This is a genomic window from Jeotgalibaca sp. A122 (genome assembly GCF_052266715.1).
Classification (GTDB): domain Bacteria; phylum Bacillota; class Bacilli; order Lactobacillales; family Aerococcaceae; genus Jeotgalibaca.
On the sequence record NZ_JBQPRB010000005.1, the window covers coordinates 1 to 210,451 of the forward strand.

Sequence of the window (210,451 nt, forward strand, 5' to 3'; positions counted from 1 at the left end):
AATAGATGTGCGGTGGCGATGGCGAGAAGGCCACACCTGTTCCCATCCCGAACACAGAAGTTAAGCTTCTTAGCGCCGATTGTAGTGAAGGGTTTCCCTTTGTGAGAGTAGGACGCTGCCGCGCATCAACATTATTCCGCAATAGCTCAGTTGGTAGTAGCGCTTGACTGTTAATCAAGATGTCGTAGGTTCGAGTCCTACTTGCGGAGTTCTCTTTTTTAAGAGGTCTAATAGCAATGTCTGGAGAGTTGTCCGAGTGGCCGAAGGAGCACGGTTGGAAACCGTGTAGGCGGGTAACCGTCTCAAGGGTTCGAATCCCTTACTCTCCGTTCTAGAATATTATCATGGCCCGTTGGTCAAGCGGTTAAGACACCGCCCTTTCACGGCGGTAACACGGGTTCGATTCCCGTACGGGTCATATTTCAGCGATGTATTTTTATAATACATGGAGGTTTAGCTCAGCTGGGAGAGCGTCTGCCTTACAAGCAGGATGTCGGCGGTTCGATCCCGTCAACCTCCATTGGTTCCGTGGTGTAGGGGTTAACATGCCTGCCTGTCACGCAGGAGATCGCGGGTTCAAATCCCGTCGGAACCGTAGTTTTATTTTTTAAAATGGCTTGGTAGCTCAGTTGGTAGAGCACTTGATTGAAGCTCAAGGTGTCGGCGGTTCGATTCCGTCCCAAGCCACCATGGAGGGGTAGCGAAGTGGCTAAACGCGGCGGACTGTAAATCCGCTCCTTCGGGTTCGGCAGTTCGAATCTGCCCCCCTCCATCTTTTTTTGTTTTTAGGGGTATAGTATAATGGTAGTACTACGGTCTCCAAAACCGTCAGTGTGGGTTCGAATCCTACTACCCCTGTTAGTTTTATGGCGATTGTGGCGAAGTGGTTAACGCACCGGTTTGTGGATCCGGCATTCGTGGGTTCAATTCCCATCAGTCGCCCCATTGGGGTATAGCCAAGCGGTAAGGCAACAGACTTTGACTCTGTCACTCGTTGGTTCGAATCCAGCTACCCCAGTTTTTTGATTATGGCGGTATAGCCAAGTGGTAAGGCGCAGGTCTGCAAAACCTTCATCACCGGTTCAAATCCGGTTACCGCCTTATTGAAAAGAATAAAAAAATTGCAACCTCATTTACATACTCGTTATGCCGGCGTGGCGGAATAGGCAGACGCGCTGGACTCAAAATCCAGTGCCCGCGAGGGCGTGCCGGTTCGACCCCGGCCGCCGGTATACTAAACACCAATCTTTCTTCCGAGAGGTTGGTGTTTTTTTGGATTCTATTATTTATGGTGTTGGTAGGTATTCTTCGCGGAAATCCCGAAGGGCATTTCCTTCACCGACACCAGATAACCAAGAACTTTTTTGATGCTCACACGTATAGCCGGGTGCGGCGATTAAAATATATTTTAGACATAAACGCCGCGTTTTCCGGAAAAATGCGGCGTTCCGTTGCGAATTTTTATGGGAACGCCACACTACGGGGGTTAAATGCGGCTTTCTGCGCTCGTCCAGGCGCTTAAAGCCGCACTAGGGACATAAAGTGCGACGATTAAAATGCTACCACCTGCTTAACGCCGCACATAGGCAAGGACGTAATTTTTTTTTACTCAGCTCCCCAGATACAGCAACATATCTTTACTATAATGCACTACTTTCTGATATAATATGTTGATTATAAAATACTTATTAGGAGTGATAAACAATGGAATGGATACGTTTGATTGGTATTGCTATTATTGTCATCGGCTTTGTTCTTAAACTGGATACTATTGCGGTTGTTTTAATTGCTGCAGTTGTAACAGGGTTGGTATCCGGCATTTCTTTTGTCGAAATTTTGGAAATTCTGGGATCGGCATTTGTGAATAACCGTTTAGTAACGTTATTCTTCTTGACGTTACCAATGATTGGTTTATCTGAACGTTTTGGACTAAAAGTGCAGGCTACCAATTTGATTCAAAAATTAAAAGGACTGACATCCGGAAGAATGTTGACCTTGTATCAATTCATCCGCGAGATTGCGGCCTTTTTCTCCATTCGGGTACAAGGGCAAACACAGTTTGTACGTCCGATTGTTGACCCAATGGTGCAAGCTGCGGCAAAACTGAAATACGATGAGATTGATGAAGATGACGTGGAAATGTTGAAAGCAAAATCTGCAGCATCTGAAAACTTTGGTAATTTCTTCGCACAAAATACATTTATTGCGGCATCTGGCGTTTTGTTGATTTCAGGAACAATGGAGTCTTTGGGCTATGAAATTTCACCTGTTGCAGTAGCATCTGCTTCTATTCCAGTAGCGTTAATTGCTTTGGCATTAGCCGCAGGTAGCAACATTTTGACGGATAGAAAAATGGACCGTAAATACGGGAAGAAAGGAGGGCGTAAATAATGGATACAGCTTACATTACTGAAACGCTCGTTCCTATGATTCTTGAGTTCTTTTATTTGCTTATCGGACTTCAGTTATTTTATACAGCTTTTCGCGTGTTGAAACAACCGGATCACCCGACTCGTTTCGGAACTGCTTTGTTCTGGGCACTGTTAGGTGTGGTATTTGGGTTTGGAAACTTTATGCCTGCAGTTTTCAGCGGGGTTTTCTTGTTGATCATGGGTCTCTTGACGCTCTTTAAACAAGTGAAAATCGGTAAAATCGAGACCAACACCGAAGAGGAACAAACAGCGCATGCAAACCGTTTTGGCAATAAAATATTCATCCCGGCTATCCTTTTGGCTTTAACAGCGGTATTAATCGCTCAATTCACACCTTTCGGCGGTCAAGTGGGTATCGGAGCCGCAGCAGTCCTTTCACTTATTGTTGCTATGGCTATTTTCCGGGCAACACCAAACCAAACATTGGCTGAATCCGATCGTATGGTGCAACAAGTTGGTACGACTGGTATTTTACCGCAACTACTGGCAGCACTTGGAGTGTTGTTCACGACAGCTGGAGTAGGCGATGTTATCGCTGACTTGATCTCCGGTTTCGTACCTGAAGGCAATCGTTTGATTGGCGTTTTGGCATATGTGTTTGGTATGGTTATCTTTACAATGATCATGGGGAATGCATTTGCTGCCTTTACGGTTATTACAGCTGGAATCGGGATTCCATTCGTGATCGCACAAGGTGCCGATCCCGTTATTGCAGGTGCCCTTGCGATGACAGCTGGTTTCTGTGGAACCTTGATGACACCAATGGCAGCCAATTTTAACGCACTGCCTGCTGCATTATTGGAAATGAAAAATCCAAACGGCGTGATTAAAGCACAAACGCCAATGGCACTCATTTTAATCGTGGTACATATCGCACTGATGTATTTCTGGGCATTCTAGGAAAAGAAAGGAATAATACGATGAAAATTTTAGTAACAGCCTTCGACCCATTCGGTGGCGAAAAAATTAACCCGGCTCTTGAAGCCGTAAAACTGTTGGCAGACGAAATTGCCGGCGCAGAAATTGTGAAGTTGGAAATTCCGACTGTCTTCCACAAATCAGCAGATGTCATGCGTGAAAAAGCCTTGGAAATTAAACCTGACATGATTTTATGTATCGGGCAGGCGGGCGGCCGTTTTGCCATCACACCTGAACGCGTGGCGATCAACCAAGATGATGCCCGTATCGAAGACAACGAAGGCAACCAACCGATCGACGTAGTCATCAAGGAAGACGGAGCACCTGCATATTTTGCAACTTTGCCAATTAAAGCAATGGTTGAAAAAATAAAAGAAGCGGGAGTGCCGGCAGCTGTTTCCAACTCGGCAGGTACTTTTGTCTGCAACCACATTATGTATCACGCTCTCTATTTAGCGGAGAAGGAATTGGGCGGCATCCAGGCCGGATTTATCCATGTCCCATATATCCCGGAGCAAGTGGTTAATAAACCAAATCAACCAGCAATGAGTTTGGAAGACATGGCGAAAGGTCTGACAGCTGCCATTGAAGCAATGGTTGAGTTCCATGACAAAGAAGATTTAAAGCGTGTTGGCGGCGCTATTCACTAATATCCATGACACTGACGATTACTGTCAGTGTCTTTTTTTACTCAAAAATGTTATATTAGAGACGAAATAGGCTGAGAGGAGGGACATCAATGAATTTTCAGCTTCGTGCAAATAAGCTAGCCGCTAGCTTGGGTGGTGTTGATAACATTGTCGGAATGGAAGCAGGCGAACAGCTTCTTGTCATTCGTGTTGCTCATATGGAATATGTAGAAATCCAACGTATTCAAGCAGCACCATTTGTGTCTGAAGTGTTAATTGGATTGACCAGTGTCAGTATCTTGACAAATGATGGTTCAGCCCAAGCGTTGGTTTCAGGGTTACGTTTATCAGAAACCGGCAGGATGGAAGTAGAAGATCCGCCGTTTAAGCTTACAAATCTCTTGCGTAAATTGTTTATTCCACTATTATCTACGATTATGGCCGGTGGCGTCATACAGGGCTTTATGGTCTTGTTATTGTCATTCGCCATTTACCGATCAGCTGTAGGCGCCACCGAAACCCTTTCAGTTATTTATACCCTCGTTTTTATGATCCTACCTGTCCTCATTGCTTTTTCCAGTGCCCGCTATTTTAAAACAAACCCTTATATAGCTGCTGCAATCGCAGGGATTATGATCCAGCCAACCATTACCAATTTTGTTGCAGACCGAATTTTAAATCAGTTCCTTAAATTCCCTCTTATCCAAAACCACCAGTTCAACACGATTCTACCTGTTTTGATTCTGGTTCCGTTTTTAGCCTATATTAATCGTCAGCTAACTGAACGGATGACTGGGACCCTGTTGCCTGTAATCCGACCATGTATCCTGATGGGATTGGGTCTGATTTTTGGCGTCATCATTTTGTTGCCATTGATGGCTTTGGCCAGTCATATCTCCGTCTCGTTGTTCATCATGATGGCGGAAAGAATCCCTTTCTTGGCAACGGCATTAATGGGCTTTTTGGGGCCGTTATTCGTTTTGACGGGGTCGCATTATTCCTTTTTTGAGGCAGCGACTCAGGCGATTGAATCAACCGGCTATGATATGTTATTGGGACCAGGTATGCTCATTTCCAATGCTGCCCATGCAGGGGTGGCACTCGCATTAACCATGAAGAGCCGGAAAAAACTTTATCGTTATTATACGGGGCTATCATTTGTATTGTCACTCTTGGGTGTAACTCAACCTATAATGTATGGGGGCGAATTAATTTTAAAGAATTTGCTGTGGTATGTGATGATCGGTGGTGGGGCCGGAGGATTGTTGGCCGGGTTGTTTGATTTAAGGATCTATCAATTTGTCAATCCAAATATCACTTCATTGCCTGCCTTTGTGGATGATTCCGGGAATTTATTTGTTGCCATCAGTTGCATGGTGGTGGCGGCTTTAATCGCTTATTTTCTGACGATGATGCGGCCTTTGGTGGAATTGACAGATGAAGAGATTCGAATTGCCACAAGCGGTCAAGGACTTGATGTGATAGAATAAAGTTGGAGGGTGAGTCGTGAAAAAAATTGAACGTAGTGCAGTATTCTTAAAAGAAAATCTGGCGCTGTTCCAGTGCCCAGTCTGTAAAGAAGCGTTCCAGGACGTGTCAGGTCAAGGTGTGGTGTGTGCCAATAATCACCGCTTTGATTTGGGCAAAAAAGGGACGCTTCATTTATTGTTAAAAGGGGGCCAAAACGAATATGATAAGGCAATGTTGTCGAGTCGTAAAGCGTTGGCAGATACGGGATTTTTCCATCCGATTTTGGATGCCATCTTGAATCATATCCCCAAAGAAGGGACGATTTTGGATGTTGGTTGTGGCGAAGGCTCGCATTTACATTATTTGACCGAAAAAGGTTTATCAGGGGAGAAAATTGGTTTTGATATTTCCAAGGATGCGATTCAACTGGCAGCAGCCCACTTCTTTGATGATGCTTTTTGGTGTGTGGCGGATTTGGCCCAGTCACCTTTTGGGGCAGAGCAATTTGATGCCATCTTGAATATCTTTTCGCCGTCCCATTACCAGGAATTTAATCGCGTTTTAAAACCGGATGGACGGGTGTACAAAGTTGTACCGGATGCGGATTATTTGATCGAGCTACGTGAATTATTATATGGGGACCGTAGCTATAATAATCAGGATGTGGTGAACCGTTTCAAAGAAATATATCCGGAAGCATTACATAAACATGTGAGGTATGAAGTAGAGCTCACCGAGTCAACTTTCCGTTGGTTGGTTGAAATGACACCACTCACATGGGGTGCAACCGATGCTGACATCGAAAAAATACTGAAAAAACCATTGAAAACAATTTCTGTTGCGGTTTCATTGTTGATAAGTGGACCCATAAAGGTTTACAAATAAACATAACGGTGTTATATTAGATGTATCATTTTGGGAGTATATCATTGCCATTTTATATTAGTCGAAATGATCTTATCCAACGTATTGATTCGCCGTGCTAGCCACCGAGTCTATACGTTTTTTTTATGCTATAATTTAGTCAAAACAAAGGGAGGAATGCAGGGTGGTAAACGCAACTTTGAAAGAACAGATTATCGAAGCGTGTCAAGAAATCGGAATCGATAAAGTTGGCTTTACAACTGCCGATCCGTTTGATGACATGAAAGAATCATTGTTAGAACAAAAAGCCAACGGTCATACATCGGGTTTTGAACATCAGGTGTTGGATGAACGGCTGTATCCAGAACTTATTTTCCCCGGGGCAAAGTCGATTATTTCAATTGCCCTCGCTTATCCTTCCAAGCCGCTCGTAAAACCGGAGCGGGAAAAAGGGGTGCGTCGCGGTTCTTTCGCGCGTGCGTCGTGGGGAGTGGATTATCACTTCATTTTACGTGAAAAGATGGACCAGTTGGTGGCGTTCATGGCGGAAAAGATGCCGGAAGCACGCTTTAAGCCGATGGTCGACACGGGTGAATTGATGGACACGGTGGTAGCGCAACGGGCCGGGCTCGGGTTTATCGGCCGGAATGGGTTGTTGATAACAGAAGAGTTTGGGACCTATGTGTATTTAGGCGAAATTATCACCGATATTGAACTTGCTCCGGATGCTCCGGGCGTGTTTGGTTGCGGGGATTGTTATCGTTGTGTGACGGCATGTCCAACGGGAGCATTGTTGGGGGACGGTCGGTTGAATGCACAGGTTTGTTTGTCGTTCCAAACGCAAACAAAAGGGAATATGCCGCTTGAGTTTCGCCGGAAGATGGGGCATGTGATTTATGGCTGTGACATTTGCCAACAGGCGTGTCCATATAATGCGGGGAAAAATTTCCATCTGCATCCCGAGATGGAACCAGAGCCGGACCGGGAAACACCGGTTCTGCAGCCGATGTTGACGATGTCGAATAAGGAATTTAAGAGTCAGTTTGGTATTTTGGCCGGCTCGTGGCGTGGGAAAAAGCCGTTGCAACGGAATGCGATTATTGCGTTGGCAAACTACCGCGATCGGAGTGCGGTGCCGGAATTGCTGCGCGTGATGGAGACGGACGTGCGGCCGGTTTTAAGAGGGACGGCAGCGTGGGCCATCGGTCAGATTGTGCGCGATGTGAATGCGGAGCTGTTGGCCTTTTTCCAGGAATGCATTGAAAAAGAAGAAGACGCGGAAGCGCGGGCGGAAATGGAAATGGCGCTCGCGAAGCTTGAAGGAGAAACGGAATAGATGACGAATCATATAGTTTTATTTGAACCACAAATCCCGGCGAATACGGGAAATATCGCCCGGACTTGTGCGGCGACGAATACGCCGTTGCATTTGATTGAGCCGCTGGGATTCTCGACGGATGACAAGCATTTGAAACGGGCTGGGCTTGACTATTGGAACGATGTTAATATTGTGAAACACGCGGATTTGGATGCGTTCATGGCCTATTTGGGCGACCGGAAATTATATTTGATTTCCAAGTTTGCTGAGACCGTTTATTCGGATGCTGATTTTACTGCGGACGAGGATGTTTTCTTTATATTTGGTAAGGAAACGACTGGGTTGCCGGAAACGTTCATGCAGGAGCACCGGGAGGATTGCTTACGGATTCCAATGAATGATACACACGTACGCTCATTGAATTTGTCTAACACGGCTTGCATGATTGTTTATGAGGCATTGCGTCAACAAGGGTTCCCAAATTTGGAAAAAACGCATGTTTATGAAAAAGATAAATTAAAATAAAACTTTTCGCCTTTTTTTGCATATATATATATGTAGAAAGGGGTGATTTTTTTGGTTAATGGCGTAAAGACGGAAATACATCAAATTTTGCATGCGTTAGAACGGCGGTTTGTGCTGCCGACGGAGTTACAGTCCTATTTGGCAAATTTGGATCGGGGGTTAGGTGGGGAAGATTGCTTTAGAGAGGTTTTGGAAGGGTTGACGTGTGCGCATGTGTTGTTGCGTGATGTACGGTTACGTCTGGATGCAAATTTTTTTCAAATAGATGCGTTGTTGCTGACGGGCAAACAAGTGATTGTGTTTGAGGTGAAAAATTGGGGTGGTGCGTTTGAATATGCGGATGGACAGATTGTGAGCAAAAAGTCGGGCAAGCCCTACAAAAATCCGCGCGAGCAGTTAAATCGTTGTGTCGTGAATTTACAGTATTTATTAAAGACTTGGGGGTTTGATTTCGAAGTGGTGGGGCGGGTAGTGTTTATCGATCCGACTTTTTATTTGTACAACGCCCCGATTGGTTTGCCATTTTTATTTGTCCCCGAGTTGAATGAATGGGTAAAAGCCCTGAATCGCTTTGATGGTTGGATTGGGGAGTCGCATCGTCGCTTGGGTGAACTGTTGGTTGCTCGTCATTGCCCCGCGAAAGTCGACTATGATTTGCTACCTGTGTATACATTTAAGAAATTGAAGAAAGGAATGGACTGTCAGAATTGTGGCGGGTTTGGGACAAGAGTAGCTGGGCAGCGGGTTCGTTGCCTTGAGTGTGGTTGCGAAGAAAGGGCAGAAACTGCAATCGTGAGGTGGGCAGTGGAATTGCAGTTGTTGTTTCCGAAAGTGAAAGTGACGAGTAGGCTAGTGGGTGATTTTTGTGATAATCAGTTTGAAGTTAGAAGGATTCATCGAAGTTTGCGTAAACATTTTGAGCAAATGGGTACGACCAAGGGAGCTTATTTCATAATTAGACCATTTGCCCCTAAAATAACGAGTGAAATGGTTTAATTAGTGATAATAAAACCATTTGGACCCAAAAATATCGTTGAAATGGTTTAATAAAGATTAATTAAACCATTTCAACTTAAAAAACCCTCGCAAATGGTTTAATTCCATCTGCGAGGGTTTCAATTTAAAAACTACTCTTCTCTTTCATTTTCTGGATATCCCGATACACGGCAATCATATCCTCGTAGATTTGATCATCCTCAATAATCGTTTCGTCAGGTCCATACAAGGTTGCTTCATTCAATGCCACAAACCGTTCAATAACCGCACGGTGCATCGGTGCCAGACGTTCAATTTCGCCAAAATACTGTCTTAACGTCTGCGCACTGGCACGTGGTTGCTCCAACTCAAACAGCCACAGAATCACCCGACGCTTATCCATACGCGGGAGTTGCAACAACCATTCGGCCGCTAACGGATATAATTTATGCCGCCACCAATAGACCGCTATAATCCCTGCCAACAGCAACACACCAACTAATTCCGGCAGGTATCGCTCTTCAGTAGCACGTGCTTCTTCACCAACCTCGGTACTCTCCGGCACTTCGCGCGATGAAGACTCGGAAACAGGCATTTCAGGCTCCTTTGAAACTTCATCCGGATTCAAAACATCGTCCTCATCCGGAAGAACCGCATCTTCATTGCTGGCCACACTAGTAAGCGGTTGGTTAAATGCAGGTGTCGGCTCGAACGGCACCCATCCATGTTCAGGGAAATAAATCTCCGGCCATGAGTGCGCATTTGCATTCGTTACCTCATAATAAGCGACACCATCCGCGTCAACCGCCGCTGTTCCACTGTTAAATCCCTTTGCCCATCGTGCCGGAATTCCAGCCATCCGCGCCATTACTACCATCGCCGTGGAAAAATTATCACAATAACCCACGCCCGATTCAAACAAGAAATGGTCCACATAATCCGCTCCGTCCGGCAACACCGATGCTTCCCGCAAACTATACCGGAAGCCGCCGTCCGAGCTCAAATACTGCTCTAACGCCCGTACTTTTTCGTACATCGTTCCCGGACCGGCCGTCAACTCGGCTGCCAAATCCCACACGCGCTGCGGCACACTTTCCGGTACCACCAAATACTCTTCCAATCCCAATGTATCCGTAATCGAAACATTATTCAACCCGGCAAAATCCATCTCAACGTCCACCAACGTCAATGAATAGGGCACCACACCCCCAACATTCTCAACGTACAATTCGTTCGAAGGCACTACGTACTCAAACGCACCCCCTTCGATATTTGCACCCACCATCTGATAGGTGTAGGGGAAATAAGGGAAATCACTTTCGCGATCGATCGTTATTTCAACCGTCTCTTCTTCCCCGGTTGATTCTACAAACCCATACTCAACCGGCAGCAAATTTAACGTATCGGGATTTTCCCAGCCAACGCCGGTATACACCGAACGCGTTGAAATACGCCAGTAATGCGGTTCATCATCATACGCCGCAAATGCGGGGTCAAAATTTTGTTGCACAGGACCGCCCAATTGGGAATCATCCTCATCATAGCCCATCCGAGTCAAGCTACCCCCGGAATTGTAATAATCCACCAAATCGAACAGCCCAGCCTCATCCAGCGACCGATTGACATTTTTCGCTTGGTTTTCAACCCATTGTTGTTGCGGGACCAAACTCTCGGTCGCCCAAACCGCCACCCGGGTCAAGCCCGCACTCATACCGGTGACAATCAACAAGGAGCCCAACGCTTTTTTCCAGCCCACTGTCGTTGAAATCCGCGAAACCCCCAGTACAAAAAGTCCCATACCCAAAATTTGGACCATCGCTGCAAAATAATCGTATTTGGTAAAGACCTGCAAAATCATCACATAAATCATTGCCGCCATGATTCCAGCTACGGGTCGCAAATGCACAATCAGCAAATATCCCGACAATGCGATTAACAATAGCATCATCACCAAACTCACGTTGGTTGGAAAAATTGCGGAAGCACCGGTAAAAAATTGCGCCAAACTCGCTCCAACTTGTGAAATTTCATTCTGAAACCAGGCCATTCCCGATAAATCCGAGGGCAGATAATACCGGTAGCAGACAATCACCAAGCCAATTTGAAATGGAATCCACGTAAACCAAAACGGCAATAATAAAGTCACCAAGGCTGTTCCCACCAAATAATAGAGAATGCCGCCCACGTCACTAAACTCACTCAAAGGTACATAAACCGTCAAAACAGGGTAAAACAACCCCACGAACCCGACTGCCAAAAACAGGCGTTTCACAAATTTCATCGCGCTTCACCTGCTTCCGTCACCATCATAAATGGCTCATGGCGACTCAAGCGGAGCTCATCAACCAGTGCTTCCGGAACAAAGACAATCGCCTTGCCATGCTTCAAATCAAGCTGTTGCCATTGGGCCAACAAAGCCGTTTTGTCCCAACTCGGTTGAATCGTCAAAAATGAATCCCCACCAATCAAATCAACCCGCACAGCCAATTGTTCTTGCCATTCCTTTTTGGCACTATAGCTAAGCGCCAATAGCTGCTCGAAACGCGGTGTCTGAAATCCTATAAACACCAGATGCAAACGGGGTTCCACTTCTTTTTCAAATTCCTTGACCATCAATTTCTCTCGTCTGAACGAAGCCTTCCAATCCACATGTTTCAAAGGATCCTGTGGCAAATAATCCCGGATCTGCCGGATTTCCGGTGCGCTTAATTTCAAATAACGCCTGATTTCCGGGTGATGGGATAACTTATGAATGGGCACGATGTCTGGATAAACATCCAAATTTACTGGTACGCGCTTAAGCACCCGATGCCGGAAAAAACCAAAATAATCGTCTCCCGCTGTTTCCACTGTCAACGTATCATAGTGCCCCCGTGGTAACTTCATCGCCAAATCGAAGCGTCGACGGAGGAGGGCGGACATTTGCGTTTCCATATTTTCCACCCGAATCTTTAAATCCGGTAAAAATAAAGGCCAGACCGCTACCAAGCGGAGCCGATTCACATCAGCCTCCACCCGTTGCCAAACTATCAGGGTCGATAGCCACAATACTACGACCACCAAACTAAAAAACAATAAAATAAACCAGGAAGTTGTTCCGGGAAATGCCATTGTGTATATAAACAGAATGAAGAAGCCTAAGAGGATAGCGATTTGCTTGGCCATTCTCCTGTAAACCATATTAAGACCTCCTCATCGGGGGTTGAACTTTCCTCACCAGAGATGCGATATAATCATCAATTTGTTTTGTCGTCAAATTTTCAAAAAACAACAAACGATGGCGATATACGGCTGGCAAAACGGCCAAAATGTCATCTGGAATCACGTAGTTGCGTTCTTCCAAAAGCGCATAGGCTTTGGCCGCAAGCAGACAAAACTGATTGGCACGGGGACTGATTCCCAAACGAATCCGTTGGTCTTCCCGCGTTTGATTTCCCAATCGGACGATGTAGTCAAGCAAGGCTTCTTCCACATGAATCGTAGGTACCAGTGCTTTTAATTGATGAAAGGTTTGTTTATCCAAAATCGGTTCTAAATTTGCCAAAGCTTCTCGGTTATCAGGTGCCGCCAACATCCTGACTTCTTGTTGAGGGGTTGGGTAGCCCAAGGACAACTGCATCAAAAAACGGTCCAATTGTGCTTCCGGTAGGGGATAGGTTCCTTCATACTCGATCGGGTTTTGCGTTGCCAGGACAAAAAAGGGATCTGGTAAATCATAAGTAACCCCATCGCTTGTTACTTGATGCTCAGCCATTGCTTCCAGCATCGCAGCTTGGGTACGTGGGGAAGTTCGGTTGATTTCATCCGCTAAAATAATCGAAGAAAATAAAGGCCCTTTCCGGAACTGGAACGTTTCTGCTCCACGTTGCGGCATCGAGAAACCAATGATGTCACTTGGCACGAGATCGGGGGTAAATTGAATCCGCGAAAAATCGGCCCCCATACAAGTAGCAATTGTTTTTACCAAGAGCGTCTTGCCGACGCCGGGGATATCTTCAAAAAGGACGTGGCCGCCTGCCAACATCGCGGTAATGGTTAGTTTCGTAATGTTTTCTTTTCCGATAATGATTGCATTCACCGTTTCGATTAGCAGGTGGACTTTCCGGACTGCTTGAAGTTGTTCTTTTGTTAAAGCCATGGTGAACCTCCTTCAAATATTTATCTTACCTCTATTATACAGGTTGGCAGTGAAATGGTATGGCGAAAAGGTTATAATGTAATTAACATTTCCTTAGGAGGTCATATGAGTATGTCTGAAAAACAAGCAATGCTGGCTTTACAAAACGGTTCCGATATTCGCGGAATCGCTATTTCAACACCGCAACAAGAAGTAACCCTAACGGTGGAAAGAACGAAAAAGATTGGTCAAGCTTTCATTACTTGGTTGCAAAAACGGGTTCCGGGCAAGGAATTAACTGTCGCAATCGGAATGGATAGCCGCATTTCCGGTCCAGATTTGAAACAAGCATTATTCGAGGGGATGGCGCATGCCGCTGTCACCATTATCGATTGTGGGATGGCAACGACTCCTGCCATGTTTATGGCAACTCTGTATGATGATTTCCGGGTAGACGGTGCCATTATGATCACTGCGAGTCACTTGCCGTTTCAATACAATGGCTTGAAGTTTTTTACGGCAACAGGCGGGGCCGAGCACGAGGACATCGACGAAATTCTGGAACTGGCTACCGAATCTGCTTTCCAAGCGGGTAATCAGGCTGTGATTGTAGAAAAAGATTTGTTGACGGTTTATGCCGAAGATTTGGTGGGAAAAATCCGCGAGGGCATTGATGCAGGATTTAAGCCTTTGGAAGGTAAACACATTGTTGTGGATGCCGGAAATGGGGCAGGTGGTTTCTTTGTCGAGAAAGTATTGCAGCCACTGGGTGCCAATACCACAGGTAGCCAATTCCTTGAACCAGACGGGATGTTCCCGAACCATGAATCCAATCCCGACAACAAAGTTGCCATGCAAGCTTTAAAAGATGCCGTTTTAAGTAATCAGGCTGATTTAGGGATCATTTTTGACACCGACGTTGACCGTTCGGCGTTAGTGGACTCCCAGGGGCAAGCTTTGAACCGTAATAACTTGATTGCCTTGATTTCAGCAGTGTTGTTGAAAGAGCAACCAGGTGCAACGATTGTAACCAACTCCGCAACTTCCCAACATGTGGAAGATTTTATCGTCGGTTTAGGCGGGAAACAGGATCGTTATTTAACCGGCTATCGCAACGTCATCAACCGGGCAATCGCACTTGACGCGGCTTTGGCAATTGAAACGAGTGGACATGCCGCTTTGAAAGAAAATTACTATTTGGATGACGGGGCTTATTTGGTCGCCAAATTATTGATGGCAAATACGGACTTACCGGCTTTGATAAAAGATTTGAAACAACCTGAAGAAACTACGGAATATCGTTTTGTGATTGTTGAAGAACCGATTCAGGAAAATGGTTTGGCAGTGATTGATCGCTTTAAGGCATTTTTGGCTGAACAGGCTGATATTCAATTGATTCCTGATCATCTAGAAGGGGTACGGGCTAATTTTGCGGACGGATGGTTTATCTTGCGGATGAGTCTGCATGAACCGTTGTTGGTTTGGACGTTGGAAAGTGACAAGGCAGGGGAAATTACGCCTTTAGTTGAGCAAATCATGCCATTTTTCATGGAACAGGGCGCTTTGGACCGCGAAAATATTATCAGAAAATAAGGAGGCTGCTACATGGTGACACCGATCGTTACATTGACAAATGGCGTTGAAATTCCACAAGTAGGACTTGGCGTTTTTTTGATGACCGACGAAGAAGAAACGGTATGGGCCCTCAAGCATGCCTTGAAAGTTGGCTACCGTCATTTTGACACGGCTGCTGTTTATGGGAATGAGGCTGTTTTAGGGCAGACCCTTAAAGATGCGGGGATTGCGCGGGAAGAGTTATTCCTGACTTCAAAGGTTTGGAATGACATGCAGGGCTATGAAAAAACGAAGCAAGCTTTTTTGGAATCGCTGGAAAAATTACAAACCGATTATCTGGATCTCTATTTGATTCACTGGCATGGCCCCTATGTGAAGGACACCTGGCGTGCAATGGAAGAATTGTACCAAGCGGGTAAAGTAAAAGCGATTGGCGTTTCTAATTTTTCCATTAATCATCTGGAAGCGATGAAAGAATATGCGACTATCATGCCAATGGTGAATCAAGTTGAAACCCACCCATATTTCCCACAAGATGAATTACGAGCCTATTTGGAAAAAGAAAATATCCGTCATGAGTCTTGGGGCCCACTGAGCCAAGGAAAATCGGATTTATTGCTGCATCCCTTGTTGGCAGAAATCGGTGAAAAATACGGAAAGACACCAGCTCAAATTGTCTTGCGCTGGCATATCGACCGCGGATCTATCGTGATTCCTAAGTCCGTGAACCCAGGCAGGATTCACGAGAATTTTGAATTATTTGATTTCAAGCTAAACGATGAAGACTTAGCAGCCATCGCCAAAATTAATCTGGAAACCCGCTACGGCCGTGACCCAGAGAATACCGGATTTGAGTGGTAAACGAAATATATACCCCAAGTGCGGCGATTAGCTCAGAATAAACGCAGGAACGCCGCAATTTTTGAAAAAAAGCGGCGTTTAGAAAAATCTCGAGGCCGTAACGCCGCATTTGGACCAAAAATGCGGCGATCAGAAGAAATGTGAAACGGGAACGCCGCACTTAGAGCCAAAGTGTGGCGTTTAGCCCAACAAATATTTTTAATCGCCGTATCTGGCACATAAAAAGCGCGAACTACTTTTTACTAGTAGTTCGCGCTTCTATTATTCTTCAGTAATTGTATCTTTATTAGTCTCTAAAAACACATCAATCGCTTCAATTGAATTTTTTTCTTTTTGAATGACTTTAAAAATTACATTCTTGTAGGCAATTTCTTCGCCGACTTTGATATCGTACTTTTCATTCAGAATCCAGCCACCGATTGTATCAACCGTGTCTTCTTCAAGGTCCAGCCCGAAGACATCATTTACATCGTCAGTTAGCATCCGGCCTCCCAGGCGGTAGTGGTTTTGGCCCAGGTGGATGTAGTCAGGAATGTTTTCGGATTCATATTCGTCGGAAATATCCCCAACGATCTCCTCGACGATATCTTCCATTGAAACCAAACCACTGGTCCCACCATACTCATCAACCAAAATGGCAATTTGGTGGCGTTCTTTTTGCATTTTAAATAATAAATCCTTGATAGCCAGTGTCTCGATTACGGTAATGACCGGGCGCAGATAATCCTGGATATTAAAGGTTTCCGTCGTTTTCCCTTGCGTAGCGGCCACATAAGCACCAAAAATTTCCTTGGCGTTGATGACACCCAGAACATTATCTTTATCGCCTTCGACTACCGGATAGCGGGTGTACTTTTCTTTTTGAAGGAGCATTCCGATATCTTCCAACGTGTCATCGCTCCACACAACTGCCATGTCCGTCCGCGGTACCATAATCTCCCGCGCCATTCTTTCGTCAAATTCAAATACATTTTCCACAAACTGATATTCTTCGAAATTGATTTCACCACTTTTTAGACTCTCACTCATGATCAAGCGTAGCTCTTCTTCGGAAACATTATCGTCCGATTCGGCGAAAGTGGTCAGTCCCAAAGCTTTTGAAATACCATTTGCTGCTTTATTCAAAATAAAAACAAACGGGTACATGATTTTGTACCAGATATGCAAGGGACGAGCAATTTTCATGCCCAGCTTCTCAGTCTTGGTAATCGCAAGATTTTTGGGAACTAATTCACCAATAATAACTTGCAGCGCTGTCAAGATAGCGAAGGAAACGACAAATGATAAAATCGTTGAAGCACCTTCCGGGATATCGAAATTCGCAAATAGCGTATCAAAAATACGTTTAAAGGTTGGATCTCCTAACCAACCAAGAGCAAGTGAGGTGATGGTTACACCTAACTGGGTTGCGGATAAATAGGTATCTAATTTAACCGTCATTGTTTTTAACAATTCAGCTGTTTTATTGCCGTTTTCGATTAAGTAGTCCAAACGCGAAGGGCGAATGCGGACCAGTACAAATTCTGACATAACAAAAAAAGCGGCTACTGCTAAAATAATAAAGAATAGTATTAATCCTGTCGTAATACTCATATGTGCCTCCTATTAGTGGGTAGTCACAAGCATACTTTTGGTAAAGCGATGGATGCGACCAAAAGATAACTTGGATGTAATCTTTTGGTCTATAGAGAATAATCGTCTGAATTGCTCTGTCCCAAAGGCTTCACCTCTTTCTTAATAAAAAATTTCCACGCAACATTGGTATCTATGATAAAATTATAAATCAAATTTACAATTTTGCAATGTTGAAGGAATCAGACCTAAGATGGGTTACCAGATGACCTAAGTTTTGGTAAGCTAACAGTAAGGTAAAGGAATGATGAATATGAAAGAAGAATGGAAAATAAAAATTAAAAATTGGTACCATCGCCAAATGGTAAATCTCAAAAACTTCTGGCGTCGTTACCGCATTAATAAATTGATGGTCCTGCTCTCGCTGGTAGCAGTGCTCATCGGTAGCACTTATTTGGTTTTTTTAGCAAAAACAGCGGATGTTGAAAATTTAAAGGCTGGGTTGGGACAGACAACCGTGGTATATGACCGCTATGGTGAGGAAGCCGGTGAGTTGTATGCGCAAAAAGGGACATTCGTTTCGATTGAGGAAATATCGGCCCACATCCAGGATGCGGTAATTTCGACTGAGGACAAGCGGTTCTATTCCCATAATGGCTTTGACCCGATTGGGATTGGACGGGCAGCGGTTGGTTATGTCATGAACCGTGGAAATATCGTGGGAGGGGGATCGACGCTGACCCAGCAGTTAGCGAAGAATGCCTATCTGACTCTCGATCAAACACTGATTAGAAAAGCGAAGGAATTATTCCTGGCTTTAGAAATTGAGAAACAGTATGAAAAAGCCGATATTTTGGAAATGTATTTAAATAATTCCTACTTCGGTAGTGGCGTGTGGGGCGTTGAGGATGCTTCCTGGAAGTATTTTGGCAAACCCGCTTCAGATGTAACCTTGGCGGAAGGAGCGGTTTTGGCGGGTATTTTGAAAGCTCCGTCAAACTACAACCCGATTGATTACTATGACAATAGTATCGAGCGCCGGGATTTAATTTTACAATTGATGGTTGATAATGGTTTTACAGACCAGAAAACGGCTGATGCAGCGATTGCGGAAGGTATTTATTTGACAGATGGTTACGACAATAATGATGCCTATAATTATCCGTATTATTTCGATGCGTTGATCGAGGAGGCCATCGCGGAATACAATATTGATGAAGAAGATTTGTTGAACAAAGGGTACAAAATTTATACCGGCCTGGATCAACAATACCAGCAACAAATGGATTTGACCTATGAAACAGCCTATTTCACCGATGCAGAAGATGGGACCTTGCTTCAAAGTGCGTCAGTTGCCATTGAACCCGGGACAGGTGATGTCATGGCTATTGTGGGTGGACGCGGTGAGCATATGTTCCGTGGCTTTAACCGCGCTACTCAAATGCGGGTGCCACCAGCTTCGACGATTAAACCACTATCGGTGTATTTGCCAGCTTTGGAAAATGGTTACGAAGTGGATTCCTTGATCATGGATGATGACACCATCGGATATGGTGAAAACAAGGATTATTTCGTTGCCAACTACAACTTCTATAGTGAGTACCAAGGCATTCCGATGTATCAGGCATTAGTGGAAAGTAAGAATACGTCGGCTGCTTATTTATTGAATGAAATGGGTATTGAAAAAGGAGTCAAACAGCTGAAAGAATTTGGCTTCACCATACGTGAAGAAGATGAAAAAGAATTAGGCGACATTGCTCTTGGGGCAATGGACGGTGTGTCACCCTTACAGATGGCGAGTGCGTATTCCGTATTTGCCAACGGTGGGGTGAAGGCTGAGCCGCGTTTCATCACCAAAATCGTGGATGCGACGGGAGCGGTCATTGTGGATAATACCAAGCCGAAAACGAAACGGATTACCTCCACAGAGACGGCCGATGAAATGACGAGTATGATGATGGGGACGTATGCTCCGGGCGGTACCGGTTATGGTGCCCAGCCTTATAATGGCATGTTGCTGGCTGGTAAAACCGGGACATCCGAAGGGGACGGGGGCGAATATGACCGGACGAAATGGATGATTGGCTACACTCCGGATATCGCGATTGCGACATGGATCGGCTTCGACCATACCGATGCGGAACATAACTTGAGCAGTACCGGGAACATGTTCTATGATTTATTCAGTGCGGAAACCGGGAATCTATTGAGCGTCAGCCCACAAACCGAATTCGCGGTTGCGGGCATTGAAGAACAGGCAGAAACGAGCGGGGGCTTCCTGGATGACCTGAACGACTTTGGTCAGAAAATAGAGGAAGAATCGCAGAAATTCCTGGACTGGGCGACGGGTTGGTTTAGATAAAACGAACGTATTTTCGATTAAATCTTTGCATCTGACGGTATTAATGTTAAAATAGAACTAGTAAAAGACAAAGGAATGAAGACATGAAAAACATTTATGATATTGCTTATGAATTAGAAAGTAACTTGCGCGAGCAACCTGCATTTAAATCATTGACGGAAGCTTATACTGCTGTTCAAGCAGATGAAGTAGCACGTTCATTGTTTGGTGAGTTCACAGGAATTCAACAACAAATCCAAATGAAACAAATGTCAGGTGAAGGCTTGGATGATGAGTTCATCCAAAAAGCACAAGAAATCGCAGGCCGTGCCGGCGAAAACGAAATGATTCAAAAAATGATGAGTGCTGAGCAACAATTGAGCACGGTTATTGAAGATATCAACAAGATTATTGTTCGTCCACTTCAAGAAATGTACGCACAAAATCCTGGAAATGAAAATTAATCGTTATTAAAATAGCGGGCTTTGTCTTTCGAGATCAAAGTTGGTAGCAAGAAAGCCAGCTGATCAAAGGAGACAAAGCTTTTTTTGTTGGAATTAAACCATTTCATAACTGAAAATTTATTAAAATGGTCTAATTAACTGTTATTAAACCATTTCGATTAATTTTTGAAGCACAAATGGTTTAATTGATGCAAGATTGGGGGGAAGGGTTTGATTCGCTTTATACATACTGCTGATTTGCATTTGGACAGTCCGTTCAAAGGCTTGAAGCAGTTACATCCAAAACTATATGATCGGGTTTATCAATCGACATTTCAAGCTTTCGAGCGTCTTGTGACGCTTGCTATCCAAGAAGCGGTTGATTTCATGGTCATAGCAGGGGACATTTACGATGGTGATAACCAAAGTGTCAAGGCTCAGGCATTTTTTCGCGACCAAATGACACGTTTAAAGACGGCCCAAATTCCGGTTTTCCTTTCACACGGAAATCATGATTTTATGGATAACGGCACGTCGCGTTTGCAAATGCCATCAAACGTCACGGTCTTTGGAAACCAGCCTGAAACACATTACCTTAACAATACAGCTATCACGGGGTTCAGTTATCCAAAACGCTGGGTCACCGAGCGCATGATCGATAAATATCCCAAACGCGCCAATACCGAATTTCATATTGGCCTCTTACACGGCTACCTTGAAGGTTCTGCCTCGGCCGAAGACGTTTATGCACCTTTTACCATCACTGATTTACTCAATAAACAATACGATTATTGGGCACTTGGCCATATCCACAAGCGGCAAGTACTCATCCAACAACCACCTATCGTATATCCCGGCAACACGCAGGGTCGCAATCCAAACGAATTGGACGAAAAAGGTGCTTTTTTGGTCACTTTACAAAAAGGTATGGAACCGACCTTAACTTTCGTGAATACCGCACCGATATGGTGGAAAGAGAAGACAATTTCATTGTTGGGCATTCACACCCTTGATGTGCTCTACACTAAGATTGCTGAGGAAATTGCCCGTGCAGAAAAACCGGATCAGGCCATTCTGTTGTCCCTCAAACTCGATGACCGTGAAGCATTACCTGACGACGTTATCACGCGTATCCACAACGGGGACCTCTTGGCTGGTATCTCCCAGTCGGAAAATGTCTACTTGTACCGTATTTCCTTGGCACCGAAAAAAGAGCGCCTCGTCTTTTCTGCGGACGATCGCATGCAACAAAGTTTCAACCGCAGCAAGGAGCATTTATCCCACGACGAAACTTATCGCCGCGTGCTCCAGGATTTATTCAAACATCCAACCGTGCGCACGCGCTTTGCGGATTTGGAGCAAGATAAGCACTTAAAAACCAAGATTTTACAGGAAGCAGAGGAATTACTCCTCGAGGATATCGTTTTCGAGGAGGGGGAATCAATTAATGAAGATTGAAAAAATCGAAATCTACGGCTATGGCAAATGGACCCAAGCTACATTCACTGACCTAAAGGATCTACAAATTTTCCTCGGCAGCAATGAAGCCGGCAAGAGCACAATTGCATCCTTTATCCATACGATTTTTTTTGGTTTTCCTTCCCGTCGAAAAAAAGACACGAATACGTATGAACCAAAGCTGGGCGAACGTTACGGTGGCCGTCTCACGCTATCAAACACACGTTTCGGAAACGTGACCATCGAACGAATTAAAAACCGTGATCGTGACCGGGCTACTTTGACCCATCAAAACGGGGTCCAGGAAATCGTCGAGAACTTGCCGCGTTATTTATTGGGGGTCGACAGTGCCACGTACGATGATTTGTACACCTTTCAAATCGACCGCCTCCTACACTTACGGCATGTAAAAAAAGAAGAGCTCAATCGCTATTTGATGGGGATCGGCGCGACCGGAAGTGAACTCTTCCTTAATTTAGCTGACGGCTATCGCAAGGAAGGCCAGAAAGAATTCAAGCCTTCCGGAAAAAATCCTGAGTTGAACAAAAAACTGGCAGAGACGGAAAAGTTGTGGGAACAGCTGCAAGTAGCCAAACGTAAAAACAATGAATACCAGACCTTGTTGTTGCGGCTGGAATCGATTCAGGAAAAATTGCAACAGGGCAACGAACAAATCACTGGATTTGAACGGGAGAACCGTGAACTGAGTGAGGCAATCCGACTGGGGGATTACTATCAAGAATGGCTACAACTTTCAGAAAAAATTGAAGCAGTGGATACCAGATTCTTGCCACCGGATGCGGCGAAACGTTGGGAACGACTGCAAACCGCCATTACGGATGACTTAAAACGATTGTCCGCAGTGAACGCCCAAATACAAAACGAACAAAAAGTGTATGCAGCATTTACGAATGCCATTTGGTACGACGAACATCGGCATGACTGGCATGCTTTGCAGGACGCTTATACCAAAACACAGGACTTATTTACGAATGCCTACGCTTTAACCAATCAAATGAATCAAGAAGAAGCCGCCTTGGTCATGTTCAAACGCCAATACGGGTTCGGGGATAATATGGTGAAAGTGGATGCGGAAAACGAAGCAATCATTCGGGAATTATTGGCTGAAGAAGAAAAAATTGCCGGTCAGATTGAATTAGTAAATCAACGAATTGCAACCTGTTATACCGAATTGGACTCATTGGAAAAACGAATCAAGGAAGTAACCGGGAAAAGTGAGACAATCAAACCCCAAGTAACACCCACTAACAAAGCCAAGTTTGCCTGGTGGGGCCTTGCCATCGCTGCTTTACTGGTGGCGGTCTTGTTACCAAGTTTGCGCATATATGCTTTGCTGGTGGCGGCGGTCGCTGTTGGAGCATCGTTCGTCAAGCCTAAACCACCTACCGAAACGGAAGCCTATATCGCCCAACAAACGCGGGAAAGCCGTTTGCGTGATTTACGTGAAGACGAAGAGGCTGCGCAAGAACGCCTGCTGCAATTTTTGAATGAGCAAGAAGCATTGGAAACGAAGATGGAGCAGCTCCAGGAGCAACAACGGACTTGGCTGGTAGAGGCACATTATCCAACGAGTTTCTCATTGCGGCGTGTGCTGGAAGAAAATCCGGCTGTCCAGTTGGAAAACCTTGAAACGAACCTTGCCCGAACAGTGGCCCGTTTGGAAGAAGTCGAGTTATCTTTAGCCGATTGGCAAACGCGTACGGAATTTATTCGCGAACATTTCCAATTGAATCATCTGGAACCTAAAATGTTCTTTGAACGTTTCCCGGAACTGCACCGTAAATTGGAAGTGGAAAGAACACAGGCCAAGAATAGTTCGGATAAGATCAGTGATTTAAAAGTAGAACGTAAGGAAATCCAAAACCGTTTGGATGAAATAAATGCCAAGCGCCAAACTATGTTGGACAATGCCAATGTGGAAAACGAAGCTGAATTCTACCAATTGATGCAAGCCAAGGAAGAACAGGCTAAGCAAAAGCAGCGTCGCGATTTTCTGGCAGAACAATTGGCGGGGAAAGAGCGATTGCTCGAACGCTATCCCGACAAGCAAAAAGCCGAAAATAAACTACTGAAAAACCAAAGTCAAATCAGAAGTTTCCAGGAAAACCGGACTGCTTTGCAAGAAGAGGAGGTGTCCTTACGCCACGAAATCAGTATCCTGGAAGATGGTGGGACCTATAGTAGTCTCTTGCAAGAGTATGCGATTTTGGAAACGGAAGTGTATGACTTGATTGTTGAGTGGGGCAAGAAAATTGTAGCCGCGGAGTGGTTGGAAGATACCCTGCGCCACGGTAAAGAGGATCGTTTGCCGCACATCCTGGAAGACATGATTGCCTACTTTGTAAGATTAACGGAAGGTGCGTATACGCAGATTGTTTTCCAAAAATCGGGTTTAAAAATTCGCCGAAAAGATGGCACGGTGTTCGAACCGTTTGAATTATCGCAAGGGACGATTGAGCAGTTGTACATTGCCATGCGGTTTGCGTTTATAAAGAATACGGCGGATATTGCCAACTTGCCGATATTGGTCGATGATGGCTTCGTGAACTTCGATGTGAAGCGAAAAGGCGTTGTTTATGAATTGCTGGGTGAGTTGAGTGATAAGGTGCAAGTTTTCTTCTTTACATTTGATCGAACAGTAACAGAAAAGTTTTCGTCCGAGCAAATCAGTGTGCTAAACTAAGTTAAAAGATGAGAGAGGAGCGGTAGTGTGGCCAAGAAAATATATGAATTTGAGATTGATGAGCCTTTGGAACTTTTTGCATTGATTAAAGGGGCCGATGTGCGTAAAGCTAAAAATAATAAACCTTTCATCGCCTTTACGTTTCAGGATAAGAGCGGACAGATTGATGGGAAGTTTTGGGATGCCAAGGATGAGGATATTGCGCGTTTCCAGGCCGGGACCGTTGTGCAAGTGACCGGTAAACGGGAACTGTATCAAAATAATCCGCAACTGCGTATTACGAAACTACGTCCGATTACAGATAGCGAACCCTATACGCCGGAGATGTTCATGGAACGCGCACCGATGCGGACGGAAGATATGGTAGAGGAAATTAACCAAACTTTATTCGAGATTACGAGTGCGCCGGTGAACCGCATTGTGCGCCATATTTTGAATAAGTATCACAAAGCATTTTTCGAATTTCCGGCGGCAAAACGCCACCATCATGCGTTTCCAGGCGGGTTAAGTTACCATACGGTGTCGATTTTAAGGCTAGCGAAAGCAGTCATTAATAATTATCCAAGCGTGAACCAGTCGCTCTTATTGGGTGGCGTGATTTTGCATGATATCGGAAAGACGATTGAATTGTCTGGCAGTATGTCGACAGAATATACGTTAAAAGGAAATCTAATTGGGCATATCGTTTTGATGGACGAGGAAATTACCAAAGCCTGTGAAGTTTTGAAAATCAGTGAAGACAACGAAGATGTGATTTTGTTGAAACATATCGTGCTGGCGCATCATGGGAAGCTGGAATTCGGTTCGCCTGTGGTTCCACATCTATTGGAAGCTCAAATTATTCATCACTTGGACTTGCTGGATGCTTCCATCAACATGATTGACACTGCCTTGCAACGGACGACAGAAGGAACATTCAGCGAGCGTATTTTTGGCCTCGAAAACCGTTCATTCTACAAACCATTGGGACATGTAAAACCAGAAAATGAGTAAGATTAGATGAGAGTGGGAAAAAATGCGTTTAGCACCGAACCACTGGAACGAATAAGCACAGGATGGTCGCAGACCATCTGAGCATTATTCGTGAAGTGGCGTCGGGGCTGCCTTTTGTCGCACGTTTAGAATACAGATATTCGTATACAGGAAAGAGGGTGAGGCAAAAGTCTCACCCTCGTTTTGTTATTTGAAGAATTGCACAATTATTTTGATTTTGCAGTGATTTATGCGGGAACCACTCAGGACAAAACAAAAAATCCCCAGAACCTAGTCCGGGGATTTAAAATAAATTTTATTCAGCTGATTCTTCAGTAGCAGACTCTTCAGTCGCTGCATCAGAACCTTCTTCTAATTCTTCACTTGCTTTGTAAGAATCCATTGCGCCTTCTAAGTCGCTATCTTTGATCTTGATGTCCGCTTCTTCAACCAATGCAACCATTACTTCTTGTAATTTTGCATAGTCAGCCAACGTTTCATCCATCATTTTTTGTTTCACAGCTTCTGCATCAAAGGCTTCTTTTTCATCTGTTCCGTTACGTTTGATGATGTGATAGCCATATTGTGATTGAACCGGTTCTTTCGTATATTCGCCATCTTTCAATGCGAATGCCGCCTCTTCAAACTCCGCAACCATTTGGCCACGACCGAATGAACCTAAATCGCCACCTTTTTCAGCGGTTGTATCAGATGAATGTTCTTTTGCCAATTCAGAAAAATCAGCGCCGCCATCCAATTGTTTGATGATGTCTTTTGCCAATGCTTCATCTTCCACCAAAATGTGAGAAGCTTGGATGTTTGGTTCGATTGCATCATAAAACGCTTGAACTTCTTCATCAGTAAATTCAGTACGGCTTTCCACAACGTCAACCAATAATTTATTCATGTAAAGTTGATCTGTATAATCTTGAACAGAAGAGAATCCTGATTGACTCAAGATGTACATGAATTGTTCTTCGCCACCGTAGTTCGCCATTGTTGAACGGGCCTCAGCATCCGCTTCTGCCAGATACTCATTTTCGCCAACTTCAGCTTCCAACAAATCAACGATAATCAAACGTTGTAATGTTTCTTCACCGATATAATCTTTCATTGCTGTATATAATTCTTCTTTTGTTACATCTCCACCATTAGAAGTTGCAACTGTTTCACTGTTATCCGCGCAACCAGCCAAAGTAGCTGCTGCTGCAAATGTCAAAGCCGATAAAGCCCATTTTTTCATACGTTTCTACACTTCCATTTCTTTATAAAATAACCTTTTTAACTATATCACAAACAACTTTCATTTGGTAAAAATTCAAGGTTTCTTCAAACTTTTTTATTAAAAAAACTTCCCTGCAGGGCAGGGAAGTCGGTGGTCATACTTACGCTTTCGGCATTTCATACTTCGCAGTTTCACGTTCTACAGTTTCCGTTAACTCAGTCAAACGATCCGTAACCCGACGAATCCGCGGTTCATTTTTGGCTGTGAAATCCTCCACTGAGGCGGTAATTTCCTGTGTGGCTGTATTCACGACGCCAAGACCTTCCGTTGTCAAACGATTGATGGATGCTTTCAAACGCACCAGGTCCTCATTTAACACTTCAAACGATTCCGTATTGTCTTCAATGTATTCTTGTAGACGTACGCGATTTTCTTTCCCACTACGCGGTGTGTTCAGTAACGTAACCAAACCGCCGACAATCACACCGAAAAGTAATCCCTGAGTAAAATCTTTCATTATGCTTCCTCCAATTCTGATTGAATTGCCTCAGCAACAGATTTAAATGTTTCGGACGAATAGTCCTCACCATGAGTTTCCCATTTCAAACCGAATCCGTCAATTGATGTGTCTTCATAACGCGGAATTAAGTGCACATGGGAATGGAAAACGGATTGGTGCGCAAATGCACCATTATTATTCAAAATATTCATCCCTTTGATAGTCGGATCATGTTTTTTTACAGCCCGAGCAATCATCGGAATCTTAGCAAAAACTTGAGCGGCCAACTCTTCATCGTATTCGAAAATGTCAGCGACATGTTTCTTGGGGATGACCAATGTATGGCCTTTTGTCACTTGAGAAATATCCAAGTAGGCTAAAACATTCTCATCTTCATAAACCGTATAATTTGGAATTTCGTGGTTAATGATCTTGCAAAAAATACAATCTGTCATTAAGGATCCCTCTTTCTTCGATTTGTATTTACTTTACCATACCAAAAAGGGCTATGCTATAATGAAACAAGAAAAAATGAGGAAGTGGTTACAGATTATGACACTCTATATAACGGATTTGACAGGTGGCTATTCAGCCATTCCCGTCCTCAATAATATTTCCTTTTCTGTAAAGGCAGGCGAATTAACAGGATTAATCGGCTTGAACGGCGCAGGAAAGAGTACGACTATCAAACATATCATCGGCTTAATGCAGCCGTTTGCAGGTACCATCACCATTAATGATATGAATATTAAACAAAATCCGAAGGCCTATCGCCAATCTTTTGCGTTTGTACCGGAGACACCGGTTTTATATGAAGAATTAACCTTTAAAGAACATATTGAACTGACTGCGCTCGCTTATGGCATTGAAAAAGAAGCAGCCATGGCGAAGGCGATTCGCTACATCAAAGCTTTTCGTTTGGAAGAAAAGCTGGATTGGTTTCCGGCATATTTTTCCAAAGGAATGAAGCAGAAAGTCATGTTGGTGTGTGCATTTATGGTGGATGCGCCTGTTTATGTAATTGACGAACCATTTTTGGGACTGGATCCACTGGGAATTTACACTTTCCGTGAAATCGTCAAAGAGAAAAAAGCACAAGGAGCGGCCATTTTGATGTCCACGCATGTGTTGAGTGCGGCAGAGCGGGATTGTGATCGTTTTGTGGTGCTCCACAAGGGTGAGGTTAACCAAAGCGGAACATTGGCAGAAATGCAGGCGGCTCTTGATATGCCGGGTGCGAGCCTGGATGATTTATATTTCCGTTTGACGGAAGAAGTGATTGCGTTATGACCTTGGAAACAGTATTAGCGAAACGCCGCTCGACTTATCAAAAAAAATTAAGTAAATATGCGAAATACGTCATGAATGACCATTTCGTTATTGCCTTGATGTTTTTGTTGGGTGCTCTGGCTTATCAATATTCAAACTTCATTAAAACCTTAACACCCGACTTCTTCTGGGGAAAAATAGTGGCCGCTTTTCTTTTGGCAATCCTGTTGTTTTTCGGCAGAATCGCTACCATGGCAACGGCGGCTGACCAGGTCTTTTTGGTCACCCAGGAAGCAGAGTGGCAAACAGTCATCAAAGAGGCTAAGAAGCGCAGTATGGTGGTGCCTGGGGTATTGTTATTATTGCTGACTGCAGTGTTCCTGCCGATTATATTTGTGGGGCAAGCGATTGCGCTGGCTGATGTCACGGTTATTTTTTTCATAGGTTTATCATTGAAGTGGGTGCACCTCGGCATTGAAGAAGTGGCACTGCGGTTTGGTACCATAGCCAAGGTGAAATCTTTTAAATGGTTTTTGTATGGATGGGGTGTGGCGAGTTATTTGTTGGCGTTCTTCGTTCATCCAATAGGGGGCCTGGCGCTCGCTTTGGTCGGTGTTTTCATTTTTGAAAGCCAGATGCGTCCCTTACGCTCTCGTTTACTGGATTGGGAAAAAATGGTTACGACCGAAACAACGCGCATGGCAAAAATCAACCGTTTCATCAATCTATTCATTGATGCTCCGACTGGAAAAGAAAATAGCAAACGCCGCTTGTATTTGGACGGTGTAGTGCGGATTTTGTCGGGTTCTTTGAATCCGTATCAATATTTGTTCGCACGAGTTTTCATGCGGGGAAGCAGCTATTTCGGTCTCTATGTCCGGCTGACACTGATCGGGACGTTGGTTTTGGCGATGTCACAAATGCCCGCTTTTAATATCGTTTTAGGTGTACTTTTAGTGTATTTAACTGGATTTCAGATGTTGCCACTCTTCAGGCACGTTGGGGAAAATGTGATGGTGCGCTTGTATCCGCAGCCGGAAGAAAAGAAACAAGAGGGATTCTCAAGGTTAATGATGGGCATCTTGTTTGTTCAAGGATTTATTTTTTCTTTGGCTACCGTCTGGGGTACGAATTTGATGACAGGTGCCATTGCTTTGGTGGTAAATAGTGTTTTTATCTTCTTTTTTGCAAAAATTTATGTGGTGAATCGTATCAAAAAACGTCGTGGTGTCAGTCTTTAGTCATTAAAGTTGTTTAATTATCTGTATGTTTACCTTGACGGAAGCGGAAAATGAACCTAAAATAACAGTAGTGTATTCAGAATAGGAAAATTCTGGATTCAGGACGATTTTTACAAAAGTGAGCAATTAGTTGAACAACATGGAACCGAGTGACTTTTCCTGTAGAATGTTTAAAGGGGAGGTCACTTTCGCATCTCGTTTTCTATGCTCACGTTATTTAATTTAAACAACAAATAAGGACTGAAATAAATGGACTATAAGATGGATTCGGGGTGGAAACTGCACCCAATCGGCGGAGATACCGGTCATGCTTATATGGGAATTCGGGCTGAGGAAAAAGTGTTTTTGAAACGCAATTCCTCACCTTTTTTAGCTGCGCTCTCCGTTGAGGGGATAACCCCGCGTCTCATCTGGACGAAGCGGATTGGCAATGGTGATGTCCTGACCGCGCAGGAGTGGCTGAACGGCCGAGTTCTGACAAGGCAGGAAATGCATTCCAAAGGCGTGACAGATATCATTAATAAAATTCATCATTCCGATCACTTGTTGAGCATGCTCCGGAAAGTGAAGGGCGAGGTATACGACCCCGAAACTTTCTTGGAGGAGTACAAGTTGGATTTGGATGAAAGTTTGGCAACGAACTCATTTTTGAACACGATTGTTGCTTATCTGGAAGCGACCTTGTATTTGGTGAAAGGTGCTAAATATACGGTTTGCCATGGTGACTTGAACCGGAAAAACTTTTTCCTGACTGATAATAAACGGTTATATTTGGTGGATTGGGAAAGTGTTAAGATTGCTGATCCAATGGCTGATATTTCGCTCTTGTTGATTCAATATATAGAGCCTGAGGGTTGGCCGGAGTGGTTAAGGGAATATGGTATTACCCGTACGGAAGGTATTGATGCTCGTTTGGAGTGGTATAATTTGATGAATCGCTTGCTATTGGCAAAACGATTCCATACAACAGGCGATTATCATAAAATGAACCAACAGATTTTAGGAATGAAGAAATCATATGAAGACAGATTTTATAAAAATTTATAATATCCTATTCCGCTAAGTCGTCATTGGAGTAGGATTTCTTTTTGAAAAGAATAAGGAGGATATTATGCGCGTAAGACATAAACCGTGGGCTGCGGAAAAATTAGCCGAACATCCGGAGTACGTCATCACAGAACCGATGTCATTTAAAGGTAAGTGGCAAGAAAGCTTCAAAAATGAGGGGCCGATTCACATCGAAGTTGGATCAGGTAAAGGTCAGTTCATCGTTGGAATGGCTGCTCAAAACCCAGGTATCAATTATATAGGGATTGAACTGCAAACAAGTGTAGCAGTAACAGCATTGGATAAAATGTTGGAGTCTGGTTTACCAAATGTGAAGTTGTTGAATACGGATGGGGGCTTGCTATCCGATTATTTCGAAGCCGGCGAAATTGACCGTGTCTATTTGAACTTCTCCGATCCATGGCCAAAATTCCGTCATGAGAAACGTCGTTTGACATATAAATCATTTTTGGAAAACTACCGCACCATCATGAAACCAAATGGTGCAGTTCATTTTAAAACAGATAACATGGGCTTGTTCGAATACTCATTGGCCAGCTTCTCACAATTTGGGATGATCATTGACCAAGTATGGTTGGATTTACATGCTTCTGATTTTGAAGGTAATGTTCAAACGGAATACGAAGAAAAATTTGCAGCAAAAGGCCAACCGATTTATCGTGTTGAGGCCCATTTTCCTGCAGAATAAAAAAAGTTCGTCCTACTGATGTGGGACGAACTTTTTTTGGTGGTGATTTATTAGGAATTGCGGCGATGTGAGGAAACAACTCACGGGAACGCCGCATTTTCTCCCCAAGTGCGGCGATGCGCGGAAAAAATTCACAGGGACGCCGCACCTAGCACCTAGATAGAAAAAAACGACCTCGTTTTACCGAGGCCGTTTTAATGGGAACGAACTTATAGTTTATAAATATCCAAAACAGTACCTGTATAGGCGTCTGCAATGAATTCATACTGCACTAACTCATCATCTTCTTTGCGTGAGATACCACCGTAGTAGACATCGGTTTCGGAAGAGAAACGTGTGAGTGGTACGGGGTGCAATTCAATCCAGGAGCCCTCGATGGGGCCGTCTGCCAAGAACATTTTTTTTACTGTTTCCAGAATCTTGTCGCCGTTAACTTTTCTTTTTCTACCCATGCAAAGAGCGGTAAGGGAAGCACCAATGACAATCCCTGATGTTAATAGGATGCCTGATAGAATGCGTTCTCTATTTAGGTCATAAAAAGTTTCTTTTTCTTTGCAAAACATCATGATCCCTCCTGATTGCTAACTGTGAATTCTCTAACATAAGTATAGCATAAAAGAACTTCGTTTGTTAATGATTTGAAAACCGCATCATTGCCCGTTTTCTTTAGATTATGTATAATGAAAAGAAGAATTAACAGGAGGGTTGTCAAAGTGGAAGATAAAACATTTCAACTGATCAAAGACTTAACGGAAATACAAGGTACGAGTGGAAATGAACGCAACGTTCGTCAATATATGCATGAAAAAATGACACCTTTCGTCGACCGAGTAGAAACTGACGGACTAGGTGGGGTATTTGGTATTCGCGAAAATGAAGACAAAGAAGCGCCACGTATCATGGTTGCAGCCCATATGGATGAAGTAGGGTTCATGGTCACCCAAATTACCGATAACGGCATGTTGAAAGTTGTCTCATTAGGTGGCTGGAATCCCTATGTGGTCTCAGCACAACGCTTCACCTTGCAAACACGTAGCCAAGATATCCCTGTAATTTCATCTTCTATCCCTCCGCATTTATTACGTGGCGGGGCGAACAAAGCGGAAGTAAAAGTGGAGGATATCCTTTTTGATGCGGGTTTTGATTCCAGCGAAGAAGCACTTGCGTTTGGCGTGCGTCCGGGTGACCCAATCGTGCCTCAAGTTGAAACAATCTGGACAGCCAATAAAAAGAAAATCATCGGCAAAGCTTGGGATAATCGTTACGGAAACGTGGTGGTACTGGAAGCGTTGGAAGCCTTGAAAGATGAAAAATTACCAAATACACTGATTGCCGGTTCCAACGTGCAAGAGGAAGTGGGGCTACGGGGCACACGCGGTTCAGTAAATAAATTCAATCCCGATTTGTTCTTTGCGGTTGACTGTTCACCAGCAGATGATTTGAAAACGAAAAAAGGTACTTTCGGCCATCTGGGTGAAGGATTCTTGCTTCGCATCCAGGATCCGGGCATGATTACCTTGCGGGGCATGCGTGAATTCCTATTGGACACCGCCGAAACCCATAAAATTCCTTATCAGTATTTCGTTTCCAAAGGCGGAACGGATGCTGGGGCAGCGCATACGATGAATAATGGGGTGCCAAGTGCGGTCATCGGCGTTTCCGCACGTTACATCCATACGCACCAATCCATGTTCCACATCGATGACTATGAAGCAGCAAAAGAAATGGTCATCCAAGTGGCGAAAACACTCGATAAAAGCACATACGAAACCATCATGGAACGAAACTAGGGGGTATAAATATGGAAAAATTAACACTGGAAAAACTACAAGAATTAAAGCAAGCGGAGAAAACAACCTTTCTCTTTACCACGACTTGGTGTGGTGATTGCCACTATATCAAGCCTTTCATGCCTGAAGTGGAAGAACAGTTTTCTGACTTTAACATCATCGAAGTGGACCGTGATGAGTTTATGCCATTTGCACAAGAGCATGGTGTGATGGGCATTCCAAGTTTTATCACGTATAATAATGGTGAAGAAGTCAGCCGTTGGGTAAATGGCGATCGCAAGACACAAGAAGAAATTGAAAATTATTTTTCAGAAACACGCGAAAAAATTTAAGGGAGTTTAGGATTATGTGGTTAAGTTTTTATAACAAAGAAGCAGTTGGCGATACATTGATGTTGACGAATGGAGATATTACACGCTCCGAACTTTCGACAGAATCAAAAGGAAATGTAACGCGCATTTTCAGAACGGAAACCGGGGAAACAGTCAGTTACAATGTTTTTTCCATTTCAGAAACTTTTGAACCGAACGGTAACGGTCAAGTTTTCTTGACTGATGAACAAGTTGAAAAACTAAATACGGTCATTCAGGCTGTTGGTTTCAATGATACGATTACAATTGACCGTTCGCCTAAGTTTGTGGTTGGTTACGTAAAAGAGTGTGTCCCTCATGAAGACTCTGACCATCTGAACATCACCCAAACAGAAGTCGATAACGGCGAAGTGTTACAAATTGTTTGTGGTGCCAGCAATATCAAGAAAGACCAAAAAGTTGTTGTGGCTAAACCGGGTGCTGTCATGGCTAATGGTTTGGTCATTTGGCCAGGAGAACTACGCGGCGTGGCCAGTCATGGCATGATTTGTTCCGCTAAAGAGCTCGGAGTTGAAAATCCAACGGGTAAAAAAGGTATTTTAGTACTTGATTCGGATACTGAGACTGGGAAAGCCTTTTTTGAGTAAAAATGAAACAGGAAGGAGTAAGTGCAGTGGTCAAAAATAAAGGGAAATTTCCTAACTATTTAATGAATACACCAGATAATAAAGAACCTGAAAAAGGTGGCCTACAGAAGCAACCATCATCGTTCGTTGCGTCTGGCATGCACAGTGTTACTCCTTCCGTTCCATTTTTGCGTGAGCATAAAAATTCTTTTCAACGCCATCAAAAGGAAAATCCTGACATGCAAATCCGGAAAGAACTTGCTTCTCAGGAACGCATTCGTCAACGTGAAGAGCGTCGGGAAAAAACGAAGCAATCGTATGCCTATTATAAAAGTCGGCGTCCCTTCAGAGCTTCGGAACTCCCTTCCATTTGGAATGCAAATTCACGGGAAGAGAAACGCGGAATTGACTATGGCGAAATCAAGGAACAACTGTATGTTGCTCCGGATGACTTAATTTTGATTGATCTTTATCCGCCCAGAGAGACAGAGAAAAGACCGGCAACAGTAAATAAAAGAACTAATAAAGCACTGCATCGCTCACTTGGTTTGATTATGGAACAAGAACAGGCGCGTACGTGGACACAGCGCCAGGTCGTTCAAAAACCATCGGTAACCAATGGAGTAAAATCTTTCTTTGATGAAATGAATGAAAACTAGCATTTGCTTTTTGCAAAATAAGTGTTATAATTTCGTGGGAAATTTTATCAGTGAAGCTGACTTTAGTTTAGTGGAGGAATCGAATGAATAATCAAAATATATACCACTTTGTTGGTATAAAAGGATCCGGTATGAGTGCATTGGCTATCATCTTGCATGGCAAAGGATTGAACGTACAAGGTTCAGATGTTGAAACCTACTTTTTTACACAAAAAGGTCTGGACGATTTAAACATACCTATCTACCCATTTACAAAAGAAAATATCAAACCAGGTATGATTGTGATTGCTGGGAATGCATTTCCTGATACGCATGAAGAGATTGTTCGTGCGAAGGAGTTGGGACTGGAAGTCGTTCGCTACCACAATTTTATCGGAACATTTATTAAAGATTTTACGAGTGTGGCTATTACTGGCTCACATGGTAAAACAAGTACGACTGGTTTATTGTCACACGTTTTAAGTGGGATTGAACCAACAAGTTATTTAATCGGGGATGGAACAGGATTCGGTCGCCAAGATGCGGATTTCTTTGTCTTGGAAGCTTGTGAATACCGTCGCCATTTCTTGGCATATTCTCCTGATTATGCAATTATTACCAATATTGATTTTGACCACCCTGATTATTATAAAGATATTAATGACGTTGTTTCGGCTTTTGAAGAGTTTTCACATCAAGTTGGTAAAGGTTTGATTGCATGCGGCGATGATCCTTACATGGACCAAATCAAAGCAGAAGCGCCCATCTATCTATATGGATTGGGTGAAAACAATGATGTCGTGGCATCGAATATCGAAAAAACTACAGAAGGTAGCACTTTTGATGTTACGATTCGTGGCGAATTCTACGGTCGTTTCACTATTCCGACTTTCGGAAACCACAACATCTTGAATTCATTGGCAGTTATCACTTTCACTTATTTGGAAGGTTTGCCAAAAGATGCCGTACAGGCACAGTTGGACACTTTTGGGGGCGTAAAACGCCGCTTTAGTGAAAAGACTGTAGGGGACATGGTTTTGATTGATGACTATGCGCATCACCCCCAAGAAATCAAGGCTACACTGGATGCAGCGAGACAAAAATATCCAGAAAAAGAAATTATTGCCGTTTTCCAACCGCATACATTCACACGTACCATCGCATTGTTGAGCGAATTTGCGGAATCATTGAATGTGGCAGATGCTGTTTATCTATGTGATATTTTTGCATCAGCACGTGAACAAAGCGGTACCGTTTCGATTCAGGATTTGGCTGACAAAGTTGAAAAGGGAGCAGAAGTGCTTTCTTTGGAAAACCTGTCACCGTTAATGCAATACAAAAATGCGGTTATCCTATTCATGGGAGCGGGCGACGTTCAAAAATTCGGAAAAGCATATGAAGAATTATTGAATCACAGCATCAAACGTGTAAATTAATAAACAGCATTTCGAGTCAGGGCAAAAATGTCCTGGCTTTTTTTAATTCTGCGCATCTTTTGCTAAAATAGCCCGCATCATGCAGACTATTTAAAAAAGTCTGCACGTAGTAATGGAAAATGGGCATAGCCATGCAGACTTCAAAATGAAATCAACTCACATCCTTTGAAACCCCTTCGCTATTTGTTAAAATAGAAGTAATCTCATTGAGTACGGAAAGGTAGGATGGCATGGCACTGAAAGATATAAAAATTGGAAAAACAATTGACGAAATTCAGGAAGGGGATTCCTTGACGGTAACTGAAATAATTGAGACCCGGGATGTGCTGCTCTATCTGGGACTAACCAACGACGACAATCCGTTGTACATCCAGTACGATTATTCTCAGGAAACGACTTATCATAAACCGTTAGTACCAACCGTCTTGCTGGTTGGCATTATTACGAGCAATATTTCCAAGCACCTACCTGGACCTGGTTCACACATTGTGGACCTGTCCATTGACCTGATTGAACCTATTTACCACAACGTAACCATCACCTTTGACTTCACGGTGAAACGGCTTGACGAAAGGCGTGAACAAGTGACCATTTTTGTCGAAGGAAATAGTTTGGAAGGGACGCGTTTGGTTGAAGCGGAATTAATTGTTGCAACCCCGCAAAAACTGATTTTACCCAATGAATAGAAATCAGAATAAATAAGTTAGGATGTTAATAAAATGGCAGATAAAAAGAAATTATTATTGTTGGATGGGAGCAGTCTTGCTTTCCGTTCGTTTTACGGACTTTTGGATCTGAACCGATTCAAAAATCAAAACGGACTCCATACCAATGCACTATACGCATTTAACCGTATCTTGACTCGTCTATTCGAAGTTGAAGAACCGACACATATGTTGGTCGCTTTTGATGCGGGTAAAACAACGTTTCGGACCGAGTTTTTTGAAGACTATAAAGGCGGTCGCCAGACCATGCCATCCGAATTGGCAGAGCAGTGGCCCTACTTTAATGTTTTGATCGAAGCCAAGGGTTCCAAGACCTATGAACTTGCCAATTACGAGGCTGATGACATTATCGGAACCTATGCCCGCATGGCTGAAAAAGAAGGTTACGAAGTCGTAATCATTACCGGCGACAAGGATTTGACGCAACTTGCGACCGATAAAACGCGGGTTGATATCACTGTCAAAGGCGTTTCCGATTTAAAAAGTTACACACCGGAATCAATCCGTGAAGAAATGGGTATAGAACCCCTTCAAATCATTGATATGAAAGGCCTGATGGGTGACTCTTCCGATAACTACCCCGGCGTAACCAAAGTCGGTGAGAAAACAGCATTGAAACTATTGAAGGAATATGGCAGTATCGAAAACCTTTATGAAAATATCGACGCCATGAAAAAAAGCAAGATGAAGGAAAACCTGATCAACGATAAAGAGCAAGCCTTCATGAGTAAAAAACTGGCGACCATCGACCTCGCTACACCTGTTGACTACGCACTTGAAGATTTAAAACTTTCAGGGGAAGATAAAGAGCAATTAGCTACTTTCTACCGCGAAATGAACTTTAACACGTTCCTGCGCGAATTGGATCATACGGAAGAGGATGTTTCCGATTCTTTCGAAACCATTACTTACACTGCACTGGATGCTATTACCGAGGCACATTTTACGGAAGAAATGACTTTGTATGTTGAAATGTTGGAAGATAATTATCACTATGGAAAGATTGTGGCTGTGGCATGGGGAGATGAAAACACCATTTATACCGCTACACCCGAAACTGTCAAAAATAGTGAGGTCTTCAAAACTTGGGCGAATGATGCCACAATGAAAAAAGCCGTCTATGATGCAAAACGCACGAAAGTCATGTTGCACTATGCAGGCATCGAACTGAACGGGATTGACTTTGACACGGTATTGGCTTCCTACATCATCAATACCAAAGACACAGGTCGGGATATTGCGGCGATTGCACAGGAATATGGCTACACGGAAGTTTCTTATGACGAAACGGTTTACGGTAAAGGGGCAAAACAAGCTGTTCCTGAAGATAAAGCTATTGTTTTCGAACATTTGGCCCGTAAAATCAAGGCTATCCAGACTCTCCGACCACAATTGCTTGCCGAGTTTGAAAAGAATAACTTGACCGATTTGTACTTTGATATGGAGTTACCTTTGGCAATTATTTTAGCGGAAATGGAAATGACCGGTATTACTGTTCAACCAGAACGACTGGAAACCATGAAAGAAGAATTCGCCATTCGTTTGTCTGATATTGAGGCCGATATTTATAAAGAAGCGGGTGAAGAATTCAACATCAATTCGCCTAAGCAACTGAGTGTGATCCTCTTTGAAAAAATGGGCTTACCGGTTATCAAGAAAACAAAAACAGGCTACTCAACAGCTGTGGATGTTTTGGAAAAACTAAGTGCCTCGGCACCGATTGCCCAAATGATTCTGGATTATCGCCAATTGGCCAAATTGCAATCAACCTACGTTGAAGGACTGTTGAAATTCATCAAACCTGAAACTGGAAAAATCCATACTATTTATACACAGACACTGACGCAGACCGGTCGTTTGAGTTCCAATGATCCTAACCTCCAAAACATTCCGGTCAGGATGGAAGAAGGACGTAAAATCCGTCAGGCATTCGTGCCATCAGAACCGGGCTGGCAAATCTTTGCATCTGACTATTCGCAAATCGAGTTACGGGTATTAGCCCATATTTCTGGAGACGAACACATGAAAGAGGCGTTTGTTGAAGGTCAGGATATCCATACCTCTACAGCAATGCGCGTCTTTGGTATTGAAAACGAAGAGGAAGTAACCGGCAATGTGCGTCGTCAGGCCAAAGCTGTAAACTTCGGGATTGTCTATGGGATTTCCGATTATGGCCTTTCCCAAAACTTGGGCATTTCCAGACCACAAGCAAAGGCGTTCATCGACACTTATTTTGAAAAATATCCCGGTATTAAACAATTTATGACGGATATCGTTGCGGAAGCGAAAGAAAAAGGCTATGTGGAAACCTTGTTCCACCGCCGTCGCTATCTACCGGATATTAATAGCAGCAACTTCAACTTGCGTTCTTTTGCCGAAAGAACGGCAATCAATTCACCTATTCAGGGTTCAGCGGCTGATATTCTGAAAGTAGCGATGATCCGGATGAACAAAGCTTTAAAAGATAATAATCTGAAAACACGCATGTTACTGCAAGTACACGATGAGTTGATCTTTGAATGTCCACCTGAAGAAATTGAAACACTTGAAAAACTGGTGCCGGAAATTATGGAAAACGCAGTCTCTTTATCGGTACCTTTGTTGGTGGATAGTCATTATGGAAATAGCTGGTACGAAGCGAAGTAGTTAAAGGCACGGGGTCGTTTCCAAGGAGGAGATTCAAATGAAAAAGGCATCACCTTTTTACGGATGGATGATTGTTCTAGGAGCGGTCATATATTTAGCTCTTTCGGCACCAATCGCTGTTTCTTTAACGGGATTATTTGCCACAGCCATCACAGAAGACACGGGTGTTTCGCTGAGCCAGTTTACATTGGCGAATACCATGATGCAGGGTGTCGGTATTTTGTTGGCACCTGTCGCATCACGGTTACTTAGTACGAGGCATTTCAAGAAAATTCACTTGGCAATGACAATCGTTTATGGCGTTGCCATTGCCTCGCTGGGTTTTTCGAATCACCTGTTGGTCTATTATTTAATCTCGATTCTAATGGGCATTTCATATGTTTTTGTCGGTATCATTCCGGTTGCCATGATGGTCAGTAATTGGTTTGAATTTCAACGTGGAAAAGCCATGAGCCTAGCCATGACTGGCTTGAGCGTGGGTGGGGCCATCTTTGGTCCACTCGTTTCCAAATGGATTTCAAACTATGGCTGGCGAAATACGTATCTGATTTATGGGATGATGTTGCTTGCAATTGGTATACCTGTTTCGCTTTTTATTTATCAGCGCCTACCAGAAGACAAAGGGCTCACGAAGTTGACTGGCAACGGAAAAATAAATAAATCCCCGGTTCTTGATAGTCTGCAAATTTATCTGAGTGGACGGGAGTCAGTAGGTAAATCATTTTTCACTTTGTTGATTATCGGGATGTTATTTGCGGGATTGATAAATGGTGGGGGACTGGGACAATTTCCCCGGGCTTTCACTTTGTGGCACGGTGCTGCGTTTGGGTCGTTATTAATCTCGGTTTATTCGATTGTCGGAATTTTTGGTAAATTGTTGTTGGGCTGGCTGGATGATAAATTTGGCATTAAAGTAGCGATCATATACAGTGCGGGCTCACTGGCACTGGTTTATGCATTTATGTTATTTTCGAGCCAGGCATGGGCTGCTGTTTTAGCCGCTGTTTTGTTCGGGACAGCCAATTCCATTGGAACCGTAGTGGGACCCTTATTGGTGGCTTCCCTGTATACACCAGAAAATTACGCGGGCGCCTATGGCATGGTACAAAGTGCCCAACAAGCAGGGATGACCCTGGGATCGATTACTGTGGCAACGATTTTCGATTTAACCGGAGGATATCAAGTAGCCTGGACATTGTTTATAGTCTTGGCTTCACTGGTATTGGTGATGTGGCTACCAGCCCTTAAGTTGAGTCAAAAGTATCAAATCACGAATTTTGAAAAAGAAAGAAGAGATGCATATGCCGGAACTACCAGAAGTTGAGACGGTTCGAAAAGGCTTGAACCAACTCGTGGCGGGCGCAACCATTACGAGTGTGGATGTTTTTTGGAATCGTATGATTACCCCTCCGTTTTCTTCTGAACGCTTTCAGGAAGAATTGATCGGGGAGCAGATTCATACGATTGAACGGCGTGGCAAGTATTTAATTTTTTTATTGGATAACTGGGCGATGATTTCCCATTTACGGATGGAAGGCAAATTTACCGTTACGAAAACGGGCGAGCCGTATCAAAAACATACCCATGTTGTTTTTCATTTAGCGGATAACCGCGATTTGCGGTACTTGGATGTTCGAAAATTTGGCCGTTTTTCCTTAGTGCCGATTGATAAAAAAGAAAAATATGCACCCATTGAGAATCTGGGTCCTGAGCCGACACCTATCCAATTTACCTTGGATAATTTCCACGATAAACTTTCGCGGACCGGACGCTCGATTAAAGCAGTGATTCTAGATCAACATGTGGTTGCAGGGGTCGGAAATATTTATGCAGACGAGTCGTTATTTCAGGCAAAAATCAACCCCATGAAACCAGCGAATCAATTGAACGAAGGGGAGACCAAGCGCCTTCGTGATGCGATTATCGACGTCATTGCCAATGCGGTGGAAGCCGGCGGGACGACTATCCGTACCTATAAGAATACGCTGGGTGAAGCGGGTAAATTCCAGGTAAAATTGAACGTCTATGGTAAAACAAACCAGGCTTGTCCGAGATGTGGCACGCCGATTGAAAAGACAAAAGTGGCGCAGCGTGGGACCCACTATTGCCCGCATTGCCAAGGTTCCATCGATTTGTATGAAAAAAAGGAGCCCAAAGGATGACATTTATACTAGGCTTAACAGGCGGTATCGCGACCGGTAAATCAACGGTGTCGCGATATTTTGCCGAAAAGGGCATTCCGGTGGTGGATGCTGATTTGGCGGCACGGAAAGTCGTTGAACCGGGAACAGAAGGACTGGCAGGTATCGTTTCCCATTTTGGTCCTGCTATCTTAAATATGGTTGGCACCTTAAACCGGAAAAAGTTAGGTTCGATTATTTTTGCCGATGAAGCCAAAAGACAGGTATTGAATCAAACACTACAAAACCATATCCAGAGACAAATTCACAATGAAACACAGGAACTATTAGAAAAAAAACACCCTTTAATTGTTCTGGATATTCCCTTGCTGTTTGAATCTGGGTATGACAAGAATTGTGATGCTGTTATGGTCGTATACACGACGCCGGAGGTACAAAAAAAACGTTTGATGGCACGAAACAATTTAACGGAACAAGAAGCCAAAGACCGAATGGCCAGTCAAATCGCGATTGATGATAAAAAAAATCTGGCTGACATTGTGATTGATAATAATGGTTCACTTGAAGCGACCTATGAACAAGTTGATAAGTGGCTTAAAAATCAAAATAAATAGCCATTATTGTGGTATACTAGCTACAGAAAATGACTAGAAAGGGGTATGGAGAAGATGCAATGTCCAAAATGCCAATATAATGGATCTCGAGTTGTGGACAGCCGCCCCGTGGAAGAAAATAATTCCATTCGCCGCCGTCGTGAGTGCGAAAGATGCCATCATCGCTTTACGACATTTGAACGGATTGAACAAACGCCACTTCTCGTTATCAAGAAAAATGGTACCCGTGAAGAATTCAGCCGCGAAAAATTATTACGTGGTCTGATACGTTCAAGTGAAAAGCGTCCAATCAAATTGGAACAATTAGAAGAGATAGTCGACCAAGTCGAACGTGAATTGCGTGCGACCGGAGAGAATGAAGTTCCAAGCATGGTTATTGGCGAACATGTAATGGATCATTTAGCTAAAATTGACGATGTCGCCTACATCCGCTTTGCGAGTGTGTACCGTCAGTTTTCCGATCGGGAAACCTTCCTGGCTGAATTACAAAATCTTGAGAAAAAGAACCGCCCAGATGTAGAGGAGCGTAATGAATGAATACCCCTTGGAAAAATTTAAGCCCAAAGGATTCCTTTGTTACCCAGCAAACGTGTTTTATCTCAGATGTAGATAAACGCGTGATTACTTTCCTTTATCAACCGATAATTGGCTCGCATGCCTATAGTTTGTACATGACGTTGTTAGGTGATTTTGAAATGAAACAGCAGTCGAAAATGCATTCGGAATTGCTGGCAACGTTAAATGTCGGAATACCCGAATTTTATCAAGCACGGGTTCGTTTGGAAGGAATCGGTTTGTTGAATACGTATGTCCGGGAATCTGATAACTTAAAAGAATATGTTTATGAACCTTTGATGCCGGTAACCAGTCAGCAGTTTTTCGAAGAGGATTTACTGCGTATGCTCTTGCGGGAACACGTGGGTGAGAGCCGATTAAAAAGATTGCAAGAGCAATTCAGTTTCCAAAAACCGGATATGATCAATATGCAAAAAATCACCCAATCTTTTGTGGGTGTTTATGATGTGGCCCGAACGATTGTGCCGTTGGAACCTTCCTCTTTGCTGGAGGCGAAGAAAGGCAAAGCACCACAAATAGAAATTTCGAGCTTTAACTTCAGTTACTTGAAGCAATTGCTCGGCACGCAATTTTTCCGTCCCGAGGCTTTGACATCAGATTTGCGCAAGCAAATTGAGGTGCTTAACAAGCTCTATGGGATTGAAGAAGAGGAGATGGCTAATCTTTTGTTGCGGGCAACGAACCTGGAAACGGGCGCTGTCGATACGAAGGAGTTGGAAACCTTGGCATCTGACAGTACAAGCCAAGGACTATCCCAAAGGGTCATTAAAGATAAGGTCGAACAATCCATTGAAGCTTCCGCAAAACAAAACGCGAATCGCGAGGCTGCCCTTAGAAAGGGTGGTTATTCCGAACAAGAAGTACAGTTGGTATTAATGACGGAAAAGCTGACACCTTATCAATTTATCGCCGATATCAAAGCGCAAAAAAATGGACAGGTGACTTCCAATGAGAAACATCTGTTGAATGTTTTGCTCAGCCAATATGAATTATCATCAGGCGTTTTGAATATGCTGACTTATTACATGTTGGTGATTCAAGGTGAACCGACCATGAACAAGGGTGTAGCGGAGAGAATCGCGAATGACTGGGTTCAATCCGGGGTTACCCTGCCTGAAGAGGCGATAAATAAAACGAAGCAGTTTGTCGGTCAAAAACGTGCGGCTGCTGAGAAACGCACTGTACGCCAATATGGCCGGAATGTCGTCCGTAAAGTTGAAAAATTACCGGAGTGGGCGACGCGTACACAACCGCAACCCCAGAGCGAGCGGTTGCTTTCCGAAGAAGAACAGAAACGATTTAATGAACGTCTGAAGAAATTCAGGGGTGGTAGAAAGGCCGGTGATGATTAATGGATCACATTGGAAAAGGTTTTCGAAATTTTATGAACCAACCGAATGTTTCCAAACAATATGAGGAAATGGTTCGCTCGGTTTTAGCTGATCCAGAAGTCCGTCATTTTCTTGAAGCAAACGAAGAAATCATTTCACAGGAGATGATTTCCAACAGCTATTCGAAGTTATATGAATTTGTTCAGGAAAAACGGAAAATCGCACGTGGCGAAAGTGGTCAAAATCCAGGCTATCAACCTGAACTGGCTATCAACGCACGCTATATCGATGTGGTGTATGTTCCAGACCAAGCAACCATTAAACGGGAGCGCGAAAAAGAATTACGCAGCCGGATCAAATCAATTAATATTTCCAAAGAAGCCCGTAAAGCGACGATGGAACAATTTTTACAAACGGAAGAACGTTTGGAAGTACTGGGTGACGCTTTTGATTTTATCGAAGCTTATGCAGAGAATCCGTCTTCTTTCCACAAGGCTTTATATATTCATGGGCCGTTTGGGGTTGGAAAGACGTACTTGCTGGGTGCCATCGCCTATGAATTGTCCCTTAAAGGATTTGTAACGACGATGATGCATTATCCAACCTTCACACAGGAAATGAAAGCAGCGATTGCCGACAATACGGTTCCCGAGAAATTGGACCTTATCAAAAAGAGCGATATTTTGATGCTGGACGATATCGGGGCAGAAATCAATTCAACGTGGGTGCGTGATGAGATTTTGGGTGTTATTTTACAACATCGGATGCAGGAACATTTGCCCACTTTCTTCACGTCGAATTTGAATTTTTCCGAGTTGGAACAACATTTGCGTATGGGCAACCGTGGTGATGATGAACCGATTAAAGCAAAACGCTTGATGGAACGGATTCGCTTCTTGGCACAGGAAGTGCAGATGACGGGCAAAAATCGTCGCCTAAATGATTAATCCTGACTTGCATTTCATGTGGGTTCGTGTTTTAATGTACTAGAAATTAATGAAATCGATGAGAAAGACATGCATCCAAAGTGAGCATTTTTAGAGAGAGATGGGTTGGTGGAACATCTCAATGACCTTTTGATTGTACCCCTTTCGAGAGAACAGCGGAATTTAGTATGTTGTTCCGGTCCGCACCGTTAACGCGCTGAAGAGTTTTCGATATTATCGGAAGCTAAATTTGGGTGGAACCACGTCAATTTGTACGTCCCATTTCTGGAGGAGTCTCTGGAAATGGGACTTTTTTTGTATTTATTATGATTTATATGGAGGAATTAGGATGTCAGAAATTAAAATCACTTTCCCTGATGGAAATGTAAAAGCATTTGAAAAAGGGATTACTGTCCAGGATGTGGCGAAAAGCATCAGCAACAGCTTGGCTAAAAAAGCGCTAGCCGGTAAATTCAACGGAGAATTGGTTGATTTTGAGCGTGCGTTGGAAGAAGATGGCACGTTGGAAATCGTTACTCCAGATCACGAAGATGCTCTGGGTATTTTGCGCCACTCAAGTGCGCATTTGTTGGCACATGCGATGACACGTTTATTCCCGGATGTTCATTTCGGGGTAGGTCCGGCAATAGAAACAGGTTTCTACTATGATACGGATATGGAAAACCAACTAACAGAAGAACAATTGACAGACGTTGAAGCAGAAATGCAAAAAATCGTCCGTGAAAACCATCCTATTGTTCGCCGTGTTGTTTCACGTGCTGAAGCTTTGGAAATCTTTGGTAAAGACCCTTATAAGGTGGAATTGATTACTGCTTTACCAGAAGATGAAGTGATCACTGTTTACCAACAAGAAAACTTCATCGATTTGTGCCGTGGTATCCATGTGCCATCCACTGGTAAAATCCAAATATTCAAATTATTGTCCTTGGCAGGGGCATATTGGCGCGGAAATTCGGACAACAAAATGATGCAACGGGTATACGGAACGGCATTTTTCGACAAGAAAGCTTTGGCAGAATTCTTGAAAATGCGTGAAGAAGCAAAACTACGCGATCACCGTAAATTAGGAAAAGAATTGGACTTGTTCATGATTTCTCCTGAAGTCGGTTCAGGTTTGCCATTCTGGTTGCCAAAAGGTGCGACAATCCGTCGTACATTGGAACGCTATATCGTTGATAAAGAAGTGAGTTTGGGTTACCAACACGTATACACACCGATCATGGCTAACGTTGACTTGTATAAAACTTCTGGTCACTGGGATCACTACCATGAGGACATGTTCCCACCAATGGATATGGGTGACGGGGAAATGTTGGTACTGCGTCCAATGAACTGCCCGCATCACATGATGATTTATAAAAATGATGTTCACAGCTATCGTGAATTGCCAATCCGTATCGCGGAACTGGGTATGATGCACCGTTACGAAAAGAGTGGCGCGTTGTCCGGTTTACAACGTGTGCGTGAAATGACATTGAATGATGCGCACGTATTTGTTCGCCCTGACCAAATCAAGGACGAATTCAAGCGGACATTGCAGTTGGTGCTGGATGTTTATAAAGACTTCAAGATTACCGACTACCGTTTCCGTTTGAGCTACCGTGATCCAGAAGACAAAGAAAAATACTTTGATGATGACGTAATGTGGGAAAAAGCAGAGAGCATGTTGAAAGAAGCGATGGACGACATGGGCTTGGAATATTTCGAAGCTGTCGGCGAAGCAGCTTTCTACGGACCTAAATTGGATGTTCAATTCAAGACAGCCATTGGGGTGGAAGAAACGATGTCCACAATCCAATTGGACTTCTTATTGCCAGAACGTTTCGATTTAACTTATGTGGGTGAAGATGGTGAAAATAACCACCGTCCGGTTGTTATCCACCGTGGCGTTATTTCGACAATGGAACGTTTTGTAGCGTACTTGATTGAAGAATACAAAGGGGCATTCCCAACTTGGTTGGCGCCGGTCCAAGCAACCATCATTCCAGTAAGTGTGGAACACCATGCTGATCGCGCTTATGAATTGAAAGCACAAATGGACCGCATGGGGATGCGTGTGGAAGTGGACGATCGTAACGAGAAAATGGGTTACAAAATCCGTACCTCCCAAACACAAAAAATTCCTTATCAAATCGTAATAGGGGACAAGGAAGTTGCTGAAAATACTTTGACTGTTCGCCGTTACGGTTCAAAAGAAATGAATACGATGGGATCAGACGCGTACTTAGCGTCCGTTGAAGACGAAATCAAGAACTTTAAATAACAAACAGTAGAGTGGAAAAAAAGGCGTTTAGCCCCGGATTACTGGAGCGAATAAGCGGAAGATGGTCGCAGACCATCTAAGCTTTATTCGTGAAGTGACGCCGGGGCTGCCTTTTTGAGCACGTTTACGAAGCAAATATTCGGTTAAATAGGCGGGGCCGGGAGTTATTTGCCAAACCCTTGTTTATTTGGACTGGATGCGGCGTTCAGAAGAAAAAATAATCTGGAACGCCGCATTTTTGGGAAAAGTGCGGCGATGCGAGCTCAGGAAATAATTTAACGCCGCATTTTCAGCAAAAAAGCGGCGTTTAGCATCGAACGAGACTCACGAACGTCGCACTTCAATATTTTTATACGCCATCTATCTTCATTTGTGCTAAAATAAATTATTAAATGGAACTACCGTATTTTTGAAAGGGGACGAAACATGTTACGTGATAAATTAATGACCCTATTGGAACAAAAAGAGGCAGAGATGATTGCATTGCGTCGTCACTTCCACGAAAATCCAGAGATTTCTTTTCAGGAAAAGGAAACGGCAGATACAATCGCTAAATTTTATGAAGATAAAGATGTTGAAGTAAAACGTAATGTCGGAAACGGCTATGGCATCGTTGTAACGATAAAAGGAAACAAACCAGGAAAAACCATTGCACTGAGAGCTGACTTTGATGCTCTGCCGATCAACGAAGAAACAAATCTTCCATTTGCTTCAAAAAAACCAGGCGTGATGCATGCATGCGGACATGATGGCCATACGGCTTATTTAATGACGTTGGCGGATTGTTTTATTGAATTAAAAGATGAATGGGCAGGGACGATTAAAATTGTTCATCAAAATGCTGAGGAAGTAGGACCGGGTGGTGCGAAGAGCATGGTCGAATCCGGTGAATTGGATGATGTTGATGAGATTTATGGCGTGCATTTTTATCCGGACTTTGAAACGGGCGAAATTCAGTATGCGAACGGTTGGGCTTATGCCGGCTGTAGCGAGTTAACAGTCAAGATTCAAGGTAAAGGCGGCCATGGTTCAATGCCACATATGAGTAACGATGCCATCGTAGCGGCTTCTTCATTCGTGATGAATTTACAGACGGTCGTATCGCGTCGCATCAATCCATTTGACATGGCGGTTGTCACAATCGGTTCTTTCGAAGGCCAAGGCGTCAGCAATGTGATTAAAGATAGCTTGACCTTGTACGGGGATGCCCGTTACATGGATATCGAAGTGGGAAAGAAAATTGAAGAAGAAGTTCGTAAATTGGCTCGTGGATTGGAAGAAGGCTACGGCGTTAAAACCGAAGTAGACTACGCTTGGGATTACCCACCGGTCTACAACCACCCCGAACAGACTGAGGCAGCTGCCAAAGTAATGAATGAACGCGGCGTTGGTGATTATTTGACGAAAGCTGTCCTGACACCTCCTAACAACGGGGCAGAGGACTTCGGTCAATATTTACTGAAAATCCCGGGAGCCTTTATCAATATCGGGGCGAAGCCGGATACGGATGAAATCTATATGAATCACCATCCGAAGTTCGATATCGATGAAAAAGCGCTGCTGGTTGCGGCTAAAACAGTTGGGGACATTACCCTAAGTGCACTTGGAAAATAATTTTCTGAAAAAGTTTGACAAGTCATGAAAAAAGTAGTAAGATATAGCAGTTGAGAAAATACAAGCAGAAGCACCCGCTTCTCGCCTAAGTTGACGCTTGTCCTTGGGCCAGATATGTACAAGTTTGTTGCAGTCATTGTGCTGTGACATTATTGGGCGGGTATCGGAGATATCCGCCTATTTTTCTGCGCTTTTCTCTCATAAATCATGGAGGTGAATGACCATAGCTAAAGATATGATGGTAAATGACGGAATCCGAGCACGCGAACTTCGTGTAATCGGTAGCGATGGTGAACAAGTAGGAGTTAAAACAAAAGCCGAAGCTCTGCAATTGGCAGAAGCCGAAAACTTGGATCTCGTAATCGTGTCGCCAAATGCAAAACCGCCTGTAGCCCGTATTATGGATCACGGGAAATTCCGTTTCGATCAACAAAAACGCGAACGGGAAGCTCGTAAAAACCAAAAAGTGGTCAACATCAAAGAAGTGCGTCTAAGTCCGTCCATTGATGAGAATGATTTCCAAACGAAATTGCGTAATGCACGTAAATTCTTGGAAAAAGGCGACAAAGTGAAAGCATCGATTCGTTTTAGAGGACGTGCAATCACACATAAAGAAATCGGACAAAAAGTCCTGGACCGCCTAGCATCTGAACTAGCAGATGTATCCTCAGTTGAAAGCAAACCACGTATGGATGGTAGAAGTATGTTCTTGATGCTGGCACCAACACAAGAGAAGTAACAATTTATTTTTTTAGGAGGAAGACTAATGCCAAAACAAAAGACACACCGCGGATCTGCTAAACGTTTCAAAAGAACTGGTAATGGTGGTTTGAAACGCTACAGTGCTTTCACAAGCCATAGATTCCACGGAAAAACTAAAAAACAAAGACGTCAATTGCGTCAACCGTCAATGGTACACGCATCTGACATGAAACGTATCAGCCAACAATTGTCACAAATGAAATAATTTAAAATCAGAAAATCAGTAGAGAACAAGATGTTCTCATAAGGAGGAATTACCATGCCACGTGTAAAAGGTGGAACAGTAACACGCCAACGCCGCAAAAAAGTTCTAAAATTGGCTAAAGGCTATTATGGTTCAAAACATACATTATTTAAAACAGCTAAACAACAAGTGATGAAATCTTATATGTACGCATATAGAGACCGTCGCCAAACTAAACGTAATTTCCGTCGTCTATGGATTACACGTATCAACGCAGCAGCTCGTATGAACGGTTTGAGCTACAGCCAAATGATGCACGGTTTGAAACTAGCTGGTGTTGAAATGAACCGTAAAATGCTAGCAGAACTAGCAGTTAACGATTCAACAGCTTTCACAGCTATCGCTGACCAAGCTAAAACAGCTTTGAATAAATAATTCAAACTTTCAAAAGTTATTTCCTTCGGGGGATAACTTTTTTTGTTTTATCCCGAAATTGTGATACGTTAATATTGTAAGCGAAATCACAACTGGAGGTCTTGTTATGCATAAAGAAAGAAAATCCTTACCCGCTATTCATACCGAAATGTTCATCGATGGAAAATGGGAAAAGGGTTCTAAAGAACCAAAATCAGTCATCAACCCGGCTACCGGGGAAACGCTTATAGATGTTTCACAAGGTGACAAAGGAGATGTCAATAGAGCCATCACTGCTGCGAAAAAGGCGTTCCCGCTTTGGTCCGGGATGGAGCTTCAGGAACGTGTCAAAATATTGCATGATATTGGGGATTTAATTGAAGCGAATGCGGACAAATTAGCCTTGATCATGACGCTTGAACAAGGTAAACCACTTCAAGAGGCAAAAGGTGAAATAAAAACAAACGTGGATAATATGCATTGGAATGCTGAAGAAGCACGTCGTATTTATGGGGAAATCATTCCGGCACCCAACCAGCATAAATTTGAGGTCCGCAAACAACCAGTAGGTGTGGTCGGAGCCATAACCCCCTGGAATTTCCCATCCAATATGATTATCCGTAAAATCGCACCTGCGATTGCAGCCGGATGTACAGTCGTACTTAAGCCAGCTGGTAATACACCTTTATCAGCTATAGCGCTTTTTGAATTGTTCGAAGAAGCGGGATTGCCAGCGGGGGTTGCCAACTTGGTGATGGGATCCGCCAGTGAAATCGGAGAAACGTTCGCTGAAAGCAAAGATGTTCGTAAATTAACCTTTACGGGTTCAACTGAAGTAGGTCAAATCCTTTATAATCAGTCCGGTAAAACGTTGAAGAAAATATCATTGGAACTAGGAGGGCATGCACCTTTCATCGTTTTCAAAGATGCTCCTATTAAAGAAACAGTGGAAATGCTCATTAAGATGAAGTTCCGTAATAACGGTCAAGCGTGTACATCACCAAATCGTATATTTATTGAAGATGGAATAAAAGCAGAGTTTACAAAGCAACTAGTCGCGGCTGTTAATGAAGTAAAGGTTGGAAATGGCCAGGACGAGGGTGTAGTCACTGGTCCCCTGATTAATGATGAGGCTCGGGAAACGATTGACGCCCAACTTGAAGATGCCGTGAAAAAAGGAGCAGAAGTTTTAACGGGTGGTAGCCGCCTGGAGGAAGGGGAGTATGCCAATGGTTTCTTCTATAAACCCACTGTCCTGGACGGTGTAACCAAAGAAATGACCATATTCTATGAAGAAACATTTGGGCCCATCATTCCTCTCATAACGTTTAAAGGTGAGGATCAAGTCATCGAAATGGCTAATGATTCTGATTTCGGTTTGGCTTCATACGTATTCACCAAAGACCTGTATCGCGCTGAAAAAATCAGCCATGCGTTGGAATATGGCTTAGTGGCTATTAACAATGTGGCGGTCTCTCATTCCGAAACTCCCTTTGGAGGCGTTAAGTTTTCCGGTCTGGGTCGTGAAAATGGACGACAGGGTATTGCCGAATTCCTCGAAATAAAATTTGTCCATACCGCATACTTTCAAGATTAATGATAATAATTAGAATCGGATCATTTAATCCGGTTCTTTTTTATTTTATTTTTGTCACAAATTGTTCACTGCTTTATATTGGTAAATAGGATATGATAGGGGTGACTAACTGCGCAGAGAAGGTGAGAAAGTGCTTCGTGGAAAAAAGAGAATCGCTATTTTAGGTAGTGGCTTGAGCGGGCTTGTAGCGGCCTATGAAGTAAATAAACGAATTGAAGCGGAACAATTACCGTTCGAATTTATTTTGCTTGATAAGAGAGACCGGATTGGCGGTATCATTAAAACCGTTAATACTTCTGATGGACCTGTGGATGTGGGGGCCAGTAGCTTTGATGTTCGCAGAGACGATATTCGCCCTTTTTTACGTGAATTAGGTCTGGAAGACGAAATCCAGTTCAGTACTGGCGGTAAGTTGGACCGTTTCAGTGCGGGTGAATTTGTAAGTTCAAATAAACCAAGTTATCATGGGATTCCGATTCAACTAACCGATATTCTGCACGAAAAAGAATTATCTTTAAGCGATAAGCTTTCTGTATTAATTAATCATTCTTTCAACAGCATGAAACTGGAACGAAATCCGGAAGCGACCACCGCAGAGTTTTTAGAATATCGTTTTTGTAAAGCGGTCAGTACGATGATTGCTTATCCCCATTATCCTGAAAATGTGTTTGGGTCCATGGAGTTGTGTCCGCCTACATTTTTTGACCATAATCTAATCAAACTTTTTGAACACACGGATAGCCGTTATACCTTAAAAGAAGTTGAATTAGACCATGTAATGGATGGTGAGGCAACGGAATTCAATTTAAAGGGTGGTATGTCCACGCTTGTGCAGGCCTTAACTGATAGAATGCCAGACAATATTTTGACCGGAAAAACGGTGAGTAATCTCTCGAAAATGGATGATGATGTCTTTTTGATGACGTTAAATCATAATGAGAGCCTCCGGGCCAAAGCTATCATTTCGACAATGTCTTTGTCTGATGCCTTTACACTGATTAATCAAGGCGAAGAGTCATTACTGGATATTCCAAGGCCACAAACGGCTTCGATGGCAACGATTCTGCTTCGTTTTGAAAAAGGCGCCATTAATCATTATCCGGATGGTTATGGTTTTGTGGTTCCGAAACGAAGTTCTTTCCATGTCACTAAAGCGACGCTGTTGAACCGTAAATGGCCTTCTTTAAAGGATGCGGAATATGATTTAGTGTTGGTGGAAATAGGTCGACGCCAAGAAGATACGATTATTCAATTGCCCGATGAAGCACTACTGACGATCATCAGTACTGAATTAAAAGAAATTTTAGCGTTGAAGGGGACTTATGTTTCTGCCAAAATATATCGGTGGTTAAAATCAGTACCCCACTTAACCCCAAGTGAAAGACAATTACTCTATAAAAATGAGGAAAAGCAGAAAGAAAATATGAATGCGCGCGGGTTCTTTTTGGGAGGTAATGGGTTCCATGGCTATGGTATGCCCAATGCCATTAAAGAAGGGCAACGTTTGGCACATGAAGCAATCACCTATATGAAATCACACATAAAAGAACTTTAGAAATCGAAAAGGATTTCTAAAGTTCTTTTGCTACCTAACAATGTTATACTAATAATAGACAATTTAACCTGTAAGGGGGATAACTTTATGAAGTTAACAATCTTGGGTTTTATGGGCGGATATCCGGCTGATGGAGTGGGTACGACAGCGTATCTCCTCGAATCACACGGTTTCCACTTATTGATGGATGTTGGTAGCGGTGCGGTCCTGGCACTGGAAAAGCATCTTGATCCGAAAAAATTGGATGCACTCATTTTAACGCATTATCATCCAGACCACATTGCGGATATGGGTGTGTTGCAACATATCTTTCAACTTAAAGAACCGGACAAAGTGCTGCCTATTTACGGACATACTGAGTCCCCGTTGCATCAATTACGGGACCATACTTTCACTAAAGGAATAGATTACGAAGGGAACGAACCAATTACGATTGGCCCTTTCCGCATTTCTTTCTTAAAAACAGCTCATCCTGTCCCGTGTTATGCACTAGCTATAACGGAAGAGGAAACGGGTAAAAAGTTAGTCTTTACCGCTGATTCTGGTTACTTGGAAGCATTCATCCCTTTTTCAAAAAATGCGGATGTCCTTTTGGCCGATACGAATTTTTTCCGTGGGCAAGAAGGTCATAAGGTACATATGACTCCCCTGGAAGTTGGAAAGATCGCTGAAGCTGCAAATGTCCAGAAATTGATTTTAACCCATTTACCGCCAGGTGGAAATTGGTCGCAGATACTTGAGGACGCACAGGCCTCAGCCCCACATATATCAGTGCAACTTGCTGAAAAAGATTTACAAATCATTATTTAAATAGGTAGAGGAGACGGTATTGCATGTATTTTGTAGATAATCAAAATCACTTTGATCCAAGTGTGAATATTGCTTTGGAAACATATTTATTGAAAGAGAAAGTTTTGGATGAGCCAATTTTGCTTTTTTATATTAATGAACCATCCATCATCATCGGGCGTAACCAAAATACGATTGAAGAAATTAATCAAGCATACGTAGAAGAAAATAATATTCACGTTGTGCGCCGTATGTCTGGTGGCGGGGCGGTTTATCATGATTTGGGGAACTTCTCATTCTGCTTCATAACTGAAGACGATGGAGACTCTTTCCGTGATTTTGCTAAATTTACAGAACCTGTTATTGCTTTTTTACATAAAGCGGGCGTAAAAGATGCTGCTCTTAAAGGCCGCAATGACTTAACAATCGGTGAACAAAAGTTCTCCGGCAATGCGATGTATTCAACGAATGGTCGTATGACCGCTCACGGAACGATTTTATTTGATTCGGACCTTGATGCTGTTTCAAATGCATTAAAACCGCGTAAGGATAAGATTGAGTCAAAAGGGATTAAATCTGTCCGCAGTCGTGTGACCAATATCAAACCGTTTGTGGATGATGCTTACAAAGACATGACAACAGAAGAATTCCGGGACGCATTACTCTTACATATTTTTGAGGTGGAAAATCGTGAAGATGTGAAAGAGTACCATTTAACGGAAGAAGACTGGAAACGGGTTTATGAAATTCGTGAAGAGTATTTCGGAAACTGGGACTGGAATTACGGTAAATCACCGAAGTTTGAAATCGAAGTACGTCGTCGTTTCCCAATCGGGACAATCGACTTCTTATTCAATATCAAATCCGGGAAAATTGCTGAAGCAAAAGTATACGGTGACTTCTTTGGTTTGGGCGAAATTTCTGATGTGGAAGAAGCTTTGGTAGGCACAAAATATACCAAAACCGATTTACGTGAGAAATTTGACTCACTTAACTTGAAAAAATATTTTGGTTCTGTAACTGCAGAAGAATTGGTTGACTCTATTTTTGCTGAATAGGAGTTGATGGGCATGGCGAAAAATCTTTTTAAGTTTCAAATCAAGACGCATCAGAGGCAGTCTTTTACTAACTTGGACCATTATTTGAATGAAGCGGTTCGCGATAGTGGGGTTCTCGATGGAATCGTGTTGATCTATTGTCCACACACAACAGCTGCGATTACGATTAATGAAAATGCTGACCCAGATGTTAAGACGGATTTGAAACTGGGCTTGGATGAAACTTTCCCTAATCGGGCTGATTATGTCCATATGGAGGGAAACTCGGATGGGCATATGAAATCATCAGTGGTTGGAGTTAGTGAAACGTTAATTCTGGCTAATGGGGAATTGATTTTAGGAACATGGCAGAGTGTTTACTTTGCTGAATTTGACGGACCAAGAAATCGGACATTTTATGTAAAAATTATTGAAGGATAAAGGAGTCTGCATAACTAATGCTAAATAGGCAAAAGTTGTGCAGACTTTTTGAATAGTCTGCATAGCTATTTCAAAAAAGTAAATAGTTGTGCAGACTGATGCCTATCTATAATAAAAAACCAAGCTATTGGCCTTGTGTCAATAGCTTGGTTTTTTAATTATCTTTTCAATCCCATGGCTGTCTCCATGCGGTCAAGTGTTTTGCTGGCATACTCATTTGCGCGCTTTGCACCTTTGTCAAGAATATGATCCAGTTCGTCCGACTCCATCAATTTGGAGTAGCGTTCCTGAATCGGTTCAAGAACAGCAATCACAGCGTCTGCCAGTTTTTCCTTGAAATCACCATAGCCACTGCCAGCAAATTCTTGTTCCAATTCTGGAATCGATTTGTTGCTGAAGTTAGCGAAAATGGTCAACAGATTGGATATACCGGGTTTGTTTTCTTTATCATATTCGATAACACCACTGGAATCTGTTTTAGCACTCTTGATTTTTTTGCGGATAACTTTTGGATCGTCCAACATTGATATAAAGCCTTTTAGATTTTTATCAGATTTACTCATCTTGCTTGTCGGGTCTTGTAGGCTCATAATGCGACCGCCGGCTTTAGGAATAAAGGGTTCAGGCATAACCAACTCACCTTCATAACGGTTGTTGAAACGTTGGACGAAATCACGCGTCAATTCCAAATGTTGTTTTTGGTCTTCGCCTACTGGAACTAAATCAGCATCATAAAGCACAATGTCCGCTACCATCAAAGGCGGATAAGTCAACAATCCAGCCGAAATAGCATCTTGTTTAGCAGATTTGTCCTTGAATTGCGTCATTCTTTCTAATTCGCCAATGTATGTATTACATTGAACGATCCATGCAGCCTGTGCATGCGCAGGAACCTCGGACTGAACAAAGATGATTGATTTTTCCGGATCAACACCACAGGCAATATACAGAGCTGCCAGACCGCGTGTCCGTTCTTTTAATTCTTTTGGATCTTGGGGCACCGTTATTGCATGTTGGTTAACGATACAGTATGTACAGTCATAATCATCTTGTAAAGCCACAAAGTTTTTAATTGCGCCGATGTAATTACCAATGGTTACCGTTCCGCTTGGTTGTACGCCTGAAAAGACTTTTTTCTTCAACTAAAATCACACTCCTATTTTCTACTCATTCATTATAGCGTATTTTTTCACTTCATGACACAATAAAAAAACCCTCATATCGCACTCCCTTATTTATAATAATTACAATTTAAAAATGTTGGTATAAAGGCGAAAAAAGCGCGAATGGCTGTAAAATTGGGTTTCTATAGAAAAACAAAACAAATGTTTATGAACAACTTGTGGCGGAAATTTGAAAAAACTTTCGAAAAGGGCTAGCCAATTAAATATACATGGTGTATAATTCTATTTATAAGGCAAACCCTTAGTAAAAGAAGAACAATCGCTTACAGGAAAGGAGAGATCCATTTATGGTTACTCTATATACTTCACCAAGCTGTACTTCTTGCCGTAAAGCGCGTGCGTGGCTGGAAGAAAATAACATTCCATACACAGAACGCAACATTTTCTCAGAACCTCTCTCTCAAATCGAGATTAAAGAGATTTTGAAAATGACTGAAGAAGGTACAGAGGAAATCATCTCGACCCGTTCTAAAGCATTCCAGGAAATGAACGTGGATCTCGATGAGTTACCACTGAACAATTTGTTCACACTTATTCAGGAAAATCCCGGACTATTACGTCGACCTATTATTCTAGACGATAAAAGATTGCAAGTGGGATATAATGAAGACGAAATTCGTCGCTTCTTACCAAGAGAAGTACGTGCTGTTGAGCTTAAGAAAGCACAAGAGCTAGCTAACTTCTATTAATTTCGACTTTCAACAATTCGAGCATACCCGAAGGGGTGTGCTTTTTTTGCTCGCAAACCAGCATCCATCGCATTGCAAACCGTTACCTATTGCGGTATAATTTGGAGACGGATGGATGGTGTTAAAGTATTCATCCTGTTACAATGATAGTACAGAAAAGAGGTGTAGCATCATGGAAATGGAGAACGTTAACGAGAATACGATTCGCGTAGTCATTGAAAGTTCCGACCTGGAAGAACGAGGGATCACTTTCTTGGACTTACTCGGGAATCAAAAACAAATCGAAAGCTTCTTTTATAGTATATTAGAAGAAGTGGATGTTGATAATCAGTTTCTGGAAACAGATGCCATCACTTTCCAAGTGCTGCCTAAAGGAAGTGGCCTTGAATTATTCATTAGTAAAGGTGACACTGATGAAATAGACACTTTTGATGAAGATGATTTTGATCCAACAGAGCATATCCTGGATATCATGAATCAACATACTGAGAATATAAGCGAAGATAAAACTGAACCACTACTAGAAGAAAATGAACTGGGTATCCTTGATATGATGATCAAATTCAATGAATTTGAAGATTTTATCGAAGCATCCAAACGCTTCTACCTTGAGAGTGGAAATTCGACACTGTATCATTATCAAGATGCTTATTACTTGGCAATCGACTTCTTCATTGAAGAAATGACTGAGACGAATCTAGAAACACAAATAGCGGTCATTCTTGAATTTGGTGAAGAATCCAGTATTTCAGCTGAAGTTTTGGGAGAATACGGCAAATTGATTATGCACAAAGATGCACTTGAAAGTGCCCGTCACTATTTCAAATAACCTATAAATCGAGACAGAGTATAAAAAAACTCTGTCTCGATTTTTTTTCAATGTTATAATGGGAAAAAGGCTAGGAGGAATGTAAAAATGAAAAATCAAGACTGTGCTTACTGTGTGGAAGGTGAACTATTAGCGGCGTTTGGATACCCATGTATCGAACTGGACTATACAAAGGTTTACGTATTCAAGGAACAAAGTCATAAAGGAAGAGTCATTGTTGCTTCAAAACACCATGTTAGTGAGTTGACAGATCTATCCGAAGAAGAACGTAATGGATTCTTCGCAGATGTAGCGAAAGTTGCTAAAGCACAACACGCGGCTTTTAACCCGGATAAAGTGAACTACGGCGCTTACGGCGATTCTGGTCACCATTTACATTTCCATCTCGTACCAAAATACAAAGATGAATTTGAATGGAATGCACCATTTGCAATGAATCCTGGTAAAACATTGCTATCGGATGAAGAATACGAAGCACTTGCCGAAGAAATTCGCAAAAACTTAAACTAATTAAAAAAAACATCTCAAAACTTCCAGCAAAAAAAAGCTTTTCGGCTTTTTTTGCTTATCTATAGATAGGAGGTTGATGAGATGTTTTTTGCTTGCACAAAAAATGGTACTAAAATAAATGCTTCAGATTGCCCAGCTGGATTACCAGTTACTTGCCCCGGATGTCTGGCACCTGTTTTTCTTAAAAAAGGCAATAAAATCATGGCCCATTTTTCCCATTATGCCTATTCGGATTGCCAACAATTTTCAGAAGGGGAGACAGAACGACATTTGCTGGGAAAACAGAAATTACATGGTTGGTTAAAGACACAAAATTTAGACGTAGAAATGGAAGCTTGGTTGCCGGAATTGAAGCAGCGACCCGATTTGTTGGTAACGATTGGTGACCGAAAAATTGCTCTTGAATATCAATGCAGTCCCATTCCTTTTACACGACTGAAAGAACGCACCGATGGCTACACACAAAACGGGTATGAGGTGTATTGGATTTGTGGGATAGATTATATTCCCCAAGTAACCTATACGGAAAAGATCTCTGCTTTTAGACAACCTAACGGTACCGTGGTTTGCTTCGATAGTGTAACCAACACTGTGCTGATGTACTATGATTTACACTTCAATACCTGGAATAAACTCGCTTGGAAATGTTATGCGGTTAACTTGTCACAACTCACAATGCCAGCATTGGAAATTTTATTCAACAAACCCCAACCCAAACGCATATATAAATCTGTTCCGATGAGCTACCGAAATCAACTGGCAATTTTACAACGGAAGGATACTTTGCATCGGGACTTTCTTTTGGAAGTTTATCTAAATGGTCAAACGCTTCAAACTTTACCATCATTTCTATTTGACATGCCGACTAAAAATCCAGCTTATCGGTTGCCAAATTATATCTGGAAATATAGGTTTTTAGAGCAACTGAAAAATAACCTAACTTTGGAAGATATTGATAATTTCTCGAAAAAACTTCCCCGCTATGATTTTCTTTACCCCAACTCTGAAACTGAACCTCTTAAGGATTTTATTTTTGAATTAGAACAACGCGGTGTTTTGCGACGCATTGATGATAAAAATTGGCATATCCGTTCATTTTAGCTTCTAAATAAATGAGATTATGTTAAGATTATTAATGTGAAATACCAAATAGGAGGCTTATACATGGCAGAAATCAAAGCATTACCAAAAAGGCATGAACTTACCGAAGAAATGACATGGGACTTAACAGCCATTTTCGAAAATGACGAAGCTTTTGAAACGGCTTTAGGTGAAGTGAGTGAACTGGCTAAAGAAGTAAAAGCACTACAAGGGACTGTAGGAGAGAGCAGTGAAGCACTTTTGACAGCAATAGAAAAAGTGCTGGAAGCAAACCAGAAAATTGAGCGTGTCTATGTATATTCACATTTGAAGAATGATCAAGATACAGCAGACAATACCTATCAAACATTACATGACCGTTCCGTTGCCGTTCTTACACAACTAGGCGAAGCGTCATCTTGGTTCAATCCTGAAGTTCTTGCAATTCCGGAAGAAAAACTGACTTCCTTCATGCAGGAAAATCAAGACTTAAAAGCTTACGAACATTTGTTGGATGATTTAACATCGCAACGTGAGCACATTTTGAGTGCCCGTGAAGAGGAATTGTTGGCAGGAGCATCTGAAATTCTTTCTGCTTCCAGTCGTACATTCTCTATATTGAATAATGCGGATATTGAATTCCCAACTGTAAAAGATGAAGAGGGTAATGAGGTAAAACTTTCTCATGGTCTATACGGTAAATTAATGGAAAGCTCAAACCGCGAAGTGCGTAAAGGTGCTTATGAAGCACTTTACAAAACATACCGTGGACTAAAAAATACGTTCGCTTCTACGTTGTCCACTCATGTGAAGTCACATAATTTTAACGCGAAAATCCGGAATTTCAGTTCTGCTCGTGCTGCTTCTTTGGCAAACAACCATATTCCCGAGAGCGTCTACGATACTTTGTTGGAAGTAGTCAATAAAAACTTACCATTGCTACATCGTTATGTTGCGTTACGTAAAAAATTACTGAACGTGGATGAGTTGTATATGTATGATATGTATACACCGTTGACAGGTGATGCACCAATCGAATATACAATTGAAGAAGCAACGGCAGAAACGTTGAAATCATTGAAACCGCTTGGCGAAGAGTACCAAGGGATTCTGAAAGAAGCATTTGATAACCGTTGGATTGACTGGTACGAAAATGAAGGGAAACGTTCAGGTGCTTATTCTTCCGGTGCTTATGACACAAATCCCTACATTTTGATGAACTGGCAAAATTCGATGAATCAACTTTATACCTTGGTTCATGAATTGGGACATAGTGTTCACAGCTATCATACACGTAATAATCAACCATATGCATACGGTGATTACTCCATTTTCTTGGCGGAAATTGCTTCAACAACAAATGAAAACATTTTAACGGACTACCTTTTGAAAACACAAACAGATCCAGCGATCCGTATTTATGTCTTGAACCATTACCTGGATGGTTTCAAAGGAACCGTATTCCGCCAATCACAATTTGCGGAATTTGAACACTACATTCACCAAAAAGCGCAGGAAGGTATTCCTTTGACGCAAGAATTCATGACTGAATACTATGCAGATCTTAATGCACGCTACTATGGTGATGCCGTGGAACGTGATGAGAACATTGCTTTGGAATGGTCACGTATTCCTCACTTCTATTACAACCACTACGTTTACCAATACGCAACGGGATTTGCAGCAGCAACTGCTCTGTCTAAACGTATTTTGGATGGTGAAGAAGGGGCGTTGGATAAATACTTGACCTACCTGAAATCAGGTAGTAGCGATTACCCAATCGAGGTTATGAAAAAAGCAGGCTTGGATATGACTGATTCAGCCTATCTTGAAGATGCCATGAAAGTCTTTGAAGCACGTTTGAACGAATTAGAAGAATTACTAGAAGTAAAATAGAATTGTTATAAAAAGGAGAACATCATGATGATGTTCTCCTTTTGTATAACTATTTTAAAATCTGTAGATAACTTTTTCCTACTGTACGTGTTTTCTTGCGATGTGGAACTTGTGAATTTTGGTCCAGTGAATTAGCATTGCTGAATGCTTTTTCAATCAATTCACAATTAATGATATCCTCCAGTAAGACACCAAATTGTTGGTTCAGGTTATCAAAAATGACCAGTGATGGATTATTGGAAATATTCATCTCTTGGGCTGTTTTTTGATCCGCTTCATAACTATTTTTCACAAATGGTGATGCTTTATCTTCAAGAAACATTTCAACATCGAGATTTGCACCCTTAGCTACTTCCTTTATTAACTCTGTTGAGTATTCTGATAGGTTAATATTTAACTCTTTTTGAAGGAGCATCAAGAATTTTCTGCCACGTTTTTTGCCCTGCATTAACGCAGCCTTGTAGGCTAGGCTGGCATCATAAATGGTTTGATAGATTTGGTTGCGCAACTGTAAGTCACTGGTTGGCATATTCAAACGTTTCATGTATTGGGTGACGGTGTTGAAATTATGGAATGTAAGGAAACGGAAATGGACTTTATATCCCTCATGTATTTCAAGACTTTCTATAAAACGCAAAACTTCTTGTTCAGAGTTAAGGCATTTTAAACCAATTGGGTTAACAAATAAGTAAAGCTCGAAAACTTGTTGAGAGGGATTTAATTTACGTATTGTATTGTTATTTGGTTGCATAATATCCCTTCTTTAGACTCATTGTGTTCCTGGACTAGTAGATGATGACCTTTGGAGCTAGAGCTCACATCTAAACGTTTTTACTTTATTCATTAGTCATTATAAGCTAAAAAAAGACCATAAGTAAAATAAGATGCCTATTGAAGGCATCTTATTAATTACAAATGTTCAATAATTCGTCATAAATGATTGGGAATAGAAAATGAACAGTTAGATAGAGCAATACAGAAACAAACAAACAAATGTTATTTATTTGGATATTTCAAGGCTCGGGATATTTTTTGCACGGTCTCACGGCGATTGATGTTTTGCGAATCAAGAAATTGTTCGAAAATCTGCAGCCCATTTTTCGGATCGTCTGTTTCGAATTCCAGCTCATAATCATTTTGATCTTGGTAATAACTGGCATCCAGGAAAAAAGTGCCTGTTTCTGCAGGTATTTCATAGCGCACAGTGGAAAGTTGACCGACTTGTTTCAATTCACTCAGCGAAATACCATTGTCTCCTAATTTCACGGCGACCAGACCATCCATTTTAAGTTGCCCAGACTCAACCAGACTTTGACCTTCTTCTTTTGTCAGATGATCCGTTGTTTCCAACATCTCATGTTCGCGAATAGGTGATTTAAGCGTTTGCTCAGCAAAATCATCATAAATACGAATTCTCAATCCCATTCCTAGATGGCGTAATTTCCAGTCTTCGCTATCATAATATACATTTGCTTGGTGAGTAGGCTCAGTATCCTCCAAGTTGAAATGAATAAGTAAATCTTCATATTCATCTTTCGTGAGGAGGTTTTTGTATTCAGTTTCGATTTGTTGGCTCATGTCGTCACGACCTTTCTTTAAAAAGAGTGGAGGTTTCCACTCTCATTGTATCTTAATAGTATCATACCAAAGTAAAAATCGGGTGTTTTGACTCACTATTAAACATAATTATGCTAAAATAAACTTATAATCTAATTGTAAGAATGGGTGTTGGGTATGGAAAATGAATTTGTAAAAGACTGGGGTGTCTTTCTGGCTCCTTATGAACAAGCGGTTGAAGAATTAAAAATCAAATTAAAAGGCATTCGGAAACAATATCGGGAAACAAACTCACATGCACCAATAGAATTCATTACGGGAAGGGTAAAGACCAAGGAAAGTATTCTGGAAAAAGCAGAAATCCGTAAAATCGCTTTAGACCGACTGGAAGAAGATGTTCAAGATATTGCCGGTATCAGGATCATGTGTCAGTTCGTTGAAGATATACATGAAGTAGTTCGGCTTCTTCGGGCTAGAAAAGATTTTGATATTGTCATCGAAAGGGACTATATCACCAATAAAAAAGCAAGTGGATATCGCTCTTATCATCTCGTTATCGAGTATCCGGTTCAAAGGATTGAAGGAGAAAAAATCGTAATCTGTGAAATTCAGATTAGAACATTGGCTATGAACTTTTGGGCCACTATAGAGCATACATTAAACTATAAGTATCAGGGTGAATACCCACAAGAGCTGCATAATCGTTTGATCAGGGCAGCGGAAGCAGCGTTTCTTTTGGATAAGGAAATGTCCGAAATACGTGAAGAAATCATGGAAGCAAATTATTACTTTTCAGATAAAAAGAAGAATGTCGATTAGGAGTGCTTATTATGCGCGTAGCTTTAGTCAGTTATGACAAACCTCAAACAGTTGCATTAGCAGAGGAATTTTTGCGAAAAATTGCCGGAACTGACGTCGTTATCGACGAGGAAAACCCCAACTTGATTGTTACCATTGGTGGTGACGGAACATTGATTTCTGCTTTCCATAAATACAGCCACTTGTTAAATACCGTTCGTTTTATAGGTATCCACACAGGCCATCTGGGGTTTTACACTGACTGGCGCGATTATGAGCTGGATGATATGTTGGAAGGTTTGAAGCAAGACAAGGGCGAAAGCATCAGCTATCCACTATTGGATGTCAGGGTTAAATACAGAGACCAGGAAGAACCCCGACGTTTTTTAGCTTTAAATGAAGTGGTTTTGAAAAAAATCAATGGCACGATGGTTTGCGATATTTTTGTCAAAGATGAGCTTTTTGAAACGTTCAGGGGGGATGGTATTTGTGTGGCTACTCCGACCGGATCGACCGGAATAAGTAAGTCACTGGGAGGGGCTGTCATTCACCCCCGTACTGAAGCGATTCAATTGACCGAGCTGGCCTCTGTCAATAATAGGGTCTATCGAACGTTAAGTTCACCGATGGTTATTGCTAAAGATGAGTGGATTGTCGTGGACCTGGAAGATCAAAATGGTTTGATTTTAAACGTGGATAATTTGACCTTCGAAAATCAACGTATCGAAAAAATTATCTATCGTATCGCAAAAGAACGGGTTCATTTTGCGCGCTACCGGCATACGCACTTCTGGAGCCGGGTTGAGAATGCATTTATCGGAAAAAAAGGGGAAACAGATTACCAGGATGGGAGTCGTTAAATTGCCAAATATACTCATTACTAAGCCATTGAAAGAAAAGCACCATACTTTTATTCAAGAATGTTTACCTGATTACGAGATTCTGACAGAACCTGAAGAAGGTAAATTAGCCGAAACGGAAATTATTATCCACTGGCCCCAAACGATCAATACCTTATGGAAAGAAGGAAAGTTCCCCAAGTTAAAATGGGTGCAAGCAATTTCAGCGGGTATCAATTACTTACCTGTTGCGGAACTGCAAGAAAAAGGCATTATTATAACCAATGCAAGTGGGATCCACAAATATACAATTACGGAGTATGTGATGGGTGCTTTGCTCTATTATTTAAGGGACTACGAACAACTTAAACAAAACCAACACGAGAACAGGTGGAGTCTGGATGTGCGGGTTGAACAGCTCCATGAAAAAACGATGATGATTTTTGGCATTGGTAATATCGGTCGGCAATTAGCGACCGTTGCCAAAGCATTTGGCATGACTGTCATTGGGGTAAACACGAGTGGGAGAACCGTTTCGGAAGTGGATGAAACGCTTGCTCAAGAGGCGAGTAAAAGCCGCTTGAAAGAAGCAGATATTATCGTGAGTATCCTCCCGCAAACACCTGAAACAATTCATTTCTTCAATAAGGAAATTTTTGAGCAGATGAAGCCGGGTACATTGTTCGTGAATGTCGGACGCGGAAGTTCAGTAGATGCAGAAGCATTGGTAGAGGCTTTGGAAAATGACACCCTTGCTTTTGCTGCTTTGGATGTTTTTGAACAGGAACCATTGGAAGCAGACAGTCCTTTATGGCAACATGATAAAATTTTGATTTCGCCACATAACTCAGGGACAGTTGCACACTTCCGTGATGCTTTGTTTACCATTATTGGCCCGAATATGGAAGCTTACGCTCTTAATGGAAAACCAAGCTTGAATGTGATAGACTACGGTAAAAGTTATTAAGATACAAGAAACCTGCGGAATCTTTCGGCAGGTTTTCTGTTGAAAAGAATTGGAGCAAGTTAAGTGATTTATGAATGGTATGTCGAACGGGATCAAGATATCCTGCTACGAACTTTTTTAAGAGAAAAAGGTGTTTCACGGAAGTTGTTGGCCCGTGTCCGCCACCATGGGGGAAAAGCCTGCATTAATGGAGAAACAGCGTACATGCGAGCGCACTTGAAACAAGGGGATTTCATCCAGTTACACGTGCCGGATGAAGGGGAGCATGAAACAACTGTTCCGAGTATGATTCCCATTTCAATTTTATATGAGGATGATCACTTTTTAGTGGTGGACAAGCCGTATGGTGTTGCTTCCATTCCTTCTCGTCAACAACCTGACATGTCGATGGCGAATCGCGTTAAAGGGTATTACCAGTCGCAAAATTATGCAGACCAGGTCATTCATATTGTGACGCGTTTGGACCGGGATACAACAGGCGTGATGTTATTTGCTAAAAGTAAATACAGCCATGCTTTGATGGACCAACAATTAAGAAATAAAACGATTGAAAAAATTTATTATGCCATTTTAACGGAGACGGCGCATTTTCCTTCTGATCATGGCTATATAGACGCGCCGATTGGCCGAACGGAAGATTCCATCATTAATCGGATGGTAAGGGAAGACGGTAAGCCGGCCTTAACGGAGTACTGGATTGAAGAGTCCTTCCCTGAAGGAGAGTTGGTGCGGGTGAAATTGCATACCGGCAGAACGCACCAGATTCGTGTTCACTTTGAACACATGGGGGCACCGCTCCTGGGAGACAGCCTATATGGAGGTCGAGTGGATGAAACCATGAAACGGCAAGCTCTTCACTGCCGAATGGTTTCGTTCATTCATCCTTTTACCAATGAGCCATTCACGATTACCTCGCCATTTCCGGAAGATTTTGAGAACTGGATAGACTTGCAACATGCAAAAGGGGGAATACCAGGTGCAAGAACAACAATATGATTTTGATATTGCTCTAGAATCAGCGCGAATAAAGGAAATTTTATTGGAGGAAGACTTGGATGCCTTCCGTGAAAACTTCCTATCCTATCCTCTCTACGACCAAACACAAATTTATTTGAGTCTGGATCAGGAAGATCGGATGCGTATGTACCACTATTTATCACCCAAAGAAATGTCGGATATGTTCGAGATTTTGGAGGAAGACGTAGAATCCATCGAAATATATTTGATGGAAATGAACAAACAATATGCGGCTGATATGTTGGCGGACATGTATACGGATAACGCGGTCGACATGTTACAACAATTGCCAGCAGAAGTCATACCAACTTATTTGCGTTTGATGGATGCAGAACAAGCTGCCCAAATTCGCGATATCATCCATTACGAAGATGAAACCGCTGGATCCATCATGACAACCGAATTCATTTCCTTGAGGGCCAATCAGACGGTCCGCTCAGCGATGGCTTTGTTGAAAAGTAAATCATCTGATGCAGAAATGATCTACTATTTATATATTGTCAATAATGAAGGCCAATTGGTCGGGGTTTTATCTTTGCGTGATTTAATCATGTCACATGAAGACCGCATGATTCACGACATCATGAGTGATCGGGTCGTGACAGTGTATGTGGATGATGATCAAGAAGATGTTGCCCATATTGCCCGGGATTATGACTTCCTGGCTTTACCTGTTGTCGATGAGAATAATGTATTGCTAGGTATTATAACGGTCGATGATATTTTGGACGTTCTCCACGAAGAAGCCACGAGCGACTACTCAGGTTTGGCGGCGGTAGACGTTGATGAAACCACCTCAAATCCCTTTAAAGCAGCCAGTAAAAGGCTTCCTTGGCTGATTACTTTATTGTTTTTAGGAATGGGTACATCCAGTTTAATCAGTAATTATGAAGATCTTATTTCAGAAGCAGCGATTCTCTCTGTGTTTGTAACCTTGATTACGGGAACGGCCGGAAATGCCGGTACGCAATCCTTGGCGGTTGCAGTTCGCAAGATTGGTCAGCCGGAATCAGAAAAACGAAACTGGATGGCAATGTTGACTCAAGAAACAATGACAGGTCTAATTTCCGGTGTTGTAACGGGATTGGCGATAACGCTTGTCGTTGGTATTTGGCAAAGTAATTTCGTCCTGGGAGGCATTATTGGTTTCTCAATGTTGATGGCAATCACGGTCGCGAATTTAGCTGGAAGTTTGATTCCGATTTTAATGGATAGGATTGGGTTTGATCCGGCTGTTGCCAGTGGTCCCTTTATTTCGACGTTCAGTGACTTAACTTCGGTATTGATTTATTTTAATATCGCCAAATATTTTCTGGAAAATGTATTATAAAAAAACGCTAGTTTCCCACCGTTTTGAGGGGAGACTAGCGTTTTTACAGCTTAAAGCATTTTGTCTACATCGTGATGCAGAATGCCGGCTTCTTCATATTCTTCGCTACAGATAGCATAGCCGAGTTTCTCATAGAAAGGTAAAGCATGGTTTTGGGCACCAAGTACGATGCGTTTGGCACCGGCATCTCGTGCAATACGTTCCATTTCTGCCATTAACTTTTTACCTGACTGCTTTCCACGTTCGCTTTGCAAAACAGCAACCCGTTGTAATTTGTAGTTTTCTTTGTCTAAAGGAAACAAACGGGCTGTAGCAACCGGATTATTGTTCTCATCGTAACCCACCACATGAATACATGAAGATTCTTTCTCATCAATTTCGATTGCTGGGGAGACGTTTTGTTCGATTACAAATACATTCATGCGAATTTCCAGTGCATCTCGATAAATCGCAGATTCTATATCAGTTGTTTGTTGAAATTGTAGCATTGTGCTTCTCTTTTCTATCAAATTTTGTATCTTTTTATTATACACCATTTTACCAATTTAAATATTTGAAATCAATTAACAATTTTTAAGTCTTTTTGGTTGCATTTGTTATAAATACGAGTAGAATTTATATAGTAGCAATTAGGTTGTAAATGATTGTTCACTTATTCATTAATGCAAATTGATTCATGACATAGATAATTGTTCATAATCGTATAATATTTTAGGAGGATTTACGAATGAAAGTAGTAGTAGTTGGATGTACGCATGCGGGAACAGCAGCGGTTAAAACGATCCTATCAGAAAATGCAGGGGCAAATGTTATTGTTTACGAACGTAACGATAACGTGTCTTTCTTATCTTGCGGTATTGCATTATACGTCGGCGGAGTCGTTAAAGATCCAGCAGGCTTGTTCTACTCAAACCCAGAAGAGCTAAAATCTCTAGGCGCTAAAGTAAATATGGAACATGATGTAACAAACATTGATACTGAAAATAAAGTTATCTCTGTGAAAAACTTACAAACAGGTGAAACTTTTGAAGAATCTTACGATAAATTAGTTATGACAACAGGTTCATGGCCAATTATCCCCCCAATCAAAGGAATTAACAGCAAAAACGTTGTACTATGTAAAAACTACAACCAAGCTAAAGAAATCATCGCTCGTAAAACAGATAAAACTAAAATCACTGTTGTTGGTGGTGGATACATTGGTATCGAATTAGTTGAAGCTTTTGCTAACGATGGCAAAGAAGTAACTTTGATTGATGGTTTGGATCGTATCTTGAACAAATATCTGGATTCTGAATTCACTGATATTTTGGAAGATGAATTACGTAACCGTGGCGTTAAAATCCAATTGAACGAACTTGTTCAAGGTTTTGAAGACAATGAAGCAGGCGATATCACAACAGTTACAACAAGTGGTGGCGCTTATGAAGCTGAGCTTGTTATTTTATGTGTTGGTTTCCGTCCAAGCACAGAATTGTTGAAAGACAAAGTGGAAATGTTACCAAACGGTGCAATCATTGTGGATGATTACATGCGTACAAGTAACCCAGATATCTACGCAGCTGGTGATAACTGTGCCGTTAATTATAATCCAAACGGCGGTCATGCTTATATTCCATTGGCAACAAATGCTGTCCGTATGGGTCTCTTGGTTGGTAAAAACATCAATGGACCAAAAATGAAATACCGCGGAACACAATCTACTTCAGGTTTGCACTTGTTTGGATTCAATATTGGTTCAACTGGTGTGACTGATTCAAGCAGCCAAGCTTTCGGATTGGAAACGAAATCTGTCTTATTTGAAGATTTCTACCGCCCAGAGTTCATGCCGACAAACGAAAGAATTCTTATGAAGCTTGTTTATGAAAAAGATACATTGCGTATCGTTGGTGGACAAATCATGTCCAAATATGACGCTACACAATCAGCAAACACTTTATCAGTGGCTATTCAAGCGCGTATGACTATTGAAGATTTGGCTTTGGTAGACTTCTTCTTCCAACCACACTTCGACCGTCCATGGAACTACTTGAACTTGTTAGCCCAAAAAGCTTTGGAACAAGAGAACATGATTGAACATGTAGACGTTGAATCATTTGACGACGCAAAATAAACGTATTGAGTGAGGTGAAGCAATTGCTTCACCTCTTTCTTTACCTAAAAAACGCTTGTAATTTTATTGAATACAAGTAATAATAAAGCTATTAAAAAAATACAAATTGTTTTAAAAGGAGAAAAATTAAATGAACGCAGATCCCGACAGTCAGAATTTAGTGTGGCAGTTGTTATTGGTGGCTTTATTAACATGGGTAAATGCTTTTTTTGCTTCAGCAGAAATGGCTTTTGTGTCTTTGAATAAAAATAAAGTAGCGACCGAGGCCATTAAAGGCGATGAAGACGCACGGAAAGTACTTGCTTTACTTGATAATTCGGATGATTTTTTGGCAACGATTCAAGTAGCTATTACATTGGCAGGTTTTTTATCGAGTGCTTCGGCAGCAAATTCTTTTGCGAATGTCCTGGAACCATACTTAACATTCCTCCCTGGCGCAAAACAACTGGCAGTATTGATTGTGACCATCTTGTTATCCTATATCTCACTTGTATTCGGTGAGTTATTTCCAAAACAAGTCGCGATGCAAAATTCGGAGGAAATTGCCTATCGGGGAGCAGGGGTTATCACGATTGTTCAAAAGTTCATGAAACCTTTTGTGCGCTTGCTTTCTTTCTCTACAAGCCTTCTAGAAAAAATTACACCACTCGATTTTAGTGATAACACCGAAAATTATTCCCGTGAAGAAGTTCAAAGCTTGCTGAAACAAAGTAGCAGTGAAGGGACCATTGAAGCAGATGAGTTTAATATGCTTAAAGGCGTCTTGGCAATGGACAACAAACTTGCGCGAGAAGTCATGGTACCGCGGACGGATACTTTTATGCTGGATATAACCGATGACACGTATGAAAATATCCAAATAGCTTTGGATTCCCCTTATACTCGGATTCCTGTTTACAATGACGATAAAGATGAGGTCATTGGTTTATTACATTTAAAAAATCTTTTAAAAGAATCACGACGTACACCTTTAGAAAAAATTGATTTACGCAAAATTCTTAATCGTCCCTTGTTTGTTCCGGAAACCATCACGACGGATCAGTTGATGGCTGTTTTGAAACGTAGTCATAATCAATTAGCCATTTTACATGATGAGTATGGTGGAATGGTTGGGATTGTGACGTTGGAAGATATTCTGGAAGAAATTGTCGGGGATATTGAAGATGAATACGATGAGACGTATGTATTGATAGAACGAAAAAGTGATAATTATTTCGAAGTAGATGGTGCTACACCACTTTATCGCTTTAATGATTTTTTCCATACCGAGCTTGAATCAACGTTTGTGGATACCATCGCAGGGTATTTGCTAACTGAAGTTGGGATGCTTCCTGAAAATGGTGAGTCTTTAAACATTGAAGTGAATGGGATGGAAATTTCGACTTTGGAATTTGAAAATAATCGATTGGCTAAAGTGGGTGTTCGGTACATCGATGGTTCCCATCATGAAACACCAGAAAGATTGGTTGTGGAAGAGATTCCCAAGAAAACAAACAAACTAAAAGAATAAGCATAGACTCCGGTTAACTCTTCGCGGTTGCCGGAGTTGTTATTTACGTTTATAATGGCAAAGGCGATTCACGAGAATACGAACAGAGAAAGGAATAATCATGGCTCAAACATTACAAGATAAAGTAAACACAAGAAGAACATTTGCGATCATCTCTCACCCGGATGCGGGGAAGACAACTATAACGGAGCAACTGCTATTGTTTGGAGGCGCAATCCGTCAAGCAGGTACAGTAAAAGGGAAAAAATCCGGTAAATTCGCTAAATCAGACTGGATGAAAATCGAACAACAACGGGGTATTTCCGTAACGAGTTCCGTGATGCAAGTAGACTATGATGGGCTACAAATCAATATTTTGGATACCCCTGGTCATGAGGACTTCTCGGAAGATACCTACCGGACTTTAATGGCGGTTGACAGTGCTGTCATGGTTATCGATAGCGGTAAAGGGATTGAACCACAAACCAAGAAACTTTTTAAAGTTTGTCGTATGCGTGGGATTCCGATTTTTACTTTCATTAACAAACTTGATCGAGATGGTCGCGAACCTCTGGATCTGATTGCAGAATTGGAAGAAGTACTGGAAATTGATGCTTATCCGATGAACTGGCCAATGGGGATGGGTAAGAACTTCCTGGGAATTTATGATATTTATAACAACCGTGTGGAGTTAACCCATCCTGAACAAAATGGTGACAATGATTATTTACCTTTGAACGAAGAGGGCGAAATCAGCGGCGATTTTCCAATCAAAGAATCTACTATTTATACGCAAGCGATGGAAGATGTGCTTTTATTGAAAGAGGCAGGAAATGAGTTTGATGAGGAAGCTATTTTGGCCGGAGAATTAACACCAGTATTCTTTGGTTCTGCGTTGACCGGGTTTGGCGTACAGACTTTCCTGGATGCCTATATCGATTTTGCACCAAGTCCGGCTGGTAAAAAGACTGAAGAGGGTGAAGTTATTTCGCCTGCTGCAGAGGATTTAACAGGATTCATTTTTAAGATCCAAGCCAACATGAATCCTGCTCACCGGGACCGTATTGCATTTATGCGTATTTGTTCCGGTGAATTTGAGCCAGGTGTGGATGTGACCATTCATCGTTCTGGTAAGAAATTGAAATTATCACATACCACCCAATTTATGGCTGACTCGCGTGAGACCGTTAAAAGTGCGGTGGCGGGTGACATAATTGGTTTGTATGATACGGGTAATTTACAAATCGGGGATACTCTTTTTGAAGGAAAGAAAGATGTTCAATTTGAAGCACTGCCACAATTTACACCCGAATTGTTCATGAAAGTAACACCTAAAAATGTTATGAAACAAAAATCGTTCTATAAAGGGATTCAACAACTGGTACAAGAGGGAGCAATCCAACTGTATAAAACTTATCATACTGAGGAATTTATTTTGGGTGCTGTAGGTCAGTTGCAGTTTGAAGTATTCCAGTACCGTCTGTTGAATGAATACAATGCTGAAGTGGACATGACTCCTATGGGCTCAAAAATTGCTCGCTGGATTGAGGAAGAGGACTTGGATGTGAATATGTCATCCAGCCGTAACTTGTTATGTAAGGACCGTTTTGACAATCCAGTATTCTTATTTGAGAACCAATTTGCAATGCGTTGGTTTGAAGACAAGTATCCAGAAGTGAAACTGAGAGCCTTACTTTAAAAGGTTCTTGGTTATCTGGTGTTGGTGAAGGAAATGCCCTTCGGCCTGCGTGTTTGCTTGTGTACTGCCGTGGGACCGCCCTTAGCCTTTAGTCTCCGGGCTTGCAAGCCTCAAAGGGGAGGGTGAGACAAAAGTCTCACCCTCTTTCCTGTATACGAATATCTGTATTCTAAACGTGCGACAAAAGGCAGCCCCGACGTCCACTTCACGAATAATGCTCAGATGGCCTGCGACCATCTTGCGCTTATTCGCTCCAGTGGTTCGGGGCTAAACGCCTTTTGTCCCACTTCCCCCTACTTTCGCATTGCATCCTTGACACGGCCACAAGCAACCCCACCGTCCTTCGGGATTTCCGATAAGAATACCTACCAACACCATAAATAATAGAACCTTTTAAAATAAAAAAGCTGCGTGCTGATTATCAGCGCACAGCTTTTTTAATATAAGATAATTCGACAAAGTTGTGTCCAGGCATCACTTCAACATCATCATCAGGCCAAACCGTCAATTTGGAAAGTACAAAATCGATTTCATTTTGTTTTACCCGCCGATTACGGTTTAATAAAATAATGTCTTCGTGTGTCGGGGCACCAGTAAAGATTACGGTAGTCTGGCCAAGCGAATAAACCTTGACGAAATTAGCGTCAGTATTGGCTAATTGCTCCCTGACCAGATCCGGATGGCTGTTTGTTACATCGATCATTTTCATGATAAGCCCCCTTAACTTGTGGAATTATATTCATTATAAACCTTTTTTGTTGATTAAAACAATATAATAAAAAGATATTGATAATAAAAAATCAGTCCTCCGAAATGGAGAGACTGATTTTTAGTTTCAATCTTGCTTTTCGACCTGTACTTCCAACGCTTGTTTAATTTCTATCTCGCCGTTTTCATTGACATCAAACGCGATATTTTTTACAGAAGGGTGGTCAAGGTAGTGATCTGCCACGCGATCTTCGATTTGATCCTGAATGATACGACGTAATGGTCGTGCTCCCATAGCAGGATTGTATCCTAGGTCGATTAGTTTTTCTTTTGCTTTCTCGCTTACGCTGATAACAATCTCTTTATCGGCCAGGGCTTTATTTACATCATTGAGCATCAAGTTCAAGATACTTGTTAAATCCGTCTTAGAAAGAGACTGGAATTCCACGATGGCATCAAAACGGTTGATGAACTCTGGTTTGAAGTAATTTCCCAGCTTGTCTGTAATGGAATGTGTCTTTCCTGAAAGGGCAGCGCCGAATCCGACACTCGCTTCTTGGTCACCCGTTCCGGCATTACTCGTCATGATGATAATTGTATCCTTAAAGCTGACGACACGACCTTGTGAGTCAGTTAAACGGCCATCTTCCAAGATTTGCAGGAAGAGGTGCATCACATCAGGGTGAGCTTTTTCCACTTCGTCTAAGAGCACAATGCTATAAGGATTTCTGCGTACGCGTTCCGTCAATTGTCCAGCTTCCTCGTAACCGACATAACCGGGAGGGGAGCCAATTAATTTAGAAACGGCATGTTTTTCCATGTATTCACTCATATCGAAACGAATGATGGAATCTTCGGTACCGAACATTTCGTTCGCTAATTGACGTGCCAACTCTGTTTTACCAACTCCAGTAGGTCCCACGAATAGGAAAGACCCGATTGGGCGGTTTTTACGTGAAAAGCCTACACGGTTACGACGAATCGCTTTGGCTACTTTATGGATTGCTTCATCCTGCCCGATAACATGAGCTTTCAAATCGCTATCCAAGTGTTTCAACTGCGCTTGTTCTTTTTCTTGCAATTCACCAACCGGGATATTGGTTTTGGTTTCCACAATCACCTGAATGTCTTTTTCCGTTACTAAATTATTATCATCTCCGGAAGTTGGATTTTCTTTCATATTCCGAAGATTAACAATTTGGTCACGGTAGTAAGCAGCTTTCTCATAGTCTTCAGCATTTAGAGCCGCCTCTTTTTCTTTTTCAGCAGTCTCGATGCGTTCGTCTATTTCTTTTGGATCAACAATCTTTAAAGTCAGATTTTTCTTCGAACCGGATTCGTCCAACAAGTCAATGGCTTTATCGGGCAAGAAGCGATCCTGGATATAGCGATGTGAAAGTTTGACTGCTGCTTCCAAAGCTTCATCCGAGTATTTTACGTGGTGGTAATCTTCGTATTTAGGACGGAGACCTTGCAGAATGATCAATGTCTGTTCTGGAGTTGGTTCACTGACACGAACTGGTTGGAAACGACGTTCCAAAGCCGAGTCTTTTTCGATTTTGCGGTATTCGTTTAGAGTGGTTGCACCAACTAATTGCAATTCACCACGAGCAAGAGCAGGTTTTAAAATGTTACCGGCATCCATGCTTCCTTCAGCGCTACCAGCACCTACAATTTCATGGATTTCATCAATGAACAAAATGATTTTGTCATTTTGACGGACTTCATCCATTAATTGTTGCATCCGTTCTTCGAATTGACCACGAATTCCTGTACCTTGTACAAGAGAGACCACATCCAAACGAATCAATTCCTTATCCAAAAGTTTTTGGGGAACGTCGCCATCAACGATTTTTTGAGCTAAACCTTCGACAACCGCTGTTTTACCCACACCAGCTTCACCTGTCAAAACAGGATTATTTTTACTACGACGGTTCAGGATTTCAATGACACGCGAAATTTCACTGTCACGACCGATGACGGGGTCAATCATGCCTTGACGTGCTAATTCAGTTAAGTTCACACCGTATTGGCCTAATAAACCACCATCTTTTCCACCGCCATTTCCTTGCTGAGGGCGAGGAGCATTAGGTTGCTGTTGTCCACGATTTTGTTGTTGTGCTTGACGGAACAATTGGTCGAGATCGCCAAATGGATCACCGCTCATTTGATTTCCGAAAAATCCCGGGTTGCGACCTTGGCCACGTGATGCTTTAAGTTGTTGATAACAATTTTGACATAAGTCTATTTTTTGAGTTTGACCATTCAATGATGCATATAAATGGATGGATGCTTCGTTTTGCCCACAATTCATACATTTCATATAATAAACATCCTTTCTGTACCAAGTTTTATTTTTACTTGCACCATTATTATACATTGACCAATTTTGACTTTCAAGCGTTTTGGTCTAATAATAGTCAAATTCTTGGTAAGGTATTAAAAAATCTTAAAACAGTTGTTCTCAACCTTAAAAAATGGTAATCTAAGTCTATGAAAGGGTTCTATTCCTTTACATAGTGGTTTTCACGCGTACTTTATTATATCTAAAAGTCATCGTTTGATGTATAATCGATAGTGTTTAGGAATACTTTCCAAATTCATAACAAAGGGGATCAACATAATGGAGAAAAAAGACTTTCATATTATTGCTGAAACAGGAATCCACGCGAGACCTGCAACATTGTTAGTTCAAACAGCTAGCAAATTTAATTCTGACATCAACCTTGAATATAAAGGTAAATCTGTCAACTTAAAATCTATCATGGGTGTTATGTCTCTTGGTGTAGGCCAAGGCGCTGAAGTAACAATCACAGTTGATGGACAAGACGAAGTTGAAGCAATGGAAGGTATCGTAGAAACGCTTAAAAAGGAAGGATTGGCTGAGTAATGACTAAACAGTTAGTAGGAATTGCTGCTAGTGATGGAATCGCAATCGGAAAAGCATATCTGCTAACGGAGCCAAACTTGTCTTTTGATAGAGTTTCAATTACAGATCCAGAAGGCGAAATCAAACGCCTTCTGGATTCTTTTGAGCAATCAAAAAATGAAATCCAAGGTATCCGTGAGCATGTTGCTGTGGTTGTAGGGGAAGAAGAAGCGCAAGTTTTTGACGCCCATTTGATGGTATTAGCAGACCCTGAATTATTTGATGGAATTAAAAACGATATTACAACAAACATGGTAAATGCGGAAACGTCACTGTCCACTGTTGCTAATATGTATATCAGCATGTTTGAAGCTATGGAAGATAATCCATACATGAGAGAACGTGCAGCAGACATTAAAGATGTAACTGAACGTGTAATGGCGCACTTATTGGGAGTTAAAATTCCAAGCCCTGCTACAATCAACCAAGAAGTTGTAATCGTAGCCAAAGATTTGACGCCAAGTGATACAGCGCAACTGAATCGTGAATTCGTTAAAGGTTTTGTAACCGATATCGGAGGCCGTACGTCGCACTCTGCCATCATGGCTCGTTCTTTGGAAATTCCAGCTGTTGTTGGAACAAAAGAAGTAACAACGCTTGTTTCTGAAGGTGACATTGTTATCATCGATGGTTTACAAGGTGATATTATCGTTAATCCAGATGAAGAAACAATTGCTACTTACAAAGAAAAAGCTGCTGCTTTCAAAGAACAACAAATTGAGTGGGCTAAGCTAAAAGATGCAAAAAGTTTATCTAAAGATGGCAAACAAATCGAAATCGCTGCTAACATCGGCACACCTAAAGATTTAACAGGTGTAATTGAAAACGGTGCCGAAGGAATTGGTTTGTATCGTACTGAGTTTTTATACATGGACTCTGAGGATTTCCCAACTGAAGATGAGCAGTTTGTAGCTTATAAAACGGTTTTGGAAGGTGTAAATGGTAAAGCAGTTGTTGTCCGTACAATGGATATCGGTGGCGATAAAGAATTACCATACTTGCAATTACCAGAAGAAATGAACCCATTCCTGGGTTACCGTGCCGTTCGTATTTCCTTGGCTGAAACAGAAATGTTCCGTACACAATTGCGTGCATTATTGCGTGCGTCTGTCTATGGTACACTACGCATCATGTTCCCAATGATTGCAACTCTAAACGAATTCCGTGATGCAAAAGCCATCCTGGAAGAAGAAAAAGCTAATTTGTTGGCTGATGGTATTGAAGTTTCTGATGACATCCAGGTGGGTATCATGATTGAGATTCCAGCGGCTGCTGTTTTGGCACATCAATTTGCCAAAGAAGTTGACTTCTTCAGTATCGGAACAAACGACTTAATTCAATATACTATGGCTGCAGACCGTATGAATGAACGCGTTTCTTATCTATACCAACCATATAACCCATCTATTTTGACGTTATTGAAACATGTTATCGATTCTGCCCATGCAGAAGGTAAATGGGTTGGTATGTGTGGAGAGATGGCAGGCGATCAAACTGCTGTGCCATTGCTATTGGGACTTGGCTTGGACGAGTTCTCAATGAGTGCTTCAAGTGTCTTGAAGACAAGAAGCCTGGTTGCTAAACTGGATTCTAAAGAAATGGAAAAATTGGCTGATAAAGCAATTAATGAATGCGCTACAGTCGAAGAAGTCATTGCTTTAGTTGAAGAAGTAAAAGCAGCAATAAGCTGATAATAGTTCAAAGAGGGTGGGACATAATGTCTTACCCTTTTTTGTATATACGATTTTGGGACTAAAGTTCAATGACAAATTTCAAATTATTGATTATACTTTAAACAAATGGTATTGCTAATTTGAGATTGAGGTGACAACATGAGAATCGGGATGTTCACTGATTCGTATTTCCCCCAAATAAGTGGTGTCTCAACTTCAATTAAAATATTGAAGGATGAGTTAGAAGCAAGAGGCCACGAAGTAATAATTTTCACAACAACGGATCCCAACGCTGTCGAAGAAAAAAATATAGTCCGTCTGACAAGTATACCGTTCTTTTCCTTTAAAGAACGACGTATTGCTGTTAAAGGGTTTTCAAAGGCCTTAAAAGAAGCGCGTAAATATCAAATAGATATTATACACACCCATACAGAGTTCAGTTTGGGTTTGGCTGGAAAATACGTCGCAAAAGTTCTGGATATTCCCAACATCCATACTTATCATACGATGTATGAAAAATATGTTCATTACTTTGCAAAAGGAAAAATCATCCGTAAAAGTGATGTCGGAAGACTGACCCGGATGTTCTGTAACCGTACGTCCGGTATTATCGTACCGAGCCAATTGATGAAAGACATGCTGCTTGAATACGGGGTAAAGACTGAAATTCGCGTCATCCCCACGGGTATTACGATTCCAGCAACAATCCCGAATATTCGGGAAACAATCCGTCCCCAACTTGGTCTGGATAATAATGATTTGGTTTTACTTTCTTTGTCACGTCTCGCTTTCGAGAAGAATCTGCATAAAACCATAGAGGCATTTCCGCAAGTTTTACAAAATTATCCACATGCAAAGCTTGTTTTTGTGGGCGATGGCCCAGCTCGGAATAGTCTGGAATTAATGGTTCAAGACTATGATATCCAGGATTATGTAAGATTTGTGGGTGAGGTCGCTTATCAAGACGTTCCCCGTTACTATCAAATGGCGGATATTTATGTCAATGCATCGGAATCAGAAACACAGGGGCTAACCTATTTAGAAAGTATCGCGAATGGCTGCCCGGTTGTGGCGAAGCGTAATGACTATTTATCCGAAATTATTCGTAACCCTGCTTTAGGATCCCTCTTTGAAAAAGATGAAGATATGGCCGACCACATTATACAAATGGTTCAATATCTAGTCAGCCACGACAGTCAGTGGGATGAAGAAAATCTTCTCCGTGAGATTTCTGCACCAACTTTTTCTAAGCGCGTTCTTAGTTATTATCGAAGCGCCATTGAAAACGAAGTCTTTGAAACGGAAATTAAGAAGCCGATTCTTAAATTCCGGAAGTTTAATCAATTTAATCGCTAAATATCAAACGAAGTGTCAACTCAGGTCGGGAAGCGGCCATGAGTTGACACTTTTATGCTTATTTGGCCATCAATGTTGGGATGCCATCGTCTCTAATGATATACTAAAGCTAAATGAGAGATGTTAACAGGAGGTAAGGATAGATGGGAGAAAAAATAGGTTTTGTCGGTACAGGTGTGATGGGCTCTTCGATGGTTCGTCATCTCCTAAATGCTGGGCACGAAGTCCATGTTTACAATCGCACCAAAAGTAAGACGGATTCACTGATTGAAGCAGGAGCTGTCTGGCAAGATTCACCGGGCGAGGTCATGAAACAAACCAATGTGATTATCACGATTGTGGGATATCCAACAGATGTTGAAGAGACTTATTTTGGGGAAAACGGCATTATTGAAGCCGCTAAACCCGGTGACATCCTGATTGATATGACAACGAGTAAGCCGAGTTTGGCGGTTAAAATTCATGAGGCTGCTAAAGAAAAACAAGTCGAATCATTGGACGCCCCGGTTTCCGGTGGTGATAAGGGGGCTAAGAACGGAACCTTGACAACGATGGTCGGTGGTAATGAGTCAGCTTTTGACAAAGTTAAAGATATTTTGGATGTCTTTTCCAGCAAAGTTATGTTGCAAGGACCAGCAGGAAGTGGTCAACATACAAAAATGGCGAATCAAATAATGATTGCCGGTACCATGACAGGAATGACCGAACTGATGGTATATGCGAAGGCTGCCGGTTTGGACGTGGAACGTGTTATTGAACAGGTGGGGTCGGGTGCGGCGGGAAACTGGTCACTCGAAAACTATTCCCCACGTATTTTAAGCAATGATTATTCACCAGGTTTTTTCGTAAAACATTTCATCAAGGACCTCAAGATTGCACTTGAGGAAGCTGAAGCATTAGGGGTTGATTTGCCGGGCACGAAATTGGCAAAAGACCTCTATGAAAGATTAGCTGACAAAGGATTCGAAAATGACGGTACACAAGCTTTAATTAAACTCTGGTGGGATGAGTGATTTTTGAAAAAAATTAATGCGATACCCGAGAATTAATGCTAGAATGGTAAAGAAGTCAGTCTGGAAAGGGGAAAAATTATGAAACCTTCACAATTATCAGCAATCATCCGACGACTAGAAGTGATGATGGAAGACGACGGAGAAATTGAAGTTCGTCGCTTTGAGAAAGACGGCAACGAGCGCTGCGTTGTAAAATATAACCGTGAATCCCAAATGTTTGAACTAGAAGAGCATGCAAGTGATCAAACGTATCAATTTGATGATTTAGATTTAGTCGCAATTGAAATTTTCGAATTGTTGCAAGACTAAACTATTGGAAAGAGGGGTGGAACGAAGGTTCCGCTCCTTTTAATATACAAAAGTGGAGGGGGATGCACATGGTACCGACGATAAAGATAGGCTTATTAGGTTTTGGAACAGTGGGAAGTGGTGTCTATCACATGCTGACTGAAAACAAAACAAAAATTGCGCAAAAAAAACATGTATGTTTTGAAGTCAGTAAAATTTTAGTGGGAAATATATCCAAATATCAATCAGAAATCGAAAAAGGGTTACCCATTACCACAGAATTTTCCGAAATTCTGGCAGACAACAGTATCGAAATTGTTGTAGAAGTTATGGGAAGTGCAGAAACCGCACGGGAGTATATTATTCAATCGCTTGAGGCCGGCAAGAATGTGGTGACGGCCAATAAAGACGCCTTGGCACTATATGGTGATGAGTTGACTCGAATTGCGAAAGAAAATGGAAAAGATTTATTATTTGAAGCCAGTGTTGCTGGTGGAATTCCCATTATCCGGACCTTAACAGACAGCTACATTGCTGATAATATCCAAGAAATCAGTGGCATCATTAATGGCACGACAAATTTTATTATCAGCCGCATGAATGACGAAAAAGAAAGTTACCAAGAAGCGCTGGCATTAGCTCAAGAACGCGGATTTGCGGAAGCAGACCCGACAGGCGATGTAGAGGGGCTGGATGCAGCCCGCAAGTTGATTATTTTGGTTAAATTGGCGTTCGGGTACCGTTTAGCCATGAGCGATTTTCCCATCGAAGGTATCACGCATGCTACCCTGGAGGATTTTGCAGCGGCAGAGGCACTTGGCTATACCCTCAAATTGATAGGAACCGCGAAGAGAATGAACAACGACTTCCAGGCACGGGTGGGTATGCATTTGATTCCCACTTCGCATCCTTTGGCAATGGTTAAAAATGAGTATAATGGTGTCTTTGTAAAAGGTGAAGCTATTGGAGAAACCATGCTTTACGGACCTGGTGCTGGAAGTTTACCCACAGCCAATAGTGTCGTCTCCGATATTTTAACCGTGAGCGATCATATAAGTGGCCATCAGACAGGGAAGTTTATGCCCCTAATTTCTGAAAATCACGAATGGCACAAACCGGAAACGTTATTTTTGGATGCTTTACTAAGGGTAAAAAATAATGAAAGCTTGCTTGCTGCTTTGCAATCTGCGCATCTTTCATTTAAACCTCACGGTAAACATTATCTTATGTTATTTGGCATCTCCGAAAGCCAATTAACAGATTTACAGGATTTAGATGAAATAGAAGCTATTTTTAGAAAGTTATAAAGAGGATGATATTATGACACGTATTCTTGTACCGGCAACATCTGCTAATCTGGGCCCTGGGTTTGATTCGTTTGGAGTAGCTGTCTCTTTATATTTGGAACTTGAGATACTGGAGCCTGCTGATGAATGGCACATCGCTCATGAATTGGAAGGTGATATTCCAACAGATGTTACGAATCTCATTATCCAGACTGCATTGGAAATCGCACCGGATTTACAACCGCATAAATTAAAAATGACTTCGGAAATCCCCTCAGCTCGTGGATTAGGGAGTAGTTCAGCTGCCATTGTAGCAGGGATCGAATTGGCTAACCATCTTGATGGCCTGAATATGTCAGCAGACGAAAAAATTCAGATTGCTTCTAGAATCGAAGGACATCCTGACAATGTCATGCCTGCTATCGTGGGGGACTTTGTTGTGGGAGCGATTATTGAAAAACATGTTTATTGGAAACAAATTTCATTTCCAGAAGCGGTAATGGTCACAACCATTCCAAATCGCGAGCTAAAGACCACTGAAAGCAGATCGGTCCTACCGAATAACTTAGCGTTCGGGGATGCTGTTCAAGCGAGCAGTATTGCCAATATTTTATTGGCTTCCCTCCAACAAGGGGATTTGGCTATGGCAGGGAAACTGATGGAGCATGATATGTTCCATGAACCATACCGTAGTACCTTAATTTCGGAAGTAGAGCATATCAGAAAAATAGGTCATGAAGAAAAAGCTTTTGGCACGTACTTGAGTGGTGCAGGCACAACGGTTTTGACGGTTGTTGCTCCAGAATACGCGGAAGCATTTGTAAAACGTGTGAAAAATGAATTGCCTGACTGCCTCGTACAACAAACGACAGTGGATAAAGAAGGCGTTCGCATCGTACAAGGAGAGTAAACGTTTCGTTCACTCTCCTTGTATTTCTTTGCTATTCTTCTATAATAAAGGTAAAATAAAATGCTTGATGTGAAATGACAGAGGAGAGTATATGCTAGAAAATTTTAAACCAACATGGATGGTGGAAAGTATCTATCAAATTTCACCAGAAAAACTAAAGAAACACCAAATTAAAGCTGTATTTGCAGATTTGGATAACACCTTGGTTGCCTGGAATAATCCGAATGGGACGCCTGAGTTGCTTGCCTGGATTGAGGAAGTAAAAGCAAGCGGAATTCCAGTTGTGATTGTCTCAAATAACAAAGACAAGAGAATTAAGGTAATAGCAGATCATTTGGGCTTATATTATATCGCCCGGGCATTTAAACCTTCAAAAATTGGGTATAGGAGAGCTGCCAAGAAAGTTAATTTCCCCTTGGAAAACTGCGTTATGGTTGGTGATCAGTTAATCACGGATATTCAAGGTGCCAACCGCGCAGGGGTCCGCAGCATTCTGGTTCGACCAATCATTGAATCGGATGCATGGAATACCAGTATTAACAGATTTTTCGAACGGTTTATTATGCGGCATTTGTTACATAAAGACCCTGATATGAAATGGAGGAACGAACTTGACTGAAGAAGAATTATTTTGTATTGGCTGTGGAGCCAAAATCCAAACCGAAAATTCTGATGAACGAGGATACACTCCTAAAAGTGCGCTCGCAAAAGGTTTGGAAACAGGTCAAATATTATGCCAACGTTGTTTCCGTCTCCGTCACTATAATCAACTTGAAAAAGTTGAAGCAACAGACGATGAATTCCTCGCGATGCTAAATAGTATCGGTGATGAAGATGCGTTGGTAGTTAAAGTTGTTGATATTTTTGATATGTACGGCAGTATGATTCCTGGTTTGCATCGTTTTGTTGGTAAAAACCCTATTTTATTGGTAGGGAACAAAGTGGATGTTTTGCCAAAATCGGTCAAACATTCACGTGTTAAACATTGGATGATGAAACAAGCACATGCCGCTGGTTTGAGACCTGTTGATGTCATGTTGGTGAGTGGTAAAAAGGCAACTTATATTGATGACTTGCTGAAAATGATTGAGGATTTGCGCGAAGGACGCAACGTTTACGTTGTTGGCGTTACAAACGTTGGTAAATCGACGATTATGAACCAAATCATTAAAGCGGCCACTGGAAATAATGAAGATGTTATTACGACATCCAGATTCCCAGGGACTACTTTAGATCAAATTCGTATTCCATTGGATGATGGCACGAGTTTAATTGATACGCCGGGGATTATTCACCGTCATCAAATGGCCCATGTATTATCTGAAAAGGATTTACATCTTGTGTCTCCTCAAAAAGAATTGAAACCTATGAATTATCAATTAAATCCAGGACAAACTTTATTCTTGGGAGCTATTGCACGTTTTGATTATATTTCCGGAGAGCGGGCTTCATTCACCAGCTATTTTTCAAATGATTTGAAAATCCATCGTACCAAATTGGAAAAAGCGGATGAATTCTACGCTAAGCATAAAGGTGGCTTACTGCAGCCACCAAGTGAAGCGGATCTTGATGATTTCCCTAAATTGGTTAGACGTGAATTTTTCATTAAAGAACCATCTGATATCGTCTACTCAGGATTAGGATGGATTTCAGTCCATCAACCAGGAAAAATAGCCGTTTGGGTACCGGAAGGCGTTGACGCGGTTATCCGCGAACCAATTATATAGAATTGAGGAAAATTATGGAATTAAGAGGAAAGCAAAAACAATTTTTAAAGAAAGAAGCGCATCATCTACAACCTATTATCCAAATCGGAAAAGCAGGTTTGTCCGATGAAATCATTCGTTTGATTGATGAAGCTTTGGAAAAACGTGAATTAATCAAGATTAACCTATTGCAAAATACAGATGAAGTTGCTTCTGACGTCGCTTCTGAGGTTGCGGAACGAATTGATGCGACTGTCGTACAACAAATCGGTAAAACAATCATTTTCTTCCGTGAATCTACTAAAGAGAAATATCAAAATATTTCTGTAAAAGTTAAAAAGATCTAACATCAGAAAGGTGAATGGCATGGTCAATCTATTAAACGTGGTCGATAAGCTTGATTTCTTTGTACTCGCCGAGACCGAACCGCTTGAGATAATGCCTGAACGGAGACGTGTCGGCATTTTGGGAGGGACGTTTAATCCGCCTCATCTTGGTCATCTTATCATGGCTGAACAAGCTGGGAAGCAACTCGGGCTTGATAAAGTCTGTTTTATGCCCGATGCCGAGCCACCGCATGTCGATCGTAAGCCATTCATCGCCGGGAAACACCGGGCTGAAATGGTAAGGCGCAGTATTTCCGGAAACGCCTTGTTTGAACTGGAGGACATCGAATTAAAGCGAGGCGGAAAAAGCTATACTTTTGAAACGATGAAAGAACTGACGGCTAAAAACCCCGATACCGACTATTATTTCATCATCGGTGGAGATATGGTTGAATACTTGCCTAAGTGGTATCGAATCGATGAATTGGTCACCATGGTCAACTTTGTTGGCGTGGCTAGACCAGGTTATCCTAAGACGAGCGCTTACCCGATTATTTGGGTGGATTCCCCGGAAGTTGCCATCAGTTCAACGGAAATTCGTAAAATGGTTAAAAACGGGCAATCCATTCGTTATGTCGTTCCTGAAGAGGTCGAGCAATACATTATGGAAGAGGGGCTGTACCTTGACTAACCGTTATACGAATTGGGAACGTGAGGCGCTTCTGGAGGCAGTCTTTAAGCGTGTAAAAAAATCTCGTTATGCGCATATTCTGCGTGTGGAAGAAAAGGCCATTGCGCTGGCAGAACAATACGGGGCTGATGTAGAAGCCTGCCAATTAGCAGCTTTATTGCATGATTACGCCAAGGATATGCAGCGTGAGGAAATAGAAGAGATTAAAAAAAATGCCAAGATTGATGAGGAAATGTTGGCATTTGGCAGTGAGATTTGGCATGGACCAGCTGGGGCATATTTTGCCAAGGAAACTTTCGGGATTAAAAATCCTGAAGTACTGGAAGCTATTTATCAACACACTATTGGTGGCGTTGAGATGAGCCTGGTTGGGAAAGTCTTGTTTATCGCGGATTACATCGAAGAGGGCCGTACATTCCCGGGCGTAGAACGGGCACGGGAGCTGGCCGAAACCAATCTTGATGCAGCAGCATTATATAAAATTAAGCAAACATTGATTCATCTAGTGAACCAGGAGAAATTAATTTACCCGGGAACCTTGACGGTATATAATCAGTGGGTGCAAAAAATGGAGGGTTAATAATTTGAATAGTGAACAAATTTTAGAAGTTGTCGTTAAAGCAGCCGATGACAAATTGGCTGAAAATATCGTAGTTATGGACGTACGGGGTCTGACTTCCTTAGGGGACTATTTTGTCGTGATGAATGGTCGCAACGAGCGTCAAATGGGCGCAATTGTTGATGGCATTGTGCAATCCGTTCACAAAAACAATATCGAAGTAAAAAATCAGGAAGGAAAAGATTCAGGTGCGTGGACGTTGATCGATTTGAATGATGTTATAGTCCATGTTTTCAGTTCTGATGAACGCTCCTACTATAATTTGGAGAAACTATGGAGTGACGCACCATTAGTGGATATTTCTGAATGGACTAATGAACAATGAGTTACCAAATCTTCTCCTATTTTTATGATAAGGTGATGGATCAATCTGTTTATGATGATTGGATGGCATATATCGAAAAATACCGCCCAAATGCGACAGGACTGGATATTCTGGAACTCGCTTGCGGAACAGGTCAAGTAGCCGTTCAGCTAGCCAAAGCCGGACACCATGTAACGGGGTTCGACCTTTCAGAAGATATGTTGGTCTTGGCGCAAGAACGGATGACAACTGAGGGTGTTGCTTTTGAACTTTTACAGGGAGATATGCGCGAATTGGCTGATATTGGACAGTACGATGTCTGCACGTGTTTTTCTGACTCCTTATGTTATCTTAGCGAAGAAAGTGACTTAGAAGCTGTTTTTGAGGGTGTTTATGCGAATTTGAATAAGGACGGCTTGTTCTTGTTTGATGTTCATTCATTATTCCAGGTGGACCACGTTTTTCCTGGTTATCAATATATTTATCAGGATGAAAAGGACGTTTTCCTTTGGGAGAGCTTTGAAGGGGAAACAGCGCATTCCGTTGAACATCTCCTGACATTTTTTGTTGAGAACGAGGACGGCTCTTTCAAAAGGTTGCAGGAATTGCATGAAGAACGTGTTTTCGAAATAAAAATTTATAAAAAATTACTTGAAAAAGCCGGTTTTAAAAAAGTGGAGATAACAGCTGACTTTGGTCGCGAAGCTGTTACAGAAACGAGTCCACGTTGGTTCTTTGCTTGTCAAAAATAAACCATTAACGAAGGAGGAAGCGATGAAAAGTTGTGGCGTTATTGCAGAGTATAACCCTTTTCATAACGGCCATCGTTTCCAATTAGAAGCTGCCCGGAAAAATTCGGGAGCAGAGGTGATGGTTGTAGCGATGAGTGGCAATTTTACACAACGCGGCGAACCGGCTATTTTCGATAAATGGCAACGTGCTAGAACGGCGCTGGAAAATGGTGCGGATCTTGTTTTGGAACAATCCATCCTCGGTAGCGTGCAGGCCACGGATTTCTTTGCCAAAGCGGGCGTACGGTTGCTTCAGCAAGTAGGATGCAACTTTATATCGTTCGGGGCGGAAAATGGTTCCTCGGATGAATTTGATGCGTTAGCGAAGCAATTGGTTGAACAACAAAGTCAAATCAATGAAAAATTCCGAGATTTACGCAATGATGGCCGGACCTATGCAGCCCAAATGAGTGATGCTATTGAAGCAGCGGTTGGGAAGGTAAACATTCATTTATCTGAACCGAATAATCAGTTGGCGCTTGCTTACTTGCAAGAAAATATTCTATACAAGCAACCGATGCAGCCCTTTGTGATTCAGCGAATGGGGGCAGGGCATAATGATCGGGATGGAGATGAATCCAAACAAGCAAGTGGCACCCATATCCGTTCATTGCTCCTGAAAAATGATTATGGTAACCTGGATTTATGGGTTCCTGACAGTCATTTGTTGCGGAAGGGAAAAGCTATTAGTTGGGAAGATTTCTGGCCGTATTTGAAATACCAGCTCCTTATCCAGGATACAAATCAGCTGCGGAATATTTATCAAATGGAAGAGGGAATTGAGTTCCGTTTGAAAAAATTCATTTCGGAAGCTGCGTCTTTTGCTGAATTTATGCATATGGTTAAAAATAAACGCTGGACGTGGGTAAGGTTACAAAGGCTGTGTCTTTATATTTTGCTTGGTGTGACGCGAGCAGAAGTTGAACACTATTTTAGTGAAATTCCGCCCGTAAGGATATTGGGTTTTAATGAAATCGGAAAACGTTATTTGAATCAAATAAAAAATCAAGAAACGTTTACTTTTATTACAAATATTAATAAAAAAACAGCTGAAAAATTAATCGTGGAAATTCGTAGTGATGCTGTCTATGCCTTAAAAGGTGACAAAGAGCAGAATTTCAGGCGTTCGCCAATTATTATTCTTTAACCTGTCAAACTTTTCATAAGGTTGTAAAGGAAAATACATTGACAAACAATTTTTTCACTAGTATAATTCAATTTGTTATTTTAGGGGTGAAGGAAATGAAGTGGACCTTAAAAGAAATCCAAGAACATCGTGGTGAACCGGTATATTTCACTGAAATAGTAAACCGGGAAGCAGCATTGATGGAGAGGGATAAAGAAATCCTGGCAGTCTCAGATATTAAAGCAACTGGTTTTCTATTGTATGAAAATCGTTCCGTACTTGCCAATTTCCAGATCGATTACACGATCACCCTACCTTCGTCTCGTTCTTTGGAACCTGTGGAAGTAACGTTCAATGTTCCAATTTTTGAAACGTATGTGGAAGATGAAATGAATTTTGAAGGATCGAATGATCCGGAAGATGTCATTATTCCAATTGAGGACGGTATGGTGGACTTAGTGCCAGCTATCGAAGATAATATCTTGCTCAATATTCCAACTCAAGTTTTGAGTGAAGAAGAGCGCCAATCAAGCCACATGCCACAAGGCAGTAATTGGAGTGTTGTGACGGAAGACGACCTCGAGCAACAAAGGGCGAAGGAAAAAGAAGAAACAATCGACCCACGTTTAGCGGGCCTGAAAGCTCTTCTGAAAGACGAAGAAAACTTAGATTGATGCTTGAATGTCGATAAATCGGCAAACAATACAGGGAGGTGTAAGGAAATGGCAGTACCTAAAAGAAGAACATCTAAAGCACGTAAAGCAAGAAGACGTACGCACTTCAAATTGGAAATACCAGGCATGACAGCTTGCCCAAATTGTGGTGAGTTCAAAAAAAGCCATCACGTGTGTGCTTCATGCGGTCAATATGACGGCAAAGAAGTTGTTTCAAAAGAAGCTTAATCAGCTTTCTAATCTTTCAAAAATGGACCGGGGGACATTGCGTCTGCCGGCTTTTTTGTGTTTATAATTTGCGATATTCCACTTCCCAAATGAATATAAGCGGACATGTTTAACAGGTTTAGACATTAGAAGATGCAATTTAGGGCTGATTCGTTGTAAAATGAAAGTAAGATATAATATGTGAGGAAGTGGTTGAGTGAACAATTTTGATTTATTCGAAATATTTTTATACGTTTTTCCGATTATACAAATCGTCCTTATTCAATTATTTTTCAGGCCGTATCTCCAATACAAGGATTATTTTAGGTTGTCGGTGGCAGATACCCTCATCCCCATTCTTTTGGTTGGTATTCATATTCTCAGTGTTCGTTGGCTAGCGTTCAGTTTGCTCCCTTATTATTTGTTTGCGATATTTTCGTTAGGATTAGTCCTGGCCCTTTATTTTGAAAAATCCGCATATCAATTCTCTAAAGGGAAAGTTTTTTCAATCATTATGAAAGCAGCCTTTGTGGTTGGGTTTGTAATGTACTATATTATTGTAATTGCACGCTTGATACAGTTAGCGCGCGGTTAACTTTAGGAGGAGGGTTAGAGTGAAAGTACTGTTGTATTCTGAAGGGTTGCGTTTAATAGAAAACTCAGGGCTTGGAAAGGCAATCGAGCACCAAAAAACAGCACTCGATTCTGCCGGCATCCCCTACACGATCGAGTCAAAGGATGAATTTGACTTGGTCCATATCAATACTTATTTTCCAAAATCCTTATTATTCGCCCGTAAAATGAAAAGAAAAGGTATCCCAGTCGTCTATCATGCCCACTCTACGGAGCAGGATTTTCGGAATTCATTCCGCTTTTCAAATGTGTTAGCGCCTTATTTTGAAAAATGGATTGTTCACTGTTATAACCAAGGTGATGTTGTTGTGACCCCAACCCAGTATTCAAAAGATTTATTGGAACAGTCCGGGGTTAAGCCTCCTATTTATCCCATTTCCAATGGTATTGACCTGAGTTATTATGAAACAACTCCTAAAATGAGACAAACTTTCCGGGAAACGTATCACTATACAGAAGAGGATAAAGTGGTAATGGCGGTTGGGCATTATATCAAGAGAAAAGGTATTTTAGATTTTGTCGCTTTAGCAAAACGTTTACCCCAAGTTAAGTTTATCTGGTTTGGATATACCAGTATGATGGAAATTCCCCGAGAAATCCAAGAAGCCGTAAAAACGAAATTACCTAACCTGGTTTTTGCTGGATATGTTCCCGCCGAAGAGTTGCGTAACGCTTACGCCGGCTCTGATTTATTTCTGTTCCCCACTTATGAAGAGACGGAAGGCATTGTCCTCTTGGAAGCTCTGGCGATGAAACAAAATGTTTTGCTTCGTGATATTCCTATTTATAAAGAATACGAGGATCAAAAGCATGTCTATAAAGCACGGAATGTTGAGGGATTTGAAAAAATTATTGAAAAACTTTTCAATAAAGAAATTCCGACACTGGTTGATCAAGGCTTTGCTGAGGTAAAAAAACGTGATATCACATATGTTGGCAAACAATTGGCAGCACTTTATGTCCACGTACTCGCTCAAAATGAAGAAGTATTGGGAAATGGCCCCACCACGTAAGCAACCACTCTTAAACACCGCTGATATGCATTTTATAAAGCAACTTCGAGTTTTATTGACTCAGAGTTGCTTTTTTTTGTTAATTTTTAGATAATTGGTGGTGAGAAGTGGGGGATTGTGGTAGACTAAAAACAAGTTGGAGGATTGGGGTGATTTCTCATGCTAATGGGTGAATACAAGCACAATATGGATGCTAAAGGCCGTATCATCATGCCAGCTAAATTCCGTGAAGAGTTAGGTGCACGTTTTATCCTGACCAGGGGATTGGACGGCTGTTTGTTTGGCTACCCGATGGCGCAATGGGAAATACTCGAAGAAAAAATGAAAAACCTCCCTCTGGCTAAAAAAGATGCCCGCGCTTTTGTACGTTTTTTCTACTCTGCCGCAATAGAAGCGGAGATTGATAAACAAGGGCGAATCAATATTCCTAAAAATTTAGTAGATTACGCAAAGATTGAAAAAGAATGTCGCGTTGTCGGTGTTTCAGATCGCATTGAGATTTGGAGCAGTGATAAATGGGAAGCTTTCGCTGAAGAGGCTGAAGAGACATTTGAAGATATTGCTGAAAATATGATTGACTTTGGATTGTAGGTGGAAAAGAATGTCAGAATTTGAACATTATAGTGTGCTGTTGGATGAGTCTATCGAGGGCTTAGCAATCAAACCTGATGGGGTATATGTTGATTGTACCCTTGGTGGTGCTGGTCACAGCCGTAAGATACTTGAAAAATTAAGTTCCGAAGGTCATTTGTATGCATTTGACCAGGACCGTGTAGCTATTGAAAATGCTGAAAAAGAATTAAAATCATATATTGAAAAAGGGCAAGTAACCCTTATAAAATCAAATTTCCGTCATATTAAAGAAGAACTCGCAGACCGAAATGTCTTTGGTGTGGACGGTATTTTATATGACTTGGGTGTTTCTTCCCCACAGTTGGATGAAGCAGAACGCGGTTTTAGTTACCGTTTTGATGCTGCTTTGGATATGCGGATGGACCAAGACCAAACGTTGACAGCGTATACAGTCGTAAACGAATGGCCCTATGAACAATTAGTGAAAATATTTTATCGCTACGGCGAAGAAAAATTCTCGAAACAAATTGCCCGTCGCATAGAAAAATTGAGAGCTGAGAAGCCAATCGAAACAACAGGAGAATTAGTTGATATCATCCGTGATAGCATCCCAGCCCCTGCCAGAAGAAAAGGCGGGCATCCTGGAAAACGAATTTTTCAGGCCTTACGTATCGCCGTAAACGATGAACTTGACGCAATATCAGACTCGCTGGAAGATGCACTGGAACTCTTAAACATTGGTGGACGAATTAGTGTCATTACTTTCCAATCTTTAGAGGACCGCATTGTGAAGACCATGTTTAAAGAAGCGTCTTCAAAAGAAGATATTCCCGCAAACTTGCCGCTCCTTCCATCGGAAATGGAACCGGATTATAAATTGGTTAACCGGAAGCCTATTCTACCAAGCGACCAAGAACTAGACGAAAATAGACGTTCGCAAAGCTCCAAATTACGTGTGATTGAACGCCGACATAAATCAGATAAATAATTGAAATCAGAAAGGAGTGTAGTCTGTGGCAACTCCAGAATATGCTAAAGATTTGTTTGACCAAGCGATAGAGGTTCAAAACCCCCATCCCCAGCAGATACCATATTCCCCAGCCGTTTCTGAGCCGAAAATCAAAACGCGTCCTTTGGCCAAAGAAATCGCTACCTTGGCGGTAATCCTGTTTACAGCACTTATTCTCGTTTTTTCTAGTTTGATTACCCAGGTAACGATTTCAAACCAAAGCAGACAACTACAGGACTTGCAGGACCATAACATGATCGTTTCAACGGAGAATGACAACTTAAGTCAAGAAGTCCAAGAACTATCACGTTACAATCGGATTATGGAAATTGCAGAATCAATGGGTTTGGAAATGAATGAAGCTAATGTGAGGAATGTAACACGATGAAGAACCAAAACAATCCACAAAAAAATAGACGCAACATGACGCGTGTGATGATGCTTCTGACTGGATTGGTGTTCCTCCTGTTTGTTTTTCGTTTTACATTTATCATGATGACAAAAACGGTAAATGGTGAAAACTTAAGTGAACGGATCGATGACTTGTATACCAGGAGTAGTATTCTACCTGCAAAAAGAGGGGCCATCTATGATATTGGTGGCAATCCGATTGCTCTAGATGCTACTTCTTATTCGTTAATCGGCGTTTTGACCGACAAATGGAGTGAAGATGAGGATACACCTAATCACATTGTTGATAAAGAAAAGACAGCAGAAGCATTGGCGAAACATATCGATATGAGTCGGGAAGAAATCCTGCGAATCATTAGCCAACCAAATGTTGACCAAGTTGAATTTGGTATGGCCGGTTCAGATTTATCTTATGGGGTCAAACTGAAAATTGAAGAAGAAAAATTACCAGGAATTGTTTTTGAAGAAACGCCGTCGCGTCTCTATCCGAATGGGGTTTTTGCATCTCATCTAGTAGGCTATGCCACTATTGATGAAAAAGCTAAAACAGAAGGTGAAGCCGTTTTGACGGGACAAATGGGTGTTGAAGAAGCTTACAATGAAATCCTTAAAGGGGTGGACGGAGAAGTTATTCAACAACAAGATTCCTTGGGGTATGCATTACCGGGTGAAGAGATGGTCGTAGATGAACCGACAGATGGAAAAGACATTTATCTAACTTTAGATCGTCGGCTACAAACTTATCTGGAATCCTTAATGACAAAAGTATATGAAGAAGCAGAACCGGAATCAATGGTTGCCATGCTGGTTGATCCAAAAACCGGTGCTATTATGGCTGCAACGCAAAGACCTACCTTTAACGCTACCACCATGGAAGGAATTGACCTTAAATGGCAAAATCTGTTAGTGGAAGAAACCTTTGAACCAGGCTCCACTTTTAAGGTTTTGACCGTGGCAGCAGCTGTTGAAGAGGGCATATTTAATCCGAATGCGACTTATCAGTCCGGTTCAATCGCAGTTGAAGGCGGCATTATTTCAGACTATAACAAGATTGGTTGGGGCGAAATTTCTTATCTGGAAGGATTTGCAAGGTCAAGTAACGTGGCGGTTGTAAAGCTAATCGAACAGATGGGTTTTGATGTTTGGGAATCTTACATGAAAGCTTTTGGGATTACAACGCCTACTGACTCTGGCTTAGCAAATGAAGCAGTGGGAAGTTACAACTATAATTACCCTCTTGAGAAGGCCAATACTTCTTTTGGACAAGGCGTAACCATAACACCTTTCCAATTGGTTCAAGCCTTTACTGCAATTGCAAACGATGGAAAAATGATGAAATTACATTACATTGATAAAATCGTGGACCCAAAAACGGGTGAAGTTAAAAAAACAGAACCTGAAGAAGTATCATCACCGATATCAAAAGAAACGGCCGATACAGTTTTGAAATATTTGACTGAAGTTGTCTATGCGGATTATGGGACAGCGTCCGCTTACCAAATTGACAACGCAAAAGTTGGTGTGAAAACCGGTACAGCTGAATTGGTTAATCCTGACTCTGGGCACTATTATACTGGCACTTATGAATATCTTTACTCGACTGTAGGTTTTGCACCGATTGAAGATCCCGAATATATTCTGTACGTTACTTTAAAATTGCCTAAAAATAATGAACAAAAATTATTTGTCGATTATTTATCGGATGTCTTCAATCCTTTGATGACCCGGGCGATTTCCTATGCAGAACTCGGTGAGAGTACAAGTGAAGATAAAGTAGAAATAGAAATTCCCATGGTGACAAATATGAATAAAACGGAAGCGGTCGAGCAGCTTCAAGCTAATGGGTTTAGTGCCATCACAGTCATCGGGAACGGGAGTCGTGTTGTCCAACAATATCCAGTCGAAGATACCACTTCAATTCTAAATCAAAGAATTATTTTGATGACGGAAGGTGCCATGACGATGCCGGATATCCGTGGTTGGTCGAAGGATGATGTATTAAAAATCTCTGAAGTGACTGGTGTGACATTTGAATTCGAGGGAGAAGGATATGTCGTCCATCAATTCTTAAATCAAGGATCAGTTTTAAATCCTGAAGATTCGGTTAAAATCATTTTAGAATAAACAACGATAAGCTATAATGCTTAGGATAATTACATTAAAAACGAGGAGGAATCGGTATGCAATGGACCGAAATGCTTTTACCGTTAGCATTTAGTTTTGCGTTGACGATCAGTATCATGCCTATCTTTATTGGCTATTTGAAAATGCGCCAATTTGGGCAAACAACACGTGAAGAGGGGCCTTTATGGCATGAAGTCAAGAGTGGTACGCCAACCATGGGTGGGGTCATCTTTATATTAGCAGCTGCCCTTATCTTGATTGGGATGGCTCTTTGGAAAGATGTCTTTAATTTCACGACAATGATGCTACTGTTCGTCCTTTTATTCTTTGCATTAATTGGATTTTGGGATGATTTTATTAAAGTATTCAAGAAACAAAATGAGGGTTTAACTTCCAGGCAAAAATTTATGGCACAGTTAGTTGGCTCAGCAATATTTGTGCTCTTGTTTTCCCTGAGTGGCGCAGACCCAGTCATCACATTACCATTTATTGGGGACGTTCAAAACTGGGTGTTATTTACTGTTTTCACCATGATTTGGATTACCGGCTTTTCCAATGCCGTTAACCTAACAGATGGACTAGATGGTTTGGTTGCTGGAACCGCAACGATTGCTTACAGCGCTTATGCTTATATCGCTTATCTACAAAATCAACTTGAGGTTTTGTTATTTTGTTTAGTCATTATCGGTGGATTGGTTGGCTTTTTCTTCTTCAATAAGAAACCAGCCAAAATTTTCATGGGTGATGTCGGTTCGCTTGCTCTGGGAGCAAGTTTAGCAGTTGTTGCTTTAGCCCTTCGACAAGAATGGAGTTTGTTGCTTATCGGTCTGGTGTTTGTTATCGAAACCGCCAGTGTGATTTTGCAAGTCACTTCATTTAAATTGAGAGGTAAGCGAATTTTCAAGATGAGCCCGATTCATCATCACTTTGAAATGAGTGGTTGGAGTGAATGGCGCGTAGTCATCACTTTCTGGCTGGTCGGTTTAGTAGCAGCAATCATTGGTCTGTTGACAGTTGTTTGATGGAGGAAATCATATGGTAAAACATACACGTTATGAAAATAAAAAAGTATTAGTTCTAGGACTCGCACTGAGTGGATTTCATGCAGCAAAATTGTTGCATGAGCTCGGGGCTATGGTCACAGTGAATGATTCTAAACAATTAGCTGATAATCCGGATGCACAGGAATTAATTGCATCCGGTATTCGTGTTATATCGGGCTATCACCCAGTCGATTTGTTGGATGAGTCATTTTCTTATATTGTCAAAAATCCTGGAATCCCTTATTCCAATGAAATGGTAAAGCGTGCTCAGGAACTGGGTATCCCCGTTTTTACCGAAGTAGAATTAGCCTATGAGATTATGGATGCGTCTTTAGTTGCCGTGACCGGTTCGAATGGTAAAACAACTACGACCACAATGATTCACGAAATCTTGAAAGCGGATCGCCAAAAAGGAGAAGCGCATAAGGCAGGTAATATTGGCATTCCAGCTTCCACCATTGCAAATGAGGCAGGTATGGATGACGATATCATTATGGAATTATCAAGTTTTCAATTGATGGGGATTGATATCTATCACCCTCATATTGCCGTGATTACAAATATCGTTTCTTCCCACCTGGATTATCACGGAACCAGGGAAGCATATGTTGAAGCGAAATGGCGTATTACGATGAATCAAACAGCAGAGGATTATCTCGTATTGAATTGGGATCAAGCTGAATTACAGGAATTATCCAAAAATGCGAAGGCACAGATTATTCCCTTTTCAAGAACACAGGTATTAACAAAGGGTGCTTATGTTCAGGATAAGTGGCTTTATTTTCAGGGTGAAAAAGTAATGCCCGTTGAAGCAATTGGTGTACCTGGTTCTCATAATGTTGAAAATGCCTTGGCAGCTATTGCGGTTGCAAAGTTAAAGGGTACTTCCAATGAAACCATTATCGCAGCCTTATCGACATTTGGCGGCGTTAAACACCGCATTCAATACGTAACTGAAATAGAAGGCCGATTATTCTACAACGATTCCAAATCAACGAATATCACAGCTGCACAAACCGCTTTAAATAGTTTCCCGGACAAAGGGATTGTCTATCTCGCAGGCGGGCTGGACCGGGGAAATGCTTTTGATGAGCTCGTACCCAGTCTAAAAAACGTAAAAACCATGATTTTATTTGGTGAAACAAAAGAAAAACTTCGTGATGCTGCAGAAAAAGCAGGTGTTTCTCACGTTATTGAAACAGAAGATGTCGCAACTGCAGTCCCAGAAGCTTTTGCAAGCAGTAAACCAGGAGATGTCATTCTCTTGTCGCCCGCGTGTGCAAGCTGGGATCAATATAAAAACTTTGAAGTTCGCGGAGATGTATTTATCAAAGCTGTGACTGAATTGAAACAAAAACAAGAGGAGAGATGACGTGAAAATTCTACTATCAGGCGGAGGTACTGGGGGGCACATCTATCCAGCACTTGCCCTCATGCGTCGCATCAAATCTATCCAACCGGATGCAGAGTTTTTGTATGTCGGAACTGAACGCGGATTGGAAAGCACAATCGTCCCGAAAGCGGGAGTCCCTTTCCGGTCTGTAGAAATTCAGGGATTACGACGTTCTCTCTCTCTGGAAAATTTTAAAACGATTTATTTGATGTTGACCAGCGTGCAAAAATCAAAAAAAATCATCAAGGACTTTCAACCGGATGTGGTTATAGGTACCGGAGGATATGTATGTGCTCCCGTCTTGTACGCCGCTTCAAGGTTGGGTATTCCAACCGTTATCCATGAACAAAATTCTGTGGCCGGGGTAACAAATAAATTTTTGGCGCGTTTTGTAAACCGCATTGCCATCTGTTTCGAGGATGTCCGGGATGATTTTTCAAAATACGGTGATAAAGTTGTTTACACGGGCAATCCCCGAGCGCAAGAAGTGGCCGAAGGAATTGATATTGCCTCTCTTGTGGATTATGGACTTAAGGATACTCTGCCAACCGTCCTTGTCTTTGGCGGTAGCCGAGGAGCAGAGAAAATCAATCAGTCGATGATTGAAGCGGCTTCTTCTTTCGAAGGCAAAAAGATGCAGGCTATTTTGGTCTCGGGTGAGACCCATTATGATAAAATCAATACCCAAATCAGCAGTTTGGTTCCACAAGCGACCAATGTAAAGGTTGTTCCGTACATTGATAATATGCCTGCTTTATTTCGCAAGGTTGATTTAGTCGTTTGTCGAAGTGGCGCAACAACGTTAACCGAATTGACGGCTCTAGGAATTCCAAGCGTTTTAATTCCAAGCCCATACGTAACGGCAAACCATCAATTAAAAAATGCTGAAAGCTTAGCCAGAAATGGAGCAGCCTTTATTCTGGAAGAAACCGAGTTGAATGGAAATCGTTTATTTGAAATGATTGATGAATTGTTGTCCAGTCAATCAAAAAGAGAAAAAATGTCTACTCGGGCCATTGAGCTGGGAGTACCCGATGCTTCCGATCGCCTATTCAAAGTCATGCAGGAAATTATGTAACTCAGGTCGGAGGTGAGTGCAGCTTGAAATGGTTTAAATCCAACAAAGAAAATCAAAGAAAAAATCCACAACAGCCTGTCAAAAATTATCTTGGATTGTATGCAGGATTGACAATCGGATTGATGACAACCGCCTATTTAATTTCTCCATATGGGAAAGTAGGCGACATGTATGTGGAGGGAGACAGCATTGTCCCCGAGCAACTCATTTTGGATGCTTCAAAAATCACACAAAAGCAAACGGTGGTCGGTACATTAGTCAGCGAAGAAGCAATCGAAGCTGAGATCATAGCTGCCTTGCCGCAAGTAAAAAGTGTAAAAGTTCAATGGCAAAAATTGAATGATATAGTTCTGGAAATACAGGATTATGAAACGATTGCCTATTTAAATGATGCCAACGAATATAACAGTGTTCTGGAAAACGGCTTTATTGTGAATGAGGCACATAAAATTCCTATCGGTAACAAACCACTGCTCACTAAATTCGAGCAGGGTCCAATTTTGAATGAACTTATTGTTACTTTCAAAGAAATAAGCAAGGATATACAAAATAGCATTTCTGAGATTAAATACATGGGTACAAAAACGAATCCATACAAAATTTCGATTATGATGAACGATGGCAACCAGATTATCGCCAACATTACGGATTTTTCAAAAAAAATTGGCTATTACCCTGATATGCTCCAAAAGTTGGATGGAAAAAAAGGGACTTTTGATATGGAAGTAGGGGTATTTTTCACCCCGTTCAATAGCAAGGCTCAAGAAGAAATTGACATCGAAACAGATTCTCAAGAATAATTGAATTTTTCGTTGATTAATTGTGAAAAAACTTAAAAATAGTGTGCGGTTATGCTAAAATGGATAAGGTATAAACATTTTTACAAAAACAAGCAAACTTAAAAACGAAACAACATTGAACCGTCAATATCACAAAGGTCATTTTCGTTTTGTGCATGCATCAGTAAATGGAGGTTTCAATAAAAATGAAGAAACAAGGTTCGTTTGTCAGCCTGGATATTGGAACCACTTCAATAAAAGTAGTTGTGGCGGAATATGTAAACAATCAATTGAACGTTATTGGAGTAGGGAATGAAATATCTAAAGGACTTAACCGTGGCATAATTGTGGATATTGATGAAACAGTAGCATCGATTAAAAAAGCGGTTGAGCAAGCTGAGAAAAAATCAGGAAATAAAATTCAACAAGTTATTGTGGGAATCCCGGGTAATCAGATCAGTATTGAACCTTGCCACGGTATGTATGCTGTAGCGAGTGAAAATAAGGAAATCACAGATCGGGATGTTCAAAACGTTTTTGAAGCAGCACGAGTAAGATCCTTACCACCTGAAAGAGAAATAATTTCCGTCATTCCAGAAGAATTTATCGTGGATGGCTTTGACGGAATTCGTGATCCTCGTGGGATGATAGGTGTACGTTTGGAATTATATGCAAGTATGATTACAGGTCCAAAAACGATTGTCCATAACATCAAGCGTTGTGTGGAACGTACAGGTTTGGTTATTCAAGATATGGTTGTCCAACCGTTGGCAATCTCAAGTATTGCCATGAACAGGGGCGAGCGCGATTTCGGAACGATTTTGATTGACATGGGTGGCGGCCAAACAACTGCCTCAGTCATGCATGATGATCAATTGAAATTCGTTTATGTCGATCCTGAAGGCGGCAATCTTGTGACCAAAGATATATCGATTATCTTAAATACGACGATGGAAAATGCGGAATATATCAAACGTGAATATGGCTATGCTATTCCGGAAGATGCCTCGGATGATGAATACTTTCAAGTACCTGTCATCGGCAAAGAAGATCCCGTTAAGGTTGATGAAAAATATTTATCAGAAATCATAGAAGCAAGAATTGTCCAAATTTTCACTACAATCAAAAAAGCGTTGGACCAAGTGGAGGCTCGCGAATTACCGGGTGGGATTGTCCTGACTGGTGGAGCGTCAGCTATTCCTGGAGTAATGGAGTTAGCTGAAGAAATCTTCGAGGTAAACGTAAAACTCTATATCCCAGAAGAAATGGGTATGCGGAACCCTATATTTGCTACAAGCCTGGGCTTGATCAAATATATGGGCGAGCAGGATGAAATCAATCTGGTTGCAAAAAAACGGGCTGGAAAATCTGTTCAGGAAGCACCAAAAGTCGTTCCAATACAACAAAAACAGCAAAAGCAACAACAGCCTGTTCAAAAAGAAACGGTTCAATATCAACAACAAGAGCCGGTTCAAACGCAACAGCCAAAAGAAAATGAAGGAACTAAAAAATCATCATTTATCGAACAAGCTAAGCAATTCATACAATCTATCTTTGAATAATCCAGGAATACAGACAAGTAGGAGGAAAAGTAATGGAATTGGAATTTGACTCAATCATGAGTGGTGGAGCAATCGTTAAAGTAATCGGTGTTGGTGGAGCCGGTGGTAATGCGGTTAATCGTATGATCGAAGAAGACGTTAAAGGTGTAGAATTTATCGTTGCCAATACAGATACACAAGCTTTGAATGCTTCAAAAGCAGAAACAAAAATTCAATTGGGACCTAAATTGACAAAAGGTCTAGGTGCAGGCTCGATTCCGGATGTAGGTGGAAAAGCTGCTGAGGAAAGTGAAGCACAATTAGCTGAAGCATTGGCTGGCGCTGACATGATTTTTGTAACATGTGGAATGGGAGGCGGTACCGGTACAGGTGCAGCACCGATTGTTGCTAGAATTGCAAAAAGTCAAGGCGCTTTGACAGTAGGAGTTGTAACACGTCCGTTCAGCTTCGAAGGTCCTAAGAGAGGCCGTTATGCTGCAGAAGGTATTGCTGAAATGAAACAAAACGTGGACACACTGGTTATCATCTCCAATAACCGTCTACTTGAGATTGTTGACAAGAAAACACCGATGCTTGAAGCATTCCGTGAAGCAGACAACGTATTGCGCCAAGGGGTTCAAGGAATCTCTGATTTGATTACAGCACCTGGTTATGTAAACTTAGACTTTGCTGATGTTAACACTGTCATGAAGGACCAAGGTTCCGCATTGATGGGTATCGGGATTGCTTCAGGTGAAAATCGTACGGCAGAAGCAACCAAAAAAGCTATTTCTTCTCCATTGTTGGAAGTTTCCATCGATGGCGCAGAACAAATCTTGTTGAACATTACAGGTGGATCAGACTTGACATTGTTTGAAGCACAAGACGCATCGGATATCGTTGCACAAGCTTCCACAAGTGAAGTTAACATTATCTTCGGTACCTCTATCAACGAAAACTTGGGAGACGAAGTTATTGTTACGGTTATTGCAACAGGTATCGATAATGAACGTAAGAAAGAAGAAAAAAAAGCAGCTAACCGTGGCGGAAGCCCATTTAGAGGTCGTAAAGAAGTAGCACCTCAACAATCACTACAATCTGAAAGACAAGAACGCCAATCAGCACATGAAAATGACGTGGAACCTGAAAAAGATTTGTTTGGTGACTGGGATATTCGTCGTGAATCCAGCGTTCGTGACACGAATACACAACAATCAAACGAAAATTACCCACGCTACCAACAAACGAACGAAGATGAATCTGGTGATGATGAGTTGGAAACACCACCATTCTTCCGTAAAAGACGTAGATAATCATGACCATTGTTTCAAATTGTCGTCAAATCGTTAAAACGATTGAATCACAATTGAATACCGTAAATCGTAACCGGGACGCTGTCACATGCGTCGCGGTTACAAAATTACGTACGCTGGAAGAAACAGAGATTCTTTATGAGGAAGGCTTCCGTCACTTTGGAGAAAATCGTCTCGAGGGGCTGCACGAAAAACAAGCGTATTTCAAGCAGGCAGACATTAAATGGCATTTTATTGGTTCTTTACAAACGCGTAAAGTCAAAGATGTCATTAATTCCATCGACTATTTTCATTCTTTGGATCGGGAGTCACTGGCAAAAGAGATTAATAAACGAGCAGAAAAACAAGTTTCTTGTTTTGTGCAAGTGAATGTCAGTGGGGAAAAATCTAAACATGGTATTTCACCAGATGAACTGGATGCGTTTATTGAAATGCTGGAAAAATATCCCAAGATAAAGGTCATCGGTTTAATGACAATGGCCCCAATTGATGCAGACGAAGATATGCTCCGCGGATGTTTTAAAAAATTAAAACACTTGCAAGAAGGTATTGCTGCCAAAGCACTGTCCTATGCTCCGTGTGCTGAAACAAGTATGGGAATGAGTCGTGACTACCCGATTGCTATCCAGGAAGGGGCAACGTTCGTCCGAATCGGCTCATCTTTTTTTGAAGAAATAAATTAAGCAGGGAGTGAGAAAGGAAAATGGGTATCAAAGACAGTTTTCGAACCTTTTTTGGACTAGATGAGGAATTTGATACATCAGATTGTGATTCACATTCTTATGAATATGAATCCGAAGTCGCTCACACATCCTCGAAGGCATTGAATCAAGCAAGTGGAAAGGTCATCCCGATTGGGAAACGGCCGACTACCCAAAAAGCTAGTATTCATGTTATCGAGCCCCGTGTTTATTCAGAATCTGAGAGAATAGCCAATTACTTGATAAATAATGAGTCGGTCTTATTGAATTTCAGAAGAATGGAACAGGATCAAGCAATTAAAGTGGTCGATTTTATTGCAGGTTCCATTTATGCAATTGGTGGCGATATGAAACAAGTGGGGGAAGGGATATTTCTCTGCACACCCCGCGATGTCGAAATCGCCAAAATCGAAACAGAAGAACCACGAGATAGTTATTACTACTAGTTACCCACCATGTTTTGAAAGTCATGGTAAGAAAGGAGTCGCAGATGGCACAGATAATTATTTGGCTTTTGGATGTAATTCCTACAGTCATTGATGCTTACACGACATTGTTGTTTGTCTATGCACTTTTAACATGGTTACCGAATGGTTACAATTCAAGATTCGGGCAATTTGTTGCTCGACTAGTCGAGCCTTATTTAAATGTATTTCGTCGCCTCATTCCTTCAGTAGGAATGGTGAGCTTCAGCGTCCTGTTTGCTATTTTATTCCTGCGTTTAGTGGAGTATGGTGCACAGGCTATCCTTATTTATCTTCTTCGCTTAGTCCTATAATCAGGTATGGAGGGGAACATGATGGAACAAGTTTATCAACATTTTCGTAAAGAGGAACAACCTTTTATCGATATGGTCGAATCATGGGTGGTTCAAGTGCAACAACAGTATGCGCCTTACTTAACCGATTTTCTTGACCCCCGTCAACAGTACATCATTGAAATGTTGATTGGTAAAAGAGGGGAAGTACGAACACAGTTTTACGGCGGATATGAAGCTGCTGAACGAAAACGAGCACTCATCTTTCCGGATTATTTTGAACCCAAGGATGGTGATTTTGACCTACAGTTGGTTGAAATAAATTATCCAGAAAAATTTACCACTTTATCTCATGGCCAAATTCTGGGAACTTTAATAGGGTCTGGAATCAAAAGGGAAATGTTTGGTGATATTATGTCCGATGGCCAGAGATGGCAATTTTTTGTCGCCCAGTCGGTTCAGGACTATGTGCTGACTCAAGTAACAAAAATTGGCAAAACGACTGTCCGATTGGAAACAAAAAAATATACCGATTTGATTCTTCCTATTGATGATTGGACGATTGAACATGATACCGTTAGCTCTTTGAGAATTGATACCGTGATATCAGCTGTATACAATATTTCTCGGCAACGGGCAAAAGAATTGGTAGCAGGTGGAAAGGTCAAATTAAACTGGGCAGCATATGATCGCCCGGATTTTGAATTGGGTATTCGTGATATCCTCTCTATACGAGGATATGGGCGAATCCAGATCAGGGAAATTGAAGGCAAGTCAAAGAAAGATAAGTGGCGCGTAGAATTAGGCGTCCTTCGTAAATGAACACAGTCGAGAGGAATTGATAGACATGGCACTTACACCGTTAGATATCCAGCACAAAGAATTTGAATCAAAAATGAGAGGCTATGACAAAGTTCAGGTTGATGACTTTCTAGATTTGATGAAACGTGAATTTGAGCAGTTAATCAAGGATAATAAGGATGTTGAAAAGAATCTTAAGTTCGCTGAAGAAAAACTTCAACATTTTGAAACGCTTCAAGATGCTCTGAACAAATCCATTGTAGTGGCCCAAGATGCTGCTGATCGCTTGAAAGAAAACGCGCGTAAAGAAGCTGAAATCATTTTATTTGAAGCTGAAAAAAGTGCTGATAAATTGTTGAAAGAAGCAGCTGATAAAGCGGCCCAAATCAATCAAGAAACAGCAAGTGTGCGTCGTGAAAGCCGTAATTTCAGACAAAAATTGCAATTAATGGTTGAATCACAAATGAATTTAATCAATAATGAAGAGTGGGATATTTTGTTAAATACCACTCCCGAGAATGATATTCATACGCCGACTTTGGACGAAGTTTTAATGAATCGTACACATAAAGTGGATGATCTGATTAAAACTTCAAACTTTGATGATGTAGAAGTTATCAAGCCTGAACAAGAGAAATCAGAAGGTCAAGTAGAAGCTATTGAAATTCTAGCCTAAACAAAGTAAAATACATTAAGTAATTGACGATTGGAACAACCAAAGATTAAATACTAGTAGCGAGTTGACGATAGGTGTGAGGTCAACAGTCCCTATAATCGGCGGATCATCCATGAAATATTTTGCTGAACAAAAGTAAGCAAAATCGCCTGAACCGCGTTAACAGTTTCTAGAGAAAGCAATTATATTTTAAATGCTTAAAATTGGGTGGTACCACGAAGACTTCGTCCCTTTACCGGGGAGGAGTCTTTTTTTGCTTTCTCAAAAATAAAAAAACTAATGGGGGAAAACAGTTCATGAAAATGAAAGAAACATTGCTTTTAGGAAAAACAGCTTTTCCTATGAAAGCCAATTTACCGGTTCGTGAGTTAGAACGGGAAAAAGATTGGGAAGAAAATCGTGTCTATGACAAGAGACAAGAAAAAAATGCCGACAAACCGACCTTTGTCCTGCATGATGGCCCACCATACGCAAATGGTGCGGTTCATATGGGACACGCTCTTAATAAAGTAAGTAAAGATATCATCGTTCGCTCAAAATCGATGTCAGGATTCCGTTCTCCATATGTCCCCGGTTGGGATACACATGGTTTACCGATTGAACAAGCTTTAACAAATACAGGTGTTAACCGTAAAGAAATGAGCTTGGCAGAATTCCGTAAAATGTGTGAAGACTATGCTTGGCAACAAATTGACAGTCAACGTAGCGTATTTAAACGCTTGGGTGTTGCAGGGGATTGGGAAAATCCTTATGTCACATTGACTCCTGAATATGAAGAAGCTGAAATCCGGGTATTTGGGAAAATGGCTGAAAAAGGCTATATTTATAAAGGTTTGAAACCTATTTATTGGTCGCCATCAAGTGAATCTTCATTAGCAGAAGCAGAAATTGAATATAAAGATGTTAAATCTGCATCTATTTATGTTGCTTTCTCTGTCAAAGATGGCAAAGGATTGTTAGACACTGATACTTCATTTGTTATTTGGACCACAACTCCTTGGACGTTACCTTCTAACTTGGGTATTTCCGTTCATCCTGATTTTAAATATGTACAAGTAGAAGCAGACGATCAAAAGTTTGTCGTGGCACAAGGCTTACTAGAAACCGTTACAGCTGAAATAGGATGGGAAAATGTATCTGTCTTGAAAGAGTTACAAGGATCTGACCTAGAACGCATGACTGCACAACACCCATTCTATGACCGTGAATCATTGGTAATGATCGGAGATCACGTAACATTGGATGCTGGTACTGGTTTAGTCCATACTGCACCTGGACACGGGGAAGACGACTACATTATCGGTAGAAAATATGGTTTAGATGTCCTTTCACCAGTAGATGACCGTGGTTGTTTTACAAGCGAAGCACCAGGATTTGAAGGTATCTTCTACGATAAAGCGAATAAATTGATTACTGAATTATTGGAAGAAAAGGGTAAATTGTTGAAGTTGGACTTCTTCGTCCATAGCTACCCACATGACTGGCGTACGAAAAAACCAGTTATCTTCCGGGCGACACCACAATGGTTTGCATCCATTGACAAATTCCGCCAAGATATCCTGGATGAAATTGAAAACGTGGAATGGATTCACCCATCTGGTAAAGTCCGTTTGCATAACATGATTCGTGACCGTGGCGATTGGGTTATTTCCCGTCAACGTGTATGGGGAGTGCCATTACCAATTTTCTACGCAGAAAATAATGAACCAATCATCACCCCTGAAACAATTGATCACGTTGCTACTTTGATTGGAGAGCATGGCTCAAACATCTGGTTTGAACGCGAAGCAAAAGAATTATTGCCAGAAGGATTTACGCATGAAGGCAGCCCGAATGGTCACTTTACTAAAGAAACAGATATCATGGATGTTTGGTTCGACTCTGGTTCTTCACACGAGGCGGTGTTGCGTACACGTGAAGATTTGACGTTCCCAGCCGATATGTACTTGGAAGGTTCTGACCAATACCGTGGCTGGTTTAACTCAAGTTTAACGACAAGTGTAGCCATCAATGGTGTTGCACCGTACAAGAGCGTCTTGTCTCAAGGATTCGTTCTGGACGGTGAAGGTCGCAAGATGAGTAAATCTGTGGGGAACACGGTTCTTCCTGAAAAAGTCATCAAGAACATGGGTGCCGATATCATCCGTCTATGGGTGTCTTCTGTTGACTATGAATCTGATGTCCGTATTAGTGATGATATCTTGAAGCAAGTATCGGAGACTTATCGTAAAATCCGTAATACCATGCGATTCCTGGTAGCAAATACCGAAGATTTCAATCCAGCTGAGCACCGTGTCGCTTATGAAGACTTACGTTCAGTAGATAAATACGTTGTAATCCGTTTGAATGAAGTGATCGAAACATGTTTGACTGCTTATAAAGAATACAGATTCTCAACAATCTATCAAACAATCATGAACTTCTGTACATTGGAACTATCTGCATTCTACTTAAACTTCGCGAAAGATGTTGTTTATATCGAAAGTGAAAATGATAAAGTTCGTCGTTCAATGCAAACTGTTTTCTATGATGCACTTGCAGCCATTACACGCTTGTTGACGCCAATCGTTCCTCACACAACTGAAGAAATTTGGGAGTATTTGAAAGAGGAAGAAGAATATGCACAATTGGCTGATTTCCCTGAAGCATCATTTTCAGCTGACAAAGAAGAAGTTTTGACTGTTTGGGAGAAATTCATGGATGTCCGTGATGACATCTTGAAAGCATTGGAAGAAGCACGTAATGAAAAAACAATCGGTAAATCTTTTGAAGCACACTTGACGCTTCATGCAAATGAAGAAGTCTTTGAATTGCTTGAATTGATTGACAAAGACTCCGATTTAGCGCAACTCTTAATTGTTTCACAATTGGAAGTTCTTAAAGGAGAGCAAGAAGAAGCAATCCGTGTTGAAGTAAAACATGCAGAAGGCGAAACCTGTGAACGTTGTCGCGCCATCAAACCAGAAGTAGGTACAATCGAAGATGCACCTACATTATGTGAACGTTGTGCCAACATCGTACGCCAAGAATTCCCGGAAGCATTGGTTCCTGAAGTAGAATAAATTTTTACAAGAGTGCGTCCCGGATGGGATGTGCTCTTTTTCTTATTATAGTTTTTTCTTTGTTATCGGTGAAGGAAATGCCCTCCGGTCTGCGGGTTTGCTTGTGTACTGCCGTGGGACCGCCCGGAGCCTACAGTCTCCGGGCTTGCAAGCCTCAAAGGGACCGTAGACGCTGAAGCGTCAACGGTCCCTACTTTCGCATTGCATCCAGTACACGGCCACAAGCAACCACACCGTCCTTCGGGATTTCCGCGAAGAATACCTACCAACACCATAATTGTAAAGCCTGTTATTGTTGCTGTTAGTTTAATTCTTCAGAAGTATCCAACATAGAAAGTTAAAAAGCATCGATTGTTTGCTCAAAATTTTCCTATAGGGTGCTCAATAGGAAGCACTGAGTAAACCTACTCGTTCAAAAAGCTCACTGAAATAAAAAATCGACTATGAGTGAGCTTTTTTTCACAATAAAGTTCACTCAAAATAAATATTTCACCTGAGTGAGCTTTTTATTCAAAAAAAGCCTACTCATAAAATTGAGTGCGCTTCTCATACAAAAAAGATATTGACAAAGGAATGGCAATCCTCTAAAATGAGATAAAGTTAAGAATTGTTAAAAAAAAATTAGAAAAAAGGAGGAGTTGTCATGAAACAGTTTATAAAATCAACAATTAAATGTGAAGCGACAATTTCTTCTTTCTTCAGCTTATTATTGTAGCAGGGCTTGGACACTGGCATACCAGTCGTTTAGGCCCTGTTTAGCATTGATAAATAATGGGGCTGAAGCGAAAACATACGACCTTCCAAAGCACCCATTATTTATGGGTGCTTTTTTTGTGAAAAATATCTAATAGAAATTCACGAACTGGAGGAACGGAAAATGACAAAAAATCAATACATTCAATTTTTTGATACGACACTGCGGGACGGTGAACAGACACCGGGTGTAAATTTTAACACGAAAGAAAAAGTCCAAATCGCTTTGCAAATGGAAAAATGGGGCATCGATGTGATCGAGGCAGGGTTCCCGATTTCTTCCGAGGGAGATTTCGAAGCTGTCCAGGCGATTGCACAAGCTGTAAAAACGATGACAGTGGCCGGGTTGGCCCGGTGTAACGAAGAAGACATTGATACGTGCTATACAGCTTTAAAAGATGCGGTTGATCCGCAAATTCACATCTTCCTGGCCACGAGCCCTATTCATATGCGAGACAAATTGAAAATGAACCAAGAAGAAGTCTTGGATTCAATTGCTCACCACGTTGCATATGCAAAAAAGAAATTCGAAAAAGTGCAGTTCTCACCAGAAGATGCTACCCGCAGCGATTGGGATTTTCTCGTGAAGGTGATTAATGTCGCGATTGAAAATGGGGCAACCATCATCAATGTGCCGGATACGGTCGGCTACACGAATCCAACCGAATTCGGCAATTTGTTCAAGTTCCTGAAAGAAAATGTGTCTCGTTTCGATGATGTCATTTTCTCCTCACACTGTCATGATGATTTGGGAATGGCAACCGCGAATGCATTGGCGGCAATCGAAAACGGTGCGCTACGGATAGAAGGGACCATCAACGGAATCGGAGAACGAGCAGGTAACACAGCCTTGGAAGAGGTAGCTGTGGCGCTGCATATCCGTAAAGACCATTACCAAAAAGAATGTGGCATCATCCTGAACGAGACTAAACGGACGAGTGACTTGGTGAGTCGACTGTCAGGAATGCCCGTTCCACGCAATAAAGCGGTCATTGGTGGCAATGCCTATGCACACGAGTCGGGTATCCATCAAGATGGCGTATTGAAGAATCCTGAGACTTACGAAATCATCACCCCACAATTAGTTGGGGTCGCGCAAAACAGCTTGCCACTCGGTAAACTTTCAGGCCGCCACGCTTTTGTAGATCGAATTCAACAAATGGGTTATGACATTAACAACCCTGAGGAAATAAAAGTGCTGTTTTCCCGTTTCAAAGAATTGGCGGACAAAAAGAAAAATGTTACCGATGAGGATCTACATGCACTGATGGTCGGAAAAACCATAGAGGAAGAGTCTCAATATGAATTGACGCGTCTGCAACTACAATATGTGACAGACGGGGTGCAAGCGGCGATCGTTGACATTCGTGACAAAGAAAACCAACAAGTTCAGCTGCAGGATTCCGCGACGGGGGCAGGGAGTATTGAAGCCATTTACAATACAATCAACCGAATCCTGGAACAGGAAATCATCTTGAAAGAATACAATATAGAAGCAATCACAGGCGGGAAAGATGCTCAGGCTGAAGTCCATGTCGTGGTTGAAGATGAGGAAGGCAAACGTTACTACGGTACAGGCATTGACTACGATGTTTTAACAGCTTCTGCGAAAGCCTACATTCAAGCAAGTGGAAAAGCGAAAAACAAACAAGTGAATGAAAAAATCCTGACCTATTTATAAGGAGGCAAAAACATGAATTACACGATTGCGGCATTGCCCGGAGATGGCATTGGACCGGAAATTATGGCAAGTGGATTGACACTGTTGGAATCAATCGGTAAAAAATTTCAACATTCATTCAATGTGACAGTTTACCCATTCGGAGGGGCGGGTATTGACGAAACGGGTGACCCCATTCCCACGCAAACAATCAAGGGTTGCACCGGAGCAGATGCCATTCTCTTAGGGGCGATTGGCGGTCCGAAATGGGAACAGGAGGAAAAAACCCCTGAGGATGGACTATTACAATTGCGGAAAACCTTGGGCCTTTTTTCAAATATCCGTCCCATTGTCGTCAGTGACAGCATTGCCCATCTTTCTCCGTTGAAAACGGAAAGGGTGAAAGGAACGGACTTCATCGTTGTCAGGGAACTGACAGGTGGGTTGTATTTCGGACAACCGAAGCACTGGAATGATGATGAAGCCACGGACACCTTGTTTTATAAAAAGAGCGAAATCGAACGGATTGTCCGCCAGGCTTTCGAACTGGCGATGACGCGCAAGAAAAAAATGACATCCGTCGATAAAGCCAACGTGTTGGCCAGCAGTAAACTGTGGCGCAAGACGGTCAATGAGCTGGCAGCCTCGTACCCGGAAGTGACAGTGGACCATTTGTATGTGGATGCCGCTTCCATGAAACTGATTCAAAATCCGACCGCTTTCGATGTCATCGTGACGGAAAACATGTTCGGTGACATTTTGAGTGATGAAGCTTCTGTCATCACGGGTTCCTTGGGCATGCTGCCGTCAGGCAGTCATGCCATTTCGGGGCCATCGTTATACGAACCAATCCATGGCTCAGCACCGGATATTGCGGGAAAAAATATGGCCAATCCGATGTCGATGATTTTATCCGTCGCCATGATGCTCCGCCAAAGTTTCAATCTAAACGAGGAAGCGCAAGCACTCGAGGAAGCAGCGAAACAGGCGATGGATGCAGACTATTTGACCGCGGATTTGGGCGGCACGACGACGACCACCGCCTTCACCGAGCAAGTGAAAGCTATTTTAGAAAATTAAAGGAGGATTCACAGCATGAGTAAAACCCTTTTTGATAAAGTTTGGGACAGACATGTCATAGCCGGTATCGAAGGTGAACCACAATTACTTTATGTGGATTTGCACCTGATTCATGAAGTGACCTCTCCGCAAGGGTTCGACGGTTTACGGGAAGCGAATCGGAAAGTTAGACGACCTGACAAAACAATCGCAACCGTTGACCACAATTTACCAACGGAAGATATCTTCAATATCAAGGATTTAATATCAAAAAATCAGATTGAGACCTTGCAGAAAAATTGTAAGGAATTCACCATCCCGTTGATGGACATCGGGACTGCCAATCAAGGCATTGTCCATATGGTCGGACCCGAACTAGGCGCAACCCAGCCGGGAAAAGTTGTGGTCTGTGGGGATTCGCATACGGCTACGCACGGTGCTTTTGGGGCTTTGGCCTTCGGGATTGGCAGTTCTGAGGTGGAGCATGTTTTTGCGACCCAAACCATTTGGCAAAAGAAACCAATGTCGCTTGGAGTCGAAATTACTGGCAAATTAGCTTCTGGCGTCTACGCGAAAGATATTATCTTGCATTTGATTGCGACCTACGGAACGGCTTTTGGGAGTGGATATGCGATTGAGTTTTTCGGTGAAACGGTTGAAGGCTTGTCGATGGAAGAAAGAATGACCATCTGTAACATGTCCATCGAATTCGGGGCCAAAATCGGGATGATGGCGCCCGATCAAACCACTTATGATTATCTGCGGGGTCGCCAGTATGCGCCCGAAAACATCGCGCTAGCCATAACGGATTGGGAAACCTTGAAGAGTGATCCAGAAGCTACCTATGATACGCTTATTTCCCTTGATGTTTCCGATTTGGGACCTTATGTGACCTGGGGGACAAATCCGGGCATGGGTGTGCCTTTCGGCGAACAGTTTCCTCCCGCCATGGATCAAAATGACGAACGCGCTTATCATTATATGAATCTCAAGCCAGGTCAAACAGCGGAAGATATTCCCTTGGGGTATGTCTTTATCGGATCCTGTACGAATTCACGACTCTCCGATTTAATGGAAGCAGCGAAATACATCCAAGGAGGAAAAGTTCTGGATCATATTCGGGCCTTGGTAGTCCCAGGTAGCCGTAGCGTGCGTGATGCCGCACAAGAACTAGGGTTAGACGAAATATTCATCGCAGCCGGATTTGAATGGCGCGAACCAGGCTGTTCAGCATGTCTGGGCATGAATCCTGATAAAGTACCAGCCGGCGTTCACTGTGCCTCGACTTCCAACCGAAACTTTGAAGGACGTCAGGGAAAAGGGGCGCGGACGCATTTGGTCAGCCCAGCCATGGCGGCAGCGGCAGCAATAAACGGAAAATTTGTGGACATCAGAAAGGTAGGGGTGGCGCATGGAGCCAATTAAAGTACACAACGGGAAAACCGTCGCGCTTATGAATGACAATATCGATACTGATCAAATCATTCCCAAAGTATTTTTGAAGCGTATCGAAAAAACGGGCTTTGGCGCATTTGTTTTTGATGAGTGGCGTTTCTTGAAGAATGGCAAACCCAATCCCGAATTCCCCTTGAATGATGGGGACAGGCAGGAAGCAACCATCCTGATTACGGGTGATAATTTCGGATGCGGATCGTCCCGTGAGCATGCGGCTTGGGCACTGAAGGATTACCGATTCCGGGTAATCATAGCAGGAAGTTACAGTGATATCTTCTATATGAACGCATTGAAAAATGGGTTATTGCCGATTGAGCTGGCGCAAGATGTACGTGACGTTCTGGCACAATTGCCTGGGGATGCCGTCATCCAAGTTGATTTACCGAACCAAGTGGTCAAGACCGACAGCAATGAATTCCCATTCAAAATCGATCCGACCTGGAAACATAAATTGATTAATGGTATTGATGACATCACGGAAACCATGACTTATCAAGAAGCAATTTCTGCTTATGAAGCGCAGTGGGATTTAGTATACAGCTAATTGACATTCCACCTTTTAATGGGTATATTATTAAATATATATGAAACTTTGATGAGAAGAGTAGCTGATGAGCAAAAATAAAGAGAGCCCGGATGGTGAGAAAGGGTATTGCGCAAATTGGTGAAGATGAACTCTGAGTTTTCGGATGGTTCACGCTATCCGGACGGCCGCAACCGATAGATTGCTAGGCATCAACAGGTGCTGATGAGACATTTTCCCGTAAGGGCAATGTGAAAAAGGGTGGTAACACGAAGTATTCGTCCCTTTACTTATTGATTAATCAATAGGTAGAGGGGTGGATGCTTCTTTTTTTATAAAAAATAGGATGTGAAAAAAATGCCGATAAAAGTAATTGAAGGATTGCCGGTTCAAAAGCAGTTGCAGCTGGAAGGAGTCTATACCATTGAAGCGTCCCGGGCTATCAGCCAAGATATCAGACCGCTAAAGGTTTTAATACTCAATCTCATGCCGATAAAGGAAACAACTGAATTACAACTGTTGCGCTTGTTGGGGAATACACCGCTTCAAATCGATGTGGATTTTCTGCACACTTCTTCGCACACGAGTGAGAATACACCGACTAGTCATTTACAGAAATATTATAAAACTTTTTCAGAAATACAGAATGATTTTTATGATGACTTAATCATTACGGGCGCACCCGTTGAACAATTGAAATTTACTGAAGTTGATTATCTGGCTGAACTGATTGAAGTGATGAAGTGGGCCCGCAACCATGTTTATTCACGTTTGTATATTTGTTGGGGGGCACAATTCGCCCTCAACTTTTTATATGGTATAGAAAAGGAAACGTTGGGAGAAAAACTATTCGGGATTTTTCCCTATCAAACGCTTTTACCAGAACACCCATTTTTACGCGGATTCGATGAAACGTATAACGTGCCGCAATCCCGACATACCAAAATTTTAACTGACGGAATTTCCGAACAAGCGGACTTACAAATCTTGACCGCCAATGAAACCTTTGGACCTGATATTCTCTGTTCGCGTGATCAAAGAGATCTGTTTGTTTTGGGGCATTTAGAATACGACCGGGATACATTGAAAAAAGAGTACGACCGTGATATCAGTCGGGGTTTATTAATCAAAATTCCAGAAAATTATTACCCGGATAATGATCCGGAGCGAACGCCACAAAATAATTGGAAGAGCCACGGGTACTTGCTCTATCAGAACTGGTTGAATGAAACGTATCAGAATACATTCTATGATTTGCGCGAACTACTACATTCAAAGGAGCAATGAACATGACACATTTACACACTTATTTAGCCCAACTAGGAAATCGATGGGACAAAGAAACAGGGGCGATTAGTTTACCCATTCATTTATCAACGACATATGCTCATCCAGGGTTAGGGGCAAGCACCGGGTTTGATTATACACGCACGAAAAACCCAACACGCTCTGTTCTGGAAGAAGGATTGGCAACTTTGGAAGGAGGAACTCATGCCATTGCAACCAGCTCAGGGATGAGTGCCATCCAACTTGTTTTTCAGCTGTTTGAAAGTGGCAGCCATTTTTTAGTTTCACGTGATTTATACGGAGGTTCATTCCGTTATTTCCAAGAACTGGAACGCCAGCAATTGGCTTATTTCCACTATTTCGAAACTGAAGAAGATTTAGCAGAAAAATTAACGGATCAAATAACAGCTGTTTATATCGAAACACCAACCAATCCATTGATGCAGGAAGTATCCATCGAAAAGATAGCCACGTGGGCCAAAGAAGTTGGAGCTGTGATGGTTGTGGATAACACGCTTTTAACCCCAATCATTCAAAGACCGCTGGAACTGGGAGCTGATATCGTCGTCCATTCCGGCACCAAATATCTAGCGGGCCACAATGATATTTTAGCCGGTGTCGTTGTCACCAATAATCCAGAATTTGGCGAACGCTTGGCCTGGATAGCCAATACAACAGGTCCCACTTTATCCCCTTTTGACTGTTGGCTCTTCATCCGAAGTTTAAAAACTTTGCCACTGCGTATTAAAAGGCAAGAAGAAACAACTAAAGAAATTGTGGCAGCTTTAGAAAGACATCCCCAGGTCAAAGAAGTTCTTTATCCGGGAAAAGGGGCGATGCTGAGTATTCGGTTGGCAGACGAGCAGAAAGTGGGGCCTTTTCTTGAAGCCCTTACGCTTTTCACCTATGCGGAAAGCTTGGGCGGTGTTGAAAGCTTGATTACCTATCCAACTACTCAGACCCATGCAGACATTCCACAAGAATTACGTGAATCTTATGGCCTGACACCAGAACTATTGCGTTTATCGATTGGACTGGAGGATGCTCAGGACTTAATTATGGACTTGAAAAACGCGCTGGGAGGTCACAATGGATAAACAGACATTTATTGAAAAATACTACACAGATCGTTTCAATACCCGCTCATTAAAATGGGATTTAGTCGGAAAACGATTCAAGGATGAAAATCTGTTGCCGTTATGGGTAGCGGACATGGACTTTAAGGTCAGCGATGCGATTACGCAAACGCTCCAGGAAAGAGTGGAACACGGTATTTACGGCTACAGTTTCACCGATGAAGCTTATTTCGATACGTTTAACAATTGGATGACCGACCATTTTAACTTTAGTTTAGAAAAAGATTGGATCCGTTACACAACTGGAATTGTCCAAGCTTTGAATCATTTTATTCATGCTTTCACGAAAGCAGACGATGCAATTTTGATTTTAACTCCGGTTTATTATCCGTTTCATGATGCTGTGACGGATACGGGGAGAAAATTGGTCACATTGGGATTAGAAAATGAAGCTTGCCAATTCGATATCGATTTCGAAGCATTTGAAGAAGCAATCATTACTGACCAAGTGAAAATGTATATTCATTGTTCCCCCCATAATCCAGCAGGGCGGGTTTGGCTTGAAGAAGAACAACAGCGTCTGTTTGAAATCTGTGAAAAATATGATGTCTTAATTATTTCTGACGAAATACATCAAGATTTCACTTTTGGCGGAGCTAAACATATCCCGAGTGCAATGGTTGCAAATGGTCGCTTCCGCAATCGAATCGTGACCGCAAATGCTGCTTCTAAGTCATTTAATCTGGCAGCCTTAACACATGCGCATATTATTATTCCCGATGAGAACCTGCGGAAAATATATGACGATTATGCAAATACCGTCATTAAGACAGAGTTGAATATTATGGGGGTACTGGCTACAGAAGCTGCTTATAAAGGTGGCCAAGCGTGGTTAGATACAGTAAAGTCCATAATTGAAGAGAACTATGACTGTGCTTTAAATAAACTGAAAAAGGAATTGCCTGAAGTGACTGTAGCACCTTTACAAGGGACTTATTTAATGTTCATGGATTTGAACCCGATTTTGAAAGGGATGTCTTCAAGAGAGTTCATGCAAAAGAAATGCGGTGTTGCGATTGATTATGGGGAATGGTTCGGATCACAGTACGAGGGGTATATCCGCATCAATTTAGCAACCAAATTCGAACTGGTTAACCAGGCTATTGCGTCTATTATTCGTGAGGCAAAGTTGTTGAAAAATTAAAATAATGATTTAAAATAGATGTTTTGAAAACGTTTGTAAAATAGGGCTTGCATTTATTTATCATTTTCTTTATAATTAAATTAGTAATTTGTAATTATAAAGTTAAGTTATTTTTTGAATTATCGTTATAAAACAAGAATAAATTTGAATTTATATGAACGGATTACCAGAAAACAAATTTTTTGGAGGTATTACATAATATGGAACAAGGTAAAGTAAAATGGTTTAACAGCGAAAAAGGATTCGGATTCATCGAAGTAGAAGGCGGAGAAGACGTATTCGTACATTTCTCAGCAATCCAAGGTGACGGATTCAAGTCTCTAGAAGAAGGTCAAGAAGTTGAATTCGACATTGTCGATGGAAACCGTGGACCTCAAGCAGCTAACGTAATCAAACTATAATAGCAAGTTAAAACTATATAGTTAAACAGGCCGGGATTTCTCCCGGCCTGTTTTTTTTATAATAATAGGCCGGGAGAAATCCCGGCCTTAGTACTGCTTAATAATTTCTTCCTCAACGTGACCGTGTGTTCCGTAACACTAACGATACAATAAAGATTAAAACGACTGCCCCAACTAAAGCTGGTACAATGTAGAAACCACCAATTTCAGGACCCCATTCTCCTAGTAGAGAAGTACCTAACCAAGAGCCCAAGAATCCAGCGATGATGTTACCAATGATACCGCCAGGGACGTCTTTACCCATGATTGCGCCTGCGATTGCACCTAGAACACCACCGACAATTAGAGACCAAATTAATCCCATCTTTTATTCCTCCTTAAAAAGAATGATTTGTATAGCTCTAACTCTTGCTATGGTTTTATTATAATAGATATATTCATTGAAACAAAACAATAACCCCTATCCATATCTGGATAGGGGTCAATATTAGTCGTATAGTTTTGATTCTTCTTTTTGCAATTCGAGTAGGTGGACGCGCAATTCGCCTTCCATAGCTGATAATTCGCGTTCGGCTTCTTGACGTTTAGAACGGCCTTCTTTTTGAATCTTGATGGTTTCTTGAAGGGTTTCAACCAAATCTTGCTGTGTTTTTTCCAACGTTTCGATATCAATCACGCCCCGTTCATTTTCCTTGGCGGTCTCAATAGCAGAAATTTTCAACATTTCTGAATTTTTCAGCATCAGATCGTTGGTTGTTTGAGAAACTTGTCGTTGAGCCGTAACAGCATCTTTTTGACGGAGTAGGGTCATGGCGATGGCGACTTGGTTCTTCCATAAAGGAATGGCGGTGTGAATGGATGCCTGGATTTTTTCAGCTAGCGCTTGGTTTGTATTTTGAATCAAACGAATTTGAGGTGCTTGCTGGATTGTCATTTGACGTGTCAGACGTAAGTCGTGCGTCCGTTTTTCCAAACGATCCATAAATTGATTCAAATCATTAACCGATTGCACATCCATCTGACTCTGTGTTCTCTCAGCAATCGCAATCGCTTCAGGAATCTTTATTGTTTTAAGCTCGTCCAGCTTCACTTCGCCCGCTGCAATATAGATGTTCAAGGCGTTGAAATAATCTTCATTCTTTTTGTAAAGTTGTTCCAACATGATATTGTCGTTCAACAAACCATTTTTCTCGCGGTCTAACTTGATGGCGATTTTATCGATTTGGGCCCCAATTTGTTGGTATTTAGCTGTCATTTCATAGACGCTCTGTTTAACTTTTCCAAACATTTTTCTGAAGATGTTATTATCCTCAGCCCGAAGATCAGAAGGGCTGGTTTCATTTAATTTGAACATCAATTCATTCAGGGAATCACCGATTTCACCTGTGTCCTGATTTTGGACATGATCCAGCATAGAATTGGAAAAGTCACCCAGTTGTTTTTGAGCGGCTGCTCCATAGCTAATGATGGCAGACATGTTATTTTCATCGATTTGTGATGCCAAAGCTCGCGCTTGTTCCTGGCGTTCTGCAGGCAAACGTGAAATCAATTGGTTATTTTGAATCTCCTCCGCCAACTCCCCTTTATCAGGTTGGGTTGTGGCAGCATTGGCAAATGGATCGGCAAACGGGTTTGCCAGTAGGTCATCCAGTTCTTTATTTACGTCGGTTTTTTTTTCGTTATCCAATTAAATACCCCCTATATCTCTGTGTCCGAAGGTTCTGTAACGGTTTTCTTATTATCATTATCACCCGATACACCCTGTTTCGCAAGTTCAATCTCGATTTCCATATTATCGATGTCATTCTCCATGAAATCTGTATAAGATTGCTGGATTTTTTGGCAGAGGGCATCTATGACTTTTGCACTGCTGTCCAGAGATTGATATGTTTCTTTTGTTTTGGTCACATGACTGTCAACTTCTACGTAATTATCCGTCAACTCTTTCAAGTTTGGTAATTGTGTATAAAGGAAGTTGTTCACGTCGTGTAAGCGTTGTGGTTGTTCCACAATATGTTTAAAGAAATCTTTCAGGATAGGCAACGTGTAGTTACGGTTCGTGATGGCTGTAAGTTTTGTACGGCTCTTAACATTTTCCTCAATATCATGGATGTTGTTACGTGCTGCATGCATCGTATTCCGGAATAGATTCATTTCATCCTTCGTAAGACCTTGTTCCCGGTAGAATGCTTCTTTATCGCTGCTTACACGATTCAGGACCATATTTCCTTTTTGTCTTTTTCGATTTTTTTGATAGTAAATAATCGCCCCTAGTACCATTGTTAAAATAAGGGAAGTAACTAAATCGTAGCCTAACAAGAAATACATCAGTATTAACGCAATCAAGCAAATGGCGTTGGTAAAGGTGAATTTCAGTACTTCTATTATGTTCTTCAGCATTATATTTCCTCCTCATGAATTTACGATTTCATTTGTCTCTATTTTAGCATAATAGAAGAGGCGGCACCTATCGGTCAAAAGGATGATTTTTGTTAACGTGGTTGTAATCTGTTAAATAAATGGTGTATCATGATTGAAGAAGAATCAGGATAGGGGCTAATGAAATGGAATTTGAAGAAAAAACGCTGACTAAAGAAGTTATATTCGATGGTGTTCTGGTTCATTTGGAACGGCAAGATGTGGAATTGCCAAATGGTTCCACTTCCGTACGAGAAATTATCCGGCATCCTGGCGCCGTGGCAATGATTCCTTTTACGAACGAAGGGAAAATGGTATTGGTGCGCCAATTCAGAAAGCCGTTGGACCGAACCGTTGTGGAGATTCCCGCTGGGAAATTGGAAGTTTCGGACACAGATCCCTTGGAAGCTGCCAAACGTGAGTTGGAAGAAGAAACGCATTACCATGCTGAAAAATGGGAGGCGCTCGTAACGATGTACCCAACACCGGCTTATCTGGACGAAAAATTCACTATTTATCTGGCAGAGGATTTATCGATTGTGGAGAATCCACGTCCATTGGATGAAGATGAATTTGTTGAGGTACTGGAATGCACTTATGAAGAAGCTTTGGCACTTCAAGCAAGCGGCGAAATTTGCGATTCCAAAACATTATATGCGTTGTTGTATTGGCAACTACGCTTAAAGGAAATGGGTTAACATGACTGAAAAGAAACCAATTATTACTAGAAAAACGTATCAAAGTGCTAAAGATGAATTAGATAAAGAAGTAGGAGCGGGCAAGCGTAGTTTTGAAAAAGAACAGGGTCGCAAGCTGGATACTTTTTATAACTGGGCCATTATTATCGTAGCAATAGCGATTGTTCTGGTATTTGTTTTAGCATTTGTTATTTAATGAAAAGAGGGTAAAAGATGATAGGTATTATTGGCGCAATGGAAGAGGAAACGCGTGTCCTTTTAGCGCATATGACAGATCAAAAGGTTGAAAAGGTGCACCACCTAGAATATATCAGCGGTCTCGTTGATGGGCAAGCGGTGGTAATTGCACAGTCTGGAATTGGGAAAGTTAATTCTGCTTTAGCGACAGGATTCATGATTGATCGTTATCAACCGGAATTAATTATTAATACCGGTTCCGCTGGTGGCTTATTGCCTGGTTTGAAAGTAGGAGACGTATTGGTTGCCGATGAATTGGCTTATCACGATGTGGATGCTATGGCATTCGGTTACGTGAAAGGACAAGTTCCGCAGATGCCGGCGACTTATCCAAGTGATGCCCGAGCTGTTGCCGGAATCATGGCGGCCGCCAATACAGTTGGTTTAACACCGCATCAAGGATTGATTGTTTCAAGCGATTCTTTTATAGCTGATAAAGTGGAAGTCGAACGTATTATTTCCGAGTTTCCGCAAGCGGGTGCAACTGAAATGGAAGGAGCTTCCATTGCTCAAGCTTGTCATGTAATGGGCGTGCCATTTGTGGTTGTCCGCTCAATTTCAGACAGTGCCGATGAGGAAGCATCTGTTACATTCGATGAATTTATTATCGAAGCAGGCAAAAAGTCAGCTGAATTAGTGTTGGCATTTATTCGAAATTATCAAAAATAACCAGAAACACCTTCGAAAAAGTATTTCGAAGGTGTTTTATATTGTCTTGAATCTTCATAACAGTCTATTTGTTAGGCCTATTTTCCCCCTAGTGATTACTCAGAGTCATTTTTACGTTTGAGTAATCGCTATTGGGGGGAAAGTGATTACTCAGAGTCATTTTTACGTTTGAGTAATCGCTATTGGGGGAAAGTGATTACTCAGAGTCGTTTTTCGGTTTGAGTAATCGCTTTTGGGAAGAGAGTGATTACTCAAAGTAGAATTCCAATTTGAGTAATCAGTTCTTGCTGAGTAGTATCATAATTCCATCTGGTCAACCATGGAGTGCAACAGATCATGGGCGGATACGATGTATTTGTTGTCTTTGGTTTCAATGGTCAATAACTTGTATTCGGTTAGACCATTTTCTAGACCTTTTTCTTCCAACTCATCCTGCTTTTCCTGAATCTCGTCTGGATCCATGAAGGGAAGAATCCAAACACTGAACTCATTCAAGACAAGCATGTCCTGTTTCCCGAATGAAGTGAACGAATCCGGGAAGGTCTTGGAAGGATCAAGGTGCAATTGCCAAGTCGAATCCACCAAGTCGGAAGGGCGCAAACCGGCTTCGTTTTCAACCACATCAGCTCCTTCATGCTTTTAGTATAGCAAAGTAAAAGAAAGCAGATGAGCAAAAAAATGAGGAACCTTGTCATAGCAACGTGCTACAATTTGTTGCGCAACGAAATTGGGGATTTTTTGACACAAAAAAACAGAACCCCGAAGGATTCTGTTCAAATGACTTATTAGCCAAGTTTGTTGTAGTATTCAACGATGAATGACTCATCAACGTCTGCTGTCAATTCGTCACGAACTGGTAGACGGTTTAGAGAACCTTCAAGTTTTTCTGTATCGAATGTTACGAAGTCTGGACGACCGAACAATCCTTCAACAGCACTTGTGATGATTGTCATAGTTTTTGATTTTTCGCGAACTGCGATAACTTGTCCAACTGAAACTTCGTATGAAGGGATATCCACACGTTTGCCATCAACAGTGATGTGGCCATGGTTTACTAATTGACGCGCTTGACGACGAGTAGTTGCCAAACCTAGACGGTAAACAACGTTATCCAAACGACGTTCCAACATGATCATGAAGTTTTCACCATGTTTACCTTCTTGGATTTTACCAGCTTTTTTGAAAGCAGTAGCAAATTGACGTTCGTTCATGCCATACATCAAACGTAGTTTTTGTTTTTCTTGCAATTGTTGACCGTACTCAGACATTTTACGACGGCTGTTAGGACCGTGTTGTCCAGGTGCGTAAGGGCGACGTTCGATTTCTTTACCAGTACCTGTTAAAGAGATTCCTAAACGACGAGATTTTTTCCAGCTTGGGCCAGTATAACGAGACATAATTTTATTCCTCCAATAATATGTTTTGGAGTAAAATAATAATGAAAATGTTGTAGTACGTGCATTTCATCCTTCAATCTTCACCTTATGCAGCCGCAAGGGTACACAATTGAACCTCTAGGAGGCGATGAAATGTTGACGCGGGTACACTATTTCCGCTGCATTATTTTACACGTCAGTTATCTTAACATAGTAATAGATAAGATGCAAGCTTTCCATCTAAGGAAAACTTTCGCCTAATCCACTGAGACTTGCTTTTTTTATAAAATTTTCTGTGCTATACTGAATGATGATATTATGGTCAGCATGTCTTGGACAGTATGACAACAGTTGAGTAGATGGGGGATTCTTAAATGGACTTATTTTATTGGTTAGCGGGTATATTCATTGTCATTCTAGTTGGATATGGCGTCGTATACTATTTGAACCGTAAACAAGCGAATCGTATTAAAGAAATTGATGATAAAAAACATAAAATGATGGCAATTCCGGTTGCGGACAATTTATATACTTTGAAAAATTTGAATTTAACAGGCCAAACAAAACGCACCTATGAAAGTTGGCAAGCGACTTGGCAAACAATCACGCGTTTCCAATATCCTGAAATTGAGGCTGCGCTTGTGAGTGCAGAGCAAAGTATTCAACAATACAATTTCATTAAAGCAAAGCAAGCTATTGAAAACGCAGAAAAACTGATTCAAGAAACTGAAACGAGTGTTATCAAGGTAAACAAAGCGCTTGAAAAACTTTTGGAAAGTGCGCAGGAAAACCGCAAAGAACTAGAAGAAAATCAAGAACGTTACAACAAAATCCGTAAACAACTCTTGGCTCATAGTTTTACTTTCGGACCAGCAGTTGAAACACTTGAAAAGAACTTGAATTATATGGAGCTTGATTTCACAAAATTCAACTCTTTAACTAATGAAGGCGATCATATGGAAGCGAAAGAAGTTCTGGATCGTATTGGCCAAGATTTAACAGTAATGGAAGAAGTAGTCGAAAAAATTCCTGAATTGAATAAACAAATCAAAGAAGAGTATGAAGAACAAATTGCGGATTTACGCGAAGGCTACCAACGCTTGATTACAGAAAACTACGTTTTTGATAATGTGAATATCCCAGAGAAAATTGTGGAAATCGAAGATATCTTGAAAGAGGCAAAAGATTCTATTGCGTTGGCGGATATTGGAGAAGCACGCAAGAAAATGGATAAAGCCGAACGCGCGATTGAAAATACATATATCATCATGGAAAAGGAAATGGATGCAAAAGATTTTGTGGATCGCCACCAGTCGAACTTATCCCGTAAAATGGAACATGTCATGCAAAGTAACCGTTATGTGTTATTAGAGATTGATCGTGTCTCTCAAAACTTCTTCTTGAATCATAACGAGCTTGGTCGTTCCCAAGAATATGAAGAACAATTGCTTGCTGAAAACGAAGCTCTGCGTTACCATGATAAATTATTGGAAGAGCATCAGATTTCTTATTCTGCAACGAAAGCCCGTTATGAAAAAATGACTCAAAAACTGAGCCAAATTGATAAAGAACAATCGGAATTAGTGGCAAAATTGAGTAATTTAAAGAATCGCGAGAAAGATGCGAAAGATGCTGTCGATTTGTTTGAGATGGATATGCGTAACATGAAGCGTACCTTGGAAAAACAACATTTGCCAGGCCTGACACCTGCTTACCTGGATCTTTTCTTTGCAGTTTCCCAGAGAATCGAAGAAATTTCAGCTAAATTAAATCGCGTAAAAATCGATATGGAAGAAATCGAAAATCTGGTGGTCATGTGTGAAGAGGATATCCAACTATTGGATAAACGTACCGAAGAAATCCTCGACCAAGCTAACATGACTGAATCCTTGATTCAATATGCAAATCGTTACCGTGATAATCCAGAAGTTGAAGCAGCAACGCGTGAAGCACTCGACTTATTCCAAAATGCTTATGACTACGAAAATGCAATGAACGTCATGAAAAATATATTGAATAAAGTGGAACCAGGTGCTAGCAAAAAGGTTGAAGATAACTACTTGGAAGATAAAAATCGTCGTTCCTTTACACCGCAACAATCGACTAAATGATGAATAGGGCTGAGACATTAATTTTATGTCTCAGCTTTAACTTTGTAAAAAATTACAGAAAGAGTGAAATAATGATTTATTTTGATAACAGCGCAACGACGCCCATCTTCCCTGAAGCATTGGATACATATATAAAAGTTAGCCAGGCCATTACCGGCAATCCCTCAAGTTTGCACAAATTGGGAGTGATGGCTGACCAGTTGCTTCAACAATCCCGTAAACAAGTAGCTGACTTATTGAACGTAACACCGAAGGAAATATTTTTTACAAGCGGTGGAACAGAAGGGGACAATTGGGTCATAAAAGGAACAGCTATTGAAAAAGCGGTCTATGGGAAGCATCTGATCACCTCAGCCGTTGAACATCCCGCGGTTTCCAAAACGATGCAACAACTCAAAAAGTTGGGTTTTGAAATAACAGTCATTCCGGTTGATGAAGCGGGTGTCGTATCCGCAAGTGATGTAAAAGAGGCGATTCGCGAAGATACCATCCTGGTTTCGTTGATGGCAATAAATAACGAAGTAGGCGCCATCCAACCGATAAGGGAAGTCGGAGATATTTTGGAAGACTATCCCACTATTCACTATCATGTTGATGCCGTACAAGGGTTGACGGAATTCGACACGGTCATTCAGCATCCACGTATTGATTTCTTGGTTCTTTCCGCTCATAAATTCCGCGGTCCCAAAGGTGTCGGTATTGTTTACCATAAAGCTGGGAAGCGCATCGCCTCCCTCTTGACAGGTGGTGGGCAGGAATCCGGAGAACGTAGCTCAACCGAAAATGTTCCCGGTATTGCCGCAACCGCCAAAGCTTTGCGCATGGCTTTGGAAAAGCGGAACACCGCACACCAATCGGAACTTACGCTCAAAAACCATTTAATGTCATTTTTACAATCATATGATGATGTTAAAATTTTCAGTACGGCTGAAGGTGCATCACACATCTTGTGCTTTGCCATGAAAGATGTTCGTGGTGAAGTCATGGTCCATGCTTTTGAGAATGAAAACATTATTCTTTCCACGACCAGTGCATGCTCCAGTAAAAAAGGGGATGTCCCTGCTACATTGGAAGCCATGCACGTTCCGAGCGAATGGTCCCGTTGTGCAGTCCGCATCAGTTTATCGTCGGAAAATACGCTGGCAGAAGTAGAAACATTTAAATCCGTATTCGCTCAATTACATACAAAATTCAAAAAAATTCAGAAATAAGAAAGGAACTATCCATGGAAACACGTATTCAAATCCGCTTTGGTGAGCTCTCGACTAAAGGTAAAAATAAAAAAAGATTCATCCAAAAATTATCTCAAAATATCCGGGCAGCGACTCATGACTTTCCGCAGATTAAAATTCATGCGGAGCACGATTTCATTTTCTTGAACTTAAATGACGCTGAAGAGGCAGTAATTATTGAACGCCTGCAAGATATTTTCGGGATTCAAAATTTCTCGCCAGTTTATGTCGTGCCACGTGACTTTGAAACCGCACGTACTTTCATTATTGATTTAATGAAAAAACTAGACACAGAAAATAAAACATTCAAAATAGCAACGCGCCGTTCCGACCATTCTTATGAACACGATACGAACTGGTTGAATGCTGAATTTGGGGCAGCCGTTTTGCAAAATATTCCCAATATCACCGTTCAAGTGAAAAAACCCGATATCACCGTTCGCGTTGATGTTAAAAATGAAAACTTCCTGATCAGTACGGAAACTTACCAAGGAGCAGGAGGGTTACCAGTTGGTTCAAGTGGCCGGGGTATCTTAATGTTATCGGGTGGTATTGACTCGCCAGTTGCAGGGTATTTAGCAATGAAGCGGGGCGTTGAAATTGAAGCTCTTCACTTCCACAGCCCTCCGTATACAAGTCCACAAGCTTTGAAAAAAGCTAAAGATTTAACAGCGAAATTAACCCGTTTTTCAGGTTCTATTCAATTTATCGAAGTACCGTTTACCGAAATTCAGGAAGAAATAAAAGCGAAAATTCCTGAGGGATATGGTATGACGGTTACGCGTCGCATGATGCTTCGTATTACGGATGCTATCCGGGAACAACGGAAAGCCTTGGCAATTTTTAACGGTGAAAGCTTGGGCCAAGTTGCTTCACAAACGTTGGAAAGTATGGTGGCAATCAATGCCGTTACTTCAACGCCAATTATCCGCCCAGTAGCCACAATGGATAAAAATGAAATCATCGATATCGCGCAAAAAATCGATACATTTGATTTATCAATCCAGCCGTTTGAAGATTGCTGTACCATTTTTGCACCGGCTGCTCCAAAAACGAAACCGCATTTGGATAAAGTTAACAGGTTCGAAGGAAATATGGATATTGAAGGTTTGGTTGCGCGTGCCGTTGCTGGCATTGTGGTAACCCGCATTAGCCAGGAAACACTCATTGAGGAAGAAACTTTGTTCAGTAGTTTATTATAATAAATCATATCGCTTACTTTTCCACTTAACATTGGTATAATGAAGATATCAAATTAATAGGAGGAATAAGGATGGAAATTACAGTAAAAGGTAAACCAACATTAGTAGAAGGTCCATTGCCAGCTGTAGGGGATGTTGTTTCAACTTTCTCTTTGAAAAATATTAAGGGTGAAACAGTTACAGACGAAACAATTAAAGGTCAAGTGACTATTTTGAGCGTATTCCCAGACATCGCGACAAGTGTATGTGATCAACAAACACGTTCCTTCAACGAGGTAGCATCCAACATCGAAGGCATTCGTTTAGTGAATGTTTCTAAAAATACAGCAGAAGAATTAAATGAATGGTGTGCTGCAAAAGGTTTGGATATCGATATGTGGACTGATACAGACGGTGAATTTGCTAAAGCATTTGGTGTTTTGATGCCAGAATTGGATAAATTAGCGCGTAGTGTATTTGTCTTAACAGAAGATAATGAAGTAGCATACCGTGAATTGGTTCCGGAAATGGCTGAAGAACCAAATTACGATGCAGCAGTAGAAGCTGCAAAAGATTTACTTTAAAATTTTGGGTTTTGATGGTAGACTATTGGAGAGAAAAATGCGATTGAACTGGGAAGAGTAATCGCAGCACGGTTACATAGCGAGAAAAGCGGATGGTGAAAGCTTTTTTAACCGGCTGGATGAAGGTAGCCCAGGAGCAAGTGGGATGAAGGCAGTGCTGTGTAGTCCTACTCGGAGATAGCTCCGTTATCAAAACGAGACATGGGATTATTATGCCCATAAACTCAGGTGGTACCACGAAATTTATTCGTCCTGCAATTTTGCAGGGCGATTTTTTTGTTTAAAGCGGCGTTTATTCCACCAAATTGACGCCACCACTGCATTTCATTTAAACACGAGAGAGGAATGAAAGTATGTCACAGTTAGACCAAATGTCTACAAAATACCAACCGCAAGAAGTTGAAAAAGGAAAATATAAAAAATGGGTGGAGTCCAAATTATTCCGTCCAAGCGGAAATAAAGATGCGAAACCCTACTCCATCGTTATCCCGCCTCCAAACGTTACAGGACGTTTGCACTTGGGTCACGCGTGGGACGTTACTTTGCAAGATATGTTGATTCGGATGAAACGCATGCAAGGGTATGACACATTGTGGTTGCCGGGAATGGACCATGCAGGTATCGCAACCCAAGCAAAAGTTGAAGCTAAACTTGCTGAAGACGGTATTTCCCGTCATGATTTAGGACGCGAAGCTTTTGTCGATAAGGTTTGGGAATGGAAGGAAGATTATGCTGGCTTCATCCGCGACCAATGGGAAAAAATGGGGATTTCCGTTGACTATGAACGCGAACGATTCACTTTGGATGACGGATTGTCGGACGCCGTTCGCAAAGTGTTTGTAACCCTTTATGAAAAAGGCTTGATTTACCGCGGTGCTTATTTGATCAACTGGGATCCAAAAGCGCAAACAGCATTGTCGGATATCGAAGTCATCCATAAAGATGTAAATGGTGCTTTCTACCACTTCCGTTACCCACTGACTGATGGTTCTGACTTCGTTGAATTGGCAACGACACGTCCCGAAACAATGTTGGGAGATACAGCAGTAGCCGTTCACCCTGAAGACGAGCGTTATGCTCACTTAATCGGAAAAACAATTATGTTACCGTTGATGAATCGTGAAATTCCAATTATTGCCGATGACTACGTTGATAAAGATTTCGGAACCGGCGTTGTTAAAATTACACCAGCCCATGATCCAAATGACTTTGAGGTAGGTTTGCGTCATAACTTGCCCCAAATCAATGTTATGAACAACGATGCGACAATGAATGCAGAAGCGGGTAAATACGAAGGTATGGATCGCTTCGAAGCACGCAAAGCTGTTGTTAAAGATATGGATGCAGAAGGTTTCTTGGTTAAGGTTGAAGAGATGGTCCACAGTGTTGGTCACTCTGAGCGTACTGATGTGGTGGTCGAACCGCTTATTTCGACACAATGGTTTGTAAAAATGGCACCTCTTGCTGAAAAAGCAATCGAAAATCAAGGTACGGATGATAAAGTATCGTTCTTCCCGGAACGTTTCGAAAATACGTTTACACGCTGGATGGAAAACATCCATGACTGGGTTATTTCCCGTCAACTATGGTGGGGACACCGTATTCCTGCTTGGTACCATAAAGAAACTGGCGAAATGTATGTTGGCATGGAAGACCCAACCGATATCGAAAATTGGGAACAAGACCCAGACGTATTGGACACATGGTTCAGTTCTGCCCTATGGCCATTTTCAACAATGGGTTGGCCGGATGAGGAATCAGAAGACTTCAAACGGTATTTCCCGACTAGCACATTAGTAACGGGTTATGACATTATTTCCTTCTGGGTAAGCCGGATGATTTTCCAATCTTTGGAATTTACTGAAAAACGCCCATTTGAAAATGTGTTGATTCATGGTTTGATTCGTGATGAACAAGGCCGTAAGATGAGTAAATCCCTAGGTAACGGAATTGATCCAATGGATGTTATTGATCAATATGGTGCTGATGCTTTGCGTTGGTTCCTATCAAATGGTTCCTCCCCAGGACAAGACGTGCGTTTCAGTTATGAAAAAATGGATGCATCATGGAACTTCATCAATAAAATATGGAACGCAAGCCGTTATGTATTGATGAACCTTGACGGATTAACCTATGATCAAATTGATTTAACAGGTGAGAAAACATTGGCTGACCAATGGATTCTGTCTAAATTGAACCGTACGATTGCGAAAGCAACCGAATTATTTGAGAAATTTGAATTTGGTGAAGCCGGTAAATTGCTCTATCACTTTATTTGGGATGAGTACTGTGACTGGTACATCGAAATGACCAAAGAAGTGCTTCAAGGTGATAACGAAGCGGCTAAATTGACAGCGCGTAGCATCTTGGCACATGTATTGGACAACATTCTGCGTTTGTTGCATCCAATCATGCCTTTCGTTACAGAAGAAATTTGGCAAAATGCACCACATCAAGGTGATTCAATCGTGGTCGCTGAGTATCCAGTTGCGGATGCAAATTTGGTCGACGATGCAGCGGAAACGGCCATGGACAAATTGATAGGTTTGATTCGTGGAGTACGGAATATCCGTAATGAAATGAATACACCATTATCGAAGAAAGTACCAATGCAGATCAATGTAAATGATGATGCAACAGAAAACATTTTCACTGCGAACGAAGCTTATATCATCCGCTTCTGTAATCCAGAAAGCTTGGAAATCGGCCAAAATCTGGAAACAACGGAAGAGGCTGTTACAGCGATTATTTCTGGTGGGGAAGTACGGATGCCATTAGCAGGCTTGATTAAACTGGAAGACGAAATTATTCGTTTGGAAGGCGAAGCAGAGAAGCTTGCAAAAGAAGTGGACCGGGTTGTAAAAAAACTGGGTAATGAAAAATTCGTAAGCAAAGCACCTGAAGCTGTTGTTGCAGGTGAACGTGCAAAAGAAAAAGATTACCGAGAAAAATTGGCGACTGTCAACGAACGCATCGCTAGCTTAAAAGCACAATTATAAAAATGATGAAGATGGCTGAGAAGTATTCCCAGCCATCTTTTTGCAAAGGGTGGAAGCATGTTTACAACTTATGAAGAAGCAATGAACTGGATTCATACCCGTAAAGGAATGGGGCCTAAACCAGGAATAAAACGAATGGAATGGCTAATGGAGAAATTAGACCATCCCGAGAAAAAGTTTCCGGCCATTCATATTGCCGGAACCAATGGGAAGGGGTCTACTGTTGCGTATTTAACCAGCTTGTTTAAAGCCTCTGGACACACCGTGGGAAGCTTCACATCACCGCATATTATGCGTTTCAATGAGCGAATCAGTATAAATGGGGAACAGATTTCCGACAATGCAGTTTTGGAATTGGCGAATGCGATTCAACCACTGTACGCTGAAATTTCGGAAACGGAGTTAGGTCCTTTAACAGAGTTCGAAGTGGTGACGGCGATGATGTTTCTTCATTTTGCCCGCATTCAACCAGATGTTGTCTTGCTGGAAGTAGGATTGGGTGGCTTATTCGACAGTACGAATGTAGCTGCACCGAAACTGACCATGATTACGACAATCGGAATGGATCATTTGCAGATACTTGGAAATACGATAGAAGAAATTGCCTTTCAAAAAGCAGGTATCATCAAAAACGGTGTACCACTGGTGATCGGGAATATCCAGGGTGCTGCCAAAAAAGTCATTTTAGACATGGCAAAAGAGAAAAAAAGTCCTGTTTTGGCTTATCAAGATGATTTCATTGCCGTGAATCAGCCGACTACCAGAGACTTCCATGAACACTTCGATTTTAAAGCGCCCGAATTAAAATTGGATGACATCGAAATTGCTTTGATGGGCCATCACCAAATCGACAATGCAGCAACAGCACTCATGGCCTTTATGACATTCTGTAAGGCCCAAAAATTAAACTATTCAGAAAAGACGATTTTGGCCGGCTTCCGCCAAGCCTTTTGGCCAGTTCGAATGGAGATTATCTCGCAGGATCCTTTTATCATCCTGGATGGCGCTCATAACGAACCGGCAATGGCCGTATTGCTGGATGCCATCAATACGAATTTTTCCGATAAAAAAATAAAAGTCCTGTTTGCGGCACTCACAACCAAGGAACTTGAAAAAATAGGCCCTTGGTTAATGCGTATTCCTAATCACGATATTCATTTAACGACCTTTGATTTTCCACTGGTCGCAACATTGAAAGATTTAAAAGAACGCCTTGGCGTTTCTGATGCAACTTACCATGAAGATTGGAAAAAAACACTGACACAATTAAAAGGAAAATTAGCCTCAGATGAAATTTTGTTGGTGACGGGATCCTTATACTTCTTATCCGAAGTACGCCACTTTCTTATGGAGGGATAGACATGGATAAAAAAGTTATTATTTTTGATATGGACGGTTTAATGTTTGATACAGAAAAATTAGTTTGCCAGGCTCAAATGAGTATCGCTAAAAAGTTAGGTGTCCCCTTTACAGAAGATTATTATTTAGAATCAGTAGGCATGTCCGATAAAGACTGTTTAGTAAAGTATACGGAGGATTTTGGTGATTATGACATTGCTTACCAGTTGAGCAATGATTATCGGGCAGAGTTACACCGTTTGATAGAATTGAATGGTGTTCCCCATAAAAAGGGTTTGGAAGCTTTACTGCATCATTTTAAAGAGTTGGATAAGGAATTAATTCTTGCTTCGTCCAATCGCCATTACGATATAAACTTTTTCCTAGAGAAAGAAGGGCTTTCTCATTATTTCTCAAGGAAAATTAGTGGAGAAGATGTTGAGTTTGCCAAACCGCATCCCGCTATTTTTGAAAGAGCACACGCACTGACAAACCATGAAAAAGAAGCCTGTCTGATTTTGGAAGATTCACTGAATGGTGTCCGTTCAGCTTTTTCAGCGGGAATTGATGTCATCATGGTGCCAGATTTAATTGCTCCAAATGAAGAAGCAAGAGCTAAAACCATCGCAATTGTGAACGACTTGGACGAAATTAGAACATTATTTTAAGGTTTTGGGAAATAAAATAAAACTTTTGCGGTTTTTTTGCGTATATATCTATAGTGAGTAAAAAGGAGAGATAGTATGCAAGAAACAACATTAGTAAGAGAAGTCCCAAAATCATCCCGACCGAGGGAAAGGCTCGCACAATACGGCGAGAAAGCTTTGGCAACACATGAACTGTTAGCTATCTTGTTACGCACCGGCCCTAAAGACAGTAACGTTTTACAGCTTGCGATGCGGGTGATGAATGAATTCGAAGACCTCCATTCCTTGAAAATGGCTTCCGTTGAGGAACTAATGACGATTAATGGCATAGGAGAAACGAAGGCGATTGAAATCAAAGCCTGCATTGAACTTGGGTTACGCCTTGCTCAGACGACACAGTTAAAGAGTGGCGTCATTACTTCAACTAAAACGGCAGGGGCTTTGCTTAAACAAGAAATGCGCGATCTACAACAAGAACATGTCATCGCATTGTATTTAAATACTAAAAATGAAATCATCAAAAAGAAAACCATTTTTATCGGCAGTCTAAATAGTAGTGTCGCTCACCCGAGAGAAATATTTCGGGAAGCCGTTCGTTTTTCTGCTGCCCGGATTATTTTGGGTCACAACCATCCCTCTGGAAATCCGGAGCCCTCGGAAGCAGATTTGATATTTACGCGGAGGATGGTCGAATGTGGCGAGATGATGGGGATTGAGCTCCTGGATCACTTTATTATCGGCGACCAAAATTACATCAGTTTAAAGGAATATGGAATAATTTAGAAAAAGACTTGCAATAATTTAAAAGTCTGGTTATAATAAGGGTACGTTTTTGTAAGGGAAGAAAGTTATGTCATGAACATTCCGATCGTACCATTTGCAATAACAGAATATTTGTGCAAATTGCACGAGGAGGAATTTTTCATGGAAAATGGAACAGTAAAATGGTTTAACGCAGAAAAAGGATTTGGATTTATCGAACGCGACGGCGGAGATGATGTATTCGTACATTTCTCAGCAATCAACAGTGACGGTTTCAAATCTCTAGAAGAAGGACAAGCAGTTTCTTTCGACATCGTTGAAGGTAACCGTGGACCTCAAGCATCAAACGTAGAAAAAATCTAATTTTTCCTAGTTGATAATAAACAGCTGAGACATTCATTTGTCTCAGCTTTTTTGTTATCTCATTTTCTATTTTTTTAGTTCTATTATTTATGGTGTTGGTAGGCATTTCCTTCACCAATTCCAGATAACCAAGAACCTTTTTTTAAGAAAATGTTACATTTTCAAATATTTTTAGCTTTCGATTTTTTCGGATTTCAATTTGTGGTAAAATATTGAAGATATACGATGAGCATATGGAAGGATGAATCTTTTGTCGGCAATAAGTTTAAGAGCCAAAAGAATTGGTATTGATTTAGGTACGACAAATATTGTTGTCTGGATGGAAGGCAAGGGTATTGTCTATAGAGAACCCGCAATTGTTGCCCGTAATCTTCAAGATGGAAAAATAGTGGCCATTGGTGATGAAGCCATTCAGCTTTTGGAACAACAACCGGGAAATGTGGTTTCGTCAAGGCCTTTAAAAGAAGGTATGATTGCTGATTATGATACGACGGTTGCGCTATTTAGGAATATTATTAAAAAAACGACAAAATATTCGTTTCAAAGACCATATCTCATGATTTGTACCCCAATAGGTATTACGGGAATTGAAAAACGTGCTATTATTGAGGCGTCACTGGAAGCAGGGAGCAAAGAAACTTTTTTACTGGATGAGCCTTTTGCTGGAGCAATTGGCGCGGGTTTGCCCATTTATACACCAACGGGATATTTTATTGTTGATATAGGAGGCGGGACAACCTGTATTGCTGTTTTATCTCTGGGAGGAGTCATAGCCAGTAAGGCGATACCTATAGCAGGAAACAAAATGGATGAAGCCATCCGTAACTATATTGGGGAAAAGTATGCCTTAGCAATCGGGTCTCGCACTGCTGAAACCCTCAAGATGAAAAGTGGTTCAGCAGATTTGAAAGCAGCCTCTTACTATGAAAATAAAGAAGTTAAAGGCCGGGATGTAAAAACAGGACTCCCCAGAAAACTTACAATAGAAGCAAGAGATATTTCCGAAGCCCTCCAGCCATTATTGCAGGAAATTATTGCAACCATCACTTCAGTCCTGGAACATTTACCACCGGAAATCGCAGCGGATATAATTACCCATGGGATTTTCTTGACCGGTGGGGGCGCCTTGTTAAATGACATTCATACAGTAATTTCCAAAGCAATGGGAATTTCCGTTACTGTTGTAACAAATCCCCTGGATAGTGTTGTAGCAGGCATTGGTGAAAATCTAAAAAATATAAAACAATTAAAGAAACATAACACCTACTAATGGGGGAAAAGGAAAGGAAATGAGGTTTTAAGGTGAATCAGTTTTTCAATAATAAAAGAATGATTGTGTTGCTGATTTCCGTGATCATTTTTATCAGTACAATTGCCTTTTCTATGTCGCGAAACCGTGAGGACGCATCGCTTCCGCAATTGTTCATAAATGATGTGACCGGTCTAGCAGCGAACGTTATGTCGAAGCCAGCCGAAACGGTAAATGGATTTGTCGATTCTGTTGATAATTTGCTTCATACCTACGAAGAAAATCAACAATTGAAACAAAAAATAGATGCTATGGATAACATGCAAGCGCGAATATCCAAACTGGAGCAAGAAAATGTAAGCATGAAGCAAGAGTTAGAATTACAAAGTAGTCTGTCCGAATTCTCCAATATTAACGCAACCGTCATTTCCAGAAATCCTGACACTTGGATCGATCAAATTGTGGTTGATAAAGGTAGCGAAGATGGTGTGGAAGTCGATATGTCTGTCATGTCCGGCAATGGTTTGATTGGTCGTGTAGCCGAAGTTAGTCCAACTACTGCTAAAATCTTGTTATTGTCTACGGCCAATCAATCGGTAAATCGTGTGTCGGCAGAAATACAAATGCCCGATACACCAGTTCATGGTATTGTGGATGACTATGAAACGGAAAATGGACTATTGATCATGTCCGAAATTGATCCAAAAGCCAAAATAGAGGTTGGGAAGCAAGTCATCACTTCTGGTTTAGGTGGTGTATCACCGGCATCTTTATTGATAGGAGTTGTAAAGGAAGTGCGCATGGATGAGTTTGGTTTGTTCCAGGAAGTTACAATCGAACCAGCTGGTAATATAGCTGAAATTCTTTACGTGACTATCATCCAAAGGGGAAGCGAGGTTTCCCGGTAATGGTGCAAAATCGTACGCTTAATCATGTTTATCTGATTCCTATCCTTCTTTTTTTGGGATTGGTCATGGATGGTATTGTCATGAATATTTTTTCCGCCAGTTTTTTGGATCAAAACTATGTATTAGTTCCAAGGATATTGTTACTGTTGTTTGTTGTATTTACTTTACTTTTTCCCAAACAACCATTATTTCTCTATGCTTTATTGTTTGGCATTATGTACGACAGTTACTACACGGGAATACTGGGTATCTATGTGACTGCCATTGCTTCATGCATTTATTTAGTGAAACGGAGTCAGAGGTTTTTGACAACTGCACCGGTCGCAGTCTTTATTGTTTACTTCCTTAGCATCAGCTATGTGGAAATTTTCGTGTTTGGCGTCTATTCCTTATTAGGAATGGCTGATTTGTCGTTTGGCACTTTTATCGCCACCCGTCTTGGCCCAACTGTTCTTTTGAATTTCTTCTTTTTAGCTTTGCTTTATGTTCCCTTGCTTAAATTGAGCAAATGGATGTACAGTGTCTAAAATGAGAAACAAATTAAAAAAATTTGTTTAAATACTTGTTTTTAAAAAATTCTGTGTTATTATGATTTTACCTAAAAGAAATGCGAAGAAGAGAAAAAGTAATTTTCATTCATTCGGTAGAGAGCCTGCGGTCGGTGAAAGCAGGTGTATGGAGAAAATGAAAACACATCTCGGAGCAAGACTACTGAAAAGAATTTATTCGCGAGTAAGTAGACTCGGGGGTGCCCGTTACAGCACTAGCGTTTTAACAATGAACGCGATAAGGTAATGTTCGTGAGGGCATTACAAATAAAGGTGGAACCACGAAGCAATTAAGCTATCGTCCTTTGATTTTCTATATCATAGAGAATCAAGGGGCGTTTTTTTGTTGGACTGCAGCCAACAGAACGTCGGCAAAATCATGTCATTTCGAATAGGGATAAAAAATGATGAAAGATCTGGGAGGAACCAATCATGAAAAAATTATTCTTATTATTAGCATCCAGTGCACTGTTAGCAGCATGTGGATCTGAAACTGCAACAAATGAATCATCAACTGTTACAGAGACAAATGAGACTTTGAAAGAGACGTATACGGTTGGATTGGATGAAACCTTTGCACCTATGAGTTTTCGTGATACAGATGGTGAAATTGTAGGATTTGACGTTGACTTGGCGAAAGAAATTGGCGCAATTATGGGTGTTGAATTTGAATTTCAACCGATTGATTGGGTAATGAAGGAAACAGAATTGAATGCTGGCAATATCGATTTGATTTGGAATGGCTATACGATTACGGAAGAGCGTAAAGAGAAAGTTGCTTTCAGTGATCCTTACCTGGAAAATTCTCAAATCATTGTAACACTGTCTGATAGCGATATCGAAACGAAATCAGATTTGGCAGGGGCGACAGTAGCAACGCAACAAGCTTCCGCGACTTTAGATGCCATGAATGCTGATGAAACAGGCATTGTACAAGAATTTGACGGTGGCGAGCCGATTCTATACCCAACCTTTAATGATGTATTCAATGATTTGGAAAGTGGCCGTAGTGATGCCATCGTTGTTGATGAAGTATTAGGTCGTTACATCATGAAACAAAAGGGCTCCGACAAATTTAAAGTTCTGGATGAGGATTTCGGTGATGAAGAATATGGTGTTGGTATGAGAAAAGAAGATACAGCACTTCAGGAAGCAATTAATGACGGTTTGACAGAATTGAAAGAAAACGGCAAGTATGATGAAATCTATGCGAAATGGTTTGCTGAATAAGCGAAGGAGGAGAATGATGATGAAAAAAAAGATCTTTTTCTTAATGGCATCCCTATTCTTGGCAGCCTGTGGCAATCAAAAGACTGCCGAAACAAAAGAAACCATCATAATTGGTATGGACGAAACGTTTGCCCCAATGGGATTTCTGGATGAAAATAATGAAGTGATTGGTTTTGATGTTGATCTGGCTAAAGAAACAATGAATAGACTTGGTTACGAAGTGGAATTTCAATCAATCGATTGGTCGATGAAGGAAACAGAATTGAATACGAAAAATATTGACCTAATTTGGAATGGTTATGCTGTGACACCGGAACGGGCTGAAAAAGTATTGTTGAGTGAACCTTATTTGGAATCATCCCAAGCTATCTTTGTACGTAAAGACAGCGACATTCAAAAAAAGAGTGATTTAGAAGGTAAACTTTTATCAACACAACAATCTTCTAGCTCAATCGATAAAATCAAGGAAGATCCTTCCGGTATTTATGATAAGTTGGGCGGAGATTTGGTTCTTTATCCATCGAATAATAATAGTTTCATGGATTTGGAAGCAGGTCGGGTGGATGCCATAGTAGTCGGTTCAGAATATGGGCGTTATTATGTGAAACAAGCCGGGAAAGAAGATGTTTTCCGCGTTCTGGAAGATGACTTCGGGCAAGACGAAATGGCTGTAGCTCTTCGTAAAGAAGATACAGCATTGAAACAAGAAATTGATGATACAATAGCAGAAATAAAAGCAGATGGAACCTTTGATGAAATATATGATGATTGGTTCTTCTCTGAATAGAAAGTAGGGTTAAAATGGAACTTATTCAAACGATTTGGCCATCATTATGGGACGGCTTCCTCATTTCTTTGCAAATTTTCTTTATCGTGGCTATAACGAGTATCCCTTTAGGATTTTTGATTGCGATCATCCGGGTATATGCACCACGTTGGATCGGGTCACTTATTCAAGTTTATATTTTCATTATGCGGGGAACGCCATTGCTGCTACAGTTAATGTTTTTCTTCTTTGGCCTCCCTTTTGTTGGTATCGTTATGGATCGGTTCACGGCAGCGATTTTAGCCTTTATTATTAACTATGCAGCTTATTATGCGGAAATATTCCGTGGGGGTATCTTGGCAATTCCGCGTGATCAATTTGAATCCATCACGGTTTTGGGGATTGGGAAATTACGCGGATTTGTGCGAATTATCGTGCCACAAGTTTTCCGCATTGTATTGCCATCAGTTGGTAATGAAATTATTTCCTTGGTTAAAGATACATCTTTGGTTTATATCCTGGGAATCGGGGAATTATTACGGGCAGGGCAAATTGCAGCTAATACCTATGCCTCGCTCGTGCCGTTCCTTGGGGTTGGTGTTTTGTACTTGTCCGTTACAGGGATTATCACGATTATCTTAAATACGCTTGAAGCAAAAAGGAAGTTTTAGGAGGGTACCGGATGTTATTAGAAGCAAAAAATATTTCCAAAAAATATCATAATCAAGCAGTCATTGCAAATTTTTCCTTCACAATCGATGCGGGGGACATCGTTGTTTTGACTGGTCGCTCTGGTACCGGTAAAACGACCTTGATGCGCATTTTAAATAATTTGGAATCGGCAGATAGTGGTAGTCTTACTATTGAAGATACGCCCTTATTTGAAGATACGGAGCGCGGTGCAGCCTATGTTTCCCGTAAAAAGCGTAAATTGTACCAAAGTAAAATCGGCATGGTTTTCCAGGACTATGCTTTGTTCCCGAATTTCACGATTCGTGAGAACTTGTTGGAAGCGCCACTCTCCCAAAAGTTAGGGACAAAGGCTGAATTGAATGCCAAAGCAGAAGCATTGCTGGCGGAAATGGGTATCGCAGATCAGTTGGATAAGATGCCATCACAATTGTCAGGCGGCCAAAAACAACGGGTTGCGATTGCACGTGCCATGATGTTGAATCCTAAAGTATTGTGTTTTGACGAACCGACTTCTGCTTTGGACCGTGAATCAGCTGACAGCATCGGTAATCTCATTCAAGGGATTGCGGAAAAGGGAACAGGCATTTTGATCGTTACCCATGATACACCTTTCGGAGAAAAATATGGAACCCGATTAATCTCTTCTTCAGAATTTGTCAAATAACCTTGCAAATAAAACAGATACTTGTATAATGATGAAGAACTAAAATAACGAATGACGAGAGCATTCATTTTAAGGAGAGATTATTATGGAAAAAAATAAAATACTTGTGCAGCGTGCTGCAATCATTGGGTCAGGAACAGACGATTTAACGAATATGTTTCTGTCCCTTTCTTTGTCTTCAATTATCGTTGACCTGGGTATTAGCAATACACAGGCTGGATCCATTTCAACCATCACGAACTTTGGGATGTTGTTAGGCGGACTTATTTTTGGTTACTTGGCAGACAAATACGGGACTTTGAAATTATTCAAGATTACTTTGTTATTGTTTTCCCTGGCTACCGCAAGCATGTTTTTCGCTACGAATATGACAACCATTTATGTGCTTCGTTTCTTGGCGGGAATCGGAACCGGTGGGGAATACGGCATCGCCATCAGTTTATTGGCAAAAGTGACACCTGCCAGCAAAATGGGCAAGATGTCAGCGTATAACGGTGTTGCCGGCATGGTCGGAAATATTTTCGCAGCCTTACTGGCCAGCATCATCCTGCCAACATTAGGTTGGAACTATCTCTTCTTATTAGGTCTATTGCCACTATTGATTGTGGCATGGGTTCATTTCAATGTCACAGATGACGTATTGGAAAAATCACTGGAGTCACACGGTACAGTGGAAAAAACAGAAAAGCCATCCTACGGGGAACTTTTCAAAACGCCAAAGTTAGCACGCCAAACAGTTTCCTTGATGTTTATGGCTATCGTTCAAATCGGGGGTTACTTCGGACTGATGAACTGGTTGCCACAAATCATGCAACAAAGTCTTGGTTTATCCGTGTCCGGAAGCTCTTTATGGATGATTTCCACAATTCTCGGAATGTCATTGGGTATGCTATTCTTTGGACGCATTCTGGATAACTTTGGTCCACGCTTTTCTTATGGGTTATTCTTACTGGCTTCAGCTTCAGCTGTTTTCCTTTTCACTTTGGTTAAAAACGAGTTTGCCATGCTATTGGGTGGGGCGTTGGTTGGTTTCTTCGTAAATGGTATGTTCGCTGGTTACGGGGCTATCGTCAGTAAACTCTATCCAAGACATGTTCATTCTATGGCAAATAACCTCGTTATCAATGTCGGCCGTGCAATCGGTGGCTTCTCATCCATTATCATCGGTTTCTTGATGGATGTTGGGAATGTAACAACGGTCATGACCTACTTATCATTCAGCTATTTGGCAAGTTTCGTAGTCATGATGACTATCAAGGAATTCGCTAAAACGCGTTATCACCAAACACCAGAAAATGTAAAAATATAATTTGACGTCTATGAGTAGGTTTGGTATAATACTCATGTTGTAAATGTGCGCACCACAGCTACAACCGCACGTAAGGAGTCTTAAGTTCCCAAAGGACACTCTGGTCGGCGAGTCTAAGTCTAATGAGGAGGTGCAAGAATATGTACGCTATTATCAAAACAGGTGGAAAACAATTGAAAGTTGAAGTTGGACAACCAATCTTCGTTGAAAAATTGAACGTTGAAGCTGGTGACCAAGTAACTTTTGAGGAAGTTGTATTCGTAGGTGGAGATGACACTAAAATTGGTGCTCCATTCGTAGAAGGCGCAACTGTCGTAGGAACTGTTGAAAAACAAGGCCGCGAGAAAAAAGTTACAACCTTCAAATACAAGAGAAGAAAAGATTCTCACCGTAAACAAGGTCATCGTCAACCTTATACAAAAGTTATGATCGACGCAATCAACGCATAAGAGATGTGAAAGCAATGATTAATACAAAATTTATTATCGATTCAGAAGATGAAGCGATTCTTTCCTTTGAAATTACTGGCCATGCTGGTTACGCTGAGGCGGGAGAAGACATTGTTTGTGCGGCGGTTTCAGTTTTAGCAATTGAAACAGTGAACAGTATTGACAAGATGGTTTCCCATCAGATGACTGTTAAAGAAGCGGATGACGAAGGCGGATATCTATTTGCCCAAATCAAGCCAAATCTTTCAGCAGAACAAGCGCAGGTAACACAAATTTTGTTGAAGCATTTGTATTTCTCACTTGAGGATGTGGCTAATACCTATCCTGATTATGTAACTATTGAGACCATTTAATCAGAAAATATGTACCAGGGAGGTGCAACTCATGTTGAAACTTAATCTACAACTATTCGCTACTAAAAAGGGTGGTGGATCTACTTCAAACGGTCGTGATTCTCAATCCAAACGTTTAGGTTCTAAACGTGCAGACGGACAACACGTATCCGGTGGTTCAATTTTGTACCGTCAACGCGGAACAAAAATTCACCCAGGTGTTAACGTAGGCAGAGGTGGCGACGATACATTGTTCGCTAAAGTTGACGGAATCGTTCGTTTCGAACGTCTAGGCCGCGACAAAAAACAAGTATCTGTTTACCCAGCAGCTCAATAATAACGATTGGTTTTACCAATCAACCCATTTTCATACACACAAAGACTTGCGAAGGGATTAACCTAACGCAAGTTTTTTTTTAGTAAAAGCGTTCAGAAGGAAGGGTTCTGTAATGAATACATCAAAGCTAGAAAAATTATTTCAGATTTTGGATGAAGCTGTAACCTTATTGCAGAATGATTTGGATGTTTCATATGTTGAAGCACTGACAGAAACAATTCAAAATCTGGCTTATGAGGGTAAGGCACAGCAATTGGATGGTTTGCCATCGGATGAGACTGTAGCAAAATTGAATCGATTCTATCGTAAATTACATCTTGAAGAAGAATCGCGAGAAGTAATTCGTAAATTGATTCAACTCGGTTTTATTAAAGCCATTAAATCGGATAAAATTCAATCCAATCACCAGATGACGCCTGACACCATTGCTTTCTTGATGGCATATTTCATTGATGCCATTAAACAAGATAAAAAAGAAGAACTCCATATCCATGATTTAGCTGTTGGATCAGGTAATCTGTTGATGGTCATTATGGACTACTTGGAACAAAGAGGTAATAAAGTAACAGCAGAAGCCGTTGACAACGATGATTTGTTGGTAGCTTTGGCTTCAAATAGTAGCCACTTGCAAAAGTGGGGTGAAGCATTAACTTTTACTCATTCTGATAGTTTACAAGAATTGTTGATCAGACCCAGTGACATAGCGGTTTCCGATTTACCTATTGGCTACTATCCAATGGATAATCGGGCTGAAAAATTCCAGACGGCCTACGAAGACGGACATTCCTTTGCACACTTCTTGCTTATTGAACAACATGTGAAGTATCTAAAAGAAGGTGGCTGGGGCTTCTTTATCGTTCCGAAGAATTTAATTGAAAGCGATAAGAAAGGCGTCTTTATGAAATGGTTAAAAGGCCATGCTTATTTGCAAGGCATGTTGGAACTTCCTGAAACATTATTCCAATCCGAGCAATTGCAAAAATCCATCCTTATTTTACAAAAAACAGGCAATGGTGCGAAACAAGTAAAAGAAGTCCTCTTGGGCACTATTCCGGACATAAAAGATGCAAGAAAAATGCAAGGATTTCTATCTCAATTCAACAATTGGGCGAAATAAATGCTATAATATTTTATGTGTATTAACAAAACCTGATAGGAGCGAAAATGATGTCTAAAATTATAGCGATTAATGCTGGTAGTTCTAGTTTGAAATTTACTTTATACCAAATGCCAGGAGAAGTAACAGTATCATCTGGGATTATTGAAAGAATTGGTTTGAAAGATTCCATTTTTACAATTAAATATGGTGAAGGCCAAAAATTCAATGTGGTAGAAGACATTGATAATCATGAAATTGCCGTTGAAAAATTAATGACGCAATTGAAAGATTTAGGAATTATTACGGACTTCAACGAAATTACGGGTGTTGGTCACCGTGTTGTTGCTGGTGGAGAACATTTTAAAGAGTCCACACTAATTGATGATGATGCGCTAGCTAAAATTGAAGACTTGGGCGATTTAGCACCACTTCATAACCCAGCAAATGCTACAGGGATTCGCGCTTTCAAAAAATTGTTGCCAGAAATTACAAGTGTTGCTGTATTTGATACTGCATTCCATACAACAATGCCTAAAGAAAACTATCTATACAGTATTCCAATGGAATATTATGAAGATTTTGCGGCTCGTAAATATGGTGCCCATGGAACAAGCCACCAATATGTAGCACAACGTGCAGCTGAATTGTTAGGTAAACCATTAGAAGATTTAAAAATCATCACTTGCCACTTAGGTAATGGTGCTTCCATTACTGCTGTAGATGGCGGAAAATCTGTCGATACATCAATGGGCTTCACACCATTAGCTGGTGTTACAATGGGAACGCGTTCTGGTGACATCGATGCTTCCTTGTTGCCATATTTGATGGACAAATTGGAAATCACAGATATTAAGGAAATGGTTAATATCCTAAACAAAAAATCTGGTTTACTAGGTTTGTCTGGTGTTTCCAGTGATATGCGTGATATCGAAACAGCAGCTGAAGAAGGAAATGAACAAGCACAAACTGCGTTGGACATTTTCTATAACCGTGTACAAAAATACATCGGTCAGTACGTTGCAGTTATGAATGGTGTAGACGCTATCGTCTTCACAGCTGGTATCGGTGAAAATTCCGCTCCAACACGTAAAATTATTATTGACGGTTTGACTTGGTTCGGTTGTGAAATCGATGACGAGAAAAACAATGTCCGTGGTGAAGAACGCGTTATCTCAACGGATGATTCTAAAGTTAAAGTTGTACTTATCCCAACTGACGAAGAATTAGTTATTCTACGCGATGTATTGCGTTTAGGTAATTTAGCTTAATAAAAAAGAGGCCATCTCAAAATCCGAATGAAATTCGGTTTTGAGATGGCTTTTTTAATTGGTGTTGGTAAAGGAAATGGTTGTTTGTATGCTACGTGAGACCGCCCCTTGTCTATTTTTTATTTATTTCACTATGGAGACGATGATTTTCTAAATCCGTCCTCACAACTGTAACATCACATGGTGCGTTACGAATAACATATTCAGACACCGAACCGATGAATAGTCTTTCTACTGCGTTTAGCCCCGTCGCCCCGATCATGATCAAATCAGCATGATGCTCAACAGCAATTTCCTTGGCAATCATAACTTTTGGAGAGCCATAGTCAATAATCGTTTCAATGTTCTCTACGCCACGTTCGCGTGCGATTTCTACGTAACGATCCATCATGATTTTAGTTTGGCGAATAATTTCATCAGTGAAATTCCCCTCGAAACCGGAAGGCGTTTGGATGGCCCGCGTATCAATAACATGCACGATTAATAATTTAGCATTATTTCTTTTTGCTACATGGATTGCTTTTCTGAAAGCCAGTTCCGATTCTTCTGAACCATCCACCGGTGAAAGGATTGTTTTATAATCTTCCATCATTTTAACCACTCCATTCATAAATGTTGATTACACCCTAATTGTAACCGAATTCACAAAAATTATAAAGGATTGTGTTAATTTTTAAGGAAGGCCGCTAAGCGCCAAGCAACACTTGCCGTGTAAACAGATACCACAACCAAAATAATGGCAATGAAAGGCATTGTGTCCCACACGATACCGGAAACAGAGAAAAGGGCAAAGACTAAATAAACCCAACCGTTTAATCGGCAGAAACCATTCAAGCGATGTTTTGGTTTGTTCTGCAACAACACGGAGAAAGCCTCCGATGCCTTATTAAAGAAAAACCAGGAGACAATCCCTAACAACAGGGCAAAGAGTCCCATTAAAATTTTTATCATCTGTTTTCACCTACAAAATTAAAAGCCGCTCGAATGAGCGGCTTCTAAAGTTTAATACTTTATTTAAAATTCCGGTGGTGCCGTTTTTAGTATTCTACTAGTTTTGAACCCGCGATATAAGCAGGTGGGCTCCACAAAATGTTTTCTAGTTTCCAAATGTTGTGGCTTACTATCCAAGCATTTATCAAGGATCCCAATGTAGTAATTATTTGTTCGGTCAACACATTGAGAATATATCGTACACCTCAGAACTTCTTATAAGTATAGTAGCATATCGTATTCGGTTATGCAACAAATAAACTCAAAAAAATATACCAAGAACGCACTTAAACCAGCATTGTAAGCGAGCACATCAATTATTATTTGTCAACTTATTTAACTGTTGGGCTAATGCTTGTTCGTATTTTCCGGTCACAACAGGTTTATAATAAGAAGCATTTTTGATGCTGTCGGGCAAATATTGTTGCGCAATCCAATGCCCTTCATAAGCATGGGGGTATTTGTAGGAAACCCCACGGCCCAAGGCTTCAGCTCCCTTGTAATGTGCATCTTTTAAGTGAATTGGCACTTCACCAGCATTGCCGGCACGAATGTCACTCATCGCAGCATCAATGGCTTCAATAGCTGAATTTGATTTCGGGGACAGCGCCAGATCGATCACTGCATGGGCCAAAGGAATACGGGCTTCGGGTAATCCGAGCTTCTCAGCAGCCTGGACGGCCGATACCGTCCGCGCTGCCGCTGCCGGATTGCCAAAACTAATATCCTCGTAGGCAATCACTAATAGACGCCGACAAACCACAATCAGTTCCCCAGCCTCCAAGAGGCGGCCTAAATAGTGAAGAGATGCATCTACATCACTCCCGCGAAGGGATTTTTGAAAAGCCGAAATCACATCGTAATGCGCATCACCATCTTTATCATGGACCAATGCCTTGCGTTGCAAGCATTCTTCAGCGACTTCCAAAGAAATACGCACGATTCCGTCTTCATCTTTCGGCGTGGACAAAGCTGCCAACTCCAAAGCATTCAACGAACCGCGTAAATCGCCCATCGAACTTCGGGCGAAATGAAGCAACGCATTTTCATCCATTTCAACGGACATAGCGCCTAAACCATTTACTTCGTCTGTCATTGCACGTTTAATCGCAATAACCATATCATCGATACTGAGTGGTTTCACTTCGAATATTTGCGTTCGGCTCCTAATGGCCGGACTGATACTAATATAAGGGTTCTCGGTTGTGGCCCCGATTAAAATGACTAGACCGCTCTCCAAGTGGGGCAGTAAAAAATCTTGTTTCGGTTTGTCCAATCGGTGAATTTCATCCAGGAGCAAAATAACTTGCCCGGAGAACTTCGCTTCCTCGACCACAATTTGTAAATCTTTTTTTGAATCGGTCGCAGCGTTCAATTGTCGGAATGCGGAATGCGTCGAACCCGAAATGGCACTGGCTATACTCGTTTTACCGGTACCCGGTGGTCCATAGAGAATCATGGAAGAAAGCATCTTTGCGTCCACCATACGGCGAATTATTTTATTAGGGCCAACAAGATGCTGCTGGCCAACAACTTCATCAATGTTTTTAGGGCGCATCCGATAGGCTAATGGCTTTTTCATATATACTCGCTCCTTTGTCTTCACCATTATAATCCATTCAACAAAAAGGAACAAACATTCGTTTGGTAAAATGAAGCTATCTTCTTATCAAAGTACCGGAATACAGGTATAATGAGAATAGTGAAAATTGTCGACGAAAGCGAGCAAACCGAATGAACATTAAAGAAAATATTAAACGCAGTAATTTAGAACCTTTATTTACCCAAGCAATTTTTGGGATTGAAAAAGAATCGCAACGAATTCTTGCCGATGGTACGATTACGACGACTGACCATCCCGATGAGTTCGGCAATCGGAACTTCCATCCTTATATCCAGACAGATTTCGCAGAAACCCAGATGGAGCTGGTTACGCCACCGTTAAATAGTGTCGAAGAAGTCATGAATTGGCTTGCAGCTATTCATGATGTTTCTTTGCGGACGATACCCGAAAACGAATATTTATTGCCAACAAGTTCACCACTTTTTATGCCGACAGAGGATGAAATCCATGTCGCAAAATTAGATAATGCGGATGACGTTGCCTACCGGGAGTATTTAGTGGACGTTTATGGAAAGAGAAAACAAATGGTGAGTGGTATTCATTATAATTTCGAATTCCATCCAGATTTTGTACATGCCTTGTATGAAGAACAAGCCAGCGAGATGGCCTTCAAGGACTTCCAGTCGCGTCTTTATTTAAAACTGGCCCACAATTTTTTCCGCTATCAATGGCTATTAACTTATTTATTAGGTGCTTCCATTGAAGCGAAGCCGGAATTTTTCAAAAATGAAGAAAGACCCAGTGATATTCCTGAAGGCTTGATTCGCAGTATTCGTAGTAGCCACCATGGTTATGTCAATAATGACGATGTAAAAGTTTCTTTTGAATCCATGGAAGATTATGTTCAGACGATTGAACAGATGGTTAAAGATGGAAAACTGATTGAAGAAAAAGAATTTTATTCAACAGTCCGGTTCCGCGGTGGCAAAAATGCCCGCGAAATACTCAAAAATGGTATTTCTTATCTGGAATTCCGTTTGCTGGACTTGAATCCTTTCGCTGAATTTGGTATTGAAGCCGACGACATACATTTTATACATTATTTCTTAATGTATTTAATTTGGATGGATGATGAAGCTACGGTAGCGGATTTGGAAATTGGTAAACAAATGAACTTCAACACAGCATTGGAGCACCCACACAGTAAGTCGGCTTACTATGAGGAAGGTCTTGCAATTCTTAGTGGCATACAAGAAATGTTGACACAATTGAATTTGGAAACACCAATCATTGACCAAAAAATAGCCGCTTTTAATAATCCGGAATTGACCTTGGCAGGGCAACTAGCCGCAATTTACGAAGCAGACTACACAGGTTGGGTGATCGAACAGGCAAAAGCCTACAAGAAGGCCGCTCAAGAACGACCATACGCATTACGTGGCTTTGAGACGATGGAGCTTTCCACCCAAATCCTGATTTTTGATGCAATCCAAAAAGGCTTGAAAGTCGATGTTTTGGATGTTGAGGACCAGTTCCTGTCCCTTAAATACCAAGAACATTTAGAGTATGTAAAGAATGGAAATATGACTTCTTTAGATACTTATATTTCTTCATTAGTCATGGCGAATAAAGTGGTAACCAAAAAAATATTGGCAAATAATGGCTATATTGTACCGGCAAGCAAAGAATACCATCATGTAGCGGAAGCTTTGCGCGACTATGGTCTATTTAAAGCTAAACGCTTTGTTGTGAAGCCAAAGTCCACGAATTATGGGCTGGGCATTTCTATTTTCAAAGAGGGCGCAAGTGAAGAGAATTATCGTAAAGCGATTGAAATCGCATTTGAGGAAGATTCAACTGTTTTAGTAGAGGACTTTGTTCCAGGAACGGAATATCGCTTCTTCGTAGCCGGAGATGAAACCAAAGCGGTTCTATTGCGTATTCCAGCGAATGTAATAGGAGATGGCACTCATACGATTGAAGAATTGGTTGAAATCAAGAATCAGGATCCCTTACGCGGGATGAATCATCGCACACCGTTGACCTTGATTCAGCTTGGTAAAATCGAACAATTGGCTTTGGAGGAACAGGGATATGTGATGACGGATATTCCGGCTGAAGGCACGACTGTGTATTTGCGTGATAACTCCAATATCAGCACAGGTGGCGATTCCATTGACATGACGGCAGCAATGCATGAGAGCTATAAAGAGATTGCGGTGGGGATTGCTAAAGCGGTAGGCGCGACGTTTTCAGGGGTAGATATGATGATTCCTGACTATCGTCAACCCTCAACGAAAGAGGCGCCTGGTTATGGTGTAATCGAAGCAAACTTCAACCCAGCCATGATGATGCATATTTACCCGCATGAAGGTGAAGGACAACGTTTGACATTGGATGTATTGGATTTGTTATTCCCCGAAATGAATATTAAGGGGGATCCAATATGAGAGGAATCCATAGACTCTTTGTTTTAATTGCGATGTTGGCTCTTGGTGTGGGCTATCTCTATGGGAATGGGCTTACTTTCCAAACCTTGGCTGACAATGTTCCGTTCGTTCAAATGGTCATTGTGATTTTGATAGCCGTGTATACCGGATATGTGCATATCTTTTTACATGAGTTTGGACATTATGTGTTCGGGAAAATGACTGGATACGAACTCGTCTACTTTCAAATGCCCAACTTTCGTTATGAGGTGAAGACAAAGCAGTTCAAAAAATTATCAACACGTGTACCGGGACTTATGGGGCAATGTCTGATGAAGCCACCGATAAAAGGTAACTACAATGAAAAACCTTATTTTCTTTATTTAGCGGGCGGATTAATTGTCAACTTTCTAACTGCCATGTTATTCTATTTGGGTTCATTTATCTTACCTGTTCCAATCAGTTTCACCTTATTTGCCTTGAGTTTGCCGCCGTTTCTGTTATTCCTGATGAATATTGTTCCGCTGGGTTTTACCGATGGCAGTGTGATTCGCGAAATCAGAAAATCTGAAGTTTCAAAAAAGCTGTATTTCAAACAATTAGAACTTTCCGCTTTGTTCGAGGAGGGCAAAACTTTCTCAGAAATTCCTGAGGAGTATTTTTCAGAAGTTAAGGACGGTACTTACGGCCAATCCAGATTAGGAGAATATGTTCTCTTGATTGCTTATCAACGCGCCTTATCGGAATTGAATTTTGAAAGGGCAGACCAACTATTGGGTGCTTATCAAGAAAAGTGGCATTATCTATCTTCACCTTATAGACAGATGTTAACCAGTGAGTTACTATTTTGCCATGCTATTTTTGGTAGGAAAGAAGCAGCGGAGACATTGATGGAACAGATAAAGGCTTACCCTGTTCTATTGGGATATTATAATCGATCCCGACGCACACAAGTGGCTTACAAATTTTTTGTTGAGATGAAAGTAAAAGAAGCCAAAGCCATTCTTGTCCAAAAGTCAGACACAATCGATCAAAATCTTAATGAGGCAGAATTAGCCCTACAAAAAACGCTACATGATTGGCTTGGTAGCTTCATGGGCTTGTAGGCATAATAGAAAGAAGGAAAACAAATGATTTATTTTGACCACGCGGCAACGACACCGGTCGATCCAGAGGTGGTAGCAATCATTACAGACACGTTAACCCATAATTACGGGAACCCATCCAGTCTTTATCAAAAGGGTAGGGAAGCCAGTCAAATTGTGGATGAAGCACGACGCATCTTCGCTGGTTCAATCAATGCGAAACCAATAGACTTGATTGTTACCAGTGGTGCAACAGAATCAAATAATACCGCAATTATCGCAACAGCCCTAGCGATGCAAGAAAAAGGGAGACACCTCATCACCACAGAGGTAGAGCATCATTCCGTCTTGCATCCAATGCAGTATTTGGAAACATTGGGATTTGAAGTGACCTATCTTCCGGTTGATGAAACAGGTCGCGTTACAGCTACCCAAGTAAAAAGAGCCTTGCGGGAGGATACGATTTTAGTTTCCATCATGTATGTCAACAATGAAGTGGGTAGTATAAATCCAATTGGTGAAATAGGAGCAGTGGTGGCGGAACATCCCGCTTACTTCCATACCGATGCGGTGCAAGCCTATGGAACTTTGGAAATTGATGTTGTGGCTGAACAGATAGATATGCTTTCAACGACCGCCCATAAATTAAATGGTCCCAAAGGTATAGGTTTCTTGTATCGTCGCAACGACCTACACTTACCAAATTATCTGCATGGTGGGACACAAGAGAACGATCACCGCGCCGGAACAGAAAACACACCTTATATTCGTGGTTATGCGAAGGCGGTTGAAAAGATGGTAGCAGGCCGTGATGAAAATAACGCCCACAAACTATCTTTACGGACACATTTTTTGACATCATTAAAAGAAAACAAGATAACCTATTCCCTTAATGGGAGCCCAGAGAGTGGCGTGCCCCATATTTTGAATGTTTGGTTCCCTTATTTGCAATCCGATAAATTTTTGATTCAATGTGATTTAAAGGGAATCATGATTTCTGCAGGCTCCGCTTGTACGGCAGGCAGTCTGGAACCAAGCCACGTGCTAACTGCAATGTTTGGAAAAGGACAAGCCCGAATTGGTGAGTCTGTCCGTATCTCCTTTGGCGCAGATAATACGCTTGAGGAAGTAGATGAATTTGTGGCAATGATTGCAGCCTTGCAAGAAAAATATAAAAATACCACAAAATAGTTCAGGAGGATTTCAAATGGCATATGATCAAGTAACAGGTTTAAAAGGTGCAACCAAGCAGTATCGACTTAATCCAACGGTAAAACGTTATACGTTGCGTGACCATGGATTCCAGGAAACAAAATCAGGAAACTTCCAATATGTTCGTAGCTTAAATACGGACAAAGACAATAAAACAGGTGCGTTATTAAAAATCGTTATAGCAGGTGATTTCTCAGGGTTCAAAATATCGACAACATCCGCCAACGGATTGAAAGCAATAGATGTTTATGGCAATCCGCATATGAGCCAATTGGTTGAACATTTGGAATATATCATGAACCATTTCATCGAAGAAAATATTTTCGAAAAAGCATAACGGTGAAAAAGGCTGGATTTTATCCAGCTTTTTTGTTTAATACCATAAATGACAGGGCCATTATAACGAAAAGAGGAAAATATGTGAACAATAAGAATAAAATACTTACATTAAAAGAATTCAATGAACTTTACTCCGTGGAGGTAAATTCGTTGAGAAAAGCTATGTTGAAAGATAACCTGATGGAACTCGACTACCAAGATGAGAAAGACCCTCACAGCTATAAAATCATTGCAAATGAAACACAAGAAACAGTTTTTGAAATCACAACAGATAATGATGAAAAATTCATCAGAGCCCTGATGGAGCAATTTAAGATAAAAGAACTTGAGCTCTATTACATGTGTGACTGACAAACATTATAAGTTTTAGGTTGGAAAAGTTCTTGGACGTCTGTTAGGTTTTGTTAGTCGAGCTAATCGTCGTGATTTCGCCAAAAAGCGACAATCAGGAAATGGGCGGTTAGCTAACAGTCGCGAAATCATAAAAAAAACGACGATTGGCTATTTTCTCAACAGCTAATCGTCGTTTTTGTCATAAAATTAATCAATTTATTTCACGTTCCCCCTCTTTGGTTTTCATGCTATAATAGTTCAGTAAATCACATTATAGGAGTTGAATGTTTTGGAACTTGATAATCAGGGACTCATGGGGATGATCGATAAAAATGCCATCAAGAAAACACATTTATTCGAGAATTCAATCCCGAAGTATATTGTCCGCTCCATGTTTGCGGGGATGTACTTGACAATAGGAACGGCAATCTCAGTCGTAGCAGCTGAAAAGGCCAACCATATTCATCCCGATTTAGGGAAATTTGTTTATGCGATTTTGTTCAGTTGGGCACTTATTATGATTATTTATATGGATGCTGAACTCGGAACGAGTAACATGATGTACTTAACCGTCGGGGTTAACCGCAAGACCTTGAAAGCAAGAAGAGCCCTCCAAATTCTATTAGTTTGTATATTTAGTAACTTAGTCGGTGGTGCTTTATCCGGATTATTAATCGTTCAAACGGGTCCTTTTCTGGACTTTTCTTCAAGCCATTATCTGGCGGAAACGGTCTCGGCCAAGTTGTTGAAGCCGGGATTTCAGGTCATTATTGAAGGGATATTTGCAAATATCATTGTGAATACGGCAATTATATCGTCTGCGCGTATGAAGGACGATGCTGGTAAATTGTTGGCTGTCCAATTCATTATCGCATTCTTCGCTTTCCTGGGTTACGAACACGTTATTGCGAATTTTTCATCCTTTGCAATGGTATTCTTCGCAGGTGGCGTTCCGGAAATGACGACAACGGCTGTTTTAAGTAACTGGTTCTTCGCCACTATCGGTAATTACATCGGAGGCGGATTGGTAATTGGTTGTACCTATGCTTGGTTAAACAAAGGTGAAACGGTATACTTTGATTAGCGGAGTAGGAGGGGAAATATGAATCTGAAAACAAATACGATTAAATGGCTGGCAATGGTAACCATGACCATTGACCATATTGGGTATTATGTATTTCCGGAATATATTATTTTACGCTTGATTGGTCGGCTGGCTTTTCCCTGTTTTTTGTTTACCACGATTCAAGGCGTTAAACAAACCGCCAATTTCCCTATGTATTTCTTGCGGCTCTTGGGTATGGCACTTGTCAGTGTCATCCTGATGAGTCCCATTCGTATTTATTGGAATATTCTTTTTTCGTTGGCGATATTTGCACTTTCCTTGAAGGATAAGCGGCTTTTTCTGCCAACGCTTTTTTTGAGTTATTTTACCGAATATAGCGTGTATGGCTTTTTGTTGGGCTGGGCTATAAAAATCATGCTGGATAAGGATCGAATCCAGGGGATAGTTTTTATCCTAGCCTTGCATTTGGGCCTGTATTTTGGTTCGATTCAATTTTTTGCCCTCATAGCGGTTGTTTTCATGTTGTTACCGATGGAATGGCGATTACCGAGATTTCCCAAATGGCTTGGTTATCTTTATTATCCCATCCACCAGGTTATCCTGTTTTGGCTAGGCTCCTTTATCAAATAAGTAAAGGGCTTGAAATATAAACGTTTTTAGTGTATTATCTTTATTTGTATATTAATCACTTATTTTTAAGAAGTGATTGAGAAAGAACGAAAGGAGACTGTGACAATGACAGAAAAAGAAAAGACACGAGTTGTTGTGGGAATGAGTGGTGGCGTTGACTCTTCTGTTACTGCCTTATTATTGAAAGAGCAAGGTTATGATGTGATCGGTATTTTTATGAAGAATTGGGACGATACAGATGAATTTGGATTCTGTACGGCAACGGAAGATTATAAAGACGTTCAAGCTGTTGCACAACAAATCGGGATTCCCTATTATTCTGTTAACTTCGAAAAAGAATACTGGGATAAAGTGTTCCAATATTTCTTGGATGAATATAAAAAAGGTCGCACTCCTAACCCTGATGTTATGTGTAACAAAGAAATCAAGTTCCGTGCATTCTTGGACTACGCTGTTGATTTAGGCGCCGACTATGTGGCAACGGGTCACTATGCCCAAGTTGAACGTAACGAAGATGGTACAACACGTATGCTCAGAGGGCTCGACAATAACAAGGATCAAACCTATTTCTTAAATCAATTATCGCAAGAGCAATTATCCAAGACACTCTTTCCACTTGGTGGTATGCAAAAATCTGAAGTTCGCCGCATTGCGGAAGAAGCTGGTTTGGCAACAGCCAAGAAAAAAGATTCAACGGGTATTTGTTTCATTGGTGAAAAGAACTTTACGGAATTTCTATCCACGTACTTACCAGCTCAAGCAGGCCCTATGATGACGTTGGACGGCGTAAAAATGGGCGACCATGCTGGCTTGATGTATTATACTATCGGGCAACGTAAGGGGCTGGGAATCGGGGGTAGTGGGGATTCCACTGATCCGTGGTTCGTGATCGGTAAGGACTTGGAAACTAATACATTGTATGTTGGTCAAGGTTACCACCACGAGCGTCTTTACGCAGAAAGCTTGTTTGCGACCGATGTTCATTTTACGACAGATAAAAAAATGCCAACCACATTCAAATGTACGGCTAAATTCCGTTATCGCCAAAAAGATACGGGTGTAACGGTAACGTTGAATGAAGATCAAACAGAAGCAACAGTTGTTTTCGATGAACCAGTTCGTGCCATTACACCAGGACAAGCAGTTGTCTTCTACGACGGTTTGGAGTGTTTGGGCGGCGGAACAATCGATAAAGCTTTCCAAGCGACAACAGAATTACAATATGTATAATTCAAAAAGCGTACTCCCGTAACGGAAGTACGCTTTTTGATTATTCACGTTGTACAAACTATCCAGTTTTCTGTTCTGCAAAGCTCTAGAAAATGTTATGATAGAGCATAGAGATTAACGTAGAAAGGAGATAGATGGATTGGAACTAAACGAACAACCTTATGTTGCCGGGGAAATGAAGGCTATTTTCTTTGATAACCCATCTAACTTCTATAAAGTCATCCTCGTAGAAATCGAGGAATGTAATTTTAAAACAGACAAAGATGAAATAGTAGTAACGGGAAATTTTGGTGAAATAACAACGGATACGCACTATCGCTTTGTGGGGAACGTGGTGAACCATCCGCGTTACGGCACGCAATTCCAGGCAATTAGCTATGAGCGCGAGAAACCGACCGGCAAAAATGGCATGATTGCTTATCTATCAAGTGACCGTTTCCCAGGAATCGGTAAACGAACGGCAGAAAAAATTGTCAATCACTTCGGAGAAAATACCATTGATGCTATTTTGGATGACCCAGATTCTTTGGCAGAAATCAGCGGCTTAACCAAACAAAAGCAGGAACTGATATATGATGTGCTTCAACAAAGTCAGGGTACAGAAAAAACACTGATCGAATTGGCAAATTATGGTTTTTCCAATAACTTAGCGGCAACCATCATGAATTTTTATAAAGCAGATACGCTAAAGACCATTCGTGAAAATCCGTACCAGTTGATAGAAGATATTGAAGGACTTGGCTTCCGGACAGCTGATCGTTTAGCGGAAGATATGGGTATTCCAGCGGATGATAAAAATCGTATCAAAGGAGCACTATTGGCCACAATCAATGAGCTTTGCCTTTCGAATGGGGATACTTACGTAAACAGTGACGAATTGATGGACCGCTCCTTGCAGCTGTTGGAGTCCTCACAACGTTTCTTAATAGAAGATTCCCAGTTGATTGAAGCATTGGTTGAAATGGTTCAAGACATGAAAATTATCGAGGATGAGAGACGCTTTGCACTACCATCGTTATATTTTTCCGAAGAAGGGATTGCGTCAAGCTTGGATAGATTACTGAATAATGGTAAATCCGTCCAATATCCAGGGGTAGATTTGAAGGGTGAAATTGGTGCTTTACAGGAAAAATTGGGAATCACTTATGACAATGTGCAAACAGGAGCTATTGAGAAAGCTTTAACGCATGCATTCTTCATTTTAACGGGTGGACCGGGAACAGGTAAAACAACCGTTTTGAATGGGATTGTGAAGCTTTTTTGTGAATTGAATGGCTTACCAGCTAACCCACTGGAATTTCATGATGGCATTTATCCTATTATTATGGCCGCGCCAACGGGCCGCGCTGCTAAACGCATGAACGAAATGACTGGAATTCCAAGTAGTACCATTCATCGGTTATTGGGTTTGACGGGGCAAGAAAATCCCAACGAAGAGGTTTATACGGCCGAATTGGAAGGGAAACTGCTCATTATTGATGAAGCTTCCATGATTGACACTTGGCTATTAAATCGCTTGTTGAAATCCATACCGCCTGGCATGCAGGTCATTATCGTAGGAGATAAAGACCAATTGCCTTCCGTCGGCCCGGGACAAGTCTTGCATGACTTATTAGCAAGTCAGGTCATTCCGCATATCGAATTAGAACAAATCTATCGCCAAGCGGATGGTTCTTCCATTATTCCTTTGGCACATGATATTAAAAATGGCAAGATACCGACCGATTTTCGAAACAATCAAGCAGACCGTTCTTTTTTCCCGTGTCAGGCTGCCCAGATAGAACCCTTGATCCGGATTGTCGTTGAAAAAGCCAAGGCAAAGGGCTTTACTTCAAAAGACATTCAAATTCTTGCACCTATGTACAAAGGTCCGGCTGGCATCAACGCACTCAATGCGATGATGCAGGAAATACTGAATCCCAATGAAGGGAAAAAACGCCGCGAAGTAAAACACTTCGATTTTACATATCGGGTAGGGGATAAAATACTACAACTGGTCAATCAACCGGAACTCAACGTTTTCAACGGGGATATGGGTGAAATAACCAGTATCCAATATGCCAAAGAAACCGAAGATAAAGTGGATGAAATTACAGTCCTGTTTGACGCTACCGAAGTCACTTATCAAAAAACAGACTGGAATAAATTTACACTGGCGTACTGCTGTTCTATCCACAAAGCTCAAGGTAGTGAATTTAATATGGTTATTCTCCCGATGGTGCGTCAATACGGCCGTATGCTTCGACGGAACCTGTTATATACAGCTATCACCCGCAGCAAAAATAAATTAATTTTATGCGGGGAAGAAGCGGCTTTTACTTTCGCCACCGAAAATGCGGGTGATTTAAGACGAACGATGTTGATTGAAAAGCTTTTACGGAATAAAAACAAAGATAAAAAAATATTTACCGTCGAAAAGAAAGAAGTGGCGAAGCCAGCACCAAAACCGAGTAAACCTAAAAACTTCACTTTGACGATTGATATGGTGATGGGGCAAGAAGTTGATCCCTTAATTGGGATGGACGGGACAACCCCGGAACAATTCATGAAATGAGACTGTCTAAATCATCAAAAAACCGGTCGAGCCACAAAAGCTCGCCGGTTTTTCTATTTCCATAATTTGAAAGTGGTTAAAGCATAATCCATATGATAGGCTGCTGGAGGCAACACTTCACCATCCGCTTGACCCAAAACAGGGCGGTGTAATTTGATGGTGATGTTTTTTCCGGGAATTCTCTTGAAATAGCGTGTTTTCGCATGGCTACCCGTAGTTAATAAAAGGGGCAGGAGACGCAATAAAGTCAGAAAGCTTAAATCAAATATCAGCATGACAGCTAATTCATGGTTATTACTGGCGGATTGCGGATCAATCTTGATGCCACCGCCAAAATAGGGATGATTCATTACACCCGTTACAAGAACATCGTGATAAGTATCGGTTCGACCATCAATCGTGACAGCGACCGAGTAGGTTTTTCGCTCTTTGAACGCCCCAATTATTTTGTTTAAATAAGAAGAATTCTCCAAGCCCAAAACGGAGCCCCCGTTTTTTTCACTTTTGGTATCACTGGCAAGCGCATTAACTTCAGCATCCAACCCGAAGCCCATGCTGTTAAGAGCAATCCCATCTTTGTCGTTTGTATGGTCATGGTATTTCATGCATTCTATTTCTTCAGGTTCCACAGCTTTCAGAATAGCCCGTAAGCCTTTTTTGATATCTTTAGTCAGTCCGATTGACCGAGCAAAGTCATTGCCGGTCCCGGCTGGCAGATAACCAATGGGGAGTCCACTTTTGGCTTCATTCAATCCGCTAATCGCTTCATGTAACGTTCCGTCACCGCCAATCACGATGATACGGTCAGTATCCCCATCCAAACTCTCACCGAGTTCTTGTGCTAGCTCATAAGCATGGTTGGGATATTTTGTTTGATAAAATTGAAAAGGAACTGCCTTTTCTTGCATTATTTTCTCAACATCCAGACCAATACGTTTGCCTTTTCCGGCTCCAGCATTAAAATTTGCGATGATGTGATAGCACATGTCCATAACATAACCTCTTTAAGTTAAATGATAGTTTTATTATATCAGACAAATTATGATTTGATACTTGCTAGAATGGTCAAATTTAGCTATACTAAATTCGATTGAAAAGGCCATATCGTTTGATCCCATCAGAGAGTCAGCCACAGGTGAAAGGCGACAATTCAAATGATGCTCCCTTTTTAGATACGATAGAAATATCGTCGCTACCAGCGTTACCGGTATGAAGACGTGATGATGAATGAACAACATTCCATTGCAATCAAGGTGGTACCGCGGTAAAACGCCCTTGAATGCGATGGGGTGTTTTATTTTTTCACAAGAAAAAGAAGAGGATGATGAAAGAATGAAACAATTAACCAGCAGCGAAATCCGTCAGCTGTTTCTAGATTTCTGGGCATCAAAAGGGCATAAGGTGGAACCGAGTGCTTCATTAATTCCAGTCAACGATCCGACTTTACTATGGATTAACTCAGGAGTCGCAACGTTAAAAAAATACTTCGATGGATCCATTACTCCTGATAATCCTCGTATTACAAACGCACAAAAGAGTATCCGTACCAATGATATTGAGAACGTTGGGGTTACTGCGCGCCATCATACTTTGTTTGAGATGTTGGGTAATTTCTCAATCGGGGACTACTTCAAAGAAGAAGCAATTCCCTGGGCATGGGAATTTTTAACGGATGAAAAATGGCTAGGTTTCGATCCGGAATTATTGTATGTCACTTACTACCCTGAAGATGAAGATACAAAACGTATTTGGGCAGAAAAAGTAGGTCTGGCTGACAATCATATCGTACCTGTAGCTGACAATTTTTGGGATATCGGTGCAGGTCCATGTGGCCCTGACACAGAAATTTTCTACGACCGTGGTGTTTCGTACCAAGATTTACCTGATGAAGATCCAGAAATGTACCCAGGTGGCGAAAATGAACGTTATTTGGAAATCTGGAACTTAGTATTTTCAGAATTCAATCATATGCCGGATGGCAGCTATGAGCCGCTGCCACATAAAAACGTCGATACTGGGATGGGCTTGGAGCGTGTAACATCCATTATCCAGGACGCACCGACGAATTTTGAAACGGATTTATTCATGCCGATTATCCGTAAAGTAGAAGCATTGGCTGAAGGTGTTAAATACGGTAGTGATAAAAAAACGGATATTTCGTTTAAGGTTATTGCGGATCATATCCGTGCTGTAAGTTTTGCAATCGGGGATCGCGCCTTGCCTTCGAACGAAGGGAGAGGCTATATTTTACGCCGTCTCATCCGTCGCTCGGTAATGCACGGACAAAAATTGGGTATCAACCGTCTTTTCCTGTTTGAATTAGTGCCTGTTGTTGCGGAAGTTATGAAAGAATACTACCCTGAAGTACAACGTGACCAAGATTTCATTATCAAAGTTATTACAAACGAGGAACAACGATTCCAAGAAACAATTCATGAAGGTTTGGAAATATTGCATGAAGTATTCAACGACATGTCTGAAAATGATACCACGGTTATTTCCGGTGCACATGCTTTCAAACTTTATGATACTTACGGTTTCCCGATGGAATTAACGGAAGAATATGCAGAAGAAAAAGGCTACACCGTTGATAAAGACGGCTTTAATGAAGAAATGCAAAACCAACGTAACCGTGCACGTGCAGCGCGTCAAGTTGAAGACTCTTTCTCAGTCCAGTCAGCAATTTTAGGTGATATCGTAGTAGACAGCACCTTTGTTGGCTATGACAAGACGGGCATTTCATCTGAATTAGTCGTCTTGATTGAAGATGATGAGATGAAAGAAGTTGCTACAATCGGCGAAACCGTCCAGGTTATTTTCCAGGAAACAACTTTCTATGCTGAAATGGGTGGACAAGTTGCAGATACCGGTGTGATTAAAAATCAAGATGGCGAAATTGTTGCAACTGTTAGCGATGTAAAGCGTGCGCCGAATGGTCAGCATCTTCATACAGTAGAAGTAACAGGAGATTTGCAAGCTAACCAAACCTACTTCCTGCAGGTGGATGAAAACCGTCGCCGTGCTATCACAAAAAACCATACAGCCACTCACTTGTTGCACCAAGCTTTGAAAAATGTGCTAGGGACTCATGCTAACCAAGCAGGATCTTTAGTGACGCCGAACCATTTACGTTTTGACTTTACCCACTTCGGTCAAGCGACTGCAGAAGAACTAACCGAAATGGAACGTATTGTTAACCAAAAAATTTGGGATGCATTGCCGGTTGAAACACTTGAAACAACGATTGATAAGGCAAAAGAAATGGGCGCGATGGCTCTGTTTGGCGAAAAATATGGAAATGACGTCCGTGTAGTTAACGTAGCCGGTTTCTCTGTTGAACTTTGTGGGGGCGTCCATGTTCGTAACAGCCAAGATATTGGTATATTCAAGATTCTTTCCGAATCAGGGATTGGTGCGGGTGTCCGTCGTATCGAAGCAATCACAGGTCAAGCTGCTTATGAATACTTCCGTCAAAAAGAAGAAGAATTAATGGCCGCAGCCCAAGCATTGAAAGCACAACAAACGAAAGAAGTTGTCGGTAAAATCGATGCGTTGAAACAGGAGCTCAGAGAATCCGAATCTGAAAAAGATTCTCTTCGTTCAAAATTGTTGGCTGTTGAATCTCAAAACATTTTTGCAGATATCAAAGAAGCTAACGGCATTACCTTCATCACATACCAAACAAAGAATCAAGGTATGAATGATTTACGTGAAATAGCTGATCAATGGCGCCAAAAAGCTGTCAGCGACGTTTTTGTAGCTGCTTCTGAAATGGATGGTAAAGTAAGCTTATTGGCGGCTGTAGCAAAAGATAAAATTTCCCAAGTAAAAGCTGGTGACTTGATTAAAGAAATCGCACCACTAGTAGGCGGCGGCGGTGGCGGTCGTCCCGATATGGCACAAGCAGGCGGTAAAAACCCAGCTGGCATTCCTGATGCTTTAGATCGTGTCGGTACATGGTTAGCTGAATGATAATGTTTTCATAAGTTTACCTGATTGGGTTGTAGTTTTGGGTCAAGTTTTGTAAAATAAGGGTATCATAGAAATTGGGGTGTCTGTATGAATTCAAAAGATGAAACAATGCTATTCAACCTCGGCGGCCGTGACAGTAAAAACATCAAAGATACCTTGACGATTGTGTATCAGGCGCTCGAAGAAAAAGGTTATAACCCAATTAACCAAATTGTGGGCTTTTTACTATCAGGTGATCCTGCTTACATTCCACGCCACAATGATGCCAGAAATTTGATTCGTCACTTTGAAAGAGATGAAATCATGGAAGAACTACTGCGTAGCTATCTTTCGATTGATAAGAGTGACCAATAAATGAGGATTATGGGACTTGATGTCGGATCTAAAACTGTTGGTGTGGCTGTCAGTGATTTGTTGGGCTGGACCGCTCAAGGAATAGAAATTATTCGCATTGACGAAGCAGCAGGACAGTTTGGTCTTGAACGATTAAAAGAATTAATCGCAACTTATGAAGTTACAAAAGTTGTTATAGGTTTACCAAAAAACATGAATAATTCGCTCGGTCCACGGGCAGAAGCGTCAATGGCGTATGGTAAACTTGTAGAAGCTGAAACAGGGTTACCGGTGGACTATGTGGACGAACGACTCACAACCGTACAGGCTGAAAAAATGTTGATAAACGAGGGAAATGTTTCTCGTAAAAAACGCAAAAAGGTCATCGACAAGTTGGCCGCAGTAATTTTGCTGCAAAATTATTTAGATTCACATTCTTCATACTAATATTAAGAGGTGCTAAGATGACAGAACATAATCACGATCATAACCATGATCACGACCATCACGACCACGAACATATCACAATTGTGGATGAACACGGTAACGAAGAACTTTACGAAATCTTATTTACATTTGATTCCGAAGATTTTGGAAAATCATACGTACTCGTATATCCTGCTGGAATTCCTGAAGGGGATGAAGTAGAATTACAAGCTTTCTCATATGTTGAAAATGCAGATGGAACTGAAGGCGATTTGGAACCAATTGAAACTGAAGCAGAATGGGATATGATTGAAGAAGTTCTAAACACGTTTATCGAAGACGAAGAAGAGTAATATAAGCGTAAAATAAAGGGGCCGGAGTATACTCTGGCCTCTTTAGTCATGTACACATTAACTAAAAGATATGATAATAAGTTCATTTTTTTAATGTTATCATGTATAATGATTTGAGTTATAGGACAGAATGACTAAACGACGCTAAATGAGGAGGTTAGATTTTGGTAGATAAAGATACCAATCAACCTGAAGATTCTCAGGAAATAGAGATTTCTGAAAGAGTGAAAGCGAGTCAATCAAACGATGACCGGTATGCAGTAAGAAATAAAGAGAATTCATTGATCCGGAAGATTGTCTTTTCAATTATCTTTATAGTGTTCCTTTTGATGTTAATTATCGGTGTTGTGGGATACAACTACATAACAACAGCGCTGGAACCCATGAATACTGAAGAAACGGATACTGTGGAAGTTGAAATACCGATGGGCACATCAACTTCAGGAATTGCAGATATTCTTGAAGAAAAGGGTATTGTCAAAGACGGAACAGTTTTCAATTATTACATGAAAACTAAAAATGTATCTGAATTTCAAGCTGGATTTTATCAAGTGGCACCTGCAATGGACTTAGATGAAATTATCGAAGTTCTGGAATTGGGGGGAACGGCTACACCGATTTCTGAAGATTACAAAATCCTCGTGCGTGAGGGTGCGACAATTGAAGAAATCGCGGAAGAATTTGCTGCCAAAACGGAGTATTCAGAGCAAGATTTCCTGCAAACCATTAATGACGAAGCCTTTATCGCTTCCATGATTGAAAAATATCCCAACGTCATTACTGACTCGGTAAATAATGAGGATATTATTTATAATCTTGAAGGTTACTTATTCCCAGCTACTTACGATTATATGTCTCATTACGAACCGGAAGATATGATTGAAGTCATGATTGAAAAGAGCAATGAAATACTCAAAAAGTATAATAAAAAAATTCAGGAGAGCGATTACTCGCTTCATGAAATTTTGACAATCGCTTCTTTGGTTGAAAAAGAAGGAGTCGATTACGAAGATCGTCAAATGATTGCGGATGTTATTTACAACCGCCTGGATGAAGGGATGCCCATTCAATCCGATGTCAGCATCCTATATGCACTAGGGAAGCACCTTGAATACGTATCGATTAAAGATACTGAAGTGGAATCTCCCTATAACCTTTATACTAATAAAGGATTTGGACCAGGGCCATTCAATAGTCCCAGCGAAGAAGCAATACAAGCAACTTTGAATCCAATTGATACAACGTATCTGTATTTCTTGGCTGATTTGGAGACGGGAGAAGTTTACTTCTCAGAAACCTTTGAACAGCATCTTGAATACCAAGAATTATATATTAAAGAACCGAATGAAGAATAAGACATGAGAAATAGAGAGGAAGCCGACACCGTGAAAAAGCCTATTGTAATCGGAGTAACAGGAGGGTCGGGCAGTGGAAAAACGAGTGTAAGCCGTGCGATATTCGAGAATTTTTCTGATTTATCGATTCTGCTGTTAGAACAGGATTATTACTATAAAGATCAAAGCCATTTACCATTTTCCGAACGACTTAAAACAAACTATGATCATCCTTTTGCTTTCGATAATGATCGTTTTATCGAAGATTTGGAAAAGTTGATTAATCGGGAAGCCATTGATCAACCCGTGTATGATTATACTAATCATACACGCAGCTCACAGACCATTCATCGTGAGCCAAAAGATGTCATTATTGTGGAAGGTATTCTCATTTTAGAAGATGAAAGATTAAGGAACTTGATGGATATAAAGGTTTACGTTGATACCGACGATGATATTCGGATCATCCGTCGTATAAAACGAGACATTGAAGAGCGTGGGAGAACATTGGACAGTGTTATTGAACAGTATCTGAATGTTGTTAAACCGATGCATCATCAATTTATAGAACCTACTAAAAAGTTCGCCGATATCATCATTCCTGAAGGCGGCAAGAACCAAGTTGCTATCGATTTAATGACTACAAAAATTGCCTCCATATTGACAAAGTGAGATTGTAAGGCTATCTTTATAATAATAAATTATTTAGATATTGCATTTATAACGATAAAGTGGTATTTTATTACCATTGTTAGCATCTCAGAAAGACTAATAGAAATGAACTCAAACAGGTATCTGCCCATTAACAGATGCCTGCTTTGTTAAATTTAAGTACTGCCAGTGGTTAAATCAGGTACCACCATTTCCTATTAGGCTTCATGAATAGAAAAAGAGGAGAATAAGATTATGATTGAAAAAGTTTATCCAATGACGATAGAAGGAAAACGCAAGCTGGAAGAAGAACTTGAAGATTTAAAAACAAACAAACGAAAAGAAATTGTTGAACGTATTAAAATTGCAAGAAGCTACGGAGATTTGTCAGAAAACTCCGAATATGAGTCTGCAAAAGATGAGCAAGCATTTGTGGAAGGTCGTATTTTAACACTTGAGAAAATGATTCGTTTTGCCGAAATCATTGACGATAAAAATGTTGAGGCAGATGTTGTATCTTTAGGAAGAACAGTGACATTTGTTGAACTACCTGATGAAGAGGAAGAGTCTTATTCAATCGTCGGTAGTGCTGAAGCAAATCCGTTATTAGGAAAAATTTCCAATGACTCCCCAATTGCCAAAGCGTTGCTAGGGAAACGCGTCGGTGATGAAGTTTCAATCGCTACTCCAGGTGGCGATATGAAAGTTAAAATCGTTAGCGTAACAGTTTTATAAAACGTTAGAGGCCATTACTCCTGAAAAGGGTTTTGGTCTTTTTCTTTGGTATGGTAAAATTTGAAAGTGAGAAGTACGACTTTAGACTGAGAAGGCTATCAACCTTTTGCATCCATACAATAATTGGTTCATCCAGTATAATTAAGAAAATGACCAGGATGGGAGGGGAAGTAAGTGGGAAAAGGATTAACCAAAATATTTCTGATCATAGAGGGAATGCTTCTTTTATTAACAGCATTTCAATTAGTCCAGGATTGGGAACTATTGGTATTGCTGTTTATCGGAATCGTAATGATAAAAACTAGGAAGAGGCGGGCGGAGAAGAGCGGCATCACACAAATGATCGGCTGGTTTTTTATTGCATTAAGCGTTCTATCGACTTTCACAATCTGGTTGATGCTCGGGGTTGCCATTGTCTTTTTCGTACTTAATGGTGGTAATATTATGGATACCTTGGATTTGGGGACATCATTCGCTGCACCTTGGAAAAAGAAACAGTATTATGGTGTTGAAACGAGAGAACCTGTTAACCGTTCAGGAAAACGTAGAAAGCAGCAGTGGTTTGGTGATACCACTATTGGCAGTTCCGTTTACGAGTGGGATGACATCAACATTTCTGTCTTAATGGGAGATACCATTATCGATCTGGGTAATACTTTGCTACCGGATGCAGAAAATGTCGTGCTAATCCGCAAAGGAATAGGACAAACGCGCGTGATTATCCCTATGGGAGTTGGGATTTCTCTCCAACATTCAGCTATTCAGGGGTTAGCAGTCTTTGACAACGAACCTCATCATCTTTCGAATGAAACAATCACCTTATATAGCAAAAATTACACAACAGCCACGCGAAAAATAAAAATTGTGTCCAATACAATTTTTGGAGATTTCGAGGTGATTTACCTATGAAAAGATTCGCTTTTTTAAAAATCTTTTTCTTGACGTTCCTCGTTCTCACACTCACTGTGGTAGCAACTCTTTTTTCGCTTCGTCCGGTTTTAACTCTGGGGGATCTTTGGACTATACAAAATTTCCATGTTCCCGTTCTTCTTTTAATGGGAACCATCACCTTTTTTCTGTCACTTTTAATTGCTATCCTTATTTATTATTCTTTGTTTAGAACAGAAAAAAGTGTGATAAACAAACTCCACCAACTGAATTTAGGTAACTATAACAAATCGGCCCAGGAAATCGACTTGTTTCAGGGATTGGGCGTGTCTTCAGAAGAAATAAAAGAAGAAATTGAACACTTACGTAAGAAACTCGTCAGTCTATCGCGTGAAGTTCAGGAGTTAAGCAGTATACCCAAAATGGTAGGTAACGAAACGAAGGAAGAAATACTAGAGAATGAGCGTCATCGCATTGCCAGGGAACTACACGACTCCGTTAGTCAGCAATTATTCGCAGCCATGATGATGTTGTCAGCGTTGAACGAACGGGCTGATGCCTTGCCTGAACAAGCTCAAAAATCATTGAAGATAATTGAATCAATAATCAATGAATCACAATCTGAAATGCGAGCGTTGCTCTTACACTTGAGACCCATCAAGTTGGAAGGGAAGACACTGCGTAAAGGGATTGAGCAACTCTTGACCGAGTTGCAATCCAAAGTCCAAATCAAATTGAAATGGGAAATTTCACCCATTGATACGATACCAGGAGTTGAGGATCACCTCTTCCGGATTATCCAGGAACTGGTTTCCAATACACTTCGCCACGCAAAAGCTAAAACATTAGAAGTGCATCTCGTTCAAAGTGAACAGGATATCAATCTGCGGGTTTTTGATGACGGCGTTGGCTTTGATACCAAAGTAAAAAAATCGGGTAATTATGGGCTCATGAATATTCGTGAACGCGTGAGCGGTTTAGGTGGGATATGTAAAATCATTAGCTTCCCTAAACAAGGGACAATCGTAGATATCAGAATCCCGAATACAACGGAAGAATGAGGAGGCAGTCGCAATGATAAATGTACTGATAGTGGATGATCACGAGATGGTACGACTAGGTTACTCAGCATACCTATCGATTCAAGATGATATAAATGTGGTTGGTGAAAGTGAGAATGGCCAAATCGGCTTCGAAATGGCTCTCGAGCTACGCCCGGATGTGATTTTGATGGATTTGGTTATGGAAGTAATGGATGGCATTGAATCAACAAAAGCGATTCTCAGAGAATGGCCGGAAGCTAAAATTATTATCGTGACTTCCTTTATTGACGATGAAAAGGTTTATCCGGCATTAGAAGCAGGTGCAGCAGGCTACATGCTGAAAACATCCTCAGCTCATGAAATAGCAAACGCGATTCGTTCAACATTTAAGGGTGAAAGGGTTCTTGAACCCCAAGTCACCGATAAAATGTTGGAACGACTTACAAAAAAACCTCCCCATTTTCTGCACGAAGATTTGACATCGCGCGAAATGGAAGTGTTATTGTTGATTGCAGAAGGATGTTCAAATCAAGAAATTGCCGATCAACTATTTATAACGTTAAAGACAGTAAAGACGCATGTTTCAAACATTCTTTCGAAGCTTGAAGTTGATGACAGAACGCAAGCGACCATTTATGCCTTTAAACATAATTTAGTAAAATAATACAGAAATAATATGTGTTTCACTTAAAAGGAGTATCGATAGTACAAAGAATTAGCACAGATTCCTAAACCTGTGTTATGATGGACCTATCAAAGGCCTGGAGAGGGGGAGTCGGATTTTCGCTCCGACGCAAACAATCATGAAAATTACAATTGATGAACGTGCACAAAAATGGTTTGAAGAAGAAATTGGTATTCCAGAAGGGGAAGGCATCCGTTTCTTGGGTAAGGTATATGGAAGCAGTCCTATTCACGAAGGATTTTCAATCGGAATAGCTGTTGATAAACCAAAGGATCCTCTAGCTATCACCACCATCAATGGAATTCCTTATTTCATCGATAAAAATGATGATTGGTTCTTCAGTGGATACGACTTGGAAGTTGTTCTGGATGATAACTTAAATGAACCAGAATATATTTATCATGAAACAAAAAAATAATACCAATAAAAAAACAACAAGGAGCAGTGTTCCTTGTTGTTTTTTGGTTCTTGGTTATCTTGTGTTGGTGAAGGCAATGCCCTTCGGCCTGCGTGTTTGCTTGTATACTGCTGTGGGACCGCCCTGAGCCTGTAGTCTCCGGGCTTGCAAACCTCAAAGGGACCGTAGATGCTTCAGCATCTACGGTCCCTACTTTCGCATTGCATCCTTGACACGGCCACAAGCAACCCCACCGTCCTTCGGGATTTCCGCGAAGAATACTTACCCACACCATTTATTATAGAGCCTGTTTTTTTACGGCAAATAATTTAGTTATAGTTAATTAAACCATTTGCCAATTAAATAGAGAGCGAAATGGTTTAATAATGAATAATAAAACCATTTGAGGTAGAAATTTATGACGAAATGGTTTAATAATGAATAATAAGACCATTTCAAGAAAATAATGAGCTTCAAATGGTTTAATTATTGAATAATCCCGCAATCGCCTATCCCCAACACAAAAGATCCCCTCGCAGCGTCACCGCAACGAGGGGATCTTTAATTTTATAGTGGCATAATGACTGGAACAATCATTGGGCGACGTTCTGTTTTTTCATACAGGAACGGTTGAACGGCATCGATGACGGTGTCTTTCAGACGACGCTCATTCATTTTTGCAGTGGAAGCGAGGGCTGCATTGACTTCATGTTTGATAATCCCTTGTGCTTCGCTAATCAAGTCCCCAGATTCACGCATATAGATAAAGCCGCGTGACAATATGTCTGGACCAGCAACAAGCTGGCGAGAATTAAAGTCAACGGTCATGACAACCACAACCAGTCCGTCTTGGGAAAGAATGCGACGATCGCGTAATACGATATTACCAATATCGCCAATTCCTTTTCCATCCACGTAAACATCCATAGCAGGGAAGTCACCGGCCATTCGAGCAGTATCACTTGTTAGTGCGAGAATTTCGCCATTGTCCATGATGAAACAATTTTCACGAGGTACGCCACATAATTCTGCTAATCCTGCATGGATTTTCAACATCCTGAACTCACCGTGAACAGGCATGAAGTATTTAGGTTTCAATAGACGCAACATTAATTTCATTTCTTGTTGGCCACCGTGTCCAGAAGTATGGACATTATTCAATCGACCATGAATAACATGGGCACCAGCTTCAAGTAGTTGGTTAATAACGCGGTTCACACTAGACGTGTTTCCAGGAATAGGTGAACTTGAGAAAATAACCGTGTCAGAAGGCTGGATGGAAATTTGACGGTGAGTGCCATTCGCAATACGGCTTAAAGCTGCCATTGGCTCGCCTTGAGAACCGGTACAAACTATCAGTACTTTATCAGCTGGATATTGGTTTAATTCACGACCATCGATAAAAGTATCGTCGGGGGCGGAAATATAACCTAGTTCCCGAGCAGTTCGAAACGCATTTTCCATGCTTCGACCAAATACGGCAATTTTTCTTCCTGTTTCAATCGCAACTTCGGCAACTTGTTGCAGACGAGAAATGTTTGAAGCAAATGATGCGAAAATAATACGACCTTCAACTTTTTGGATGATATTGGACAGTGATTGACCAACTACTTGCTCAGATTTGGTAAATTCAGGAATTTCAGCGTTCGTACTGTCACTTAGCATCAATAGGACACCTTCGTCTCCGAGTTGGGCTAAACGATGCAAGTCGGCCGGGTTACCGTCAACAGGTGTGAAATCAAATTTGAAATCCCCTGTAAAAACAATATTACCTGGTGGTGTCTTGACGACAATCCCGCGTGTGTCCGGGATACTATGTGTTGTTCGGAAAAAGCTGACGCTGGTTTTACGGAATTTAATGACTGTATCGTCCTTAATTTCATGTAATACCGCATCCCGAAGCAAACCGTGTTCTTCCAGTTTGTTACGGATTAAGGCGAGAGCAATTTCTCCTGCGTATATAGGGATATTCAGTTCTTTCAATAAGAATGGAATCCCCCCGATATGATCCTCATGACCATGTGAGATGAATACGCCTTTAATTTTGTTCTTGTTTTGAACAAGGTATGAATAGTCGGGAATGACATAGTCAATTCCGAGTAAGTCATCTTCAGGGAACATGACGCCTGAGTCAAGAATCAGTAATTCATCTTGATATTGTACGGCATACATATTTTTCCCGATTTCGCCTAAACCCCCTAAGGCAAAAACACCTACTTCATTGTTACGAATGTTAGGTTTCATTGAGGGAACTCCGTAACTTTGAAGTTGGGATTATTTTGTTCATATTCTAAATGTTTACCCTCTAGTGGCTGGATAAATTCTACATTATAGGGGGTGTGTTTATCCAAGATTTTTCTTACTTCAATAAGACTTTCTGCTTCCAAATAAAGAGATTGTGTCGTTTCTCTAGTAGGCACATCTAATTTATTCGTATGGTACGTTACTTTAAATAACATATTTAATCACTCCTGATAGTTCTTTAATTTCGCATTGAAAAAACAACATATTTCCTTACCGGTTCCATTATTGTATTTTCTATACAATTGCTATTCTCAGTTTACCACAATCAGTGGAACTACGCATAGAATTCTGATTAAAATTGTTGAAAACAGTTTTCAAAAAATATTCGTTAACTTAGTGTAGACCTTTTTTGAAACTTTGGATAAACTAGAGGGATAAGTGCAAAAAATTGAACTGGAGGAAAAAAAGTGAGCTTAATATGGCGCTATATTAAACGTTATAAATTTATTTTGCTCTTAAACGTAGTTGGTTCTTTTGGTTTTATTTTTGTTGAACTGGGCCTTCCAACTATGTTGGCAAAATTAATCGATGGGGCTATTGCTGGTGTCGAACGTACATTTATCATGGATACAATTAGAATCATGCTATTATTTACTGTTGCTGGTTTGCTCGGTCGTAGTCTTGTTGCTTATACAACGAGTCGGCTGACTACTAATATGATTGCAGAAATGCGTAATGATATGTACAAAAAAATTCAGACTTTCTCACATGAGGAGTTTGATCGTCTTGGTGTTTCTTCGCTTGTGACGCGGGTAACCAATGATGCCTTCATCTTGATGCAATTCAGTCAGATGGTTTTAAGGATGGGTTTGGCGACATTATTGATGATGTTTGCGAGTTTCTTTATGATTTTTCAAACGAGTCGTCAGTTATCCGTTATTTTGATTCCGGCTTTCCCCGCATTATTGCTATCGGTATTGATTATCGGAAAGAAATCACGTCCTTTATCGGAAGCGCAACAAAAGAATCTGGATAATATTAACCTGACTTTAAGAGAGTCGTTAACAGGTTTGCGTGTTATTCGAGCTTTTGTGCGTGAGAAATTTCAATCTTCCCGCTTCGCGATTGTCAACGAAGCATACAGTACAGTGAGTCGCCGTCTTTTCTATTTGATGGCTTGGACCCAACCTGTTTTTTCTCATGTCATTAACTTGATTATTATTGCTATCGTCCTGTTAGGTTCGCAATTAATCGAAACTGGAGATTTACAACTGGGGAATATGGTTGCTTATGTGGAGTATAGTTTCCATGCACTCTATTCGTTCCTGAACTTTGCGATTGTATTCATGATGTATCCGCGTGCTGCTGTATCAGCTGGTCGAATCCAGGAAGTGTTCGATACCATCAGCTCGATTTCATCCAATGAGGATGGCATTAAAGAGACTGAAACACATGGTTACATTACCTTTGAAAATGTATCTTTCTCCTATCCGGATAACAAAGAAACGCCGGTTATTGAAGACGTGAACTTCTCGTTGGAGCCTGGGCAAACGATAGCCTTTATCGGAAGCACGGGAAGTGGGAAGTCTACCTTGCTACAATTGATTCCGCGATTTTATGATGTTACAAAAGGAAGCATCATAATCGATGGTCATGATGTTCGTGATTATAATTTGAAAGCATTGCGCCAAAAAATTGGTTATATTCCTCAAAAATCACTCTTATTCACGGGGACTATTGCGGATAACCTGCGCTACGGAAAAGTTAACGCAACCGATGTTGAAATGGAAGAAGCTTCAGATATCTCCCAAGCTAAAGATTTTATCCTGGATAAGGCGGAAAAATTTGAGGAGCACTTGGCAGAAGGTGGAAGCAACTTGTCTGGTGGCCAAAAGCAACGTTTGTCGATTGCTCGGGCGGTTGTTCGAAAACCGGACATTTATATTTTCGATGATAGTTTCTCGGCACTGGATTACCAAACGGATAGACGTTTGCGGAATCGTTTGAAAAACGAAACCGGTCGTTCGACTGTCATAATTGTTGCCCAACGAGTCAGCACAATTATGCATGCAGATAAGATTATTGTTTTAAATGAAGGTAAGGTTGTTGCCGAGGGTACGCATAAAGAGCTTCTGAAAACGAGCCAGATCTATTATGATATTGCGGCTTCTCAAATGAGAGAGGAGGAGTTGGCATGAATCAAACAAGAAAGTTAAGTCAATTGCTCCAGTTATGGGACTACCTAAAACCTTATAAGGTTCATTTTATCAGTGCAATCGTATTGACCGTCATCATGTCTGTTCTTAACGTAGCGGAACCGTATATTTTAGGGTTGGCGATTACAGAAATTGGGAATAATATTGCAGCAATGCTCCGTGACAATACGAATACGGGAATCAATTATCCGTACATTTACCGGATTATGCTGATTTACTTCGGGCGAGCACTGGTTTATCAAGCTACGATTTTGTTCTCGCAACGTTTTATGACCAAAGTAGTGCAGTCTGCCATGGAAGATTTACGTGCAGACTTGGATGGGAAATTAAATCGTTTGCCGGTTTCCTTTTTTGACTCGCAATCTTACGGGGACGTGTTAAGTAGGGTGACGAACGATGTCGATGCAGTCTCCAATGCGTTGCAACAGGCACTCTTGCAAATTGTGAACGCAGTTCTGGGAATCCTCTTTGCCGTGACGATGCTGGTTTTAATCAGTTGGAAACTAGCCCTTGTAGCGTTTATAATGATTCCAACTTCTTATTTCCTATCTAAAAAAATTACGGTTATTTCACAACCGTACTTCTCTGGACAAGCGAAATACTTAGGGCAGTTGAATGGTTTTGTTCAAGAAAACTTGTCAGGTTTCTCGGTTGTTAAACTTTATGGCAAGGAAGATGATTCAGTAACTGAATTCGAGACGATTAATAATCAACTTCGCCAAAGTGGTTTTAAGGCTGCTTTTATTTCCGGGTTGATGTCGCCGTTGACTGCTTTAGCTTCAAACCTGGGTTATATTGGGATGGCTGGTTTTGGTATTTTCCAAGTTGTGGCTGGAACGCTTACGATTGGTAATGTCCAGGCTGCTGCGCAATACGTGTGGCAAATTAACCAACCGATTACGATGATTACGCAACTGGCAGGTGTCATCCAATCTGCTGCCGCTGCTACGCAACGTATCTTTGGGTTGATGAACGAAGAAGAAATGAAAGTAGATGATACAAAAACATTGCCTTCAGAAATTAAAGGAGACATCTCTTTTGAAAATGTTTCTTTCAGCTATTCACCGAAGGAACCGCTTGTTCGTGATTTTAACGTAGATGTTAAAAGTGGGGATACAGTTGCAATTGTAGGTCCAACGGGTGCTGGAAAAACAACTATGATAAACTTGTTGATGCGTTTTTACGATGTTGATTCTGGTTCGATTAAACTGGATGGTGAAGACATTCGCTCATATAGTCGCCAAGATTATCGTTCGCAGTTCGGTATGGTCTTGCAGGATGCTTGGTTATACCAAGGGACGATCGCGGATAATATTCGTTTTGGTAAACTGGATGCAACCGATGAAGAAGTACGAAAAGCAGCCGAAGCTGCAAATGTGGACCACTTCATTCAAACGTTGAGTGACGGTTATGATACGGTTATCAATCAAGAGGCTTCCAATATTTCCTTAGGCCAAAAACAGCTGTTGACGATTGCCAGAACCTTTATTGCCGATCCCAAAGTACTCATTTTGGATGAGGCGACCAGTTCAGTAGATACGCGTTTGGAGATGTTGATTCAAAAAGCGATGTCGACCATCATGGAAGGTCGGACTAGTTTCGTCATTGCCCATCGCCTCTCAACGATTAGGGACGCGGACTTGATTCTTGTCATGAATAAAGGTCAAATTATTGAACAAGGTTCCCATGATACTTTAATTGAACAAAAAGGGTTTTATCATGATTTGTATAACAGTCAATTCCAGGAATAAGCATAAAAAAATAGAAGGCTTGGTGAAAACCAAGTCTTCTATTTTTTATCCAAGAATCTTTACATCGTCATCAAGATTTAATGGATTTTCTTTGTTGATGTGGTCATAGAACATAATGCCATTCAAATGATCGATTTCATGTTGAAGGACAATCGCTGGGTATTCCTTGAAGCGCTTCTTGAATGTTTTACCGTTAATATCTTGGTATGTGACAGTAATACGTGTGTGGCGAACCACAAATCCTGGTACATCACGGTCGACAGAAAGACAGCCTTCACCATCTTTTAAACAAATATTTTCCACGGAATGGCTGACAATTTTAGGATTTACCATTACAGCTTTAAGTTCTGGGGGATCATCTTCGTATTCACCTGGAATTAAAACAGCGATCATTCGTTTTGGAATTGCCAATTGCGGTGCAGCTAAGCCTACACCTGCACGTAAACCATATTCTTCCGAAATATTTGGGTCTTGACTATTCTCTAAGAAAGCCATCATCTCATGGGCTAAGGTACGTTCTTCTTCACTAAGTGGAAACGTTAAAGGTTTTGCAACTTCCCGCAACGCAGGATGTCCTTCCCGAACGATATTATCCATCGTAAGCATCGGAAACATCTCTCCTTTTGGATATAAAATATAACAACTTCGTTATCTGTTCTATTTTACTACAATATTTTGAAAAATGCGAAAAAGATTATTGATTGTATATCTTTTTAAAAGAGTGTACAATCTAGAATGAAAATCTAATTAAAAATCATGGATTGATCCATTAAAGGTGGAATTGCAATGACAGCAGCGAAAGAGTATATCGAATCAGTTTATCAAAAAGTTGAGCTAAGAGGCCCGCATCAAAAAGAATTCTTGCAAGCAGTTCGTGAATTTTTCAATACAATCGAACCGGCAATAGAAAATAATCCTGATTACATCAAATGGAATGTGTTGGAGCAAATGGTGGAACCGGAACGGATTATCACGTTTAAAATTCCTTGGATGGATCAAGCTGGTAATGTACAAATAAATAAAGGGTATCGTGTTCAGTTCAACTCGGCAAATGGACCTTATAAAGGGGGCTTGCGCTTCCATCCTACCGTTTCCGAAAGTATTCTGAAGTTCTTGGGATTTGAACAAACCTTCAAAAATAGTTTGACTGGCCTGCCAATCGGAGGCGGGAAAGGCGGATCGGATTTTAATCCCAAAGGAAAGTCAGACGCGGATATTATGCGCTTTTGTCAGTCATTCATGACGGAACTTTATCGTCATATCGGGCCGCAACTAGATGTGCCGGCTGGGGACATCGGCGTAGGTGGTCGTGAAATTGGTTATTTATACGGCCAGTATAAACGGTTGGTGGGCCCTGAAACGGGTGTCTTGACTGGTAAGCCAGTAGTGATGAATGGTAGCTTGGGCCGTACTGAGGCAACCGGTTATGGTCTGGTTTACTACACTGAGGAGATGTTGCAGGCGAATAATAAGTCTTTCTCCGGGCAAAAGGTTATTGTTTCGGGTAGTGGGAATGTCGCGATCTATACGATTGAAAAAGTTCATGAATATGGTGGAACGGTCATAGCTTGTTCCGATTCTAATGGATATATTTATGACGAAAATGGAATCGATGTTGCGCTGTTAAAAGATATCAAAGAAGTTCGTCGTGAACGTTTAACGTCTTATAATAAAGAAGGAAGCCGTTATATTGAAGGTAGCGTATGGGATTTAGAGGTTGCTTATGATATCGCACTTCCATGTGCAACCCAAAATGAAATCGACGGTGAGAAAGCAGAAAAGCTCATTCATAATGGTGCCTATTGTGTCAGTGAAGGAGCAAACATGCCGAGTACATTAGAAGCCGTTGATCTATATATTGAAAATGGTATTTTATACGGACCTGCAAAAGCTGCTAATGCCGGCGGGGTTGCAACCAGTACTTTGGAAATGGCTCAAAATTCTGCTCACGGGCATTGGACGATGGAGCAAGTGGATGAGAAACTGAAACAAATCATGGTGAATATCTTCAAGTCAGTTAATGAAACTTGCCAAGAATATGATTTAGGAAACAACTATCTAGCGGGTGTAAATATTACTTCGTTCGTAAAGATTGCCGATGCAATGATCCATCAAGGAATCGTGTAAATAAAGAGAAGTCAGTCTCAAACCGATGTGAAATCGGATTTGAGACTGACCTTTTTTAGTTATTTGATAAAAAATTTAAAACATGCCCAATCCATCTTCAGAAAGGTTAATATAAATATTTTTAGCTTGCGTATAGGCATTAAGAATCATCTTGTGAGTTTCGCGCCCGATACCTGAATTCTTGTAGCCACCAAATGGCGCACCAGCCTCGAATGAATTGTAAGTATTTACCCATATCCGGCCAGTTCGAATTCCGCGTGCGACTTTCATGGCCGTGTTCAAGTTTGTTGTCCAGACACCACCACCCAATCCATATTCATTATCGTTGGCCATTTCGATAACGTCATCTACATCCTTGAATTTTATGACTGTTCCGACTGGTCCGAAAATTTCTTCTTGTGCTACCCGCATGTCATTGGTCGTTTCTAATAATGTTGGTTTAAAGAAAGCGCCCTTGGACAATTCACCGTCCTTGAAACGTTCGCCACCCGTTAGAATTTTGGCGCCTTCAGCTTTTCCGATTTCGATATATTTTTCAATGGTCTCAATTTGTTTTTCATTCACCTGTGCTCCCATCTGGGTGCTGGAATCAAGGGGGTCACCAACTTTGACCTTCTCAAACGCGTTTGTTACTTTTTCCATAAACGTATCGTAGATTGATTCTTGGACAAAAATACGTGAACCAGCAGAACAGACTTGACCTTGATTAAATAAAATTCCCATCTGTGAACCTTCCAGTGCTAAATCGAGATTTGCATCTGCGAAAAATATATTTGCCGATTTTCCTCCAAGTTCCAGAGTGGAAGGGATGAGGTTCTCGGCAGCTGAAATGCCAATTCCACGTCCGACTTCTGTTGATCCAGTAAAAGCAATCTTATCGATTCCTTTGTGATGTTGCAGATAATCGCCTGATTTAGAACCACGTCCCGTAATAAGATTAAAAACACCTTTGGGTAATACATCATTAAGGATTTTGGCTAATTCCAAAACACTCAATGAAGTGCTTGAAGAAGGACTAAAGACTACCGTATCACCAGCGGCTAAGGCAGGCGCAATTTTCCAGGCTGCCATCAAGAAAGGGAAGTTCCAGGGGACGATTTGAGCTACTACTCCAATTGGTTCGCGAATAATCATGGACATGATATCACTCGTCAACATCTTGACGCTGTCTTCTTCAGAACGAATGACTCCCGCGAAATAACGGAAGTGATCCACAGCCAATGGAATATCGGCGTTCATGGTTTCGCGAATCGGTTTACCGTTATCCAGTGTTTCGATGGTCGCAAACTTTTCTAAATCTGCTTCGATGCGGTCTGCGATCTCTAATAAGAGGGCACTACGTTCTTTAACGGAGGTTTTACTCCATGATTTAAAAGCATCCTGTGCAGCAGTGATGGCAGCATCGACATCGTCATTGGTGGCATCGACTAGAGTAGCTAAAGATTTCCCTGTAGCCGGATTGTAGGAAGTAATCCGATCCGAACCACTACCATTCGTCCATTCACCATTAATGAGTAACTGATACTCTTTATCAAGTAATTTACTTAAATCTACCATTCCAACATTCCTCCTAATATTCTGATTACAATATCACTATAACTTAAAACGGCATTAATTGTAAACGCTTCCGTTCCGTATAAAGGAATGCGTATCCCGAAAATAAGATTAAAATTTTTTAATTTATCGCTTGTGAACGAATGCTCTAACATTTTGTTATACAAAGTATGCAACAGATTGATAGGGTGTTTAATATTCATGATGGAGATTTTTTTTGAAATAATGAAACCAGAGGCACTTTGAAACTGTTTCGATAACAAAGGCGACAACATAACAATTCCTTGAAAATAAAAATAGTACAGGTGCTGAAAATAGGTATAACAGAGTAGGACAGTAAACGCTATTATACGATTGGAGTTAAGTGATAAAAAACAGATTAAATCGCATATAACGATTCGTTCAACTGTGAACAATGGCATTCGTAAAAACGGTTCCATTATTATAGGAGCAACTAAAAACAGTTAAAAAAGATTGTCAATACCTTGCATTAAATGGAGGGCAGTGGTAAATTATTCATGTGAGGTAACAAGATTAATACAGTTTTTTGAAACTGTACAAAAAACTCATCATTATGATGAAATCTCAATTGTAAAGAGAGGAATGTGTTAGCATGGCTACAAAAAAAGAGAAAATTGATATTGACGTATTATTAAATCCGTCAAACACAGATTTTCGCATGGTTCAAATTTTGGATGAGGAAGGTAATGTCGTAAATCCCGATATGATGCCTGACGTTTCTGATGAAGAACTTGTGCAATTCATGTCTGATATGGTTTGGTCAAGAATTTTACACGAACGTTCAACAGCACTAAACCGCCAAGGACGTTTAGGATTCTACGCACCAACAGCTGGTCAAGAAGCGAGTCAACTAGGTTCAATCGCTGCAATCGAAAAAGAAGACGTATTGCTTCCAGGTTATCGTGATGTTCCTCAATTAATTAAACATGGTCTACCTTTATCACAAGCATTCTTGTGGTCAAGAGGGCACGCTGATGGAAACCTATACCCAGAAGATTTGAAAGCTTTGCCACCACAAATTATTATTGGGGCACAATACATTCAAACAGCTGGTGTGGCTTTAGGTCTTAAAAAACGTGGTAAGAAAAACGTTGCTGTAACTTATACAGGTGACGGTGGTTCTTCACAAGGTGACTTCTATGAAGGTATCAACTTTGCTGGTGCATACAAAGCTCCTGCAATCTTCTTTATCCAAAATAACGGCTGGGCTATTTCTACTCCTCGTCACGTACAAACTGCTGCCGTTACATTGGCACAAAAAGCAGTTGCTGCTGGAATCCCAGGTATTCAAGTTGACGGTATGGACTTCTTAGCAGTTTATGCTGTAACTAAAAAAGCGCGTGAATATGCAGTAGCAGGAAACGGTCCTGTACTTATTGAAACAATTACTTACCGTTTCGGACCACATACACTTTCAGGTGATGATCCAACTCGCTACCGTGACAACGATGAGTTAGAAGGATGGCAAGCAAAAGATCCACTAATTCGTATGCGTAAATTCTTGGTTGGAAAAGGTCTATGGACTGAAGAAAAAGAAAACGAAGTAATTGAAGCTGCTAAAGAAGAAATTAAAAATGCAATCACGGAAGCTGACAAAGCTCCTAAACAAAAAGTTTCTTCATTCTTGAAGAACATGTTCGAAGAACCAACACAAGGTATCAAAGAACAAATTGAAATTTTCGAAGCAAAGGAGAATGAATAATCATGGCTCAAATGACTATGATCCAAGCGATTACAGATGCGCTTGCACATGAACTTGAAAGTGATCCAAATGTACTGATTTTTGGTGAAGACGTTGGTAAAAACGGTGGTGTTTTCCGTGCTACTCAAGGTCTACAAGAGAGATTTGGTGAAGACCGTGTATTCGATACTCCTTTAGCTGAATCAGGTATTGGTGGATTAGCAATCGGTCTTGCACTTGAAGGTTACCGTCCAGTTCCAGAAGTTCAATTTTTCGGTTTTGTATTTGAAGTAATGGATTCAATCGTTGCTCAAATGGCTCGTTACCGTTACCGTATGGGTGGTACACGTAATATGCCTATCGTAGTTCGTTCACCATTTGGTGGTGGTGTTCATACACCAGAATTGCACTCTGACAACCTAGAAGGCCTAATGGCACAATCTCCAGGTGTTAAAGTTGTTATTCCATCAAACCCTTACGATGCAAAAGGTCTAATGATCTCAGCTATTCGTGATAACGACCCAGTTATCTACCTAGAGCACATGAAACTTTACCGTTCATTCCGTGACGAAGTTCCAGAAGAGTCATACACTGTTCCAATCGGAAAAGCAGCTATTACTCGCGAAGGTAAAGACGTTTCTGTCATTACTTACGGAGCAATGGTACGTGAAGCAGTTAAAGCTGCTGAAGATTTAGAAAAAGAAGGAATCTCAGTAGAAGTTGTTGACTTACGTACTGTTTCCCCATTAGATGTTGAAACAATTATCGCTTCTGTTGAAAAAACAGGCCGCGTAGTAGTTGTTCAAGAAGCACAACGTCAAGCCGGTGTTGGAGCAATGGTAATGTCAGAAATTTCTGAACGTGCTATTCTTTCTCTAGAAGCGCCAATCGGACGTGTAGCAGCTCCAGATACAGTATTCCCATTTGGTCAAGCAGAAAACGCTTGGTTGCCAAATGCTTCTGATATCGAAGCGAAAATTAAAGAAGTTTACAACTTCTAATTTATTTAATCTGCAGGATAAATACAGTTTATTAAGAACTGTATTTTTCCCTGTTTATTAGAGCAAACAGGTAAAGATACAATCGAAGGGATGATATGATAATGGCTTACAAATTCAAATTGCCTGCATTAGGCGAAGGAATCATGGAAGGCGAAGTTGCTTCATGGCCAGTTAAAGAAGGCGACACAATCAACGAAGATGATACATTAGTTGAAATCCAAAACGACAAATCTGTAGAAGAGATTCCATCTCCAGTTACTGGAACAATCACAAAAATCGTGGTTGCAGAAGGTGAAGTTGCGGTTATCGGTGATGTATTAGTTGAAATCGATGTACCTGGATACGAAGATACAGAAGAGGCAGCACCGAAAGCTGAAGCGGCTCCGGCAGCAGCACCTGCGCCAGCGGCTGAAACAGCAGCACCAGCAGCTTCAGGCGGCGTTTTCCAATTCAAATTGCCAGCACTTGGCGAAGGAATCATGGAAGGCGAAGTTGCTTCATGGCCAGTTAAAGAAGGCGACACAATCAACGAAGATGATACATTAGTTGAAATCCAAAACGACAAATCTGTAGAAGAGATTCCATCTCCAGTTACAGGCAAAATTGTTCGTATTGTAGTTCCTGAAGGTTCCGTTGCAGTGATTGGTGATGTTTTGGTAGAAATCGATGCACCAGGACACAACGACGCAGCAGCAACTGCACCAGCAGCAGAAGCAGCTACTCCTGCAGCAGCTCCAGTATCAGCAGAGGCACCAGCAACTACAGGCGTTCCAGCGGCAGCAGATCCAAACAAACGTGTTTTGGCTATGCCATCTGTTCGTCAATATGCGCGTGAAAAAGGCGTGGATATTACCCAAGTTGCACCATCTGGTAAAGGTGGACGCGTTTTGAAAGCTGATATTGATAACTTTGGTTCTCAAGCACCAGCGGCAGCTCCTGCAGAAAAAGTTGCAGAAACAGCCACAGCACAAGCACCAGCGGCAGCTCCAGCAAAAGAAGCAGCTCCAGCACAACCATACACTTCAAACGTAGGCGAAATGGAAACACGTGTAGCAATGACAGGTATGCGTAAAGCTATTGCTAAAGCAATGGTTAACTCTAAACATACTGCTCCACATGTTACGCACCATGACGAAGTTGAAGTTTCTAAACTATGGGATCACCGTAAGAAATTCAAGGATATTGCTGCAGATAAAGGCACAAAACTTACTTTCTTACCATACGTTGTGAAAGCATTGACTGCTACATTACGTGAATTCCCAATCTTGAACGCTTCTATCGATGATGCAACAAACGAGATTGTTTACAAAAACTACTTTAACATCGGTATCGCAACAGATACAGATGCTGGCTTGTTTGTTCCAAACGTTAAAGATACAAACTCTAAAGGCATGTTCCAAATCGCTGACGAAATCAACGAATTGGCTGCAAAAGCGCATGACGGTAAGTTAAAAGCTGACGAAATGAAAAATGGTTCCATCACTATCAGTAACGTCGGTTCAGTAGGTGGCGGTTGGTTCACACCAGTAATCAATCACCCGGAAGTTGCTATTTTGGGTATCGGGACAATCGCACAACAACCAATCGTGAATGCTGAAGGTGAATTGGCAGTGGGACGCGTACTGAAACTTTCCCTAAGCTATGACCACCGTGCGATTGATGGTGCGACGGCTCAAAAAGCTTTGAACAACATCAAACGTTTGTTAGCTGATCCAGAATTATTATTGATGGAAGGATGATTTAAGAATGGTAGTAGGCGATTTCGCAGTTGAATTAGATACAGTTGTGATTGGTTCCGGACCTGGTGGCTACGTGGCTGCCATCCGTGCTGCACAAATGGGACAAAAAGTAGCAATTATCGAACGGGAATGGATCGGCGGCGTTTGTTTGAACGTTGGTTGTATTCCTTCAAAAGCTTTGATTGCTGCTGGACACCGTTATCAAGAAGCTTTGAACTCTGAAATTTTCGGAGTGACTGCTGAAAATGTAAAACTTGATTTTACAAAAACACAAGAATGGAAAGACAACAAAGTTGTTAACACTCTGACAAGTGGGGTTACTTACTTGTTGAAGAAAAACAAGGTTGAAATTATCATGGGGACTGCATTCTTTAATGATGCAAACACATTGCGTGTTTTCACTGAAGATGCTGCTCAAACATATACTTTCAAAAATGCAATTGTTGCAACTGGTAGTCGCCCAATCGAAATCAAAGGTTTCAAATTTGGCGGACGTGTCATCGACTCAACTGGTGGTTTGAACTTGAAAGAAGTTCCTAAGAAACTAGTTATCGTTGGTGGTGGGGTTGTTGGTACTGAACTAGGAACAGCTTACGCAAACCTAGGTGCAGAAGTAACAATTCTTGAAGGTTCTCCACAATTGTTGCCATCTTTTGAAAAAGACATGGTTAAACTTGTTGAAAAATCATTCAAAGATAAAGGTATCAACTATGTAACAAATGCAATGGCTAAAGAGGCTGTTGATAACGGAGACAGCGTAACTGTTAAATATGAAGCAGCTGGTAAAGAAGAAGCAATCGAAGCTGACTACGTAATGGTAACAGTTGGTCGTCGTCCAAACACAGATGATTTAGGTTTGGAAGTAGTAGGTGTTGAAATGACTGAACGTGGTTTAGTTAAAGTAGATAACCAAGGACGCACAAACGTCAAGAACATCTATGCTATCGGAGATATCACACCTGGGGCTGCTCTTGCTCATAAAGCAAGTTATGAAGCTAAAATTGCTGCTGAAGCAATTTCTGGCAAACCAGCTGCTATCGATTACACAGCAATGCCTGCAGTTGCCTTTACAGATCCTGAATTGGCTACAGTTGGTTTGACTGAAAAAGAAGCAAAAGAAAAAGGCTTGAACGTTAAAGGGCATAAATTCCCATTATCAGGTAACGGTCGTGCGTTGTCATTGAACGCTACTGAAGGGTTCGTTCGTTTAGTAACGACTAAAGAAGACAATGTTATCGTTGGTGCACAAGTTGCCGGCGTGAGCGCATCTGACGTAATTGCTGAATTAGGTTTAGCAATTGAATCAGGCATGAACGCAGATGACATTGCATTGACAATCCATTCTCACCCATCCCTATCTGAAACAGTTATGGATGCTGCAGAATTGGCATTGGGATTACCAATCCATATTTAAGATGCTTGTATAAACCCAGAAACAGGACTTTTGTCTTGTTTCTGGGTTTTCTTTTTTAAAAGAGGTGTTATTCTGTGTTATGATTAGAGAAACTATTGTGGAGGTTACGAATGAAAAATTATAGTTATCCACTTGATTTAGATTGGACACACGCAGAGATGGTGAAAGTGGTGTCTTTGTGGAATGCAGTCGAATCTGCCTATGAGGGTGGGATTAGCCGTGAAGAATTTATAAAAAAATATCGTGCATTTAAAGAGGTTGTTCCTTCTAAAGGTGAAGAAAAACAATTGGGCAATGCATTTGAGAAAATTTCCGGCTATTCATTGTACCAAGTGGTTAAAGCTTCACAAAATGAAAATAAAACCATTAATATGGATAAACAAAGAAAGTAGGGGGATGCAGTATGGATTATGTAGCAATGGCCGAAATGGTTCGTGAGTGGGTAAATGAAGCCGGAGATATATTACGTGAATCCTTAACTGATACCTCGATTAAGATCGAAGAGAAGTCAGCGCCCAGTGATTTAGTAACCGAAATGGATCGTTTTATTGAAGCATTCTATGTCAATAAAATTCGTGAGAATTTCCCTGATCACAAAATATATGGGGAAGAGGGAACTTATGATGAAATTAACGACCTCTCGGGTTTCATCTGGATAATTGACCCAATTGACGGCACGCTGAATTACGTTAAACAAAAAAGTAATTTTTGTACGATGCTGACTCTATTTAATGATGGGGAGGGCGTTTTAGCGTTTATAAATGATGTTATCAATAAAAGGGTTTATCATGGGGTTAAAGGGCATGGTGTTCGTTGTAATGACGAAATACTAGAACCTGTACCCAACCATACCTTAAAAGATGGCCTGGTAGCCTTAAATACAAAAATGGTGATGCTTCAGCCCGAAACTTCCAATAAAATCGTGAAGGAAGCATTAGGAGTTCGTTTGATCGGATCGGCCGGGTTGGAAATGGTTCAGGTGCTAACGAATCGTGTTTCTGCTTACGTCACAACGCCATTAAATTCTTGGGACATTGCACCTGGTTACATGTTAGGGACAGAACTTGGCTTATGTTTCACGCGTACAGACGGCTTACCAATCAATCTAATGGAAAAAAATCCTATAATCATTGCAAATTCAACGACTCACCAGGAAATTGTAAGTAAGTTTATCAATTAAAAACAATATTTTTCCATAGTAAGCTTTTCTCTTCCCAAACAAAAGCTGCCATGGTACAATGTAACAGTTGAAAAAGTACTTGAGATAAGTGAAAATATTGAGACAATATTTTCCGTAACCAGTTGAGCGACCCTTAGACTAATCAAAGTTGGGGTCTTTCTTTTTGGCAGTAAACAAGCGGAGGAATAATAAATGAAATTAAGAGAAGATATTAGAAATATCGCGATTATCGCCCACGTTGACCACGGTAAAACGACAATGGTTGACGAGTTATTGAAAAATTCTGATACCTTGGATGCACGTGCGAATCTTGAAGAACGCGCAATGGACTCCAATGATATTGAAAAAGAACGTGGTATTACAATTTTAGCGAAAAACACTGCAGTTTCTTATAAAGGAAACCGCATCAACATCATGGACACACCAGGTCACGCGGACTTTGGTGGAGAAGTAGAACGTATCATGAAAATGGTTGACGGTGTATTACTTATTGTCGATTCTTACGAAGGAACAATGCCGCAAACACGTTTTGTATTGAAAAAAGCTTTGGAACAAAAATTGATTCCAATCGTTGTTATTAACAAGATCGACAAACCAACTGCTCGTCCTGCAGAAGTTGTGGATGAAGTATTGGAATTGTTCATTGAACTAGGCGCAGACGATGACCAATTGGAATTTCCGGTTGTTTATGCCTCTGCATTAAATGGTACTTCAAGCTTGTCTGATAACCCAGCCGATCAAGAAGAATCAATGGATGCTATTTTTGATACGGTATTGGAACATATTCCAGCACCTATTGACAACTCTGATGAACCACTTCAATTCCAAGTAGCGATGTTGGATTACAACGATTTCGTTGGCCGTATCGGTATTGGACGTGTATTCCGTGGAACAATCAAGGTTGGTGACCAAGTTTCCTTGATGAAACTTGATGGTACAGTTAAAAACTTCCGCGTCACAAAATTATTCGGTTACTTCGGTCTAGATCGTATAGAAATCAACGAAGCCGTTGCTGGTGATTTGATCGCCGTTTCAGGTATGGAAGATATCTATGTGGGTGAAACAATTACTCCTGTTGACCATCAAGAAGCTTTGCCTGTCTTGCATATTGATGAACCAACATTACAAATGACTTTCTTGACAAACAACTCACCATTTGCTGGTCGTGAAGGTAAATTCGTTACTTCCCGTAAAATGGAAGAGCGCTTGATGAAAGAATTGCACACAGACGTTTCATTGCTTGTAGAAAACACAGCTTCACCAGATGCATGGATTGTTTCCGGTCGTGGAGAGCTTCATTTGTCCATCTTGGTTGAAAACATGCGTCGTGAAGGTTTTGAATTGCAAGTATCCCGTCCAGAAGTAATCATCAAAGATTTCGATGGCGTTAGATGTGAGCCGTTTGAACGTGTGCAAATCGATACCCCTGAAGAATACATGGGTTCTGTTATTGAATCATTGAGCTTGCGTAAAGGTGAAATGCAAGATATGGTTAACCCAGGTAATGGTCAAGTACGTCTTATTTTCCTTGTTCCTTCTCGTGGTTTGCTTGGTTATACGACAGAATTCTTGTCTATGACACGTGGTTACGGAATCATGGCTCATACATTTGATTCTTATTTACCAGAATTAACAGGTAAAATTGGCGGCCGTCGTAACGGTGCACTTGTTTCTACTGAAACTGGTAAAGCAACAACTTACGGAATCATGGGTGTTGAAGACCGTGGTACAATTTTTGTTGAACCAGGTACTGACATTTATGAAGGCATGGTTGTTGGTGAAAATGCCCGTGAAAACGACATTGCTGTAAACATCACCAAAGCTAAACAACAAACTAACGTCCGTTCAGCTAATAAAGATCAAACGAACGTTATCAAACGTCCTCGTATCTTGACTTTAGAAGAATCTTTGGAATTCATGGGCGAAGACGAATATTGTGAAATCACACCAAAATCTATCCGTCTGCGTAAACAAATTCTGGATAAAAACGAACGTGAAAAAGCTGCAAAACGTAAGAAAAAAGCAGTAGAAGGCGAAAACTAATAAAATATAGGACACCCCTCATCTCGATGACATTCGATATGAGGGGTGTCTTTTCTTTCAGACATGCATAAGGGTGTTGTGGCAACTAAAATGGTTTCATGTGCTGTAAACTTATGTGCTATAATAAATAAGACTCAATAAATGCTTGGAGGGGAATAAAGATGGACGCGATAACGAGGGAATTGGCATTTCAATTATTGATAGATGAAACTGAAAAAGTTTATACCCTAATCGATAGTCAAAAACAACATCTGTGTTTTGCAGCCTGTCCGGCCTTTGAGGAAGTTGTAGATACGCAATTATACGGCCTATCAAAACAAATTGATTATGCCGTAAAATTAGGTGTATTGGACCAAAATGCAGGTATGAAGATTTTGAGTGATTTGGAATATTCTTTAAATAACATGTATACCAACTACTATGAACAGAATAAGAATAACCCGCAATTTAAAGGGGAATAAGTTATGAATAAAACAGAAAATTCCGTATTTTCCAGTGTAAAACGAAAAATTAAGCTGTCAGATTGGAAGCTGATTATTCCGTATTTGGTATTATTAGGAACCGGGATCTTAATGGTTTATAGCTCCAGTAGCTACTTCGCCATGAGTCAATTTAATAATTCAGAATATTTTTTAATCAGACAATTTATATTTTCAGTCGGAAGTTTGCTGGTTGTGTTTCTGGGTTCCACACTATCGAAAAGACTGTTTACCTCGACAAAGTTCTTGGGAACGAGTCTCGTTGTCATATTTTTTCTACTCCTTTATGTACTATTAAAAGGAATAGCAGTAAATGGCGCGAGTGCTTGGATAGATTTAGGACTTTTTTCCGTCCAGCCATCCGAACTCCTGAAAATTATTATGGTTTTGTATCTCGCTACCTTCCTCTCAAGAAATGAGGAGAAGTTTGCTGATATACGGTCAGCTGAAGGTACAAATATATTTAAAAAGATTTTCGCAGTGGCTAAAAAACCCATTCTAGTTATCGTCACGCTTTTATTTTTAGTTTTAATCCAGCCCGATATGGGTGGGGTCATTATAATTGGGGCGATTTGCTTAACGATGCTTTTGATGAGTGGACTTCCATTTTGGATAGGGTTAATGACGTTTGGTGGGGTCATCGCTTTTTACTTAGCTTTTATTGGATTAATTAAATGGCAAGGCGGCTTGCCATTTCTACCCGGGTATATGATGGACCGCTTCACGGCTTTTCTTGATCCCTTTGCGGATGCTAAAGATTCTTCCTTCCAGTTAGTAAATTCTTTCTATGCTTTGGCAAGGGGGGGACTATTTGGAGTAGGAATCGGCGAAAGTGTGCAAAAAACAGGCTATCTACCCGAATCCTATACAGACTTCATTATTCCAATTATGGCTGAAGAACTGGGATTGATACGGGTATTGTTGGTTCTATTGACTTTCTTTTATCTCGTATTCCGTATCTTCAAAATTAGTTTAGGAATAAAGGATTCTTTTGGACAATTGGTTTGTATTGGAATGGGGACACTGTTCCTTGTACAGGGTACGATTAATGTCGGAGGAGCAGTAGGGATTTTACCTTTAACCGGGGTCACGTTTCCTTTCGTAAGCTACGGTGGATCCAGTTTGATTGTTTCTTCTGTTGCTTTGGCCATCGTCAATAATATATATATTAATGATCGTTTAATACATGCGCGATTGGATTAGGATGGTACTATTTGTTTAAGAAATTTTTTTTATTATTTGCTTTGTTGATAATGGGGCTGTATTACGTCCCCATTTTGTATAGTGAACGGGAGATAGTATCTGAGCCGATAACTACAAATCCTAATTATGCGACTTCGATGAATGCGGACGATACAGTATACCCGTTGCCCGTCAGTGGCTTCGAACATTATGTGGGACAACCTGTTCAAGCTTATGTAGACCGTCATGGTGATCCTGACAAGGTTTATTCCGATGAGGCTGAAGGTAAGAGTTGGTGGACTTACCACTTGGATTTAAGTGAATTTATTCAACTCGAAATTCAGGATGAGGTTATTCAGTCTCTTTTTGTACTGGGGAGTGATATCCAGACCGGTGCCATTCAGATAGGGATGAATCGCCAAAATGTTTATGATGAGACAGCATTAGGCAATCATTTCGATTTTAAGGCTCATGGACAACAATACTCTCTTACATTAAAAAGAGAAGAATGGGAATACTTCCCCTTAGTCCAGTTTGACAATAATAGCTTCGCTGTGTTGTATTTCCATCCAGAAACTCATGAAATTTATGGCATTCGCTATTTATCTCCGGAGACATTGCTGGGCTTAAATTACTACGAAATTGCGGGCAATGACTCGACGTCAAAGCGTGTAAGCGCCAATGAATCAAACCACTTGATGGAGCATTATATAAATGCGGTACGCAACGAATTTGAGACTGCTTCTCTTGTTAAATCAGAAGCATTATCCATATATGGTCAGGAACTTTTAAAGGAAGAAGGATTAAATTCGCTTACTTTTAAGGGCTTGTCCGAAGAAACGAAGCTAAGAGTAGAAAATGAAGGGAAAACTGTCGAATTTTTAATCGGTGATGAAATAATTGATCCGGCTATGCGATTTGGATTATTATTTTTGGATGAAACTAACCGACGACTACTTCTCAATTCACGATTTACCGCTTTTTCAATCACGAAAATAAATGATGATTTAGTGTTGGTATTTGAATCTGGAAAGGTGGGTTCAGATGATTATTAATGAAGAATTATTTGCCATTGAATCGCAATGTGAGCGCATGCTGGCACTTATTAGAAATTCTGTTGCGATGCACACTTTCAAGCTCGCAAAAGAAGCTTTAGAAGACTCCGAGGAAGCGCAAGAAAAAATAAGGCATTTTAACCATATAAAAACTGAATTTGAAAAAATAGAAGCATACGGATCATATGCGCCGGGATTTAAAGAACTGCGTACTAAACTATTTGCATCAAAGCGTGAAATGGACTTGGATGATGTTATCTACAATTACCGCATTGCCGAAAGAGATTTGCAAGTTCAACTGGATTTGATTGCAAAGAAACTAGCTACAGCAGTATCTGAAAATATTTTGGTTTCTGCTGGGGATGCTTTTTCATTATCAATGATTGGGTTGCCGGCAGCATGTGAAATTCATTTAGGAAAGAGGAAAGATATTGAGCTTTGAAGCAACCAAAAGACAAGGCATCATTATTTGGGTATATACATTGCGTCAATTGAAAAACCTTCGACGTTTTGGCTATATCCATTACGTTTCAAACCGTCTGAAATATATTGTGATGTATGTCGATAAAGATCAGATAGAAGAAAAAATCAAACATTTAAATAGTTTACATTATGTACGTAAAGTTGAGAGGTCATATCGACCCGATATTGATATGACATTTTCTGACAGCTTGAGCCAGTTCAAGAAAAAAAATGAGACAGTAGAATCATAACGGGGGAATAGTTATGCGTGTTATAGCAGGTGAATATAAAGGGCGGCCATTGAAGGCTGTGCCAGGTGATAATACACGACCCACAACAGACAAGGTTAAAGAATCCATTTTTAATATCATTGGCCCCTATTTTGATGGGGGCTATTGTTTTGACATGTTTTCTGGTAGTGGGGGGTTAGCAATCGAGGCAGTATCCCGTGGAATCGATCATGCTTTACTATCTGAAAAGAATCGAAAAGCAATCCAGATTATTCATGAAAACATTGAAAAGACCAAAGAACCTGAAAAATTTACGGTGATGATAGGCGATTCCCGGAAAAATTTGGTTCAATTTGCTGAGACGAATCCTGGTATTACATTTAAACTTGTGATTATAGATCCGCCCTATAAAGCAGAAAAAACAGAAGCAGACATTCAATTATTGTTGGCACACCATTTGATTGATGAGAATACGACTTTGGTATGTGAAATGGATCGTATTAACTCACTTCCTGAAGAAATCGACTCCTTCTACAAACGGAAACGGGTTGAATATGGAACGATAGCAATAGAAGTTTTTGAAGGAAAAGAGGAAGGTGTGCAGTAATGGATAAAAAAATAGCAATATTTCCAGGTAGTTTTGATCCTTTAACAAATGGCCATGTAGATCTTTTGACGCGAGCTTCGCGTCTTTTTGATGAAGTGGTTGTGGCTGTGGCTACAAATATTACTAAACAATCACTTTTTAATGGAGAAGAGCGCGTAGCTTTGGCGGAAAAAGTCTTGGCCGACATACCCCATGTCCGGGTTGTACGTCATACAGGTGGCTTGACGGTTGATATGGCCAAAAAATTAAAAGCAACCGCTCTGATTCGCGGGATTCGCAACGTTAAAGACTTTGAATATGAAGAGAGCATAGCAATGATGAATCGGACTCAGTTTCCAGAGTTGGAAACTGTTTTTATTCTGGCTTCGGATCGCTATCGATTCCTGAGTTCCAGTCTAATTAAAGAAGTAGCAATGTTCGGTGGCGATGTTTCCGAATTATTGCCTCCCGTAGTTAATGCAGCAGTAATTGAAAAGTATGCGGGGCAAAAAAATAAATAAATATTTTAGTGGTTGCTATTCAAGTTTTCACTCAAGGAGATGAATGAGGCATTGAATTATGATGTAATAATTATCGGATGGGGCAAAGCTGGGAAAACATTAGCCAAACAATTTGCAACATCGAGAAAAAAAGTTGCGATTATCGAAAAGACAAAAGCAATGACAGGCGGTACCTGTATAAATATTGCCTGCATTCCTACTAAGGTACTTGCTGTTGATTCAGCGACAGGGATATCATTTGACCAAGCTTTCATACGCCGAAATCTTGTTGTTCAAAAGCTCAATGAAACTAACTACGCCAATCTCGCTAATGAAGATACTGTTGATATTTATTTTGGTGAAGGTTCATTTAAAAATGATGAAGTAATCGTCGTACGTGGTGGGGACGAAAGTATTGAATTGACTGGAGAACTGGTATTTATTAACACTGGGGCGCAAAGTATTTTGCCGGACATTGCTGGATTAAAGGACAGCAATTTTGTTTATGATTCAACGCAACTGCAGGAGTTGCCTACAGTGCCACAGACGTTGGGGATATTGGGTGCTGGGAATATTGGGTTGGAATTTGCTTCCATTTATGCCGGATTTGGATCAGCAGTCACGTTGATTGAGTCCAGTTCCAAAATCCTGAAGCGGGAAGAGCCTGAGATTCGTGAAGCAATACTGGAAGTGTTGGCGAATCGTGATATTCAACTCTTACTGGAAACCGAAGTTGTCACTGTTCACAATGATGATAGTGGTATTCATTTGGAAACAAAAGCCGGCGAAATGTATACTTTTGATGTGTTATTAGTCGCGACTGGTCGTAAACCAAACGTTGAGGGATTGGGACTAGAAAACACTTCAATTAAACAAACGGAAAACGGCGGTATCTGGACAAATGAATTTCTTCGTACTTCCGTTGATAATGTTTTTGCATTAGGAGATGTAAGAGGAGAAGAGCAATTCACCTATGCTTCCCTGGATGATGCGCGTATCATCAACAGCTATCTCTATGGAGACCATGCGTATACTTTGGCAGAACGAAAAAATTTGCCCTCTAGTGTTTTTATCGAACCGCCTTTCGCTCGTGTCGGTCTAACAGAAGAAGAGGCTATTGAAGCTGGACTTCTGGTGAAGACAAATGTCCTGCCAGTGGCTAAAATGCCAAGAGCGCATGTCATAAATGACAAACGCGGTCTTTTCAAAGCCGTCATTGAAGAAGGAAGCAATCGAATCGTGGGTGCTAGCTTGTTTGGCCAAGAATCACCAGAGATTATCAATATTATCAAACTGGCGATGGATAATGATTTATCGTCAACGGTGCTGAAAAACCAGGTTTTCACGCATCCAACGATGGCAGAAAACTTGAATGACCTATTTCAATAACTTGCGGTTCTTGGTTATCTGGTGTTGGTGAAGGAAATGCCCTTCGGCCTGCGTGTTTGCTTGTGTACTGCCGTGGGACCGCCCTGAGCCTGTAGTCTCCGGGCTTGCAAGCCTCAAAGGGACCGTAGACGCTGAAGCATCAACGGTCCCTACTTTCGCATTGCATCCTTGACACGGCCACAAGCAACCCTACCGTCCTTCGGGATTTCCGAGAAGAATACCTACCAACACCATAAATAATAGAACCAATATTATAGAGCCTGACTTGCAAACCACCCGTAACCGGGTGGTTTTTTGTTTTTCCAATTACTTTGAAAATAATTTTGAGCAAAATAAAACTTTTTGCGTTTTTTTGCTTATATATACATAGGAGGTGAAACAGTGGAGAAATATAAAAAATGGCGGGTTCTCATTCTTGCCAGCATAGGTCTTATTCAACTAATCGTTATCATATTTATCATATTATCTTCGAATACGAAAGAAACGGAGGAGCCACCCAATTCTTGGTTAATGGAGTCCCAAGTTGAAGTAATGAGTGAGACTTCCTCAGAGTTAGAGCCGATTTTTTGGGTAGTGGATGTTAAAGGCGCAGTAGTCAAACCTGGTATATATGAAGTCGCTAAAAATATGCGGGTTCAAGATGCCATTGATTTGGCTGGTGGTATCTTGCCAGATGCGGAAACACGCCATCTTAATTTTGCCCAGCACCTTATGGACCAAATGCTGATATATGTTCCTTTGAAAGGAGAAGAGAGTGAAACAGAACCAGCTGATTCAATCCAGATTCCAGGGTCTGAAACAACTGACAATGAAAAAATAAATATAAATACAGCTGATGAAATGGCACTCCAAACTTTGCCCGGAATAGGGGGAAAGAAAGCCCAGCAAATCATAAGTTATCGTAGTGAAAATGGCTCTTTCACAACAATTGAAGATATCATGAATGTCAGTGGGATTGGACAAAAAACGTTTGATTCTTTTAAAGAGCTTATATCAGTTAAAAATTAAATCGGAGCATTCTGGACAAGGATAAAAAAATAGGTGGCATCACTTTTTTTATGGTGTATGATGGAATAAAAGGAGTGATGGGTGGATGCAACAAAGAATTCCCTGGAATCAATATTTTATGGCACAAGCAGTTTTATTATCATTGAGAAGTACATGTAAACGATTGGAAGTAGGCGCAACAATTGTTCGCGACAAGCGTATTATTGCAGGGGGCTATAATGGTTCTGTGTCTGGGGATGCCCATTGTATTGATGAGGGTTGTTATATAGTTGACGGACACTGTTTACGAACCATCCATGCTGAAATGAATGCCATTCTGCAGTGTGCGAAATTCGGGGTTCAGACTGAAGGCGCAGAAATCTATGTTACGCATTTCCCGTGTTTGCAATGTATGAAAATGATTCTTCAAGCGGGGATTAAAAAAATCTATTACTTGAGGGATTATCATAACCATGAATATGCAATTGCTTTGTTAAATAAAATGAATATTCCTTACGAACAAGTTTCCTTAAATCCTGAATATTTTAAATCCTTAACTGAAATGCCTCCAATTGAAGCGGAGGGCACAACCGGATATGACACTTGCTGCCAAGAACATCATCCAAAAGAATAAAGGCTATTATTTATTATGCAGTTTAACAGCCATTTCCCTCATCGTTCTCATTTTGTCTCCTAAAAATGGGTTCGCTTGGGGGATTTTTGGGTTGTTTGTGGCGCGTACTTTTGCCATGCGTTTTCGACCACTCTGGTTAAGCACACTCATTATTCTAATCATTACCGGAACTCTAACGGTGTTGAATGAAGTCACAAATCGAACGATTTTAACACCTGCAATAAAAAGTGGAATTATTCGCATTGATCCCAATGAATATAGAGTGAATGGAAACAGTTTGAGTGGCACCGGGTGGCTATTGGATGAGTCAGTTGCCTTTTACCATCAGATGCAAAGTGAAGAGGAACAAGCGTATTGGCTTGATTTAACGATTCCTGTTCATGTACAAGCTCATTTTATTTTGGAAGAACCTGAATCGGCAACAAACCGTTTTCAATTCGATTATCAGGAATACCTCTACCGAAAGGGTATCCATTGGACCGTAGAAATAGAAAAAATCTCATCGATTACGGCCGACACCGCTTTTAACGGTTATTTTTCTAAATTTCGAACAGAGTCATTACGTTATCTAAAAAAAGGTTTACCGGATGATAAAACGGCTGATTATATAATGGCAATGTTGTTCAATCAAACGGATGATATTGAACGCTTAGCAATGACAGCTTACCGAAAGATTGGTATCTTACATATCTTTTCGATATCAGGCATGCACATTCATTTCTTGATTTCAGCACTGGAGTATGGTCTACTGCGCATCGGAATAACCAGAGAAACGACACGTCCGCTACTACTGGTCACCGTCCTCTGTTATGGCTTTCTAACCGGAGGAGGTATAGGTGTTTTCCGGGCATTGTTTACACATGCTGTTCTCCTGGTTTCAGGTGTGTTGGGAGAAGAGGTGGATGTAAAGGATGCTTTTGCGTTTGCCATCTTATTCGCTTTATGGCAAAACCCTTATCTTGTTTTTAGTATTGCTTTTCAGCTGAGTTATACATTATCGGGATTATTGTATTTTTTGAGTCCAAGATTCAAGGGGATGAAACGTCATGCCTTTATCAAGGATTTGTTGCTTTCTGTTATGATGACGACAGTATCCGGGCTTTTCCTGAGCTACCATTATTTTGAAATAACATGGATAGGGATGTTCGTTAACATTCTTTTCAGTTTCTTTTTTTCCAGTTTGCTCTTCCCCGTCTTTTGGTTATTAGCCATGCTGTCTTTATTGCGTTTTCCTGTTTCTGTTGTTTCGCTGCTCACACAAAAAGTGGCTTTTCTGTTGGAATATTTGGAAAAATGCTCACAATGGCTTGCAGATGCCAACTGGCTATTGATGATAACGGGAAGGCCTGGACTTATCTGGTATCTATTGTTAGGAATCATCATAATCATTTTTTTGACGGCAATTGAGCAGAGAAAATATCAATATACAATGACTTTGATCCTGATTGGTGGCTTTACAGGTTTTTACCTACTTCCCCTTATTAATCCAGAAGGGCGCGTTATTATGCTGGATGTGGGACAGGGAGATGCTATTCTAATTAAAATGCCTTATCGGGAACAAACCGTACTGATTGATACGGGGGGAGTCGTTTCATTCAATAGTGAAGAAGCTGCCTGGAAAATAAGAGAGAGCAGTGATAAGCATGGTCGGGATTTGGTATCGGCCATCAAAGCTGAAGGGGTTACGCATTTGGACGCGGTATTACTGACCCATAGTGATTCAGATCATATTGGCAATCTTGGTTATCTAGCCAATGAGATAAAGATAAATAAATTGTTCATTGCCAGTGGCATGGAAGAAACGGCTACGTTTCAAGCGGAAATGAAAGAGATTAGAAAATTGCCTCCAATAGTGCCCTTGATTTCCAATAAAACGTTCAGGGTGGATTCACTCATTTTTCAAGTGTTGAATCCCGAAACTAAACGAGCAGGGGAAAATAATGATTCGTTGGTCTTGTACAGTCGTATTGGCAGTTTAAATTGGCTCTTTACGGGGGACTTGGAAGAAAAGGGGGAGCGTGAGCTGATGAAACGCTATCCCGCTTTAAAAGTCGATATTTTGAAAGTGGGACACCATGGTAGTATAACATCTACTTCGGAAAGCTTTTTAAAACAAATAAATCCCGAGGTTGCATTTATTTCTGTGGGGAGAAACAATCGTTATGGCCATCCAACCACAGAAGTAATCAAGCGGTTGGACGAAAATGCAACCAGGATATACCGGACCGATTTGAATGGAGCGGTCCATTACATTTTTAAAGGACAAGAAAAATGGATAGATATTATGCTACAATAAGAGCATTAAAAGACGATTGTGATGTGAAAGAATGAGTTACGCAACAGAAATAGCTAATATTAAAAAGGGGCAGTTTAATCCCATTTATTTGTTGTTAGGAACGGAATCCTATTTCATAGAAGAAGCAAGGGCTGCTTTAATGGAATATGTCGTTCCGAAAGAAGACCAGGAACTTAACGTTGGTATGTACAATATGGATGAAGTCCCATTGGGGAATGCTTTGGAAGATGCTGAATCTTTACCGTTTTTCGGGGAACGACGTCTTGTCATTATCGATAACCCTATCTTTTTGACGGGTGAGAAACCCAAGGGGAATTTGGAACATGATGTTGCCTGGTTGGAATCGTATTTGGAGAATCCTTCTGAGTCGACCATCCTGGCAATATTTGCCCCTTATGAGAAGCTTGATAATCGTAAAAAAATAAGCAAGTTACTTAAAAAGCATGCGACAACAATTGATGTTAAACCTTTAGAAGCAGATGCCAGTCGCAAATTTCTTAGTCAGATGATAGCAAATGCCGGTTACAACATGGATCGCCAGACAGTACAATTTTTCTTTGAACGCATCGAAGACCAACTTTCCAAAGGCGTGCAAGAATTAGAAAAATTATTCCTGTCAGCCAGAGATGATAAAATAATCACCAAACAAATGGTTGAGGATTTAGTTCCGCGTAATTTGGAACAAAATATTTTTGAGATTGTCACGTACGTAATGAAAAAAGATGCTGAAAAAGCCATTCGGATTTATCGGGATTTGTTATTACAAAAAGAAGAACCCATCAAAATCAACGCTATCCTACTGGGACAATTTCGGTTGTTGATTCAGGTGTTTTTGTTATCTAAGCAAGGATACCAACAACCAGATATGGCTAAAGTCCTAAAAATACATCCTTATCGGGTTAAATTGGCAAGTCAGCAAATCCGTAAAATGGACGGACAGAAACTCATGCAGGCTTATTTGGGGTTAGTCGAAACAGAAGAGAAGATGAAAACAGGAGATGGAATGAAAGAAGTTCAATTTGAATTATTCATGTTGAAATATGCCAATACTTGATGAACACAAAAAAACAGACCGCCTAAACGGTCTGTTTTTTCATGAAAATTATTTGTTCAATTTTTTAGCAAGACGTGATTTGTCACGAGCTGCTTTATTAGCGTGGATTAGACCTTTAGAAGCTACAGAATCGATTGATTTGATTGCAGCTTGTAATAGAGTTTCGCTGTTTTCTGCACCTTCAGCTACGGCTGCTTCATATTTTCTGATAGCAGTACGCATAGCACTCTTTTGAGTATTGTTCAATTCGTTTGCTTTTTCGCTTGTGCGAACGCGTTTGATTGCTGATTCGATATTTGGCATTGGGTTCACCCCTCTTTCGGTATTTCTGTTTAGTCAGACAATTGTTGCCAACACGCCATATTATACAGAAATTCCAAGTTAAATGCAATAAAAAGTGGAAATACTCCAAATTGTTTTCATAATGCTTGATAGTTGGCGAATGAATGTTCTGGTGTTAGAATAGAGTGAGCACATATTACGGGTTTGTATGTAAGGAGAATCATAACAAATGGATCAATTTAAATTAGAATCGCAATACCAACCGAGTGGAGACCAACCGACTGCCATTCAACAGTTAGTTGAGGGTTTGAAAAAGGGTACCGATGCCCAAATTTTATTGGGTGCAACCGGTACTGGTAAAACTTTTACGGTTGCCAACGTTATTCAAGAAGTTAATAAACCCACTTTGGTGTTAGCGCACAATAAAACCTTGGCCGGCCAATTATATAGCGAGTTGAAGGAGTTTTTTCCTAATAATGCTGTTGAATATTTTGTCAGTTACTATGACTACTATCAACCAGAGGCGTATGTCCCATCCAGCGATACTTTTATTGAAAAAGAAGCCAGTGTCAATGATGAGATCGATAAATTGCGCCACTCTGCGACCAGTTCTTTAATAGAAAGACGCGATGTAATTGTGGTGGCGTCTGTTTCGTGTATCTATGGTTTAGTAAACCCGATGAACTACCGTGATCACGTTCTTTCCATTCGTAAAGGAATGACAATGGAGCGCAATGATTTATTAAGGCGTTTGGTTGATATGCAGTTTGAACGCAACGATATTGATTTTCAAAGGGGGCGCTTTCGGGTTCGTGGGGATGTCGTTGAAATTTTCCTCGCTTCACGAGACAGTGAAGCAATACGGGTCGAATTTTTTGGGGATGAAATTGATCGCATCCGGGAAATCGACGTTTTAACGGGGGAAATAAAAAACGACGTCGACCATTTCCCTGTTTTTCCAGCCACTCACTTTGTGGCAAATGAGGAACAGACATTACATGCAGTGGATACGATACGGGCTGAATTAAAAGAGCGTTTAGCCGAGTTAAGGGCAGATAACCGTTTATTGGAAGCCCAACGTCTGGAACAGCGTACGAATTATGATATGGAAATGTTAATGGAAATGGGCTACTGTAACGGTATTGAGAACTACTCACGGCACATGGATGGACGTAAACCAGGAGAAGCACCCTATACCCTACTGGATTTCTTTCCGGAAGATTATTTAATTGTGGTAGATGAATCCCATATGACCATGCCACAAATTCGAGGTATGTATAATGGAGATAAAGCTAGAAAACAACAATTAATTGACTACGGCTTCCGTCTTCCATCGGCACTCGATAACCGTCCTTTGAAATTGGAAGAGTTTGAGAATCATGTAAATCAAATCATCTATATTTCAGCAACCCCTGGTCCGTATGAATACGAAAAAACCGATCAAATTGCTCAACAGATTATTCGACCGACCGGCTTACTGGATCCAATTGTTGAAGTCCGTCCAATTAAAGGGCAAATCGACGATCTTATTGGCGAAATCAACGTGCGGGCAGAGCGGAACGAGCGCGTCTTTATTACGACCTTGACGAAGAAAATGTCAGAAGACCTGACCGACTATCTGAAGGAAGTGGGCATTAAAGTTAAGTACTTACACAGCGATATTAAAACGTTGGAACGAACCGAAATCATTCGCGATTTACGTTTAGGTGAGTTTGACTGCCTAATTGGAATCAACTTGTTACGAGAAGGTTTGGATGTTCCGGAAGTTTCATTGGTAGCTATATTAGATGCCGATAAAGAAGGTTTCTTGCGAAGTGAGCGGGCATTGATTCAAACGATTGGTCGTTCAGCACGTAATGAGCACGGCCGTGTCATCATGTATGCTGATAGAATAACGGATTCAATGAAAAAGGCGATGGATGAAACCAGCCGTCGTCGTAGCATTCAAGAAGCTTACAATAAAGAACATGGCATTACACCCAAGACCATTATTAAAGAAGTACGCGGCTTAATCGCCATCACCCATGCACCGGAGGATGTTGGTGAAACAGGAAGTACCTATGAAATCTTCAAAGCCATGAATAGGGAACAGAGACGAGAACTACTGGATCAAATTGATATGGAAATGCGACAAGCAGCTAAAGAATTGAACTTCGAGAAGGCTGCAGAATTACGTGATATTATTCTGGAACTGAAATCAGAGTATAAAGGCTTGTAATATTTTACTTGCGCTTTTATTATAAATGCGGTATTATAGCCTAGTCTAAATGACGAACCTTTTTCTTGGTTTTGCGAATCACCAACGCATTTCTCAGACTAAGGCATTATAAAAGAAGAGGTGAAAAAGAATGGCAATTTCAAAAGAACGTAAAAATGAAATCATCAAAGCATACGCTGTTCACGAAGGGGATACTGGTTCTCCAGAAGTACAAATCGCTGTATTGACTGAAGAAATCAACCACTTGAACGAACATGCACGTGTACACAAGAAAGACCACCACTCATACCGTGGTTTGATGAAAAAAGTTGGTCACCGTCGTAACTTGTTAGCTTACTTGCGTAACAAAGATGTGGCTCGCTACCGTGAACTAATCCAAAAATTAGGTCTACGTCGTTAATCATAACTAATGAAATGGATTCTCCCCGTGAGAATCCATTTTTTTTTGCAGAGTAGGGTTTTATGAGAATAGGGAGTTGGACATAACTAATCACACATGTAATATTTCCGATTTCATATATAATGAATATAAACAAAAAAAGGGGGGATTGATCATGAACCACAAAATATCTCGACACACCGAACTCACGACACGCGGTATGAACGCGGAACGCAAACGCGACAAACAAGCGGTGCAAAAGGAGCACGCCCGCCCGGATGAGGCGACGGTCATCGTATCAAAACCAAGCCTGTTCAGGAAATGGCTGGAAAAGTGGCGGAAAAAATAGTCCGGAAGAAACTTGGAACTGTAGACACACCTTGTATCCTTTCGGAAGGTTATATCCGATCAGAATTCCTTATTGAACTTTTGCACAATGTTTTTTGGTTAAAACTCATTTCTGCGTGTCAAACGGCAATGTTTAAGATATAATAGATTATGACTTCCTATGCTTGGCACTACTTTACAAACGTGAGGGTTTTAAATTGAAACCTTGACCTTTGTTAAGTAGTCAGCAATTTAGGAAAGTAAATTAAAAGGGGATTATACGCATGACAGAAAAGAAAGTATTCCAAATGGAATGGGCAGGCCGTCCATTACAAGTGGAAATTGGCCAAGTAGCCAAACAAGCAAATGGTGCAGTTTTGGTACGTTATGGCGATACGGTAGTATTGACTGCCGCTGTAGGAACAAAAGAACCAAAAGATACTAACTTCTTCCCATTAACTGTAAATTATGAAGAAAAAATGTATGCAGTGGGTAAAATCCCTGGTGGATTTATTAAACGCGAAGGTAGACCAAGTGAACATGCAACGTTAACAGCGCGTATGATTGACCGCCCAATTCGTCCAATGTTTGCCGACGGATTCCGTAATGAAGTTCAAATTACAAATACAGTAATGTCTGTGGAACAAGATTGCACACCGGAAATGGCTGCAATGCTAGGGTCTTCATTGGCACTATCTATTTCTGATATTCCTTTCAGTGGACCAATTGCAGGTGTGAATGTCGGTCGTGTAAACGGTGAACTTATTCTTAATCCGACACCAGCACAAATGGAAGAGTCTGATATCGAATTGACTGTTGCCGGTACAAAAGAAGCAATCAATATGGTAGAAAGTAGCGCCAAAGTAGTTGCTGAAGAAGATATGTTGCAAGCTCTGTTATTTGGCCATAAAAATGTTAAAGAACTTTGTGAATTCCAGGAACATATTGTTGCTGAAATTGGTAAAGAAAAAATGGAAGTAAAATTACTTTCCCATAATCCAGAACTAGTGGCAGAAGCAAATGAAAAATTCAGTGCTAAAATGAAAGACGCAATCCTAACAAAAGAAAAACTAGAGCGTTATGACAATATCGATGCGGTTAAAGCTGAGATTACTGATTACTTTACCGAGAAATACATGGAAGCAGAAAACTTCGTGGATATCATCAAGGAAATCGATCAAATTGCGGATGGAATCGAAAAAGAGCAAGTACGTCGTCTGATTACTGTAGACAAAATCCGTCCGGACTTCCGTCAATTGGATGAAATCCGTTCTTTGGATTCAGAAGTAGGTCTATTACCACGTGTTCATGGTTCAGGTATGTTTACGCGTGGACAAACACAAGCAATTTCCGCAGCTACTTTGGCACCACTTGGTGAGCACCAAATTTTGGATGGTTTAGGCGTTGAAGAAAGCAAACGTTTCATTCATCACTATAATTTCCCACAATACTCAGTAGGTAGCACAGGTCGTGCCGGCTCAGCTGGACGTCGTGAAATCGGGCATGGGGCACTTGGGGAACGTGCTTTGAAACAAGTCATTCCTGATGCAGAAGATTTCCCATACACAATCCGTTTGGTGGCAGATGTTTTAGAATCTAACGGTTCTTCTTCACAAGCAAGTATTTGTGCGGGGACATTAGCATTGATGGATGCAGGGGTTCCTATTAAAGCACCTGTAGCTGGTATCGCAATGGGTCTTGTTAAAGACGAAACAGACTACACAATCTTGACAGATATCCAAGGTATGGAAGACCACTTGGGTGATATGGACTTTAAAGTTGCTGGTACAAGAGAAGGTATTACTGCCTTGCAAATGGATATCAAGATTGATGGTATCACCGACCAAATCCTGGAAGAAGCATTGATTCAAGCTAAACAAGCACGTATCGAAATTCTGGATCACCTGGAGTCAGTTCTTGCTGAACCACGTACAGAATTATCTCCTTACGCACCGAAAATTGAGATGATGCAAATCAAACCAGATAAAATTAAAGTTGTTATCGGTAAAGGTGGCGACACAATCAATAAGATTATTGAGGAAACAGGTGTCAAAATCGATATCGATCAAGAGGGTAATGTCAGCATTGCTTCTGCAGATGCAGCGATGATTCAACGTGCGAAAGAAATCATTGAAGAATTGACTCATGAAGTAAAAGTTGGCGAAATTTACGAAGGTACCGTTAAACGAATTGAAAAATTTGGTGCTTTTGTAGAAATCACTAAAGGAAAAGATGGACTTGTTCATATTTCTGAAATTGCTAAAGAAAGAATCAAGCAAGTTGAAGATGTATTGGCAATTGGCGACAAGATTAAGGTTAAAGTTATCGAAATCGATAGACAAGGTCGCATCAATCTATCCCGCAAGGTATTACTAGAAGAACAAGAATAATATTAAACGGAAGAAGTACGGTATTTCCGTACTTCTTCATTTAATTTGTTGTTTATGTGTTTCGAGAGGAGATATTAAGTGCACGATTATATGGAAGCAGTTATAAAATTAGTAGATTTAAAGCAAAATTTACCGATTAATGAAAGCGTATTTAATGGTTTGAGACAAGCGATTATCCAGGGGATTATTCCAGCTGGGGATAGAATTAATGAAAAGGAGTATGCTGAAAGACTCAATATTAGCCGTACCCCTATCCGGGAAGCACTCCGTAGACTTGAAAAAGAGCAATTAGTGGAAAAGATTCCTGGATATGGGACAGTCGTAAAGAAAATTACGGTTGGAGATGCCATTGAAATATTTAAAATCCGTAAAGTATTGGAAGTTTTGGCAACAACGAATGCAATGCATATTATGTCTGAGGAAGATTATGCAGAATTGCGTGAATTGTTGGAAAGAACAGACGAAGCAAACAATAACGATGACGTAAAGCTAGTGACGGAATTATTTGGAGAGTTTAATGCCATGATTTACCGTTTTAGCAAAATGCCACGTTTGGCACATATAGTAACGGCCTTAAGTGAATACTTAAAACGTTTCCGGGATATTTCCCTGCGTGGGAAGGCGCGTCGTGATAAAGCGATTAGCGAACACTGGATGATTTATGAGGGAATGCGAGACCGTGATGAAGAACGTATCACGCTGATTATCACCAAGCATTTAGACTATTCCAAGGATAATATCATTATGGAGATGGTTGAAGGGGAAGCTCGAGATGGAAGATAACAAGATAGATTATTGGTGCCTTAAACTCAGCACTCTAGCAGAGCAAGCGTTGTTAACCGAAGCCGTTTTGACTCCCAAACCCGGATTGGTGGATGCTCATGATGCTGGGTCACATAAGGATATGGATATCCATACCTTTATCCAGAGCGCCACTGCTTTTAAGGAACCATTTTCAGAACTCGTTAAATTGGGCCTTACCTATAATGGGGCCCTTTCAGAACTATTACCCCACATTCGAAAAATTGGGATTGAGGCTGAGAAGCGCATGTTTAACGAAACAAAGGGAATAAATACCCATAAAGGGGTTGTTTTCTCGCTTGGGATTCTTTTAACTTCATACGGGCTTTATTTACAAAGAAATCCTCACGTAAACAACTTTACAGCCGGGGATACAGTAGCAGTCATCGAGATTGTCAAGGAAATTACTGATGGTTTAGTAAGTCGGGAACTTTCTAATTTGCATAAAAAAGCCTTTTTGACGCATGGCGAAAAACTCTATCAAAAATATGGGATAACTGGGGTTCGTGGTGAGGTTGAACAAGGATTCCCCTCTGTCATGGTGGAAGTACTGCCTTACTTACGAAAAACAGTTGGAATGGACTTAAATAAGCGATTGTTGGATTCTTTATTTTTATTAATGGCTACTACTGAAGATTCTAATATTATCCATCGCAGTAATATCGAAACCCTGCAAGACGTAAAGAGACGATCTAAAGCGTTTATACAAGCTGGAGGGATGTCGCAAAGAGAAGCAATTGAACAAGTGAAAGAAATGAATCAGGATTTCATGGCCTTGAATATAAGTCCAGGAGGATCCGCGGATTTACTTTCCGTTGCAATTTTGATAAGTAAAGTAGAAAAAATTATAGATTAAAAAGGCTTTATAATAAATGGTGTTGGTAGGTATTCTTCTCGGAAATCCCCCAGACTACAGGCTCAGGGCGGTCCCACGGCAGTACACAAGCAAACACGCAGGCCGAAGGACATTTCCTTCACCAACACCAGATAACCAAGAACCATTTAAAAAAACCAACCTGGGAAAATTTCCAGGTTGGTTTTTTGGATTTTCTTTTATTTGAATAATGGAACAGAACCAGTTATTGCTGCTACAGCGATGAAAATGATAAAGATTCCAGTCGCCCATTTAGCAGATTCTTTTTGCCATTCACCCATATCCAAACCTGTTAGATTTAGTAGTAAATAGATGAAAGCAACAAGTGGACTTAGCAAGTGGTAAGCTTGTCCAAGGAGGGAAGCGACCCCAAGTTCCATAGCCGTGAATCCATATTGAGCACCGGCTTCCGATAATACAGGTAACACACCATAGTAAAAGGCATCGTTGGACAGGAAGAATGTACCAGGTGCTGATAATAAAGCTGTAAGCAGTCCCCACCATCTTCCGAAGCTTTGAGGGATGATAGCTGTCAAACTTTCTGCCAATGCAACAGCCATGCCAGAACCGGTGAATAGCCCCATAAAAATACCTGCACCAAGAACTAAAATTACAACCTGAACAGCATCACCAGCATTGTCCTGGATACGATTTTTTTGATCTTTCAATGAACTATAGTTAATCACAAGTGCGAGAGCAGTACCCACCAAGAATAGGAATACAGATGGGAAAGTACCAGCCATCAGCATAACGATTAAAGCAACAGTCATAATTGCATTAATCCATACTTTTTCTGGACGTCTCATAGCTAATTCTTCAGGATCCGTCACGGCAGTTAATTCTTCGATTTCTTCTTTAGTTAGTTTTGTTACACCAATGCGTTTTCTTTCTTTAATACCCATGTAATAAGCAACACCCAGCATGAATATTACAGAAGCAATCATACCCGGCATTAGAGCACGTAAAATTTCTTGCTCATCAAGGTTCAATACAGAAATAACCCGAGCTGTAGGTCCGCCCCAAGGCAATAGATTCATGATTGTGTTCATCAAGATAATCAAAACACCTAAGTTCATCATCTTTAAGCCCAGTTTTTTATAGATAGGAATAAACGCAGTACATGTGATTAATGTAGTCGTCGTTCCATCTCCATTCAAGGATACGGATGCAGCAACGACAGCGGTTGCGATTAATACTTTGACAGGGTCACCATTAGCAAATTGAATCATTTTTTTAGTAACAGGATCAAACAGTCCCGCATTAAGCATGATCGCGAAATATAGAATAGCAAATAGTAACATCACACCAGTTGTTGATACAGACTGAATCCCTTGAACAGCCCATTCACCAATAACCAAAATTTGATCAACAATGGTAGGATTTGCCACTTCCAGTAATTCAGAAGCTTGTTCGGTATAAAGACCGAAGAAAGAACCAATTAGTGCGAATGCAATTGGAACTAAAATTAGTGCTGAGAAAGGTGTCAGTTTCTTTCTCATGATTAGCGCCATAAAGACAATAATCATTCCCCAAGATAAAAACGTTAACATTTTGTTCACTCCTTTGAAATTTTTTGAACATGTTTAGTATAATGTAAAAAAACGTTTCCAACTACAGACAGAAAGGAAAAGAACACCAAAAAAAATTAACTTGAAAGCGTTTCTTGTTCATTACTGAATTAGTCAGTGTGTAAAACGCTTGATAACTAAGGGTTTTAAGCGTAAACCAGCATTAAAACACCAAAGACACTTAAAAAACAGGTTTATGTATGCCTTTTCTCTTATAATGTAAGAGTAAACATGAAGTGCAAAGGAGGGAAGCGAAATGGGATTATTTAATTGGTTCAGAAAGTCGGATCAAAAAGTAACACGTGCTCGTTCAACGGAAATTCTCAAACCCGATTCAGTTGAAATACGGCAAAAGCAGCCAGATACAGCTGCCAGAAGTGAAGTAGATTTCACATTACCAATTGATGACGAAGAAAAAGAGATTGTTTCTGTCATTGTCTCATCTATAGCAGCAGAGCATTACAGTGGAAAAAAGTTTCATATTAAGAAAATTACCCGAATTGATACGGATAAAGAGATTGCTGCCGCTATTGTGGGTGCCATAGCCGCAAATGACCAGCCAGATGCAAACTTCGTGTTAAGAAAAATAGAAAGAATAAACTAAAAAAGAGAAAGAAGGAAAAAATTATGTTAAGAAAATTCAGAGTTAACATCAATGGTAAAGAGTATATGGTAGAAATGGAAGAGTTGACCCCAGGGGCATCCCAACTTCAAAATCAAGTGGTGGAAACAACACACCCTGTTCCTCAAGCCGCACCTGTAGCACCTACAACACCAGCAGCACCAACAACACCCGTTCAACCAGTAAGTGGTGAAGGTGAGGAAATCACTTCTCCAATGCCTGGAAACATTCTGGATATCAAGGTTAAGGTAGGTGACGTTGTGGAAGAGAACCAGGTTGTGGCAGTTTTGGAAGCAATGAAAATGGAAAATGAAATTGTGGCTCCTCGCGCAGGAACGATTACGGCAGTTTCTGCAACCAAAGGTGCACCAATCGATGTTGGTGAACCCATCGTTTTCATTAATTAATTTGTAAAGATAGAACGGAGGAACACATAAGTGGATACAATTGTACAAGGTATTTTATCAGTGACACCCGGCCAACTAACCATGATGGTCATCGGAATGGTGTTGATGTATTTAGGAATCAAAAAGGAATATGAACCAACATTGCTTGTCCCAATGGGATTGGGAGCCATTTTGGTAAACTTCCCGAATTCAGGTTTGGTAACGCAAGCAGGCAGCGACATGAAAGGCGTCTTGAATATCCTGTTTGAAGCAGGAATTGAAACGGAATTATTTCCCTTATTGATTTTCATCGGTATCGGCGCAATGATTGACTTTGGTCCATTGTTGCAAAATCCATTCATGTTCTTGTTTGGTGCGGCAGCGCAATTTGGTATCTTCTTTACGATTATTGTAGCTGTGATGTTTGGCTTCAACTTGGAGCAAGCCGCATCTATCGGCATCATCGGTGCAGCCGATGGCCCAACGTCCATTTTCGTGGCGAATGCCTTGGCACCTGATTTGTTGGGACCAAT

At 41.2% G+C, this 210,451-nt stretch carries 203 protein-coding genes, 12 tRNA genes, 1 rRNA gene, 1 other RNA gene and 6 other annotated features; of the genes, 187 read left to right on the forward strand and 30 right to left on the reverse strand.

Annotated features, from left to right (window positions below; genetic code table 11):
• Window positions 1-8: 8 nt before the first annotated feature.
• From rrf to ACTU7M_RS06690, 21 genes are all read left to right on the forward strand, one after another.
• Window positions 9-124: ribosomal RNA gene (gene rrf, locus ACTU7M_RS06590) — 5S ribosomal RNA — on the forward strand.
• Window positions 125-135: 11 nt separating this feature from the next.
• A tRNA-Asn gene (locus tag ACTU7M_RS06595) sits at window positions 136-209 on the forward strand.
• A 33-nt stretch (window positions 210-242) separates the two neighbouring features.
• Window positions 243-329: transfer RNA gene (locus ACTU7M_RS06600), tRNA-Ser, on the forward strand.
• Window positions 330-346: 17 nt separating this feature from the next.
• Window positions 347-418 (forward strand) — tRNA-Glu (locus ACTU7M_RS06605).
• Window positions 419-447: 29 nt separating this feature from the next.
• Window positions 448-520: transfer RNA gene (locus tag ACTU7M_RS06610), tRNA-Val, on the forward strand.
• Between the two features lie 2 nt (window positions 521-522).
• A tRNA-Asp gene (locus ACTU7M_RS06615) sits at window positions 523-595 on the forward strand.
• 19 nt (window positions 596-614) lie between these two features.
• A tRNA-Phe gene (locus tag ACTU7M_RS06620) sits at window positions 615-690 on the forward strand.
• Between the two features lies 1 nt (window position 691).
• Window positions 692-772, forward strand: a tRNA-Tyr gene (locus tag ACTU7M_RS06625).
• A gap of 15 nt (window positions 773-787) precedes the next feature.
• Window positions 788-858, forward strand: a tRNA-Trp gene (locus ACTU7M_RS06630).
• Window positions 859-869: 11 nt separating this feature from the next.
• Window positions 870-945 (forward strand) — tRNA-His (locus tag ACTU7M_RS06635).
• Window position 946: 1 nt separating this feature from the next.
• Window positions 947-1,018, forward strand: a tRNA-Gln gene (locus ACTU7M_RS06640).
• Window positions 1,019-1,030: 12 nt separating this feature from the next.
• A tRNA-Cys gene (locus ACTU7M_RS06645) sits at window positions 1,031-1,101 on the forward strand.
• A 47-nt stretch (window positions 1,102-1,148) separates the two neighbouring features.
• Window positions 1,149-1,232 (forward strand) — tRNA-Leu (locus tag ACTU7M_RS06650).
• Between the two features lie 472 nt (window positions 1,233-1,704).
• The gene (locus ACTU7M_RS06655; RefSeq protein WP_443473598.1) at window positions 1,705-2,391 is read left to right on the forward strand and encodes a DUF969 domain-containing protein; all 687 of its coding nucleotides are present in this window, start codon (window positions 1,705-1,707) and stop codon (window positions 2,389-2,391) included.
• Window positions 2,391-3,332: a DUF979 domain-containing protein gene (locus tag ACTU7M_RS06660; protein ID WP_443473599.1), complete on the forward strand. Its 942-nt coding sequence runs from the start codon at window positions 2,391-2,393 to the stop codon at window positions 3,330-3,332. Before ACTU7M_RS06655 ends, ACTU7M_RS06660 begins: the two co-directional genes overlap by 1 nt.
• Before the next feature lie 20 nt (window positions 3,333-3,352).
• Window positions 3,353-4,000, forward strand: a complete 648-nt coding sequence (pcp, locus tag ACTU7M_RS06665) for a pyroglutamyl-peptidase I (protein ID WP_443473600.1) — start codon at window positions 3,353-3,355, stop codon at window positions 3,998-4,000.
• Between the two features lie 89 nt (window positions 4,001-4,089).
• Entirely contained in the window at window positions 4,090-5,469 is a 1,380-nt protein-coding gene (locus ACTU7M_RS06670; protein WP_443473601.1) for a PTS transporter subunit EIIC, read from the forward strand.
• Between the two features lie 16 nt (window positions 5,470-5,485).
• Window positions 5,486-6,334 carry a methyltransferase domain-containing protein gene (locus tag ACTU7M_RS06675; protein ID WP_443473602.1) on the forward strand — a complete coding sequence of 283 codons (849 nt, stop codon included), beginning with the start codon at window positions 5,486-5,488 and terminating at the stop codon, window positions 6,332-6,334.
• A 163-nt stretch (window positions 6,335-6,497) separates the two neighbouring features.
• Entirely contained in the window at window positions 6,498-7,649 is a 1,152-nt protein-coding gene (gene queG, locus ACTU7M_RS06680; protein ID WP_443473603.1) for a tRNA epoxyqueuosine(34) reductase QueG, read from the forward strand.
• On the forward strand, window positions 7,650-8,156 hold the full coding sequence (gene trmL / locus ACTU7M_RS06685; protein WP_443473604.1) for a tRNA (uridine(34)/cytosine(34)/5-carboxymethylaminomethyluridine(34)-2'-O)-methyltransferase TrmL: 507 nt from the start codon (window positions 7,650-7,652) through the stop codon (window positions 8,154-8,156).
• A 51-nt stretch (window positions 8,157-8,207) separates the two neighbouring features.
• The gene (locus tag ACTU7M_RS06690) at window positions 8,208-9,152 is read left to right on the forward strand and encodes a nuclease-related domain-containing protein (protein WP_443473605.1); all 945 of its coding nucleotides are present in this window, start codon (window positions 8,208-8,210) and stop codon (window positions 9,150-9,152) included.
• Window positions 9,153-9,276: 124 nt separating this feature from the next.
• On the opposite strand, the gene ACTU7M_RS06695 is transcribed toward ACTU7M_RS06690, so the two are convergent.
• The 3 genes from ACTU7M_RS06695 to ACTU7M_RS06705 are packed head-to-tail and all read right to left on the reverse strand — an operon-like array spanning window position 9,277 to window position 13,269.
• The gene (locus ACTU7M_RS06695) at window positions 9,277-11,412 is read right to left on the reverse strand and encodes a transglutaminase TgpA family protein (protein ID WP_443473606.1); all 2,136 of its coding nucleotides are present in this window, start codon (window positions 11,410-11,412) and stop codon (window positions 9,277-9,279) included.
• Window positions 11,409-12,311 (reverse strand): DUF58 domain-containing protein, encoded by a 903-nt coding sequence (locus ACTU7M_RS06700; RefSeq protein WP_443473607.1) that lies wholly within the window; start codon window positions 12,309-12,311, stop codon window positions 11,409-11,411. The genes ACTU7M_RS06695 and ACTU7M_RS06700 overlap by 4 nt, the downstream gene beginning before the upstream one ends.
• Before the next feature lies 1 nt (window position 12,312).
• A complete protein-coding gene (locus ACTU7M_RS06705; RefSeq protein ID WP_443473608.1) occupies window positions 12,313-13,269 on the reverse strand; it encodes an AAA family ATPase in 957 nt (318 codons plus the stop codon).
• Window positions 13,270-13,374: 105 nt separating this feature from the next.
• On the opposite strand from ACTU7M_RS06705, the gene ACTU7M_RS06710 reads away from it, so the two are divergent.
• Window positions 13,375-14,841, forward strand: coding sequence for a phosphomannomutase/phosphoglucomutase (locus ACTU7M_RS06710; RefSeq protein WP_443473609.1), 1,467 nt, complete (start codon window positions 13,375-13,377; stop codon window positions 14,839-14,841).
• Between the two features lie 12 nt (window positions 14,842-14,853).
• Window positions 14,854-15,684 carry an aldo/keto reductase gene (locus ACTU7M_RS06715; protein WP_443473610.1) on the forward strand — a complete coding sequence of 277 codons (831 nt, stop codon included), beginning with the start codon at window positions 14,854-14,856 and terminating at the stop codon, window positions 15,682-15,684.
• Between the two features lie 261 nt (window positions 15,685-15,945).
• On the opposite strand, the gene ACTU7M_RS06720 is transcribed toward ACTU7M_RS06715, so the two are convergent.
• The gene (locus tag ACTU7M_RS06720) at window positions 15,946-17,277 is read right to left on the reverse strand and encodes a hemolysin family protein (protein WP_443473611.1); all 1,332 of its coding nucleotides are present in this window, start codon (window positions 17,275-17,277) and stop codon (window positions 15,946-15,948) included.
• Window positions 17,278-17,569: 292 nt separating this feature from the next.
• Here ACTU7M_RS06720 and ACTU7M_RS06725 point away from each other — a divergent pair, with 292 nt between their 5' ends.
• From ACTU7M_RS06725 to ACTU7M_RS06745, 5 genes are all read left to right on the forward strand, one after another.
• The gene (locus tag ACTU7M_RS06725) at window positions 17,570-19,618 is read left to right on the forward strand and encodes a PBP1A family penicillin-binding protein (protein WP_443473612.1); all 2,049 of its coding nucleotides are present in this window, start codon (window positions 17,570-17,572) and stop codon (window positions 19,616-19,618) included.
• An 83-nt stretch (window positions 19,619-19,701) separates the two neighbouring features.
• Window positions 19,702-20,061, forward strand: a complete 360-nt coding sequence (locus tag ACTU7M_RS06730) for a YlbF family regulator (protein WP_443473613.1) — start codon at window positions 19,702-19,704, stop codon at window positions 20,059-20,061.
• Window positions 20,062-20,271: 210 nt separating this feature from the next.
• Complete coding sequence (locus ACTU7M_RS06735; protein ID WP_443473614.1) at window positions 20,272-21,498, forward strand: metallophosphoesterase family protein; 1,227 nt, start codon at window positions 20,272-20,274, stop codon at window positions 21,496-21,498.
• Window positions 21,488-24,202, forward strand: a complete 2,715-nt coding sequence (locus ACTU7M_RS06740) for an AAA family ATPase (RefSeq protein WP_443473615.1) — start codon at window positions 21,488-21,490, stop codon at window positions 24,200-24,202. Before ACTU7M_RS06735 ends, ACTU7M_RS06740 begins: the two co-directional genes overlap by 11 nt.
• A 27-nt stretch (window positions 24,203-24,229) precedes the next feature.
• On the forward strand, window positions 24,230-25,195 hold the full coding sequence (locus ACTU7M_RS06745) for a 3'-5' exoribonuclease YhaM family protein (RefSeq protein WP_443473616.1): 966 nt from the start codon (window positions 24,230-24,232) through the stop codon (window positions 25,193-25,195).
• A 295-nt stretch (window positions 25,196-25,490) separates the two neighbouring features.
• On the opposite strand, the gene ACTU7M_RS06750 is transcribed toward ACTU7M_RS06745, so the two are convergent.
• The 3 genes from ACTU7M_RS06750 to ACTU7M_RS06760 all read right to left on the reverse strand — a co-directional run bounded on the left by ACTU7M_RS06750 (window position 25,491) and on the right by ACTU7M_RS06760 (window position 27,353).
• Window positions 25,491-26,417, reverse strand: a complete 927-nt coding sequence (locus tag ACTU7M_RS06750) for a peptidylprolyl isomerase (protein ID WP_443473617.1) — start codon at window positions 26,415-26,417, stop codon at window positions 25,491-25,493.
• Between the two features lie 142 nt (window positions 26,418-26,559).
• A complete protein-coding gene (locus ACTU7M_RS06755) occupies window positions 26,560-26,916 on the reverse strand; it encodes a YtxH domain-containing protein (protein WP_443473618.1) in 357 nt (118 codons plus the stop codon).
• Complete coding sequence (locus tag ACTU7M_RS06760) at window positions 26,916-27,353, reverse strand: HIT family protein (protein WP_443473619.1); 438 nt, start codon at window positions 27,351-27,353, stop codon at window positions 26,916-26,918. Before ACTU7M_RS06760 ends, ACTU7M_RS06755 begins: the two co-directional genes overlap by 1 nt.
• A 97-nt stretch (window positions 27,354-27,450) precedes the next feature.
• On the opposite strand from ACTU7M_RS06760, the gene ACTU7M_RS06765 reads away from it, so the two are divergent.
• From ACTU7M_RS06765 to trmB, 4 genes are all read left to right on the forward strand, one after another.
• Window positions 27,451-28,188, forward strand: coding sequence for an ABC transporter ATP-binding protein (locus ACTU7M_RS06765; protein WP_443473797.1), 738 nt, complete (start codon window positions 27,451-27,453; stop codon window positions 28,186-28,188).
• Entirely contained in the window at window positions 28,185-29,408 is a 1,224-nt protein-coding gene (locus tag ACTU7M_RS06770; RefSeq protein ID WP_443473620.1) for an ABC transporter permease, read from the forward strand. Before ACTU7M_RS06765 ends, ACTU7M_RS06770 begins: the two co-directional genes overlap by 4 nt.
• A gap of 249 nt (window positions 29,409-29,657) precedes the next feature.
• Window positions 29,658-30,455 carry a phosphotransferase family protein gene (locus ACTU7M_RS06775; RefSeq protein WP_443473621.1) on the forward strand — a complete coding sequence of 266 codons (798 nt, stop codon included), beginning with the start codon at window positions 29,658-29,660 and terminating at the stop codon, window positions 30,453-30,455.
• Between the two features lie 64 nt (window positions 30,456-30,519).
• On the forward strand, window positions 30,520-31,164 hold the full coding sequence (trmB, locus tag ACTU7M_RS06780; RefSeq protein WP_443473622.1) for a tRNA (guanosine(46)-N7)-methyltransferase TrmB: 645 nt from the start codon (window positions 30,520-30,522) through the stop codon (window positions 31,162-31,164).
• Window positions 31,165-31,373: 209 nt separating this feature from the next.
• Here trmB and ACTU7M_RS06785 read toward each other — a convergent pair whose 3' ends face one another.
• A complete protein-coding gene (locus ACTU7M_RS06785; protein ID WP_443473623.1) occupies window positions 31,374-31,727 on the reverse strand; it encodes a PepSY domain-containing protein in 354 nt (117 codons plus the stop codon).
• A gap of 150 nt (window positions 31,728-31,877) precedes the next feature.
• Here ACTU7M_RS06785 and pepA point away from each other — a divergent pair, with 150 nt between their 5' ends.
• The 23 genes from pepA to ACTU7M_RS06900 all read left to right on the forward strand — a co-directional run bounded on the left by pepA (window position 31,878) and on the right by ACTU7M_RS06900 (window position 55,601).
• Window positions 31,878-32,954: a glutamyl aminopeptidase gene (gene pepA, locus ACTU7M_RS06790; RefSeq protein WP_443473624.1), complete on the forward strand. Its 1,077-nt coding sequence runs from the start codon at window positions 31,878-31,880 to the stop codon at window positions 32,952-32,954.
• 11 nt (window positions 32,955-32,965) lie between these two features.
• Window positions 32,966-33,286, forward strand: coding sequence for a thioredoxin family protein (locus tag ACTU7M_RS06795; RefSeq protein WP_443473625.1), 321 nt, complete (start codon window positions 32,966-32,968; stop codon window positions 33,284-33,286).
• A gap of 14 nt (window positions 33,287-33,300) precedes the next feature.
• Window positions 33,301-33,912 carry a YtpR family tRNA-binding protein gene (gene ytpR, locus ACTU7M_RS06800; RefSeq protein ID WP_443473626.1) on the forward strand — a complete coding sequence of 204 codons (612 nt, stop codon included), beginning with the start codon at window positions 33,301-33,303 and terminating at the stop codon, window positions 33,910-33,912.
• A gap of 26 nt (window positions 33,913-33,938) precedes the next feature.
• Entirely contained in the window at window positions 33,939-34,550 is a 612-nt protein-coding gene (locus ACTU7M_RS06805; protein WP_443473627.1) for a hypothetical protein, read from the forward strand.
• Between the two features lie 83 nt (window positions 34,551-34,633).
• The gene (murC, locus tag ACTU7M_RS06810) at window positions 34,634-35,965 is read left to right on the forward strand and encodes a UDP-N-acetylmuramate--L-alanine ligase (RefSeq protein ID WP_443473628.1); all 1,332 of its coding nucleotides are present in this window, start codon (window positions 34,634-34,636) and stop codon (window positions 35,963-35,965) included.
• Window positions 35,966-36,195: 230 nt separating this feature from the next.
• Window positions 36,196-36,651, forward strand: a complete 456-nt coding sequence (locus tag ACTU7M_RS06815; protein ID WP_443473629.1) for an enoyl-CoA hydratase — start codon at window positions 36,196-36,198, stop codon at window positions 36,649-36,651.
• Window positions 36,652-36,684: 33 nt separating this feature from the next.
• A complete protein-coding gene (gene polA / locus ACTU7M_RS06820; RefSeq protein WP_443473630.1) occupies window positions 36,685-39,336 on the forward strand; it encodes a DNA polymerase I in 2,652 nt (883 codons plus the stop codon).
• 37 nt (window positions 39,337-39,373) lie between these two features.
• The gene (locus ACTU7M_RS06825) at window positions 39,374-40,660 is read left to right on the forward strand and encodes an MFS transporter (RefSeq protein WP_443473631.1); all 1,287 of its coding nucleotides are present in this window, start codon (window positions 39,374-39,376) and stop codon (window positions 40,658-40,660) included.
• On the forward strand, window positions 40,638-41,498 hold the full coding sequence (gene mutM, locus ACTU7M_RS06830) for a DNA-formamidopyrimidine glycosylase (RefSeq protein WP_443473632.1): 861 nt from the start codon (window positions 40,638-40,640) through the stop codon (window positions 41,496-41,498). Before ACTU7M_RS06825 ends, mutM begins: the two co-directional genes overlap by 23 nt.
• Entirely contained in the window at window positions 41,495-42,091 is a 597-nt protein-coding gene (gene coaE, locus ACTU7M_RS06835; protein WP_443473633.1) for a dephospho-CoA kinase, read from the forward strand. The genes mutM and coaE overlap by 4 nt, the downstream gene beginning before the upstream one ends.
• Before the next feature lie 54 nt (window positions 42,092-42,145).
• Complete coding sequence (gene nrdR, locus ACTU7M_RS06840) at window positions 42,146-42,628, forward strand: transcriptional regulator NrdR (RefSeq protein ID WP_443473634.1); 483 nt, start codon at window positions 42,146-42,148, stop codon at window positions 42,626-42,628.
• Window positions 42,625-44,019 carry a replication initiation and membrane attachment family protein gene (locus tag ACTU7M_RS06845; protein ID WP_443473635.1) on the forward strand — a complete coding sequence of 465 codons (1,395 nt, stop codon included), beginning with the start codon at window positions 42,625-42,627 and terminating at the stop codon, window positions 44,017-44,019. Before nrdR ends, ACTU7M_RS06845 begins: the two co-directional genes overlap by 4 nt.
• Window positions 44,019-44,945, forward strand: coding sequence for a primosomal protein DnaI (gene dnaI / locus ACTU7M_RS06850; protein ID WP_443473636.1), 927 nt, complete (start codon window positions 44,019-44,021; stop codon window positions 44,943-44,945). Before ACTU7M_RS06845 ends, dnaI begins: the two co-directional genes overlap by 1 nt.
• A gap of 49 nt (window positions 44,946-44,994) precedes the next feature.
• Window positions 44,995-45,209, forward strand: a binding site (T-box leader).
• Between the two features lie 64 nt (window positions 45,210-45,273).
• On the forward strand, window positions 45,274-47,208 hold the full coding sequence (thrS, locus tag ACTU7M_RS06855; RefSeq protein ID WP_443473637.1) for a threonine--tRNA ligase: 1,935 nt from the start codon (window positions 45,274-45,276) through the stop codon (window positions 47,206-47,208).
• Window positions 47,209-47,634: 426 nt separating this feature from the next.
• Window positions 47,635-48,822 (forward strand): amidohydrolase, encoded by a 1,188-nt coding sequence (locus ACTU7M_RS06860; protein ID WP_443473638.1) that lies wholly within the window; start codon window positions 47,635-47,637, stop codon window positions 48,820-48,822.
• Window positions 48,823-48,878: 56 nt separating this feature from the next.
• Window positions 48,879-49,013 (forward strand) — a sequence feature (ribosomal protein L20 leader region).
• A gap of 26 nt (window positions 49,014-49,039) precedes the next feature.
• Entirely contained in the window at window positions 49,040-49,561 is a 522-nt protein-coding gene (gene infC / locus ACTU7M_RS06865; RefSeq protein ID WP_443473639.1) for a translation initiation factor IF-3, read from the forward strand.
• Window positions 49,562-49,588: 27 nt separating this feature from the next.
• Complete coding sequence (gene rpmI, locus ACTU7M_RS06870; RefSeq protein ID WP_166062168.1) at window positions 49,589-49,789, forward strand: 50S ribosomal protein L35; 201 nt, start codon at window positions 49,589-49,591, stop codon at window positions 49,787-49,789.
• Between the two features lie 54 nt (window positions 49,790-49,843).
• Complete coding sequence (gene rplT / locus ACTU7M_RS06875) at window positions 49,844-50,203, forward strand: 50S ribosomal protein L20 (RefSeq protein WP_443473640.1); 360 nt, start codon at window positions 49,844-49,846, stop codon at window positions 50,201-50,203.
• Between the two features lie 106 nt (window positions 50,204-50,309).
• The gene (locus ACTU7M_RS06880; protein WP_443473641.1) at window positions 50,310-51,779 is read left to right on the forward strand and encodes an NAD-dependent succinate-semialdehyde dehydrogenase; all 1,470 of its coding nucleotides are present in this window, start codon (window positions 50,310-50,312) and stop codon (window positions 51,777-51,779) included.
• Window positions 51,780-51,909: 130 nt separating this feature from the next.
• A complete protein-coding gene (locus tag ACTU7M_RS06885; RefSeq protein ID WP_443473642.1) occupies window positions 51,910-53,334 on the forward strand; it encodes a protoporphyrinogen/coproporphyrinogen oxidase in 1,425 nt (474 codons plus the stop codon).
• Window positions 53,335-53,421: 87 nt separating this feature from the next.
• Window positions 53,422-54,144 carry an MBL fold metallo-hydrolase gene (locus tag ACTU7M_RS06890; RefSeq protein ID WP_443473643.1) on the forward strand — a complete coding sequence of 241 codons (723 nt, stop codon included), beginning with the start codon at window positions 53,422-53,424 and terminating at the stop codon, window positions 54,142-54,144.
• Window positions 54,145-54,167: 23 nt separating this feature from the next.
• The gene (locus ACTU7M_RS06895; RefSeq protein ID WP_443473644.1) at window positions 54,168-55,181 is read left to right on the forward strand and encodes a lipoate--protein ligase; all 1,014 of its coding nucleotides are present in this window, start codon (window positions 54,168-54,170) and stop codon (window positions 55,179-55,181) included.
• Between the two features lie 12 nt (window positions 55,182-55,193).
• Window positions 55,194-55,601 carry a secondary thiamine-phosphate synthase enzyme YjbQ gene (locus ACTU7M_RS06900; RefSeq protein WP_443473645.1) on the forward strand — a complete coding sequence of 136 codons (408 nt, stop codon included), beginning with the start codon at window positions 55,194-55,196 and terminating at the stop codon, window positions 55,599-55,601.
• A 158-nt stretch (window positions 55,602-55,759) separates the two neighbouring features.
• On the opposite strand, the gene trpS is transcribed toward ACTU7M_RS06900, so the two are convergent.
• Window positions 55,760-56,743, reverse strand: a complete 984-nt coding sequence (trpS, locus tag ACTU7M_RS06905) for a tryptophan--tRNA ligase (protein ID WP_443473646.1) — start codon at window positions 56,741-56,743, stop codon at window positions 55,760-55,762.
• 329 nt (window positions 56,744-57,072) lie between these two features.
• Here trpS and spxA point away from each other — a divergent pair, with 329 nt between their 5' ends.
• The 5 genes from spxA (at window position 57,073) to pepF (ending at window position 61,789) form a co-directional block, all read left to right on the forward strand.
• A complete protein-coding gene (gene spxA, locus ACTU7M_RS06910) occupies window positions 57,073-57,474 on the forward strand; it encodes a transcriptional regulator SpxA (protein WP_443473647.1) in 402 nt (133 codons plus the stop codon).
• Window positions 57,475-57,646: 172 nt separating this feature from the next.
• Window positions 57,647-58,303: an adaptor protein MecA gene (locus ACTU7M_RS06915; protein ID WP_443473648.1), complete on the forward strand. Its 657-nt coding sequence runs from the start codon at window positions 57,647-57,649 to the stop codon at window positions 58,301-58,303.
• Window positions 58,304-58,390: 87 nt separating this feature from the next.
• Window positions 58,391-58,813 (forward strand): HIT family protein, encoded by a 423-nt coding sequence (locus ACTU7M_RS06920; RefSeq protein ID WP_443473649.1) that lies wholly within the window; start codon window positions 58,391-58,393, stop codon window positions 58,811-58,813.
• 81 nt (window positions 58,814-58,894) lie between these two features.
• Entirely contained in the window at window positions 58,895-59,914 is a 1,020-nt protein-coding gene (locus ACTU7M_RS06925; protein ID WP_443473650.1) for a competence protein CoiA, read from the forward strand.
• A gap of 63 nt (window positions 59,915-59,977) precedes the next feature.
• On the forward strand, window positions 59,978-61,789 hold the full coding sequence (gene pepF / locus ACTU7M_RS06930; RefSeq protein ID WP_443473651.1) for an oligoendopeptidase F: 1,812 nt from the start codon (window positions 59,978-59,980) through the stop codon (window positions 61,787-61,789).
• 49 nt (window positions 61,790-61,838) lie between these two features.
• Here the strand turns inward: pepF and ACTU7M_RS06935 are convergent, their stop codons facing one another.
• Both ACTU7M_RS06935 and ACTU7M_RS06940 read right to left on the reverse strand, forming a co-directional pair.
• The gene (locus tag ACTU7M_RS06935; protein WP_443473652.1) at window positions 61,839-62,540 is read right to left on the reverse strand and encodes a DsbA family protein; all 702 of its coding nucleotides are present in this window, start codon (window positions 62,538-62,540) and stop codon (window positions 61,839-61,841) included.
• A 245-nt stretch (window positions 62,541-62,785) separates the two neighbouring features.
• Window positions 62,786-63,367, reverse strand: coding sequence for a CYTH domain-containing protein (locus ACTU7M_RS06940; protein WP_443473653.1), 582 nt, complete (start codon window positions 63,365-63,367; stop codon window positions 62,786-62,788).
• A 156-nt stretch (window positions 63,368-63,523) separates the two neighbouring features.
• On the opposite strand from ACTU7M_RS06940, the gene ACTU7M_RS06945 reads away from it, so the two are divergent.
• The 5 genes from ACTU7M_RS06945 to mgtE all read left to right on the forward strand — a co-directional run bounded on the left by ACTU7M_RS06945 (window position 63,524) and on the right by mgtE (window position 68,297).
• Entirely contained in the window at window positions 63,524-64,165 is a 642-nt protein-coding gene (locus ACTU7M_RS06945) for a GTP pyrophosphokinase (RefSeq protein WP_443473654.1), read from the forward strand.
• A gap of 11 nt (window positions 64,166-64,176) precedes the next feature.
• Entirely contained in the window at window positions 64,177-65,004 is an 828-nt protein-coding gene (locus tag ACTU7M_RS06950) for an NAD kinase (RefSeq protein ID WP_443473655.1), read from the forward strand.
• A gap of 1 nt (window position 65,005) precedes the next feature.
• Entirely contained in the window at window positions 65,006-65,950 is a 945-nt protein-coding gene (locus tag ACTU7M_RS06955) for an NAD(P)-dependent oxidoreductase (RefSeq protein WP_443473656.1), read from the forward strand.
• A gap of 63 nt (window positions 65,951-66,013) precedes the next feature.
• Window positions 66,014-66,946, forward strand: a complete 933-nt coding sequence (locus tag ACTU7M_RS06960; protein WP_443473657.1) for an RluA family pseudouridine synthase — start codon at window positions 66,014-66,016, stop codon at window positions 66,944-66,946.
• A complete protein-coding gene (gene mgtE, locus ACTU7M_RS06965) occupies window positions 66,927-68,297 on the forward strand; it encodes a magnesium transporter (RefSeq protein ID WP_443473658.1) in 1,371 nt (456 codons plus the stop codon). The genes ACTU7M_RS06960 and mgtE overlap by 20 nt, the downstream gene beginning before the upstream one ends.
• Window positions 68,298-68,347: 50 nt before the next feature.
• On the opposite strand, the gene ACTU7M_RS06970 is transcribed toward mgtE, so the two are convergent.
• Window positions 68,348-68,785: a GNAT family N-acetyltransferase gene (locus tag ACTU7M_RS06970; protein ID WP_443473659.1), complete on the reverse strand. Its 438-nt coding sequence runs from the start codon at window positions 68,783-68,785 to the stop codon at window positions 68,348-68,350.
• Window positions 68,786-69,024: 239 nt separating this feature from the next.
• Between ACTU7M_RS06970 and ACTU7M_RS06975 the strand changes: the two genes are divergently transcribed.
• From ACTU7M_RS06975 to ACTU7M_RS06985, 3 genes are all read left to right on the forward strand, one after another.
• Entirely contained in the window at window positions 69,025-70,410 is a 1,386-nt protein-coding gene (locus tag ACTU7M_RS06975; RefSeq protein ID WP_443473660.1) for an FAD-dependent oxidoreductase, read from the forward strand.
• Window positions 70,411-70,540: 130 nt separating this feature from the next.
• Entirely contained in the window at window positions 70,541-71,920 is a 1,380-nt protein-coding gene (locus tag ACTU7M_RS06980; protein WP_443473661.1) for a hemolysin family protein, read from the forward strand.
• A 100-nt stretch (window positions 71,921-72,020) separates the two neighbouring features.
• Complete coding sequence (locus tag ACTU7M_RS06985; RefSeq protein ID WP_443473662.1) at window positions 72,021-73,598, forward strand: peptide chain release factor 3; 1,578 nt, start codon at window positions 72,021-72,023, stop codon at window positions 73,596-73,598.
• 421 nt (window positions 73,599-74,019) lie between these two features.
• Here the strand turns inward: ACTU7M_RS06985 and ACTU7M_RS06990 are convergent, their stop codons facing one another.
• Window positions 74,020-74,307 (reverse strand): DUF1827 family protein, encoded by a 288-nt coding sequence (locus ACTU7M_RS06990; protein WP_443473663.1) that lies wholly within the window; start codon window positions 74,305-74,307, stop codon window positions 74,020-74,022.
• 126 nt (window positions 74,308-74,433) lie between these two features.
• Window positions 74,434-76,629 (reverse strand): AAA family ATPase, encoded by a 2,196-nt coding sequence (locus ACTU7M_RS06995; RefSeq protein WP_443473664.1) that lies wholly within the window; start codon window positions 76,627-76,629, stop codon window positions 74,434-74,436.
• Between the two features lie 300 nt (window positions 76,630-76,929).
• Here ACTU7M_RS06995 and ACTU7M_RS07000 point away from each other — a divergent pair, with 300 nt between their 5' ends.
• The 43 genes from ACTU7M_RS07000 to cspD (ACTU7M_RS07210) all read left to right on the forward strand — a co-directional run bounded on the left by ACTU7M_RS07000 (window position 76,930) and on the right by cspD (ACTU7M_RS07210) (window position 118,530).
• Entirely contained in the window at window positions 76,930-77,196 is a 267-nt protein-coding gene (locus tag ACTU7M_RS07000; RefSeq protein WP_443473665.1) for a phosphocarrier protein HPr, read from the forward strand.
• Window positions 77,196-78,926 carry a phosphoenolpyruvate--protein phosphotransferase gene (gene ptsP, locus ACTU7M_RS07005; protein WP_443473666.1) on the forward strand — a complete coding sequence of 577 codons (1,731 nt, stop codon included), beginning with the start codon at window positions 77,196-77,198 and terminating at the stop codon, window positions 78,924-78,926. Before ACTU7M_RS07000 ends, ptsP begins: the two co-directional genes overlap by 1 nt.
• Before the next feature lie 141 nt (window positions 78,927-79,067).
• The gene (locus ACTU7M_RS07010) at window positions 79,068-80,264 is read left to right on the forward strand and encodes a glycosyltransferase family 4 protein (protein WP_443473667.1); all 1,197 of its coding nucleotides are present in this window, start codon (window positions 79,068-79,070) and stop codon (window positions 80,262-80,264) included.
• A 143-nt stretch (window positions 80,265-80,407) separates the two neighbouring features.
• On the forward strand, window positions 80,408-81,277 hold the full coding sequence (locus tag ACTU7M_RS07015; protein ID WP_443473668.1) for an NAD(P)-dependent oxidoreductase: 870 nt from the start codon (window positions 80,408-80,410) through the stop codon (window positions 81,275-81,277).
• A gap of 78 nt (window positions 81,278-81,355) precedes the next feature.
• A complete protein-coding gene (locus tag ACTU7M_RS07020; protein ID WP_443473669.1) occupies window positions 81,356-81,586 on the forward strand; it encodes a YkuJ family protein in 231 nt (76 codons plus the stop codon).
• Between the two features lie 68 nt (window positions 81,587-81,654).
• Window positions 81,655-82,872 (forward strand): homoserine dehydrogenase, encoded by a 1,218-nt coding sequence (locus ACTU7M_RS07025; RefSeq protein WP_443473670.1) that lies wholly within the window; start codon window positions 81,655-81,657, stop codon window positions 82,870-82,872.
• Between the two features lie 13 nt (window positions 82,873-82,885).
• Window positions 82,886-83,761, forward strand: coding sequence for a homoserine kinase (thrB, locus tag ACTU7M_RS07030; RefSeq protein WP_443473671.1), 876 nt, complete (start codon window positions 82,886-82,888; stop codon window positions 83,759-83,761).
• Window positions 83,762-83,852: 91 nt separating this feature from the next.
• The gene (locus ACTU7M_RS07035) at window positions 83,853-84,380 is read left to right on the forward strand and encodes a YqeG family HAD IIIA-type phosphatase (RefSeq protein ID WP_443473672.1); all 528 of its coding nucleotides are present in this window, start codon (window positions 83,853-83,855) and stop codon (window positions 84,378-84,380) included.
• Entirely contained in the window at window positions 84,373-85,488 is a 1,116-nt protein-coding gene (gene yqeH, locus ACTU7M_RS07040; RefSeq protein WP_443473673.1) for a ribosome biogenesis GTPase YqeH, read from the forward strand. The genes ACTU7M_RS07035 and yqeH overlap by 8 nt, the downstream gene beginning before the upstream one ends.
• Before the next feature lie 14 nt (window positions 85,489-85,502).
• Complete coding sequence (gene yhbY / locus ACTU7M_RS07045) at window positions 85,503-85,814, forward strand: ribosome assembly RNA-binding protein YhbY (protein ID WP_443473674.1); 312 nt, start codon at window positions 85,503-85,505, stop codon at window positions 85,812-85,814.
• A 91-nt stretch (window positions 85,815-85,905) separates the two neighbouring features.
• A complete protein-coding gene (locus ACTU7M_RS07050) occupies window positions 85,906-86,484 on the forward strand; it encodes a nicotinate-nucleotide adenylyltransferase (RefSeq protein ID WP_443473675.1) in 579 nt (192 codons plus the stop codon).
• Window positions 86,477-87,064, forward strand: a complete 588-nt coding sequence (gene yqeK, locus ACTU7M_RS07055; RefSeq protein WP_443473676.1) for a bis(5'-nucleosyl)-tetraphosphatase (symmetrical) YqeK — start codon at window positions 86,477-86,479, stop codon at window positions 87,062-87,064. The genes ACTU7M_RS07050 and yqeK overlap by 8 nt, the downstream gene beginning before the upstream one ends.
• Before the next feature lie 4 nt (window positions 87,065-87,068).
• Window positions 87,069-87,428: a ribosome silencing factor gene (gene rsfS / locus ACTU7M_RS07060; RefSeq protein ID WP_443473677.1), complete on the forward strand. Its 360-nt coding sequence runs from the start codon at window positions 87,069-87,071 to the stop codon at window positions 87,426-87,428.
• Entirely contained in the window at window positions 87,425-88,159 is a 735-nt protein-coding gene (locus ACTU7M_RS07065) for a class I SAM-dependent DNA methyltransferase (RefSeq protein ID WP_443473678.1), read from the forward strand. The genes rsfS and ACTU7M_RS07065 overlap by 4 nt, the downstream gene beginning before the upstream one ends.
• A 22-nt stretch (window positions 88,160-88,181) precedes the next feature.
• Window positions 88,182-89,345, forward strand: coding sequence for a nucleotidyltransferase (locus ACTU7M_RS07070; RefSeq protein WP_443473679.1), 1,164 nt, complete (start codon window positions 88,182-88,184; stop codon window positions 89,343-89,345).
• A 95-nt stretch (window positions 89,346-89,440) separates the two neighbouring features.
• A complete protein-coding gene (locus tag ACTU7M_RS07075) occupies window positions 89,441-89,998 on the forward strand; it encodes a YceD family protein (RefSeq protein ID WP_443473680.1) in 558 nt (185 codons plus the stop codon).
• Window positions 89,999-90,046: 48 nt separating this feature from the next.
• The gene (gene rpmF, locus ACTU7M_RS07080) at window positions 90,047-90,226 is read left to right on the forward strand and encodes a 50S ribosomal protein L32 (protein WP_443473681.1); all 180 of its coding nucleotides are present in this window, start codon (window positions 90,047-90,049) and stop codon (window positions 90,224-90,226) included.
• A gap of 196 nt (window positions 90,227-90,422) precedes the next feature.
• Window positions 90,423-90,800 (forward strand): DUF3397 family protein, encoded by a 378-nt coding sequence (locus ACTU7M_RS07085; protein ID WP_443473682.1) that lies wholly within the window; start codon window positions 90,423-90,425, stop codon window positions 90,798-90,800.
• Window positions 90,801-90,819: 19 nt separating this feature from the next.
• The gene (locus ACTU7M_RS07090; RefSeq protein ID WP_443473683.1) at window positions 90,820-91,851 is read left to right on the forward strand and encodes a glycosyltransferase; all 1,032 of its coding nucleotides are present in this window, start codon (window positions 90,820-90,822) and stop codon (window positions 91,849-91,851) included.
• A 159-nt stretch (window positions 91,852-92,010) separates the two neighbouring features.
• Window positions 92,011-92,442, forward strand: coding sequence for a division/cell wall cluster transcriptional repressor MraZ (gene mraZ, locus ACTU7M_RS07095; RefSeq protein ID WP_443473684.1), 432 nt, complete (start codon window positions 92,011-92,013; stop codon window positions 92,440-92,442).
• 10 nt (window positions 92,443-92,452) lie between these two features.
• Window positions 92,453-93,412 carry a 16S rRNA (cytosine(1402)-N(4))-methyltransferase RsmH gene (gene rsmH, locus ACTU7M_RS07100; protein WP_443473685.1) on the forward strand — a complete coding sequence of 320 codons (960 nt, stop codon included), beginning with the start codon at window positions 92,453-92,455 and terminating at the stop codon, window positions 93,410-93,412.
• Between the two features lie 25 nt (window positions 93,413-93,437).
• Window positions 93,438-93,821, forward strand: coding sequence for a cell division protein FtsL (ftsL, locus tag ACTU7M_RS07105; RefSeq protein WP_443473686.1), 384 nt, complete (start codon window positions 93,438-93,440; stop codon window positions 93,819-93,821).
• Complete coding sequence (locus ACTU7M_RS07110) at window positions 93,818-95,968, forward strand: penicillin-binding protein (protein ID WP_443473687.1); 2,151 nt, start codon at window positions 93,818-93,820, stop codon at window positions 95,966-95,968. Before ftsL ends, ACTU7M_RS07110 begins: the two co-directional genes overlap by 4 nt.
• 56 nt (window positions 95,969-96,024) lie before the next feature.
• A complete protein-coding gene (mraY, locus tag ACTU7M_RS07115) occupies window positions 96,025-96,990 on the forward strand; it encodes a phospho-N-acetylmuramoyl-pentapeptide-transferase (RefSeq protein WP_443473688.1) in 966 nt (321 codons plus the stop codon).
• A 13-nt stretch (window positions 96,991-97,003) separates the two neighbouring features.
• Entirely contained in the window at window positions 97,004-98,383 is a 1,380-nt protein-coding gene (gene murD, locus ACTU7M_RS07120) for a UDP-N-acetylmuramoyl-L-alanine--D-glutamate ligase (RefSeq protein ID WP_443473689.1), read from the forward strand.
• Window position 98,384: 1 nt separating this feature from the next.
• Window positions 98,385-99,482 (forward strand): undecaprenyldiphospho-muramoylpentapeptide beta-N-acetylglucosaminyltransferase, encoded by a 1,098-nt coding sequence (gene murG, locus ACTU7M_RS07125; RefSeq protein WP_443473690.1) that lies wholly within the window; start codon window positions 98,385-98,387, stop codon window positions 99,480-99,482.
• 23 nt (window positions 99,483-99,505) lie between these two features.
• Window positions 99,506-100,282 (forward strand): cell division protein FtsQ/DivIB, encoded by a 777-nt coding sequence (locus ACTU7M_RS07130; protein ID WP_443473691.1) that lies wholly within the window; start codon window positions 99,506-99,508, stop codon window positions 100,280-100,282.
• A 185-nt stretch (window positions 100,283-100,467) separates the two neighbouring features.
• On the forward strand, window positions 100,468-101,823 hold the full coding sequence (gene ftsA / locus ACTU7M_RS07135) for a cell division protein FtsA (RefSeq protein WP_443473692.1): 1,356 nt from the start codon (window positions 100,468-100,470) through the stop codon (window positions 101,821-101,823).
• Between the two features lie 32 nt (window positions 101,824-101,855).
• Complete coding sequence (gene ftsZ, locus ACTU7M_RS07140; RefSeq protein ID WP_443473693.1) at window positions 101,856-103,115, forward strand: cell division protein FtsZ; 1,260 nt, start codon at window positions 101,856-101,858, stop codon at window positions 103,113-103,115.
• A 2-nt stretch (window positions 103,116-103,117) separates the two neighbouring features.
• Window positions 103,118-103,798, forward strand: coding sequence for a YggS family pyridoxal phosphate-dependent enzyme (locus ACTU7M_RS07145; RefSeq protein WP_443473694.1), 681 nt, complete (start codon window positions 103,118-103,120; stop codon window positions 103,796-103,798).
• Window positions 103,799-103,818: 20 nt separating this feature from the next.
• Entirely contained in the window at window positions 103,819-104,262 is a 444-nt protein-coding gene (locus tag ACTU7M_RS07150; RefSeq protein ID WP_443473695.1) for a cell division protein SepF, read from the forward strand.
• 44 nt (window positions 104,263-104,306) lie between these two features.
• A complete protein-coding gene (locus tag ACTU7M_RS07155; RefSeq protein WP_443473696.1) occupies window positions 104,307-104,594 on the forward strand; it encodes a YggT family protein in 288 nt (95 codons plus the stop codon).
• Between the two features lie 18 nt (window positions 104,595-104,612).
• A complete protein-coding gene (locus ACTU7M_RS07160) occupies window positions 104,613-105,395 on the forward strand; it encodes a YlmH family RNA-binding protein (RefSeq protein ID WP_443473697.1) in 783 nt (260 codons plus the stop codon).
• Between the two features lie 25 nt (window positions 105,396-105,420).
• Window positions 105,421-106,050, forward strand: coding sequence for a DivIVA domain-containing protein (locus tag ACTU7M_RS07165; RefSeq protein WP_443473698.1), 630 nt, complete (start codon window positions 105,421-105,423; stop codon window positions 106,048-106,050).
• A gap of 17 nt (window positions 106,051-106,067) precedes the next feature.
• Window positions 106,068-106,285 (forward strand) — a binding site (T-box leader).
• A 61-nt stretch (window positions 106,286-106,346) separates the two neighbouring features.
• Window positions 106,347-109,112: an isoleucine--tRNA ligase gene (gene ileS, locus ACTU7M_RS07170; RefSeq protein ID WP_443473699.1), complete on the forward strand. Its 2,766-nt coding sequence runs from the start codon at window positions 106,347-106,349 to the stop codon at window positions 109,110-109,112.
• A gap of 877 nt (window positions 109,113-109,989) precedes the next feature.
• Complete coding sequence (locus tag ACTU7M_RS07175) at window positions 109,990-111,546, forward strand: 2-isopropylmalate synthase (protein ID WP_443473700.1); 1,557 nt, start codon at window positions 109,990-109,992, stop codon at window positions 111,544-111,546.
• Between the two features lie 12 nt (window positions 111,547-111,558).
• Window positions 111,559-112,605, forward strand: a complete 1,047-nt coding sequence (gene leuB, locus ACTU7M_RS07180) for a 3-isopropylmalate dehydrogenase (RefSeq protein ID WP_443473701.1) — start codon at window positions 111,559-111,561, stop codon at window positions 112,603-112,605.
• A 15-nt stretch (window positions 112,606-112,620) separates the two neighbouring features.
• Window positions 112,621-114,009: a 3-isopropylmalate dehydratase large subunit gene (leuC, locus tag ACTU7M_RS07185; RefSeq protein WP_443473702.1), complete on the forward strand. Its 1,389-nt coding sequence runs from the start codon at window positions 112,621-112,623 to the stop codon at window positions 114,007-114,009.
• Complete coding sequence (gene leuD, locus ACTU7M_RS07190; protein WP_443473703.1) at window positions 113,996-114,583, forward strand: 3-isopropylmalate dehydratase small subunit; 588 nt, start codon at window positions 113,996-113,998, stop codon at window positions 114,581-114,583. Before leuC ends, leuD begins: the two co-directional genes overlap by 14 nt.
• Window positions 114,584-114,919: 336 nt before the next feature.
• Entirely contained in the window at window positions 114,920-115,849 is a 930-nt protein-coding gene (locus ACTU7M_RS07195; RefSeq protein WP_443473704.1) for a homoserine O-succinyltransferase, read from the forward strand.
• Between the two features lie 2 nt (window positions 115,850-115,851).
• Entirely contained in the window at window positions 115,852-116,946 is a 1,095-nt protein-coding gene (locus ACTU7M_RS07200) for a PLP-dependent transferase (RefSeq protein ID WP_443473705.1), read from the forward strand.
• On the forward strand, window positions 116,939-118,129 hold the full coding sequence (locus tag ACTU7M_RS07205; RefSeq protein ID WP_443473706.1) for a MalY/PatB family protein: 1,191 nt from the start codon (window positions 116,939-116,941) through the stop codon (window positions 118,127-118,129). The genes ACTU7M_RS07200 and ACTU7M_RS07205 overlap by 8 nt, the downstream gene beginning before the upstream one ends.
• 200 nt (window positions 118,130-118,329) lie before the next feature.
• The gene (gene cspD / locus ACTU7M_RS07210) at window positions 118,330-118,530 is read left to right on the forward strand and encodes a cold-shock protein CspD (RefSeq protein ID WP_443473707.1); all 201 of its coding nucleotides are present in this window, start codon (window positions 118,330-118,332) and stop codon (window positions 118,528-118,530) included.
• A gap of 112 nt (window positions 118,531-118,642) precedes the next feature.
• Here cspD (ACTU7M_RS07210) and ACTU7M_RS07215 read toward each other — a convergent pair whose 3' ends face one another.
• The 3 genes from ACTU7M_RS07215 to ACTU7M_RS07225 form a co-directional block, all read right to left on the reverse strand.
• On the reverse strand, window positions 118,643-118,894 hold the full coding sequence (locus ACTU7M_RS07215) for a GlsB/YeaQ/YmgE family stress response membrane protein (RefSeq protein WP_443473708.1): 252 nt from the start codon (window positions 118,892-118,894) through the stop codon (window positions 118,643-118,645).
• A gap of 123 nt (window positions 118,895-119,017) precedes the next feature.
• Window positions 119,018-120,217, reverse strand: a complete 1,200-nt coding sequence (locus tag ACTU7M_RS07220) for a toxic anion resistance protein (protein ID WP_443473709.1) — start codon at window positions 120,215-120,217, stop codon at window positions 119,018-119,020.
• An 11-nt stretch (window positions 120,218-120,228) separates the two neighbouring features.
• Entirely contained in the window at window positions 120,229-120,930 is a 702-nt protein-coding gene (locus ACTU7M_RS07225; RefSeq protein WP_443473710.1) for a 5-bromo-4-chloroindolyl phosphate hydrolysis family protein, read from the reverse strand.
• Window positions 120,931-121,094: 164 nt separating this feature from the next.
• Here ACTU7M_RS07225 and ACTU7M_RS07230 point away from each other — a divergent pair, with 164 nt between their 5' ends.
• Genes ACTU7M_RS07230 through ACTU7M_RS07240 form a run of 3 tightly spaced genes read left to right on the forward strand, consistent with a single transcriptional unit; the run spans window position 121,095 to window position 122,552 of the window.
• Window positions 121,095-121,646, forward strand: coding sequence for an NUDIX domain-containing protein (locus ACTU7M_RS07230; protein WP_443473711.1), 552 nt, complete (start codon window positions 121,095-121,097; stop codon window positions 121,644-121,646).
• A 1-nt stretch (window position 121,647) separates the two neighbouring features.
• Window positions 121,648-121,842 carry a hypothetical protein gene (locus ACTU7M_RS07235; RefSeq protein WP_443473712.1) on the forward strand — a complete coding sequence of 65 codons (195 nt, stop codon included), beginning with the start codon at window positions 121,648-121,650 and terminating at the stop codon, window positions 121,840-121,842.
• 17 nt (window positions 121,843-121,859) lie between these two features.
• A complete protein-coding gene (locus tag ACTU7M_RS07240; RefSeq protein ID WP_443473713.1) occupies window positions 121,860-122,552 on the forward strand; it encodes a 5'-methylthioadenosine/adenosylhomocysteine nucleosidase in 693 nt (230 codons plus the stop codon).
• Window positions 122,553-122,849: 297 nt separating this feature from the next.
• Here ACTU7M_RS07240 and ACTU7M_RS07245 read toward each other — a convergent pair whose 3' ends face one another.
• Window positions 122,850-123,173, reverse strand: coding sequence for a hypothetical protein (locus ACTU7M_RS07245; RefSeq protein WP_443473714.1), 324 nt, complete (start codon window positions 123,171-123,173; stop codon window positions 122,850-122,852).
• A 164-nt stretch (window positions 123,174-123,337) separates the two neighbouring features.
• Entirely contained in the window at window positions 123,338-123,949 is a 612-nt protein-coding gene (rpsD, locus tag ACTU7M_RS07250) for a 30S ribosomal protein S4 (protein ID WP_443473715.1), read from the reverse strand.
• A gap of 353 nt (window positions 123,950-124,302) precedes the next feature.
• Here rpsD and ACTU7M_RS07255 point away from each other — a divergent pair, with 353 nt between their 5' ends.
• The 22 genes from ACTU7M_RS07255 to ACTU7M_RS07360 all read left to right on the forward strand — a co-directional run bounded on the left by ACTU7M_RS07255 (window position 124,303) and on the right by ACTU7M_RS07360 (window position 145,997).
• Window positions 124,303-126,039 (forward strand): septation ring formation regulator EzrA, encoded by a 1,737-nt coding sequence (locus ACTU7M_RS07255; protein WP_443473716.1) that lies wholly within the window; start codon window positions 124,303-124,305, stop codon window positions 126,037-126,039.
• Window positions 126,040-126,110: 71 nt separating this feature from the next.
• Complete coding sequence (locus ACTU7M_RS07260) at window positions 126,111-127,250, forward strand: cysteine desulfurase family protein (RefSeq protein ID WP_443473717.1); 1,140 nt, start codon at window positions 126,111-126,113, stop codon at window positions 127,248-127,250.
• 14 nt (window positions 127,251-127,264) lie between these two features.
• Window positions 127,265-128,473 (forward strand): tRNA uracil 4-sulfurtransferase ThiI, encoded by a 1,209-nt coding sequence (gene thiI / locus ACTU7M_RS07265; protein WP_443473718.1) that lies wholly within the window; start codon window positions 127,265-127,267, stop codon window positions 128,471-128,473.
• Window positions 128,474-128,544: 71 nt separating this feature from the next.
• Window positions 128,545-129,036, forward strand: a complete 492-nt coding sequence (tpx, locus tag ACTU7M_RS07270; RefSeq protein WP_443473719.1) for a thiol peroxidase — start codon at window positions 128,545-128,547, stop codon at window positions 129,034-129,036.
• Between the two features lie 33 nt (window positions 129,037-129,069).
• Window positions 129,070-129,294 (forward strand) — a binding site (T-box leader).
• A gap of 95 nt (window positions 129,295-129,389) precedes the next feature.
• Window positions 129,390-132,035, forward strand: a complete 2,646-nt coding sequence (locus ACTU7M_RS07275) for a valine--tRNA ligase (RefSeq protein ID WP_443473720.1) — start codon at window positions 129,390-129,392, stop codon at window positions 132,033-132,035.
• 57 nt (window positions 132,036-132,092) lie between these two features.
• A complete protein-coding gene (locus tag ACTU7M_RS07280) occupies window positions 132,093-133,394 on the forward strand; it encodes a bifunctional folylpolyglutamate synthase/dihydrofolate synthase (protein WP_443473721.1) in 1,302 nt (433 codons plus the stop codon).
• A gap of 2 nt (window positions 133,395-133,396) precedes the next feature.
• Window positions 133,397-134,041, forward strand: a complete 645-nt coding sequence (locus tag ACTU7M_RS07285; RefSeq protein ID WP_443473722.1) for an HAD family hydrolase — start codon at window positions 133,397-133,399, stop codon at window positions 134,039-134,041.
• 75 nt (window positions 134,042-134,116) lie between these two features.
• A complete protein-coding gene (gene radC, locus ACTU7M_RS07290) occupies window positions 134,117-134,803 on the forward strand; it encodes a RadC family protein (protein ID WP_443473723.1) in 687 nt (228 codons plus the stop codon).
• Between the two features lie 141 nt (window positions 134,804-134,944).
• Window positions 134,945-135,145: a cold-shock protein CspD gene (gene cspD, locus ACTU7M_RS07295; RefSeq protein WP_443473724.1), complete on the forward strand. Its 201-nt coding sequence runs from the start codon at window positions 134,945-134,947 to the stop codon at window positions 135,143-135,145.
• 250 nt (window positions 135,146-135,395) lie between these two features.
• On the forward strand, window positions 135,396-136,415 hold the full coding sequence (locus ACTU7M_RS07300; RefSeq protein WP_443473725.1) for a rod shape-determining protein: 1,020 nt from the start codon (window positions 135,396-135,398) through the stop codon (window positions 136,413-136,415).
• A gap of 32 nt (window positions 136,416-136,447) precedes the next feature.
• On the forward strand, window positions 136,448-137,302 hold the full coding sequence (gene mreC / locus ACTU7M_RS07305) for a rod shape-determining protein MreC (RefSeq protein ID WP_443473726.1): 855 nt from the start codon (window positions 136,448-136,450) through the stop codon (window positions 137,300-137,302).
• Entirely contained in the window at window positions 137,302-137,829 is a 528-nt protein-coding gene (gene mreD, locus ACTU7M_RS07310) for a rod shape-determining protein MreD (RefSeq protein WP_443473727.1), read from the forward strand. The genes mreC and mreD overlap by 1 nt, the downstream gene beginning before the upstream one ends.
• A gap of 76 nt (window positions 137,830-137,905) precedes the next feature.
• Window positions 137,906-138,159: a binding site (T-box leader), on the forward strand.
• A gap of 123 nt (window positions 138,160-138,282) precedes the next feature.
• Window positions 138,283-139,080, forward strand: coding sequence for an amino acid ABC transporter substrate-binding protein (locus ACTU7M_RS07315; RefSeq protein ID WP_443473728.1), 798 nt, complete (start codon window positions 138,283-138,285; stop codon window positions 139,078-139,080).
• A 19-nt stretch (window positions 139,081-139,099) separates the two neighbouring features.
• On the forward strand, window positions 139,100-139,867 hold the full coding sequence (locus ACTU7M_RS07320; protein WP_443473729.1) for an amino acid ABC transporter substrate-binding protein: 768 nt from the start codon (window positions 139,100-139,102) through the stop codon (window positions 139,865-139,867).
• 14 nt (window positions 139,868-139,881) lie between these two features.
• The gene (locus tag ACTU7M_RS07325) at window positions 139,882-140,517 is read left to right on the forward strand and encodes an amino acid ABC transporter permease (RefSeq protein WP_443473730.1); all 636 of its coding nucleotides are present in this window, start codon (window positions 139,882-139,884) and stop codon (window positions 140,515-140,517) included.
• Window positions 140,518-140,528: 11 nt separating this feature from the next.
• Window positions 140,529-141,203, forward strand: a complete 675-nt coding sequence (locus tag ACTU7M_RS07330) for an amino acid ABC transporter ATP-binding protein (protein ID WP_443473731.1) — start codon at window positions 140,529-140,531, stop codon at window positions 141,201-141,203.
• A gap of 85 nt (window positions 141,204-141,288) precedes the next feature.
• Window positions 141,289-142,512, forward strand: a complete 1,224-nt coding sequence (locus ACTU7M_RS07335; protein WP_443473732.1) for an MFS transporter — start codon at window positions 141,289-141,291, stop codon at window positions 142,510-142,512.
• Between the two features lie 52 nt (window positions 142,513-142,564).
• Window positions 142,565-142,637: a sequence feature (ribosomal protein L21 leader region), on the forward strand.
• Between the two features lie 15 nt (window positions 142,638-142,652).
• On the forward strand, window positions 142,653-142,961 hold the full coding sequence (gene rplU / locus ACTU7M_RS07340) for a 50S ribosomal protein L21 (RefSeq protein ID WP_443473733.1): 309 nt from the start codon (window positions 142,653-142,655) through the stop codon (window positions 142,959-142,961).
• A gap of 14 nt (window positions 142,962-142,975) precedes the next feature.
• On the forward strand, window positions 142,976-143,314 hold the full coding sequence (locus ACTU7M_RS07345; protein ID WP_443473734.1) for a ribosomal-processing cysteine protease Prp: 339 nt from the start codon (window positions 142,976-142,978) through the stop codon (window positions 143,312-143,314).
• 31 nt (window positions 143,315-143,345) lie between these two features.
• Window positions 143,346-143,630: a 50S ribosomal protein L27 gene (rpmA, locus tag ACTU7M_RS07350; protein ID WP_443473735.1), complete on the forward strand. Its 285-nt coding sequence runs from the start codon at window positions 143,346-143,348 to the stop codon at window positions 143,628-143,630.
• 112 nt (window positions 143,631-143,742) lie between these two features.
• On the forward strand, window positions 143,743-144,747 hold the full coding sequence (locus ACTU7M_RS07355) for a class I SAM-dependent methyltransferase (RefSeq protein WP_443473736.1): 1,005 nt from the start codon (window positions 143,743-143,745) through the stop codon (window positions 144,745-144,747).
• Window positions 144,748-144,797: 50 nt separating this feature from the next.
• Entirely contained in the window at window positions 144,798-145,997 is a 1,200-nt protein-coding gene (locus tag ACTU7M_RS07360; RefSeq protein WP_443473737.1) for an acetate/propionate family kinase, read from the forward strand.
• A gap of 112 nt (window positions 145,998-146,109) precedes the next feature.
• Here ACTU7M_RS07360 and ACTU7M_RS07365 read toward each other — a convergent pair whose 3' ends face one another.
• The 4 genes from ACTU7M_RS07365 to ACTU7M_RS07380 form a co-directional block, all read right to left on the reverse strand.
• Window positions 146,110-146,589, reverse strand: coding sequence for a universal stress protein (locus tag ACTU7M_RS07365; protein WP_443473738.1), 480 nt, complete (start codon window positions 146,587-146,589; stop codon window positions 146,110-146,112).
• 74 nt (window positions 146,590-146,663) lie between these two features.
• Window positions 146,664-146,948 (reverse strand): hypothetical protein, encoded by a 285-nt coding sequence (locus tag ACTU7M_RS07370; protein ID WP_443473739.1) that lies wholly within the window; start codon window positions 146,946-146,948, stop codon window positions 146,664-146,666.
• 64 nt (window positions 146,949-147,012) lie between these two features.
• A non-coding RNA gene (ssrS, locus tag ACTU7M_RS07375) (6S RNA) lies at window positions 147,013-147,203 on the reverse strand.
• Window positions 147,204-147,300: 97 nt separating this feature from the next.
• The gene (locus ACTU7M_RS07380) at window positions 147,301-148,569 is read right to left on the reverse strand and encodes a replication-associated recombination protein A (protein ID WP_443473740.1); all 1,269 of its coding nucleotides are present in this window, start codon (window positions 148,567-148,569) and stop codon (window positions 147,301-147,303) included.
• 152 nt (window positions 148,570-148,721) lie between these two features.
• Between ACTU7M_RS07380 and gshAB the strand changes: the two genes are divergently transcribed.
• The 9 genes from gshAB (at window position 148,722) to recD2 (ending at window position 159,429) form a co-directional block, all read left to right on the forward strand.
• Entirely contained in the window at window positions 148,722-151,001 is a 2,280-nt protein-coding gene (gshAB, locus tag ACTU7M_RS07385; RefSeq protein ID WP_443473741.1) for a bifunctional glutamate--cysteine ligase GshA/glutathione synthetase GshB, read from the forward strand.
• Window positions 150,998-152,086, forward strand: a complete 1,089-nt coding sequence (locus ACTU7M_RS07390) for a hypothetical protein (protein ID WP_443473742.1) — start codon at window positions 150,998-151,000, stop codon at window positions 152,084-152,086. Before gshAB ends, ACTU7M_RS07390 begins: the two co-directional genes overlap by 4 nt.
• A 24-nt stretch (window positions 152,087-152,110) precedes the next feature.
• The gene (locus ACTU7M_RS07395) at window positions 152,111-153,256 is read left to right on the forward strand and encodes a cysteine desulfurase family protein (RefSeq protein ID WP_443473743.1); all 1,146 of its coding nucleotides are present in this window, start codon (window positions 152,111-152,113) and stop codon (window positions 153,254-153,256) included.
• 16 nt (window positions 153,257-153,272) lie between these two features.
• Window positions 153,273-153,614, forward strand: coding sequence for a cysteine desulfurase (locus tag ACTU7M_RS07400; RefSeq protein WP_443473744.1), 342 nt, complete (start codon window positions 153,273-153,275; stop codon window positions 153,612-153,614).
• 152 nt (window positions 153,615-153,766) lie between these two features.
• Window positions 153,767-153,967, forward strand: coding sequence for a hypothetical protein (locus tag ACTU7M_RS07405; protein ID WP_443473745.1), 201 nt, complete (start codon window positions 153,767-153,769; stop codon window positions 153,965-153,967).
• 271 nt (window positions 153,968-154,238) lie between these two features.
• On the forward strand, window positions 154,239-155,033 hold the full coding sequence (locus ACTU7M_RS07410) for a formate/nitrite transporter family protein (protein ID WP_443473746.1): 795 nt from the start codon (window positions 154,239-154,241) through the stop codon (window positions 155,031-155,033).
• Between the two features lie 18 nt (window positions 155,034-155,051).
• The gene (locus ACTU7M_RS07415) at window positions 155,052-155,645 is read left to right on the forward strand and encodes a TraX family protein (RefSeq protein ID WP_443473747.1); all 594 of its coding nucleotides are present in this window, start codon (window positions 155,052-155,054) and stop codon (window positions 155,643-155,645) included.
• 105 nt (window positions 155,646-155,750) lie between these two features.
• On the forward strand, window positions 155,751-156,875 hold the full coding sequence (mnmA, locus tag ACTU7M_RS07420) for a tRNA 2-thiouridine(34) synthase MnmA (protein ID WP_443473748.1): 1,125 nt from the start codon (window positions 155,751-155,753) through the stop codon (window positions 156,873-156,875).
• A gap of 139 nt (window positions 156,876-157,014) precedes the next feature.
• Window positions 157,015-159,429: an SF1B family DNA helicase RecD2 gene (gene recD2, locus ACTU7M_RS07425; protein ID WP_443473749.1), complete on the forward strand. Its 2,415-nt coding sequence runs from the start codon at window positions 157,015-157,017 to the stop codon at window positions 159,427-159,429.
• A 53-nt stretch (window positions 159,430-159,482) separates the two neighbouring features.
• Here the strand turns inward: recD2 and ACTU7M_RS07430 are convergent, their stop codons facing one another.
• A complete protein-coding gene (locus ACTU7M_RS07430; RefSeq protein ID WP_443473750.1) occupies window positions 159,483-160,421 on the reverse strand; it encodes a diacylglycerol/lipid kinase family protein in 939 nt (312 codons plus the stop codon).
• A 340-nt stretch (window positions 160,422-160,761) separates the two neighbouring features.
• Between ACTU7M_RS07430 and alaS the strand changes: the two genes are divergently transcribed.
• From alaS to ACTU7M_RS07485, 11 genes are all read left to right on the forward strand, one after another.
• Window positions 160,762-163,401, forward strand: a complete 2,640-nt coding sequence (gene alaS, locus ACTU7M_RS07435; protein ID WP_443473798.1) for an alanine--tRNA ligase — start codon at window positions 160,762-160,764, stop codon at window positions 163,399-163,401.
• A gap of 87 nt (window positions 163,402-163,488) precedes the next feature.
• On the forward strand, window positions 163,489-163,755 hold the full coding sequence (locus tag ACTU7M_RS07440; protein ID WP_443473751.1) for an IreB family regulatory phosphoprotein: 267 nt from the start codon (window positions 163,489-163,491) through the stop codon (window positions 163,753-163,755).
• The gene (gene ruvX, locus ACTU7M_RS07445; RefSeq protein ID WP_443473752.1) at window positions 163,756-164,181 is read left to right on the forward strand and encodes a Holliday junction resolvase RuvX; all 426 of its coding nucleotides are present in this window, start codon (window positions 163,756-163,758) and stop codon (window positions 164,179-164,181) included.
• Between the two features lie 17 nt (window positions 164,182-164,198).
• Window positions 164,199-164,513, forward strand: a complete 315-nt coding sequence (locus tag ACTU7M_RS07450) for a DUF1292 domain-containing protein (RefSeq protein ID WP_443473753.1) — start codon at window positions 164,199-164,201, stop codon at window positions 164,511-164,513.
• A 164-nt stretch (window positions 164,514-164,677) separates the two neighbouring features.
• Window positions 164,678-165,868: an endolytic transglycosylase MltG gene (gene mltG, locus ACTU7M_RS07455; protein ID WP_443473754.1), complete on the forward strand. Its 1,191-nt coding sequence runs from the start codon at window positions 164,678-164,680 to the stop codon at window positions 165,866-165,868.
• Window positions 165,869-165,871: 3 nt separating this feature from the next.
• The gene (gene udk / locus ACTU7M_RS07460; protein WP_443473755.1) at window positions 165,872-166,519 is read left to right on the forward strand and encodes a uridine kinase; all 648 of its coding nucleotides are present in this window, start codon (window positions 165,872-165,874) and stop codon (window positions 166,517-166,519) included.
• A 234-nt stretch (window positions 166,520-166,753) separates the two neighbouring features.
• Window positions 166,754-167,233, forward strand: coding sequence for a transcription elongation factor GreA (gene greA / locus ACTU7M_RS07465; RefSeq protein WP_443473756.1), 480 nt, complete (start codon window positions 166,754-166,756; stop codon window positions 167,231-167,233).
• Window positions 167,234-167,407: 174 nt separating this feature from the next.
• Window positions 167,408-168,142, forward strand: coding sequence for a cell wall-active antibiotics response protein LiaF (gene liaF / locus ACTU7M_RS07470; protein WP_443473757.1), 735 nt, complete (start codon window positions 167,408-167,410; stop codon window positions 168,140-168,142).
• Window positions 168,143-168,366: 224 nt separating this feature from the next.
• A complete protein-coding gene (locus ACTU7M_RS07475; protein WP_443473758.1) occupies window positions 168,367-169,182 on the forward strand; it encodes a sensor histidine kinase in 816 nt (271 codons plus the stop codon).
• A 13-nt stretch (window positions 169,183-169,195) separates the two neighbouring features.
• A complete protein-coding gene (locus tag ACTU7M_RS07480) occupies window positions 169,196-169,828 on the forward strand; it encodes a response regulator (RefSeq protein WP_443473759.1) in 633 nt (210 codons plus the stop codon).
• 139 nt (window positions 169,829-169,967) lie between these two features.
• Window positions 169,968-170,267 carry a HesB/YadR/YfhF family protein gene (locus ACTU7M_RS07485; protein WP_443473760.1) on the forward strand — a complete coding sequence of 100 codons (300 nt, stop codon included), beginning with the start codon at window positions 169,968-169,970 and terminating at the stop codon, window positions 170,265-170,267.
• A 546-nt stretch (window positions 170,268-170,813) separates the two neighbouring features.
• Here ACTU7M_RS07485 and rnjA read toward each other — a convergent pair.
• Together rnjA and ACTU7M_RS07495 are read right to left on the reverse strand one after the other, a co-directional pair.
• Window positions 170,814-172,490, reverse strand: a complete 1,677-nt coding sequence (gene rnjA / locus ACTU7M_RS07490; protein ID WP_443473761.1) for a ribonuclease J1 — start codon at window positions 172,488-172,490, stop codon at window positions 170,814-170,816.
• Complete coding sequence (locus tag ACTU7M_RS07495; protein ID WP_443473762.1) at window positions 172,487-172,705, reverse strand: DNA-dependent RNA polymerase subunit epsilon; 219 nt, start codon at window positions 172,703-172,705, stop codon at window positions 172,487-172,489. The genes rnjA and ACTU7M_RS07495 overlap by 4 nt, the downstream gene beginning before the upstream one ends.
• Before the next feature lie 252 nt (window positions 172,706-172,957).
• Between ACTU7M_RS07495 and ACTU7M_RS07500 the strand changes: the two genes are divergently transcribed.
• Window positions 172,958-174,688, forward strand: a complete 1,731-nt coding sequence (locus ACTU7M_RS07500; protein ID WP_443473763.1) for an ABC transporter ATP-binding protein — start codon at window positions 172,958-172,960, stop codon at window positions 174,686-174,688.
• Window positions 174,685-176,457, forward strand: coding sequence for an ABC transporter ATP-binding protein (locus ACTU7M_RS07505; RefSeq protein ID WP_443473764.1), 1,773 nt, complete (start codon window positions 174,685-174,687; stop codon window positions 176,455-176,457). The genes ACTU7M_RS07500 and ACTU7M_RS07505 overlap by 4 nt, the downstream gene beginning before the upstream one ends.
• 45 nt (window positions 176,458-176,502) lie before the next feature.
• Here the strand turns inward: ACTU7M_RS07505 and def are convergent, their stop codons facing one another.
• Window positions 176,503-177,063, reverse strand: coding sequence for a peptide deformylase (gene def, locus ACTU7M_RS07510; protein ID WP_443473765.1), 561 nt, complete (start codon window positions 177,061-177,063; stop codon window positions 176,503-176,505).
• Between the two features lie 180 nt (window positions 177,064-177,243).
• Between def and gdhA the strand changes: the two genes are divergently transcribed.
• The gene (gene gdhA / locus ACTU7M_RS07515; protein ID WP_443473766.1) at window positions 177,244-178,584 is read left to right on the forward strand and encodes an NADP-specific glutamate dehydrogenase; all 1,341 of its coding nucleotides are present in this window, start codon (window positions 177,244-177,246) and stop codon (window positions 178,582-178,584) included.
• A 75-nt stretch (window positions 178,585-178,659) separates the two neighbouring features.
• Here gdhA and ACTU7M_RS07520 read toward each other — a convergent pair whose 3' ends face one another.
• Window positions 178,660-180,141, reverse strand: a complete 1,482-nt coding sequence (locus tag ACTU7M_RS07520; RefSeq protein ID WP_443473767.1) for an aldehyde dehydrogenase family protein — start codon at window positions 180,139-180,141, stop codon at window positions 178,660-178,662.
• 610 nt (window positions 180,142-180,751) lie between these two features.
• Between ACTU7M_RS07520 and pdhA the strand changes: the two genes are divergently transcribed.
• The 19 genes from pdhA (at window position 180,752) to holA (ending at window position 200,071) form a co-directional block, all read left to right on the forward strand.
• On the forward strand, window positions 180,752-181,861 hold the full coding sequence (gene pdhA, locus ACTU7M_RS07525; RefSeq protein WP_443473768.1) for a pyruvate dehydrogenase (acetyl-transferring) E1 component subunit alpha: 1,110 nt from the start codon (window positions 180,752-180,754) through the stop codon (window positions 181,859-181,861).
• A gap of 2 nt (window positions 181,862-181,863) precedes the next feature.
• The gene (locus tag ACTU7M_RS07530) at window positions 181,864-182,841 is read left to right on the forward strand and encodes an alpha-ketoacid dehydrogenase subunit beta (protein ID WP_443473769.1); all 978 of its coding nucleotides are present in this window, start codon (window positions 181,864-181,866) and stop codon (window positions 182,839-182,841) included.
• A 101-nt stretch (window positions 182,842-182,942) separates the two neighbouring features.
• Window positions 182,943-184,580, forward strand: a complete 1,638-nt coding sequence (locus ACTU7M_RS07535; RefSeq protein WP_443473770.1) for a dihydrolipoyllysine-residue acetyltransferase — start codon at window positions 182,943-182,945, stop codon at window positions 184,578-184,580.
• A 7-nt stretch (window positions 184,581-184,587) separates the two neighbouring features.
• Window positions 184,588-185,994 (forward strand): dihydrolipoyl dehydrogenase, encoded by a 1,407-nt coding sequence (lpdA, locus tag ACTU7M_RS07540; RefSeq protein ID WP_443473771.1) that lies wholly within the window; start codon window positions 184,588-184,590, stop codon window positions 185,992-185,994.
• A 110-nt stretch (window positions 185,995-186,104) separates the two neighbouring features.
• Window positions 186,105-186,386, forward strand: coding sequence for a UPF0223 family protein (locus ACTU7M_RS07545; RefSeq protein ID WP_443473772.1), 282 nt, complete (start codon window positions 186,105-186,107; stop codon window positions 186,384-186,386).
• Window positions 186,387-186,397: 11 nt separating this feature from the next.
• Window positions 186,398-187,174 carry an inositol monophosphatase family protein gene (locus ACTU7M_RS07550; RefSeq protein WP_443473773.1) on the forward strand — a complete coding sequence of 259 codons (777 nt, stop codon included), beginning with the start codon at window positions 186,398-186,400 and terminating at the stop codon, window positions 187,172-187,174.
• A gap of 192 nt (window positions 187,175-187,366) precedes the next feature.
• Window positions 187,367-189,217 carry a translational GTPase TypA gene (gene typA / locus ACTU7M_RS07555; protein ID WP_443473774.1) on the forward strand — a complete coding sequence of 617 codons (1,851 nt, stop codon included), beginning with the start codon at window positions 187,367-187,369 and terminating at the stop codon, window positions 189,215-189,217.
• Between the two features lie 161 nt (window positions 189,218-189,378).
• Window positions 189,379-189,678, forward strand: coding sequence for a DUF1507 family protein (locus ACTU7M_RS07560; RefSeq protein WP_443473775.1), 300 nt, complete (start codon window positions 189,379-189,381; stop codon window positions 189,676-189,678).
• A gap of 3 nt (window positions 189,679-189,681) precedes the next feature.
• The gene (locus tag ACTU7M_RS07565) at window positions 189,682-190,899 is read left to right on the forward strand and encodes an FtsW/RodA/SpoVE family cell cycle protein (protein WP_443473776.1); all 1,218 of its coding nucleotides are present in this window, start codon (window positions 189,682-189,684) and stop codon (window positions 190,897-190,899) included.
• A gap of 11 nt (window positions 190,900-190,910) precedes the next feature.
• A complete protein-coding gene (locus ACTU7M_RS07570; protein WP_443473777.1) occupies window positions 190,911-191,933 on the forward strand; it encodes a CAP-associated domain-containing protein in 1,023 nt (340 codons plus the stop codon).
• On the forward strand, window positions 191,923-192,375 hold the full coding sequence (locus ACTU7M_RS07575; RefSeq protein WP_443473778.1) for a YlbF family regulator: 453 nt from the start codon (window positions 191,923-191,925) through the stop codon (window positions 192,373-192,375). The genes ACTU7M_RS07570 and ACTU7M_RS07575 overlap by 11 nt, the downstream gene beginning before the upstream one ends.
• The gene (locus ACTU7M_RS07580; protein ID WP_443473779.1) at window positions 192,365-192,646 is read left to right on the forward strand and encodes a YlbG family protein; all 282 of its coding nucleotides are present in this window, start codon (window positions 192,365-192,367) and stop codon (window positions 192,644-192,646) included. Before ACTU7M_RS07575 ends, ACTU7M_RS07580 begins: the two co-directional genes overlap by 11 nt.
• Window positions 192,647-192,659: 13 nt before the next feature.
• Complete coding sequence (gene rsmD, locus ACTU7M_RS07585) at window positions 192,660-193,232, forward strand: 16S rRNA (guanine(966)-N(2))-methyltransferase RsmD (protein WP_443473780.1); 573 nt, start codon at window positions 192,660-192,662, stop codon at window positions 193,230-193,232.
• The gene (coaD, locus tag ACTU7M_RS07590; protein ID WP_443473781.1) at window positions 193,232-193,732 is read left to right on the forward strand and encodes a pantetheine-phosphate adenylyltransferase; all 501 of its coding nucleotides are present in this window, start codon (window positions 193,232-193,234) and stop codon (window positions 193,730-193,732) included. Before rsmD ends, coaD begins: the two co-directional genes overlap by 1 nt.
• A 39-nt stretch (window positions 193,733-193,771) precedes the next feature.
• A complete protein-coding gene (locus ACTU7M_RS07595) occupies window positions 193,772-195,100 on the forward strand; it encodes an FAD-containing oxidoreductase (RefSeq protein ID WP_443473782.1) in 1,329 nt (442 codons plus the stop codon).
• 381 nt (window positions 195,101-195,481) lie between these two features.
• A complete protein-coding gene (locus tag ACTU7M_RS07600) occupies window positions 195,482-196,108 on the forward strand; it encodes a helix-hairpin-helix domain-containing protein (RefSeq protein ID WP_443473783.1) in 627 nt (208 codons plus the stop codon).
• A gap of 85 nt (window positions 196,109-196,193) precedes the next feature.
• A complete protein-coding gene (locus ACTU7M_RS07605; RefSeq protein ID WP_443473784.1) occupies window positions 196,194-196,721 on the forward strand; it encodes a ComE operon protein 2 in 528 nt (175 codons plus the stop codon).
• Complete coding sequence (locus ACTU7M_RS07610; RefSeq protein ID WP_443473785.1) at window positions 196,684-199,017, forward strand: DNA internalization-related competence protein ComEC/Rec2; 2,334 nt, start codon at window positions 196,684-196,686, stop codon at window positions 199,015-199,017. The genes ACTU7M_RS07605 and ACTU7M_RS07610 overlap by 38 nt, the downstream gene beginning before the upstream one ends.
• Window positions 199,018-199,048: 31 nt before the next feature.
• Window positions 199,049-200,071, forward strand: a complete 1,023-nt coding sequence (gene holA, locus ACTU7M_RS07615; protein ID WP_443473786.1) for a DNA polymerase III subunit delta — start codon at window positions 199,049-199,051, stop codon at window positions 200,069-200,071.
• A 48-nt stretch (window positions 200,072-200,119) separates the two neighbouring features.
• On the opposite strand, the gene rpsT is transcribed toward holA, so the two are convergent.
• Window positions 200,120-200,374, reverse strand: coding sequence for a 30S ribosomal protein S20 (gene rpsT, locus ACTU7M_RS07620; protein ID WP_443473787.1), 255 nt, complete (start codon window positions 200,372-200,374; stop codon window positions 200,120-200,122).
• A gap of 208 nt (window positions 200,375-200,582) precedes the next feature.
• Between rpsT and uvrB the strand changes: the two genes are divergently transcribed.
• The 6 genes from uvrB to citG all read left to right on the forward strand — a co-directional run bounded on the left by uvrB (window position 200,583) and on the right by citG (window position 207,324).
• A complete protein-coding gene (uvrB, locus tag ACTU7M_RS07625) occupies window positions 200,583-202,571 on the forward strand; it encodes an excinuclease ABC subunit UvrB (RefSeq protein WP_443473788.1) in 1,989 nt (662 codons plus the stop codon).
• Between the two features lie 130 nt (window positions 202,572-202,701).
• Window positions 202,702-202,971: a 30S ribosomal protein S15 gene (gene rpsO, locus ACTU7M_RS07630; RefSeq protein WP_443473789.1), complete on the forward strand. Its 270-nt coding sequence runs from the start codon at window positions 202,702-202,704 to the stop codon at window positions 202,969-202,971.
• Window positions 202,972-203,125: 154 nt separating this feature from the next.
• A complete protein-coding gene (locus tag ACTU7M_RS07635; RefSeq protein ID WP_443473790.1) occupies window positions 203,126-203,299 on the forward strand; it encodes a hypothetical protein in 174 nt (57 codons plus the stop codon).
• A gap of 262 nt (window positions 203,300-203,561) precedes the next feature.
• The gene (gene pnp / locus ACTU7M_RS07640) at window positions 203,562-205,667 is read left to right on the forward strand and encodes a polyribonucleotide nucleotidyltransferase (protein WP_443473791.1); all 2,106 of its coding nucleotides are present in this window, start codon (window positions 203,562-203,564) and stop codon (window positions 205,665-205,667) included.
• A gap of 90 nt (window positions 205,668-205,757) precedes the next feature.
• Entirely contained in the window at window positions 205,758-206,450 is a 693-nt protein-coding gene (locus ACTU7M_RS07645) for a GntR family transcriptional regulator (RefSeq protein ID WP_443473799.1), read from the forward strand.
• Entirely contained in the window at window positions 206,440-207,324 is an 885-nt protein-coding gene (gene citG, locus ACTU7M_RS07650) for a triphosphoribosyl-dephospho-CoA synthase CitG (protein ID WP_443473792.1), read from the forward strand. The genes ACTU7M_RS07645 and citG overlap by 11 nt, the downstream gene beginning before the upstream one ends.
• Window positions 207,325-207,521: 197 nt before the next feature.
• Here the strand turns inward: citG and ACTU7M_RS07655 are convergent, their stop codons facing one another.
• Window positions 207,522-208,892 carry a CitMHS family transporter gene (locus tag ACTU7M_RS07655; protein WP_443473793.1) on the reverse strand — a complete coding sequence of 457 codons (1,371 nt, stop codon included), beginning with the start codon at window positions 208,890-208,892 and terminating at the stop codon, window positions 207,522-207,524.
• Between the two features lie 274 nt (window positions 208,893-209,166).
• Here ACTU7M_RS07655 and ACTU7M_RS07660 point away from each other — a divergent pair, with 274 nt between their 5' ends.
• The 3 genes from ACTU7M_RS07660 to ACTU7M_RS07670 all read left to right on the forward strand — a co-directional run.
• The gene (locus ACTU7M_RS07660) at window positions 209,167-209,514 is read left to right on the forward strand and encodes a hypothetical protein (protein ID WP_443473794.1); all 348 of its coding nucleotides are present in this window, start codon (window positions 209,167-209,169) and stop codon (window positions 209,512-209,514) included.
• A 23-nt stretch (window positions 209,515-209,537) separates the two neighbouring features.
• A complete protein-coding gene (locus tag ACTU7M_RS07665) occupies window positions 209,538-209,939 on the forward strand; it encodes a biotin/lipoyl-containing protein (RefSeq protein WP_443473795.1) in 402 nt (133 codons plus the stop codon).
• Window positions 209,940-209,969: 30 nt separating this feature from the next.
• The coding region (locus ACTU7M_RS07670; protein WP_443473796.1) for a sodium ion-translocating decarboxylase subunit beta at window positions 209,970-210,451 on the forward strand (482 nt) is incomplete at its 3' end.

Excerpts from the sequence above, each read along its gene's own strand:
- ACTU7M_RS06730 (WP_443473613.1), top strand. The coding sequence starts at position 19,702 with ATGAAAAACATTTATGATATTGCTTATGAATTAGAAAGTAACTTGCGC.
- ACTU7M_RS06920 (WP_443473649.1), top strand. The coding sequence starts at position 58,391 with ATGAAAAATCAAGACTGTGCTTACTGTGTGGAAGGTGAACTATTAGCG.
- ACTU7M_RS06670 (WP_443473601.1), top strand. The coding sequence starts at position 4,090 with ATGAATTTTCAGCTTCGTGCAAATAAGCTAGCCGCTAGCTTGGGTGGT.
- polA (WP_443473630.1), top strand. The coding sequence starts at position 36,685 with ATGGCAGATAAAAAGAAATTATTATTGTTGGATGGGAGCAGTCTTGCT.
- gdhA (WP_443473766.1), top strand. The coding sequence starts at position 177,244 with ATGACAGCAGCGAAAGAGTATATCGAATCAGTTTATCAAAAAGTTGAG.
- ACTU7M_RS07075 (WP_443473680.1), top strand. The coding sequence starts at position 89,441 with ATGAAGTGGACCTTAAAAGAAATCCAAGAACATCGTGGTGAACCGGTA.
- ptsP (WP_443473666.1), top strand. The coding sequence starts at position 77,196 with ATGACTAAACAGTTAGTAGGAATTGCTGCTAGTGATGGAATCGCAATC.
- ACTU7M_RS07225 (WP_443473710.1), bottom strand. The coding sequence starts at position 120,930 with ATGCTGAAGAACATAATAGAAGTACTGAAATTCACCTTTACCAACGCC.
- ACTU7M_RS06710 (WP_443473609.1), top strand. The coding sequence starts at position 13,375 with ATGAGTATGTCTGAAAAACAAGCAATGCTGGCTTTACAAAACGGTTCC.
- ACTU7M_RS06785 (WP_443473623.1), bottom strand. The coding sequence starts at position 31,727 with ATGTTTTGCAAAGAAAAAGAAACTTTTTATGACCTAAATAGAGAACGC.
- ACTU7M_RS07380 (WP_443473740.1), bottom strand. The coding sequence starts at position 148,569 with ATGAAAAAGCCATTAGCCTATCGGATGCGCCCTAAAAACATTGATGAA.
- nrdR (WP_443473634.1), top strand. The coding sequence starts at position 42,146 with ATGCAATGTCCAAAATGCCAATATAATGGATCTCGAGTTGTGGACAGC.
- rsmH (WP_443473685.1), top strand. The coding sequence starts at position 92,453 with ATGTCAGAATTTGAACATTATAGTGTGCTGTTGGATGAGTCTATCGAG.
- radC (WP_443473723.1), top strand. The coding sequence starts at position 134,117 with ATGCAAGAAACAACATTAGTAAGAGAAGTCCCAAAATCATCCCGACCG.
- ACTU7M_RS06895 (WP_443473644.1), top strand. The coding sequence starts at position 54,168 with ATGTATTTTGTAGATAATCAAAATCACTTTGATCCAAGTGTGAATATT.
- coaE (WP_443473633.1), top strand. The coding sequence starts at position 41,495 with ATGACATTTATACTAGGCTTAACAGGCGGTATCGCGACCGGTAAATCA.
- lpdA (WP_443473771.1), top strand. The coding sequence starts at position 184,588 with ATGGTAGTAGGCGATTTCGCAGTTGAATTAGATACAGTTGTGATTGGT.
- ACTU7M_RS07565 (WP_443473776.1), top strand. The coding sequence starts at position 189,682 with ATGAATAAAACAGAAAATTCCGTATTTTCCAGTGTAAAACGAAAAATT.
- ACTU7M_RS07330 (WP_443473731.1), top strand. The coding sequence starts at position 140,529 with ATGTTATTAGAAGCAAAAAATATTTCCAAAAAATATCATAATCAAGCA.
- ACTU7M_RS07150 (WP_443473695.1), top strand. The coding sequence starts at position 103,819 with ATGGGTATCAAAGACAGTTTTCGAACCTTTTTTGGACTAGATGAGGAA.
- coaD (WP_443473781.1), top strand. The coding sequence starts at position 193,232 with ATGGATAAAAAAATAGCAATATTTCCAGGTAGTTTTGATCCTTTAACA.
- cspD (WP_443473707.1), top strand. The coding sequence starts at position 118,330 with ATGGAACAAGGTAAAGTAAAATGGTTTAACAGCGAAAAAGGATTCGGA.
- ACTU7M_RS07450 (WP_443473753.1), top strand. The coding sequence starts at position 164,199 with ATGACAGAACATAATCACGATCATAACCATGATCACGACCATCACGAC.
- dnaI (WP_443473636.1), top strand. The coding sequence starts at position 44,019 with ATGGATCACATTGGAAAAGGTTTTCGAAATTTTATGAACCAACCGAAT.
- ACTU7M_RS07505 (WP_443473764.1), top strand. The coding sequence starts at position 174,685 with ATGAATCAAACAAGAAAGTTAAGTCAATTGCTCCAGTTATGGGACTAC.
- ACTU7M_RS06950 (WP_443473655.1), top strand. The coding sequence starts at position 64,177 with ATGCGCGTAGCTTTAGTCAGTTATGACAAACCTCAAACAGTTGCATTA.
- ACTU7M_RS07595 (WP_443473782.1), top strand. The coding sequence starts at position 193,772 with ATGAATGAGGCATTGAATTATGATGTAATAATTATCGGATGGGGCAAA.
- ytpR (WP_443473626.1), top strand. The coding sequence starts at position 33,301 with ATGTGGTTAAGTTTTTATAACAAAGAAGCAGTTGGCGATACATTGATG.
- ACTU7M_RS07195 (WP_443473704.1), top strand. The coding sequence starts at position 114,920 with ATGCCGATAAAAGTAATTGAAGGATTGCCGGTTCAAAAGCAGTTGCAG.
- rnjA (WP_443473761.1), bottom strand. The coding sequence starts at position 172,490 with ATGAAACCTAACATTCGTAACAATGAAGTAGGTGTTTTTGCCTTAGGG.
- infC (WP_443473639.1), top strand. The coding sequence starts at position 49,040 with ATGACCATAGCTAAAGATATGATGGTAAATGACGGAATCCGAGCACGC.
- ACTU7M_RS06845 (WP_443473635.1), top strand. The coding sequence starts at position 42,625 with ATGAATACCCCTTGGAAAAATTTAAGCCCAAAGGATTCCTTTGTTACC.
- ACTU7M_RS07280 (WP_443473721.1), top strand. The coding sequence starts at position 132,093 with ATGTTTACAACTTATGAAGAAGCAATGAACTGGATTCATACCCGTAAA.
- rsmD (WP_443473780.1), top strand. The coding sequence starts at position 192,660 with ATGCGTGTTATAGCAGGTGAATATAAAGGGCGGCCATTGAAGGCTGTG.
- ACTU7M_RS06860 (WP_443473638.1), top strand. The coding sequence starts at position 47,635 with ATGTTACGTGATAAATTAATGACCCTATTGGAACAAAAAGAGGCAGAG.
- ACTU7M_RS07395 (WP_443473743.1), top strand. The coding sequence starts at position 152,111 with ATGATTTATTTTGACCACGCGGCAACGACACCGGTCGATCCAGAGGTG.
- ACTU7M_RS07320 (WP_443473729.1), top strand. The coding sequence starts at position 139,100 with ATGAAAAAAAAGATCTTTTTCTTAATGGCATCCCTATTCTTGGCAGCC.
- ACTU7M_RS06740 (WP_443473615.1), top strand. The coding sequence starts at position 21,488 with ATGAAGATTGAAAAAATCGAAATCTACGGCTATGGCAAATGGACCCAA.
- ftsA (WP_443473692.1), top strand. The coding sequence starts at position 100,468 with ATGAAGAAACAAGGTTCGTTTGTCAGCCTGGATATTGGAACCACTTCA.
- ileS (WP_443473699.1), top strand. The coding sequence starts at position 106,347 with ATGAAAATGAAAGAAACATTGCTTTTAGGAAAAACAGCTTTTCCTATG.
- tpx (WP_443473719.1), top strand. The coding sequence starts at position 128,545 with ATGGAAATTACAGTAAAAGGTAAACCAACATTAGTAGAAGGTCCATTG.
- ruvX (WP_443473752.1), top strand. The coding sequence starts at position 163,756 with ATGAGGATTATGGGACTTGATGTCGGATCTAAAACTGTTGGTGTGGCT.
- ACTU7M_RS06725 (WP_443473612.1), top strand. The coding sequence starts at position 17,570 with ATGAAAGAAGAATGGAAAATAAAAATTAAAAATTGGTACCATCGCCAA.
- alaS (WP_443473798.1), top strand. The coding sequence starts at position 160,762 with ATGAAACAATTAACCAGCAGCGAAATCCGTCAGCTGTTTCTAGATTTC.
- ACTU7M_RS07495 (WP_443473762.1), bottom strand. The coding sequence starts at position 172,705 with ATGTTATTTAAAGTAACGTACCATACGAATAAATTAGATGTGCCTACT.
- ACTU7M_RS07020 (WP_443473669.1), top strand. The coding sequence starts at position 81,356 with ATGAAACCTTCACAATTATCAGCAATCATCCGACGACTAGAAGTGATG.
- trmB (WP_443473622.1), top strand. The coding sequence starts at position 30,520 with ATGCGCGTAAGACATAAACCGTGGGCTGCGGAAAAATTAGCCGAACAT.
- murC (WP_443473628.1), top strand. The coding sequence starts at position 34,634 with ATGAATAATCAAAATATATACCACTTTGTTGGTATAAAAGGATCCGGT.
- greA (WP_443473756.1), top strand. The coding sequence starts at position 166,754 with ATGATTGAAAAAGTTTATCCAATGACGATAGAAGGAAAACGCAAGCTG.
- ACTU7M_RS06935 (WP_443473652.1), bottom strand. The coding sequence starts at position 62,540 with ATGCAACCAAATAACAATACAATACGTAAATTAAATCCCTCTCAACAA.
- ACTU7M_RS07275 (WP_443473720.1), top strand. The coding sequence starts at position 129,390 with ATGTCACAGTTAGACCAAATGTCTACAAAATACCAACCGCAAGAAGTT.
- ACTU7M_RS07215 (WP_443473708.1), bottom strand. The coding sequence starts at position 118,894 with ATGGGATTAATTTGGTCTCTAATTGTCGGTGGTGTTCTAGGTGCAATC.
- mraY (WP_443473688.1), top strand. The coding sequence starts at position 96,025 with ATGCAATGGACCGAAATGCTTTTACCGTTAGCATTTAGTTTTGCGTTG.
- thrS (WP_443473637.1), top strand. The coding sequence starts at position 45,274 with ATGTCAGAAATTAAAATCACTTTCCCTGATGGAAATGTAAAAGCATTT.
- rpmF (WP_443473681.1), top strand. The coding sequence starts at position 90,047 with ATGGCAGTACCTAAAAGAAGAACATCTAAAGCACGTAAAGCAAGAAGA.
- ACTU7M_RS07145 (WP_443473694.1), top strand. The coding sequence starts at position 103,118 with ATGACCATTGTTTCAAATTGTCGTCAAATCGTTAAAACGATTGAATCA.
- rplU (WP_443473733.1), top strand. The coding sequence starts at position 142,653 with ATGTACGCTATTATCAAAACAGGTGGAAAACAATTGAAAGTTGAAGTT.
- ACTU7M_RS07240 (WP_443473713.1), top strand. The coding sequence starts at position 121,860 with ATGATAGGTATTATTGGCGCAATGGAAGAGGAAACGCGTGTCCTTTTA.
- ACTU7M_RS07175 (WP_443473700.1), top strand. The coding sequence starts at position 109,990 with ATGACAAAAAATCAATACATTCAATTTTTTGATACGACACTGCGGGAC.
- mraZ (WP_443473684.1), top strand. The coding sequence starts at position 92,011 with ATGCTAATGGGTGAATACAAGCACAATATGGATGCTAAAGGCCGTATC.
- leuD (WP_443473703.1), top strand. The coding sequence starts at position 113,996 with ATGGAGCCAATTAAAGTACACAACGGGAAAACCGTCGCGCTTATGAAT.
- ACTU7M_RS06705 (WP_443473608.1), bottom strand. The coding sequence starts at position 13,269 with ATGGCTTTAACAAAAGAACAACTTCAAGCAGTCCGGAAAGTCCACCTG.
- ACTU7M_RS07255 (WP_443473716.1), top strand. The coding sequence starts at position 124,303 with ATGGACTTATTTTATTGGTTAGCGGGTATATTCATTGTCATTCTAGTT.
- spxA (WP_443473647.1), top strand. The coding sequence starts at position 57,073 with ATGGTTACTCTATATACTTCACCAAGCTGTACTTCTTGCCGTAAAGCG.
- ftsZ (WP_443473693.1), top strand. The coding sequence starts at position 101,856 with ATGGAATTGGAATTTGACTCAATCATGAGTGGTGGAGCAATCGTTAAA.
- trmL (WP_443473604.1), top strand. The coding sequence starts at position 7,650 with ATGACGAATCATATAGTTTTATTTGAACCACAAATCCCGGCGAATACG.
- ACTU7M_RS07230 (WP_443473711.1), top strand. The coding sequence starts at position 121,095 with ATGGAATTTGAAGAAAAAACGCTGACTAAAGAAGTTATATTCGATGGT.
- ACTU7M_RS07070 (WP_443473679.1), top strand. The coding sequence starts at position 88,182 with ATGAAAAGTTGTGGCGTTATTGCAGAGTATAACCCTTTTCATAACGGC.
- ACTU7M_RS07485 (WP_443473760.1), top strand. The coding sequence starts at position 169,968 with ATGAAAATTACAATTGATGAACGTGCACAAAAATGGTTTGAAGAAGAA.
- murD (WP_443473689.1), top strand. The coding sequence starts at position 97,004 with ATGGTAAAACATACACGTTATGAAAATAAAAAAGTATTAGTTCTAGGA.
- rpmA (WP_443473735.1), top strand. The coding sequence starts at position 143,346 with ATGTTGAAACTTAATCTACAACTATTCGCTACTAAAAAGGGTGGTGGA.
- ACTU7M_RS06985 (WP_443473662.1), top strand. The coding sequence starts at position 72,021 with ATGGCTCAAACATTACAAGATAAAGTAAACACAAGAAGAACATTTGCG.
- ACTU7M_RS07205 (WP_443473706.1), top strand. The coding sequence starts at position 116,939 with ATGGATAAACAGACATTTATTGAAAAATACTACACAGATCGTTTCAAT.
- ACTU7M_RS07355 (WP_443473736.1), top strand. The coding sequence starts at position 143,743 with ATGAATACATCAAAGCTAGAAAAATTATTTCAGATTTTGGATGAAGCT.
- ACTU7M_RS07605 (WP_443473784.1), top strand. The coding sequence starts at position 196,194 with ATGCAACAAAGAATTCCCTGGAATCAATATTTTATGGCACAAGCAGTT.
- ACTU7M_RS06900 (WP_443473645.1), top strand. The coding sequence starts at position 55,194 with ATGGCGAAAAATCTTTTTAAGTTTCAAATCAAGACGCATCAGAGGCAG.
- ACTU7M_RS07660 (WP_443473794.1), top strand. The coding sequence starts at position 209,167 with ATGGGATTATTTAATTGGTTCAGAAAGTCGGATCAAAAAGTAACACGT.
- ACTU7M_RS07260 (WP_443473717.1), top strand. The coding sequence starts at position 126,111 with ATGATTTATTTTGATAACAGCGCAACGACGCCCATCTTCCCTGAAGCA.
- ACTU7M_RS07360 (WP_443473737.1), top strand. The coding sequence starts at position 144,798 with ATGTCTAAAATTATAGCGATTAATGCTGGTAGTTCTAGTTTGAAATTT.
- ACTU7M_RS07315 (WP_443473728.1), top strand. The coding sequence starts at position 138,283 with ATGAAAAAATTATTCTTATTATTAGCATCCAGTGCACTGTTAGCAGCA.
- ACTU7M_RS06980 (WP_443473661.1), top strand. The coding sequence starts at position 70,541 with ATGAACGCAGATCCCGACAGTCAGAATTTAGTGTGGCAGTTGTTATTG.
- ACTU7M_RS06695 (WP_443473606.1), bottom strand. The coding sequence starts at position 11,412 with ATGAAATTTGTGAAACGCCTGTTTTTGGCAGTCGGGTTCGTGGGGTTG.
- ACTU7M_RS07665 (WP_443473795.1), top strand. The coding sequence starts at position 209,538 with ATGTTAAGAAAATTCAGAGTTAACATCAATGGTAAAGAGTATATGGTA.
- ACTU7M_RS06970 (WP_443473659.1), bottom strand. The coding sequence starts at position 68,785 with ATGCTACAATTTCAACAAACAACTGATATAGAATCTGCGATTTATCGA.
- ACTU7M_RS07545 (WP_443473772.1), top strand. The coding sequence starts at position 186,105 with ATGAAAAATTATAGTTATCCACTTGATTTAGATTGGACACACGCAGAG.
- ACTU7M_RS07165 (WP_443473698.1), top strand. The coding sequence starts at position 105,421 with ATGGCACTTACACCGTTAGATATCCAGCACAAAGAATTTGAATCAAAA.
- ACTU7M_RS07285 (WP_443473722.1), top strand. The coding sequence starts at position 133,397 with ATGGATAAAAAAGTTATTATTTTTGATATGGACGGTTTAATGTTTGAT.
- ACTU7M_RS06755 (WP_443473618.1), bottom strand. The coding sequence starts at position 26,916 with ATGAAAGATTTTACTCAGGGATTACTTTTCGGTGTGATTGTCGGCGGT.
- ACTU7M_RS06700 (WP_443473607.1), bottom strand. The coding sequence starts at position 12,311 with ATGGTTTACAGGAGAATGGCCAAGCAAATCGCTATCCTCTTAGGCTTC.
- ACTU7M_RS06795 (WP_443473625.1), top strand. The coding sequence starts at position 32,966 with ATGGAAAAATTAACACTGGAAAAACTACAAGAATTAAAGCAAGCGGAG.
- pcp (WP_443473600.1), top strand. The coding sequence starts at position 3,353 with ATGAAAATTTTAGTAACAGCCTTCGACCCATTCGGTGGCGAAAAAATT.
- def (WP_443473765.1), bottom strand. The coding sequence starts at position 177,063 with ATGCTTACGATGGATAATATCGTTCGGGAAGGACATCCTGCGTTGCGG.
- ACTU7M_RS07325 (WP_443473730.1), top strand. The coding sequence starts at position 139,882 with ATGGAACTTATTCAAACGATTTGGCCATCATTATGGGACGGCTTCCTC.
- typA (WP_443473774.1), top strand. The coding sequence starts at position 187,367 with ATGAAATTAAGAGAAGATATTAGAAATATCGCGATTATCGCCCACGTT.
- ACTU7M_RS06760 (WP_443473619.1), bottom strand. The coding sequence starts at position 27,353 with ATGACAGATTGTATTTTTTGCAAGATCATTAACCACGAAATTCCAAAT.
- rplT (WP_443473640.1), top strand. The coding sequence starts at position 49,844 with ATGCCACGTGTAAAAGGTGGAACAGTAACACGCCAACGCCGCAAAAAA.
- ACTU7M_RS07530 (WP_443473769.1), top strand. The coding sequence starts at position 181,864 with ATGGCTCAAATGACTATGATCCAAGCGATTACAGATGCGCTTGCACAT.
- cspD (WP_443473724.1), top strand. The coding sequence starts at position 134,945 with ATGGAAAATGGAACAGTAAAATGGTTTAACGCAGAAAAAGGATTTGGA.
- ACTU7M_RS07390 (WP_443473742.1), top strand. The coding sequence starts at position 150,998 with ATGAGAGGAATCCATAGACTCTTTGTTTTAATTGCGATGTTGGCTCTT.
- ACTU7M_RS07155 (WP_443473696.1), top strand. The coding sequence starts at position 104,307 with ATGGCACAGATAATTATTTGGCTTTTGGATGTAATTCCTACAGTCATT.
- ACTU7M_RS07440 (WP_443473751.1), top strand. The coding sequence starts at position 163,489 with ATGAATTCAAAAGATGAAACAATGCTATTCAACCTCGGCGGCCGTGAC.
- ACTU7M_RS06655 (WP_443473598.1), top strand. The coding sequence starts at position 1,705 with ATGGAATGGATACGTTTGATTGGTATTGCTATTATTGTCATCGGCTTT.
- ACTU7M_RS07200 (WP_443473705.1), top strand. The coding sequence starts at position 115,852 with ATGACACATTTACACACTTATTTAGCCCAACTAGGAAATCGATGGGAC.
- ACTU7M_RS07535 (WP_443473770.1), top strand. The coding sequence starts at position 182,943 with ATGGCTTACAAATTCAAATTGCCTGCATTAGGCGAAGGAATCATGGAA.
- citG (WP_443473792.1), top strand. The coding sequence starts at position 206,440 with ATGGAAGATAACAAGATAGATTATTGGTGCCTTAAACTCAGCACTCTA.
- ACTU7M_RS07365 (WP_443473738.1), bottom strand. The coding sequence starts at position 146,589 with ATGATGGAAGATTATAAAACAATCCTTTCACCGGTGGATGGTTCAGAA.
- ACTU7M_RS06720 (WP_443473611.1), bottom strand. The coding sequence starts at position 17,277 with ATGAGTATTACGACAGGATTAATACTATTCTTTATTATTTTAGCAGTA.
- ACTU7M_RS07000 (WP_443473665.1), top strand. The coding sequence starts at position 76,930 with ATGGAGAAAAAAGACTTTCATATTATTGCTGAAACAGGAATCCACGCG.
- ACTU7M_RS06940 (WP_443473653.1), bottom strand. The coding sequence starts at position 63,367 with ATGAGCCAACAAATCGAAACTGAATACAAAAACCTCCTCACGAAAGAT.
- rpsD (WP_443473715.1), bottom strand. The coding sequence starts at position 123,949 with ATGTCTCGTTATACTGGCCCAAGCTGGAAAAAATCTCGTCGTTTAGGA.
- ACTU7M_RS07025 (WP_443473670.1), top strand. The coding sequence starts at position 81,655 with ATGGTACCGACGATAAAGATAGGCTTATTAGGTTTTGGAACAGTGGGA.
- ACTU7M_RS06890 (WP_443473643.1), top strand. The coding sequence starts at position 53,422 with ATGAAGTTAACAATCTTGGGTTTTATGGGCGGATATCCGGCTGATGGA.
- pnp (WP_443473791.1), top strand. The coding sequence starts at position 203,562 with ATGACAGAAAAGAAAGTATTCCAAATGGAATGGGCAGGCCGTCCATTA.
- ACTU7M_RS07575 (WP_443473778.1), top strand. The coding sequence starts at position 191,923 with ATGATTATTAATGAAGAATTATTTGCCATTGAATCGCAATGTGAGCGC.
- ACTU7M_RS06750 (WP_443473617.1), bottom strand. The coding sequence starts at position 26,417 with ATGAAAAAATGGGCTTTATCGGCTTTGACATTTGCAGCAGCAGCTACT.
- ACTU7M_RS07035 (WP_443473672.1), top strand. The coding sequence starts at position 83,853 with ATGCTAGAAAATTTTAAACCAACATGGATGGTGGAAAGTATCTATCAA.
- ACTU7M_RS06715 (WP_443473610.1), top strand. The coding sequence starts at position 14,854 with ATGGTGACACCGATCGTTACATTGACAAATGGCGTTGAAATTCCACAA.
- ACTU7M_RS06880 (WP_443473641.1), top strand. The coding sequence starts at position 50,310 with ATGCATAAAGAAAGAAAATCCTTACCCGCTATTCATACCGAAATGTTC.
- ACTU7M_RS07645 (WP_443473799.1), top strand. The coding sequence starts at position 205,758 with ATGGAAGCAGTTATAAAATTAGTAGATTTAAAGCAAAATTTACCGATT.
- ACTU7M_RS07520 (WP_443473767.1), bottom strand. The coding sequence starts at position 180,141 with ATGGTAGATTTAAGTAAATTACTTGATAAAGAGTATCAGTTACTCATT.
- ACTU7M_RS06975 (WP_443473660.1), top strand. The coding sequence starts at position 69,025 with ATGAAAGTAGTAGTAGTTGGATGTACGCATGCGGGAACAGCAGCGGTT.
- ACTU7M_RS07400 (WP_443473744.1), top strand. The coding sequence starts at position 153,273 with ATGGCATATGATCAAGTAACAGGTTTAAAAGGTGCAACCAAGCAGTAT.
- ACTU7M_RS07370 (WP_443473739.1), bottom strand. The coding sequence starts at position 146,948 with ATGATAAAAATTTTAATGGGACTCTTTGCCCTGTTGTTAGGGATTGTC.
- ACTU7M_RS07610 (WP_443473785.1), top strand. The coding sequence starts at position 196,684 with ATGACACTTGCTGCCAAGAACATCATCCAAAAGAATAAAGGCTATTAT.
- ACTU7M_RS06815 (WP_443473629.1), top strand. The coding sequence starts at position 36,196 with ATGGCACTGAAAGATATAAAAATTGGAAAAACAATTGACGAAATTCAG.
- rpmI (WP_166062168.1), top strand. The coding sequence starts at position 49,589 with ATGCCAAAACAAAAGACACACCGCGGATCTGCTAAACGTTTCAAAAGA.
- ACTU7M_RS06990 (WP_443473663.1), bottom strand. The coding sequence starts at position 74,307 with ATGAAAATGATCGATGTAACAAACAGCCATCCGGATCTGGTCAGGGAG.
- ACTU7M_RS07550 (WP_443473773.1), top strand. The coding sequence starts at position 186,398 with ATGGATTATGTAGCAATGGCCGAAATGGTTCGTGAGTGGGTAAATGAA.
- ACTU7M_RS06945 (WP_443473654.1), top strand. The coding sequence starts at position 63,524 with ATGGAAAATGAATTTGTAAAAGACTGGGGTGTCTTTCTGGCTCCTTAT.
- leuB (WP_443473701.1), top strand. The coding sequence starts at position 111,559 with ATGAATTACACGATTGCGGCATTGCCCGGAGATGGCATTGGACCGGAA.
- ACTU7M_RS07235 (WP_443473712.1), top strand. The coding sequence starts at position 121,648 with ATGACTGAAAAGAAACCAATTATTACTAGAAAAACGTATCAAAGTGCT.
- ACTU7M_RS06660 (WP_443473599.1), top strand. The coding sequence starts at position 2,391 with ATGGATACAGCTTACATTACTGAAACGCTCGTTCCTATGATTCTTGAG.
- thrB (WP_443473671.1), top strand. The coding sequence starts at position 82,886 with ATGACACGTATTCTTGTACCGGCAACATCTGCTAATCTGGGCCCTGGG.
- ACTU7M_RS07110 (WP_443473687.1), top strand. The coding sequence starts at position 93,818 with ATGAAGAACCAAAACAATCCACAAAAAAATAGACGCAACATGACGCGT.
- ACTU7M_RS07015 (WP_443473668.1), top strand. The coding sequence starts at position 80,408 with ATGGGAGAAAAAATAGGTTTTGTCGGTACAGGTGTGATGGGCTCTTCG.
- ACTU7M_RS07655 (WP_443473793.1), bottom strand. The coding sequence starts at position 208,892 with ATGTTAACGTTTTTATCTTGGGGAATGATTATTGTCTTTATGGCGCTA.
- ACTU7M_RS06995 (WP_443473664.1), bottom strand. The coding sequence starts at position 76,629 with ATGAAATGTATGAATTGTGGGCAAAACGAAGCATCCATCCATTTATAT.
- rpsO (WP_443473789.1), top strand. The coding sequence starts at position 202,702 with ATGGCAATTTCAAAAGAACGTAAAAATGAAATCATCAAAGCATACGCT.
- ACTU7M_RS07050 (WP_443473675.1), top strand. The coding sequence starts at position 85,906 with ATGCCTGAACGGAGACGTGTCGGCATTTTGGGAGGGACGTTTAATCCG.
- mnmA (WP_443473748.1), top strand. The coding sequence starts at position 155,751 with ATGACAGAAAAAGAAAAGACACGAGTTGTTGTGGGAATGAGTGGTGGC.
- rpsT (WP_443473787.1), bottom strand. The coding sequence starts at position 200,374 with ATGCCAAATATCGAATCAGCAATCAAACGCGTTCGCACAAGCGAAAAA.
- ACTU7M_RS06770 (WP_443473620.1), top strand. The coding sequence starts at position 28,185 with ATGACCTTGGAAACAGTATTAGCGAAACGCCGCTCGACTTATCAAAAA.
- ACTU7M_RS07345 (WP_443473734.1), top strand. The coding sequence starts at position 142,976 with ATGATTAATACAAAATTTATTATCGATTCAGAAGATGAAGCGATTCTT.
- leuC (WP_443473702.1), top strand. The coding sequence starts at position 112,621 with ATGAGTAAAACCCTTTTTGATAAAGTTTGGGACAGACATGTCATAGCC.
- gshAB (WP_443473741.1), top strand. The coding sequence starts at position 148,722 with ATGAACATTAAAGAAAATATTAAACGCAGTAATTTAGAACCTTTATTT.
- ACTU7M_RS07635 (WP_443473790.1), top strand. The coding sequence starts at position 203,126 with ATGAACCACAAAATATCTCGACACACCGAACTCACGACACGCGGTATG.
- ACTU7M_RS07065 (WP_443473678.1), top strand. The coding sequence starts at position 87,425 with ATGAGTTACCAAATCTTCTCCTATTTTTATGATAAGGTGATGGATCAA.
- pdhA (WP_443473768.1), top strand. The coding sequence starts at position 180,752 with ATGGCTACAAAAAAAGAGAAAATTGATATTGACGTATTATTAAATCCG.
- ACTU7M_RS06765 (WP_443473797.1), top strand. The coding sequence starts at position 27,451 with ATGACACTCTATATAACGGATTTGACAGGTGGCTATTCAGCCATTCCC.
- ACTU7M_RS06775 (WP_443473621.1), top strand. The coding sequence starts at position 29,658 with ATGGACTATAAGATGGATTCGGGGTGGAAACTGCACCCAATCGGCGGA.
- ACTU7M_RS07560 (WP_443473775.1), top strand. The coding sequence starts at position 189,379 with ATGGACGCGATAACGAGGGAATTGGCATTTCAATTATTGATAGATGAA.
- ACTU7M_RS06915 (WP_443473648.1), top strand. The coding sequence starts at position 57,647 with ATGGAAATGGAGAACGTTAACGAGAATACGATTCGCGTAGTCATTGAA.
- ACTU7M_RS07415 (WP_443473747.1), top strand. The coding sequence starts at position 155,052 with ATGAATCTGAAAACAAATACGATTAAATGGCTGGCAATGGTAACCATG.
- ACTU7M_RS06825 (WP_443473631.1), top strand. The coding sequence starts at position 39,374 with ATGAAAAAGGCATCACCTTTTTACGGATGGATGATTGTTCTAGGAGCG.
- ACTU7M_RS07010 (WP_443473667.1), top strand. The coding sequence starts at position 79,068 with ATGAGAATCGGGATGTTCACTGATTCGTATTTCCCCCAAATAAGTGGT.
- ACTU7M_RS07480 (WP_443473759.1), top strand. The coding sequence starts at position 169,196 with ATGATAAATGTACTGATAGTGGATGATCACGAGATGGTACGACTAGGT.
- mutM (WP_443473632.1), top strand. The coding sequence starts at position 40,638 with ATGCCGGAACTACCAGAAGTTGAGACGGTTCGAAAAGGCTTGAACCAA.
- ACTU7M_RS07335 (WP_443473732.1), top strand. The coding sequence starts at position 141,289 with ATGGAAAAAAATAAAATACTTGTGCAGCGTGCTGCAATCATTGGGTCA.
- ACTU7M_RS07430 (WP_443473750.1), bottom strand. The coding sequence starts at position 160,421 with ATGGACATGTGCTATCACATCATCGCAAATTTTAATGCTGGAGCCGGA.
- holA (WP_443473786.1), top strand. The coding sequence starts at position 199,049 with ATGAGTTACGCAACAGAAATAGCTAATATTAAAAAGGGGCAGTTTAAT.
- uvrB (WP_443473788.1), top strand. The coding sequence starts at position 200,583 with ATGGATCAATTTAAATTAGAATCGCAATACCAACCGAGTGGAGACCAA.
- udk (WP_443473755.1), top strand. The coding sequence starts at position 165,872 with ATGAGAAATAGAGAGGAAGCCGACACCGTGAAAAAGCCTATTGTAATC.
- mreD (WP_443473727.1), top strand. The coding sequence starts at position 137,302 with ATGGTGCAAAATCGTACGCTTAATCATGTTTATCTGATTCCTATCCTT.
- ACTU7M_RS07160 (WP_443473697.1), top strand. The coding sequence starts at position 104,613 with ATGATGGAACAAGTTTATCAACATTTTCGTAAAGAGGAACAACCTTTT.
- yhbY (WP_443473674.1), top strand. The coding sequence starts at position 85,503 with ATGGAATTAAGAGGAAAGCAAAAACAATTTTTAAAGAAAGAAGCGCAT.
- ACTU7M_RS06925 (WP_443473650.1), top strand. The coding sequence starts at position 58,895 with ATGTTTTTTGCTTGCACAAAAAATGGTACTAAAATAAATGCTTCAGAT.
- thiI (WP_443473718.1), top strand. The coding sequence starts at position 127,265 with ATGGAAACACGTATTCAAATCCGCTTTGGTGAGCTCTCGACTAAAGGT.
- pepF (WP_443473651.1), top strand. The coding sequence starts at position 59,978 with ATGGCAGAAATCAAAGCATTACCAAAAAGGCATGAACTTACCGAAGAA.